The organism is Martinezella sp. CNPSo 3795 (assembly GCF_057784475.1).
Map to the genome: position 1 here is coordinate 687290 of NZ_JBXSOQ010000002.1, position 229770 is coordinate 917059.

The 229770-nt window shown below is 58.6% G+C and carries 220 protein-coding genes and 4 pseudogenes (2 of these 224 only partly in view); 83 read left to right on the forward strand and 141 right to left on the reverse strand.

What is annotated here, in order from left to right; translation table 11 throughout:
- Positions 1-1046, reverse strand: the 5' portion of a protein-coding gene (locus AC13QY_RS08040; RefSeq protein ID WP_488493187.1) for an ABC transporter substrate-binding protein. The gene continues 232 nt to the left of window position 1, outside the view; the window shows 1046 of its 1278 coding nt (coding positions 1-1046); its start codon is at positions 1044-1046; its stop codon lies beyond the left edge, outside the window.
- Between the two features lie 201 nt (positions 1047-1247).
- On the opposite strand from AC13QY_RS08040, the gene AC13QY_RS08045 reads away from it, so the two are divergent.
- On the forward strand, positions 1248-2393 hold the full coding sequence (locus AC13QY_RS08045) for an ROK family transcriptional regulator (protein WP_113331049.1): 1146 nt from the start codon (positions 1248-1250) through the stop codon (positions 2391-2393).
- A gap of 97 nt (positions 2394-2490) precedes the next feature.
- On the opposite strand, the gene AC13QY_RS08050 is transcribed toward AC13QY_RS08045, so the two are convergent.
- The 4 genes and pseudogenes from AC13QY_RS08050 to AC13QY_RS08065 form a co-directional block, all read right to left on the reverse strand.
- Positions 2491-3477, reverse strand: a complete 987-nt coding sequence (locus AC13QY_RS08050; protein ID WP_113420809.1) for a GlxA family transcriptional regulator — start codon at positions 3475-3477, stop codon at positions 2491-2493.
- Positions 3474-3662: pseudogene (locus AC13QY_RS08055) on the reverse strand (proline racemase family protein); the annotation flags it as partial. The gene AC13QY_RS08050 and the pseudogene AC13QY_RS08055, both read right to left, overlap by 4 nt.
- Before the next feature lie 9 nt (positions 3663-3671).
- Positions 3672-3983 carry a hypothetical protein gene (locus AC13QY_RS08060; RefSeq protein WP_113353552.1) on the reverse strand — a complete coding sequence of 104 codons (312 nt, stop codon included), beginning with the start codon at positions 3981-3983 and terminating at the stop codon, positions 3672-3674.
- A 191-nt stretch (positions 3984-4174) separates the two neighbouring features.
- Positions 4175-4858 (reverse strand): 5-formyltetrahydrofolate cyclo-ligase, encoded by a 684-nt coding sequence (locus tag AC13QY_RS08065; protein WP_488493188.1) that lies wholly within the window; start codon positions 4856-4858, stop codon positions 4175-4177.
- A 113-nt stretch (positions 4859-4971) separates the two neighbouring features.
- Here AC13QY_RS08065 and AC13QY_RS08070 point away from each other — a divergent pair, with 113 nt between their 5' ends.
- Together AC13QY_RS08070 and AC13QY_RS08075 are read left to right on the forward strand one after the other, a co-directional pair.
- On the forward strand, positions 4972-5877 hold the full coding sequence (locus tag AC13QY_RS08070) for a LysR substrate-binding domain-containing protein (RefSeq protein ID WP_113388724.1): 906 nt from the start codon (positions 4972-4974) through the stop codon (positions 5875-5877).
- Positions 5878-5930: 53 nt separating this feature from the next.
- Positions 5931-7052, forward strand: coding sequence for an HPP family protein (locus tag AC13QY_RS08075; RefSeq protein WP_488493189.1), 1122 nt, complete (start codon positions 5931-5933; stop codon positions 7050-7052).
- Positions 7053-7113: 61 nt separating this feature from the next.
- On the opposite strand, the gene AC13QY_RS08080 is transcribed toward AC13QY_RS08075, so the two are convergent.
- The gene (locus AC13QY_RS08080) at positions 7114-7461 is read right to left on the reverse strand and encodes a DUF488 domain-containing protein (protein WP_488493190.1); all 348 of its coding nucleotides are present in this window, start codon (positions 7459-7461) and stop codon (positions 7114-7116) included.
- Positions 7462-7557: 96 nt separating this feature from the next.
- Complete coding sequence (locus tag AC13QY_RS08085) at positions 7558-8883, reverse strand: NAD(P)/FAD-dependent oxidoreductase (RefSeq protein WP_488493191.1); 1326 nt, start codon at positions 8881-8883, stop codon at positions 7558-7560.
- 232 nt (positions 8884-9115) lie between these two features.
- Here AC13QY_RS08085 and AC13QY_RS08090 point away from each other — a divergent pair, with 232 nt between their 5' ends.
- Positions 9116-9592, forward strand: a complete 477-nt coding sequence (locus AC13QY_RS08090) for an Lrp/AsnC family transcriptional regulator (RefSeq protein WP_092713673.1) — start codon at positions 9116-9118, stop codon at positions 9590-9592.
- A 74-nt stretch (positions 9593-9666) separates the two neighbouring features.
- Here AC13QY_RS08090 and AC13QY_RS08095 read toward each other — a convergent pair whose 3' ends face one another.
- The 7 genes from AC13QY_RS08095 to AC13QY_RS08125 all read right to left on the reverse strand — a co-directional run bounded on the left by AC13QY_RS08095 (position 9667) and on the right by AC13QY_RS08125 (position 18185).
- Entirely contained in the window at positions 9667-11322 is a 1656-nt protein-coding gene (locus AC13QY_RS08095; RefSeq protein ID WP_488493392.1) for an ABC transporter ATP-binding protein, read from the reverse strand.
- A 2-nt stretch (positions 11323-11324) separates the two neighbouring features.
- Complete coding sequence (locus AC13QY_RS08100; protein WP_488493192.1) at positions 11325-12176, reverse strand: ABC transporter permease; 852 nt, start codon at positions 12174-12176, stop codon at positions 11325-11327.
- A complete protein-coding gene (locus tag AC13QY_RS08105) occupies positions 12173-13123 on the reverse strand; it encodes an ABC transporter permease (protein ID WP_113331042.1) in 951 nt (316 codons plus the stop codon). Before AC13QY_RS08105 ends, AC13QY_RS08100 begins: the two co-directional genes overlap by 4 nt.
- Positions 13124-13323: 200 nt before the next feature.
- Positions 13324-14934: an ABC transporter substrate-binding protein gene (locus tag AC13QY_RS08110; RefSeq protein WP_488493193.1), complete on the reverse strand. Its 1611-nt coding sequence runs from the start codon at positions 14932-14934 to the stop codon at positions 13324-13326.
- A 66-nt stretch (positions 14935-15000) separates the two neighbouring features.
- Positions 15001-15723, reverse strand: a complete 723-nt coding sequence (locus AC13QY_RS08115) for an HAD-IA family hydrolase (protein WP_113353171.1) — start codon at positions 15721-15723, stop codon at positions 15001-15003.
- Positions 15724-15958: 235 nt separating this feature from the next.
- Positions 15959-17332: an aminotransferase class III-fold pyridoxal phosphate-dependent enzyme gene (locus AC13QY_RS08120; RefSeq protein WP_488493194.1), complete on the reverse strand. Its 1374-nt coding sequence runs from the start codon at positions 17330-17332 to the stop codon at positions 15959-15961.
- Between the two features lie 13 nt (positions 17333-17345).
- On the reverse strand, positions 17346-18185 hold the full coding sequence (locus tag AC13QY_RS08125; RefSeq protein ID WP_488493195.1) for a GNAT family N-acetyltransferase: 840 nt from the start codon (positions 18183-18185) through the stop codon (positions 17346-17348).
- A gap of 319 nt (positions 18186-18504) precedes the next feature.
- Between AC13QY_RS08125 and AC13QY_RS08130 the strand changes: the two genes are divergently transcribed.
- Together AC13QY_RS08130 and AC13QY_RS08135 are read left to right on the forward strand one after the other, a co-directional pair.
- Positions 18505-19173: a haloacid dehalogenase type II gene (locus AC13QY_RS08130; protein ID WP_113353169.1), complete on the forward strand. Its 669-nt coding sequence runs from the start codon at positions 18505-18507 to the stop codon at positions 19171-19173.
- Positions 19174-19188: 15 nt separating this feature from the next.
- A complete protein-coding gene (locus AC13QY_RS08135; RefSeq protein WP_488493196.1) occupies positions 19189-20463 on the forward strand; it encodes an NAD(P)/FAD-dependent oxidoreductase in 1275 nt (424 codons plus the stop codon).
- 172 nt (positions 20464-20635) lie between these two features.
- Here AC13QY_RS08135 and AC13QY_RS08140 read toward each other — a convergent pair whose 3' ends face one another.
- The 6 genes from AC13QY_RS08140 to argE all read right to left on the reverse strand — a co-directional run bounded on the left by AC13QY_RS08140 (position 20636) and on the right by argE (position 27209).
- Positions 20636-22093 (reverse strand): NAD-dependent succinate-semialdehyde dehydrogenase, encoded by a 1458-nt coding sequence (locus AC13QY_RS08140; protein ID WP_488493197.1) that lies wholly within the window; start codon positions 22091-22093, stop codon positions 20636-20638.
- A 14-nt stretch (positions 22094-22107) separates the two neighbouring features.
- The gene (locus AC13QY_RS08145) at positions 22108-23151 is read right to left on the reverse strand and encodes a tartrate dehydrogenase (protein ID WP_488493198.1); all 1044 of its coding nucleotides are present in this window, start codon (positions 23149-23151) and stop codon (positions 22108-22110) included.
- A gap of 12 nt (positions 23152-23163) precedes the next feature.
- Complete coding sequence (locus AC13QY_RS08150; protein WP_488493199.1) at positions 23164-24627, reverse strand: aldehyde dehydrogenase family protein; 1464 nt, start codon at positions 24625-24627, stop codon at positions 23164-23166.
- 139 nt (positions 24628-24766) lie between these two features.
- A complete protein-coding gene (locus tag AC13QY_RS08155) occupies positions 24767-25120 on the reverse strand; it encodes a cupin domain-containing protein (RefSeq protein ID WP_488493200.1) in 354 nt (117 codons plus the stop codon).
- A 24-nt stretch (positions 25121-25144) separates the two neighbouring features.
- Positions 25145-26068, reverse strand: coding sequence for a 2-hydroxyacid dehydrogenase (locus tag AC13QY_RS08160; RefSeq protein WP_488493201.1), 924 nt, complete (start codon positions 26066-26068; stop codon positions 25145-25147).
- Positions 26069-26081: 13 nt separating this feature from the next.
- Positions 26082-27209, reverse strand: a complete 1128-nt coding sequence (argE, locus tag AC13QY_RS08165) for an acetylornithine deacetylase (RefSeq protein ID WP_488493202.1) — start codon at positions 27207-27209, stop codon at positions 26082-26084.
- 183 nt (positions 27210-27392) lie between these two features.
- On the opposite strand from argE, the gene AC13QY_RS08170 reads away from it, so the two are divergent.
- On the forward strand, positions 27393-28322 hold the full coding sequence (locus AC13QY_RS08170) for a GNAT family N-acetyltransferase (protein WP_488493203.1): 930 nt from the start codon (positions 27393-27395) through the stop codon (positions 28320-28322).
- Positions 28323-28373: 51 nt separating this feature from the next.
- Here AC13QY_RS08170 and AC13QY_RS08175 read toward each other — a convergent pair whose 3' ends face one another.
- From AC13QY_RS08175 to AC13QY_RS08205, 7 genes are all read right to left on the reverse strand, one after another.
- Positions 28374-29498: a M24 family metallopeptidase gene (locus AC13QY_RS08175; protein WP_488493204.1), complete on the reverse strand. Its 1125-nt coding sequence runs from the start codon at positions 29496-29498 to the stop codon at positions 28374-28376.
- A 6-nt stretch (positions 29499-29504) separates the two neighbouring features.
- On the reverse strand, positions 29505-30725 hold the full coding sequence (locus AC13QY_RS08180; RefSeq protein WP_488493205.1) for a M20 family metallopeptidase: 1221 nt from the start codon (positions 30723-30725) through the stop codon (positions 29505-29507).
- Positions 30726-30737: 12 nt separating this feature from the next.
- The gene (locus tag AC13QY_RS08185; RefSeq protein ID WP_488493206.1) at positions 30738-32390 is read right to left on the reverse strand and encodes a dipeptide ABC transporter ATP-binding protein; all 1653 of its coding nucleotides are present in this window, start codon (positions 32388-32390) and stop codon (positions 30738-30740) included.
- Position 32391: 1 nt separating this feature from the next.
- On the reverse strand, positions 32392-33222 hold the full coding sequence (locus AC13QY_RS08190) for an ABC transporter permease (protein WP_113366062.1): 831 nt from the start codon (positions 33220-33222) through the stop codon (positions 32392-32394).
- A complete protein-coding gene (locus AC13QY_RS08195; protein WP_488493207.1) occupies positions 33215-34162 on the reverse strand; it encodes an ABC transporter permease in 948 nt (315 codons plus the stop codon). Before AC13QY_RS08195 ends, AC13QY_RS08190 begins: the two co-directional genes overlap by 8 nt.
- Positions 34163-34279: 117 nt before the next feature.
- Positions 34280-35830 carry an ABC transporter substrate-binding protein gene (locus AC13QY_RS08200; protein ID WP_488493208.1) on the reverse strand — a complete coding sequence of 517 codons (1551 nt, stop codon included), beginning with the start codon at positions 35828-35830 and terminating at the stop codon, positions 34280-34282.
- Positions 35831-35842: 12 nt separating this feature from the next.
- Positions 35843-37165, reverse strand: a complete 1323-nt coding sequence (locus AC13QY_RS08205; protein WP_488493209.1) for a M20 family metallopeptidase — start codon at positions 37163-37165, stop codon at positions 35843-35845.
- Positions 37166-37295: 130 nt separating this feature from the next.
- Between AC13QY_RS08205 and AC13QY_RS08210 the strand changes: the two genes are divergently transcribed.
- The 8 genes from AC13QY_RS08210 to AC13QY_RS08245 all read left to right on the forward strand — a co-directional run bounded on the left by AC13QY_RS08210 (position 37296) and on the right by AC13QY_RS08245 (position 48664).
- On the forward strand, positions 37296-38051 hold the full coding sequence (locus tag AC13QY_RS08210; RefSeq protein WP_113331023.1) for a GntR family transcriptional regulator: 756 nt from the start codon (positions 37296-37298) through the stop codon (positions 38049-38051).
- 972 nt (positions 38052-39023) lie between these two features.
- Complete coding sequence (locus tag AC13QY_RS08215; RefSeq protein ID WP_113353155.1) at positions 39024-39908, forward strand: helix-turn-helix domain-containing protein; 885 nt, start codon at positions 39024-39026, stop codon at positions 39906-39908.
- Between the two features lie 310 nt (positions 39909-40218).
- A complete protein-coding gene (locus tag AC13QY_RS08220; RefSeq protein WP_269244250.1) occupies positions 40219-40668 on the forward strand; it encodes a hypothetical protein in 450 nt (149 codons plus the stop codon).
- Positions 40665-46202, forward strand: a complete 5538-nt coding sequence (locus tag AC13QY_RS08225) for a beta strand repeat-containing protein (protein ID WP_488493210.1) — start codon at positions 40665-40667, stop codon at positions 46200-46202. Before AC13QY_RS08220 ends, AC13QY_RS08225 begins: the two co-directional genes overlap by 4 nt.
- A gap of 7 nt (positions 46203-46209) precedes the next feature.
- A complete protein-coding gene (locus tag AC13QY_RS08230; RefSeq protein WP_488493211.1) occupies positions 46210-46785 on the forward strand; it encodes an invasion associated locus B family protein in 576 nt (191 codons plus the stop codon).
- Positions 46786-46798: 13 nt separating this feature from the next.
- A complete protein-coding gene (locus AC13QY_RS08235) occupies positions 46799-47494 on the forward strand; it encodes a hypothetical protein (protein ID WP_488493212.1) in 696 nt (231 codons plus the stop codon).
- On the forward strand, positions 47491-47964 hold the full coding sequence (locus AC13QY_RS08240) for a DUF4189 domain-containing protein (protein WP_269244247.1): 474 nt from the start codon (positions 47491-47493) through the stop codon (positions 47962-47964). The genes AC13QY_RS08235 and AC13QY_RS08240 overlap by 4 nt, the downstream gene beginning before the upstream one ends.
- 133 nt (positions 47965-48097) lie before the next feature.
- Positions 48098-48664, forward strand: coding sequence for an invasion associated locus B family protein (locus tag AC13QY_RS08245; RefSeq protein WP_113353150.1), 567 nt, complete (start codon positions 48098-48100; stop codon positions 48662-48664).
- 213 nt (positions 48665-48877) lie between these two features.
- On the opposite strand, the gene AC13QY_RS08250 is transcribed toward AC13QY_RS08245, so the two are convergent.
- Both AC13QY_RS08250 and AC13QY_RS08255 read right to left on the reverse strand, forming a co-directional pair.
- Positions 48878-49645: a methyltransferase gene (locus AC13QY_RS08250; RefSeq protein ID WP_488493213.1), complete on the reverse strand. Its 768-nt coding sequence runs from the start codon at positions 49643-49645 to the stop codon at positions 48878-48880.
- A gap of 224 nt (positions 49646-49869) precedes the next feature.
- Positions 49870-50493, reverse strand: a complete 624-nt coding sequence (locus AC13QY_RS08255) for a TetR/AcrR family transcriptional regulator (protein ID WP_488493214.1) — start codon at positions 50491-50493, stop codon at positions 49870-49872.
- Between the two features lie 106 nt (positions 50494-50599).
- Here AC13QY_RS08255 and AC13QY_RS08260 point away from each other — a divergent pair, with 106 nt between their 5' ends.
- From AC13QY_RS08260 to AC13QY_RS08275, 4 genes are read left to right on the forward strand one after another with little or no spacing between them, the layout of a single operon-like run.
- Positions 50600-51676 (forward strand): efflux RND transporter periplasmic adaptor subunit, encoded by a 1077-nt coding sequence (locus tag AC13QY_RS08260; RefSeq protein ID WP_488493215.1) that lies wholly within the window; start codon positions 50600-50602, stop codon positions 51674-51676.
- The gene (locus AC13QY_RS08265; protein ID WP_488493216.1) at positions 51673-52743 is read left to right on the forward strand and encodes an efflux RND transporter periplasmic adaptor subunit; all 1071 of its coding nucleotides are present in this window, start codon (positions 51673-51675) and stop codon (positions 52741-52743) included. Before AC13QY_RS08260 ends, AC13QY_RS08265 begins: the two co-directional genes overlap by 4 nt.
- Positions 52744-52755: 12 nt before the next feature.
- Positions 52756-55815, forward strand: a complete 3060-nt coding sequence (locus AC13QY_RS08270) for an efflux RND transporter permease subunit (RefSeq protein WP_488493217.1) — start codon at positions 52756-52758, stop codon at positions 55813-55815.
- Entirely contained in the window at positions 55815-57056 is a 1242-nt protein-coding gene (locus AC13QY_RS08275) for an alpha/beta hydrolase (protein ID WP_488493218.1), read from the forward strand. The genes AC13QY_RS08270 and AC13QY_RS08275 overlap by 1 nt, the downstream gene beginning before the upstream one ends.
- Before the next feature lie 164 nt (positions 57057-57220).
- On the opposite strand, the gene AC13QY_RS08280 is transcribed toward AC13QY_RS08275, so the two are convergent.
- The 3 genes from AC13QY_RS08280 to AC13QY_RS08290 form a co-directional block, all read right to left on the reverse strand.
- Complete coding sequence (locus AC13QY_RS08280; RefSeq protein ID WP_488493219.1) at positions 57221-57499, reverse strand: hypothetical protein; 279 nt, start codon at positions 57497-57499, stop codon at positions 57221-57223.
- Between the two features lie 993 nt (positions 57500-58492).
- A complete protein-coding gene (locus tag AC13QY_RS08285; protein WP_113420852.1) occupies positions 58493-59455 on the reverse strand; it encodes a class 1 fructose-bisphosphatase in 963 nt (320 codons plus the stop codon).
- 540 nt (positions 59456-59995) lie between these two features.
- On the reverse strand, positions 59996-61210 hold the full coding sequence (locus AC13QY_RS08290) for a pyridoxal phosphate-dependent aminotransferase (protein ID WP_488493220.1): 1215 nt from the start codon (positions 61208-61210) through the stop codon (positions 59996-59998).
- A 109-nt stretch (positions 61211-61319) separates the two neighbouring features.
- On the opposite strand from AC13QY_RS08290, the gene AC13QY_RS08295 reads away from it, so the two are divergent.
- The 9 genes from AC13QY_RS08295 to AC13QY_RS08335 all read left to right on the forward strand — a co-directional run bounded on the left by AC13QY_RS08295 (position 61320) and on the right by AC13QY_RS08335 (position 68597).
- On the forward strand, positions 61320-62189 hold the full coding sequence (locus AC13QY_RS08295; RefSeq protein WP_488493221.1) for a LysR family transcriptional regulator: 870 nt from the start codon (positions 61320-61322) through the stop codon (positions 62187-62189).
- Between the two features lie 19 nt (positions 62190-62208).
- Complete coding sequence (locus AC13QY_RS08300; RefSeq protein ID WP_488493222.1) at positions 62209-62976, forward strand: aspartate dehydrogenase domain-containing protein; 768 nt, start codon at positions 62209-62211, stop codon at positions 62974-62976.
- Positions 62977-63180: 204 nt separating this feature from the next.
- A complete protein-coding gene (locus AC13QY_RS08305; RefSeq protein ID WP_113331009.1) occupies positions 63181-63564 on the forward strand; it encodes a helix-turn-helix domain-containing protein in 384 nt (127 codons plus the stop codon).
- 9 nt (positions 63565-63573) lie between these two features.
- Positions 63574-65379 (forward strand): hypothetical protein, encoded by a 1806-nt coding sequence (locus tag AC13QY_RS08310; protein ID WP_488493223.1) that lies wholly within the window; start codon positions 63574-63576, stop codon positions 65377-65379.
- A gap of 12 nt (positions 65380-65391) precedes the next feature.
- Positions 65392-65610 carry a hypothetical protein gene (locus tag AC13QY_RS08315; protein ID WP_112723682.1) on the forward strand — a complete coding sequence of 73 codons (219 nt, stop codon included), beginning with the start codon at positions 65392-65394 and terminating at the stop codon, positions 65608-65610.
- A gap of 53 nt (positions 65611-65663) precedes the next feature.
- Positions 65664-66797, forward strand: coding sequence for a YcaO-like family protein (locus AC13QY_RS08320; RefSeq protein ID WP_269244244.1), 1134 nt, complete (start codon positions 65664-65666; stop codon positions 66795-66797).
- Positions 66794-67498, forward strand: coding sequence for a TfuA-like protein (locus AC13QY_RS08325; protein ID WP_488493224.1), 705 nt, complete (start codon positions 66794-66796; stop codon positions 67496-67498). The genes AC13QY_RS08320 and AC13QY_RS08325 overlap by 4 nt, the downstream gene beginning before the upstream one ends.
- 106 nt (positions 67499-67604) lie before the next feature.
- Positions 67605-67826 (forward strand): hypothetical protein, encoded by a 222-nt coding sequence (locus AC13QY_RS08330; RefSeq protein ID WP_113353136.1) that lies wholly within the window; start codon positions 67605-67607, stop codon positions 67824-67826.
- Positions 67827-68294: 468 nt separating this feature from the next.
- A complete protein-coding gene (locus tag AC13QY_RS08335) occupies positions 68295-68597 on the forward strand; it encodes a hypothetical protein (protein WP_113353135.1) in 303 nt (100 codons plus the stop codon).
- A gap of 10 nt (positions 68598-68607) precedes the next feature.
- Here the strand turns inward: AC13QY_RS08335 and AC13QY_RS08340 are convergent.
- Together AC13QY_RS08340 and AC13QY_RS08345 are read right to left on the reverse strand one after the other, a co-directional pair.
- A pseudogene (locus AC13QY_RS08340) lies at positions 68608-68856 on the reverse strand (helix-turn-helix domain-containing protein); the annotation flags it as partial.
- A 280-nt stretch (positions 68857-69136) separates the two neighbouring features.
- Entirely contained in the window at positions 69137-69502 is a 366-nt protein-coding gene (locus AC13QY_RS08345; RefSeq protein WP_113388687.1) for a winged helix-turn-helix transcriptional regulator, read from the reverse strand.
- A gap of 177 nt (positions 69503-69679) precedes the next feature.
- Between AC13QY_RS08345 and AC13QY_RS08350 the strand changes: the two genes are divergently transcribed.
- Positions 69680-70393, forward strand: a complete 714-nt coding sequence (locus AC13QY_RS08350) for an SDR family NAD(P)-dependent oxidoreductase (RefSeq protein WP_113353131.1) — start codon at positions 69680-69682, stop codon at positions 70391-70393.
- Between the two features lie 262 nt (positions 70394-70655).
- Here the strand turns inward: AC13QY_RS08350 and AC13QY_RS08355 are convergent, their stop codons facing one another.
- The 3 genes from AC13QY_RS08355 to AC13QY_RS08365 all read right to left on the reverse strand — a co-directional run bounded on the left by AC13QY_RS08355 (position 70656) and on the right by AC13QY_RS08365 (position 72991).
- Positions 70656-71636, reverse strand: coding sequence for an SDR family oxidoreductase (locus AC13QY_RS08355; RefSeq protein ID WP_488493225.1), 981 nt, complete (start codon positions 71634-71636; stop codon positions 70656-70658).
- 169 nt (positions 71637-71805) lie between these two features.
- Positions 71806-72471 (reverse strand): NrsF family protein, encoded by a 666-nt coding sequence (locus AC13QY_RS08360; protein WP_488493226.1) that lies wholly within the window; start codon positions 72469-72471, stop codon positions 71806-71808.
- Positions 72434-72991, reverse strand: coding sequence for a sigma-70 family RNA polymerase sigma factor (locus tag AC13QY_RS08365; protein ID WP_113396622.1), 558 nt, complete (start codon positions 72989-72991; stop codon positions 72434-72436). Before AC13QY_RS08365 ends, AC13QY_RS08360 begins: the two co-directional genes overlap by 38 nt.
- Before the next feature lie 259 nt (positions 72992-73250).
- Here AC13QY_RS08365 and AC13QY_RS08370 point away from each other — a divergent pair, with 259 nt between their 5' ends.
- From AC13QY_RS08370 to AC13QY_RS08380, 3 genes are all read left to right on the forward strand, one after another.
- Complete coding sequence (locus AC13QY_RS08370; RefSeq protein WP_113353127.1) at positions 73251-73862, forward strand: hypothetical protein; 612 nt, start codon at positions 73251-73253, stop codon at positions 73860-73862.
- Positions 73863-73990: 128 nt separating this feature from the next.
- Positions 73991-74857, forward strand: coding sequence for a cytochrome b/b6 domain-containing protein (locus AC13QY_RS08375; protein WP_145634590.1), 867 nt, complete (start codon positions 73991-73993; stop codon positions 74855-74857).
- Positions 74854-75630 (forward strand): molybdopterin-dependent oxidoreductase, encoded by a 777-nt coding sequence (locus AC13QY_RS08380; RefSeq protein ID WP_113421055.1) that lies wholly within the window; start codon positions 74854-74856, stop codon positions 75628-75630. The genes AC13QY_RS08375 and AC13QY_RS08380 overlap by 4 nt, the downstream gene beginning before the upstream one ends.
- A 375-nt stretch (positions 75631-76005) precedes the next feature.
- Here AC13QY_RS08380 and AC13QY_RS08385 read toward each other — a convergent pair whose 3' ends face one another.
- From AC13QY_RS08385 to AC13QY_RS08395, 3 genes are all read right to left on the reverse strand, one after another.
- Positions 76006-76338, reverse strand: a complete 333-nt coding sequence (locus tag AC13QY_RS08385) for a four-helix bundle copper-binding protein (RefSeq protein ID WP_113396557.1) — start codon at positions 76336-76338, stop codon at positions 76006-76008.
- 11 nt (positions 76339-76349) lie between these two features.
- Positions 76350-76766, reverse strand: coding sequence for a DUF305 domain-containing protein (locus AC13QY_RS08390; RefSeq protein ID WP_113353123.1), 417 nt, complete (start codon positions 76764-76766; stop codon positions 76350-76352).
- 609 nt (positions 76767-77375) lie between these two features.
- Complete coding sequence (locus AC13QY_RS08395) at positions 77376-77774, reverse strand: DUF1236 domain-containing protein (protein ID WP_488493227.1); 399 nt, start codon at positions 77772-77774, stop codon at positions 77376-77378.
- 554 nt (positions 77775-78328) lie between these two features.
- Between AC13QY_RS08395 and AC13QY_RS08400 the strand changes: the two genes are divergently transcribed.
- Positions 78329-79021 (forward strand): Crp/Fnr family transcriptional regulator, encoded by a 693-nt coding sequence (locus AC13QY_RS08400; RefSeq protein WP_488493228.1) that lies wholly within the window; start codon positions 78329-78331, stop codon positions 79019-79021.
- Between the two features lie 7 nt (positions 79022-79028).
- On the opposite strand, the gene AC13QY_RS08405 is transcribed toward AC13QY_RS08400, so the two are convergent.
- Positions 79029-79271: a DUF6894 family protein gene (locus AC13QY_RS08405; RefSeq protein ID WP_113353119.1), complete on the reverse strand. Its 243-nt coding sequence runs from the start codon at positions 79269-79271 to the stop codon at positions 79029-79031.
- 57 nt (positions 79272-79328) lie between these two features.
- Positions 79329-80045 (reverse strand): Crp/Fnr family transcriptional regulator, encoded by a 717-nt coding sequence (locus tag AC13QY_RS08410; RefSeq protein WP_488493229.1) that lies wholly within the window; start codon positions 80043-80045, stop codon positions 79329-79331.
- Between the two features lie 376 nt (positions 80046-80421).
- Here AC13QY_RS08410 and AC13QY_RS08415 point away from each other — a divergent pair, with 376 nt between their 5' ends.
- The gene (locus AC13QY_RS08415; protein WP_488493230.1) at positions 80422-81564 is read left to right on the forward strand and encodes a PAS domain S-box protein; all 1143 of its coding nucleotides are present in this window, start codon (positions 80422-80424) and stop codon (positions 81562-81564) included.
- A 127-nt stretch (positions 81565-81691) separates the two neighbouring features.
- Here the strand turns inward: AC13QY_RS08415 and AC13QY_RS08420 are convergent, their stop codons facing one another.
- The 6 genes from AC13QY_RS08420 to AC13QY_RS08445 all read right to left on the reverse strand — a co-directional run bounded on the left by AC13QY_RS08420 (position 81692) and on the right by AC13QY_RS08445 (position 85265).
- Positions 81692-82300 (reverse strand): general stress protein, encoded by a 609-nt coding sequence (locus AC13QY_RS08420; protein WP_488493231.1) that lies wholly within the window; start codon positions 82298-82300, stop codon positions 81692-81694.
- Positions 82301-82325: 25 nt separating this feature from the next.
- Positions 82326-82637 (reverse strand): PepSY domain-containing protein, encoded by a 312-nt coding sequence (locus AC13QY_RS08425; RefSeq protein WP_488493232.1) that lies wholly within the window; start codon positions 82635-82637, stop codon positions 82326-82328.
- Between the two features lie 176 nt (positions 82638-82813).
- A complete protein-coding gene (locus AC13QY_RS08430; protein ID WP_113353114.1) occupies positions 82814-83068 on the reverse strand; it encodes a DUF6894 family protein in 255 nt (84 codons plus the stop codon).
- A 63-nt stretch (positions 83069-83131) separates the two neighbouring features.
- Positions 83132-83632 carry a YciE/YciF ferroxidase family protein gene (locus AC13QY_RS08435; RefSeq protein ID WP_113388654.1) on the reverse strand — a complete coding sequence of 167 codons (501 nt, stop codon included), beginning with the start codon at positions 83630-83632 and terminating at the stop codon, positions 83132-83134.
- A 65-nt stretch (positions 83633-83697) separates the two neighbouring features.
- Entirely contained in the window at positions 83698-83880 is a 183-nt protein-coding gene (locus AC13QY_RS08440; RefSeq protein ID WP_488493233.1) for a hypothetical protein, read from the reverse strand.
- An 86-nt stretch (positions 83881-83966) separates the two neighbouring features.
- Complete coding sequence (locus AC13QY_RS08445; protein ID WP_488493234.1) at positions 83967-85265, reverse strand: NRAMP family divalent metal transporter; 1299 nt, start codon at positions 85263-85265, stop codon at positions 83967-83969.
- Positions 85266-85498: 233 nt separating this feature from the next.
- Between AC13QY_RS08445 and AC13QY_RS08450 the strand changes: the two genes are divergently transcribed.
- Complete coding sequence (locus AC13QY_RS08450) at positions 85499-85714, forward strand: hypothetical protein (RefSeq protein ID WP_069614249.1); 216 nt, start codon at positions 85499-85501, stop codon at positions 85712-85714.
- A 26-nt stretch (positions 85715-85740) separates the two neighbouring features.
- Here the strand turns inward: AC13QY_RS08450 and AC13QY_RS08455 are convergent, their stop codons facing one another.
- Together AC13QY_RS08455 and AC13QY_RS08460 are read right to left on the reverse strand one after the other, a co-directional pair.
- Positions 85741-86604: an alpha/beta fold hydrolase gene (locus tag AC13QY_RS08455; RefSeq protein WP_488493393.1), complete on the reverse strand. Its 864-nt coding sequence runs from the start codon at positions 86602-86604 to the stop codon at positions 85741-85743.
- 59 nt (positions 86605-86663) lie between these two features.
- Positions 86664-87746 carry a DNA topoisomerase IB gene (locus AC13QY_RS08460; RefSeq protein WP_488493235.1) on the reverse strand — a complete coding sequence of 361 codons (1083 nt, stop codon included), beginning with the start codon at positions 87744-87746 and terminating at the stop codon, positions 86664-86666.
- Positions 87747-88003: 257 nt separating this feature from the next.
- Between AC13QY_RS08460 and AC13QY_RS08465 the strand changes: the two genes are divergently transcribed.
- The 4 genes from AC13QY_RS08465 (at position 88004) to AC13QY_RS08480 (ending at position 91475) form a co-directional block, all read left to right on the forward strand.
- Positions 88004-88921, forward strand: coding sequence for a hypothetical protein (locus AC13QY_RS08465; protein WP_488493236.1), 918 nt, complete (start codon positions 88004-88006; stop codon positions 88919-88921).
- Between the two features lie 1011 nt (positions 88922-89932).
- A complete protein-coding gene (locus AC13QY_RS08470) occupies positions 89933-90196 on the forward strand; it encodes a hypothetical protein (protein ID WP_488493237.1) in 264 nt (87 codons plus the stop codon).
- Between the two features lie 311 nt (positions 90197-90507).
- A complete protein-coding gene (locus tag AC13QY_RS08475) occupies positions 90508-91026 on the forward strand; it encodes a sigma-70 family RNA polymerase sigma factor (RefSeq protein WP_488493238.1) in 519 nt (172 codons plus the stop codon).
- Positions 91027-91169: 143 nt separating this feature from the next.
- Positions 91170-91475 (forward strand): hypothetical protein, encoded by a 306-nt coding sequence (locus AC13QY_RS08480; protein WP_488493239.1) that lies wholly within the window; start codon positions 91170-91172, stop codon positions 91473-91475.
- Positions 91476-91511: 36 nt separating this feature from the next.
- Here the strand turns inward: AC13QY_RS08480 and AC13QY_RS08485 are convergent, their stop codons facing one another.
- The 4 genes from AC13QY_RS08485 to AC13QY_RS08500 are packed head-to-tail and all read right to left on the reverse strand — an operon-like array spanning position 91512 to position 94958.
- A complete protein-coding gene (locus AC13QY_RS08485) occupies positions 91512-92570 on the reverse strand; it encodes a 4-oxalomesaconate tautomerase (RefSeq protein ID WP_488493240.1) in 1059 nt (352 codons plus the stop codon).
- Entirely contained in the window at positions 92563-93234 is a 672-nt protein-coding gene (locus AC13QY_RS08490; RefSeq protein WP_488493241.1) for a 4-carboxy-4-hydroxy-2-oxoadipate aldolase/oxaloacetate decarboxylase, read from the reverse strand. The genes AC13QY_RS08485 and AC13QY_RS08490 overlap by 8 nt, the downstream gene beginning before the upstream one ends.
- Before the next feature lie 14 nt (positions 93235-93248).
- The gene (locus AC13QY_RS08495; RefSeq protein WP_488493242.1) at positions 93249-94199 is read right to left on the reverse strand and encodes a VOC family protein; all 951 of its coding nucleotides are present in this window, start codon (positions 94197-94199) and stop codon (positions 93249-93251) included.
- A 24-nt stretch (positions 94200-94223) separates the two neighbouring features.
- Positions 94224-94958 (reverse strand): PIG-L deacetylase family protein, encoded by a 735-nt coding sequence (locus tag AC13QY_RS08500; RefSeq protein ID WP_488493243.1) that lies wholly within the window; start codon positions 94956-94958, stop codon positions 94224-94226.
- A 161-nt stretch (positions 94959-95119) separates the two neighbouring features.
- Between AC13QY_RS08500 and AC13QY_RS08505 the strand changes: the two genes are divergently transcribed.
- From AC13QY_RS08505 to AC13QY_RS08520, 4 genes are all read left to right on the forward strand, one after another.
- Positions 95120-96031 (forward strand): NAD(P)-dependent oxidoreductase, encoded by a 912-nt coding sequence (locus AC13QY_RS08505; RefSeq protein ID WP_488493244.1) that lies wholly within the window; start codon positions 95120-95122, stop codon positions 96029-96031.
- The gene (locus AC13QY_RS08510) at positions 96028-97221 is read left to right on the forward strand and encodes a LysR family transcriptional regulator (RefSeq protein WP_488493245.1); all 1194 of its coding nucleotides are present in this window, start codon (positions 96028-96030) and stop codon (positions 97219-97221) included. Before AC13QY_RS08505 ends, AC13QY_RS08510 begins: the two co-directional genes overlap by 4 nt.
- Positions 97222-97607: 386 nt before the next feature.
- Positions 97608-98951 carry an MFS transporter gene (locus tag AC13QY_RS08515; protein WP_488493246.1) on the forward strand — a complete coding sequence of 448 codons (1344 nt, stop codon included), beginning with the start codon at positions 97608-97610 and terminating at the stop codon, positions 98949-98951.
- A gap of 772 nt (positions 98952-99723) precedes the next feature.
- Positions 99724-100017 (forward strand): hypothetical protein, encoded by a 294-nt coding sequence (locus tag AC13QY_RS08520; RefSeq protein WP_488493247.1) that lies wholly within the window; start codon positions 99724-99726, stop codon positions 100015-100017.
- A 168-nt stretch (positions 100018-100185) separates the two neighbouring features.
- Here the strand turns inward: AC13QY_RS08520 and AC13QY_RS08525 are convergent, their stop codons facing one another.
- Both AC13QY_RS08525 and AC13QY_RS08530 read right to left on the reverse strand, forming a co-directional pair.
- A complete protein-coding gene (locus tag AC13QY_RS08525) occupies positions 100186-100701 on the reverse strand; it encodes an NUDIX hydrolase (protein ID WP_069614164.1) in 516 nt (171 codons plus the stop codon).
- A gap of 30 nt (positions 100702-100731) precedes the next feature.
- Positions 100732-101133: pseudogene (locus AC13QY_RS08530) on the reverse strand (substrate-binding domain-containing protein); the annotation flags it as partial.
- A 136-nt stretch (positions 101134-101269) separates the two neighbouring features.
- On the opposite strand from AC13QY_RS08530, the gene AC13QY_RS08535 reads away from it, so the two are divergent.
- Both AC13QY_RS08535 and AC13QY_RS08540 read left to right on the forward strand, forming a co-directional pair.
- On the forward strand, positions 101270-101887 hold the full coding sequence (locus AC13QY_RS08535; protein WP_113353096.1) for a DUF47 family protein: 618 nt from the start codon (positions 101270-101272) through the stop codon (positions 101885-101887).
- Positions 101887-102891, forward strand: a complete 1005-nt coding sequence (locus AC13QY_RS08540; protein WP_488493248.1) for an inorganic phosphate transporter — start codon at positions 101887-101889, stop codon at positions 102889-102891. Before AC13QY_RS08535 ends, AC13QY_RS08540 begins: the two co-directional genes overlap by 1 nt.
- Positions 102892-102923: 32 nt before the next feature.
- Here AC13QY_RS08540 and AC13QY_RS08545 read toward each other — a convergent pair whose 3' ends face one another.
- From AC13QY_RS08545 to AC13QY_RS08600, 12 genes are all read right to left on the reverse strand, one after another.
- The gene (locus tag AC13QY_RS08545) at positions 102924-103109 is read right to left on the reverse strand and encodes a hypothetical protein (protein ID WP_488493249.1); all 186 of its coding nucleotides are present in this window, start codon (positions 103107-103109) and stop codon (positions 102924-102926) included.
- A 358-nt stretch (positions 103110-103467) separates the two neighbouring features.
- Positions 103468-103851 carry a response regulator gene (locus AC13QY_RS08550; RefSeq protein ID WP_488493250.1) on the reverse strand — a complete coding sequence of 128 codons (384 nt, stop codon included), beginning with the start codon at positions 103849-103851 and terminating at the stop codon, positions 103468-103470.
- Positions 103848-104834: a PAS domain-containing protein gene (locus tag AC13QY_RS08555; protein WP_488493251.1), complete on the reverse strand. Its 987-nt coding sequence runs from the start codon at positions 104832-104834 to the stop codon at positions 103848-103850. Before AC13QY_RS08555 ends, AC13QY_RS08550 begins: the two co-directional genes overlap by 4 nt.
- Positions 104835-105536: 702 nt before the next feature.
- Positions 105537-107816 carry a xanthine dehydrogenase family protein molybdopterin-binding subunit gene (locus AC13QY_RS08560; RefSeq protein ID WP_488493394.1) on the reverse strand — a complete coding sequence of 760 codons (2280 nt, stop codon included), beginning with the start codon at positions 107814-107816 and terminating at the stop codon, positions 105537-105539.
- Between the two features lie 2 nt (positions 107817-107818).
- On the reverse strand, positions 107819-108835 hold the full coding sequence (locus tag AC13QY_RS08565; RefSeq protein WP_488493252.1) for an FAD binding domain-containing protein: 1017 nt from the start codon (positions 108833-108835) through the stop codon (positions 107819-107821).
- Positions 108835-109452 (reverse strand): (2Fe-2S)-binding protein, encoded by a 618-nt coding sequence (locus AC13QY_RS08570; RefSeq protein ID WP_113388641.1) that lies wholly within the window; start codon positions 109450-109452, stop codon positions 108835-108837. Before AC13QY_RS08570 ends, AC13QY_RS08565 begins: the two co-directional genes overlap by 1 nt.
- Positions 109453-109579: 127 nt before the next feature.
- The gene (locus AC13QY_RS08575; protein ID WP_113388640.1) at positions 109580-110776 is read right to left on the reverse strand and encodes an epoxide hydrolase; all 1197 of its coding nucleotides are present in this window, start codon (positions 110774-110776) and stop codon (positions 109580-109582) included.
- A gap of 112 nt (positions 110777-110888) precedes the next feature.
- Positions 110889-111182, reverse strand: a complete 294-nt coding sequence (locus tag AC13QY_RS08580) for a DUF982 domain-containing protein (RefSeq protein WP_113388639.1) — start codon at positions 111180-111182, stop codon at positions 110889-110891.
- 121 nt (positions 111183-111303) lie between these two features.
- Positions 111304-113295 (reverse strand): protein-L-isoaspartate(D-aspartate) O-methyltransferase, encoded by a 1992-nt coding sequence (locus AC13QY_RS08585; protein WP_488493253.1) that lies wholly within the window; start codon positions 113293-113295, stop codon positions 111304-111306.
- A gap of 110 nt (positions 113296-113405) precedes the next feature.
- A complete protein-coding gene (locus AC13QY_RS08590) occupies positions 113406-113657 on the reverse strand; it encodes a YMGG-like glycine zipper-containing protein (protein ID WP_113388683.1) in 252 nt (83 codons plus the stop codon).
- Positions 113658-113710: 53 nt separating this feature from the next.
- A complete protein-coding gene (locus AC13QY_RS08595) occupies positions 113711-114166 on the reverse strand; it encodes a hypothetical protein (protein WP_113501229.1) in 456 nt (151 codons plus the stop codon).
- A gap of 55 nt (positions 114167-114221) precedes the next feature.
- Positions 114222-114719, reverse strand: a complete 498-nt coding sequence (locus tag AC13QY_RS08600; protein ID WP_113388636.1) for a DUF892 family protein — start codon at positions 114717-114719, stop codon at positions 114222-114224.
- Positions 114720-115034: 315 nt separating this feature from the next.
- Between AC13QY_RS08600 and AC13QY_RS08605 the strand changes: the two genes are divergently transcribed.
- Complete coding sequence (locus tag AC13QY_RS08605) at positions 115035-115916, forward strand: alpha/beta fold hydrolase (protein ID WP_488493254.1); 882 nt, start codon at positions 115035-115037, stop codon at positions 115914-115916.
- Between the two features lie 169 nt (positions 115917-116085).
- Here the strand turns inward: AC13QY_RS08605 and AC13QY_RS08610 are convergent, their stop codons facing one another.
- The 13 genes from AC13QY_RS08610 to AC13QY_RS08670 all read right to left on the reverse strand — a co-directional run bounded on the left by AC13QY_RS08610 (position 116086) and on the right by AC13QY_RS08670 (position 128249).
- Positions 116086-116241 (reverse strand): hypothetical protein, encoded by a 156-nt coding sequence (locus tag AC13QY_RS08610; RefSeq protein ID WP_162749382.1) that lies wholly within the window; start codon positions 116239-116241, stop codon positions 116086-116088.
- A gap of 194 nt (positions 116242-116435) precedes the next feature.
- Positions 116436-116711, reverse strand: a complete 276-nt coding sequence (locus tag AC13QY_RS08615) for a cytochrome C oxidase subunit IV family protein (RefSeq protein WP_488493255.1) — start codon at positions 116709-116711, stop codon at positions 116436-116438.
- 7 nt (positions 116712-116718) lie between these two features.
- Positions 116719-117357: a cytochrome c oxidase subunit 3 gene (locus AC13QY_RS08620; protein WP_113388634.1), complete on the reverse strand. Its 639-nt coding sequence runs from the start codon at positions 117355-117357 to the stop codon at positions 116719-116721.
- Positions 117350-118954, reverse strand: coding sequence for a cytochrome c oxidase subunit I (locus tag AC13QY_RS08625; protein WP_488493395.1), 1605 nt, complete (start codon positions 118952-118954; stop codon positions 117350-117352). The genes AC13QY_RS08620 and AC13QY_RS08625 overlap by 8 nt, the downstream gene beginning before the upstream one ends.
- 62 nt (positions 118955-119016) lie before the next feature.
- Positions 119017-119958, reverse strand: a complete 942-nt coding sequence (gene coxB, locus AC13QY_RS08630) for a cytochrome c oxidase subunit II (protein ID WP_488493256.1) — start codon at positions 119956-119958, stop codon at positions 119017-119019.
- On the reverse strand, positions 119955-120761 hold the full coding sequence (locus AC13QY_RS08635; protein WP_488493257.1) for an SCO family protein: 807 nt from the start codon (positions 120759-120761) through the stop codon (positions 119955-119957). Before AC13QY_RS08635 ends, coxB (AC13QY_RS08630) begins: the two co-directional genes overlap by 4 nt.
- Positions 120758-121162, reverse strand: a complete 405-nt coding sequence (locus AC13QY_RS08640) for a hypothetical protein (protein WP_488493258.1) — start codon at positions 121160-121162, stop codon at positions 120758-120760. The genes AC13QY_RS08635 and AC13QY_RS08640 overlap by 4 nt, the downstream gene beginning before the upstream one ends.
- Entirely contained in the window at positions 121159-122211 is a 1053-nt protein-coding gene (locus tag AC13QY_RS08645; RefSeq protein ID WP_488493259.1) for a hypothetical protein, read from the reverse strand. Before AC13QY_RS08645 ends, AC13QY_RS08640 begins: the two co-directional genes overlap by 4 nt.
- The gene (locus AC13QY_RS08650) at positions 122208-122741 is read right to left on the reverse strand and encodes a c-type cytochrome (RefSeq protein WP_488493260.1); all 534 of its coding nucleotides are present in this window, start codon (positions 122739-122741) and stop codon (positions 122208-122210) included. The genes AC13QY_RS08645 and AC13QY_RS08650 overlap by 4 nt, the downstream gene beginning before the upstream one ends.
- The gene (locus tag AC13QY_RS08655; RefSeq protein WP_488493261.1) at positions 122738-123298 is read right to left on the reverse strand and encodes a DUF3341 domain-containing protein; all 561 of its coding nucleotides are present in this window, start codon (positions 123296-123298) and stop codon (positions 122738-122740) included. Before AC13QY_RS08655 ends, AC13QY_RS08650 begins: the two co-directional genes overlap by 4 nt.
- Positions 123291-124628, reverse strand: coding sequence for an NrfD/PsrC family molybdoenzyme membrane anchor subunit (gene nrfD, locus AC13QY_RS08660; protein ID WP_488493262.1), 1338 nt, complete (start codon positions 124626-124628; stop codon positions 123291-123293). The genes AC13QY_RS08655 and nrfD overlap by 8 nt, the downstream gene beginning before the upstream one ends.
- Entirely contained in the window at positions 124625-127576 is a 2952-nt protein-coding gene (locus AC13QY_RS08665; RefSeq protein ID WP_488493263.1) for a TAT-variant-translocated molybdopterin oxidoreductase, read from the reverse strand. Before AC13QY_RS08665 ends, nrfD begins: the two co-directional genes overlap by 4 nt.
- A 4-nt stretch (positions 127577-127580) precedes the next feature.
- The gene (locus AC13QY_RS08670) at positions 127581-128249 is read right to left on the reverse strand and encodes a cytochrome c3 family protein (RefSeq protein WP_113353072.1); all 669 of its coding nucleotides are present in this window, start codon (positions 128247-128249) and stop codon (positions 127581-127583) included.
- Between the two features lie 199 nt (positions 128250-128448).
- Between AC13QY_RS08670 and AC13QY_RS08675 the strand changes: the two genes are divergently transcribed.
- Positions 128449-128652: a hypothetical protein gene (locus tag AC13QY_RS08675; protein WP_069614275.1), complete on the forward strand. Its 204-nt coding sequence runs from the start codon at positions 128449-128451 to the stop codon at positions 128650-128652.
- Between the two features lie 160 nt (positions 128653-128812).
- Here AC13QY_RS08675 and AC13QY_RS08680 read toward each other — a convergent pair whose 3' ends face one another.
- From AC13QY_RS08680 to AC13QY_RS08715, 8 genes are all read right to left on the reverse strand, one after another.
- On the reverse strand, positions 128813-129310 hold the full coding sequence (locus AC13QY_RS08680) for an NUDIX hydrolase (RefSeq protein ID WP_488493264.1): 498 nt from the start codon (positions 129308-129310) through the stop codon (positions 128813-128815).
- A 151-nt stretch (positions 129311-129461) separates the two neighbouring features.
- Positions 129462-129962: a YciE/YciF ferroxidase family protein gene (locus tag AC13QY_RS08685; protein WP_488493265.1), complete on the reverse strand. Its 501-nt coding sequence runs from the start codon at positions 129960-129962 to the stop codon at positions 129462-129464.
- Between the two features lie 206 nt (positions 129963-130168).
- On the reverse strand, positions 130169-132568 hold the full coding sequence (locus AC13QY_RS08690) for a membrane-bound PQQ-dependent dehydrogenase, glucose/quinate/shikimate family (RefSeq protein ID WP_488493266.1): 2400 nt from the start codon (positions 132566-132568) through the stop codon (positions 130169-130171).
- A 65-nt stretch (positions 132569-132633) separates the two neighbouring features.
- Positions 132634-132912 (reverse strand): DUF2934 domain-containing protein, encoded by a 279-nt coding sequence (locus AC13QY_RS08695; RefSeq protein ID WP_488493267.1) that lies wholly within the window; start codon positions 132910-132912, stop codon positions 132634-132636.
- A 161-nt stretch (positions 132913-133073) separates the two neighbouring features.
- Positions 133074-133646 (reverse strand): cysteine hydrolase family protein, encoded by a 573-nt coding sequence (locus AC13QY_RS08700; RefSeq protein ID WP_488493268.1) that lies wholly within the window; start codon positions 133644-133646, stop codon positions 133074-133076.
- Between the two features lie 27 nt (positions 133647-133673).
- Positions 133674-133919, reverse strand: a complete 246-nt coding sequence (locus AC13QY_RS08705) for a hypothetical protein (protein WP_488493269.1) — start codon at positions 133917-133919, stop codon at positions 133674-133676.
- Between the two features lie 40 nt (positions 133920-133959).
- Positions 133960-134760: an SDR family NAD(P)-dependent oxidoreductase gene (locus AC13QY_RS08710; protein ID WP_488493270.1), complete on the reverse strand. Its 801-nt coding sequence runs from the start codon at positions 134758-134760 to the stop codon at positions 133960-133962.
- A 14-nt stretch (positions 134761-134774) separates the two neighbouring features.
- On the reverse strand, positions 134775-135944 hold the full coding sequence (locus AC13QY_RS08715; RefSeq protein ID WP_488493271.1) for a zinc-dependent alcohol dehydrogenase: 1170 nt from the start codon (positions 135942-135944) through the stop codon (positions 134775-134777).
- A 1123-nt stretch (positions 135945-137067) separates the two neighbouring features.
- Between AC13QY_RS08715 and AC13QY_RS08720 the strand changes: the two genes are divergently transcribed.
- Both AC13QY_RS08720 and AC13QY_RS08725 read left to right on the forward strand, forming a co-directional pair.
- Positions 137068-137451: a response regulator gene (locus AC13QY_RS08720; protein ID WP_186449568.1), complete on the forward strand. Its 384-nt coding sequence runs from the start codon at positions 137068-137070 to the stop codon at positions 137449-137451.
- A 392-nt stretch (positions 137452-137843) separates the two neighbouring features.
- A complete protein-coding gene (locus AC13QY_RS08725; RefSeq protein WP_145323118.1) occupies positions 137844-138227 on the forward strand; it encodes a response regulator in 384 nt (127 codons plus the stop codon).
- 11 nt (positions 138228-138238) lie between these two features.
- Here the strand turns inward: AC13QY_RS08725 and AC13QY_RS08730 are convergent, their stop codons facing one another.
- From AC13QY_RS08730 to AC13QY_RS08770, 9 genes are all read right to left on the reverse strand, one after another.
- Complete coding sequence (locus tag AC13QY_RS08730) at positions 138239-138769, reverse strand: sigma-70 family RNA polymerase sigma factor (RefSeq protein WP_113421088.1); 531 nt, start codon at positions 138767-138769, stop codon at positions 138239-138241.
- Between the two features lie 342 nt (positions 138770-139111).
- A complete protein-coding gene (locus tag AC13QY_RS08735) occupies positions 139112-139870 on the reverse strand; it encodes a TIGR04290 family methyltransferase (RefSeq protein WP_488493272.1) in 759 nt (252 codons plus the stop codon).
- Positions 139871-139872: 2 nt separating this feature from the next.
- A complete protein-coding gene (locus tag AC13QY_RS08740; RefSeq protein WP_113421090.1) occupies positions 139873-140904 on the reverse strand; it encodes a UDP-glucuronic acid decarboxylase family protein in 1032 nt (343 codons plus the stop codon).
- Positions 140905-140924: 20 nt separating this feature from the next.
- Complete coding sequence (locus tag AC13QY_RS08745) at positions 140925-142028, reverse strand: CgeB family protein (RefSeq protein ID WP_113421091.1); 1104 nt, start codon at positions 142026-142028, stop codon at positions 140925-140927.
- Complete coding sequence (locus AC13QY_RS08750) at positions 142025-143113, reverse strand: CgeB family protein (RefSeq protein WP_113421092.1); 1089 nt, start codon at positions 143111-143113, stop codon at positions 142025-142027. Before AC13QY_RS08750 ends, AC13QY_RS08745 begins: the two co-directional genes overlap by 4 nt.
- Positions 143110-144231, reverse strand: coding sequence for a CgeB family protein (locus AC13QY_RS08755; protein ID WP_488493273.1), 1122 nt, complete (start codon positions 144229-144231; stop codon positions 143110-143112). The genes AC13QY_RS08750 and AC13QY_RS08755 overlap by 4 nt, the downstream gene beginning before the upstream one ends.
- The gene (locus AC13QY_RS08760; RefSeq protein WP_488493396.1) at positions 144228-145304 is read right to left on the reverse strand and encodes a glycosyltransferase family 4 protein; all 1077 of its coding nucleotides are present in this window, start codon (positions 145302-145304) and stop codon (positions 144228-144230) included. Before AC13QY_RS08760 ends, AC13QY_RS08755 begins: the two co-directional genes overlap by 4 nt.
- Before the next feature lie 83 nt (positions 145305-145387).
- On the reverse strand, positions 145388-146452 hold the full coding sequence (locus tag AC13QY_RS08765) for an NAD-dependent epimerase/dehydratase family protein (RefSeq protein ID WP_145323121.1): 1065 nt from the start codon (positions 146450-146452) through the stop codon (positions 145388-145390).
- Positions 146449-147558, reverse strand: a complete 1110-nt coding sequence (locus AC13QY_RS08770) for an NAD-dependent epimerase/dehydratase family protein (protein ID WP_488493274.1) — start codon at positions 147556-147558, stop codon at positions 146449-146451. The genes AC13QY_RS08765 and AC13QY_RS08770 overlap by 4 nt, the downstream gene beginning before the upstream one ends.
- A 261-nt stretch (positions 147559-147819) precedes the next feature.
- Here AC13QY_RS08770 and AC13QY_RS08775 point away from each other — a divergent pair, with 261 nt between their 5' ends.
- Both AC13QY_RS08775 and AC13QY_RS08780 read left to right on the forward strand, forming a co-directional pair.
- Positions 147820-148809, forward strand: coding sequence for an MDR/zinc-dependent alcohol dehydrogenase-like family protein (locus AC13QY_RS08775; RefSeq protein WP_488493275.1), 990 nt, complete (start codon positions 147820-147822; stop codon positions 148807-148809).
- Positions 148806-149852, forward strand: a complete 1047-nt coding sequence (locus AC13QY_RS08780) for a Gfo/Idh/MocA family protein (protein WP_488493276.1) — start codon at positions 148806-148808, stop codon at positions 149850-149852. The genes AC13QY_RS08775 and AC13QY_RS08780 overlap by 4 nt, the downstream gene beginning before the upstream one ends.
- Positions 149853-150192: 340 nt before the next feature.
- Here AC13QY_RS08780 and AC13QY_RS08785 read toward each other — a convergent pair whose 3' ends face one another.
- The gene (locus AC13QY_RS08785) at positions 150193-151836 is read right to left on the reverse strand and encodes a hypothetical protein (RefSeq protein WP_488493277.1); all 1644 of its coding nucleotides are present in this window, start codon (positions 151834-151836) and stop codon (positions 150193-150195) included.
- Positions 151837-152084: 248 nt separating this feature from the next.
- Here AC13QY_RS08785 and AC13QY_RS08790 point away from each other — a divergent pair, with 248 nt between their 5' ends.
- From AC13QY_RS08790 to AC13QY_RS08800, 3 genes are read left to right on the forward strand one after another with little or no spacing between them, the layout of a single operon-like run.
- Complete coding sequence (locus AC13QY_RS08790; protein ID WP_488493278.1) at positions 152085-153188, forward strand: inositol-3-phosphate synthase; 1104 nt, start codon at positions 152085-152087, stop codon at positions 153186-153188.
- Positions 153185-153784, forward strand: a complete 600-nt coding sequence (locus AC13QY_RS08795) for a histidine phosphatase family protein (protein ID WP_488493279.1) — start codon at positions 153185-153187, stop codon at positions 153782-153784. Before AC13QY_RS08790 ends, AC13QY_RS08795 begins: the two co-directional genes overlap by 4 nt.
- A gap of 20 nt (positions 153785-153804) precedes the next feature.
- Positions 153805-154743 (forward strand): glycoside hydrolase 5 family protein, encoded by a 939-nt coding sequence (locus tag AC13QY_RS08800; RefSeq protein WP_488493280.1) that lies wholly within the window; start codon positions 153805-153807, stop codon positions 154741-154743.
- Positions 154744-154753: 10 nt separating this feature from the next.
- Here AC13QY_RS08800 and AC13QY_RS08805 read toward each other — a convergent pair whose 3' ends face one another.
- The 3 genes from AC13QY_RS08805 to AC13QY_RS08815 form a co-directional block, all read right to left on the reverse strand.
- Positions 154754-156178 (reverse strand): Coenzyme F420 hydrogenase/dehydrogenase, beta subunit C-terminal domain, encoded by a 1425-nt coding sequence (locus tag AC13QY_RS08805; RefSeq protein ID WP_488493281.1) that lies wholly within the window; start codon positions 156176-156178, stop codon positions 154754-154756.
- Complete coding sequence (locus AC13QY_RS08810; protein ID WP_488493282.1) at positions 156156-157307, reverse strand: polysaccharide pyruvyl transferase family protein; 1152 nt, start codon at positions 157305-157307, stop codon at positions 156156-156158. The genes AC13QY_RS08805 and AC13QY_RS08810 overlap by 23 nt, the downstream gene beginning before the upstream one ends.
- Before the next feature lie 194 nt (positions 157308-157501).
- A complete protein-coding gene (locus AC13QY_RS08815) occupies positions 157502-158233 on the reverse strand; it encodes an endonuclease/exonuclease/phosphatase family protein (RefSeq protein WP_488493283.1) in 732 nt (243 codons plus the stop codon).
- Positions 158234-158300: 67 nt separating this feature from the next.
- Between AC13QY_RS08815 and AC13QY_RS08820 the strand changes: the two genes are divergently transcribed.
- Positions 158301-159263: a lysylphosphatidylglycerol synthase domain-containing protein gene (locus tag AC13QY_RS08820; RefSeq protein WP_488493284.1), complete on the forward strand. Its 963-nt coding sequence runs from the start codon at positions 158301-158303 to the stop codon at positions 159261-159263.
- Here AC13QY_RS08820 and AC13QY_RS08825 read toward each other — a convergent pair.
- Positions 159210-160694 carry a phospholipase D-like domain-containing protein gene (locus AC13QY_RS08825; RefSeq protein ID WP_488493285.1) on the reverse strand — a complete coding sequence of 495 codons (1485 nt, stop codon included), beginning with the start codon at positions 160692-160694 and terminating at the stop codon, positions 159210-159212. The genes AC13QY_RS08820 and AC13QY_RS08825 overlap by 54 nt on opposite strands.
- 597 nt (positions 160695-161291) lie before the next feature.
- On the opposite strand from AC13QY_RS08825, the gene AC13QY_RS08830 reads away from it, so the two are divergent.
- The 4 genes from AC13QY_RS08830 (at position 161292) to AC13QY_RS08845 (ending at position 163589) form a co-directional block, all read left to right on the forward strand.
- Positions 161292-161477, forward strand: coding sequence for a hypothetical protein (locus AC13QY_RS08830; protein WP_069614303.1), 186 nt, complete (start codon positions 161292-161294; stop codon positions 161475-161477).
- A gap of 86 nt (positions 161478-161563) precedes the next feature.
- Complete coding sequence (locus AC13QY_RS08835; RefSeq protein WP_488493286.1) at positions 161564-162091, forward strand: DUF4142 domain-containing protein; 528 nt, start codon at positions 161564-161566, stop codon at positions 162089-162091.
- Positions 162092-162226: 135 nt separating this feature from the next.
- A complete protein-coding gene (locus AC13QY_RS08840) occupies positions 162227-163108 on the forward strand; it encodes an MBL fold metallo-hydrolase (protein WP_488493287.1) in 882 nt (293 codons plus the stop codon).
- A gap of 247 nt (positions 163109-163355) precedes the next feature.
- Positions 163356-163589, forward strand: coding sequence for a hypothetical protein (locus AC13QY_RS08845; RefSeq protein ID WP_113421108.1), 234 nt, complete (start codon positions 163356-163358; stop codon positions 163587-163589).
- A gap of 49 nt (positions 163590-163638) precedes the next feature.
- Here the strand turns inward: AC13QY_RS08845 and AC13QY_RS08850 are convergent, their stop codons facing one another.
- Entirely contained in the window at positions 163639-164874 is a 1236-nt protein-coding gene (locus tag AC13QY_RS08850; RefSeq protein WP_488493288.1) for an NRAMP family divalent metal transporter, read from the reverse strand.
- 264 nt (positions 164875-165138) lie between these two features.
- On the opposite strand from AC13QY_RS08850, the gene AC13QY_RS08855 reads away from it, so the two are divergent.
- Positions 165139-165342, forward strand: coding sequence for a hypothetical protein (locus tag AC13QY_RS08855; RefSeq protein ID WP_113353038.1), 204 nt, complete (start codon positions 165139-165141; stop codon positions 165340-165342).
- A 215-nt stretch (positions 165343-165557) separates the two neighbouring features.
- On the opposite strand, the gene cyoD is transcribed toward AC13QY_RS08855, so the two are convergent.
- From cyoD to AC13QY_RS08880, 5 genes are all read right to left on the reverse strand, one after another.
- Positions 165558-165971, reverse strand: a complete 414-nt coding sequence (gene cyoD / locus AC13QY_RS08860) for a cytochrome o ubiquinol oxidase subunit IV (protein WP_488493289.1) — start codon at positions 165969-165971, stop codon at positions 165558-165560.
- A complete protein-coding gene (locus AC13QY_RS08865) occupies positions 165971-166663 on the reverse strand; it encodes a cytochrome c oxidase subunit 3 (protein WP_113396513.1) in 693 nt (230 codons plus the stop codon). The genes cyoD and AC13QY_RS08865 overlap by 1 nt, the downstream gene beginning before the upstream one ends.
- Positions 166660-168672, reverse strand: a complete 2013-nt coding sequence (locus tag AC13QY_RS08870) for a cbb3-type cytochrome c oxidase subunit I (protein ID WP_488493290.1) — start codon at positions 168670-168672, stop codon at positions 166660-166662. The genes AC13QY_RS08865 and AC13QY_RS08870 overlap by 4 nt, the downstream gene beginning before the upstream one ends.
- A gap of 2 nt (positions 168673-168674) precedes the next feature.
- Positions 168675-169604 (reverse strand): ubiquinol oxidase subunit II, encoded by a 930-nt coding sequence (gene cyoA, locus AC13QY_RS08875; RefSeq protein WP_488493291.1) that lies wholly within the window; start codon positions 169602-169604, stop codon positions 168675-168677.
- A gap of 132 nt (positions 169605-169736) precedes the next feature.
- Complete coding sequence (locus AC13QY_RS08880) at positions 169737-170192, reverse strand: hypothetical protein (protein WP_113396510.1); 456 nt, start codon at positions 170190-170192, stop codon at positions 169737-169739.
- A 123-nt stretch (positions 170193-170315) separates the two neighbouring features.
- Between AC13QY_RS08880 and AC13QY_RS08885 the strand changes: the two genes are divergently transcribed.
- The 3 genes from AC13QY_RS08885 (at position 170316) to AC13QY_RS08895 (ending at position 172165) form a co-directional block, all read left to right on the forward strand.
- Positions 170316-170468 carry a hypothetical protein gene (locus AC13QY_RS08885; protein ID WP_488493292.1) on the forward strand — a complete coding sequence of 51 codons (153 nt, stop codon included), beginning with the start codon at positions 170316-170318 and terminating at the stop codon, positions 170466-170468.
- A gap of 87 nt (positions 170469-170555) precedes the next feature.
- On the forward strand, positions 170556-171116 hold the full coding sequence (locus AC13QY_RS08890) for an NUDIX hydrolase (protein ID WP_488493293.1): 561 nt from the start codon (positions 170556-170558) through the stop codon (positions 171114-171116).
- Between the two features lie 143 nt (positions 171117-171259).
- Positions 171260-172165, forward strand: coding sequence for a c-type cytochrome (locus AC13QY_RS08895; protein WP_488493294.1), 906 nt, complete (start codon positions 171260-171262; stop codon positions 172163-172165).
- Positions 172166-172171: 6 nt separating this feature from the next.
- On the opposite strand, the gene AC13QY_RS08900 is transcribed toward AC13QY_RS08895, so the two are convergent.
- From AC13QY_RS08900 to AC13QY_RS08940, 9 genes are all read right to left on the reverse strand, one after another.
- Complete coding sequence (locus AC13QY_RS08900; protein WP_488493295.1) at positions 172172-172501, reverse strand: c-type cytochrome; 330 nt, start codon at positions 172499-172501, stop codon at positions 172172-172174.
- A 64-nt stretch (positions 172502-172565) separates the two neighbouring features.
- Positions 172566-173462 (reverse strand): cytochrome c oxidase assembly protein, encoded by an 897-nt coding sequence (locus tag AC13QY_RS08905; RefSeq protein ID WP_488493397.1) that lies wholly within the window; start codon positions 173460-173462, stop codon positions 172566-172568.
- A gap of 295 nt (positions 173463-173757) precedes the next feature.
- On the reverse strand, positions 173758-174360 hold the full coding sequence (locus AC13QY_RS08910) for a cytochrome c oxidase subunit 3 (protein ID WP_113353028.1): 603 nt from the start codon (positions 174358-174360) through the stop codon (positions 173758-173760).
- The gene (gene ctaD / locus AC13QY_RS08915) at positions 174357-176270 is read right to left on the reverse strand and encodes a cytochrome c oxidase subunit I (protein WP_488493296.1); all 1914 of its coding nucleotides are present in this window, start codon (positions 176268-176270) and stop codon (positions 174357-174359) included. The genes AC13QY_RS08910 and ctaD overlap by 4 nt, the downstream gene beginning before the upstream one ends.
- Positions 176267-177265 carry a cytochrome c oxidase subunit II gene (gene coxB, locus AC13QY_RS08920; RefSeq protein WP_488493297.1) on the reverse strand — a complete coding sequence of 333 codons (999 nt, stop codon included), beginning with the start codon at positions 177263-177265 and terminating at the stop codon, positions 176267-176269. The genes ctaD and coxB (AC13QY_RS08920) overlap by 4 nt, the downstream gene beginning before the upstream one ends.
- Complete coding sequence (locus AC13QY_RS08925) at positions 177262-177867, reverse strand: c-type cytochrome (protein ID WP_488493298.1); 606 nt, start codon at positions 177865-177867, stop codon at positions 177262-177264. The genes coxB (AC13QY_RS08920) and AC13QY_RS08925 overlap by 4 nt, the downstream gene beginning before the upstream one ends.
- A 26-nt stretch (positions 177868-177893) precedes the next feature.
- Positions 177894-180296, reverse strand: coding sequence for an FdhF/YdeP family oxidoreductase (locus AC13QY_RS08930; RefSeq protein WP_488493299.1), 2403 nt, complete (start codon positions 180294-180296; stop codon positions 177894-177896).
- A gap of 214 nt (positions 180297-180510) precedes the next feature.
- The gene (locus AC13QY_RS08935) at positions 180511-181236 is read right to left on the reverse strand and encodes a metallophosphoesterase family protein (protein ID WP_488493300.1); all 726 of its coding nucleotides are present in this window, start codon (positions 181234-181236) and stop codon (positions 180511-180513) included.
- A 2-nt stretch (positions 181237-181238) separates the two neighbouring features.
- Entirely contained in the window at positions 181239-181997 is a 759-nt protein-coding gene (locus tag AC13QY_RS08940; protein WP_488493301.1) for a hypothetical protein, read from the reverse strand.
- 345 nt (positions 181998-182342) lie between these two features.
- Here AC13QY_RS08940 and AC13QY_RS08945 point away from each other — a divergent pair, with 345 nt between their 5' ends.
- From AC13QY_RS08945 to AC13QY_RS08960, 4 genes are read left to right on the forward strand one after another with little or no spacing between them, the layout of a single operon-like run.
- On the forward strand, positions 182343-182726 hold the full coding sequence (locus tag AC13QY_RS08945) for a hypothetical protein (protein ID WP_488493302.1): 384 nt from the start codon (positions 182343-182345) through the stop codon (positions 182724-182726).
- A complete protein-coding gene (locus AC13QY_RS08950; RefSeq protein ID WP_113388593.1) occupies positions 182723-183940 on the forward strand; it encodes an Nramp family divalent metal transporter in 1218 nt (405 codons plus the stop codon). Before AC13QY_RS08945 ends, AC13QY_RS08950 begins: the two co-directional genes overlap by 4 nt.
- Position 183941: 1 nt before the next feature.
- A complete protein-coding gene (locus tag AC13QY_RS08955) occupies positions 183942-184307 on the forward strand; it encodes a hypothetical protein (RefSeq protein ID WP_488493303.1) in 366 nt (121 codons plus the stop codon).
- Positions 184304-184618 carry a PRC-barrel domain containing protein gene (locus tag AC13QY_RS08960; protein WP_488493304.1) on the forward strand — a complete coding sequence of 105 codons (315 nt, stop codon included), beginning with the start codon at positions 184304-184306 and terminating at the stop codon, positions 184616-184618. The genes AC13QY_RS08955 and AC13QY_RS08960 overlap by 4 nt, the downstream gene beginning before the upstream one ends.
- A gap of 308 nt (positions 184619-184926) precedes the next feature.
- Here AC13QY_RS08960 and AC13QY_RS08965 read toward each other — a convergent pair whose 3' ends face one another.
- From AC13QY_RS08965 to groES, 9 genes are all read right to left on the reverse strand, one after another.
- Entirely contained in the window at positions 184927-185436 is a 510-nt protein-coding gene (locus AC13QY_RS08965) for an Hsp20/alpha crystallin family protein (protein ID WP_488493305.1), read from the reverse strand.
- A 95-nt stretch (positions 185437-185531) separates the two neighbouring features.
- Positions 185532-186008: an Hsp20 family protein gene (locus AC13QY_RS08970; protein WP_113353018.1), complete on the reverse strand. Its 477-nt coding sequence runs from the start codon at positions 186006-186008 to the stop codon at positions 185532-185534.
- A gap of 284 nt (positions 186009-186292) precedes the next feature.
- Positions 186293-188503, reverse strand: a complete 2211-nt coding sequence (locus AC13QY_RS08975; protein ID WP_488493306.1) for an amylo-alpha-1,6-glucosidase — start codon at positions 188501-188503, stop codon at positions 186293-186295.
- Between the two features lie 13 nt (positions 188504-188516).
- The gene (locus AC13QY_RS08980; protein WP_488493307.1) at positions 188517-189611 is read right to left on the reverse strand and encodes a glycosyltransferase family 4 protein; all 1095 of its coding nucleotides are present in this window, start codon (positions 189609-189611) and stop codon (positions 188517-188519) included.
- Positions 189612-189696: 85 nt separating this feature from the next.
- A complete protein-coding gene (locus AC13QY_RS08985) occupies positions 189697-190110 on the reverse strand; it encodes a hypothetical protein (protein WP_488493308.1) in 414 nt (137 codons plus the stop codon).
- Between the two features lie 71 nt (positions 190111-190181).
- The gene (locus AC13QY_RS08990) at positions 190182-190406 is read right to left on the reverse strand and encodes a hypothetical protein (RefSeq protein ID WP_488493309.1); all 225 of its coding nucleotides are present in this window, start codon (positions 190404-190406) and stop codon (positions 190182-190184) included.
- Positions 190403-190642, reverse strand: coding sequence for a hypothetical protein (locus AC13QY_RS08995; RefSeq protein WP_488493310.1), 240 nt, complete (start codon positions 190640-190642; stop codon positions 190403-190405). The genes AC13QY_RS08990 and AC13QY_RS08995 overlap by 4 nt, the downstream gene beginning before the upstream one ends.
- A gap of 54 nt (positions 190643-190696) precedes the next feature.
- Entirely contained in the window at positions 190697-192325 is a 1629-nt protein-coding gene (gene groL / locus AC13QY_RS09000) for a chaperonin GroEL (RefSeq protein ID WP_488493311.1), read from the reverse strand.
- Between the two features lie 54 nt (positions 192326-192379).
- A complete protein-coding gene (gene groES / locus AC13QY_RS09005) occupies positions 192380-192694 on the reverse strand; it encodes a co-chaperone GroES (RefSeq protein WP_113353012.1) in 315 nt (104 codons plus the stop codon).
- 278 nt (positions 192695-192972) lie between these two features.
- Here groES and AC13QY_RS09010 point away from each other — a divergent pair, with 278 nt between their 5' ends.
- Positions 192973-193245 carry an usg protein gene (locus AC13QY_RS09010; RefSeq protein WP_069614226.1) on the forward strand — a complete coding sequence of 91 codons (273 nt, stop codon included), beginning with the start codon at positions 192973-192975 and terminating at the stop codon, positions 193243-193245.
- A 413-nt stretch (positions 193246-193658) separates the two neighbouring features.
- Here AC13QY_RS09010 and AC13QY_RS09015 read toward each other — a convergent pair whose 3' ends face one another.
- From AC13QY_RS09015 to treY, 3 genes are all read right to left on the reverse strand, one after another.
- Positions 193659-194033 (reverse strand): GFA family protein, encoded by a 375-nt coding sequence (locus AC13QY_RS09015; protein WP_488493398.1) that lies wholly within the window; start codon positions 194031-194033, stop codon positions 193659-193661.
- Positions 194034-194764: 731 nt separating this feature from the next.
- Entirely contained in the window at positions 194765-196834 is a 2070-nt protein-coding gene (glgX, locus tag AC13QY_RS09020) for a glycogen debranching protein GlgX (RefSeq protein ID WP_488493312.1), read from the reverse strand.
- A 97-nt stretch (positions 196835-196931) separates the two neighbouring features.
- On the reverse strand, positions 196932-199406 hold the full coding sequence (gene treY / locus AC13QY_RS09025) for a malto-oligosyltrehalose synthase (RefSeq protein ID WP_488493313.1): 2475 nt from the start codon (positions 199404-199406) through the stop codon (positions 196932-196934).
- Between the two features lie 128 nt (positions 199407-199534).
- Here treY and treZ point away from each other — a divergent pair, with 128 nt between their 5' ends.
- On the forward strand, positions 199535-201295 hold the full coding sequence (gene treZ / locus AC13QY_RS09030) for a malto-oligosyltrehalose trehalohydrolase (protein WP_488493314.1): 1761 nt from the start codon (positions 199535-199537) through the stop codon (positions 201293-201295).
- An 80-nt stretch (positions 201296-201375) separates the two neighbouring features.
- On the opposite strand, the gene AC13QY_RS09035 is transcribed toward treZ, so the two are convergent.
- From AC13QY_RS09035 to AC13QY_RS09075, 9 genes and pseudogenes are all read right to left on the reverse strand, one after another.
- Positions 201376-201720, reverse strand: a complete 345-nt coding sequence (locus AC13QY_RS09035) for a response regulator (RefSeq protein WP_113353009.1) — start codon at positions 201718-201720, stop codon at positions 201376-201378.
- Between the two features lie 121 nt (positions 201721-201841).
- Positions 201842-204079 (reverse strand): 1,4-alpha-glucan branching protein GlgB, encoded by a 2238-nt coding sequence (gene glgB, locus AC13QY_RS09040; RefSeq protein WP_488493315.1) that lies wholly within the window; start codon positions 204077-204079, stop codon positions 201842-201844.
- A complete protein-coding gene (gene treS, locus AC13QY_RS09045) occupies positions 204076-207369 on the reverse strand; it encodes a maltose alpha-D-glucosyltransferase (RefSeq protein WP_488493316.1) in 3294 nt (1097 codons plus the stop codon). Before treS ends, glgB begins: the two co-directional genes overlap by 4 nt.
- Position 207370: 1 nt before the next feature.
- The gene (locus tag AC13QY_RS09050; RefSeq protein ID WP_488493317.1) at positions 207371-210586 is read right to left on the reverse strand and encodes an alpha-1,4-glucan--maltose-1-phosphate maltosyltransferase; all 3216 of its coding nucleotides are present in this window, start codon (positions 210584-210586) and stop codon (positions 207371-207373) included.
- A gap of 356 nt (positions 210587-210942) precedes the next feature.
- Positions 210943-211066: pseudogene (locus AC13QY_RS09055) on the reverse strand (DUF982 domain-containing protein); the annotation flags it as partial.
- A gap of 321 nt (positions 211067-211387) precedes the next feature.
- Positions 211388-212179, reverse strand: coding sequence for an amino acid ABC transporter ATP-binding protein (locus tag AC13QY_RS09060; RefSeq protein WP_069614159.1), 792 nt, complete (start codon positions 212177-212179; stop codon positions 211388-211390).
- Complete coding sequence (locus AC13QY_RS09065) at positions 212176-212844, reverse strand: amino acid ABC transporter permease (RefSeq protein WP_488493318.1); 669 nt, start codon at positions 212842-212844, stop codon at positions 212176-212178. The genes AC13QY_RS09060 and AC13QY_RS09065 overlap by 4 nt, the downstream gene beginning before the upstream one ends.
- The gene (locus AC13QY_RS09070; protein ID WP_069614157.1) at positions 212841-213482 is read right to left on the reverse strand and encodes an amino acid ABC transporter permease; all 642 of its coding nucleotides are present in this window, start codon (positions 213480-213482) and stop codon (positions 212841-212843) included. The genes AC13QY_RS09065 and AC13QY_RS09070 overlap by 4 nt, the downstream gene beginning before the upstream one ends.
- Before the next feature lie 97 nt (positions 213483-213579).
- Entirely contained in the window at positions 213580-214407 is an 828-nt protein-coding gene (locus tag AC13QY_RS09075; RefSeq protein ID WP_113331814.1) for a transporter substrate-binding domain-containing protein, read from the reverse strand.
- A 228-nt stretch (positions 214408-214635) separates the two neighbouring features.
- Here AC13QY_RS09075 and hutC point away from each other — a divergent pair, with 228 nt between their 5' ends.
- The 4 genes from hutC to AC13QY_RS09095 all read left to right on the forward strand — a co-directional run bounded on the left by hutC (position 214636) and on the right by AC13QY_RS09095 (position 218317).
- Positions 214636-215379: a histidine utilization transcriptional repressor HutC gene (gene hutC / locus AC13QY_RS09080; protein WP_488493319.1), complete on the forward strand. Its 744-nt coding sequence runs from the start codon at positions 214636-214638 to the stop codon at positions 215377-215379.
- Positions 215376-216317, forward strand: coding sequence for a LysR family transcriptional regulator (locus AC13QY_RS09085; protein WP_488493320.1), 942 nt, complete (start codon positions 215376-215378; stop codon positions 216315-216317). The genes hutC and AC13QY_RS09085 overlap by 4 nt, the downstream gene beginning before the upstream one ends.
- Before the next feature lie 111 nt (positions 216318-216428).
- Complete coding sequence (locus AC13QY_RS09090; protein ID WP_488493321.1) at positions 216429-217769, forward strand: LLM class flavin-dependent oxidoreductase; 1341 nt, start codon at positions 216429-216431, stop codon at positions 217767-217769.
- Positions 217770-217780: 11 nt separating this feature from the next.
- A complete protein-coding gene (locus tag AC13QY_RS09095; RefSeq protein WP_488493322.1) occupies positions 217781-218317 on the forward strand; it encodes a flavin reductase family protein in 537 nt (178 codons plus the stop codon).
- On the opposite strand, the gene AC13QY_RS09100 is transcribed toward AC13QY_RS09095, so the two are convergent.
- A complete protein-coding gene (locus AC13QY_RS09100) occupies positions 218294-219457 on the reverse strand; it encodes an aminotransferase (RefSeq protein WP_488493323.1) in 1164 nt (387 codons plus the stop codon). The two genes, AC13QY_RS09095 and AC13QY_RS09100, sit on opposite strands and share 24 nt — an antisense overlap.
- Before the next feature lie 96 nt (positions 219458-219553).
- Between AC13QY_RS09100 and speB the strand changes: the two genes are divergently transcribed.
- The 10 genes from speB (at position 219554) to AC13QY_RS09150 (ending at position 229306) form a co-directional block, all read left to right on the forward strand.
- Complete coding sequence (gene speB / locus AC13QY_RS09105; RefSeq protein WP_488493324.1) at positions 219554-220609, forward strand: agmatinase; 1056 nt, start codon at positions 219554-219556, stop codon at positions 220607-220609.
- A 233-nt stretch (positions 220610-220842) separates the two neighbouring features.
- A complete protein-coding gene (locus AC13QY_RS09110) occupies positions 220843-221457 on the forward strand; it encodes a cupin domain-containing protein (protein ID WP_113388679.1) in 615 nt (204 codons plus the stop codon).
- A gap of 121 nt (positions 221458-221578) precedes the next feature.
- On the forward strand, positions 221579-222520 hold the full coding sequence (locus AC13QY_RS09115) for an ABC transporter substrate-binding protein (RefSeq protein WP_113396489.1): 942 nt from the start codon (positions 221579-221581) through the stop codon (positions 222518-222520).
- A gap of 90 nt (positions 222521-222610) precedes the next feature.
- Positions 222611-223408 (forward strand): sugar ABC transporter ATP-binding protein, encoded by a 798-nt coding sequence (locus AC13QY_RS09120; RefSeq protein ID WP_113331870.1) that lies wholly within the window; start codon positions 222611-222613, stop codon positions 223406-223408.
- A complete protein-coding gene (locus tag AC13QY_RS09125) occupies positions 223405-224418 on the forward strand; it encodes an ABC transporter permease (protein WP_488493325.1) in 1014 nt (337 codons plus the stop codon). Before AC13QY_RS09120 ends, AC13QY_RS09125 begins: the two co-directional genes overlap by 4 nt.
- A 5-nt stretch (positions 224419-224423) precedes the next feature.
- Entirely contained in the window at positions 224424-225512 is a 1089-nt protein-coding gene (locus AC13QY_RS09130; RefSeq protein ID WP_488493399.1) for a phosphotriesterase family protein, read from the forward strand.
- 26 nt (positions 225513-225538) lie between these two features.
- Positions 225539-226309, forward strand: coding sequence for a glutamine amidotransferase (locus AC13QY_RS09135; RefSeq protein WP_488493326.1), 771 nt, complete (start codon positions 225539-225541; stop codon positions 226307-226309).
- Between the two features lie 5 nt (positions 226310-226314).
- On the forward strand, positions 226315-227229 hold the full coding sequence (locus AC13QY_RS09140) for a ribokinase (RefSeq protein ID WP_488493327.1): 915 nt from the start codon (positions 226315-226317) through the stop codon (positions 227227-227229).
- Positions 227226-228068 carry a BtpA/SgcQ family protein gene (locus AC13QY_RS09145; RefSeq protein ID WP_113352995.1) on the forward strand — a complete coding sequence of 281 codons (843 nt, stop codon included), beginning with the start codon at positions 227226-227228 and terminating at the stop codon, positions 228066-228068. The genes AC13QY_RS09140 and AC13QY_RS09145 overlap by 4 nt, the downstream gene beginning before the upstream one ends.
- Positions 228065-229306 (forward strand): Zn-dependent hydrolase, encoded by a 1242-nt coding sequence (locus AC13QY_RS09150; protein WP_488493328.1) that lies wholly within the window; start codon positions 228065-228067, stop codon positions 229304-229306. The genes AC13QY_RS09145 and AC13QY_RS09150 overlap by 4 nt, the downstream gene beginning before the upstream one ends.
- Positions 229307-229521: 215 nt before the next feature.
- Here AC13QY_RS09150 and AC13QY_RS09155 read toward each other — a convergent pair whose 3' ends face one another.
- A protein-coding gene (locus AC13QY_RS09155) for a LysR family transcriptional regulator (protein WP_488493329.1) crosses the window boundary here: on the reverse strand, positions 229522-229770 show its end. The gene runs 663 nt beyond the window's last position; the window shows 249 of its 912 coding nt (coding positions 664-912); the start codon falls outside the window, past its right edge — the gene reads right to left on this strand; its stop codon occupies positions 229522-229524.

Genomic DNA, 229770 nt, shown 5'->3' on the forward strand with positions numbered 1-229770 from the left:
TCGGCTTCGAGGAATGCGCTGAGATTGTCAGGCTGATAAAAGTAAGCAAGGAAATCGCGCGCGCCCTGCCGGTTCTTCGCCTTGGCCGGGATATGCACGGAGTTGACCGAGAAATCCTCGTAGCGTTCGACACCGGAGACGATTTCCGGGAAGGGAGCGAAGGCGATCTGGCCCTCGTCGCCTGCCGGGAAGGCGGACTTGATGAAGCCTCCAAGGTCCATCATCGCGGCCTTCTTCTGCGCCAGGGCCGCGCCTGCCTGTTCCCAGCCGAAGGACGGCGCGTTGGCGGAGAAGAAATTGGCCTTGATAAGCTCTTCCCATTTGTCGAAGACCGGCTTCAGCATCGGGTCGGTATAGGCGATCTTGCCTTCCATCAGCGCAAGGTGCTTGTCGAGACCGTTGATGCGCAGGTTCATGTGATCGAACCAGCCTCCGGTCGGCCAGAGTTCCTTCGTACCCATGCTGATCGGGGTCATGCCGGCGGATTTCGCCGCCTCGCCGAATTTCAAGAATTCGTCCCAGTTCTTGGGCGCCGTCCAGCCCTTCTCGGCGAAAACATCCTTGCGATAGAAAAGTCCCCAGAGAATGCCGCCAAGCGGCAGACCGTACTGCTTGCCGTTGACGGTGACGGCCGTCATGGTAGCGCCGAGCTTATCGCTATAGCCTTCCTTGGCGAACAGGTCGGAAATGTCGTCGAACAGTCCGCGATCGACAAATGCCTTCATGCGATTGCCGGAGAACCAGAAGCAGATATCCGGGGCGCCGACGACGAGGTAACTGCGGATGGCCGTCTTGTGAGCCTCGTGATCCATATTGTTGATGGTGACTTTCGTCCCCGTCTTCTTGGTAAAATCGGCCGCGATGCGGTCAAGGACGGCGCGCTGATCGGCATTGCCGATATCCGAAATGATCGTCACCTCGCCGCCATTGGCAATTGCCGGCCGATAAAGAGCCGTGGCGGCCAGGGCAGCGCCCGTGCCGATCATGAACTGGCGCCGAGACGCCCTGATTGCATTGACGAGTGAAAGTTCGTTCTTCGATGCCATCTTTTTCCTCCCGAGGCACATCAAATTCCAGGCCCGCCCACCGACGTGAGCAGCCACTAACCTTCAGAAACTACGCAATAAACCGGCAATTCCGCTTGTGCTGATACAAGCAGACATTCCTCCATTGCCATGCGCTATTGCATACCGTATCTTCCAGGAAGCAACAATAGTTAATTTACAAAATAAATTTAAAGGATCACCGTGCGCGGCAACCCTAGTACCTCCCGAGCCCTCAACCGGCGGCTCATCCTGAACCTGCTGCGTAATCGCGGAGCGATGCCGCGCGCCGAAATCGCCACCGTGACGGGCCTCAGCCCGGCGGCCGTGACTTTCGTGGTCACGGAGCTGGTCGAGGAGGGGCTTGTCATCGAGGGAAAAGCGCAGACAGGTGCCACGGGTCGGCGGCCTGTGCCGGTCGATATTAATTATGATGGTCATCTGGCTGTCGGCTTCAAGCTTCGCCACGACAGCATCGATTGTGTCCTGACCGATCTCGCCACGACGCCGATCGCCTCCTTCGATATGCCTGTGCCGGATACGCGACCGGAAACAATGGTCGAGGCGATTGCGACGGCCATCCCGAAGCTTCTTGCCGATGCTGGCCGCACCGGTTTGCCGGTCATGGGGGTCGGCGTTTCCATCCCCGGCGAGGTGGACGCGGTCAACGGCATCTGCGTCCAGAGCCCGCGCTTCGGTTGGCGCAATCTTGCTTTTCCCGAACTGCTGCGTGAGCGGGTCCATGTTCCGGTCTGGATCGACGACGATATCAGCGCCTTCACCGTCGCGCAGCGGCTCTTCGGCGCGGGCCGCAATTACAGCAATTTCGCGACGATCGCCGTTGGCACCGGCGTCGGGTCATCGCTCGTTATGGGTGGGGAAATCTATCACGGAAGTCACGGCCTAGCCGGGAAACTCGGCCACATCATCACTGTTCCCGGCGGACGTCTTTGCGAATGCGGGAGAAGGGGCTGCCTTCAGGCGCACACAGCCGAGGCCGCGATGATCGAGGACTGGGGCCGACAAAGAGGCGCAAAGGCCAATCGCGATGAATTCGCAGCCGCGATTGATAGCCGCGATCCGGCGGCTCTCCAGGTCATGGCGGAGGCGGGGGAGCTGATCGGGCGCCATCTGGCCGATCTGGTGAACCTGTTCGATCCCGAGGTCCTCATCGCCGGCGGCGAAGCCATGCAGTTTGGCGAGGCGATTCTTGAGCCGATCCGCCGTTCGATGGCAAAATATGTCTTCTTGAATACGCCGGAATTACTTCCTGACTGGGTGCCAGGCTCCTGGGCACGGGGCGCCGCAGCTCTGGCGACCCAGCATTTCTTTGATCTGGACGTTGAATGATACCGCTGCGCGCCGTGTCGCCAAAGACCTGAGCTCCGGCTCGCTCTTGATCGGGAGTCCCTTTGGCGAACCTGGCAGTCATCGCGCCATCAGCTCTTCAGGCATGCGCGCGCCGTAACTCCGTGGGAGATTGTCCGTAGAGCCGGCGAAAGAGCCTCGCAAAATGGGAGGCGCTGTCGAAGCCGACCTCCAGTGCGATTTCAATGAGCGGAGCCTCTGTCTGGAGAACGAGCTGCTTGGCCCGTTCCATGCGAATGCGGGTGTAGACGGCGCCGGGAGAGGTTTTCATTTCCTCGGTGAACAGACGTTCAAGCTGCCGCCGGGACAGTCCGACCGATGCGGCAAGATCTTCGGTCGGTACCACGTCCTCGATATGGCTCTCCATGGTAATCAGCACGGCCTTCAGGCGTGGGTCCTGGCATTCGATCGCGAGCGGCTTGCGCGGCTGGATATCCAGCCCGGATCGAGCGCGCTCGATCTGCAGCACTTCAAGCGCGTTTCGCTCGGCGTCCCGGCTGATGTGTCGTCTGACAAGAAAGGCGGCCATATCGGCGGCGCTGCTTCCGCCGGCGCATGATCCGCGGCTCCGGTCGAGATTGAACAGGCGATCGGAGCGAACGGGGTTCTCGGGGAATTGCTCCCGATAGGCCTGATAATGCAGCCAGCTGACGCAGGTCTGGTGTGTTTTCATCAAGCCAAGGCGGGCCAAGATGAACGTGCCGGTGCAGACCCCGATCAGCGGGATCTTCTGAGCCGCGGTCTTCTTCAGATAATCGGAAGTCTGTTGATCGATCGTGATGTCGGCATTCAAGAGTCCGCCGACCACGACAATGTAATGGAATTCCTTCGGGTCGATAAAGTCCGACGTCGGTGCGACCTGAACACCGCAGCTGGAGGTGATGAGATGCCGGGTGCTACCCAATACCTGCCAGTCGGCCAGCACTCTGCCCGATTTATCGGCTTCGTCGCTCGCCAATCTCAACGTATCCACGAAGAGAGCGAAGGCGGAAAGCGTAAATGATCGCGCGAGGATGAAACCGACCTTCAAGGGATCGTGTTTAGCTTCTTGTTTGACGGATTTCATGCAATGCCTCGACGGACAGACCTCTTCCATTTGATCTGGAAACCATAGGCCAAAGGATCTCGATCGTCGACGAAGATCGTATTGTGGCCGATGATCCGCACCCAGCCCCCGACGCTTGGCCCGATGTCGCGGAAATCTCCGATTTCGACGTCGGACTCGATGTATGCTTCGAATACCGTGCCGATATCAGTGGCTCAGTGGTTCCCCGTAAACTGGAGATAGGCCGCAAGGCTGACGGCGGAAAGCGCCACAATCGCAGCGGGGTGGGAAAGGCTCTTGCTGATGGCCGCGAGCAGCAGTCCGAGCAAGACGATGGCACTTCCCAGTAACGGCCCCTTATCGGCAAAGGACAATGCAAGGGCCGTCAGGCTGACTGCCGCCGCGACCATAGTAACCGGCATCTGGTTTTGAAGACTGTCACCGCGGCTTGCGAAGGTCAGCAGAAACCTGTTCCAGCTCAAGCCGAGGGAAATGCTCAAAAGTAGCGGCAGGAGAATGGACAGCATGAATATCGTCTCTTCCGATGGATCAATCGTAAAGACGCAATTCATGTGCCAATAGGCGCAGGCGTTAATCCGGCCGGGTATATCGGAGCTCAGGTGTAGACTGCTGCCCGTTTGTGCGGCGATCTGCCGCTCCGTTCAGCATCCCGTCGGAATCGGCAGGCTTAATGCCGGGCAGGAAAGGGGCTTTGAGTTCATCGATAGCGCGGTCCCGCTTGCGTGACGATCACGTCCATCGGAATGTCATGAGCGAGCGGACGGATGGTATCGATCCTCTGCGATTCGAAGCCGACGCCGATGACCAAAGGCTTGCGCTCGAGGGCCATAAGGGTTCTGTCGAAAAATCCGCCTCCATAACCAAGACGGTAGCAGGCTGGATCGAAGCCGACCAGGGGCGCGATGACAATATCGGGAACCGCTTGCCTGTCCTCTGCCGGCACGGGAATGTTCCATACCCCGCGTTCGAGCCGCTCTCCCGTTTTCCATGATCGGAATATCAAGGGTTCTGCCTTGGCGACAACGACCGGCAACAGGCAATCCGCGCCGCGTGCCGTCAAGGCCGCCATCCATCCTCTCAGGTCCGGCTCTCCCGAGAAGGGCCAGAACAGGCTGATATGTTTGCCGTCGATATCGGTGACAATCTGATCGAGATAGGTGGCGATCGCGCCTGTATATTCATCACGCTTTGCGATTGGCAGCGCCTTTCGCTCGCCGATCAGCCTTTGCCGCTCAGCCCTTCGCCACGCGAAAATATCCGAGATCCGGTTCTCGTTGGGTGAAATGCCGCTATAGGCTGGGTTGACCTCGTGCAACATGCAGGCAGGCGACGCGTATTCGCGGATTGCCTCGTCGGTTTCACGTCGATCTGGTTTTGCCATCCGCCCGTCAGAACTCCATTCCCTGGCTCGATACCGAAACATGCTTGAGCTGCGACAATGATTTTTATATAGGGAATAATAAGGTAACTTAATTCCTGAATCGAGATCTTTAATTGGACCTCTCATCAATCGAGATCTTCCTTGCCGTGGCCAGTGACCGCAGCGTGACCAAGGCCGCGAAGGCCGTGGGGCGCGTGCCGTCGAACGTGACGACGCGCATTCAGCAGTTGGAAGACGATCTGGGCGTCCTGCTCTTCAGCCGCAACGGCAAGAAGATGACCCTGACGAAAGAAGGCGAGACATTTCACCGCTATGCCAATCGGCTCGCCGCGCTTGCGCTCGAGGCGCGTCAGGCGGTCCGGCCCCAGCGCCCAACGGGCACATTGCGTCTGGGGACAATGGAAAGCACGGCGGCAAGCCGGCTGCCCGCGGCGCTCAGCCGGTTCAACCAAATGTGGCCGGATGTATCGCTCAAGCTGACGCTTGGCGCCTCCCGCGACCTTGCTCAAGATGTTCTGCGCGATGTTCTGGACTGCGCGCTGATCGCCCGGCCGCCAAAGGCAATGCTGGATGAAGATCCAAGTTTCGCGGCTGAACTCAAGCAGCTCGAAGCCGAACCGGTATTTGTCGAGGATCTGCTGCTCCTGCTGCCATCCGGGCATCCGCCGATCCGGTCGGCTGCCGATTTGCGCGTCGGTTCGATTGCTGCCCTTGAGCCCGGATGCACTTATCGCGGGATTGCAGAAGGCTGGGCGCGCAGGTCGAGCTCTCTGCCAACGACCGAACTTGGCTCCTATCATGCGATTCTGGCCAGTGTGGCGACCGGCAACGCAGCCGGTGTCATGCCAAGATCGGTTCTCGATCTCATGCACTGGCCGGCGACATCGGTGACTCACCAGCTCGCCATGGTCGACACGATCCTTATCTCGCGCAAGAATGGTCGTCCGAGTTCGCTCGATGCGTTTCAAGAGGTCCTCGGCGCCACCAGGGGCAAGGGCCTGCCGCTACCGTCGAACTAGCCGGCGTCCCGCCGTTCATCCAAGGAAAGCCCTTCTCTAAAACTGGTTTCATCATGCAGCATCCAGAATCCCATAAGGCGGGATCCAGCCGGTTCCGCTTGTTTTCCCCGATCCTGGCCGGAGCCACCTTGCGCGAACGGCTGATCGCGTGCCTTGGTGCCTTGATCGGCATCGGCCTTACCGGCGTGATCAGCGGCTATCTCTTCGGTCAGGGGCCGCATCTTCCGCTCATCGTCGCGCCGATGGGAGCATCCGCGGTGCTGCTTTTCGCGGTTCCAGCAAGTCCGCTTGCCCAGCCTTGGTCGATCATTGGCGGCAACACCATTTCAGCCATGATGGGTATCATCGCCGCCTATCTCATCCATGATCCGATCATCGCGATCGGGGTCGGCGTCTCGCTTGCGATCGGAGCGATGTCATTTACGCGATGCCTGCATCCGCCAGGCGGTGCTGCCGCCTTGACCGCCGTTCTCGGCGGTCCGGTCGTCGCAGGCTGGGGCTTCCTGTTTCCGTTCGTGCCGGTTGCCTTGAACTCCTGCATACTCGTCGGCCTCGGACTTATGTTTCACAAGCTTTCCAGGCGCAATTATCCGCATGTCGTCGCAAAGCATGCCGAGAATATCCATCAGACACGTGATCTGCCGCCGCCCTTGCGGGTGGGCTTTCGAGAAGAAGATGTCGATGCGGCCCTGGGCGTGCTGGACGAGACCTTCGATATCGATCGCGCCGACCTCAGCCGCCTCTTGCGGCAGGTCGAATTGCAGGCAGCGGTGCGATCGCATGGAGATATAAGCTGCGCCGACATCATGTCGCGCGATGTCATCGCCATTGGCGAGGATGCCGAGCCGGATCACGCGAGACATCTTCTGCTGAAGCACAATATCCGAACATTGCCGGTCAAGGATCGGGAGGGCCGCCTGATCGGTACGGTCGGCTTGCGCGAGCTCTCCGGCGGCCTCGACGCCATCGCGCACGCCATATCGAAACCGGCTGTCGCCGATGCGACCGATCCTGCTCTTTCGCTCCTGCCTGTTCTGACGGACGGACGCACACACGCGGTCATCGTCATTGATGCCGATCGGCGCGTTCTTGGTCTGATATCGCAGACGGATTTGTTGAGCGCGATGGCGCGACTTCTGCCGCCCCGCGATGCCCCGGCTCAGGCCGTCGCCTGAAACCCGCGCGGAGGTTTCGTCATACTTCCATCTTCGGGCGATGACAATGCCGGTCAATGATCTACCGATTGGTGAGGAAGTCCATGAGCACGACAGCGTTATTGTGCTCGGTGTCTCTCGCACCATAAAGAAGCGTGGCGGTTGATTGTCCGATTTGCTCCCTAAGCTCTTCCACGGCCTTCGAGTTCTTCTTGAGCTCATCCTGGTAACGCCGGCGAAATTCATCCCATTTTTTGGGATCATGATCGAACCAGCGTCGCAGCTCGGCGCTTGGGGCGATGTCCTTCAGCCAGGTGTCAATATGAGCGTCGTTCTTGCTGATGCCGCGAGGCCATAGACGGTCGACCAGGATACGCTTGCCGTCGCCGTCATCAGCGGGTTCGTAAATTCGTTTGATGTGTAGAGGCATGTCCATCGCCTTTCCGGGGGGCTGCCCCTTGCCGATGATAACATCCGTCCGCGAAAGCCTGGCCGATAATCGGGAGATCGGCGCGGCTTTTGTATTTTAGAAATCAGCGACCTTGCCCCAAACGGATGAGGCGAAGCGGCTTGGATGATAGGGCGTCGGATCGACGATAGGCGCTGCACCGGTCACGATGTCGGCGATCAAATGGCCGGCGCCAGGTCCGATCCCGAAACCATGGCCGGAAAATCCGGCGGCGAGGATGAAGCCGGGAAGGCCCTGGATTTCCCCAATGCCGGGAACACCGTCCGGCGTGCTGTCGATATAGCCGGCCCAGGCGGCCGTGATCTTCGTCTTGTGAAGCTCCGGCAGGAGTTCCAGGGCTCTCGCATGCGTCAGTTCGATCGTGGCATGGTCCGGTCTTGGATCGAGAATGCGCATATGCTCCATCGGCGTCGTTCGGTCGAGCCGCCAGCGCTTCAGCGATTCATGACCGGAGCGAAAGCCTTCGAGGCCGCCGGGCGACAGGCTTTTTCGCCGCTTGAGGAACATGGGAATGAATTGCGACGAGAACCGCAATTGCTGAGGCGTCACGTCAACCCGGCCGCGACCACTGATGGCCAGCGTATAGCCCCCATCGCCACGTCGCGTGACCGATACGCCGCTGGTGTGCAAGGCATCAGGCAATCCTTCGGCACCGGCCGAAACGGCCAGAATGGATGAACGAACGGAGGCTTGAGGAAAGCGAATGCCCAGCTGTCGGCAGAAGGATGACGCCCAGGCGCCACCGGCGAGAATCGCGGTCTTGGTGCGGATCACCCCGTTTTCGGTGATCACGCCGCTGACGCGTCCCGTTTCCGTTTCCAAACCTCGCGCGGCGCAATTCTGATGGACCGTGCCGCCTAGCTTCATGATCGCGCGTGCCACGGCCGGCGCCGCATTGGCCGGATCGGCAACCCCGTCCGTCGGCGAGAAAACTCCGCCTTTCCAGATGCGCCCCGTGGCGCGGCCACGTTCGCTCGCTGCAGCGCTGTCGAGCATATGCGTCGTGACACCGACGGTTCTTGCAAAGTCGTGCCAGCGCGCCCAGCCGGCGATCTCCTGTTCGTCATTGCTGAGATAGAACAGGCCACAGCGGCGGAAGCCTGTGTCCTCGCCGCTATCGGCGGCAAATCGCTCCCAAAGATCGAGGCTTTTCGTCGCGATCGGCAGTTCCCGCCCATCGCGGTTCTGCTGCCGGCACCATCCCCAATTGCGGCTGGATTGCTCTGCCCCGACCCGGCCTTTTTCGACAAGGGCGACGCGCAGGCCCGACCGTGCGAGATAGTATGCGGCGAAAACGCCGACAATTCCTCCGCCGATCACGACGACATCGGCTGACTTCGGCAATATCGGCGAGCTTTCGACAAGGCAAAGCGGTGCAGGCATGCGCGATCTCCAGGTTCGAACCAAATCTACCCCATTGCTTCGCCAGACGTTGCCGGAGATGGTGGATCCACAAAATTTTATGCCGTGATTGATGCAGTCTATAAACTATTGTGCTTTAAAGGAGATTTGTCTTCCCGATAGACATAACCGGGCAATATGCTAGGCTCTGCTTTGCGTGATAACAGCATTTTGTGCCGCCTTCTCCCGGCGCTCTTTCAATGGCGGACCTCTGATGAAACTGGATCGGATCGATATCAAAATCCTCTATGAGCTTCAGAGAAACGGCCGCATCACCAATGTCGAGCTGGCGGAACTGGTGGCTCTTTCACCCAGCCCATGCCTAATGCGAGTCAAACGGCTGCAAGCGGAAGGATATATCGAAGGCTATTCGGCCCAGATCAACCTCGCCAAACTCGGGCAGACGCTGACCGTCTTTACCGAAATCACCTTGAAGAACCACCGGCAGATCGATTTTGCGCGCTTCCTCAACGTGGTCGAGAAAATCGACCAGGTGATCGAGTGCCATCTCGTATCGGGCGGCTACGACTATCTCATCAAGTTCGTAACCGCTGGGATCGGCGAGTACCAGACCATCATGGAACGGCTGACCGATATGGATATCGGGATCGACAAATATTTCAGCTTCGTCGTGCTGAAATCACCGATCGTCAAGTCGCATATGCCGCTGACCAGCCTGTTTCCCATGTAACGAGCTTTCAAGGCCAGATCGGCGGCTTGAGCCGGATGATTTTAGATCGAGTCGACCTAAAATCTGAATTCGCTCTAGCCGTGCCCATATTCGCGCTTGAGCTCCGGGTCCTGGACGAGATTGTCGAGCCAGGTCGGATCGAGCTTCGGAACCGACCCGAACAGCAGCTGCGAATAGGGGTGGCGGGGCGCATTCGCGGTCTCGCGCGTGATTTGCTCCACCTTCTTGCCGCCATACATCACGACGATCTCGTCGCAGATTGCCTCGACGACCGAAAGATCGTGACTGATGAAGATGTAGGACAGATGCAACTCACGCTGCAGTTCCTTGAGGAGATCGATGATCGCGGCGGCAACGACGGTGTCGAGAGCGGAGGTGATCTCATCGCAGATGATCAGGCGTGGCTCGGCGGCAAGGGCGCGGGCGAAATTCACGCGCTGCTTCTGTCCGCCTGACAATTCCGATGGATAGCGATAGCGAAGCGCGCGGGGCAATCGCACCATGTCAAGCAGTTGATCGACCCTCGCCGCCCGGGCCTTGCGATCCATCCCGTGATAAAATGCCAGGGGCCGCTCGAGAATGTCGGCGATCGACTTCGCCGGATTGAGTGCGGTGTCGGCATATTGAAAGACAATCTGCATCTCCCGCAATTGATCGCGCGTACGCGATTTGGCGGCGCGATTGATATCGCTGCCATTGAAGCCGATGGTGCCCGACACGGCCGGCAGTATTCCGGCGATCGCACGCGCCAGCGTCGACTTTCCACATCCGGATTCGCCGATGATGCCGAGATTCCTGCCTTTCTCCACCTCGAGACTCACGGACTGAACCGCGCAGACCGCCGGCAGGCCGTTGGGTTGGAGATCGCCGTAGCCGGCAACCAGGCTGTCGATCCTCAATACGGGCGCAATCGACCCGCCTGTCTTGCTATCCCGGATGGCCTGCTTCGGCTCGAAGGCGGCCAACAACTCGCGCGTATAGGGATGGCTTGGTCGCGTCAGGATCGCTTCGGTCTTCGCAAGTTCCTGGATTTCGCCGCCCTTGAGCACGGCGATGCGATCGGCGATCTGGGCGACGACCGCCAGATCATGTGACACATAGACTCCAGCAATATTATCGGCGCGAATGACGGATTTGAATGCTTTAAGCACGTCGATCTGCGTCGTCACATCGAGCGCGGTGGTCGGTTCGTCAAAGATAACGAGCTTGGGTTCGCCGATCAGGGCCATGGCCGCTGCCAGCCTCTGCAACTGGCCGCCGGAGACCTGATGCGGATATCGTTCGCCGATCGTCTCGGGATTTGGCAGCGACAGCGCCCGGAAGAGCTCGATCGCGCGACGACGGGCCTGTTCGGGAGGCATCAGCCGATGAATGCGGGTAACCTCGATCACCTGTTCCATGATCTTCGTGGCCGGGTTGAAGGCGGCGGCCGCGCTTTGCGGGATATAGGCAACCGTCGTGCCACGAACATTTGCGCGCTCGCTTTCGGAAAGCGCGGCCATGTCCTGACCATCCACGTAAATCTTGCCGCCGGAGATGCGGCAGCCCTCCCGCGCATGTCCCATGAGCGTCAGCGCGATCGTCGTCTTGCCCGAGCCGCTTTCGCCGATGAGGGCGATGATTTCGCCCTTCGCTATGTCGAAGCTGACATCCTTGATAATCTCGATGACGCGGCCGGAATCTGTCCTGGCCTCGACTTTCAAATTCCTGATTTCAACGAGGTTGGTCATCATCATGCGCTCCTGTCCCTGATCCTGCGTGGCAGGTTGTCGATCAGCAGGTTGACGCTGATGGTGAGGCTGGCAATGGCGAAGGAAGGCACGATCACGGCAGAGGCGGCGAAGGGCAGGCCGCCGATGTTCTCGCGGACCAGGGCTCCCCAATCGGCATGGGGCGGCTGCAGGCCGAGGCCGAGAAAGGAAAGGCCCGAGAGCAGGAGCACGACAAAGACGAAGCGCAGGCCGAAGTCCGCCAGGACCGGCCGGATAATGTTCGGCAGGATTTCGGAGGCGATGATATAGCCGACCTTTTCGCCGCGGGTACGCGCAACGGTGATGAAGTCCATCGTATTGATATTGACAGCGAGCGCGCGGGCAAAGCGATAGGCGCCGGGCGTGTAGATGACGGCGAGCGTGATGATCAGGACGGGAATGGAAGAGCCAACGGCGGCAACGACGACCAGGCCGAAAAGCTTGCTCGGGATCGAGTTCAGGGCATCGAGAAACCGGCTCAGGATCGTGTCGAACCACCCACCGATGACCGCGGCCGTCATGCCAAGCGCCACGCCGCAAAGACAGCAGAGCGCCACCGCAGCCAAGGAAATGCCGACCGTGTAGCGCGCGCCCATCAGGACGCGTGAAAGCATGTCTCGGCCGAGATAGTCCGAGCCGAGCCATAATTGATCGCTTATCGGACCGAAATAGTCCGTATCGACGATGTCACCGACGGAGTAGGGGATAATATAGGGCGCGAACAGGGCGACGATCGTCCAGCCGAGAATGATGGCGAAGGCGACGACGCCAACGGGGCTGACCCTGTAGCCAAATAGGGATGGAGTGCGGGGAGCCAAGCTTTTCGTGGTCATCGCAGCCTCGGATTCGACAGGATGGCAATGATGTCGGCGGCGGTGATCAACAGGAGATAACCAAGGCAAAAGATCATCGCGCAGCTCTGGATCAGCGGCAGATCGCGGGTCGCGACCGCGTCCACCATCAGCTTGGCGATGCCTGGATAGTTGAAGATCGTCTCGACGATGATGACGCCGCCGACGAGATAGGAAAGCGAAAGCGCGATGGCATTGACGATCGGCCCGAGAGCATTGGGCAATGCGTGCCTGAACACCATGCGGCTGCGTGAGGCGCCTTTGAGCAGCGCCATTTCGACATAGGGGGTCTTCAGCGTCTCAATAAGCGCTGCCCGGGTCATGCGGATCATTTGCGCGGAGATCACGAAGGTGAGCGTGATGACCGGCATGGCATAGATTTTCATGAGGTCGAAGAGCGTATGCGCCTCGCTCGTCGACGACAATGCCGGCAGCCAGCGCAGATAGACGGCAAACAGCAACACAGCGAGCGTCGCGACCATGAATTCGGGCACTGATATGACACCGATCGAGATGACGGTTACGAGCCGATCATAATAGGAGCCGCGAAGCATGGCGGATGTGATACCGAGCAGCAGCGCGAGCGGCACCGAGACGAGCGTCGTTATGGCGGCAAGCTCCAAGGTCGCCACCAGGCGGCCGCCGATCAGCTGCGCGACAGGCATGTTATTCGCGTAGGAAATGCCGAGGTCGCCTCTCATCAGACCCAAAAGCCATCCCATGAACCGCAGGATCGCTGGCTCGTCGAGGTGCATGGCCTTGCGCAAGCCCGCAACCGCCTCGGGCGTAGCCGCCTGGCCGAGCAGGATCGAGGCGGTGTCTCCCGGCAGCATGCTGGTTGCGAAAAAGACAGCGAACGACACGATCAACAAGGAGATGATCGCAATTAAAAGCCGGTTCAGGACAAGAATGGAAACCTCGGATCTCAAACAAATCGCTCCTGCGGCGTTCTAGAGCAGTTCCAGCAAAAGTGCGAAGCGGTTTTGCGTCCGGAACCGCGTAAAAACAAGAAGGTAGAGCGTTTTCGCGATTCGAAGAAAAGTGGAAATGCTCTACGAAACGAATGGCGTTCGCGGGACGGCTCCCGGTGGCGGCCGCGACCGTTCCCGGGAGAGATGTCCAGCAGGGGTCAGGCCTGGAGCCAGAGATATTCCGCCATCGCGTAGCCCATCATGCCACCGAGCGGATTGGCTTCCAATCCGTGTACCTTGCTCGAAATGGCATCCACATTCGAGATATAGGCAGGGATGATTGTGCCCGCCTCATCGGCGATCATCACCTGCATTTCGTCGTAGATCTGCTTGCGCTTGGTCTGATCGAGCAAGCCGCGGGCTTCGATCAGCATCTTGTCGAATTTCTCCGACTTGTACTGGCTCTCGTTCCATGGCGCGTTGGAAGCATAGAGGAGCGAGAACAGGATGTCGGGCGTCGGGCGCGGATTGATGTTGCCGAAATGGATCGGCGCCTTCAGCCAGTAATTATCCCAATAGCCGTCGGACGGAACGCGCTGGACATCGAGCTTCATGCCGATATTCGCGCCTGCGGCCTGGATGATCATTGCCATATCGATCGACGAGCCTGCCGCGTCGGAGGCGATCACCGGAATGGACTGTCCGAGCACGCCCGCCTTCTGGAAATGGAACTTGGCCTTGTCCGGATCGAAGGCTTTCGGCTTCAAATCATTGTTATGGTAGATGTTCGCCGGGGAAACGGGCTGATCGTTGGCCACTTCGCCAAAACCGCGCAGTGCCGATTTGACGATCTGCTCGCGATTGACCAGGGACTTCATCCCGTCGACGAAGTCCTTCTTGTTCCCCGGCGTCATGTCGAGGCGCATGTTGAGGTTGGTATAGTTGCCGCTTGTCGTTTTCGAAAGTGCGAAGCCGGACTGGCCATCGACCAGCTTCACGGCGCGGGGATTGATGGCGGCGGCAAGATGGATGTCGCCCGAGAGCAGAGCATTCACGCGGGCATTGTCATCGCTGATCGCGAAGAACTCGAAGGAATCGAGATAGGGCTGGCCGGACTTCCAGTAGTTCTTGTTCTTGACCACGACCGACCGATTACCCGGATCGAAGGTTTCGAGAACGAAGGCGCCGGTGCCGTTGCCTTTCGAAAAGTCCGTCGTGCCATTGGCGACGATCATGAAATGATGCAGGGCCAGAATGGTCGGCAGGTCGGCATTCGGGTCGGCAAGCGTGATTTCGACCGTCGACTTGTCGATGGCCTTGAAGCCGGTCATCTGGGCGGCGATCTTGGCGACCTTGGAGCCGACGCCCGGGTCGAGATGGCGTTTCAGCGAGAAGACGACATCGTCGGCCGTCAGTTCCTTGCCGTCATGGAAGGTTACGCCCTTGCGCAGCTTGATCGTCCAGGTCTTGGCGTCCTTGCTTTCGATGCTCTCGGCAAGCTCCATTTGTGTCACGCCGGCCTTGTCGATGAAGGTCAGGCGATTGTAGAGCGAGCAGCAGCGCACATAGTCCGTCGACAGGGACGCCTTTGCGGGATCCAGCGTGTCGGCGGTCGAGGACGACCAGCCGGCCCCCTTGAACGCGCCGCCGGAAACCGGCGTTGCTGCGACGGCCTGCGTGGCGCGGCCAAGAATGATGCCCGCCGATGATATCGCAACACCTCCCGCCAGCATCAGTTTCAGGAGGTCGCGCCGCGTTGCACCGCGCCGGATGGCGTTCTCCACCATCGCGTCGTCGGCGGTGGTCCAGTTCGTAATTCCGTCAGTCATCTCATTCCCCTTTTTTCTGTTGATTGATGGGATGCCTGTCTTGGTCGCAAGCTCTCCCGGGTTGGCTCACTGTCTTTCGGTCAGCCTTTCCTTGACCGCCGAGGCGAAGGCCGCCATCGACGTGAAGTGGTAGTCGGGTTGAGTGAAGCTCTCTGGCTCTATCGTGCCGCCATAGCCGTCCTGAGCATGACGGCGCTCGATCCAGCAATTGGTCAGCCCAAGCTTTCGCGAAATGCCGATATCGTGGTACTGGCTTTGAGCGACATGCAGAATATCGTTCTTGCTCGCTCCTTTGCCGCCGACGAATTCGAATACCTGTTCGAAGAAGGCGGGATCTGGCTTTTCCGTGCCGGTGTCGTCGGCCGTGAAGCTCGCGAAGAACGGCGAGCCGAGCTTTTTTTCGAAGTGATCGAGTGCCCAGCGGCGAGCGTTTGTCATGGCGACGAGGCGATGCGTTTTCTTGAGCTCGGCAAGCGCTGCCGCGCTATCGTCGAACGCGTTCCAGTTGGCGACGGAATCACGCAGTCGCTGCGCATATCGATCTTCCGCCGGCAGGCCAAGGGCGGGCGCAATGACCATGTAAACCCGTGAGAGATCATCCGGAAAGAGTTCCGCGTCCTCGCTGTAGCGCGCCTGGCGATAGAGCCTCAGCGCCTCTTCGCCATCGATGGAGGTGCCAGCTTCAGCCGCAATCTCGGCGAGGCAGGTCTTTATGCCACCTTCGAAGTCGATGAGGGTGCCGACGACATCGAAGGTAAGATATTTGAAGTCCTGAAAGTCTTTGGCCAAGTCATGCTCTCCTTCATGATCCGCTGCGGACAAGCCGCTTGCAGCATAAAATTCTGACCCAAAGGGCGGAAATCGTCCTGCCAAGGCCCGGAAAAGCCGGCTTTCAGCCGTTCTAGGAAGCAGTTTGGCAGTTCCTGAACGGCGAAGTCGCCGAATCGATGGTGTACAGCGGCACAAAATTCCGAATTTCCGGCCCTCTCCGACATTTCGCCAACCAAGAACGGCATACGCCGCTTCAACGCATGGCTTCCCGAACGTCCGGATCTTCCAAAGTCTGGTCGAGGGTCTTTCGTGTGCGCTCCAGGATCGCGTCGATATCATCATCCGTGCAGCAAAGCGGCGGTGCGTATCCAAGCACGCCATGGGCGAACGCGCGGATGACGAGGCCATTGTCCCAGGCGCGATCGAAAATCCTGCGCGCCGGCGCGGCAGCACTTGGCAATGGGGTCTTCCCGGCCTTGTCGACAACCAGTTCGACGGCCGCCAGCATGCCGCGACCGCGGACATCGCCGACCAGCGGATGGTCACGCAGATTTTCCAGTCCTTCCATCAGACGCGCACCAGCCTTGACACCATTTTCGAGGAGGCCGCCCTCATAGAGCTTCAGTACTTCGAGCCCGACTGCGGCGCTGACGGGATGGGCCGAATAGGTGTAGCCATGGCCGACCGCCGCACTACCGGCGCTGTCAGCGATGACATCATAGACGCGATCGGACATGAACACGGCGCCCATGGGCACGTAGCCGGAGGTCAGGCCCTTGGCCGTCGTCATGAAGTCAGGGACGATTTCGTCATACGAGCAGGCGAACAGCGGACCGGTCCTGCCGAAGCCGGTAATGACCTCGTCGGCGATGAAGAGAATGTCATATTGACTGCAGAGATCGCGGATCGCCTTGAGCCAGCCTTTCGGCGGCACGATGACGCCGCCCGATCCCTGGATAGGTTCGGCATAAAATGCCGCCACGCGCTCGGCGCCGATCGCTTCGATCTTTGATTTGAGGTCCGCGATCGAGGCGGCAATGATCGCATCCGCCCCTTCGCCGACCGGATTGCGATACGGATAGGGCGAGGGGATCTTGTGCTGCCAGTCGAAGGGGACGCCGAAGCCTGCATGGAAGCCGGGTAGCGCCGTGAGGCCGGCTCCAACGGTCGAGGAGCCGTGGTAGCCTTGCTCGATCGAGATGAACTGGTCGCGCTCCGGCTTGCCCTTGGCATGCCAGTAGTAGCGGACGAAGCGCACCGTGCTGTCGACGGCATCCGATCCGCCGAGCGTGAAGTAGATATGATTGAGATCGCCGGGCGCCCGGTCGGCGAGTTCGGCCGCAAGGCGAATGGCCGCTTCGCAACCGATATCGAAGTAACCCGTCGCATAGGGCAGTTCACGCATCTGGCGGGCTGCTGCTTCAACGATGCTCTCATGCCCGTAGCCCGCGTTCACGCACCAGAGACCGGCAAAGCCGTCGACAAGCTGATGGCCCGATGCGTCGGTGACGGTTGCGCCTTTTGCTGACCGCAACACCCGCACGCCCAGTTTTTCATGGCCGCGATAGGATGAGACCGGATGGATGAGGTGCGCGCGATCAAGTTCGATGAGCGAGTTGGCGAGCATGATGATCTCCAAATTATCCAAGAGCCTGATTGGCCAATGCAAATATTCTCGCGTTCCGGCCGAGGGCTCCAGCGCCGCCCGGGCGTCGCATCGCGATACCGCCACCCACATGGCTAAGGCCGATCTGCGCCAGCCAGCCGGTCAGCCCCGAGCTTTCGTTCGTATCGACGCGCAGGAATTCGCTCGGCTTGCGAAGGGCAAGCGCCGTTATCAGCGATTTCGCATCCTCGGTATTCGATGCGATGACAGGCCCGATCACATCGCCGCGTCCAAAGGCGCGCAGCGCGCCGAAAGCCTCCACACGACCATGTCGTCGAATGACGACCACCTGCGCGACATCTGTGAGCGCGTCGATCAACGTGCGGCGATCCGCACCGAAAGCTGCGCGGTCGAGCGCTTTGATCGCGGAAAAATCATCGGCGGTCGCGGCCTCGACATCCCCAGCCGGCGCGAGGTCGGCGAGATGTCCCTGATGTTGAAAGATCTCGCCCTCGGCGACAAAGCCGAGCTTGCGATACAGCGGCAGTCCTTCCGTGGTTGCAATGAGCCTCAGAGGGCGGTGGCCAGCCAGCGCCATTGCCGCATCCATGAGCTTGCGGCCAAGCCCGCGGCCGCGCAGGTTTTCGTCGACGATCACCATATTGATCGTCGCGCAATCCTCTCCATAGGGGGTCATCAGGATGGTGCCCACGACGCGACCCGTCTCGTCCACGGCTGCTGCGCCTTGGCTCAAACGCAAGGCAAGACGCCAGTCCTCGGCACGATGAGGCCATTTGGCTTGACGTGAGAGGGCGAGGGCGCCGTCTATATGCTCCGGTGTGAAGCTGACCAAATTTATGCTGTCGGTTCGCATGGGGCATCCTTTCCTTGCCCCAAGTCTCGGCGATCCCCGCATGGCAGATTATCTGAAGGCATGGTTCGTCGTGATATCTTTCGCCGTAGCGGGCGCGCTTGGCCGCATCTTATGCTGAAGATCCTTTTTCGGTCGCTCCGCAATGGTCCAAAAACAACGTCGCGACGCATATCCGCTGCAACACTCTGCCAAAGGACGCCGCGCATACGAAACAATATGCTTTGCGGACACGCCAATTCGATCACGTCCGTCGTGGGACTTCAGCCTATGATCGTCTCATAAAGAACGCAGATGCCCTTTAGATAGAGGACGAACGGACATGGCGCCTTTCCGGCCGAAATACATCACCTTCGATTGCTATGGCACGCTCATCAATTTCGAGATGGCCGAAGCGGCTCGCGACATCTATGGCGCCGAGCTCGATGAGGCGAGGATGCTGCAATTCATCAAGAATTTCGCCGCCTATCGGCTGGACGAGGTTCTCGGTGATTGGAAGCCATATGCCAACGTCGTTCACAATGCGGTCGAGCGGACCTGCCGCGCGAATGGCGTCAAGTTCCGCGCGGAAGACGCCAAGGCGATTTATGAACGCGTGCCCGGCTGGGGGCCGCATCCCGACGTGCCAGCCGGACTGGCGAAGGTTGCCAAGGAAATCCCTCTGGTCATCCTGTCCAACGCGATGAACAGCCAGATCATGTCGAATGTCGAGAAACTCGGCGCGCCTTTCCATGCCGTCTATACGGCAGAGCAGGCCAATGCCTACAAGCCGCGCTTCAAGGCGTTCGAATATATGTTCGACATGCTGGGCTGTGGGCCGGAGGACATCCTGCATTGCTCGTCCTCTTTCCGCTATGATCTGATGTCGGCGCATGATCTCGGCATCAAGAACAAGGTCTGGGTCAACCGTGGTCATGAGCCGGCAAATCCCTATTACGGCTATGTCGAGATCGCGGACATATCCGGCCTGCCCGGCGTCGTCGGACTTTAAGGGAAAGGCAGCTTCATGAAATTCGTCTCCTATTGGCACGACACGGCGCCGGCCTTTGCCGGAGGCCGGCAAGGCCCGGTCGAAGGACGATACGACGCCTGTGTCATAGGAGCCGGTTTCACCGGACTGTCCGCGGCCCGGCAACTGGCCAAGGCCGGTGCGAGGGTCGTCGTTCTCGAAGCCGAGCGTGTCGGCTGGGGCGCCTCGGGCCGTAACGGCGGTCATCTGAACAACGGTCTTGCCCACAGTTATCCAGCCGCCAAAGCCGAACTCGGCAGGGAGAGGGCGATCGCGCTCTATAAGGCGCTCGACGCCTCCATCGATACGATCGAGGCGCTTATCGCCGAAGAGGGCATCGACTGCAATTTTCGCCGGGCCGGAAAGCTGAAGCTGGCATCGAAGCCGCAGCATTTCGGATCGATCGCCCGCAATTTCGAAGAGGTTCATGCCGAAGTCGATCCGGATACGGCGCTGCTTACGCCGGACGATCTCAAACAGGAAATCGGCTCGCCTTTCCATGGAGCCATGCTCTTCAAGAAAAGCGCGATGATGCATATGGGCCGCTACGCTGTCGGCCTCGCGGATGCGGCGGTTCGCCATGGCGCGGCAATTTATGAGGCGGCGCCGGTGACGAACAGGCTGCAGGAAAAGGGCAGGCATCGGTTGGTGACACCGCGCGGCGAGATCACGGCCGACAATGTGCTGGTGGCGACCGGTGCCTACACGACCCCGAATTTTAGTTATTTCCGCCGGCGGATCATCTCGGTCGGCAGCTTCCTGATCGCAACCCGACCGCTGACGGCGGATGAGATCGCATCGGTCATGCCGGGAAACCGCACCTGCGTCACCTCGATGAACATCGGCAACTATTTCCGCCTCTCCCCCGACAACCGGTTGCTATTCGGCGGCCGGGCACGATTTTCCGCGACCTCCGACCATCGTTCCGACGCCAAGAGCGGCGCAATTCTGAGAGCGGGTTTGGCCGAGATATTCCCCCAGCTTGCCGGAGTCGATGTCGATTATTGCTGGGGCGGTCTCGTCGATATGACCAAGGATCGCTATCCGCGCGCCGGCTATCATGATGGAAGCTGGTATGCGATGGGCTATTCCGGCCATGGTGCTCAACTGTCGACGCATCTCGGCATCATCATGGCCGATGCCATGCTCGGCCGCGAAGATCACAATCCCATGAGGGATGTCGATTGGCCGGCCGTGCCGGGTCATTTCGGCAAACCATGGTTCCTGCCGTTGGTGGGCCTCTACTATAAGGCGCTGGACAAGTTCCAGTAACGACAGTTGCCGGGATCATGGCGGGCCGATCGCGAACAGATTGACCCGCTATGGTCCTGGATTCTGACCTGAAGCGTGTCACGCAAAAGTGTGTAGCGGTTTTGCGAGAACGACATGCGCAAAATCAAGGATCTAAAGCACAGGAAGCGAATCTGAAAGATCGCGACGTGCTTTAGCCCAGCCCGCCCATGTGAAAGCTTTTCATCTCGAGATATTCCTCGATACCGGCTTGCGCGCCCTCACGGCCGATCCCGGATTGCTTGACGCCGCCGAAGGGGGCAACTTCCATCGACACCGAGCCGGTATTGAGCCCGACCATGCCGAATTCCAAGGCCTCGCCGACGCGCCAGGCGCGCTTGAGATTGTCGGTATAGAAATAGGACGCCAGGCCAAAGGGCGTACCGTTGGCGATCGCGATCGCCTCGTCTTCGGTCTCGAAGCGGAAGAGCGGCGCCACCGGTCCGAAGGTCTCTTCGCCGGCAAGCTCCATCTCGGTCGTTGCCCCGGTCAGGACGATCGGAGCCGTATATTGTCCGCCGTCGGGTAGCTGCCGGGCGGCTGTGATGATCGTTGCGCCCTTTGCCAGCGCGTCGCGGACATGCCGGTCGATTTTCTCGATTGCCGCCTGGTTGATCATCGGGCCGATCGACACGCCGGCCTCCGTGCCCGGCCCGACCTTCATGGCATCGACCTTCGCTTTTAGTTTCGCTGCGAAGGTGTCATAGACGCTCGATTGCACAAGGAGCCGGTTGGCGCAGACGCAGGTCTGGCCGCCATTGCGGAACTTGGAGGCAAGCGCGCCTTCGACGGCCAGATCGAGATCGGCGTCGTCGAAGACGATGAAGGGCGCGTTACCGCCGAGTTCGAGGCTGAGCCGCTTGATGCTGCCGGCGGCACCGCGCATCAGCAGCGCGCCAACCCTCGTCGAGCCGGTGAAGGAGATCTTGCGCACGGTTTCGTTGCCCATGATCTCGTTGCCGATCTCGGCCGGCATGCCGGTGACGATATTGATGACGCCTGCTGGGATGCCGGCGCGCTCGGCAAGGACCCCGAGGGCGAGCGCGGAATAGGGGGTGAATTCCGAGGGCTTGATCACAACAGCGCAGCCTGCGGCAAGGGCGGGCGCGACCTTGCGCGTGATCATCGCATTGGGAAAATTCCAGGGCGTGATGATGCCGCAGACGCCGACCGGCTCCTTGAGCACGATGATGCGGCGATCGGGTGTGGGAGACGGTATCGTGTGGCCGTTGATGCGGCGGGCTTCCTCGGCGAACCATTTCACGAAGGAGGCGCCATAGCGGATTTCCCCACGGGCTTCATCGAGCGGTTTGCCTTGCTCCGTTGTCAGAATGAGGGCGAGATCGTCGACATTCTCAAGCATGAGATCGTGCCAGGCTTCGAGAAGGGCGGCACGTTCCGCATTCGTCTTGCGCTTCCAGCCGCGCTGCGCGCGCTCGGCAGCCGCGATCGCGTCGCGCGTCTCGCTAGAACCCATGTCGGGCACCGTGCCGATGGCAGCCTGTCTGGCGGGGTCTTGAACATCCACCGCCGCGCCTGAGGCGGCCGCGACCCAGCCTCCATCGATCAATCCCTTGTCACGAAAAAGCTGCTTGTCTTTCAAATCCAACATGAGGTCCTCTGCAATCAGGAGAGCGCGGCGATGATGCCGGCGGTGATGGTTTCCGTTCGATCCTTGCCCGGAAGTGTGCCGATGCCGCGCGCGGTTGCTGCCTCCATCGCCGCGATGATGCGGGTGGCAGCATCCCTTTCGCCCAGATGATCGAGCATCATCGCTCCCGACCAGATGGCGGCGATCGGGTTGGCGATGCCGCGCCCGACAATGTCCGGGGCTGAACCGTGAACCGGCTCGAACATCGATGGGGCGTTGCGCTGCGGGTTGATGTTGGGTGAAGCCGCAAATCCAAGGCCGCCCTGAATGGCCGCGCCAAGATCGGTCAGGATATCGCCGAACAGATTGGAGGCGACGACGACGTCGAGGCTTTCCGGCGCCATTACCATGCGGGCCGCCATCGCGTCGATGTGATAGCTCGTGACTTCGACATCGGGATATTCGGCCGAAAGCCTGGCGGTGATTTCGTCCCAGAACACCATGGAATATTTCTGGGCATTGGACTTGGTGACGGAGGCAAGCCTGCGGCGCCGGGCACGCGCCTGCTCGAAGCCGAAACGCAGAATGCGCTCGACGCCCGCGCGGGTAAAGATCGACGTCTCCACCGCGACTTCATCACTCGTGCCCTGATGGACGCGACCGCCGGCGCCCGAATATTCACCCTCGGTGTTTTCGCGGATGCAGAGAATGTCGAATGTTTCCGCCCGCAGCGGTCCCTGGACCCCCGGCAGCAGCCGGTGCGGTCGGATATTGGCATATTGCACGAAGGCCTTGCGGATCGGCAGCAACAGGCCGTGCAGCGAGACCGCATCGGGCACTTCGGCCGGCCAGCCGACGGCCCCGAGTAGGATCGCATCGAACGACCTTAGCGTCTCGATCCCGTCTTCCGGCATCATCCGCCCCGTCTGCTTGTAGAATTGGCAGGACCACGGAAATTCGGTGCTATTCAGTGCAAAGCCGCCAGCCTTGGCGGCAACTTGCAGCACCGACCATGCGGCGTCTGTCACGTCCTTGCCGATGCCGTCACCAGGGATCAGAGCGATCGAATAGGTCTTCATGGTATAGGTCCCTCAAAGGCTGATGAGCACGCTCTTCGTTTTGCGATTGGCAAGATAAGCCTCGCGTCCCAGGTCCTTGCCGATGCCGGAGCGCTTATAGCCGCCGGTCGGTAAGATATGATCCCGCGAGCGGCTGTAGCGATTGACCCAGACCGTACCTGCCTGAATCTGTCGGCTGAGGCGGATGGTACGCGACAGGTCGGATGTAAACAGGCCCGCGGCGAGCCCATAGGAGGGGTGATCGGCAAGCACCATCGCTTCGTCTTCGTCCTCGAAAGTCTGCAGCGTCAGGACCGGCCCGAAGATTTCCTCGAGAATGGCGGGAGAAGACGGATCGAGATCGGTCAAAAGCGTCGGTTCGTAGAAGTAACCCGGCCTATCCATCGGCTTGCCGCCGGCGATACAGCGGCCGCCTTCGCTGATCGCGGCAGCGACGATCGCGTCGATCCGGTCGCGCTGGCGTTCGGAGATGATCGGCGAATAGCGTGTCGCCTCATCCCAGGTGGGGCCAGGACCGATATCCGCCATCCGCGCGATGAGGGCTTCCGTGAATTGGCCGGCAACGCTTGCCTCCACGATCACGCGCGTCGCGGCGACGCAAGCCTGGCCGGCATTGAAGAGAATGCTGCCGACGATCGCATCGGCCGCTTTCGAAAGATCGGCGTCCTTGAAGACGATCTGCGGGCTCTTGCCGCCAAGCTCCAGGGTCACCGGCTTGATGCCAGAGCGGGCGATATTCTCCATGATCGCGGATCCCGCTCGGGTGGAGCCAGTGAAGCTGACCTTGGCGATATCGGGATGGCCGGTGAGCGCCGTACCGGTGGCGAGCCCGTCGCCGAGAACGACGTTGAAGAGGCCGGCGGGCAATCCGGCCCTCACGGCGAGCTCGGCCAGGTAAACAGTCGAAAATGGCGTCATTTCGGAAGGCTTGAGGACGACGGCATTGCCTGCGGCAAGCGCCGGACCGAGCTTCCAGCCGGCCATGGAGACCGGAAAGTTCCAGGGCGTGATCGCGCCGACGACCCCGTAGGGTTCGCTGAGGATCATGCCGAAGGTCTTGTCATCGGTGGGCACGACATCGCTGCCTTCCTTGTCGGCGAATTCGGCAAAGAAACGGATCTGCTCCGCGGTGACCGCTATGTCGCCGGCCGGCAATTGACTGATCAATCGGGTGGAGGACAGAGCCTCTATTCGAGCCAGCGTCTCCGTCTCCGCTTCAATCAGGTCCGCCCAGGCATGCATTACGCGGACACGTTCGCGCGGCCGCAGGCCGCTCCAGTTGCTCGCCTTCAATGCCGCCTTGGCCGATTCGACGGCGCGGTCCACCATCTCGTGGCTCGCAATCGGGCAACCTGCATAAGGCTTGCCGTCGGAGGGCCTTTTCATGTCGATCTCGCCGGGAGCTTCAATGAGCTCCCCGCCGATGAAATGGCCGATCGGCAATGGCAAGGTGTCAGGATCGAAGCTCAAGCTCATGGGAAGCTCTTTCTTAAGGCTTTACCAGAGCCTAGCGCCGGCTTACGAGCAGCTTGCTCCGTATGCCGGCGCGCGGGCCGACGAATCTTGCGTTTCAGCTGGCGCGAACAGTGATTTCTGTTGCGGCGGCCAGCAGCTTTCATCCCACCGTCACATAGATCTTGCGAACGGTCTCGATCGTCTTCCATCTGCCCACGAAGCCCGGCTTCATCACAAAGCTGTCGCCGGCCCGGTAGATGACCGGTTCGCCGTCATCGGGGGTGATTTCCACGACACCCGACAGGATGTGGCAGAATTCGAAGGTCTTGCCCTTGATCGACCGGGTCTCGCCTGGCGTCGCCTCCCAGACACCAGTGCGCACGGCGCCGTCCTTCGCCTCATCCTGCGCCCAGGTCTTGAACGAAGGATCGCCGGCAATCAGTCTTTCCGGCAAGGCTTTGGATTCACGCGGGGCCGTACCGGGATTGGTTACGACGGTCTTGAGGAAGGTCATGGCGAGCCTTTCATTGCTATGGGTTCAATATCCGCGCCGCCGGTCGACGAGCCCGATGGGATCCTGGCCTGCGCGATAACGACGGATGTTGTCGATCACCGCGCGTGCGGCGGTATCGGGCTGTGTAACGCTGGCGATATGCGGAGTGAGCATGATTTTCGGGTGTCGCCATAAAGGGTGACCCGAGGGCAGGGGTTCTGGGTCGGTCACGTCGATCACCGCCGCCGCCAGACGGCCGCTATCGAGCGCCTCGATCAGCGCGTGCGCATCGAGCTGTGGGCCGCGACCGGCATGCACGAGCATCGCCCCCGCCGGAAGGCCGCCAAGAAGCGTGCCGCCCAGGAACCCCGTGGTCTCCGGCGTCAGAGGCAGCAGGCAAATGAGAATGTCCGTCGCAGCCACCATGGTTCTGAGGCCGGTTTCGCCGTGATGACACTCGACGCCCTCGATCGTCCGGGGGGATCTGCTCCAGCCGGCGAGTGGGAAACCGAAGGGCTTCAGCCGCTCGAGCACGGCTGTCCCGAGAACGCCCAATCCCAGAACTCCGATTCGTCTTTCATGCGCCTGGCGCTGAGGCAGGCCGCGCCACTCCCCGGCGCGCTGCTGCGCAAGATAGGAAAGAAGGCCGCGATGCAGCGCGAGCACCGCAAGCGTCACATATTCCTGCATCATCCTGACGATGCCATCCTCGACCATGCGGACGATCTTCACATGCTCGGGCACGAGATCCGTCTTGAACTGGTCGACGCCCGCGCCGATCGAAAACAGGATTTCCAGATTGCGGTAACGGGCGAGGTCGTCGGGCACCGTCCAAGTGATGAGGAAGCGAACTTCATCAGGATCGACGCTCGCCGCGTTCATCGAAAATGCCAGATCCGGCAGTTCCTCGGCGAAGGCCCGCGCGAAGATCGCTCCGCGCTTGGCATCCGAATTGAAGAGAAATGTCATGGCGATCGCTCCCTCAAGCCCGTGCGCAGCGCGCGGCCAGGGCCAATATCATCTGGCGGCATTCCTCGAGTTCGTCCTCTAGAATGTATTCGTCGGGCTTGTGGGCGCGCTCTATGTCGCCAGGCCCGCAGATGATCGCATCGATCCCGGCTGCCTGATATAGGCCAGCCTCGGTCCCGTAGCTGACCGCCGCAAGCGACGGCCTGCCGGTCATTTCTTCCAACAGGGCTGCAAGTGGCGCGTCCTTCGCAAGCGACAGCGCGGGATAGGCACTGAGCGGCGTCCAATCGACGGAAAAGCCCTGTTCCTTGAGCATGTCAGCGCAATGGCGAATCGGGGCAAGCAGTTCCTCAGGGGCCACGTCGGCGATAGCACGTGCCTCGAGGTCGAGCCGGCAGTTGTCGGGGACGATGTTCAGCGCCAGTCCGCCGGACACAATGCCGGCCTGAAGCGTCGAGTACGGCGGCTCGAATACGGGGTCGAACGGGCCGAGCGTCAGCCGCCGAGCTTCATCGACCGCCGAATTGAGCACCCGCGACATGGCATGAATGGCGTTGAGCGCCAGGTCTGGACGAGACGAATGGCCCGCCCGTCCGCCGACGGTGACGCGAGCCGCCGCTTTCCCCTTATGGGCGCGCACGGCTTGCATGCGGCTGGGCTCGCCGATGATAGCGCCTTGCGGGGGCGCGCAGAGTTCCTTCATCCGCGCCAGTAGATGCGGCACGCCCCGGCATCCCGCTTCTTCGTCATAGGAGAATGCGAGATGAATGGGACGGGCAAGATTTGCCCTGGCAAGTTCCGGCGCCGCGGCAAGCGCTGCGGCAAGAAACCCTTTCATGTCGGTCGTACCACGCCCGTGGAGCCGATCGGCCTCCTTTCTGAGCGTGAAAGGTTCCGACGTCCAGCCGGGCTCTCCAGCGGGAACGACATCCATATGGCCAGATAAGATATAACCCGCGACATCCCTGGGGCCGATCGTGGCAAAGATGTTGGACCTGTCACCTTCAGGCCCTGGAAGCACGGTGACGTGGATTCCGAGACCTTGCAGATACGTCTGGATCCAGACGACGATCCCGTCATTCGGCGTGCCGACGACGCTCGGAAAGGCGACAAGACGGGCGAGGATTTCAACCGTGTCCATATGCTCCTCGGCGGCTGCGGCATTTGCTGACATTTCCCAATAGCATTGACCTGCGCTTTCATAATTGCATGCCGAATGTCGAAGTGTTTCAGTCGATTGTTGTGCAGGCACACGCAATTCGAGCTAATTGTATCGGCGGGCGTCGCCTATCCTTGCTGACGGGGAGCGCGTCTGTTTTGGTGCATGGGTATAGGTAGCAGGTTTCGAGGTGGTCCAGTGAAGGTATCTGACAGTTTGCGGGTCGATGCTTTCTCCATGCATATCGGCGACATCAAGGACGTGGAGCTCGATCAGTTGCACGCGCTGTCGATCTCGGTCCGTTGGCCGCATCGAGCCGAAGACTGGGAATTTCTAAGGCAGACGGGTAGCGGCATCGTCGCACTCGACGAGATCGGTCGCGTCATGGGATCTGCCATGTGGTTTCCGCACGGAGACGAGTTTGCCACCGTCGGCATGGTGATTACCTCTCCGCGTTTGCAGACCAATGGCACCGGCCAATGGCTGATGAGCCGGATCCTCGACAAGGTTGCGGGACGCCGCCTCAGCCTCAGCGCGACACGGGCGGCGCGGCGTCTGTATCTTTCGCTGGATTTCAAGCCGGAAAAGACGGTCTACCAATGTCAGGGGGAGGCGCGGATCGCGAAGGATTTCGCGCCGCTGCATTCGGACGGCACGGTAAGGCGGCTTGGCGCCGACGATCTTGCAGCGATCCTGCGGCTCGATGCCATGGCCTTCGGTGCCGATCGCTCGGAGCTGGTCAGGCGTCTCCACGAGCAATCGATCGGTTACGGCCTGTTCCGGGGAGCGGATTTGCAGGCTTTCGCCTTGTGCCGGCCCTTCGGACGCGGCCATGTCGTCGGGCCCGTGGTTGCGTCAAGTGACGGCGATGCGATTGTCGTGGTCGAGCCACACGTGGCGCATCATGCCGGCCAATTTCTCCGTCTCGACACGCACATGGAGAGCGGCGATTTCGCCTCTTACGTGTCGCAGTGCGGGATGCTTGTCTACGATACCGTCCTGACCATGTCGCTTGGAAACCATCCCTCCAATAGAAACAAGGCCAGCGCCGGTATGGCGGCCACATATGCTCTTGCTAGCCAGGCGCTCGGCTAAAATCTCGGCACGATCTCGCCGCGCGCAGGCCCTGCGCGCGTCGGCCAAATGTTATTTAGCCAAACCGAGGAGGTGGCGTGGCGTCATCGTCAGCAGCCTTCCACCCTCCGGCGTAACGACCACCGTCTCGCTGAATCCAAGCCTGGCGGCTGTCGTATAGACATGGAAAACCATGCCTTCCTCCAGCGGCCAATCTGCATCCGGCAGAAAGACCCGGGAGAAATCGCTGGTGCGCGGCGTGCGGGTATAGAGACCAAGCGTATAGGCCGTTACATTGTCGTAACGCTGTCTCAGGCCTGACGACAAGAGACCCTGACGGACAATGGCATCCGCCTCGCAGGCAGGAACGCCCGGCTTCATGGCTTCGATCTGCCGGTCCTGCAGCGCGATGATGCGCGAGGCGATATCCTGAAGCCTTGCCGATGCACTGCCGATGACGATCGGCCGCATGAGACGGGCACCATAGCCGCCCACGCGCGGAATAAGCTCCACGTGCAGAATATCGCCTGCGTCAAGCAATTCACTCTTGAAAGAGCCGTGCAGGAATTGGTGGTCGCCGCTGGCCTTGACGATAGGACCGGTCTCGCCGCTATCAGCACCTTCAAGCAGGAAGGTGGCAGCCGCCGTCGCTGCGGCCGTACGGGTCGAAGAGCCGGCTCGCGTATTCTGCGCTATCGCCAGCATGGCTCTGTCGGCGATGCCGGCCGCTTGCGTCAGAACGGCAATCTCGCGAGCCGATTTGACCCATCGCAGACTGTCGCTGATGCCAGGAAGAGCGACGAATTGCGCTTGGGGCAGGTGCGCCTTAAGCTTGGCCGCCGTATCGGCGCTGAAGCTATAGGAGGCGAAGTCGGCGCCGATGCGGGCGCTGGCGAAACCTCGAGCATGGATGCTGCTGGCGATCGCCTCGTGCGGATTGGTCGTATCGGCGAACCCGATGATATCGGAAATCCAGGTTTTTTCCCTGCACGGCGCTTCGTCGAGCTCGCGCAGGACGAACCAGGGCGCACCGTGTCGCGGGAAAAAGGCGGCGCGGTACATGGTTTCCGAAACGGTATAACCGGTAAGCCACGCAAGGAGCTCACCGCTGTCGATCAGGAGGAGATCGACACCGGCGGCGTCCATGGCGGCATGTGCCTTGGCGATACGCCAATCATATTCGTCACGAGGAAACATGCGGCCTCAGGCAGCCTCGCAAATGTCGAGAATGGTGAGCATGTAGACCCGGATCATGTCGAGATAGTCGACGATGTCGACGCGTTCGTCCGGCATGGTGTTGTACCGGCCGCCTGGTCCGCAGACGATGCCTTCCATGCCGAGCTCATGGTAGAGATGGCCGGCGTCCGTTCCGTAAAAGCGCGTGGGCGTAATGGCGCCCGTCGGCTGCGTCTCGCCGCGGACGGTCTCATAGGCGGCGTTGATCGAGGTCACGATGCGTGAGGTCGGCGAGACTTCGAAAGGCGGCATCAGGGGACGGCCTTCGATCATCTCAGGCACCAGCTTGGCTTTCAGTCCGGGAAAGCGCTTTTCGAGCGCGACCAATTCCGCGGCGAGATCGGCAAGCACACCTTCCTGCGTCTGGCCCGGCGCATAGCGGGCCGAACCTCGGATGCGGACGAAATCGGCGACCTGCGGCGGGCGCCATTCCTCCAGCTCACGCCCGAGCGCACCATGGATAACACCGACATGGCCGCGATTGATCGAGCGGTGCACTTCGCTTCTCGCGCCGGTGAAGGTCATGGCGTTGATACGCGGAATGAGATCGCAGGCGGCGGCGATGGCGTCGACCGATTGTTCGCGTTTGGACAGGTGCCGTGTGTCGCCGGTAAGCTCGATCACGAAGCTTAGCGCGGCGGCATGCATCGTCACGGCGGCAAGATCGCTCGGCTCGCTGTTGATGAAATAGTCGGCTTTAACGCCGTTGCGGATGGCTGCAAGCGTGCCCACGCCGCCCTGAAGCTCGCCGACGACATAGGTCAGGATCACATCGCCCTTCAGCTTGACGCCGGCGTCGAGCAAGGTCTTGACCGCGCAGAAGTAGGCGGCATCCCCCGCTTTCATGTTGGATACGCCGATGCCATAGATGAATTTGTCGTCGACGAGGCCGCCCCAGGGATCGACGGTCCAGCCCTCGGTAACCGGGTTTGTATCGAGATGGCCGTTGAAGAGCAGGCTCTTTCCACCGCCGGTTCCCTTTAGGCGTCCGATCGCATTGAAGCGCTCGCCATTATCGAAGGGCTCCAGTTCGGACTGAAGTCCGATCGCCTCCATCTTGCGCGCCATGATGCGCGCAAGCTCGCGTTCGCCTTCGGTCTGGGAATGGCTCTTCTGGCGAACCATCATCGACAGGAAGTCGAGGCAGCTCTTCTCATCGATTGTTCCGATGAGCGATTTCGGGTCCATTTGTAATACTCCTTAGAAGTCTTGTTCTGTAGGTGCGGCGCCGACAGGCGTCGGGACCGCGGCAAGCAGCCGGCGCGTATAGTCGGCCCGCTCGGGGCTGGTGATGTCTTCCGCCGGCACGACTTCGAGGAGATCGCCGCGATACATCACCGCGATGCGGTGCGCGATCTGACGAATGAGGTTGAGGTCGTGGGTGATGAAGAGGAAGGCGGTGGAATGCTCGCGATGCAGTTCCAGCAGCAGCTCGATGATGGAGGCCTGCACCGAGACGTCGAGCGCCGAGGTGATCTCATCGCAGATCACCAGCTTCGGTCTGGATGCGAAGGCGCGCGCGATGGCGACGCGCTGCTTTTCGCCGCCGGAGAGCTGATGCGGATAGCGATCGGCATGGGTACGCGGCAGGCGCACCTGTTCGAGCATGTCGCCGATCCATTGCGCGATGGCCCCATTCTCGCCTTCGCCATAGAGCTTCAGCGGCCGCGCCAGGATTTCGCGGATTTTCTGGCGCGGATTGAGCGAGGCGTCCGGATGCTGGAAGATCATCTGGACATTCTTGCGATAGGATTTGTCCATGTCGGCAAGGCCTGAAATCGTCCGCCCGGCGAAGGTCATCCGGCCCTCGAAGGGATTGAGCCCGGTCATTGCCTTGGCAAGCGTCGATTTGCCGGAGCCTGATTCCCCGACGATGCCGAGGATCTCTCCCGGCTGCACGCTGAGGCTGACGGCACGATTGCCCGCGAAGCGCTCGAAGGACCGGCCGGTCAGCGCCGACAGGAACGGCTTGCGGCCGTAGTGCACGCTGACATTCTCGACCTTCATCAACGGCTGGTCCTGATAGGACGGGCGCGTCTGCGTCCGGCGGTCGCTCGGCCGAGGCACCGCGGCGATCAGCTGACGCGTATAATCACGCTGTGGCGCATGGAAGATCGCGTCGACCGCTCCCTGCTCGACGATTTCGCCGCGGCGGATGACGGCAACCCGTTTCGCGGTGCGCGACAGCAAGGCGAGATCATGCGAGATATAGAGCGAGGCGACGCCCGTCTCGGCCTGCAGGTCGAGGAAGAGGTCGAGGATCTGACGGGAGGTGATGACGTCGAGCGCCGTCGTGGGCTCGTCGAAGATGATGCATTCCGGATTGCAGGCAAAGGCGGTGGCGATAACCACGCGCTGCTTCTCGCCGCCCGATGCCTCGTGCGGCATGCGCTTCATCATGTCAGCGGGGCTTTTAAGGCCGACACGATGCAGCATGGCTTCGCCCTCGCTCCAGGCCTGCCTTGCGGTCAGGCCGCGATGGCGCCTCAGCGTTTCCGTGAGCTGCGTGCCAAGCGAGAGCGTCGGGTTGAGCGAGGTGCCGGGGTCCTGGAACACCATGCTGATCCGTTTGCCCCGCATGCGATTGACCTCGGCCGGCGATTTCGCCGTTAGATCCTCGCCGCGAAGCCGGATGTCGCCACCGACCTCCCGAGCGTTCGCCGGCAGATAGCGCATGATCGACCAGGCCATCGAGGTTTTGCCCGAGCCGGACTCGCCGACGAGGCCGAGAATCTCGCCGGCTCTGACTTGAAGATCGATATTCTTGAGCGCATGAAACACGCCGCCCGCCGTCAGATAGTCGAGCGAATAATTGCGGACCTGTAGGACGATATTGCTTGCCGTTTCTGTCATCTCAGCCTCCGGTACGCGGGTTGAGCGCATCGCGCAGGCCGTCGCCGAGAAGATTGAAGCCGATGGCGACAATGGCGATGGCGAGGCTCGGCCAGATCAGGATGCCGGCGCTGAGGTGCATGTATTGTCTCGCCTCCGAGACCATCAGCCCCCATTCGGTGGCGGGCGGCTGGGCGCCCAGACCAAGGAAGCTCAGCGTCGCGAACAGCATGACGGCGAAGGAAACGCGGATCGTCGTTTCCACCACGATGGGTGCGACGACATTCGGCAGCATTTCGCGCAGGATGATGTAACGCGAGCTTTCGCCGCGGGCGATCGCCGCGCTCACATAGTCCTGCTTGCGCACGGCAAGGGCTACGCTGCGAGTGATGCGCGCCATGCCCGGCGCGAAGGCAACGGCGACGGCGACCAGCGCATTGATGCTGCTGGACCCGAGCAGATTGACGATCAGCAGCGCGAACAGAAGGTTCGGGATTGCCATGATCGCATCGATAGTGCGCATGATGAATTCGTCGGCGCGGCCGCCCAGGAAGGCCGATACCGTTCCGATGAGGGCTCCGGCAAGCGTGCCGGCAAGCGTGGCGAAGACCGCCATCGTCACGGTCGAGCGCGCACCGATCAGCAGGCGGCTCAAGATATCGCGGCCGTATTGGTCGGTGCCGAGAAGGAAATTCGCGCTCGGTCCCTTATAGCGGGCAAGGATCGACATGGCTTCCGGATCGCGTGGAGCAAGCCAGGGACCGAAGACGACGACGATGAAGACGAGGACGACCAGGAAAAGGCCGACCGCGCCCTGCGGCGTGCGCAGCAGCCGTTTGAGAAGCTCAATCATACTGGATCCTCTTGTCGAGCCATGCGTAGAGAATGTCGGCGGCGAAATTGACGATGGAATAGGTTGCCGCCATGAGCAGCACGCCGGCCTGGATTGCCGGCAGGTCGCGCGTCTGGATGGCGACGATCAACTGCCTGCCGATGCCGGGAAGGGCGAAGATTTCCTCGACGACGATGATGCCGCCGAGGAGATAGCCGACATCGAGCGCGACGACGGTAATGGTCGGCAGTAGGGCGTTGCGCAGCGCATGACCGAACAGCACTCTTGATGTGGAAAGACCCTTCAGCCGCGCCGCGCGGATGTAATCGGTATGCAGCACATCGACGAGTTCGGAACGCACCATGCGGGAGACATGCGCGATGAGGATGATCGACACCACGCAAACCGGCAGTACCAGATGGGCAAGGCCGTCGACAAAATTTTCGGTCAGCGGCACATAGCCGGTCGGCGGCAAAAGCTTCGCCCAATCGGCGACGAAGAGCACCGCGAGCGTCGCCGTCACGAATTCCGGCAGCGATACGCCGGCATAGGAGATGAGGCTGACGATCATGTCGGCGAGCTTGCCGCGGCGGATCGCTGCGAGGACACCGAGCGGTATGGCAAGCGCGAGCATCAAGGCGATGGAGAGCACGGCGAGTAGAAGCGAACGGCCGAGAGCCTGGAGCATGGCCGGCCCGACGGGCTGGCCGGTGCGCAGCGACTGGCCGAAATCGCCATGCAGGACGCCGCCCAGCCAATGCAGATATTGCAGCCAGACGGGATCGTTCAATCCCATATTCTGGCGCAGTGCCTCAAGCGCCTGGTCGGTGGCGTTCTCCCCAAGCATCATCACGGCGGCATCCGCCGGCAGGACCTGGGTGATCGCGAAGACGACGAGCGACACGATGAAGAGCGTGTAAACGATCATCAAAAGCCGCTTCAGGAGATAGTTCGGTGACAAGGGCCATTCCCTGGCGTTGGAGCGACCGGTCGCTTCAACATAAGCGCCGATCTCTTGCTATGGGATGCGTCGCGAAGGTCATTGGCCTCGCGACGCTCATTCAGCTCGCAGGTGCTATCAGCTCCGCTTCGGCGCCTTGTCCGTCAAGGAGACATAATCGAGACGGAAGACGGAAGCGCGCGGATGGACCTCGAAACCGGCGACCCAATCCCGCTTGGCGGCGAGAACATCGAAGAAGACCGGAATGATGGAAGGAACGTCCTCATTCATCAGCTTCTGCGCCTCGGCATAAAGCTCCTTGCGCTTGGCTTCGTCGGTGATGCCGCGCGCTTGGTTGACGACCTTGTCGAAGGCGGCATTGTTCCAGCGCGTTTCATTCCAAGCGGCATCGGAGGTGTAGAGCAGCTTGAAGATCGCATCCGCCGTCGGCTGCATGTTGTAGAAGCCGACATAGAAACTGCCCTTCTTCCACACCTGCTCGAGATAGGTCGCGTGCGGCATCGTCTGGACGTTGATGTTGATGCCGGCTTCCTTCGCCATCTCGCGCAATGCGACAGCGAGCTGGGTGCGCTGGCTCGGCTTGTCGGATGCAATCAGCGTCGCCTCGAAGCCGTTCGGATAACCGGCCTCGGCCAGCAGCTTCTTGGCTTCCTCGATATTGGCCTGGCGCAGCGGCAGGTCGGCATAGAAGCGATAGGAGGAATTGAGGGCGGTATCGTTACCCGGCGTGCCGAAGCCTTCGGTGACGAAGTCGACCATCGCCTGCCGGTCGACGGTAAGCGCCAGCGCGCGGCGAACGCGCGCATCATTGAAGGGCTTTGTGTCGCAGCCGAAATTGATGTTGCAGAACTGGCCCGACGGCACGCGCAGCGGATTGACGCCTTGGGCATCCTTCATCCGCAGATATTCGGTCGGCTGCACGGTCGAAATGATGTCGATATCGCCGGCAAGCAGGGCCGAGGTCTGCGCCGAGGTGTCCGGGAAAACCTGGATTTCGACGCGATCTAGATGGGGACGCTTCGGATCGTAATAATCGGGATTGCGCTCGACGACGATCAGACGGTCAGGTTCGTAGGAGACAAGCTTGAACGGGCCGGTGCCGACGGCCGTGGTCGACAGCTTCTTGAAGTCGCCTGTGGCGATGGAGGCTGGGATGATGCGAGCGACCGTGTAAGCTGTCGCCACTGGGAAGTCGGCGTAAGGGGTCGAAAGTTTGAAGACGGCGGTCAGCGGATCGGCCGCGATCACGTCGGCGATCGGGCCGACATTGTTGAGTGCCGGCGAAGCGTTCTTCGGATCGAGGATTGCCTTGAAGCTCTGGACGACATCGTTTGCGGTCAGCGGCGATCCGTCATGGAACTTGACGCCGCTACGCAGCTTGAAGGTCCATTCCGTCAGCGCATCGTTGGCGCTCCAGCTTTCGGCAAGATCCGGCTCGACCGACATATCGACCTTCAACCGGGTTAGATTGCTGTAGAGCAACTCGGTGACCATGTATTCCGGGTTGACGCGCGTCAGCAGCGGATGGATCACGCTTGCGGCCTGATCGACGGAAATGCGCAATGTGCCGCCCTTGGCTGGAACGGCGGCTTGAGCAAAGCCGATGGCAGGCGTTGCCAGAATGGCGGCGGTACTCGCCAGGAAATGACGTCGATTCAGCTTCAGCATTGCGATGTTCCCTTATTTTGATGGTGCGTGTTCTGGAATAAGGCCGGCCTCAAAGTCGCGGGCGAGATAGGCAAGGATGCTCTGCGCCAGCGCGACGATATCCGTGGTCGTCGTATGTTCGTCGGCGCTATGGATGCAGCTCTCCGGACGTCCAAGGCCGCCGAGCAGCACTTCCTGCATCGCACCCGTTTGCTGCACGTAGCCGAAATCGGAGCAGCTGGCGGCACCCCATTTGCTGAAATCGGAATCCTGATAGCCGAAGCCGAGGCTGAGCGCCTTCTGCCAGCGCGGCCAATGCGGACCGTCCGGGTCTGAGGTCGGAATAAGATGGCCGACAAGATCGATCTCGACGCGCAGCTCGGGCGATTTTGCCATGACGGTGCGTACGAGCTCTTCGATCTCAGCCCTTGCCGTTTCGTAACTTTCCTCGGGTGCGTAACGGCGGCTGACGAGGACCTTCAGCTCCGCGGGAACCTGTCCTCCCGACGTACCGCCATTGATGGCGGCGATGGAAAGCTGTGGCCGCAGCGGTCCGCTCGCATGCGGCGGCGCTGGCAAGGCGGATGCGAAGGCAGCCACTTGCGGCTTCAAGGCGTGCAAGGCATTCAGAAGCGGAAGGGCTCCGTCGATGGCATTGATGCCCGAGCCGGTGCGGTTGCCTTCGCCCGCGTGAACCGCATGGCCGCGAATAGTGATCTGAAGATTGAAGACGCCGAAGCAGCCTGCCCAGATGCGTGGTGCCGCCGAACCGTTGAAATTGACGATATGTCCCTTGAGCATGCCCTGCTCGGCGAGATATCGGATTCCCGGATAGAGGCCGCCTTCCTCATCGGTGCAGAGGAGCAGCATCGGATCGTAGGCGAGCTCGACCCCACACGCATCGGCGGCACGCAGCGCAAGGAGAGTCGCCGCGATGGTGCCTTTCATGTCCGCAGCTCCAAGCCCGAAGAGGCGTTCGCCTTCGCGGCGCAGACAGAGCGGATCCTGTTGCCAGGCAGGGGCGGCCGGAACCGTGTCGACGTGGTAGTACAGCCCGCAAACCGGCTTGCTGCCGGATCGCGCGGCAATGAGATTAACCCGCGCCCCTTGGGCAGGGCCATTGCTGACCCGCCACAGCTCTTCCGGAACGGTAACCTCCCGGCAAAGAAAGCCCATGGGTTCCAGCAGGCCCGACATCAGCGCCGCAAAGGCGGGATAGCCGTCTCCGGGCGGAAAAGAGGTGTCGATCGCGACCATCCGCGCGAGGTCGCTGACAGCGCTTTCGACGGTCTCTTCAATGATTTTCAAGGCGCTTGCAAATGGCTCCTCGAAAGATGACAAGATTTGATCGCGCATGCTCGAATTCCGAAAAGACGCGCAGAAACACATGGAGGTTCCGCACTCGTATTTATATAAACTATATAGTAATGATGCTGCCGCTCACGCTTCGAGTCAACTCCAAATAAGAGGCAAATAATTGCGCGAAATGCCCAAATTTTCAGCAGATGTGCCGCGTGCATCCGAGCTCTCCGTTCCGCTCTATGAAGTCGTGAAACGTCAGATCACGGAAGCGATCATGATGGGCAAATGGCCGGCCGGAACCGTGCTGCCGAGCGAGATCGCGCTGTCGCAAAAGTTTGGAGTTGCTGTCGGCACGATCAGGCGTGCCCTGCAGGACCTGACCAATGAGGGCTTGCTCAGCCGCCGGCGCAAGACGGGGACGGTGGTCACCGGTCGCACCCCGCAGCACAGCCTTCGCTTTTTCTTCCAGTATTTTCGCCTGCACGGGCTCGACGGTTCGCTGCAAAACTCGACATCCGACATTCTTTCGCTGAAACGCCGTGGGGCGAACGAAGAAGAGCGGGCTGGACTGCGGCTTGACGATGCGGCTGAAGTCATCTCGATTCACCGGCTGCGCAGCGTCGGAGGCAAGCCGGTCATGCATGAAGTCATGGCACTTTCGGCAAGCATGCTGCCGGAGTTTCCCGATAAGAAGGAGGAGATTCCCTCCCTTCTTTATCTCTTCCTTCTCGATCGCTACGGGATTCGCATTTCCGCCGTCAGAGAGCAGATTGCCGCCGACATGGCGACGGAGGAGGATTGCCGGCTGTTGCAGTTGAGCATGCCCAGCGCCGTGCTGACGATCGACGAAGTGGCCTATGATCAATCCGCGGTTCCGGTTCTCGTCGCAAAACATCGTGCGACGACCAGAAGCCATCGCTATGTGCATGAGGTCCAATAGCGGGCGATAGGCTAGCTCTCCGGCACCACAATCCCAAGACCCGGGCCGCATTAACCCGCTGCGGGTGCGCCTGCCATTTGCGCGAAATCCAGAAGGCCCGTCTGCGCTCGTTGACGGTTTGAGTGTCGTGATACGCAATGTTCGGGATTTCGAAGGCACAGACCTCTTCGCTGAGGATTCGGCCTGATGATCGGCTTTGGAGATTTGCCGCCGCGTCTTTCAGCTCATTTGTAGGGGCGCCAGAATAACTTCCGTTCTTCTTGTATCACTTGCTGCTCACTGTGCGAGTTGCCCAATGATATAGAGTTAATGGTTGTAATGAAGTTTGGCTTGATTACAGCATAGCGATAGTGTGACTAGGTACGGGGCTATGAAAATCTCGGGGCGTCCTTACGGATTTATTTTATGTTGGGAATGTGATAGCTGACATATATTAAGGCTGCGAGAGTGCGAATGGCAGAATTCAAATTTAGTGAACCACCTGTAGGAAACGGGGCCGATGACATTTCAAACGAGTGCCAGCGCCAATTGCAGCCTATAGTTAGTGAAATCGTTCGGGCCGCGGCTGCCGCTGGATGGAATCAGAAGGATGTTCTTCTAGCGATGGTGGATGTCGCTTGGGACTTATATGAAAAGCGCCGAGGCGATCTTTAGCGGTCACAGCCGCTCCACAATCGTTTTTTCTACTTCGACGTGAACAAAGGTTTAGCCCGACTGCAACCATCTATCGAAGTGCGTGGATATATTTGTCCGCGCTAAAGATTGACGTGTTTTTACCGCGTCATTCTTTCTTTACCATATGCGTATCCCCCCTTCCAAACTCAGTGAATTATACTATTTAATCTTGCGCTATAAGCTGGTTTACGGCGGTATCCGGCGGGCAGTGTTGGGAATAATGAGATCTCGGCTGATATTGGGATCTCGTCTGCTTGTTAGCAATTGCATGATTTCGTTCGGGCGGGGCGATGAAGAATGGACTATGCGGGTGAGGTGCGGGAACGTACCGATCGATATGTGTTCGACATAATTCCCGAAAGCGCGGGTCCGAGAAAGGCCACCATGCGGGGGAGCGTCATCAGCTCCGTTCGCGAGCCTGGATCGCAGACGTTCCTGGCCAAAGAACATGCGATGGGGATCGTGCTGGCTCCCATGCGTGGCTTGCGAGCGTCTCTCGGCAGCGACAAGATCACCCAGTATGACGCGCCTGTTGGTTGCCTCATCATCAATCCTGCTGGCGTGGACAGCACTCTTGCCTGGTCGGAAACCAGGGAAAATCTGGTGGTCGCGATTCCTCCCCAAATCTTGTCCGAGCTGGCGCTCCAGGAGTTTGATCTTGCCGACGTAGAACTCGAACCTCCAGCATTTGGAACCGTCGATCCTATCGCCCTCGGCATAGCGCAGAGGATTTCCGTCGAGCTAACCGGGAAAGCAACTCCGAATGAACTCTATCTGGATTCATTGGTTACGCTGTTTAGTACCCATCTTCTCCGTACCTATGCGAACAATATGAGACAGCTTCCGTCGCCCAGGGGAGGGCTCTCCGCGAAAAGCGCTCGACGCGTGGAAGAGTATCTTCGCGAACATTTCACCGAAAAGGTTCACGTCGCTGAACTTGCGGCGGTCGCTGGCATTTCGCCCAACCATTTCATCGTGAGATTCGCCAAGACCTTTGGCATGCCCCCACACCGGTATCTGATAAATCTGCGCTTGGATCTTGCGGAAAAGCTGCTAGCCGAAGGCGAGATCGCGATTGTGGAAATCGCCTACATGACAGGTTTTTCGGATCAAAGCCACCTGGCGACCACGATGAAGAGATACCGTGGACGGACGCCGACGGAGCTTCGATACATGCGATAACCGCGCGGGTTTAGTAGGCAACCCCCGGATTCGTCCCAAGCCAATTCGAATATTTCGTGACCCATGATTTTCCGCGGGCTGACCGAGAGGTGCATGTGGCATGGGGTTTTTCTGCTCACGCGGCAGAAGAGATTTTCGGAATGAAAAGAATCGTTTGGCGCCGAGCATCAGGCGATTCGCCTCTTCATGCGGAACAGCTTTAGGTTAAGTGTGGCAAAGCGGTTACACCTGCAACCGGCTAAGCAAAAAACCGTAATTTCCTAAAAAAAATCCGGAATTTTCTAAAATACCGTTGTGCTGAAATAAGGCCATGTTCGTGCTGGTAACCATCCGGTGCTTCATGGACATTCAATTCCCTGAATTTGAAATCTTTGCTCCGAAAATCGAGGTAGCCTGGACTGCCTTGCAAGAGCGATATGCCAGCCGCCTGACCGGCCCGGAAGTCGATTATCTATTTGCCTGCCTTGTCTTTGGTTTGACCTCTCCGGCCTATGGGGAAGGAGAACCATTATTCCATTTCGATGTCTGCCGCGCCCTGGTGACGATGAAGCTTCCGCCCGATCGGGCTGACGCTGCGTTGTATTCCGTTCCGGAACTGACGCAGCCATGGGCCGACACCGTGCGCGAACAGCTCGAAAGTCAGGCCGGCAAAATGGGTCGTGCGCTTCAGGAAGCGCACAATTTCAATGACGACACAGCCGCAGATGCGGGTTCACGCGCGCTCGGTCGTCCAGATAGCAGCGAGGAGAAAGCAGCATGAGCGAGTGCGTTGGGGAACATCTGCAGACTAAATCGCGTGTCGGATTTGCACGAAGCTGGATTTCGGGCGGTGATGGCAATCGCCTGGTTCGCCGTCGGCTGATGGCGGTGCTGCGGATGGCATCTCGCGTGCTCGGCTTCAAGCGGAGCCGTCTGGGGCACGGGATGCTGGGTGTTGGTGGAGTGGCGGCACTGGGAGCGATCGTATTCGGGGGCATCGCCACGCCGGCTCTGGCGCAGTATGCGGCCGGCGGCGGCACGGCGACCGGCGGCAACGCCGTCGCTATCGGTAACGGTACCGTAGCGAATAATCCGAACAGCATCGCGTTGGGTACCTCCAATAGTGCGACGGGGGATGCTTCGATCGCCATCGGCTATTCGATGGGTGTCAATGGCCTCAATGCCATAGGCATGGGTGTTTTCGCGAACGCCACCGGCGTCAATGCTCTTGCCGTGGGTGGAAATGCCCGCGCATTGAAGGACGGCGCTTCGGCCTTTGGTGTCAACACCACGGCAAATGGAGCGAACGCCGTCGCCCTCGGCTCGACTGCGAGCGCTTCCGGAGGCGCCTCGATAGCGGTTGGATTGTCCTCCAACGCCTCATCGTCAAACGGTGCCGCCATCGCCATGGGCGTCGGCTCCAAGGCTAACGCTGGAACAGGCGGCGGCTCTCCGATTGCCATCGGCACCAATGCCAATGCAAGCGGCACTGCTCCTTCCGGCTTCACGTTCGAGTCTGTTGCGTTAGGCTCCGCCGCGACGGCCACGGGAGCGTGGGCGAATGCGGTTGGTTCCAGCTCATCGGCTACGGGGACTGGAGCCAGTGCCTTCGGCACGTCAGCGACCGCGTCGGCCAACCAGTCCACCGCAGTCGGAAATGGGGCGACCGCTTCCGGCTTGAGAGGCTCGTCCATGGGTTATCTCGCCGCCGCCTCGAACACCGATACCATCGCCGTTGGCACGTCAGCCGCCGCCTCCGGAACCAATTCGCTCGCCATCGGTCCTACTACCGTCGCGTCGGGAGCCTTCGGGGTTGCCTTAGGTAACCAGGCACAAGCAATCGCTGCCGGCGGTGCCGTTGCGATAGGTTCGGGCGCAGTCGTCGCAAACGGTGCGACCTCCGGCATCGCTCTCGGCAACAACGCAAACTCCGCGTCCAATTTATCCGCTGCGGTTGGTGCCGGTGCGAATGCCTCAGGCACTGGGGCCGTATCCATAGGTTATGTAGCACAGGCTACCGCCATCAATGCAGTCGCATTAGGCCCGAACGCGAACGCGAGCCAGTCAAACACCCTTGCTTTAGGCGAGTCCTCCACCGCCAGTGGTGTGAGCAGCACGGCAATCGGCGGCGGGTCGGTCTCCAGCGGGCTTCAGTCGGTTGCTTTGGGCATTAACGCGAACGGGGGAGCCGACTATGCGACAGCGATCGGATCGGCGGCCAAGGCCACCGGTAACCGCGCGTTCGCCGCTGGCCGTATCGCCAATGCCGGAGGGGATGACTCGACCGCCATTGGCACGTCGGCCGTCGCGACAGGAGCGGCCTCGACTGCACTCGGTTCGGGCGCGGTGTCACAAGGCGTGAACGGGATCGCCATCGGCACCGCCGCCGGCTCGCTCAGCGATGATTCCGTGGCTATCGGCACGGGCGCGATCGCCGATGGCGGTCAGGCCGTCGCAATCGGCTACGGCAATTCCGCTTACGGTGACGGCGCGGTCGCGATCGGCGATCCGAGCTATGCGAGCGGCACCGGCGCCTTCACGGGCGGCGCCAACAACATCGCCAATAGCGATGGCACGGCGACCGCCACCAGCACCAACCAAGCCGCCGGTGCGGTCGCGATCGGCAACAACAACAAGGCGATCGGTCAGGGCTCGGTTGCGCTGGGCAACGGCTCCACGGCGGGCGCTTCTGGCTTCGTCGGCAACGTCGCCTTGGGTAACGGCGCAACGGCGGCGGCGAGTTCCGGCGACGTGGCCTTGGGCTCGGGCTCCTCGACCTCCACGGCGGTCGGCACGGCCAGTGGGGTGGTCAACGGCACGACCTACGCCTATCAGGGCACCAACCCGACTTCGACGGTCAGCGTCGGCGCAGTTGGCGCCGAGCGCACCATCACCAATGTGGCGGCGGGCCGGATCAGCGGTTCGTCCACCGACGCCGTCAACGGTTCGCAGCTTTTTGCCACCAACCAGGCGGTCGATGCCATCGGCACGACGGTCAACAACATCACCACGGGCGGCGGCATCAAGTATTTCCATGCTAATTCGGCAGCGGCAGACTCATCGGCGACGGGTGCGGAATCGGTTGCGATCGGACCTCTCTCGACTGCGGCAGGGGCAAACGCCATCGCGGCCGGCAACAGCGCGACGGCTTCCGGTCTCGACGCGACAGCGTTCGGATACATATCCCAGGCCACGGGTGACTACAGCACGGCCGTCGGCCCCAATGCCAATGCCACGGCCATCTCCAGCACCGCGGTCGGCCAAAATGCCTTTGCCACCGCCGCTCAAGCAACCGCTCTCGGCAAACAAGCGAATGCCAGTGCCGCAGATGCGCTCGCTCTGGGCGTCAACGCTACCGCCGGCAACGCAGGCGCAGTGGCGCTCGGTTCGGGCTCGGTGACCGACGTCGCCGTCGGCACGGCTAGCACGGTGATCGGCGGCAATACCTATAACTTTGCTGGCACGACGCCGGCTTCGACGGTCAGCGTCGGCGCAGTTGGCGCCGAGCGCACCATCACCAACGTGGCGGCGGGCCGGATCAGCGGCTCGTCCACCGACGCCGTCAACGGCTCGCAGCTGTTTGCCACCAACCAGCAGGTTGACCTGAACACAACCGCGATTAACAACATCACCACCGGTGGCGGCATCAAGTATTTCCATGCTAATTCGGCAGCGGCAGACTCATCGGCGACGGGTGCGGAGTCGGTTGCGATCGGACCTCTCTCGACTGCGGCAGGGGCAAACGCCATCGCGGCCGGCAACAGCGCGACGGCTTCCGGTCTCGACGCGACAGCGTTCGGATACATATCCCAGGCCACGGGTGACTACAGCACGGCCGTCGGCCCCAATGCCAATGCCACGGCCATCTCCAGCACCGCGGTCGGCCAAAATGCCTTTGCCACCGCCGCTCAAGCAACCGCTCTCGGCAAACAAGCGAATGCCAGTGCCGCAGATGCGCTCGCTCTGGGCGTCAACGCTACCGCCGGCAACGCAGGCGCAGTGGCACTCGGTTCGGGCTCAGTGACCGACGTCGCCGTCGGCACCGCCAGTACGGTGATCAACGGCACGACCTACGCCTTCCAGGGCACCAATCCGGCTTCGACGGTCAGCGTCGGCGCAGTTGGCGCCGAGCGCACCATCACCAACGTGGCGGCGGGCCGGATCAGCGGCTCGTCCACCGACGCCATCAACGGTTCGCAGCTCTTCGCCACCAACCAGGCGGTCGATGCTCTCGGCACGACGGTCACCACCATCAACGGCAACCTGACCAATCTCGGCAATACGATCAACAATCTCGCCGGTGACACATCGACGACCTATACCGATGCAAACGGTAAAGGTATCCGATATGTGCGCACCAATGACAGCACGCTTGCCGTCAGCGACTCCTCGGCTCAGGGCGTCGGCTCCACGGCGGTCGGCTATAACGCGACCGCTACGGCAGGCGATGCCCTGGCACTTGGAAGACAAAGCCAAGCCACCATCGTCGGCGGAGTTGCCCTCGGTTCCGACTCGGTTTCCGATCGCGCCCTCGCACCGGCAACGGGCCAGATCGCGGCCGGGCCGACGAACTTCATCCAATACAATACGACGGACAAGACCCTGCTGGGCGCCGTTTCGGTCGGTTCGAGCACGGCCTATCGACAGATCATCAATGTGGCTGATGGCACCAACGCGCAGGACGCCGTCACCGTTCGTCAGCTCCAGGGCGCCATCGCTTCGGTGGCGACGACACCAAGCAAATACTTCCATGCCAATTCGGCGGCGGGTGACTCGCTTGCTGTCGGCGCAGAGTCGGTAGCAGTCGGCCCGACGACCGTCGTCAACGGCGACAATGGCATCGGCATCGGCAATGGCGCTGTCGTCGACCAGGTTGCCCCTGGCGGCACGGCCATCGGCCAGAATGCCCATGTCATGCTGGCTGATGGCGTGGCCCTCGGCACGAACTCGCTGGCTGCGGGCGTGCAATCGGTGGCGCTCGGCGCCGGCGCGCAAGCCAACAACATCAATAGCGTCGCTCTCGGCGCACAATCCGTGACGACCGTGGGCGCTCAAGCCGGCTACACCGGCTTTGCCCTTGCTGGCCCGCAAACCTCCGTCGGCGAAGTATCGATCGGCTCGGCTGGATCGGAGCGCAAGCTGACCAATCTTGCTGCCGGTTCGGCCGACACCGACGCGGTGAATGTCAGCCAGCTCAAGGGGCTTGGCACCAACATTACCAACCTGATCGGCGGCGGCACGACGGTCAATCCGGATGGATCGATCACCGGTCCGACCTATAATGTCCAGGGCAACAACTACACTACGGTCTACGATGCCTTCGGCGCGGTCAACAATACGCTGACCAACATCACGAGTGGCGGCGGCATCAAGTATTTCCACGCCAACTCGACGCTAGCGGATTCCAGCGCCAGCGGCACCGACAGCGTTGCGATCGGTCCACAGAGTGTAGCCAGCGGCGTGAGCAGCTTAGCGGCCGGCAACGGATCTGCTGCGGCAGGGGACGGGGCGGTCGCCCTCGGCCAGGGCGCGAAGGCCAACAATGCCAATGATGTGGCCTTGGGCTCCGGTTCCACAACACAGGCTGCCGTCCCGACCACCGGTACCGACATCCAGGGTCAGCACTACAACTTTGCTGGCACCGCGCCGGTCGGCACAGTCAGTGTGGGGGCTGCAGGGGCGGAAAGAACCATCACGAACGTCGCCGCCGGCCGCATTTCCGCCAGCAGTACCGACGCCATCAACGGTTCGCAGCTCTATGCGACCAATCAGGCGATCGACAGCCTACAGACGGGTGTCGGAACGATCACCAAGAACGCCGTCACCTATGACCTCAATCCCGATGGCAGCAAGAAGAACAGCATCACGCTGCAGGGTGGTGACGTGAACGCGCCGGTCGTCATTTCCAACGTCGGCAAGGGTGTTGCCCCGACGGATGCCGTCAACGTCGCCCAATTGGGTGACAGCATCACTCAGGTCAAATCCTATACGGACACGGCCGCCGCCACTACGCTGGCTTCCGCCAACAACTATACCGACCAGAAATTCGGCCAGTTGAACCAGGAACTTGGGGATGTCCGTTCCGAGGCAAGGCAGGCAGCCGCAATCGGGCTTGCAGCGGCATCGCTTCGTTATGACGATCGTCCCGGCAAGGCGAGCGTGGCGGTCGGTGGCGGTGTCTGGAGAGGCGAGGGCGCCTTGGCCTTCGGTGCCGGTTACACCAGCGAGAACGGGCGGGTTCGCGCGAATTTGTCCGGTACGGCCGCCGGCGGACACGTGGGCGTCGGCGCTGGTCTCAGCTTCACCTTGAATTGAGCCTAACATGTTCAAAGGAGCGCTCTTCGGCGTCCCGGCTTTCATGGCTTGCATGCTCCTGTTCGGCTCGATCGCAGCTGGACAGGAGACTGCCGCCCCCATGTATCGCATAAAGCCTTCCGAAGTCGTGATTCCTCCGGAAGCGAAGCTTGGCGATTATCAGCGGACCATTCGTCCCTTCGAAAACTGGACGCTGATCTGCGACGAAAATCTCAAAATTCGCCAGCGGGTCTGCAACGTTACTCAAATCATCGAGAACGAGGCGGGGCAGGTCGCATTCAGCTGGTCGCTCGCCGCGACGAAAAAGGGCGATCCCTACATGATCTTGCGTGCGGCCCCGATTGCCAAAAGCGACGGCGGTATCCTGTTGCAATTCGAGGGCCGCAAGGAGCCGATACAGGTCCGGTTCAACGGCTGCAACAACACGGTATGCGTCGGCATGCTGCCGGTCGGACCCCTACTGCGCGAGCAGATTTCCAAGAATACCGCGCCGACGGTTTCCTATCCGACCGCGGACGGGAGAACGATCAGCGTGACCGCAAGTCTCAAAGGCCTTTCCACAGCCGTGAAGGCGATAAAGTGATGGATGGATTTCAATGACCCAGCAATCGATTCACGATCGCATCATGTCGCGAAACACCAAGGACGCCGCAATTCAGAACCTGGCCGTCGAGCAAGTCAGGCCGAAGCGAAGCTGGCGAAAGACCGCCGCCCTTTCGGTGCTGGCGATCGCAATCGTCGCCGCTGGCGGCTATGCCGCCTTCCGATATGATGTGTTGGGTAATCTTCTCTCCCAGCCGGCGGTCGCGGCCGCGAACGATGCCAATCAGGCGCTGCCCGATACGCCATTCCTGCAGCACGCCAAGCAGGCCGGACTGCATTCCTGCTCGACGATTTTCCCGGTTCTCGGGCAGCTGTTGACCAATGGCACGCAGTACAATGTCCAATCGGTGTGGAACAAAGAGGCAGCCGACAAGCATGCCGTACAAGCGCTTGTCGGCATGAACTATGCCACACAGGGCTATAACGGTCCGGCCGCCGGCATCGTATTCGCAGCGCCCGTCGCATCCGGCTGTGAAGGATCAATGGTTCGCGTTGCACCGTTCACGATGTCTTGCCCGGAAGTTTCGGCCAAGTTCCCGAATGGAAGCAAGCTCGTCAACAATCTCGACCAAGTCGGTGTCTACCAGCTCGGCAACGATGGCGGTGATGCGATGCTTTTGCCGACAGGAAGCGGCTGCGTCGTCATATCCGTGGCTTCGGCAGCAGGAAACCAAGGGAGCGCAAAATGAGATTGAAATCCGCGATTGCCGCGATAGGCATGCTGCTTGTCTCCGCCGTCCATCCGTGGGCCGCCGATCTCTTCACGACAGAGCAGCCGCCGGCTCCCCCGCCTGAAGAGCGCGGCATATGGGCAGCCATCGCCTATTCGGCACCGGATGAAAAATACGGCTTCTTCTGGGGCGCCGACAAGCGCCAGGAAGCCATGGATATCGCCCTCAAGCATTGCGAGCGGGATAAGGGCAAGAGCTGCATCGTCGTCAGCGTCTTCCGCAATCATCGTCACTGGGATGACGACGACAAAACCGGCTTTCCCTACAATCATTGCGGCGCACTCGCCATCGGCAAGGAAGGCGGCAAGCGCGTTACGCCATGGAGTGCGAATTCGGCACCGACGCGTCGCGAAGCCGAAGACCTCGCGCTTAAGGCCTGCGAGCGCTCCGGCTCCCGCTGCAGCGTGCGGGAGTGGGTATGTACCTGAACGCTTTCGAGCGTGAGCGCCTTTGGGCGCGCCAGTTCGCGTTGAAAGGCGGCCGCCGCCGCTAGCCCGTTATCTTGGCCTTTTGCGCAACCGATTGCACAAGGTCGTGTTTCAAGTTGAGAGATTTTATCCCTTGTCAAAATCCGCATTCATTTCATCTCGAACAATCGGCCGCATATCCTATGCGGTACTCGCCTTCATCTCCGCGGGCTTTGCTCTGACGCCTGCACCTTCGGCCTTTGCCCAATCGGCTCTGCCGAACGGCGCGTCCAGCCTGCAAGAGACCTATCAGGATTGGCATGTTGCGTGCAATCAGCGCGACAAGGCTGCGTCTTGTGCGCTCTCGCAGGATCAAACCCAGCAGAATGGTCAAAGACTGCTCGCCGTCGAAATGCAGATGCGTCCCGATGGTAGTGCGCTCGCAACGCTGCTGTTGCCGTTCGGAATTGTGCTCGACTCGGGCGTCACACCGAATATCGACGATCAGCCGCCCCTGAAGCCAGTGCGTTTTCGTACTTGCCTGCCGAACGGCTGCATAGCCCTGCTTCCGATCGACGCTCCGACACTTGCCAAATTGCGAACCGGTTCCCGCTTGAACCTCAAGGTTGTTGCCGATGGCGGCAATGCCCTTGGATTCCAGGTGTCTCTGCAAGGCTTTTCAGCGGCGGCCGATCGCGTTGTTGCATTGGCCAGCCGATAGAAAGTGCACGGTGCGGACGGCTCGAACGAGTGGCCGCACCAAAGACCCGATGAGCTATTTCTCGAACAACGAGCTATCTGCCAGCAGCTAGCCATCGAAGATGAGGCTGGCCGCACCGACCAAGCCGGCATGGCGACGCGCGATGACTTTCGGGGAAGGTAACGGCGCGACGATAACGCCAGCGTTTCGCTCTTGACCAGCTCAGTGGCAAACCTATTGATTTTTTCGACCCGTCGCGTGGAACAGCCGAGCCATTAGCCTATATGGATCGCGCAGCGAGGTTGCCTGCTCCAGCGCAATGAGTGCATCAGCCATACTGTCGTCAAAGCTGTCCGCATCGAGGTGATCTGAGAAAATGCGGATTCCCCTCCACTGACAGTCGTTGAAACCACATTGCTTCATGCAGTCAACAATTGCTGAAGGATCGTCGCCGCGCGTGCTGATGCCGAGATTGCCGATGCTGCTCGCCGCGCCGGTCTCGATCAACTGCCGAGCCAACTCATAGTCTCCTCGGAGTGCTTCGCGAAAGCCGTTGGAGAGTGCATTCTTGGTTAGAATACTAAGCAGCCCCCCGGGGCTGACATGGTTTGCTAATGTTTGAATGGCAGCGCCGCTGTCATCCAAGTACATCAACACTCCGTGGCAGCAGACCGCGTCGAATGTCTGCTTTGGCTTGAAATTTTCGATAGTGCCGACTGCAAAATCAAGTCGATTGCGGGCTCGCTCCGACAATTGATCCTTACGCAAATAGGCTCGACGCAGCATTTCGGGCGATGCATCGACACCAAGAACATTGAAACCCGCCTCGCATAGACGCACGGCTATTTCACCATCGCCACATCCCATATCCAGAACCGTTCCTCCCGCAGCTGTCAGTTCAGCAACCACCTGGAACACCAGTTCGTGTCGTATTCTGCCGCGTATCCCCTCCGAATATCTCTGATAGGCGCCTCCGACATTTCCGAAATCATTCAGCGACATATCGTCCTCCATGTGTCAGTCGATAAGGCTATAATCGTCCCAGCCTGCCGCCGTAAGTTTTGGCCATGCGCTGTTTCATCGGTTAGCTTTCTGCTCAATATCTCACGAGTGGTCTGCTTTTTGTTCGGACGAACGATTCCACCAAGCAGATCAGAGAGCCGAAAGGGGCGCATTGAGTTCCGAGACGCACCATGGCCGGCAAGGCCATAAAGAGCATTGCACGTTCAACGCCGGTCAAGCAGCCCATGCAGGACGAGATCCATATGTGCTTTCACATAGCTTGCCTTGTCCAGAGTTCGCCGCTCGTCGAAAAGAAGCTTGAAGAATAGAAAGGCAATGGCAGGAGCGACGACCGCGTCGCAGAACGCCGCTGGTGCTTGACGGAACTCCCCAAGCTTTACCCCTTCGTCGATAAGGGATTGCATCTGCCGTTCGAGAGGATGGATGAATATGTCGTGGTGCCTGTCGACGATATGTGGAAACCGCGAACCTTCGGCAATGACGAACCTCATCAATTCGCGCAATTTGCGATCATTGATTATGAGATCGTAGATCAGCTCGATATTTTTCCGAAGCCGCTCCGTAGCGGTCCCCTTCAGCTCATTTCCGCTTATCAATAGATCTTCGAGGGGCGTCGAAATGTGCCGGATCATTGCTTCGAAAAGCTGCTCCTTCGTCTCGAAGTAGACGTAGATGGTCCCCTTCGTAACTCCAATCCTGGTGGCTATATCTTCGACGCGCGTCGCGACGTAACCACGTTCGACGAATTCCTCAAACGCAGCATCCAGGATCTGAACGGGGCGGCGGGCTTTCTGCTCCGCGCGCGTCAGCTTTTTCGTATCGGGCATATCCCACCTTGGGCGTTATTCGTCGTTTGGCGTCAAGACAATTTCCATTGACTTCCTAGTCAGTCAATAATATTCGTCTGCCGAACGGATGCAAGAGGTCAAATTCATGAAAACTGTCCTTGTCGTCGCCTGGCTCGGTGTCAGCGCCGTCGCGCTTGCCTCATGCGAAGAGCAAAGTGCGAGCGAGGCCAAGCCGAAGAATGTGGAGACCGTCATGGCCAAGGTGACGCCGGTCGTCGAAAACAACAGCATCACCGGCGAAGTCAGTGCCCGGGTGGAGAGCGATCTTTCCTTCAGGGTCAGTGGGCGCATTGTCGAACGCCTCGTCGATGTCGGCTCGTCGGTGAAGGCGGGGCAGGTGCTTGCGCGCATGGATGCGGAAGAACAGAAGGCTGATCTGGGGGTCGCCACGGCGAACCTGCAATCGGCGCTTGCCCAGCAGACACAGGCTCAGCTCGCCTTCGACCGGCAGCAGAACCTCTTCAAGACGCAGGTTACGACCCGCGCCGCGCTTGATCAGGCCCAGGAAACCCTCCTGACGGCCCAGGGGAGCGTGAAATCCGCGCAAGCGCAGCTCGACACCGCACAGGACGCGCTTTCCTATACGGAGCTGCGCGCTGATGCCGACGGTGTGATCACCGCCAGAAACGCCGAGGTCGGCCAGGTCGCGCAAGCAGCGCAACTTGTCTTCACCCTTGCGCATGACGGTCCGCGCGACGCGGTCTTCAACGTCTTTGAATCCCTTTATCTGGGCCGCAATCTTGAAAACAAGGTCGCTGTCAGCCTCCTTTCGGCGCCGTCTCACAGGATAGAGGCCTCCGTCCGCGAAATCTCGCCCACGATTGACTCGTCGACCGGGACGATCAGGATCAAGGTGGCGCTCGAGGGGGCGCCAGACATGCCGCTCGGCGCTCCGGTGGTCGGGCTGTTTCGGTCCGCGGCGCGGGACGCAATCGAGCTGCCGTGGTCGGCGATGGCGTCGAAGAGCGGCAAGCCGGCCGTCTGGATTGTCGATCCTGCCTCGTCGAGCGTCTCTCTTCGCCAGGTCGAAGTCTCCAGCTATGAAACCGGCCGTTTTGCCGTGCGGGCGGGCGTGTCGCCGGGCGAGATCGTTGTCGCTGACGGCGCGAAATTCCTGCGATCGGGCCAGGCCGTCACATATGACAACGGAGCTGCAAAATGAATATCCGCATCACGACTGGCCTGGCGATCCTCGGGTCATTGCTGCTGACTTCTTGCGAAAAACAGGATGAAGCCCATTACGCGCCGCCGCGTCCCGTGCTTTCCGTTGTCGCCAAGTCCACAGCGGCTTCGGCGCTGACCCTGCCGGGAACGGTCGAGGCCAAGATCGAGACCCAGCTGGCATTTCGGGTCCTGGGACGGGTCATTGCGCGCAAGGTCAGCGTCGGCGACATCGTCAGGAAAGGCGATGTCGTTGCCGCCATCGATCCGCTTTCGCTCGAGCTTGCGGTCAAGAGTTCCCAGTCCGAGCTTTCGAATGCCCAGGCGCAGCTGGTAAATGCCGCATCCACGGAAGAACGTCAACGGTCCTTGCTCGAGAGCCGATCGGGAAGCGAGGCGGCCTACGAAGAAGCCGAACTTGGCCGCAAGAGCGCGAGTGCGGCGGTTGCCAAGGCGCAGGCCAATCTGGACAAGGCCGAGGAGCAGCTGGGCTATGCGCAGCTGCGCGCGGAATTCGATGGCGTCGTGACCGCAACTTCCGCCGAAGTGGGCCAGGTCGTCTCGGCCGGCCAGAGCATCGCCACCGTCGCGCGTCCCGACCAGCGCGATGCCATCATCGACATACCGGTGGCAAGCTTCGACGGTCTCAAGGTGGGCTCGCCCTTTGAAGTGGCGCTCCAGCTCGACCCGACCATCCGCGCGAGCGGTGTGGTCCGAGAGATTGCTCCGGAAGCCGAGGCCACCACCCGCACGCGGCGCACGAAAATCACGCTCATCAATCCGCCGGCAGCATTTCGCCTTGGCTCCGTCGTTACCGCGACCGCGACTGTTATCGCGGATCCGATGATCCTGCTGCCGTCCTCATCCGTGCTGGTGAAAGACGGAAAGCCAAACGTCTGGGTGGTCGATACCGCGGCTCGCAAGGTCTCCATTCGCGCGATCAAGATCGACGGGGACCTCGTCGAAGGCGGTTCGGTGAGGATCGCCGAAGGCATCAGCCCCGGCGAACGCATTGTTATCGCCGGCGTTCATAAGCTCACGGACGGCCAGGCCGTCAGGGTAGACTAAGGAAAGATCCCCGTGAAAAAATTCAATCTGTCCGACTGGGCGCTCGAACATCGTTCGCTCGTCTGGTACTTCATGATCGTCTTCATTCTGGCCGGCGCGTTTTCCTATATCGGTCTTGGTCGCGAAGAAGATCCCGCCTTCACCATCAAGACCATGATCATTCAGGCCCAATGGCCTGGCGCATCGGCCGAGGAGGTGACCAAACAGGTCACCGACCGCATAGAAAAGAAGCTGGAGGAGCTGGATTCGCTCGACTATACGAAGAGCGAGACGGTTGCCGGCCAGACGACCATTTTTGTCGAGCTTCTGCCGACGACCAAGGCCAAGGATGTCAATGCCATCTGGATGCGGGTCCGCAACATGGTCGGCGACATCAAGGGAGATTTTCCAAGCGGCGTCGTGGGACCGTTTTTCAACGATAACTTCGGCGACGTCTATGGCAATATCTATGCCTTCACCGGTGATGGGTTGACGCAGCGCCAGCTTCGGGATCTGGTCGAGGATGCGCGCGCGAAGGTGCTGACGGTTCCCAATGTCGGCAAGGTCGATATCATCGGCGCGCAGGACGAGGCCATCTATCTCGAATTTTCCACGCGAAAGATCGCCGCTCTCGGCCTTAACCAGCAATCCGTCATCGACACGCTTCAGGCGCAGAATGCCGTGACCCAGTCCGGTTTCGTCGACGCCGGTCCTGAGCGCATCGCCTTGCGGGTGAGCGGACAGTTCACATCCGAGGATAGCCTCAGATCGATCAATCTTCGCGTCAACGATCGCTTCTTTCCGCTGACCGACGTCGCGACGATCAAACGCGGCTATGTCGATCCTCCTTCATCCCTGTTCAGATTTAACGGGCAGCCGGCCATCGGGCTTGCCATAGGCATGAAGACCGGGGCAAATCTGCTTGAGTTCGGCAAGGCGCTCGACAAGGAAATCGAGCAGGTCACGGCCGATCTTCCCATCGGCGTCGACGTTCAACGCGTATCCGATCAGCCCGCCGTCGTCGATGAGGCCGTATCGGGCTTCACGCGCGCGTTGTTCGAGGCGATCGTCATCGTGCTTGCGATCAGCTTCATCAGCCTTGGCGTCCGGGCGGGCCTCGTGGTCGCCATTTCCATTCCGCTCGTGCTGGCGATTACCTTTCTCGTTATGGCCTATACCGGCATTTCCATGCAGCGTATTTCGCTTGGAGCGCTGATCATCGCCCTTGGCCTTCTTGTTGATGATGCCATGATCGCCGTCGAGATGATGGTAGCCCGACTGGAAGTGGGCGACGACCTCAGAAAGGCGGCGACCTACGTCTACACCTCGACCGCCTTCCCGATGCTGACGGGCACGCTTGTGACGGTGGCGGGCTTCATCCCCGTCGGTCTCAACACCAGTGCCGCCGGCGAATTCACCTTCACTCTCTTCGTGGTCATCGCCGTTTCGCTCCTGGTTTCATGGGTCGTCGCGGTGTTGTTCACGCCGCTTCTGGGCGTGACGATCCTTCCGAAGACCATGAAATCCCACCATGAGCAGAAAGGCCGCTTTGCGCGCGTCTTTGCCTGGCTCCTGAGCCTTGCCCTGCGTTGGCGCTGGATAACCATCGGTGCGACCGTGGCCGCGTTTGCCCTCTCCATCGGCGGGATGAGCCTGGTGCAGCAACAATTCTTCCCTTCCTCCGACAGACCTGAACTGATCGTCGACTGGAACCTGCCGCAGAACAGTTCGATTTCCGAGACGAACAAGCAGATGGCCAGGTTCGAACGCGAGATGCTGGCGAACAACAAGGATATCGATCATTGGACGAGCTATGTCGGGCAAGGCGCTCCTCGCTTCATCCTGTCCTTCGATGTGCAAACACCCGACGTCTCGTTCGGTCAGACAGTGATCGTCACCAAGGGTCTTGACGTTCGCGACAAGGTCAAAGCCGAATTGCAGGATTATCTGACGAAGACCTTCCCCGGAACCGACGCTTTCGTGAAGCTGCTCGACATCGGCCCTCCGGTCGGCAAGCCGGTGCAGTACCGGATCAGCGGACCCGATGTCCAGAAGGTCCGGGACATCGCCCAGCAATTTGCGGGCATCGTCGGTCAGCATCCGCTGCTGTCCAACATGACCTTCGACTGGAACGAACCTTCGCGCGTCGTCAAAGTCGACGTTCTGCAGGACAAGGCGCGGCAATTGGGCGTCTCGTCCCAAGATATCGCAACGGCTCTGAACGGCATCGTCGAGGGAACGGCCGCAACCAATATTCGCGACGACATCTATCTGATCGATGTGATCGGCAGAGCCCAGACGGCCGAGCGCGGCTCGATCGAGACGCTGCAGAACCTTCTACTGGCCGGCTCGAACGGCAAATCCGTGCCCCTCTCGGCGGTTGCGAATTTCCATTACGAGCTGGAGCAACCGACGATCTGGCGGCGGACGCGCATACCGACCATCACCATCAAGGCCGCAGTCGTCGGATCGACGCAACCGGCGACGATCGTCAGCGAACTGCAGCCGAAAGTCGACGAATTCCGCAAGACGCTTCCAAGCGGCTACCATATCGTGGATGGCGGCTCAGTCGAGGAAAGCGCCAAAGCGCAAGGGCCGATCGTGGCGGTGGCGCCGCTGATGCTCTTCATCATGGCGACGATCCTGATGATCCAGCTGCAAAGTTTCAGCAGGCTCTTTCTGGTGTTCGCTGTCGCTCCCACAGCACTTATCGGTGTCGTTATCGCACTTCTCTTCAGCAACGCGCCGATGGGGTTCGTCGCAATCCTTGGCGTGCTTGCTCTCATAGGGATCCTGATCCGCAATTCGGTGATCCTCGTCGTGCAGATCGAGCACCTTCGAAGCGAGGGCGTGCCGGCCTGGCAAGCCGTCATCGAGGCGACGGAGCATCGAATGCGGCCCATCATGCTGACGGCCGCTGCGGCAACGCTTGCGCTAATCCCGATCTCCAGGGAGATATTCTGGGGTCCGATGGCCTATGCGATGATGGGCGGCATCGTCGTCGGCACGGCTTTGACGTTGCTTTTCCTTCCCGCCTTGTACGTCGCCTGGTTTCGCATTCCCCGTGATGGCGCGCAGCACGAGGTGATTTGATGTCTGGCGTTCGAAAGGCGACCTGTGCTGCTAAGCGGCCATGTCTTTCTGTCCTGATGGCCCTATCGGTATTGGCCGGATGCGCGGGGCGGCTGGAGAATGTTCTCCAGCCGGTCGCCACGGCGGGACCGGGCACCAGCACCGTGGACATGATGGTGGCGACGACACGCCAGCCGACCGACAAGCCAGGCGAGCTTTACTCCGGCGAACGTGGAACGGCGATTTCTCTCAACGATATCGTCGTCTCCATTCCTCCCGATCGAAATCGCAAGATCGGCGAAGTGCAATGGCCATCGCATGCGCCGGCCAATCCCGAAAAAGAGTTCGCTGTCCTCAAGGTCGGAAGGGTGGCGTCCGAGCGCAATATTTTCGAGTGGTTCAGCAAGAACCGCAATGCCAAGCGCCAGGTCGTCATCTTCGTGCACGGCTTCAACAATACCTATTCCGACGCGGTCTTTCGCTTCGCGCAGATCATTCATGATTCGGGAACCGACGCCGCGCCGATCCTCTTCACCTGGCCCTCGCGCGGCAATGTCTTCGACTATCTCTACGACAAGGAGAGCACGAATTTCTCCCGCCGGGCATTGGAGGATCTGATCCTGCAATCTGCCAGAAGCCCTGACGTCGGGGAGGTGACCATTCTTGCCCATTCCATGGGATCCTGGCTGACCGCAGAGGCGCTGCGCGGCGTCGCGATGCGTAACAAGACAATTCCGTCGAAGGTAAAGAATGTCATCCTGGCATCGCCCGACATCGATATCGACGTCTTTCGTCGGCAGATGATCGAAATGGGGCCGCAGCACCCGCATTTCACGATCTTTTCATCGACAAGGGACAAGGCTCTCCAGGTCTCGCGATGGCTCTCCGGCGGCGTCAACCGTGTCGGCGGCTTCGATTCGACACCTTATGCAGCCGATTTGGCCAAGCTCGGTATCACGGTGGTCGATACGAGTTCCGTTAAACCCGACGATGCGCTGGGCCACAATACGTTTGCGGACAATCGCGATATGGTCCAATTGCTTGGACGGCGGTTGGCAGGACAGTCGTTGGACACCGGGCAAACCTCGCTTGCGGATCGGGTCGGCATGGCGGCGGTGCGAACCGCGGACCTGGCGGGCTCCGCAGCGAAAGTTGTGGTCGCCGCTCCCATGTCTATTGTCAGCGATGATGCGAGGCAGGTGTTGAAGCAGCAGCTTTCATCTGGCTCCTCGCCCATCGTCGATGGGCGTATTTCCTACTGAGCTACGGTCGTGAAGCCGTTGTTCACGAGTGGATCAAGTCGAACCCGTCGATATTGGAGAGCGCGGCCGCATGTCGCGGCCGGCCCAAGCAGCAATCAAACTCCAATAGCAGCCGAAGCGTGGTGAGATTAAACACACGCACGCTCGGCGGGAGCGCGAGAGACTTAATCGCTTACAGAGTTCACGACACGGCAGAGATTGTCGCTCATGTTGGGAGCGACTTGGCCCTGCGGCACCATGAAAAGCGCATCAACCCGGCTGCCCTTGCCACTCTTTCTGATGACGACGCGCAGGGTCTGAGGCCGACCCGAACCGGTCGTTTCCTGCTGCGCGGTTAGCGTGCCGAGCTGCTTCTCGACATTCACATCCACAAAACCTTCGGCCAGGACCGCCCGCGAAACCTTATCAAAGGCGACGGCTGGGCTGATTGATGGGAATTCCATCCAGGTCTTATAGGTCACGCCGGTTATAAGCGGAACGCCGGTGCTTTGATAGTGTTGCGAGCATGGGCTGGCAGCGGCGGAGCCGAGAGAAATAGTGGCGAACGCAAAAGCGTAAAAAGCTGTCTTATACAAAGCGAAAACTTCCTCTGTTGATGATACGACGATAGATCTAGGGGCAGGGCTAGGACAGTCGCGGTGGCCGACCTCGCGTGCCGTGCTGCGGCTCGATTCGTGGCGAAGCTGGCGATCAAGTTCTTCTTTTCACCGATTCTATTGCCGACAGCATATTGGTGCGGCCTGGATCATCGGCCGGCGTAAATGCGAGCGCCGTCTGAAAATCGGCCAATGCGGACCTGAAGTCCGATCTGCATCGATAAACCTCGGGCGATCGCTCCGTATATGTCGTTCGGTTCGATTAACCTCATAGGCAGAAGGTCGGACCTGATCGAGCCACCGCCTGGTGGACAGGATAAGAGGACCAAGCGCCGCGCTGCTTGCTTCTGCGTCGAACTCGATGGGAGCATCGTCACGCAATATGCAATCGCAGTTGTTGTCGCTGACCCAAGCATGAAACCGATCTTTTCGGGAAAGTCGAATATTGAGAAATTGAACATGAAGGTCGAAGGCGTCCGGTTCACGGGAACTGTCTACTTTCAGGCCTATGGCCTTTGAGTGATAAATAGAGCAACCGGAGAATGTGGCAATGGGCGCGCGATCAAACGTTTTGCGTGTTCGCGCAAAATCTCGTTCGGAGCCGATTATCCAAACATCTGTGCCCTCGCCATTCGATGCAAGAAGACCATGACGGCATTGATGGCCGACATGCTTAAGGCGCTTTTACCAGAAGCCGCCGCTGCGTGCGTTGCTTCGATCCTCATGATACTTCTCGACGGTGCAACGATCGACGCGCGCGCTTTTCATGATCCGATCATCGCGACAAAGGCTTGGAGCGGGAGCGGGTGTCGCCCGTTCAAGCGGAATTCCGTTCGGTTGCTACACCGTCTCAATGGTCCGCTCGACACAATACGCGCGGCTGATCTTTTCGACCTCCTGGCGCGAGCCAAAAATCACCGGAACCCGCTGGTGCAAGGAGGTTGGTTCGATGTCGAGGATCGCGGTCTTCCCGGCAATGGCGGAACCGCCCGCGGCTTCGACCAGAAAGCCGATCGGATTTGCCTCATAAAGCAGACGCAGGCGGCCGCCGGAGGCAGGCTTGCTTCGATCAGCGGGATAGAGAAAGATTCCGCCGCGGTTGAAGATGCGATGCGTGTCGGCGACCATCGAACCGACCCAGCGCATATTGTATCCAGGAGTTCCAATGGACCTGTCGACATATTCGGTAATGACGTCGTCCCAGGACGGGCGACGTGCCGCGTTGATCGCAAACTCCTTGGTTTCCGGAACGATCTTGGCATTCGCGGTCGTCATCACGTAGACGTCGTATTGGTCGAGCGTGAAAATCTGTACGCCATCTCCGATCGCAAGCACGAGATTGGTTTGCGGCCCGTAAGCCGCGTACCCCGCGGCCAACTGACTGCGGCCGCTTTTCAGGATCTCGGCCGCGGAGCTAGCCTCGACGATGGAAAAGATCGTTCCGACCGTTACGTTGACATCGAGATTGGAGGATCCATCGAGCGGATCGAAGATCATCGCATATCTGCCAGCGGGATGAATGAGCACTTCGGCATCGAGTTCTTCCGATACGGCAAATGCGACCGCCGGCGATTTTCGGCATGCCTCGAGCATGATCTCGTTGGAAAGTATATCGAGCGGTTTCTGCGTCTCGCCCTGAACGTTGACAGCATCGGTCGCGCCCGTCAGGCCTGACAATGACGAGCTTCTGAGCTTGCCCGAAATCTGCCGGGTAGCCTCGGCAATATTGCGAAGGATGGCGACCATGTCCTCATTCAACAATGTTCCCTTATGGGCATCGAGATAGGCTTCGAATGTCGTCATCAATGTCTTTCTCCTGCGGAAGTGTATCGTTACGGAATCAAGCAGTGCCCGGCGGATGCCAACAACGCGGCATGCGCCGAGGTCAAGCTTCGGATCTCCACACTCGAAACAGGCTTAATGGAGGAACGGTCTACCACGCGGTCCGGGCGGTGCTGAGCGCATATGAAAGGCACGACGAAACGTGCGCGGCGAGGGGTTTGACGGTGATGGCGCAGTTTCCTGGACAGAACAGCTTATGCGCGTTCAGGTGCTTCAGCAGCTCATCGACAGTACGTTTGTCTGTAAGCGGAAATGAAATCGTCATTGCGCGTTTCCTGAGAACGGACAGAACAGCCTGAGGCAATTAGGGATGATTTTCTTCGCGCCGCAACAAGAATTTTTTAATACGCAAATTAAAATCGATTAGCTCCGCATCTTGCTTTTTTAAAATCGATTTAAAACCGCGCGGTCGGATTTGACCTCCGCCCGGAGCTCATGATGCGTGTTGTCGGCCCGATATCCGCGAGCAGGAGCCTTCATGCTATATTGCGGAGCTCTGTTTCATGCGCGATATCGATCGACAAGCGAAACAAGCCGCTCCACTGCGGCTACCGCGGCGGCGTGGTCCTGCGAGAAGTTCAGGCGCACACTGCTGTCGCAGAAAGGGCTGAATTCGGTGCCGGGCGTTACGATGACGCTTGCCTGCAACCGGAGGATCCGCACGAAATCCTTGCCGCCGACGGCAAGGGGAGGCAATTGCGGGAATATATAGCTTCCTGCCTCGGTGGTGCGAACCTTGATATCCTTGCCCGCGCGAAATAGCGCGAGGAGATCGTCCCGAATGGCCTCATGTTCGCGCACGCGCCGATCCATCCAGCCTTGCGGTTCGTTGAACCAAGTACGGAAGACCGCCTGACTATAGCCGCCGGCGCGCAAGGATACGATCGCCTGCAGCTTTTCCATCCGGTTGATGATCGCCTTCGAGCCGAAGGCGACGCCCAAACGGTAACCGCTCAGCGACTCTGTCTTCGAGGGCCCCATGATGGTGATCACGTTTTCCGCGTCGATGGCTTCCGCGCGCGAATGCGCATAATCGACGCCGGAATAGAGCAGCCGCGAATAAAGCTGGTCTACGATGATGGTCGCGCCATAACGGCTGGCCAGCGATGCGATCGTCTTGATTTCTTCGCGCGAATAAACGACGCCGGCCGGGTTGTTCGGATTGGAAAACAGGAAAACTTTCGCCCCGGCCGCGAAGGCATCTTCCAGCTGGCCGAGGTCGAGGCCGGCGCGCCCCTCGACATTCAGGTAGTCCATCTGAATGGGCATCATATGACCCTCGCAGAATTCCACCAACTTGCGGTTGGCAAAATAATCCGGCTGCACCACCGCAACCTTGTCGCCATGGGCGACGGTGGAGGCGACGGCGAGGAACAGTGCGCCCTGCGTACCGGGCGTCAGAATCATGCCATCGGCGGGGTCGACCGGGGCGCCCGTGAAGCTCGCAAGACTAGGCGCAAGCTGCTCGCGGATCGAGAGATCACCGCGGTATTCGGTATAGGCCTGCTTGCCGCCGGCCTCCACCCCAGCGGTGAAGACTTCGAAAGAGCCTGGCGTCGGCGTAAACGCATCGACGTCACCATGGGAAAAATCGACCTGACGCCCCGCGATCCGTTCGCCGTGCAGCAGCGCTTCGATGCCTTCGACCTGCTGCCGCACTTCCTGGCCCGGCGCGGCGTCGGTGCCCATGCGCTCGAACTTGGCTTGAATGGTCATTGAAACTCCTTTTATCGGCGAGGGCGTAAGACTGGAAAGCTAGGATAGCCTGGATTTAAAGCAATAAAATATGCTTGCCAGTTTCTTCAGAAGATAGAAAATATATCTTATGGACACGAAATTCCTCGAAAGCTTCCTCATCGTCGCCGAATGCGGATCGGTCGCCGAAGCCGCGCGGCGCTTGAATATGACGCCGGCGGCGGTCGCTCAGCGCATAAGGGCGCTGGAGACGGAGCTCGGGCAGCCATTGGTTTCTCGCGTGGGCCGCACAGTCCGACCCACTGCGGCGGGACTTGCCGTGCAGAGCCACGGACCGGCGCTTGTGCGCATGGCAAGGGACCTGCGAGCAATAGCTGCGGGCGATCTCCCGAGCGGGCAGCTTCGCCTCGGTGCGACGGCGACGGCCATGACGGGCCTCATCCCCCAGATTACCGCGACCCTCAGCGAGCGTTTTCGGCAGATCGACTATTTCCTCCAGCCGGGTTCGTCTGTGAATCTCTATCATGCGGTTTTGTCAGGTGAGCTGGACGCCGCTCTCATCATCGAGCCGCAATTTCCCATTCCGAAAGCATTCGGCTGGTCGACCATCCGGCGCGAACCTTTGGTCTTGCTGGCGCCCGCGGACCTGGAAATTCACGATTTTCATCTGGCGCTTACGCAGCAGCCCTTCATTCGTTATGACCGCAATCAGTGGGGAGGCCAGATCGTCGACCGTTATCTGCGCCGTCATGCCATCAGCGTGCGCGAATGGGCGGAACTGGACGCGCTGGATGCCGTTGCGGCATTGGTCGATCGCGGACTGGGCGTCGCGCTCGTTCCCGACTGGGCTCCACCGTGGCCGGAGGGACTGCGCCTGCAAAAACATCGCATGGAAGATGGCGAGCTTCGCAATATGGGAGTGCTGTGGGCGAATTCCGGCCCACGGATTGCGGCCATTCGCGCGTTTGTCGAGGCCTGTGAAGGGATCTCCAAAACTTGAAATCCATGTGGAGGGAACAATGAAATATAGAACTATAGGAATTATCGGCGCAGGCGTGATCGGCAGGAGCCTGTTCGACTATGTCAGCAGTCTAGATGGGGTCGAGGTCGCTTATATTCTCGTATCCGACAAGGATAAATACGCGCGGAACGCCGCCATGGCTACGCTCGTCACGGATGATGCCGAATATGCGCTCGACCGGAAGGCGGACCTTGTGCTCGAATGCGCGACGCCGGCTCTTCTGGGTACGCTGGGGCCGGACATCCTTGCCCATTCGGACCTTTGCGGATTCAGTTGCTCCGCGTTGGCGGATCGCACCGTGGAGGCGGCTATGCATGCGGCAGCCAGCAGGAGCGGACGACACTTCTTCGTTCCCCACGGCGCCGTTCTCGGTCTCGATGGTCTGCGCGATGGTCGTGAGCAGATCGAAGAAGTAGTGATAACCACGACGAAAAGCGGCGCGAGCCTCGGTCAGCCGGCCGATGCCAGGGGAACGCTCTTCGATGGCTCGACCCGCGAAGCCTGCATGCGGTTTCCGCGCAACGTCAATGTCCATGCCGCCGTTGCCTTTGCGGGGATCGGTTTCGACCGTACCCGCAGCATCGTTGTCGCCGATCCCGATACGAAAACGATGCGGCACCATATAGCGGTTTCCGGCAGGGGTCTCGAATGGGATATTTCGGTGAGTTCACAGTCGCTTGGCGGTGTGACCGGCTCCTATACCCCAGCCTCGGCCATCGGATCGCTGAAGAGAATTCTCGGCGCCGATGTTTTCGCCAACGCCTGACATTGTACGGCAGCCGGGAACTGCTGCGATAAGATATCGCCGAGGCGGCTGCAACCGCCAAGAACGATTTCGCCATTGTCTTGATACGATGATCGGAAACGTCCTGCCGCTGTGTAAAATTGACTTTGAGTGTCTTGTTGAAAGATTGTGAATTCAAGGGAAACCTGCGAACATGAAAGCAGTTTCTCTTCTGGCGGTTCCCTCATGGACAAAAAAACCGATGCGATCGATGTCGAGGTTGGATTACGTATCCGATTGCGTCGGGAGGAATTGTCAATCGCGCAGGATGTATTGGCCGAGAAGCTTCGCATAAGCCCTCTACAGCTCGACAGATGCGAACGCGGCATCGAAAAAATCAGCGCTGGCCGCCTTCTGCGCATTTCAGAACTCCTCGCTGTACCGGTCATGTTTTTCTTCGAAAGTGCATTGGACGACGCCTTTCCCTCCAAGGAGGCGCTGGCCGATTTTCGACTTGCGAAGCATCATAAGGCCGTTCTGCGCACGGCCTTGTCCGGGATCGAGGACAAGCGTTTGCGGGCGAAGATCCTCGCCTTCGTGCAATCATCCGAACCCGACAACGAGCGCTGACCTGGCAAGATGACATTTCATTTAACGACACTCGGCAGCTGCGCCCTTTATGATGAGATGGGCGATCGCGTGAACGTGCCGAAGCAGGCTCTGCTCATGCTGGCCTATCTCTACGACCGTCGCCAGCCGATGCCGCGGAAAGATTTGGCGGCTTTTCTTTGGTCCAGCAATCTTCAGGCCGCCGGCGCCAATTTGAGGTCGACCCTGCTGCGTTTGGCGACTGCGACGTCCAAATCCCCCCAGCCGCTGATCGGCGGTGTCACGACGGACATTACCTTGAACTTCAACGCGCTGCGGTGCGATCTGGATAGCATCGAAAATGCGTCCGGCGTTGCCAAGCTCAGCGTGTTCGCCGATGCCGTCGCCAAGACGTTTCTACCGGCTTACGGCAATGGCTCCGGAGCTGTGGCTGTCTGGGTACGCGATGTTCGGGCACGGTTTGCGCGGGAGCTGCGAGCAGAATTCTTCAAGGCGATGAGCCAACCTTCCTTGTCTCAAAATCGCGGCGAATTGAAGCGTGCAGCCATGCTTCTGCTGGACTGGGACCAGACCGATGATGAAGTCAGGGTCGCGCTCGGTGAAAAAATCACCTCCTACAGTCAGTTGATTAGCGTAACGAGAGATCCGAATCCCGGCCCGTCGGCTCAGGATATGATTGCGATCACTGACAACGCAGTGCCACGTATCGCTCTGCTTCCTCCTGAGACCCTGGAGGATTCGGAGCGTGCCGGATCGGTCGCCAATGCTGTCATCGAAGACCTGACGATCAGTCTTTGTGTCGATCGAAGCGTATCCGTAGTCGCGCCCTATACCGCTGAGCAGATTCGCTCCTCAAACGACAAGGCCGCACTTCTCAAGCAACATAATGTTGTCTACGCGCTCGATACCAAGAGAACGGGAGACAGCCTTTTCGCGCAGCTGATTTTCATGCCGCGCGACGAAATTGTCTGGGCAACGCGCGTCCAGCTGGACAATGCGGCCATAACAGAACAGCGCAACGCGATCGCCACTGCGATCCAGCACTCGATCATCGAGCGTGTAGGAGCCTTCCACCACATCGTTTCTGACTTTAGCTGCAAGCCGGAAGCCTATTTTGCCTATCTCGAGGGCGTACAATGTCTGTCCCGCCTGAGCCTTCAGAATGTCCGTCGCGCGCGCAAGCATTTTAAGGAGGCGCTCGAGCACGAGCGGGGCTTTGCAGCGGCACTTGCGGGCATTGCCAGAACCTTGACGATGGAATGGGTTCTGACGGCGCGCGGCGATGGCGATCTATTGCATCAAGCGGAAAAAATGGCGGCCGATGCAATCCGGGATGACAACCAGTTTGCCGGAGGCTTCAAGGAAATCGGCGTCACCCGGCTCTACCGGGGAAATATCGACGGCAGCCTCGAGGCCTTGTCGAATGCCGAGAACCTAAGCCCGCATTATGCTGATGTCATTTGTAGCCACGCCGACAGCCTCACCCATGGCGCCAATCCAAGAGCAGCGTTGGAGAAGGTCGTAACCGCTCTCGATCTCAATCCGCTTGCCCCGGACTATTATTACTGGACCGCGGCTGGAGCCAGCTATTTCCTTGGAGAATATACCGAAGCATTGTCCTATCTGGACAGGATGAGAGAGCCTGCACCAGCAAGCAGACTTGCTGCCGCAAGCTGGGCAATGCTGGGGAACCTTGCCAAGGCGAAGATGTATCGACAGCGCGCCTTGCGCGACAACCCGAATTTCGATCTTGAGGCATGGCTTGCCATGATTCCAAACAAGGAAAAATGGCAGACGGAGCATTACAGGGAGGGCCTGCGGAAGGCCGGTTTTTGAAAGGACGAAATCATGGCAGGGGCAGTTCTGATCGGGATTAAGGGTGAAAAGGGACTTTGGCTGGCCGACCTCGAAAAAGGGACTATCGTTCGATATACGCGGCGGCTGACGGGTGATCTGGGGAGGGCAGAATCCTGGCGAGCCAAAGGGGTCAGGGTGGAGAAAGATGTCGATTTCGCTGTGGCGTTGAAGTCGGTAGGCGACATCGCATCTGGCCTTTATGAAGGCTAGGCACTCATCATTCAGTGTCAAACAACTTTAGAGCATTCCCGCCTGGCGAAACCTTGTCGAGGGTTTGGCCCTATCTGGGACGACTTGGCATAACTCGTGTTGGCCGCCAGACTGAGCTCGATCGCATAGGTATTCCCGTTTGGTGCGCCTACGCCCCGAATTCCAGGGCGATCGTCATCGCTCAGGGAAAAGGCCTTGACGACGTCTCCGCGAAGACATCCGCGGTGATGGAAGCGATCGAACGATCGGTCGCGACCCAACCCTATTGTTCAGCGCTCATGGCAAGCCAGAATGAGCTTGCCGCAAGTGGCCATGCCACGGATTGCCTGGAAGATCTGCTGGCGATCGGCGCGCAACCGATAGAGACCATGGAACAGATCAGATGGTCTCAAGCCCACGATCTGGCAAAGAACGCCTCGATATTCGTACCTTTCGAGGCCGTTCATCTTGACCGGACGCATGTCAGCCCGCGATTTTGGGTATCATCAGATGGACTGGCATCGGGGAATACTTGGCACGAGGCGGTCCTGCACGGGTTGCTGGAGCGGGTAGAGCGGGATGCTTGCGTCCTCTGGAATATTGGCGATCCGGCGTGCCGGCATGCGCGCCGGATCGATCCGCATAGCATTGAAGATGAGGGTATTCGCGAGATGCTGGAGAAGATTTTCTCGGCCGACTTCGATCTCGCCCTTTTCGATGTGACGAGCGATCTGGCCGTTGCCTCCATCGTCGCGCTGCTGCGGCCGAAAGGCGATGACGGCTCGCTCAGATATGTCGACTTGACCATGGGGGCAGGGGCATCCTTGTCCCCCGATGTGGCAGCAGCCCGCGCCATTTCCGAGGCTGTGCAGTCGCGGATGACCTTCATCGCCGGGGCCAGAGATGATCTTATCCCGGAGCTGTTCTCACGCCGCGCCGATCCCGACCATCTGCAGTCGTTTCAGGCGCGATGCTCGACGAGCCTGGCCGAACTGCCGACGATGTCGGCCACGTCGGCGCAAGATGCGCTCGACCAGCTTATCGAGACGCTTTTGGAATGCGGAGTTGACCAGCTTTATGCTATCGAGCTGGCACCTGAATGGCTACCGGCATCGGTCGCAAAGGTTTTCGCGCCGCAACTTGAGCATCCAGACGGGGATCGCCGCATTCGTCTCGGCAGCCGGGCATTGTCAAAGGGTTTCCTATGAAAGTGATCTTCGTGGGTCCGAGCCTCCCCGATGCAGAAACGTTCGCCGATGACACAATGGTCATACGGCCGCCGGCATCCCAGGGCGACGTTGTCAGAGCACTTGAGAATGGCGCGACCGCTATCGGTCTTGTCGACGGCCAGTTCGAGTTCGTCGCGCCGGTCTGGCACAAGGAGCTGCTCTTTGCCCTATCCCAGGGCCTTCCCGTGCTCGGAGCAGCCAGCATGGGAGCGCTCCGCGCGGTGGAGTGCCAGGCCTACGGCATGGTCGGCATCGGGAGGATATTCGGTGACTATGCCTCCGGACTCCGGGAGGAGGATGCGGATGTCGCTCTCCTTCATGGCCCAGCGGAATTGGGCTATCCCCCTTTGTCGGTGCCGTTGGTCAATGTCGATGCGACACTAGAGACTGCGATTGACCAGGCCATTATCGGCAAGGAAGAGGCTCTGCGGCTCTCCTGGGCGGCACGACGTCTATTCTTCAAGGATCGGACCTGGAGACGTCTTGCCGAAACTGCCGATATGGACATAGGGCAGGTGAGGGCTCTCGTCGCAACAGCATGGACTGATCAAAAGCGCGACGATGCCATAGAGCTTATACGCGCCATTGCCAGGGCACCGTTGCTGGCACCTATAACGGACTGGTCATTCAATGCAACTCCGCTGTGGCGCAAACTTTTCCCACAATTTTACCGTATATAATTTATTCCAAAATACAGGCACTGCGTGTGCAACGCTTTTGCAACGCACCGTGTCGATCGAAATATGCCAATCTACCCCAACGAAATCATTTGTTGGGGTTTTAAAAGTGACTGATTTTGAGGAACAGGAACGCCAGGGAGAGATTTTGGCGCTTGCAAAAATGATGCAGTATGCCGGAGGCGTCGCAAGTGAGCTGAACGCATCGCAGGCCGTATTCCTTATAAACGCCGCACAAGCTGCTCTTCTTTCGCTTTTGGAAACCGAGTTCCCGAGGCTGTCCGGCGAGCATCTGAACGGGCTTGTCGGCGACGCACGTGGTCACTGTTAGCAAGCTCTGGTCTTTCTCTTATCAACGATTGATGTCGCGCTGACACACGGAAACTTCGAGAGATCCAGTTTGCTGAGAAGAATACTAACCAGGGTGGGATGGTCCGTGAGAAAAGTAAGCTCCACCGATACGGCAGGCATCGTCGCGGATTTCAAAGAAGGGAATATGAGGGTTGCGTTCGTAATATTTGGAGCAATCATCGCTGCATGGCTTGCGATTGCCTACAATATCTGCCGTTCGCTGAACTGGCTCTGATCCAAGGCTAAGAATAGGAATCGTGAAGCGACCCCGATCACGCTGGCAAGACAATCGTTGATAGTGCCTATCGCTGTCGCAATTTCATGCTTGATACCGCCGAGTGTGCTGGTCCACCCCCAAACTCTATGGGCACGGTCAACGGCGGAAAGAACCTAGGAGAACTCGGCCGGCATACGTGGGGTTGCCGACAGTCTCGCGGTGGAGACGATGATGGAAAGGTTGCAACGCCTCGCAAAAGGCGCTTTATCGCAAAGCGAGCTCGAAGTCATAAAGCGGGTGTTCGACTTAGCTACGACACAGAGCTGGTTCGATGACGCTGAATACAGCCGGGAGGGCTTTGCCGTCGCGTTGATCGACCTGTTTCGATGTGGAATAGTCAATCCGACCCAGCTCGAAAAGATCGCGCTGTTCTGGGCATTGAGCGACTTTTCCCAGACAATGTCGAGCACTCAGCGAGCTAAGCTGAGATCGCTCTACGGCGGATGCGAGATAGAGAGAGAGGTTTCCTGTTGAAAGGAGCCTAGCACAGTTGGCGTCGTAGTTTCCTCAAGCGCCCGCGGCGTTCCTTGGCGATATCATCGGTAAGCATAGAGAAGTAGCCGCTATATCGCGGAAACTCGCAGTCATGGAACATGTTACGTAGCTCCCGGCTGATCGTCGAGCGGTCGCGGTCAAGGGTGCGGGCGATTTCCGCCTGGCTGATCTTCTTCTCATGCATCCGCGCGATGACGCGACGTTCGTCCATACTCAACTGCACAAAAGAGCGGGCCATTCCATCCTCCTCAAATAATGGCCATTATTGTCTTCGTTGCATTTGAAAATGGAATCTGCCCGGCTACATGCAAGTATCAGATAATCTATATTATGGAACATAAGCGCCGTGTATCTACTTCATCTTCAAGGGCAAGCGTCGCCCGAACAGCAGCACGATCGCGCACGCGCTCGCCACGATCATCTTCTGCATCTTTCCAGGATGGCTTGCCGGCAAGCTGAAGATGATGCGCGTCGAACATGCCAGACCGTATCGAGAGCGTCGGCCGCCCAGCTTTCCATCAGAACGTTTCCCCGGTTGAAGTCGAGGTCCTGCGGTCATACTCCTCTTGAGACTGTTCCATGGCCGCACCGTTCGCCATCGCCCATTGGTAGAGCGCCGCGAAGGGCTCGCGAAGAGACTCGGCCATTGGCGTGATGGAGTACTCGACGCCCACCGGGGCTGTCGGCAAAACATGCCTTCGAACGAGTCCGTTTCTCTCGAGACGCTTGAGCGCATCCGCGAGGGCCTTGTGCGTTATACCGTCGAGACGACGCATGATCTCGTTGAAACGGGACGGTTTCGTGCAGAGTACGCTTAGGATCAGGAGCGACCACTTATTCGCGACTTGCTCGAGCACCGGCCTCGCCCTTCTTGCATCGATCATTGCCTCGTCGATCAACTTCTTTGTCGACTTTTGGGTCCGCCCCGCGGTTGCGGTTCTCGTATCGATAGAACTTGGCACTGATATACTTTCCTATATCTGATTTACACACGGTGCGTATTTCGCACTAGATATAGGAACTATATCTGACTCCTCGTGTTCAATCGCAAGGAGTTCACGATGAGACTCGAAGACAAGATTTCAGTGGTTATTGGTGGTGGAAGCGGTATCGGAGCCGCGATCGCGGCTCGCTTTGCGGCCGAAGGGTCAATTGTCTACGCGACTAGCCGTAAGCCATTCGTGTCCCCTGACCAAGGCCGGATAATCCCGGTCGTTGCAGACGCCGGCCTCGCCTCCGATGTGAAGCAGCTATACGACCGGGTTCGCGAGGAACGCGGCGGAATTGACGTCTTGGTCTTGAACGCGGGCATGTCGGAATACGCAGAGCTCGGCGGCATCTCGGAAGATCTATACGATCGCATATTCGACCTAAACGTTCGCTCTCTCCTCTTTGCCGCACAGAACGCCTTGGAACTCATCCCTGATAACGGTTCGATCGTGTTGATCGGATCCATAGCCGATGCGATCGGTCCGAAAGGATACGGTGTCTACAGCGCGAGCAAGGCGGCGGTTCGATCGTTCACCCGCACCTGGGCAAACGAACTTGCCCCCAGAGGGATCCGCGTCAACGTCGTTAGCCCTGGACCTACGGACACGGCCATGATGGCGGCGACTACAGACGAAGTTCGTGCCGCACTTACCGGGATGATCCCGCTAGGCCGTCTCGGCAGACCTGATGAAGTGGCGGCGGCGGCGCTCTTCCTCGCAAGCAGCGAAAGCAGCTTCACGACCGGCGCGGAACTGTGCGTGGACGGCGGAGCTACCCAGGTTTGACTGTCCGGGGTCCAAGCCTGCCCTTCCCCCGAAGGCAGGATCTACAAAGCCGCCAGCCGCCGGTCAATCCGAGTTTCGGCTCAGTGTTGATATTGCCTCGAATCGACCCAGTCTGACACTTCACTCCGATCTTACAGAAGCAAAAGACCAATTCTTTCAAAAAGTTGGGAACGCAGCAGGTGATCGTAAAATGTGCAGCTGGGTCATTTTCAGCTGATAATCAACCGGCAATACGCTGAGCGTCGCTCGAGAGATGCCTGTCCTATCGCAGAGCGCTTTGTGCTGTGCAAATCCTGTCGATCAGAGCGTCGAGCTCACCCTTTGGGGGACGATTTTTGGAGAAGCGATGCTTCAAATGCATGATCGGTTCGGCGAGGATCTCTTCCAGGTTCTCGGCGCAGCTGAAGTCACCGGCAACGCGCTTGACCTTCGAATTGTCGAAGATCGCGGTCCAGGCCTTGTCGCCGACCAAAGGGCCTACCCAATCCGGATTATACTTGATCAGCGTATCCGTCGGTACGTGGACGATTTTCGCCTCGACACCCAGCAATCTGGCGATCGCCTTCTGAATATCATCCCATAAATGGGCGCGATCGGAGGTGATGTGGAAGATTTCGCTTAAAGCTGCCTGCTTGCCGAAAAGCCCAACGAAAGGCACTGCGAAATCGACCGAGCGCGTCAATGTCCACGGCGTGTGGCCATCACCCGCGACGATCGTGGGCTCGCCATCCAGCATGCGCCGCGCCATTATATCGCTGTCGCCCATCATGATCGGCAGGCCCGTGCGCACGGTGTGACTGGGGCGAACGATCGTCCAGGCCAGCCCCTTTGACGCCATCAGCAGCTCCTCGCAGGCGATCTTGGCCTGACTGTAGGGCCAGTAGGGATTGATGGCCGGCGTTTGTTCGGTGATGACATAGTGGCGTGCCGGTTTCTCATAAACCGAAGCCGAAGAGATGAAAATGTACTGGCCGCAATTGCCTGCAAACACCTCGATGTCTCGCGCGATCTGATCCGGCGTGAAAGCGATAAACTGGCATATGACGTCATAGTTGGCTCTGGCCAGATTAGCATAGGCAGCCGATCCGAGCTCGCCGGTGATCGAAGTCACGCCAGCAGGCAACGGGTCCCCTCTCAGGCCGCGGTTGTAGACACTGACGCGATGTCCCTCGCCAACAGCACGCTCGACGCAGGGATATGAGATTTGGCCGGTACCGCCAATGAAAAGCACGTTCAAAGCCATGTGAAGGACCTCAGCGTCTGATTGGTAGGATCAATGACTACCATTCATACCGCGAAAATGCCCGATCGTCTCCCGCCGATCACCCTCATGATGACCATCACCATCAAAAAATTGGGAAAGGCTTCAGATCGGCAGCATGCCTGCAGCACCTCGGCAGGTCAAAACGTACCTACCAACGTAGACTGAATTTGCCGACCAGGCTTCCGGCCAGCCCGCTCAGCAAGATGCCGAGCGTGTACCATATCGCGATGAATGGAATGCCGTTTTCGACGCAGGCCCAGGAGTAGACCCAGCCGCCGACGCCCCCGGCGCAAGCGCCTGCAACGAAACCGGCGAGTGCCGGGCGCGTGGGGGCTGCACGTCTGAGAAACCACATGTTGGCGCAGAAAGCGGGAATGCTGAAAGCTACGATCAGGAAAGGGCAAAAGGACGCCGAATATCCGATGATCAAACCCGGATAGGATGAAGCCGGCGACAGCCCGAGTTGAGCGATGGCCAGAAGCGCGACGATGCCGAATGCCACGACCGGAAGCCGAGCCATACTCCCAATCGAACCCTCTGGGCGCGCAACCCGTTCAAGGGCCACGATCGTCGCGCTCAGTAGTACGGCAGTATATAAGAACTTCACCCAAAACGCCGCCACCGTCACGTGGTGCAGATGCGGGCGAAAACTTAGCGATATCAGCAGTGCTATGGCCGCGCCGATCACGCCGACAATGATTGTAAGCGCAAGCCTCACTCGCAGCGCATGATGGCGAACCGGAGTGAGATCGCTTACCAGAGCGTCGATCAATTCATCATTTTTCGTCATTGGCAAAACCCAGCTTGCGTCCAATCGCGCGCATCCCTCGGTGAATGCTGACGCGAACCATTGCTTCCGACTGGCCGCTCTCGCTCGCGGCTTCAGCAGTGGTTTTGCCAGCAATCTTTACCTGGCGCAGAAGCTCCCTTTGTTTGGCAGGCAATTGGTCGAGAAGACGGTCGATGTCGAGGTGAGCAAAGAGTGTCTCCTCTCGAAATTCAGCGGCGATCTCGTCTTCCAAAGCAATTTCTACGCCTCTTCTGCTGCCATTTACCCTGAAGTGATCGATCAGCTTGTATTTCGCGATTTGGAAAAACCACGCGGTGAACGGCCGTTCCCGATCATAAGTAATGCGCCGGCTATGCACCGCCAAAAGCACCTCCTGGACCAGATCCTCGCCATCACGGTCCGCATTCGATCCAAGCCTCCTTCGATAAAATGCCAGAAGCAGATCTCGCAACATGACGAGCAAGCGCCTGTACGCAGCCTCATCGCCGTCAAGCGAGAGAAGCATCAAGCCTTTCAGGACCTGTTCCGATACCGATTTCGTCATTCGCGTGCAGTCATTCGTTGATCGGCGCTATTTGTTACATCCCGAACCGGATTTTTTGTCGCCCTTCTTGCGATCACAACGGCGTGATCGCTGTAACGCATTCGCACCAGCGCCGAATGAAGGGGCGGAATTGAGGGACGATCGGTTGTCGCCGGTAGGATGCCATAGCCGCTTTGCCTCATTTCCAAATCGATCGCCCTACCCGCTCCAGATAGCTGGATGGGCATCATGTCAAAAGATGTGAGATATGGAGAGCAGAATGTCGCTCACGAAGTTCAAAATCATGGGTATGGTGCTGGCGCTGGGTGCCGCGACCACACTATCCGCACAGGCTGCCGATAAGGCGCGCGTTCGCGGCGTCGTGGAAAGCCTTAGCGGCGATACGCTGATGGTCAAATCGCGCGAAGGCAAGGACGTGACGATCAAGCTGAAATCCGGCTGGGCCGTCAACGGCATCGTCAACGCCTCCGTGACAGACATCAAGCCTGGGGATTTCGTCGGCATCGCGTCCGTTCCGACCGACAGCGGCATCAACGGGGCGCTTGAGGTACTGATCTTCCCGGCCGCGATGAAAGGCACCGGCGAGGGCGATTACGGCTGGGATCTGAAGCCGAAGAGCTCGATGACCAATGCGACGGTTGCCAGCGCCGTCACCTCGGTCAACGGCCCCACCCTGTCGCTCACCTATAAGGGCGGCGAGAAAAAGATCTCGATCCCGCCGGGCACGCCGGTCGTCACTTTCGGCAAGGCGACGAAGGACGACATCAAGCCCGGCGCAGGAGTCATCATTAACGGCACGACCGATGGAGACAATACGGTTGAATCCGACCGTGTCGTGGTCGGCATAAACGGCGTCATCCCGCCAATGTGACGCATCGATGCTGCCACCACGGGGCTGCCCGGTTGCCGATCGTATCCGGGCAGCTCAATGAGCGGCGATAGCGTTGCAGCATATGATTTCGGACACCGCCTTTTGGCGGCACGTCAGGAGAATTACCCATGACAAGCATCGAGCAGATCGGCACAGCGCCGCCCCCGCCCCCGCCCCCGGCCAAGATCTTCATTCGCCGTCATTCGGCTCTTACGCGGATAACGCACTGGATCAATGTGCTGTGTTTGACCTTACTGATGATGAGTGGCATGCAGATCTTCAATGCCGATCCACAATTACATTGGGGAAACTACGGAGCGGTTGAAGATCCGTCATGGTTCGAAATCGCCAGCAATCGGGATGGCAACAACATCACCGGATTAGTGCGCATCGGCCGTCTCTCGATCACCACAACCGGCATACTCGGGGCCTCCACGGCCGACGGCGAAAGGATGCCGCGCGCATTTCCGGCCTGGGCAACCATACCGAGCTACCAGGATCTTGCGGCTGGCCGACGCTGGCATTTCTTCTTCGCCTGGCTGCTTGTCATCAATGGGTTCGTTTACATGACCTACAGCCTCATCGGCGGTCATTTCCGCCGCGATCTGGCGCCGACGATTCAAGACATCAAGCCCGGGAACATCTGGCATGAAATCAAGGATCATGCCCGATTGCGCTTCCCGCAGGGGGAAAAGGCGCAGCACTATAATGCGTTGCAAAAGCTGACCTATCTCATCGTAATCTTCATCCTGCTGCCGCTGATGATCGGTTCAGGATTGACCATGTCACCGGCGATAGACGCCGGTTACCCCTTCCTGCTCGATATTTTGGGTGGTCGCCAATCGGCCCGCTCCATTCATTTCATCACCGCCTGGAGCCTGGTGGCCTTCGTCGTCGTGCATATCGCGATGGTCATTCTCTCCGGGCTTTGGAACAACATGCGTTCGATGGTGACCGGCCGCTACGCTATCATCAACGAGGAGGCCGACCGATGAGCTCCATCTTCACCCGCCGCCGTTTTCTCATTGGCTCGGCCGCCAGTCTGGGCGCCGTGGGCCTGACGGGATGCGATGACATTTCCCAGAACCAGCACGTTCAGAAGGTGCTCGCTCTGGCTGAGCGGCTGACCATGGGCACACAGCGGCTCATAGTTTCGCCGCAGACGCTTGCTCGAGAATATACCGACGCAGATATTTCACCGAGCTTTCATCCGAATGGATCAATTCAGCCAAACAGCTTCGAATATATCCAGATGGTCGAAACTCAATTTGCCGAGTGGCGGCTCAAGATCGATGGCATGGTCAATAGGCCGATGGAATTTTCGTTGGCCGACCTAAAGAAGCTGCCTTCTCGCACCCAGATCACCCGCCACGACTGTGTCGAAGGCTGGAGCGCCATCGGGAAATGGCAGGGCGTTCCTCTCGGGCTTATCCTGCAGACTGCGGGTTTGAAGCCAGGCGCTCGTTACGCCGTCTTTTATTGTGCAGATGAACTGGAACAAACCCTCGATGGCAGCGGTCGCTACTACGAGAGTATTGACCTCATCGACGCCTTTCATCCGCAGTCGATCCTCGCCTATTCTCTTAACGGGAAGGATCTGGAAGTCGAACACGGCGCTCCTTTGCGGCTGCGCGTCGAGCGTCATCTTGGTTACAAACACGCCAAATACGTCATGCGCATCGAAATCCGTGACCGGTTCGATGATTTGTGGGGTGGTAACGGCGGGTTCTGGGAAGATCGTGGCTACGAATGGTATGCCGGTATCTGAGATGTCGTAGCAGACGTCAATAATCAGGCACGGCGATCGTAGACGATATCAGTGACATAGGCCGACGATACGTCCACGGATCGAGAACCTCGAAACCGTTGTGCTGCCCATTCCGCTATAATCTGCGCCGTCATGTCGTATCCTGCTGCGGAAATGGTAACGGCTACCGTTCGCATTTCAAATCACTCCGCTACTAAATGGAGAGCTTGATCGCATCGACGTTTTCTAGCGAAATTGACGAAGCCGCATCATGGGATGGAGGTGTTGCAAGCCCGACCCACATCTACCACAGCGACGCTTCAATCGGCGGGCCGGCGCAAAGATGCAACGTCGACCCGCTTGTCAGATGCGAAGATGGTACGAGGGCCTTCTTCTCTATGACGCCATGCGATGGCAACTGTCCGCACAGCGGCGGCAGGCTTTAACGCAATCCTGCATGTCACCGATCCGTTCGCAATCATCCGCGCATTGAGCGCAGATCTCCGCGCATTCACGACAGACGTGGCGATGATGTTGAGAGCCTATCAGCATGAAATGCGCGGCCGTCCGGCATATCTCGCTACAGGCCATCATGAGCTTGAAATGCGGCGGACTGGTGTGCTCTCCTCCAGCCTGGAGACAGTGTCCCATCGCAGTGGACAGGCATTCGCCGTAGCACGCGAGGCAGTCTTCGATGCAGCTCTTCATTTCGGCTGAAACGTGGTGCATTGGCATCCTCCTTACTTGGCTTCGCTGTGGAGCAAGCCGCTCATCTGTTTGATTTCCTTCGTCTGATCGTTAATGATCTTGCGAGCCTTTTGCCGCGCCAGTTTATTATGGCCGTACTTGAGTTCGACCTGCGACATGCTGATCGCACCCATGTGGTGAGCGATCATGCCGCAAAGGAAGGACACGTCCGCATCCTTCTTCATCATTCCCTGCATCATGTTGGAATTCATGCTCTTCATTCCGTCCATGGCCGCTTTCTGGTAGTCGGTCATGTCGCCAGGCATTTGCATGCCCGCCGACGACATCTGCATCTCCTCGGATTTACACGTCTCCGGATAGGCGATCTGCGCCGCTGCGCCGGCAGGTTTCAGCGCGAAGGCTGCCATGGTGATGACCGCTGCAAATGCGATCTTCCTGGTGATATTCATGTCGATCTCCTTCTGATTTGGTTCGATTCTCTTAACCAAACGAAGATCGAGGCGGCGGATCCAACGCCCTGATAAGGAGGAGAGGACTCGGCTGGATCGTTCGGGCCACGAGATTGTCGGCTTCCCTGATGAATAGCCCGCCTGCAAAGTAATCAGGAACTAGCGCACAACAATGCGCGACGGAACAACAACACGGCCGCGGTGTGCCTTCTGTCTGAACCTCACGCGGACCGCTCCGTTCGATCATGTAGCCAGCACTAGTCTCTTCAGGACATGCATGGCTCACCGCCGCCACCTTTAAGAAGATAGCGGCGGCCATGGCGACGATTCTGAGACAGTGCGAGATTCTTCGAAACGGCATCATGGCGGGTGTTCCCTTTTCCCCGCCGAACGATATCGCCACAAAAATGTTCCGACTGCGCCGCGGAATGCGCGAGGCCATGATCGCCAAACTGCGGAGGAGTTCACAAACGCTGAAGTTGGATGTGGTTTGCCGCTTATCACAAGGGCGCTATGCGCCATGTCACATTCAAGTCCGTGTCGGCCAAGACTTGACAATGTACTTGCCTGGTTTAGCCAAAAGGGCCTCTTTCGGAGGCCCTCTCGGCATTATTCAACGATGCGAACAATCTTACGCGTCTTCGGTTGGACGATGACGCGTTCATGGTTCACGACAGCGTAGCCATATGTCGGGTTGTCCGGAACCGGTGTGATGGCAACGGTCTCTGGGAGAGTTCGACCGACGACAATCTGGTCCTGCACGACAGTCTCGGATGGAGGCAGTGGTTGCTCCTGAACATAGGTGATCACTTTTTGTGGCGGCGGATCGATCGCAGTACCGGCAATCGCTCCGGCAACACCGCCAACTGCAGCACCGACAGGACCCCCGACAACCGCTCCGGTGGCCGCGCCGCCCGCGGCTCCAGTGACCGTGGAAGACTGCGCCAAGGCTGAACCAGCGAGAAGGCCAAAGGCGGCAACCGCTGAAACGATGAGTCTCGTTCTCATAGCATTCTCCTTTGCATTTTAGTTCTTATGAACTGAAAGGAAAATTGCACAGCCATCAGAATGTTCCTCCTTGGCTACCATCTGCAGCGATCACGAGTTCACCTCATGCGACAAACTTCGTGAGCGGCGAGGGTTGCGAAAAATGCGCCGGGCGGGCCGTGATACTTGCCGATGACTTCTGTCACCGAACGTTGGCCGCGGCGAACGCATGCGTCCCGGTGAGTGTGGGAGAAACGCAAGGCAAGCAACGCGTCGGGATCGTAACCGCACTTGTCATTCAGTCCAGTGACATCCTTCACCATTCTCCCTATGGTCACCCTTTCCAACCGGAGGGTCTGCCCTCCCCCGATCGCTTCATACGGCAAGATAACGCTCGCTCGGAAGCAGCCATGGAACTTGGTGCACGACGAACGTCCGCCAGCGTACGCAAAATCATCCCCAACATCAGGGTGCTATAGAATCATGATCCGCCCACAAAGCTAAGGGCAGGCCGGCGAGGACCCAATTCCCATGCTCGATCTTTCGCGAGAGCCATGCTCGACCTAGAACGTTTAATGACAACGAACCGGCTTCTCGCTCGCCTGCCCGCAGATGAATTTCGCAATATCGGCAAGCAGTTGGAGCAGATCGATCTCGAGCGCGGCTTCAACATTGCCGGAGCCGATTGCCTGATCGACGATGTCTATTTCCTTTCGAGTGGAATTAGCTCCGTCGTTGCCATTTCGCCTGACGGCCAGCGCGCCGAAGCCGGCATGGTGGGGCGCGAAGGTTTTTTGCCGATGCCGGCCGGCGTCGGTGGGACGATCAGCATCCACGAGGTCTTCATGCAAATGGACGGTCAGGGCGTACGGATGCCGCTGCATGCGCTCCTTGCAGCATTGCCGGAAAATCCGGTTTTCTCCAACCTTTTGGCGCGTTTCATTCAGACCTTTGCGACACAGATTTCCTATACGGCCCTTTGCAATGCAAACTATCAGGTAGACGAACGGCTCGCCCGCTGGCTGCTCATGTGCCATGACCGGGTGGATGGCGACGAAATTGCTTTAACACATGACTTCATCGCCGCGATGCTGAGTGTCAGAAGGCCGAGCATCACGACGGCCCTGCACGTTCTTGAGGGAAGGAAGCTCATCAGGGCCGAGCGTGGCCGCATTACGATCCGCGACAGAAGAGGACTAGAAGAATTTACTGGCGGCTCCTATGGCAAGCCGGAAGAGGAATATCGTCGCCTTATCGGTGATTTCTGAGGGCGCGCTATTTCAAATGGTCGCGAACGACCGCATGAAATGAAACAGAGAACTGCAACTTACCGGTCTCGTCGTGAACCTCGATATGCTCATCGGGGACCATCTGGCCATTCTTGATCCGCGCGGCGACGAGTTCCCGCACTGCCTTTATTGCACTCGAACGCGCATCATCGATGGTGGCAAATTCATCGCCTTCGCCATCGCGGACGGTTTCGCCATTTCGGCGAATATGAAAGAAGTAGCGTGTCATGCAGGCTCCTTCAGCACTTGTCCACCGCCAGCACCACTGGCGCCATTGCCGCCGCGATCAAAAGAGATCCTTCATCAAACGCCGATATTCCTCTTCCGGCTTGCCGTAGGCGTCATGGGCAAACTCCTCGAGAGCGGCTCGATTTCGAATGGTGATGCTGCCGCGCTCCGCTGTGATGAAGCGATTGCCTTCGAGAATATGCAGCGAGGTGGTGACGCTTGGTCGCCGCACCGCAAGCATTAGGGATATGAATTCATGCGTCAGCGCTATCTCGTTGCCCGATACTCGGTCGTGGCACATCAGCAGCCATCGCGCCAATCTCTCGTTCACGTCATGAAGAGCGTTGGAAATAGCGGTGTAGGCCAATTGGACGGCGAAGGCCTCGATGGAACGGATTATGAGTTTGTTGAAATTTCGATTCCGATCCATGAAATGACGAAACGATCCATAGTTCATCCGATAGGATTCCGCTTCGAGCTGCACAATAACATCATGAGCATTAAATTCGGTGCCAGCAACGGCCGATGTCGGTACATAGCCATCAAAGCCGAACACGCCCGCCTCGGCGCGGCGGCCTTCCGGTGTCACGGCGACGATTGATCCGATGCCGGATGTCAGAAAATAAACATAGTCGATCGACTGGCCGGCCTTTCCGATGAGCGTGCCGCGCGGAAGCGCCACATATTCAAGCTCGGGCGCGATCTGTTCATAATCCGCCGACGGAAGAACGGAGAGCAGTTTGTTTTGCATATTGGACTGGTGGGGAGCTGGCATGACAGCGCTTCCTCCTGGTTAGGCAAGAGCATGGCATGCACGCCTTGCCGTCTGAGCTCCAGCCGGGCAACATGAAAGAAGCTACTCTTCTTGGAGCTACGCCACAAGGAATGTACGCTAGCAGACAGAAGAGCGGATTTTGTGGCAAAGCTCGCAATTTGGCCTATTTTACATTACGCGGTCGCTCGTTGGATGACGCCTATAAGCCAGTAGCTATTACCGTCCCTGAAATACGGCAGCGCCCTTCGGCTGAAGAGCTGAAGGCTTTACTTAAATGATATCGGCTCAGGAATGCGGAGCACAAATATCATCTGCGAGATAAAATCTCGCTGGCATGACTTCTACATAGGCGTCACAGGAGCACCGGCAACGGCATGTGACCTTTTCTGCCGAAAAATGGGAGGTGGAGATGCCTGGGAAGACTGATCGGTCCACGCCGTCAACAGATACCTCTTCTGGAGCACCAAGAATATCCATATCGATACCCTCCGCTGTTACGACTCCACGGGGCGGCGGCGATACTCCCTCAGCTCAAGCTCTGCTTGCAGCCATCGTCGAAAGTTCGGATGACGCGATCGTCAGCAAATCCCTTGATGGCTTCATTACCAGTTGGAACAGCGGCGCCGAACGGCTTTTCGGCTTCAGCGCAGAAGAGGCGGTCGGACAGCATATCACCATCATCATCCCGGAAGATCGCCGGCATGAAGAAGACACGATTATCGCCAGCATCCGCGAGGGAAAGCGAATAGAGCACTATGAGACCGTCCGTCGCCACAAGGATGGAAGTCTGCTCGACATCTCCCTGACGGTTTCGCCCGTTCGCGACAGCAGCGGCGCCATTGTCGGTGCATCAAAAATCGCGCGCGACATTTCCGAACGCAAGCATGCGGCCCAACGCCAGATGCTGTTGCTGCGGGAAATGAGCCACCGCATCAAGAATATCTTCGCCATCATGAGTGCGGTCATCGGAGTAAGCGAGCGCACGGCAACAACCGTCAAGGAACTGACGAGCGACATCCGTGCAAGGGTAAATACCTTGGCGATCGCGTATGAACTGACGCTGCCAGACATCGGCCTCACCGCCGTTCAGTTTCGCGAGACGTCGCTATTTACGCTCGTTAAAGCCCTTTTCGCCGCCCACCAAGGCGCCGACATCGAACGGGCCTCCATTCGCGGCCAGGATGTGCCAGTCTGCGGAACGACGCTGACATCGCTCGCGCTTCTGCTCCATGAATTCTCAACGAATGCAGTGAAATACGGCGCGCTCTCCACGCCGGCAGGCCGTATTGAGATCGAAGTGCGGTACGATCCGGATTTTGTCTTGACCTGGACTGAAATAGGTGGTCCATCGGTCAATCAACCCGAGGGGCCGGGCGGCTTCGGCTCCCAGCTCGAGCGCGCGACGATTGCATCCCTCCAAGGTGCGATCAGTCGTGATTGGGATCCGGCGGGATTGAAGATTACACTGCGAATTCCAGCCGATATTCTTCCCCGAACGAGACCGCCGGAAGAGGCTTGAGCCGCCCATTCTGTTGGTCAGCTTCCTAGAGCGGTTCAGCTTTTCACGGAATCCCTGAACCGCTCTATCTCTTTATTTTCACGCAATTTCGGACGAAAAACCGCTACACACTTTTCCTGTAATTGCTCTAGATGCGGTGCGCGCGATTGCGCTCGCGCTCGGCCAGGATCTGTTCCGACGTGTAAGGAGGTGCGGATTCGTCAAAGCCGGTCCATCCTTGCTCCACATAGCTCGCACGCCGTTGTGCAATGTCGACCGGACGAGACGCGGCAAGGATCGATTGAGCCTGCGCTACGCGACTGTCTTCGACATGAGCAGCGACCAGCGATCCGCCGCGACGAATACCCTCTGCATAGAAATGCGCATCCTCTTCGGGAATGCCCTCCTTGATCATCGCGCCAATAATCCCCCCGACCGCTCCACCGGCCACAGCGCCCGCTACTGCACCGGCGGCCGTCGCAGCAAGCCAACCGGCTGCAACGACCGGTCCCACTCCGGGAATGGCGATCATGCCGAGACCGGCGAGCAGGCCCCCGGCGCCACCGGCAACGGCTCCGATGCCAGCACCGGTGCCGGCGCCTTCCGCGCCATAGCTGCCTTGCCCTTCGACATCGACGCCATCGGCCTTGTTCGTGATGATGCTGATCTCGTCAGACGCGACACCGGCATCCTCAAGGGCCTTTACGGCCGTGCGGGCATTATCATAGCTGTCATAAAGTCCAGTAACCGTTTGCATTGGATGCTTCTCGCTTTGTTGTGGGTTATTTCGCCATTGTCACGTTACCCTGGAAATCCAGGGAGATGCCGACTGGTCTGCCATCCTTGTCGGCGCTTGCACGCCAGACGCCCTTGCTATCGAGCTTCAGATCGCGAATATTCCTGTATCCGGCGTTTTCGAAGCGCGATTTCGCCTGCTTCTGACTGAAGCTGTTTTTGCCGGCGATCGGAGCCCCGGGATTGCGGTCAGTGTTGACGGCGGGCGTTGTCTGCGATGTGGTTGGTTTCTCACTTTGCGCGAACGATCCCGTCGCAAAAGCCATCGCGACAAATGTGATGCTGATAAGCTTGTTCATGTTCAAACCTTTCGTTACTGCCGATGCGAACCACGCGAAGGGCCCATTGTTCCCGCAATTCAGTGGGAGATGGATTTCAGGCAAAGAGCCGGCGCGATTGCTCCTCGCCATGCACGGCAGGGGACTGAAATAATCTGATTGCAAAAACTGGCGACCAGCGGCTCGCCCGGATATAGTCAGGTTCCCTCATCCTTGAGAGCCAGGTACGTGATCTCCATTGTCAGAGTGAGCCGCACCACCGGAATCTTGTCGCTCCTGGCGACTTCGACAGCAAGGCATTCGCCGTTCTTGTTCGGGATACCATCCAACGCCATCTCCGCCAGTATTCGCTTCGCCTCATCAACGGCTGATATGAGATCCGGGAGATCTTGGCCCTCGTCATCATCAAGCACTGTCTCGCGATCTTTCGTTGCGAAATAAAAGTTCGTCATGTTCGACCTCAGGCGGTGCGCTGCCAGGGGCAACGCACCGAAGAAGAAGTGCCGGCTGTAGTCCTATGCCGCCTTTTTGGCTTTTGCATTGGCCGCTGTTTCCGCCAGCTTCGTCAACTTCTGATCCGTCGCCTTTTCCTCCGCGAGTGTCTGCTGGAGAAGAGGTACCGCATCCTTCAGGCCGAGCTGCTTGGCCCATTCGATCAAAGTGCCATAGCGGGCGATCTCGTAATGCTCGACGGCCTGCGCCGAGGAGATCAGACCTGCATCGAGTGCTGGAGTTCCCTTGAACTCTTCGATGATTTCGTCAGCTTCCGCGATGATGCCCTGGATCGCTTCGCAGGTCTTGCCGCGCGCGGGCTTTCCAAGGAGCTCGAATACCTGTTCCAGGCGTTCGACGTGACCTTGCGTCTCATCGCGATGGTGGAGAAAGCCGTCCTTGCCTTCCTGCGCTTGCGCTGCGCGCGCCATCTTCGGCAGGGCCTTGAGGATTTGCTTTTCCGCGTAATAGATGTCTTTCAGCGTTTCCAGAAAGAGGTCGTTGAGTGTCTTTTCGGATGCCATGGATGTCCTCCATCGAATAAGGATTGAAAGGAAGTCCGCCATGCGGACCTCCCTAGCGAGCTCTATCAGGAATTCTTGTGGCTTTGCTGGCCGGCCTTCACATGCTGTTCGTGGCTACCGCCACGGGTGCCGCCCGACTGCTCGTTACGAGACGAAGCCTGCTTCGTGTTGGTATCCTTGTCGGCGTTCTTGTGGCTCTGCTGGCCGGCTTTGACGTGCTGTTCGTGGGACCCACCTTGGGAAGCCATGATGTTTCTCCTCTTGTTTGATTGCGAGACCTTCATTGGTCTCGCGGCTTCAAACAGGCTTGGGACATGTTGGTTCCCGGCAGCGATCAAAAAAACGCGGTTGCCGCCATTCCTATTACGGCAACGAACATCGCTAGACACGCCGCCCAGCCGACAGTACGCAGGCCCCTGCCGATGACGAACTGTTTCATGACATCGCGATTGGAAGCGATCAGCATGAGGATCACCATGACGGGAACAGCGACCACGCCGTTGATCACCGCACTCCAGAACAAGGCCTTCATCGGCGGGATGGGGGTGAAGTTCAAAAGCATGCCAACGATAGTCGCCAGACCGACGGTCGTATAGAAAGCCCTGGCCTCGCTGGGTTCGCGAGATAGGCCGACCTTCCAACGAGCCGCCTCGCCAATCGCATACGCAGCTGAACCTGCAAGAACGGGCACTGCCAAAAGACCGGTCCCCATAATGCCTATTGCAAAGATGATCTTGGCAAACGGTCCGGCCAGTGGTTCGATCGCTTTCGCCGCGTCGACGGAGCTTTCGATATTCGTTGAGCCTGCTGTGTTAAGGGTCGCGGCGGTCGTCGTGATGATCGCGAGTGCGACGATATTGGACGCGGCCATGCCAACGAGCGTATCCAGTGTGATCCGTGTATTTGCCTTCTCCGCCTCTGCTGGATGTTTGACGAGAGGTTCTTCACGAGGCTTCTCCTTGAGGTCCTCGGCTTCTTGAGATGCTTGCCAGAAGAAGAGATAGGGGCTGATGGTGGTTCCGAAGATCGCGACGATCATTGACCAGTAATTCGGATCCGCCTTGATGGTTGGGAGCAGGAGACCGCGGCTAAAGGCCAACCAGTCGACACGCACCACAAAGAGGGTCGCAATGTATGACAAGAGCGCCAGGCTCAACCATTTCAGGACGGCGACGTAACGCTTGTACTTCAGGAGGACCTGCAGAAGGATGCAGATCACGCCAAAAGCCGCGACGTAAATGAGCGAATTGCCATTCAACAGCAAATGTGCCGCATCCCCCATCGCGCCGAGATCGGCGCCGAGATTGATGACATTGGCAATCAGGAGCGGAACGGTGACACTGACGCCCACCCAGCGCGGATAACATTTCACCATGCTGCCCGCCAAACCTCGGCCCGTCGTTCGGCCGATGCGGGCACTGATCATCTGCACCGCCACCATCAGCGGATAGGTGAACACCAGCGTCCAACTCGCGAGGTAGCCGAACTGCGCTCCGGCCTGTGAGTAAGTCGCGATCCCGCTTGGGTCGTCGTCCGAGGCGCCGGTGACCAGGCCTGGTCCCAGGATTTCCAACAGACGGGGTTTTGAAGGTTCGACGACAGAGCTTTTGCCGTCCATCTGATAGCCGCTCATGACTGCCTCCTGCAGAACCGGACCGCGCATCTTGTCGGTCGCGGTGCGAACAAACCGTGCTTATTGATCATTTGTTCCCGGACACGCAGCCCGCGCTAAAGCAATCCAATTTCAAAAGCTTGGAAGGGGCGGCACGATCAATTCCTGCTTGCTCTTCGCAATATCTTCTCCGCGCGGGAACCTTCTGCATCCAGATCGATTTGATCTACAACGCAACTAAGGAGACCGCGCATATGGAAAAGCAACGGCGCTTCGAGCGACGTCGACCGTTAAGAGGCTCAGCATATACGCTCACCGATTTTCAGAAAAAGTATGATCTCGACGACCGCAGCGCCGAAGATCTCTTCATCCGCTTCGGTCCATCCTCGATCGAACTTGACCTGTTGATGGCCGCAAAAGGGCGCAAGCCGTCTTTTGACGAGCTAACGAAAGAAATGCCGCAACAATAGATAAGGACCGGACGGAAAACCCTACGTCAGGACACCTTGAGGAAGTGCAGCAGCGCGCGTGCAAGATCGATGGGGTTCTCCTCCGCTACATGGTGTCCGCTCTCGATGCCATGACCCGAGACATTGGTCGCCCACGATCGCCAAATTTTTCTCGGATCGCCGAAGAAATACTCAAGATCGTCACGTGTCGACCATAAGCAAAGCAACGGGCATGCAATTTTTTTTCCGGCTTTGCGATCCTGCCATTCGTCTTCGCGATCGACTGTCAAGCCAGCCCTATAATCTTCGATCATTCCATGGACGACGGCCGGATCATGGATCGCCGCCATGAGATCTTGATAGGCTTCCTCCCCCATGAACTCAGGTGTGATCGCCTTGTACCAGCCTCTTGGATCGGCATTGATCGCCTGTTCCGGTTTGTCTGGTTGAGCAAAGAAGAACCAGTGATACCAATCGCGCGCGAACCGCCAATCCATCCGTTCGAGATGTTCGATAATGGGGATACTGTCGATCACGACGAGTTTCGTGATGATCTCGGGATAATCCATGGCGAGCCTGAAAGCGACGTAGCTTCCACGATCATGGCCCGCGACGGCAAAGCTGCGATGGCCCAATAGCTGCATCAAGCTGACGCAATCGAGCGCCTTTGCCCGCTTTGCCGAGTGCCGGCTATCGTCTGTGTCAGGTGGTTGAAAGGATTTCCCGAACCCTCGGAGATCGGGACAGACGACGGTGAAATGCGGCGACAGCAAGTCCGCCACCTGGCCCCACGTCATGTGCGTTCGCGGATGCCCGTGGAGCAGAAGCAGGGGCGGCCCATTGCCTCCATACCGAACCCGTAAACTGCCAGGTCCGACATTCACGGTCTCGACTGCCATACCGTCAAACAATTCTCGCCTCCCATGCTCAGTCCGCCGATCACGTCGTCCAAGCGGATGCGCACTCCCTTTTAAAGGCTGACATCCCTCGCCGCCCGTCTTTGAAGCCACCGCAATACGCGGATCTCCTCCTTGTCCATCCAATTTAAAAGCCGCTCACTGCGTGTTTGAATCTTAAGCACGTCACCGAGGCGCTCATTCCTGAAATCCTCGAAGACCGCGGGATGAATATAGGATGTCTTGCAAACCGCGCGCGTATTGACGAGCATCGCTGCGACAGCATCGACCACCTGATTAAGCTGCCGCGTGATCGCGCTTTCCGACGATTCGACCTTGAGAGGAGCCAGCGCCGAGACTGCCAAACAGGTCGCTCCCCACGTCCTGAATTGGCGCGAGGTGAAATCACTTCCCATGGTTTCCCTGATATACGTATTGACATCTTGCGACGAAATCTGGCGACAACCACCGTCATCGCAGACATATTGAAAAAGTTGCTGACCTGGCAGTTCCTGCAAACGTCGCACGACATTGGCGATACGCCGGTCGCTATGAACCAGATTCCATTCTTTACCTGATTTTCCCTTGAAGCGGAATTTGACCGTCCCGCCCTCCACCCGGACATGACGGCTCTTCAACGTCGTCACTCCATAGGACTGGTTCTCTTCGGCATAGGCGGTGTTGCCGATGCGAATATAGAGGTTATCGAGTATCCAGATCACCGTGGCCAAAGCCTTTTCCATCGTCAAGCCGCGCGAGCGCAGATCGACGTCGACGCGCTGGCGAATTTCGGGAAGGGTATCGCCGAAATCGGCGAGACGATCGAACTTCGCGCGGGCACGCTCGGACTGCCATTCCGGATGATAGCGATATTGTTTGCGGCCCCGGGCATCGAAACCAACAGCCTGAAGATGAGACAACGGATTGGTTGAGATCACAACATCCGTATAGGCGGGCGGAATGGCCAAGGCATTCAGGCGAGCGATCTCATCTCGATCCCTAATCCTTATTCCGTTTGGAAGGTAATAGACGAATCCGTTCCTTCCGGGCTTTCGGGTGATGCCGTCTTCGAGATTGCCAATGTAGATCAGTCCGGAATGAAGCTTTGCTTCGGCAGCCGCGGCAGCGGCTTCGACTTTGGCGACTATCTGGTTCATGGGCCGTTAACTCCCATCCGGCGTCGCGGTTCCCGGAGCGCCTTATGTCGTGACGGGAAACTGCATCGATCCCGGAGAAAATCCATCAAACGGGTGAGCGATCATCTGGAACAAACAATGTCGACCGCCGTTGCAATAGGCGTGAGTTTCAGGTTTGGAGGATATTCAACATGGGTCGAGGTATTCTGCTCTGGCTTCTCGGCATCCCGCTGCCAATCGTCATTCTTCTCGTTCTCTTCACGCGATAGGAGGTGCGGATGTCCTCTGTCGAAGAAGTACCCGCGGGAACCGTCCCAGTCGAGTCGTCCAAGCCGGCCATCGTCTGGGGCCCGATCATCGGTGGCGCGCTCGCAGCGACCGGCATTGCTCTTATCCTTCTTCTCCTCGGATCCGGGGTCGGCTTGACGATGGTTTCACCGTGGTCCAGCCAAACCAGCTCGGCGGCGACGGTCGGTATAACCGCCGCGATCTGGCTGATAGTGGTTCAATGGCTATCGTCCGCGATCGGCGGTTACCTCACTGGCAGACTGCGTACGAAATGGGTGGAGATACACTCCGATGAGGTCTTTTTCCGTGACACGGCGCATGGATTTCTAAGTTGGGCGCTGGCAACAGTGTTCGTGGCTGGATTTCTCGCGTCTTCGCTAACATCGCTGGCGGGCGCGTCAGTCGATGCCGCGGGTAAGGTCGCGCAGACCGCAGCGGATGTTAGTGCCTCCGCTGCACCAGCGACGAAGACGGATGCAACAGCTTACTTTACCGACGCTCTGCTTCGGCCCGCAAAGGTTTCAGACCGCGCCCAATCCGATGATCGCGCAGCAGCGGCAGAAATCTCACGCATCCTCATGCGAGGGGCGGCCAGTGGAGAAATTCCCGATAGCGATAAGTCCTATATGGCAGCAATTATCTCCGCGCGTGCTGGCATTTCTGAGGCCGATGCGCGCAACCGCGTCGATACCGTGCTTAAACAGATCGATGACGCGAAGTCAGCTGCGAAAGAAGCGGCTGACAAGGCTAGGAAGGCGGGCGCGACGACCGCACTGGTCGGTTCTCTTTCGCTCCTGGTCGGCGCTTTCATCGCGTCCGCAGCTTCGGCCCTGGGCGGCCGGCAGCGTGACGAAGAAGAGGACCTGGTCGTTACGACCCGCGGCCGCGTCTCTGAAGTAAAACGGTAAGTTCACACGTACCTAATGAACAAGGTTCATTACGGTCAGACAAGTCGATCGCCACGAACGGAGCCAGAGATGCCCAAACGGAACGATTCTCCTGCAGTTCAATCCCTCTCGAACGAACGCGAGGAGCAGCAGAAGCAAGCAACGGAAAACGAACTCGAAAGGGGCCTTGAGGACACATTCCCGGCGTCCGATCCTATTTCTGCGACCCATACAGCAGTCTTACCGAAGCATGCCTCCTCAGAAGCCTCCGAAAGAGGCAGCGCGCGGCATCATGTTGATGCATTTGAAGACAGACTTCCTATCACTTCAGACAGGCAAGCAACGACAGGCGACGGAGCCGGCGACAAAGGTGCCGCAAAAACCGAGGTTCGTGCGCTTTACCGAGCAGCGCGCCAAGTCAGCCGAACTGATCCGGCGCCAACTGCGCGTGACGCTTCCGTCCCTTTGCCAGATGGCGCCGGTCTGCTAAGCGAATTCAAGCATAGGATTCGCGAGCGACCGATCGCGACAATAGTTGCGGCCGCGGTGATAGGGTTTGCGTGTGGCATGACACGCTAACCAATTCGATCATCAATAACGCCACCGAGATACCGGTGGATTGAGGATGACGCGCAATAACTGAGGTGCCTCAGGTGAATGGGTCTGGCTGGAAGAAGTAAGTGCCATCAATGTCGCCAAGCTGAATAGGGATTTGCTCGATCCTATCACCGGCACTCCGGTGTTCGTCGACGTTGGGCAAGGACTGTTGCGGTAGCTGGGTCTGATTTGCCACAAGGGAGAGTACCAGATGAATCAGAATGACAGCCTCGAGGATACAGCTAAACTCGAAACCCATCACCAGGCAGAGATCGGCCCTCGCGAGAAGCTCCAGCTGCGATTGCTGGAGCTACGAACCGAAATTGCAATCGTGCGAATTCGACTGCTGACGATTAGATATCGGGCAAGGAATGTCGCCTGGAGTGGAATCCGATTGGTTGATGCCTCTGCGCATGACCAACTTGGAGCTTATCCATGGCTGAAGTTATCCGCGGCATCACTGGCGGCCTTCATAACAGGGCGCGTCCTTCGACGGCTACCTCTCAGCCTGATGATGATCGCGGCAAGACCGCTCCTTGCGACAGCCGTTGGGTCTGCTTCGAGGCATATCCGCTAAGCGGATTAGCGCCTACATTACCGATCGTCTCATTTAGGATAATTCGTCGACGAATCGACAATTATGAAGCCGGCCATTGCGATCGAAACAAGACCAAAGCCACAATCGAATATATCTTGTGAAGACAATTCGCGAAACAGCTTCGCCATATTTTCAAGTCAGCGAAATAATGCGGATTGACCACCAAGAACAAGGCGATGCTGCGCCGATTCCTATCGTCTTTCTAGCTGCACTATAGAAAATGATGCGATGTCTTTTGTGAACACTGCACTGACATCAAACCTAGATGGGAAAACATGCTGGGTAGTGATCGGAAAGGACAAGCTCTCTGTAATTATCCGAACATAGTTTTGTCTGCTTGCGTACGGAAAATATGAAAGGGGAACAAGCTGGGCGAGTAAGCATTGCAGATTTATCCAGGAGGATAAATCAAATGCTCATAACCGCATGTTCTACATTGCAGGACGAAGTTGTCGCCCTGCTGCCAGCCTTGCGCAACTTTGCCCGACGGTTCGTTTTTAGCGAGACCGATGTCGACGACCTCACGCAGGAGACTGTCGGCAAAATGCTTGCCCATCTCGATAGCTTCACTCCGGGAACCAAGCTCAGGAGCTGGGCATTCACCATTATGCGAAACACCTACATGACCGAATACAAGCGCCAAAAACGGGTCCAGCTTCGTAATAGTGATGATGGACTTTTCGAAATTCCAATAGCAGGCCGCCAGCAGCTCTGCATTTATACGGCCGACGTCCGTTCTGCCTTAGCTCGCCTTCCCCCATATCAACGAGACGCACTTCTTATGATTGTCGATGGTTTGTCATATGACGATGCGGCGAGACTTTCCGGGTGTGAGATCGGGACGATTAAAAGCCGCGTGTCACGCGCACGCGCGACCTTGGTTAAAATCCTCGGCGAGAATTCGATACGTAGCGCCGCCTCGATCCAGTAATATCCTTTGTGACCTGCGCGCGAATGGAGCTTGGGTTCACCTCCGGAGACTGAGAGAACCGAGCGCGATGTCTGGACGCCCCGTCGTGTCGACGACAGCACATTTGCTGGATGGTTCCGCCTGTCTTTAGAAAGGAGGGGGGCATGGGCTACGACCAGGCGCCTGAGGCAAGGGATATGCTTCCAAGGGAGCACTGGCGCTTGTTACTGGGTTTTGAAGTGGCTGGCTTGGAAAAGATGAGCGTGCACGATGGCTTTGAACATCGGCTTCGCGCCGTGCGATCGAAAAAATCGGATGGAGTGCATCCGCACGGCGCAGTTCGAGGCAGCGGTGTCTGCCTCCTTGCGCCCGACCTCACGGCCTCCAGTGACGGCTCAGGTCCGTTGATGCACCATCACACTCAGGGCCTACATACGTTGGCCGCACTTGCGGGTGGCACCACGATCTGACGGCATTGCGTTGGGAGTGCCCGAAAGATGTCTCTCCTAATCACGCGGAAAGATACGACCTTCGAACAGTTTTCTTGCCGTACGGATCGTACCCGCAGCCTTGATTTGTCCTTCGGCGTCGATGTCGAGGAACACTTCCATGCTGCCCGTCGGATGCTCGATCTGATAGCGACCGTCCATAGGCGCCCGAACGAGCTTCCCGGCTGGGCTGTGTGGGAGCCGGGTCGCCGTCGCAACCGTTACGGCAGCGAGCACGCCCACCGACGCATGCACCCGATGCGGAATGAAGCTGCGGGTCGAAATGGCGCCACCCGCCACGGGGGCCGAGATCAGCGTCATTTTCGGAACCGATGCTGATGTTACGTCACCGAGACTCATCAGCGGCCCCGCCTTGAGCCGGATCGCTTCGATGCGCGCCTTGATCTCGGTATTGGCTTCAAGTTCCTGGCGTGTTTCCAAGCCGATGAGACCGAAGTCCGAGGCGCGCATGATCACGCAAGGCATGCCATTGTCGATGAGCGTGGCCTCAACCCCATCGATCACGTCGACCTCATGGCCGGTCGGAAGAAGCGCGCCGCACATCGACCCGGCGATGTTGGAAAAAAACAACGGGACTGCGGCGTGACTGCCCGGCACGCCAGCGATCACGGTGTCGCCGCTATATGTGACGCGGCCATCAGGTGTTTCGATTCTTGCGATCGCCACCTCGCCGGAATTGAGCATGTGAATTCGGACGTCGGTGACGTCGCCCATCGGTTCAACAAGCCCGCGCTCGATGGCCGCCGGCCCCACGCCTGCTAGGATATTGCCACACCCTTGCGCATCGCTGACAAGTGCCTGGTCCACGAAGACCTGCAGGAAGAGATAGTCGACATCAGCGTCGGTCCGTGTCGACCGTGAGAGGACCGCCACCTTGGAGGTTAGCGGATCCGCACCACCTATGCCATCAATCTGACGAGGATCGGGGGAACCCATAATCCTTAGGAGAAGATCGTCGCGCGCTGTCCTGTCGGACGGAAGGTGTTCGGCGAGAAAATAAGCACCCTTCGAGGTGCCCCCCCGCATCCATAGGCAGGGAATGCCGTCCTCAGACATATCTGAGCCCCTTTGCTGCCAGCGTCTCGCGCATGCCATAGATATCGAGGCCGAGCTCACCGGCGGCGAGCCGCTTGCGCTTGGCGTCCTCGTTCGCCAGCCGCTTGTCTGCGGCGGCTACGACGTCGCCAATCTCGGTGCGTCTGACCACGCAGACGCCATCGTCGTCGGCCACGATGAGGTCGCCCGGCTCGATATGGGCGCCGGCGCAGACAACGGGGATATTCACCGACCCGAGGGTCTCCTTGACGGTCCCCTGTGCCGAAACCGCCCTTGACCAGACAGGAAAGCCCATCTGGGTCAGGTCCCGCACATCGCGAACACCCGCATCGATCACGAGACCGCGGCAGCCACGCGCCTTGGCCGATGTCGCGAGTAGATCGCCAAAATAACCGTTGTCGCAAGGCGATGTTGGCGCAAGGACGAGAATATCTCCTTCCCTGAGCTGCTCGATCGCGACGTGGACCATCCAGTTGTCGCCGGGAGGGGCTGAAATCGTCACTGCGGAACCTGCGATCTGCGCGCCGGTGTAGATCGGCCGTATGTAGCTCGCAAGCATCCCCTTGCGCCCTTGCGCCTCGTGAACAGTTGCGACGCCGGCCTTGGCAAGCCTTTCGATCAAATCAGGTTCAGCGCGCGAAATGTTGTGAACAACGACTCCCATCCATGGTCTCCTTGCTATTTTGCGGGCGGCGTCCCGTGCGTGTGGAACGTTTCGATTGTCTTCAGACCCCAGGCCTGCCCCTTCTTTCGTTCAGTCTCGGTCCACACGACAGGCTGCCAATCGGGTGCGAGGATCAGCCGTGCGCCGGAATTGGCGAGCTCGACCCGATTGCCGGCGGGCTCCCACACATAGAGGAAGAAAGTTCCCTGAATCGCGTGCTTGTGAGGGCCGGTTTCAATGTGGATGCCGTTTTCGAGGAAGATGTCGGCGGCGCGCAGAATTTCTTCGCGCGTGTCGGTCGCGTAGGTCACATGGTGCAGGCGCCCTTCTCCTCGGCCGTGTTCTTCGGTGCAGGCAAGGTCATAGGTCTTGTTGTTGACCGTGAACCAGCAGCCGCCGAGGCGGCCGTTGTCGAGTTGGATCATCTCGGTGACGCGGGATCCGAGGCACGTCTCCATGAAACTGCGAAACTCGGACACATCCGCGGCGAGCAGGTTCAGATGATCGAGGCGTCGCGGATGACAGCCCCGCGCATGATAGCGCTGGGCGAGATTCTTGAGCTTCGGTCGCTCCTTCGGCGGTGGATCGTAGCGGACTGTATCCCAATAGATTTCGAAGACATGGCCGAAAGGATCCCTGAACCGGAACGCCCTGCCATGACCGATATCGCCATCCACCCAGCCCAGCACGTCGTAGCCGCTGGCCTCGATCGCCTTGACGCGCCGTTCAAGCGCTTCCGGCGATGAAACCCTATAGGCGACATGCCCGATCCCGGTCGTCTCGTTGCGCGTCAATTTCAGGGTGTGGAATTCGTAATCATCCCAGCCTCGCAAATAGGCGGAACTCTCATCCTGCCCCGCCAGGGTCAATCCGTAGACGTTGACGAAGAAATCGAGGCTCTCGTCATATCTGTCAGTGAACATCTCCACATGGCCGAGGTGAGCAATGTCGAAACAGGGTTCCATGTCAGGCTCCTCCCGCGAGCGTCGTCAAAGCTCGTCGACCGTGCGCGGGAAAACCGACTGAAAGCCTTCCGCATATTTGGATGCACGCCCGCCGGATTGGCCGCCGGAATTGCGCTGGAAATGGTTGGCACGGTTCTGAGCGACGCGAGTATAAAATTCCCACAGATGCTCCTGGCCTTCCATGCATTCGATGGCGGATCGCTTCTTATCCCATACGGAGGTGATGTCGAGGAAGACGTCAGGCTTCCAGCCCATCTGCTCCGTCTGATGTGGTTCGAAGAGATAGAGCTGAGGAGCGCCGAGCACCTTTTCACCGGGATTGTGGCCCCAGGCCTGTGCGATCATACGGGTTTCGAGCGCGACCTGCGTGGCATACATATGGTCGGTATTGTAGGGGTCGTATTGCGAGTGGCTCAGCATGAAGGAGGGTTGCACATTGCGGATCACGTCCACGAGACGATACTTGTCTTCGTCCGTCATGCGTAGGGGGTAGTCTCCGAGGTCAAAGCAGATGAGGTCATGGACGCCAAGCGCCTGAGCTGCCTTTTCCGACTCGGCGCGCCGCGCAGCCTTTACGCGGTCGAGCGTCATGTCCTTCTGCTTCCAGAGCTTGGCGGACTCGCCCCGCTCGCCGAAGGACAAGCAGACGACAGTTACATCATAACCTTTGTCGGCGTGTAGAGCGATCGCACCTCCGCAGCGCCAGACGAAATCCGCTGCATGGGCACTGATTACCAATGCGGTCTTCTTGTCGGACATGGAAATCTCCTGTTTTTCGAAATCGTATGTCGCTCCGAACGGTTGGTTTGCCAATTTTCTTTCGACGCCTTGCTCATAAGTTTTGGCTATAATGAATAGCGGTTCGCCCTTTCCTCGTCTAAAGCGAACATGGCTTGGTGGAGCGGTGCGGGAATAAGCGGATGATGAACCAGTTCAAGATCGGCATGATCGGATTCGGAGAGGCAGCACGTGCATTTGCATCGGGCTGGACGCGACCGGACGGAGCGCTGGTTGCCGCCTACGACGTCAAGACCGCCGATCCATATAACGCCGGCCAGATCGCAGCCGCCTGCGCCGAATTCAACGTCCACCATGCCGATGCGGCCCGGCAGGCCCTCTCCGACGCGGCAATCATCTTCAGCCTCGTCACAGCGGATCAGGCTCTATCGGTCGCCAGGGATGCCGCTTGCTGGCTTAAGGCTGGTGCACTCTATTTCGACTGCAACTCCTGCTCCCCGACCGCCAAAATAAGCGCGGCTGAGGCAATCGAAGCAGCGGGCGGCCGTTATGTCGATGTCGCCGTCATGTCGCCCGTGCATCCGGCGCGCCATCTCACGCCGCTTCTGGTTTCCGGTCCCCATGCAGTAGCAGCGAGCGCGGCGCTTGAAAGTCTCGGGATGAAGCCGAAGTCCGCGGGTGAGAAAGTGGGACAGGCGTCGTCGATCAAGATGCTGCGTTCTGTCATCATCAAAGGTATGGAGGCCCTGACGGCGGAAGCAATGCTTGCGGCCCGCCGCGCCGGCGTGGAGAACGCCGTCATTGCGTCGCTTCAGGCCTCCGATCCAGGAATAGACTGGGCCAGGCGCAGCTCCTACAACCTCGAAAGGATGATGGTGCATGGGGCGCGTCGGGCGGCCGAGATGCGCGAGGTTGCCGCGACGGTCCGTGATCTCGGACTTCCCGACAGGATGTCGGCGGCCATTGCCGATTGGCAGGACGAGATAGCCGCGCTCTGTATCCCCGCGAATATCGATGACCTCGGAAGCCGAGCCGACAGCATCCTCGAAAGGCTGAACGAGGAGACAAACAAGGGAGCTTCCGCGACGCAATGAGGCACAATCTGCGGCATCTGCGCGTTTTTCTGGCCGTTGTCGAAACGGGCTCTGTCACGCGCGCGGCCGAGATCTGCTACGTATCGCAGCCGGCCGTCACGCAGGCCATATCGAAGATCGAAAAGACACTGGGATATGCATTGTTCACGCGTTCGCCACATGGCCTCTTCGTCAACGACGAGGGCAAGCTTCTATTTCTACGCGTGAGACGTGCCTTCTCCTATCTAGATCCGGCACTGGTCGAGCTTGCGCCAAGGCTCAAGGTGACAGCGACGTCGGCGCAACTCGAAGCACTCGTCGGGGTCAGAGAGTTGGAGAATTTCACCCTTGCGGCGCGGCGGCTCGGGGTGGCGCAGCCGACTGTCCACCGCGCCGTGAGCCAGCTGGAAAAAGAGGCGGCCCGTCCCTTATTCGAGAGAACGTCCTATGGGATGGTTGCCACCCGCCTGGCGCAGAATCTCGCCCAGGCGACCCGCCTCGCCTTCGCCGAACTCCATCAGGCAGAGGCGGATCTCGCCGAAGCCCGCGCGCAGGAGGCCGGACTGATCGTCGTGGGTGGCATGCCTCTGTCGCGCTCATTCATCCTGCCGTCGGCGATCGCCCGGTTTCGTAGGAAGCGGCCGAAACTGCCGATCAAGGTTGTCGAGGGTGTCTATGCCGAACTGCTCGGCGGCTTGAGACGCGGCGAGATCGATTTCCTGATCGGCGCGATGCGCAATCCCCTTCCCATTGACGATGTCGAGCAGGAAACGCTGTTCAATGACATTGTGGTGATCGTTGCGGGCAAGCGCCATCCGCTCATCGGGAAACCCCAAATATGCATAGGTGATCTGGCCTCCTATCCCTGGGTGGTTGCAACGAGCGGCACCCCAATCAGAAGCCATTTCGATGCCCTTTTCCAAGGACAACCGCTGGGGCCGAAAAGCGTGGTCGAGTCCAGCTCGCTGATCCTGATGCGCGAGCTGCTCGACCAGAGCGACCATCTCGGTTTCGTGTCGGGCGGCCAAGCCGCAGCGGAGATCAAGCGTGGCCTCATGGCGTCCCTGCCGTTCGATCTCACCCATACCGAACGGCCGATCGGCATTACGATCCGCAAGGGTTGGTTACCCACCGCCGCCCAGGCAGCTTTTCTCGACGAGATTCGCGAGGAAGCGAGCAACGCAAACTCGTCGCCTATAGCCTTCCCTTAAGACGCTTTCCTCGAACGCGTGTTGCGCTATCGGTGCGCCGCTTCCAACACCGCCCGACAAGTCGAACACTTGCACTAACCGCTCCACGTTGCGGTCCGACACCATGAAGGTTTTGGACGTTTCCGATTTCTCGGGACGAAGTCGTGCGGGATACAAGCATTCTATAGCCGCTGCTTATGCCGCGGACCTCTGATTGGATTGGAGGTAGTGGCGCGAGACGCGTACTGCTTGGCCGTCAACGAAGCGCAGGGGCGGAGGAGGTTGGCGACGGGCGTCGGTCGAGCGATTCCATGAAGCCATTTCCGCGAGTGGACCGATGCATGGACGATCCAGAACGCCCATGCATGAAGCCTCGCGCACGCGCAACCATCATGTCGGAGGAGCACATGACACAGTCGACCGTCCTGGAGATCAGGTCTTACATCAACAGCCGCCCGATGTCGCGAATGCAATGGACACTGACTGTTCTCTGCTTCCTGATTGTCTTCTGCGACGGCATGGACGTCGCCATCATGGGCTTTCTCGCTCCTGCCATCACCGGCGATTGGGGCATTTCCAAGCCCGCCTTTGGTCTCGTGATGGCGGCGGCGCCGGTTGGCCTGGCTATCGGCGCGATCTTTGCCGGCTCATCCTCCGATTGGTTCGGACGCCGCCGAGTACTGCTCGGTTCGGTCTTTGCTTTCGGCGTCCTAAGCCTGCTCACCGCGCTCACGCAAAGTCCCACGGAGATGGCCGTGCTCCGTTTTCTGACCGGTCTCGGCCTCGGCGCCGCCATGCCGAACACGACGACGCTACTGTCGGAATATGTGCCCGAGCAGAAGCGCTCCGTTCTTCTGGCGATCATGTTCACCGGCTTCAACTTCGGCTCGGCGATCATCGGTTTCGTCGCCGCATATCTGCTTGCGAAGTTCGGCTGGCATTCAGTGCTCGTGTTCGGAGGCATCGTGCCACTCGCGCTTTTCGTGATCTTGCTTTTCCTCCTTCCGGAATCTGCACGCTTCATGGTCGTCCGCGCAGCTCCGGCCGATCGCATCCGCAAGCAGTTATCGCGGGTGACGGGCGAGGATCTCAGGTCGGTCAGCGAATTCACACTCGAAGACGAGCCCGTGACCGCGAGCCAGCCGGTCGCACTTCTGTTCACCCCGGCATTCATCATCCGCACCTTGTCGCTTTGGCTGTGCTATTTCATGGGCCTGCTGGTCATTTATCTCACCACGAGCTGGCTTCCGACCATGATCAAGGATGCCGGCATGCCGATCGAGACGGCAGCAAATGTCACCGCCATGTTCCAGCTGGGCGGCACGATCGGCGCCGTAGTGGTCGGCTTCGCGATGCAGCGGATCGGTTCGAAGAGCGCGATCTCGGTATCCTACCTGCTTGGCGCAGTCGCGCTGATAATGCTTGCCTTCAGCGGGCTGACGTCAGCAGCCCTTGCCGCGATTGTCGCGGCTGTCGGGTTCTTCATGAGTGGCGGGCAGACCGGCCTCAATGCGTATGCACCGGGCCGCTATCCCACTTTCGCCCGTGCGACGGGCGTAAGCTGGATGCTTGGCGTCGGCCGGCTCGGCAGTATCCTAGGCTCATCGATCGGCGGTCTACTGCTCGGCTTCGGCTGGGACTTCCGCGGCATCTTCTGCGCGCTCGCCGTACCTGCAGCGATCGGCGCGGCGGCGATCCTGATCAACGACCTCCAATCGACGCCACAACTTCAGCAACGAACTATGAGATAACGATTCATGCGGCTCCGCATTCGGAGCCGCATATTCTCTCTGGAACTACACCGGGTCGCGGAGCTCGGCATGCTGACCGTGACTGGGGCTGCGCGGCACTCGCATGTCCATATGTTCGCGTCGCTGTTCGGCTGCGCCTCGCATTTGGTTCGCCAGTTCGCCGCGATCACATACGCGGGCAAATGAAATCACATCCCCTTGGCATCGAAAAACGACGGGCTGCTGGAGTGCTCATTGAGAATCTCTGGGGCGATCGCGGTCCAGTCGCCCTTCTTATCATCGGCCCGACATGCGGCACGAACCCCGTTGCTCGCGTAATCGTCAAGCGCCTACACCTCACCAAGGCCAATCCCCTTGTCCAAGGTGACTCCCGCAAAGGCATCTCTTATCGCGGCTTTCGCCTTCTTTGTGAGATCGGGCACCGGTTTGATCAAAGGAGGCGCCTGTTCAATGGTGCGCTCCGTCACCGTGCAATGTTGGCCAAGCTCCGCCTTCGGTGCGCTCAAACTGGAGCCCGGTCAACGAACCTTCCGGCCGGATCGAGGGGCCGCCTCTTCTCCTCGCGGAGAATGCAAAGATAGATGACGCCTACGATCAGCACCAGGCCGCAAACAACCCCAGTCGCGATCAAAATGATCATCGAAATGATTGCCATATCGGTCGATCCCTGTGATCAATACATCTCGATTATTTGAATCCAGCTGCCTTGCGCATCTGGCTCCAAAGTATCGATAGGATATCCTACCACTACAGTCACTGGATGGAGGGATATATGTTCAAAGCGGTCTCTGACAGCGCTGCTGCCGCCGATGGAGGATCACTTGCATTGTTTGTGGAACGAGTTGATGGAGAATTGGAACAATTCGTCATCAATCGTTCCTTCGCCTCGCGTGGGACACCCGCCTATAACAAAGTTTCATCGAACCTTCGGTCTCTTTCCTCAGACAATTGCCGGGCAGTAGCTGCCGCTCTTGAACCTCTCTTGGCAATGACGCCCTCGATTCATCCGCTGGCGGATTTCATCGAAACGCTTAAGAGACAATCCAAAGAAACAATCCAAGACTGAGAACGAAGTGATTGAGTTGATTGCAGGCCGGCGGCGGAGGCTGAGGTGGTATCCGCGAACCTGAACTATAGAAATCGTTCAGGTTGGTTGCGGGCGAGAACAGTCCGAAGTCTATGTGATCAGGTGTTGGCCAGGACCTGTGGTTCTGAAGTTTCTGATTTCCAACCTTTATTTTCGCTGAGGCCTAAAGTTGATGAGCAGAGATTTGAGCTCAATTTCACGTACCCGTCTAGCCGCCTCGTCGAGGCTGACCCAATCGATCCGCCGCTGGCCTCGCTCCTTGAACTCATTCCGGATCTCTTTCACTTCCACTTGAAACAGGTCAACGACGCATGGCACGACTTTTCCGTCGTCAAGTTCTTTCAGATAGGTATATCGTCCGATCGGCGCTCTTCTCACCTTGCCGCGGACACCAGCTTCCTCCCATGCTTCGATGGCGGCTGCCTCGTGAGGCTCCTTGCCTTTCATGGGCCAGCCTTTCGGCACGATCCAGCGCCCGCTTTCACGCGAGGTAATCACCAGAACTTCGATCTCGTCACCGCCCTCCTTGTAGCGAAAACAAAGCGCGCCATATTGGTTTCGAAACGCACTGGAAAACAGCTGTTCCGGCGTGCGTGCCAGCTGTTGCAGCAGGTGCTTTGATTTGGGGAATGTTGGCTTGCCGCTGTCTTTTTTTGATGTCATGTCATTCAACTTATCAGCCTATCCAGCGCCCTATCCTCCTCTAACCGAGTCTTGCCACGCCAATTCGGCGTGCAATGTTACGGAATGGCCCTCGAGCCTGTCCGATGACGGGCTCTCGCCCAGCCATGTCACAGCCTGTCGTGCGATTGCCACCACGGGCTGAGCAAAGGTCGTCAAATCATAGGACGACCATGAGGCCTGCTCAATATCGTCGAAGCCGACGACGCAGAGCTGATCCGGGATCGAAAGCGAAAACTGGTGCCGTGCCGCGTCCATGAGGCCGCAGGCCAGCAGATCGGTTGCACAAAACACCGCGTCCGGTCGTTCGCTTCGGGTCAGCAGCCGCTGCGCGACGACCTTGCCAGCCTCGTATCCGGTCCAGCCATATCGTTCGACGATCACATCAAGTCCATAGGCCTTCGCCGCCGCGATTCAAATCTTGTGATGAGGCTGTCAGAGGGCGCCGTTTTGCGGATGTCTCGGCTTTCCATGACGGGCCTCGTCGTTTATGACGGATTTATGACAACGCCTGTTTGGAGTGCGGAAAGTGAACTGGTTTCGTAGACTGATGCCGAGAGAAGACCGTTTTTTCGATCTTTTCTCTCGACATTCGCGCACGATCGTCAGCGCGGCGGAAGCTCTGAACGAATTGCTGGCCGGCAAAGACACGGAGCAGCACTGCCAGCGCATCGTTGAGCTCGAGAACGAGGCCGATGACATCACGCGCGAAGTTCTGCTTGCCACTCGGCGCAGTTTCATCACGCCCTTTGACCGTGGCGACATCAAGGATCTCATCATGTCAATGGACGATGCGATCGACATGATGCACAAGACGGTCAAGACGATCCGGCTATTCGAACAGGACAGCTTTGATCCCGGTATGCAGGAAATGGGCAAGGCGATCGTCGAGGCCGCAAAACTGGTAGCCGAGGCAATCCCTCTCCTTGATCGCATGAGTGCCAACTCTTCTCGCCTCAGCGCGCTCACCGAAGAGGTCGTAAAGGTCGAGGGTCGCTCCGATGAGCTACATGATCAAGGTCTAAAAGATCTCTTTCGCCGGTATGGCGCCACCAACCCAATGGCCTACATCATCGGCAGCGAGATCTTTGGTGAATTGGAGAAGGTCGTCGACCGTTTCGAGGATGTCGCCAATGAAATCAATGGCATCGTAATCGAGAACGTCTGATGGAGGCCACTCTCGCTTTCCCATTGCTGGTGGGCCTCATCGCGGTGGCATTGTTCTTCGATTTTTTGAATGGGCTGCACGATGCAGCCAACTCAATTGCCACCATCGTCTCGACCCGGGTCCTGCGACCGCAATACGCCGTGTTGTGGGCCGCATTCTTCAATTTCATCGCTTTCCTGTTCTTCGGGCTCCACGTCGCCGAAACCCTCGGCACCGGTATTATCGATCCCAACATCGTCACGCCACAGGTCATCTTCGCCGCCCTGATGGGGGCGATCATATGGAATATCGTGACCTGGGTACTGGGCATCCCGTCAAGCTCGTCGCATGCTCTGGTCGGTGGCCTCGTCGGTGCCGGCGTGGCGAAGATTGGCATGGATGCCATTGTTTGGTCCGGCCTGCTGAAGACGGCCGGTGCCATCGTCATGTCGCCACTGCTTGGCTTCGTGCTCGCGCTCTTCCTTGTCCTATGCGTGACATGGATATTCGTTCGCCAGACGCCTTTCGCCGTCGACAGCACCTTCCGCATCCTGCAATTCGTGTCCGCTTCTCTCTACTCCCTCGGCCATGGCGGAAACGACGCCCAGAAGACCATGGGCATCATCGCCGTACTGCTCTACTCCCAAGGTCATACCGGAGCGGAGTTCCACGTGCCCCTGTGGGTGGTGTTATCCTGTCAGTCCGCGATGGCGCTCGGGACCCTGTTTGGCGGTTGGCGGATCGTGCACACGATGGGCTCGAAGATCACGAGGCTCAATCCAATGCAGGGCTTTTGCGCTGAGACCGGTGGCGCCTTGACCTTGTTCGCCGCGACATGGCTTGGCATCCCTGTCTCGACGACCCATACGATTACGGGCGCAATCGTCGGTGTCGGCGCCGCGCGGCGGATCTCGGCGGTTCGATGGGGATTGGCGAGCAATATCGTCGTCGCATGGATAATAACCCTGCCCGCGGCGGCGGCTATCTCGGCAATAGCCTACTGGATCACGAACTGGGTGGGATAGACCCGCCAAGCCCTATTGCGCAACCGTGAGGTTCAGTCCCCTTCCCCGCCGGCATCGTCCTTGTGCTTGTTTTTCTTGGAAGACGGCTTCTCTCCCTTTTTCATGACCGGCGGGATGGCCGGCCTTTCGACCGCACCGGTCGCGCCCTCGGTCTCCTCATATTTCGCTGGTCGCGAGTGAGAGGGATCCGTCATCTCTTCATGTTTCCGCTTCTTCATGACAGCTCTTTCCAGGTGGTCATCCGCCGGACGGAACTATTCCGCGTTGAGATGGTTCCCAAGCATCGTCTGGATGATCGAAAGGCTTGCATTTTGGATCTCGAATAATGTCGTTTTTCCGACGATATTGCTGCCCCACCTCGACGAATAATTGTGCTTAAGAAGATCTGAACCATCTACCTTCGGTCGTTCGATTGTTAACCAGCCCGCGGCGGAAGCGCTGACACTGAGCCAGGGATGGCGTGTCGCTGGTGTCATCCCATTCGCTGGTATTCCAGATCGCCTCAAAGGAGTAGCATGCCAATCGACGCGGTCACGTTCGCGGCATTCACTTGACGGATCGCCGCTTTATCCATCGTCAGCGGCTAAAGAAGGATCGAACGACGTCCACAAGACGTTTCATGTCGGTGGGCTTCCCGAGATTGAGTGCCTTGGCCAAAACATCATGCCGGGCAAGTTCCGCCGCATCGCTTGCACTGGCGAGGACGAACGGGACATCCCATGATTTTAAAAGGAAAGCGACCGGAGTAACCTTCTCGTTGCCGAGAGTGACGTCCAGAACAGCGGCATCCGGACGTTGGCTCCTCAGCAGGTCGAGGGCTTGCCCGACCGAGCTCGCCGGGCCCAGGACCTCGAATCCGCTACTGGTCAACACGCTTTCCAGCTCCAGGGCGATAAGGAACTCGTCTTCAACCACAAGAACGATCCTGCCAAGAGCCTTGTCATTTTCAGGTTCGCTCATGAACGTTTCCAAGGGAGCTTGATGATGGCAGTCAAACCTTTTGGATCGAAGTTAAGTTCCACCGTTCCGCCAAGATGTCGGCAAGTGCCTTCGATCAGCTCGGTACCGTAGCCTCTTCTCGTCGGCGGCATGATCGCGGGGCCGCCCGTTTCGCGCCACCGGCATACGAAATAAGAGCGGCTCTCCGGCACTTCCTCCAGTGACCATTCGACCTGTAAGGCACCGCCTGGGGCGGATAGCGCGCCATACTTCAACGCATTCGTTGCCAGCTCATGGAACATCATGCTAACTGGCACGATCTCCGAGCCCCGAACCTGCACTCTTGGCCCCTGGCAATGGAGACGATCCATTCCAGGCTCGCTGACCGATTGCCTCAGCAGGGTTTCAAAATCGGTCGTTTCATTGATGGCCGCGATCTCCTGGGCATGAAGAGTGACCTCGAGGCGTCCCAGGAAACGATCACGGTAATCAACGGCCGTCAGATCTTCCGCATTCATCTGCATCGCTAGCGATCGCACGACCGCGAAAAGGTTCTTCATCCGATGGCGTGTTTCCGAAATGATGAAATCCCTTTCGGCGTCGTGCCGCAGCCTTTCCGTCACATCGTCGAAGAGGACAAGGATGTTGGTGCTATTGTCATCCGGGTGCACAAGGCGGCGCGCATCGACGAGGAACGTACGCCGGCCGATAGTTGGAAAATCATGCGCGACTTCGTACCCAATGACAGCGGCTGCTTTTGGGATGACCGCGGCGATCAGCTGTCGGAGCTCGGTAACATCCCACTGACCGTTGCCGAGATCAAAGAAACTCTCCCCCAGAATATCGTCCCGCTCGACCTCGAACGTTTTCAAGAATGCATTGTTTGCGGTCGCGACGCACAAGTTCTGATCAAGAACTACAATCGGCTGCGTCATCGTATCGACCACTCCCTGCGCCTGGACATGTCCGGTTCGCAAAAGGCGGTATAGATCTTCCAGCATCATTCCCCTTGCTCCAGCAGATGCACCCGACATATGTCACAGGTTTCCTAGTAAAAGTAATGGCCGCCCGAGCCTTGGCAAGACCGGCAACGAAGGCGATGCCGTCGAGGTAATTCGATCGCCTCCCCGCCTTCCTCGCTGCGCGATCCTCAATGAAGAGACATTTCGTTAGAATGCGGTGAAGCCGAAGAGGTGCACACCTTTCTAACCAGGGCCTGAAAAGCTATCAGCACATGCCAAATCCGAACAGACGACGTTCATTGCGAAGAATATTCATCCGGTTCTCGAGTGTCCCAGCGATCCTGTTTCTTTGCCAACGCTATGTCCGCAATTCAGTTCCCCGATGCTTGTCCACTACCGGTTTCGGAACCCCTAGGCGCTCCGCACTTAGCGGCCGGCCTCGAATGATGGAAACATGACAAGCGCTGCGGCGCGCCGAGGGGGCTGGGAGGGAGAACATTAAATCTTCGAATGGCTGGTATCGACCATCGTGCCGACGTGGGGCGTCACTGGCGGCGGCGCGACGACGCACCGAAAAGCGACCGCTGTAATCCGCACCTTCATGAGCATTGGCATGCCCGCTGGTGGCCGAGGCGGAACAGGCCGGCAAGAACGGCTTGCCGACATAAGAGAGCTGTGGCCCGATCCGGGTGCCTGCCAATGGGAACAAGCACGTCTTGGCGCGAGAAAGCGCCTGCGTTGACATTAGCCAATCAGGTTATCGATGCGGATCGGAAGTTTGCGGATACGCTTGCCGGTAGCGTGGTAGACCGCACTGGTGATCGCGGCCGCCGTTCCGACGTTGCCGAGTTCGCCAAGCCCCTTGACGCCCGCCGGGTTGACGTCCGGATCGGTCTCCGACACAAGGATGACTTTTACGTCCTGGATGTCTGCATTCACCGGCACGAGATAGTCCTGCAGATCCCGATTGACGACGCGGGCATCGCGCCGGTCGAATTCGGTCGCTTCGTGAAGGGCCGACGAAATTCCCCAGATCATCCCGCCCATGAGCTGGCTGCGAGCCGTCCGGGTATTCATGATCCGGCCAGCGCCAAAGGCGCCGACGATCCGAGGGACGCGAATTTCCCGCGTTCTCCGATGAACGCGGACCTCGACGAATTCAGCACCGAAGGCATATTTCACCTTCTTGCCTTGATCACCGCTCACCATTTCCAGCTTGCCCTTGTAAAGGTTGGAAACGGCTTCCGCGGAAGCAGCGTCAGGACGAAATTCGCTATATTGCTCGATGACGCCGGCGCCCAACTGCTTGAAAGCGTCCTTGAGGCCCTGCGAGCTCTCGCCGATGACGAGCTTACCCTCTCTGAGCATGATCGAGTGCGGATCTCGGCCGGCGAGTGGCCCGTCATTTGATGTCACCGCCGCGTAGGCGAGCTTTTCGCGGATTTCCCCGCAGGCTTTGATGATCGCTGAAGAGACGCTGGCCGTCGTATTCGAGCCGCCGGCAACGGGCGCCGGCGGAAGCCGCGTATCGCCCATCTCGACCTCGACGGCGCTTACGTCGAGCCCCAATTGTTCCGCCGCGAGCTGGGCGGCAATCGTGCGCACTCCGGTGCCGATTTCATGGGAGGCGGTCTGGACCCGTGCCCGCCCATCGTCGGTCAGGGTGACGCGAACTGCGCAAGGCGCGATATTGGTTGGATAGATCGCCGTCGCGCAGCCCATGCCGACCAGCCAGTCGCCATCCCGCATGCTGCCTACATCCGGATTTCGCTTCGACCAGCCAAATTCGCGGGCCGCCTCATCGTAGCATTCCATCAGCGAGCGGCTGGAGAAGGGGCGGCCTTCGATCGGCTCCTTCACGGCATCATTGACGCGCCTGAACTCTACCGGATCCATGTTAAGAGCAACCGCCATCTCGTCCATCGCGCTTTCCAGTGCATAGACATAGGGGGTTTCCGGTGGGGAACGCATGTAGCTCGGCGTCGGCCTGTCCGCCTTGACTAGGAAAACCTTGGTCAGTACCGATCCATAATCATACATGAGGCCGGTCGTCTTCGTTCCGCCGACCACATAAGGATCCGGGCGGGACGTCACCTCCCAGCCCTCGTGCTTTAGAGCAGTTATCTTGCCGTCCCGCGTCGCGCCAATCTGGATATGGTGGCGCGTTTCGGCACGGTAGGTCTGCGTGGTGAACGCCTGTGGTCGGGTAACGACACACCGCACCGGCCTGCCAAGCCTGCGCGCAGCAAACGCGACGATGGCTGTTCGCGGCGTTATCGGCCCCTTCGATCCGAAGGCACCCCCGATGTAGGGACTGACCACCCTTACTTGATCAGGTTTGATCTTCAGCTGCCGCGCGATCTCGACTTTCCAGCCGTAGACATTCTGGCTCGGTTCATGAACAACGAGTTCATCCCCTCGCCAATAAGCAGTCGTGGAGAACAGTTCGATCGGATTGTGATGTTGCGTCGGCATCTCGTATTCGGCGTCGATCTTGACGTCCGCGGCAGCAAAGGCGGCGTTGAAATCGCCCGCCTTGACGTCTTCCTTGAACTGCTTGCTCGCTTCTGCCGCAGCCACGGTTTCCGTGCCCTCCGACCCGAAGCTCGTGCTCGGCTTCTCCGCCTCGTAATCGGGGGTGATGCGCATGGCGCCTTCGCGGGCGGCCTCGATGGTCTCGGCCAAAACCAGCGCGATGATCTGGCCGTCATGCCAAATCTTCGTATCATGGAGAGGCCCGATGGAAGTCGATCCCGATGTCCCGAATTCGGGGGGTTCCAGCTCATCTCGGATGCTCTCATGGGTAATGATGTCAATTACACCTGGCACGGCCCGCGCCTGGTCCAGATGCAGCGATGTCAAGCGACCCCGCGCTACAGCACTGGTCACCAGCATCGCATGCGCGAGATTGTTGACCGGAATGTCGGCGGGATAGGATGCCTTTCCCGTAACCTTGAGGCGGGCATCGATCCGCGGCAGTGGCTCACCCATGTTTTCCTTTGCAGGTGGTGCGGCCTCGTTCATGGTCATATCCTCATATCCCGAACCTCGAGCAAGGCCCGTATCAATGTCTGTTTTCCAAGCTCGATCTTGAAGGCGTTATGCTCGCGCGGCCGGGCGTCCGCAAACGCGGCCTGTGCCGCGATTGAGGCGCTTTCCTCCGTGAGGGGCTTGTTCCGGAGCGCCTCCTCGGCCGCCGTGGCGCGCCAAGGAACGGTAGCCAGCCCGCCAAGACCGATACGCGCATCGCGCACGATATCTCCATCGAGGTTGATTGCGACGGCTATGGAAGCGAGGGCGAAGGCATAGGAGTGACGGTCGCGTATCTTGAGGTAACGAGATCGTGCAGCCCAGGCCGGGACATTCACCGCGATGGCCGTAATGATCTCGCCTGGCCGCAGCGTCGTTTCGACATCCGGCCGATCGCCCGGCTGGCGATGCAGTTCTGCAAAGCGGATACGCCGTCTGCCGGATTGGCCTGATATGTCGACGGAGGCATCGAGAGCAATCAGCGCCTGGGCAAAGTCTCCATGATAGGTCGCTATACAGGAGTCGCTAGTCCCGAGCACCGCATGCTGCCGGTTGAAGCCTTCGATGGCAGCGCAGCCGGAGCCGGGATCGCGCTTGTTGCAAGGCCATGAAATCTCGCGGAAATATTCGCAGCGCGTCCGCTGCAGCACATTGCCGCCAAGGCTTGCCATATTGCGGATCTGTCGGCTGGCCGCGAGCTTCAGGCTTTCGGCCAGCATCGGGCACCTTCGGTTGATTTCCGGATGGTCCTCGACTTCGCTCATGCGGACCAGAGCGCCGAGGCGAATGTCGGGATCACCGATCTCGATCGTCTTCAATGATCGATCCTCGATGCAGTTGATATCCACCAGACGCGAAGGCCGATTGACGCCGAGCCGCATGTAGTCGGACATGTTCGTGCCACCGGCGATGAACTGTGACGGCGCGGCGGTTGGAGGAATTTCCTTTGCTTCGCTCGCCTCCGCGATGGCCCTGCCGACATCACGAGCAGTTTGATAACTGAAAGGTAGCATCAGAGCTTCTCCATCTCGTCGCGGGCCTGTTTCACGGCAGCGAGGATGTTGGGGTAAGCCGCGCATCGACAGATATTGCCGCTCATGTATTCGCGAATGTCGGCATCGTTACCGGCATGTCCCTCGTGCACGCAGGCAACCGCGGACAGGATCTGACCGGGCGTGCAGTAACCGCATTGGAAGGCGTCGTGGTCGATAAACGCCTGCTGCATCGGATGCAGACGCCCATTAACCGACGAAAGACCTTCGATAGTGGTGATCTTGTGCCCGTCATTCATCGCCGCGAAACTCATGCAGGACAAGGTCCGCTTTCCATCGGTGAGCACCGTGCACGCTCCACATTGCCCGTGGTCGCAGCCCTTTTTTGTACCCGTCAGGCCCGCATGGTCACGAAGGAGATCCAGGAGCGATGTGCGCGGGTCAACGCTGAACTGATAGGATTGGCCATTGATCTTCATCTTTATCGGGACCGTGGACTGCGTCGACACCGCAGCGAGCCGCGCTTCTTGCTCTTTCGAGGCAGCACCGACTGAAATGGCCGTTGCAGACGTGATTGTCCCGGCCAGGAGTGTGCGCCTCGTGACCCCCGAGGCCGGGGCTTCTTCTGGATTAGACATCCGATACCCTTTCCGATGTCGATTTCAGCAGGAAGACCACACGGTCCGAAAGACCGCCGTGAGCACGCCTAACCATGAATTCGCCACAGGGTTCCCGGCGACTTCGCCACGAAATTGTCTCGCTCAGTCAGTCGCCCTTTTTCTCAGCCTCGACGATACCATCGACCTTCCGGTGGATATTGGCCAAAGACGCCGCCCAATCCCGGAGATCGGCGACGACGAGATCCGGCACTTCCATGCTGGCGAAATGTCCGCCGCGATCGTGTTCTCGCCAATGAACGACGTCGTAACCCTTTTCGACCCAGCTCCGTGGCGGCCGCGGATGACGCGGATCGGGGAAGCTCGCGAACCCCACCGGGACGGGGACCCGACATCCTTCCGGCAGGCGTCGTGCACCCTCTGATTCTGCACCGGCATACATCCAGGTCGCCGATCCGAAGCTATCGGTCATGACGGTCAGCATGAGGTTAGTGATGAGGGTATCGAGACCGAAGACCTCATCGATCGCACGCCCACGCAGATCCGCCCAGTCATGGAAGCGCTCGAGAATCCAGGCCGCCTGTGCGACGGGATTACCCGCCGCGAGGAAGGCGAGCGACTGCGGCCGCGTCGCGTGGAGCCGGCTGTATGCACCGAGCCGGTTTTCGGCCACTTCGAATGCCTCGAGATAGGCGCGTTCCGCGTCGGTCGTCGGCGCCGCCGCGGGTTGCGCGCCGGGATAGTCGATGTGGATGCCGCGTACGTCTTCGCGGTGATCCAGAGCGAGCCAGGCGGCGATGACGACACCCCAGTCGGTCCCCGCCACCAGATAATCTTGATAGCCAAGCGCGTCACGCATTAGGCGCGCAAGCCACCCGGCGGTGACGCGCGGGCCGACTGGCGCGGCCGGCTTATCCGAATAACCGTAGCCGGGCAGCGAAGGGATGACGAGGTCGAATGCATCCATCGGCGTGCCGCCGAAGCGTGACGGAAAAGCCAGTGCATCGATGACCGGCCAGAACTGGTAGACCGAACCCGGCCAACCGTGGATCAGCAGGAGCGGACGCCGCCCCTGCGCCTCGCCGCGTACATGAACGACGTGCAGCCGCATCCCCGGCGCGACTTCGGCGAGCAGCTGCGGATAACGGTTGAGTATGCCCTCGCCGGCTTCGATATCATAGCTGTCTGCCCAATGACTGCAAAAACGGCGCAGGAAATCGGGATCACAGCCATAACGCCATCCGCTGTCCGCAGCGTTGTACGGCCATTCAAAGCCACGAATGCGCGACCGCAACAACGCGAGCGCGGATGCATCCCAGCGTATATGAAAGTCATTGTCCGGCATCTACAGGAAACACTCAGCGGCCGTTAAAGTTCCGCATGAGAGACCCTCACGACAAGCCGGGATGCAGGCGGGTAAGCACGGCGATCTCGTCCGTCGACGATGCACGAAAACGTCAAACGCCACCGATGTGGCGATCGCCGGCGCTCTGCTGACGAAATGGAAACTCCTCGATCGATGCCAACATATCGTTCTTCCTCAGGAACCGCTCGAAGTTCTTCCTCACTGCACTTAATGGAAACTGACCGACCGCATCTCTGCAGGCCCGCAGCATGACGACATGCGCGACGTCGCGTTTCTCCTCCGGCCATTCCTCAAGGAAATCAACGATGTCGTCGAGGCAGCATATTTCCTGAATGAAGTGCTTCCCCCTCACGAAAAGAGGGCGGCCAAACACGTGACTTGTCATTGTTTCCTTCCTTTACCTGGTGTGCCGATGTCCGAAAAATTTAGAAAGCGCATTTTTCTCCGCAAGAGATGAAGCTCGCAACCAGCTTAGCCAGGACACGATCAATGTCGCGAAGCATCGTCTATTCGCCAAAGGGATAGGTTTCCGGCATGCCGCGATGGTGCTCAATCCCAAGCGGCTGCACTGCCTGAGTCTCATCGAACCAGACATAGGCATCGAACTGCTCAGGAAGGATCGCCTGGCTGTAATGGCTCCACAGTTCAGTGTCGGGCCGATAGATGACGCCGATGAAGCGCTCCAGTCGTGGCTCGGAGAGGCGGCGCCGGAGTGGCTCGTGCTTGCCAGGCGACAGGTCGAGCAGGAAGCTGTCCCCTCCCGCATCATGACACATCCGCTCGTAACTGTCGGGACGGGAGGGATTCACATGCATGACTTCCATATCTCCATCCCAGTCATGCGCGGCGGCCACCGTGCCAGTATGGGTGCCGAAACCGATGAGAGCCGCCTCGCTTCCGAAAGCCTCTCGACAAAGCTGGCCGATATTAAGCTCATCACGCGTTACACCCATATCGGTAAAGCGTGCGTCACCGATATGACTGTTGTGCGCCCAGACGATCGCCTTGGCATCCGGTCCCTTCGCGTCAAGCAGGCGTTGCAGCGTTTCAAACATATGGGTGTCACGCAGGTTCCAGCTTTCCGTTCCACCATAATACATGATGCGGTAGTAGCGCTCCGCGGAGGCGATGAGCCGGGCATTCTGGGCGGCATCGAGGAAAGCGTCGCCGTCGTGCCTGGCATAATCCAGCCGCCTGCGTAAAAGATCCCGGCATTGGTCGATCACCGCCTGCTCACATTCCGCGTAACCGCGACTGAGCGCCGCCCGGCCATAGGTCGCGGGGTTCTTCTGCCAAGGCGTCAGGCAGCCGTAGCGCTCCCGGGCGATCGCTGCCGCCTGCGGGTCGACCATATCAAGATAGTCAAGCACTGCACCGATCGAGCCGGACATATTGTAGATGTCGAGCCCGTAGAAGCCGGCGCGGTCCTCTGCGTCGATAGCTGCGTTATGCTTGCGCATCCATTCGATCAGCGCTTGGATCTCTGTGTTGCGCCACATCCAGGTTGGAAACCGTTGGAATGGTGTCTCCTCACGCCCTGAGGCCGACCGATGTCTGACATATCGATCTACTTTCGCTGCGTCCGGCCAATCCGCTTCGACCGCAACAATTGTGTATCCTCGACGGGTGATCAGGTAGCGCGTGATCGCAGCCCGGGCACGATAGAATTCGGCAGTTCCGTGGCTCGCCTCCCCGAGCAAAACCACGCGCCGGTCGCCGAAGCGGTCGAAAAGATGCCCGAAGGCAGGATCATCGAAGTTCGGCAGGTCTTCCGCTGCTTCGGTAATCAACTCCGGCAGGCTCTGCTTTCGAGACGCGCCCGGCTTATGATTGCTTGCCGCGCGCCGGCCATCCTCGGACCAGCCTTGCTCGCCGATCAGGGGCACAAACATCACAGCACCGAGATCCGTCTCCTCATAGCGTACCGCCGTGCGCCGAACGATCTTGCACAACCTCTGACCGAACTCCTCGCCCACGGGGATTACAAGCCGCCCGCCAATCGCGAGCTGTTCCTTCAGCGCCTCCGGCACGGCAGGGCCGCCCGCAGCCACCAGAATGGCGTCGAATGGCGCCTGGTCGGGAAATCCACGCGTACCGTCGCCGGCAAATATCTCCACATTGTCATAGCCGAGGTCGGACACGCGCCGTCTCGCCGGCACCGCCAAGGCTTCATGGCGCTCGATCGCATAGACATTCGCCGCGATCTGGCCGATCACCGCGGCCGCGTAGCCCGAGCCGGCTCCCACCTCGAGCACCCGATCGCCCGGGCGCACCTCCGCCGCCTCGATCATCAAAGCCACGATATAGGGCTGGGAAATGGTCTGCCCCTCCCCGAGGGCGAGAGGCGCATCCTCATAGGCGAACTCGGCCATGCCCTCGGCGACGAAGCGTTCTCTTGGTACGGCACGCATCGCATTGAGAACATACTCGTCGCGTATCCCGCGCCGCTTAATGTGCGCCTCAATCATGTGATCGCGCATGCGCTGGTAGTCGGCCATCTTGGCCTCCTTGCCCTTTCCTCACCGTTCCAGCGACGTTCGGGCGTGGTGTAAGGGCGAATCCGCTCCTATGGATTGTTCAAGAACGACACCGACCACGTCTGCTAAGCTCAACAGCGATCGACATAGCGGTTCCCGTTGCGGTCGCGGTAGTAGCAGCGGCCGGGCTGTCCTGCGACGTTCCCGATCAAGGCGCCGGACACTCCGCCCACGGCTGCACCGACCGCGGCACCGCGAACATTACCTGTTGCTACGCCGCCAACGACGGCGCCCGTGGCGGCGCCGATCCCGGCGCCTTGCTCTGTCGAAGAGCAAGCCGTGAAACACAACGCTACGCTGGTAACAATGATAAACGTTTTCATTTGAACCTCCATTTCAGTTCGTTCCAGCCGGCGTATCGACAACGACGATCAAGTTAGCGGATCTTCTCGCCGAACATATTACGCAGCCTGGTCAAAATGCCCGGCCGATCGCCTGCAGCAATGATCGCACGAACGTTATGCGCGGCCGTCGATGCACGCACCGTTGGCCCGAAGTGGCAATGACAGAGAAGCCTATGCAATTGATTGTCACTCAGTTCGAAGAATCGCTTGGCTTCGCCGTAGCTGTCGTCTCTCAGGCCCGCTTCATGCATGAGCTGGTCGGCAAACGCCACTGACAGAGGCGAGTTGTCCGCGCGCATGACCGCGCGTTCCCTCGCAGGTTGAAATTCTGTCTCCTCCAGGGTTGAAAGTGCTTGATGCCCACAGCGCTCGAGAAGATTCGCCCAGCGTTCGAGGCGTTCGTGCCTGGTCATCGTAGGCAGCCGGTGCGGATATCCGAGAGTGACATTGGCAACGGTCTGAATGTCTTGAAGGGCATGGTGTTTCATTGAATGCTCCTTTCAGATAGAGCTCGCAGCCGGCTATAGTCACGATAGTGGTCCGTCAGTCAGACGGCAGCGCATCTCGATTTACTTCGCCTTTGGCCAATCGGGTCAGCAGGATGTCCGTCTGCTTCTCCTCTTCGAGGCTCCGGTGCAGCACCTCCTGATCGTCGCGCAAGCCCAGCTGACCGGCCAGAGCGGCGGCCGTGCCGTATGCCGCGATCTCGTAATGTTCGAGCCTCTGAGCGGAAGTGATGAGACCCGCATCACGCAGGTCATTTCCCTTCAGCATGGAAGCCATTTTTTCGGTCTCATGGATCAGGGCCTGCATCGCCTGGTCGGTATGGGCTGCCGGGTCTGCTCCATGCTTCTGCAGGAGCGACACGAGGCGGTCCTTTTGCACCTCGGTTTGCGCGCGGTGGTGGACCAGTGCATCCTTTAATGACGGATGTGCTGCGACCTCAGCCATTCGCAGCAACGAATCGGCGAGTTGACTTTCGACACTGACAAGCTCCTGAAGCTCGGCGAGATACATGTCCTTGAAACTGCTGATCTGCATCACAGCAATCCTTTCACCGCTTCGATCGGGTAATGCGCTTCCTAACCGGAGCAATGACCAAATGTTCCGATCAAATTCCAAAGCGGGTTTGAGCGATCCTGAAAGCCTCCCATTGAGCTGCTGCTCGGCTCAATACCGCGTTCCACGCCAACAAGGCTCTCGCCTCCCTCGCCCTTTCATAATCCCGCATTCCAGCTGTCTGACCCGACCATCCGCCTTGGAACAATAGGCATGCGCTATGGTTAGTCGGTGTGACCATTTCATCCGTTCCGAGTCTGAGGCCAACGAAGCGATTTATCGATCATGGACATGCCGTTGACGAAACATATTAAAACACGCGATCTCGATATCGCCTATGAGGAAGCCGGTGACCCGCGCGGGAAGCCCATCGTGCTTGTCCATGGTTGGCCCGACGATGTCCGTTGTTGGGATAAGATCGTTCCTGCTTTAGCGGATGGCGGTCATCGCGTCATTGCTCCATATCTACGCGGCACCGGTCTTACGACCTTTCTCTCGGCAGACACGATGAGGAGTGGCGCGATCGCGGCGCTAACCGAGGACCTAGCCGAATTCCTCGAAGCGCTCGACCTGAGTGACGTGGTGATCTGCGGTTATGATTGGGGTGCGCGTGCCGGTTATGGCGTGGCGGCACTCTTTCCCGCGCGTCTGCGCGGCCTGGTGGCAATGGCTGCGGGTTACGCTACCTCCCAGCCCATCAAGGAGATAAGCTACGACCTGGCGAAGGCATATTGGTACGAGTGGGTAGTTGCACTCAAGCAGGGACAGGAGGCAATGGACAAAGACCGGCTCCGCCTTGCCAGATTTCTCTGGGCGACCTGGTCTCCCGATTGGCCGACGAAATGGCAGGATTTCGACGAGATGGCACCCTCGCTTCAGAACGACGATTGGGCGCCGATCAGCATTCATGCCTATCTGCAGCGTTGGAAAGAGACACCCGGCGCCCCCGAGCACGAGGATGTCGAGCGCAGGCTTGCCGAAAACCCGGCGATCCAAGTTGCGACCCTGGTACTGCACGGCGCTTCCGACGGGTGTAATCTCGTTGATACCTCGGCTGGCAAGGACCAGTATTTCGCGGCACAATATGAACGCGTCGTTCTCGACGCGATCGGCCATTTCATTCCCCAGGAAGCACCGAAGCAGACCCTTGATGCGATCTTGCGCCTCACCTCCCGTTGACGAGCACCTTCGGCGTTCGCCTCGGGGGCCAACGGCATCGCCGGCGCGGTCTAAAATCGTTCGGCACACATCCTCGATAGGATGACCAGGAAATCAGGCGCGCCGTCTCCATCAGGCGATGCTGATTTACTTGCCGCTTTTCGCATGCGCACACATCATAACGCCGCCGTCATTTGACCTGGGACGACACCGCCCCCGCGGTCGGCGGAACCGGCTCGCCGGGATGAAGTGCAAAGGCAAAATAGACAGCGATGAGGCAGGCAAGAACGAAAATCGTCACGACGAAAATCATCATGCGACGGCGTGCATTTGAGTGGTGGTCCATGTGGTCTCCTCGCGAGCTACTAACGCATGCTTGTCCGTTCGGCATCTCTCGTCGACCAGGGTAGAACCATACCCGACCGACAATGTTCCGAAGAGCTTTTTCACGGGCGCGCATAGCCATCGCTTGCCATGATCGCGCGTCATGATCCGCCGGCGAACGTTGCGCGTCTTTTGCCCGAGAGGGCTCGCATGTGGCTAGATGAGCGCGCGGGTCCAGTAATCGACGCCGAGAAAGCCGAGCAGGATCAGCAGCCAGAGACCGGCGGCAAGCGCGGCAATGCGGTTAAGTGGCGTCTCCTCGTTCAGATGCATATAGCGCCAATAGATCATCGCGGATTTGATCGCCGCGATCGAAAGGCTGACGACGAGGCCCACCGGCCCGCTCAGCACGAAGCTTGCCGCGATAGTGGCACTTAGCAAAACCAGCAGGATTGCCCACATAACGACGAGAGGATTTCCGAGGCGCGGCATCTAAGGTTCACCTCGCAAGATAGAACACAGGATAGAGGAAGACCCAGATCACATCGACCAGGTGCCAGTAGAGGCCAACGGTGACGAGAACGATCGCCCGCTCCGGTAGCTTGATCGAGCCGAGCGTCAAGCGAAACGATAGCACGATCAAAAGCACGATGCCGATGGACAGATGCACCGCATGCAGGCTGGTGGCGATGAGATAGAGGTTCATGAAGAGATGCTGAACGTCGTCCACATAGCGGGAATGCACGCCCTCTATCGGCAGCAGCCCTTCCGTAAACTCCATCCAATACTCGTAGGCTTTCATCACAAGGAACGCCAAGCCGAGGCCAGCTGCGCCAACGAGCCAGCCGGACGCGATTTTGGCGCGGCCCTCCTTGGCGCTCTCCACGCCCAGGGCGACGAAAAGGCTTGAGGTCAGCAAGATCGCCGTGTTTATTCCGCCGATACCGGAATGTAACGCATGGGAGGCGCGGACGATCTCGGGCGCATGCGCCAGACGCACGGCGGCGGCAACGCAGAACAAGCCGCCGAAGAGCATGATTTCGCTACCGAGAAAGACGTACATCCCCATCATCGCGGCACGATGCTGCTGGAGGGGATCCGTGAATGGCTCGGCGACGGAGGGCCTTGCGTCAGACATGCTCGTCCCTCATCTCGATCTCATAGTCGTAAGGCGGGCGATCGACGACTGGCAGCGTTTCGAAATTATGCTTCGGCGGCGGCGATGGCGTCGTCCATTCCAGTCCGGTCGCATCCCATGGGTCGTTGGGTGCCGGCTTGCCATAGCGCATCGAATAGATAAGATAAATCAATGGCATGAGGTAGGCGATCCCAAGAACGGCGGCGCCGCCGGTTGAAACGACGTTCAGCACCTGAAATTCCGGCGGATAGACATGATAGCGCCTCGGCATGCCAAGATAGCCGAGCAGAAATTGCGGAAAGAATGTCAGGTTGAATCCAATGAAGAAGAAGATCGCAGTGACCCGCCCCCAGGCCAGGGAATACATGCGCCCGACGATCTTCGGCCACCAATAATGCAGCGCGCCGAAGAAGGCCGATATCGTTCCTCCCACCATGATGTAGTGGAAATGCGCGATCACGAAATAGGTGTCGTGCACGTGGACGTCGATTGCAATCATCGCCAGCATCAACCCGGTCAATCCGCCGAAGACGAAAAGGCCGATGAAGGTCATGGCGAAGAGAAACGGCGGATCGAGCGAGATGTGACCTTTGAACAGCGTTGCCGTCCAGTTATAAACTTTCACGCCGGAGGGGATCGCCACCGCGATGCTGAGAAAGGAAAATGCGGCGCTTGCATAAAGCGATTGCCCCGAAACGAACATGTGGTGGCCCCAAACGAAGAAACCGAGGGCCGCGATCGCGATCGAAGAGCCGGCCACGAACTGATAGCCGAAGATGGGTTTATGGGCACCAGCCGCGACAAGTTCGCTGACGACCCCAAGCGCGGGCAAGACCATGATGTAGACGGCCGGATGGCTGTAAAACCAGAAGAGATGCTGGAATAGCAGCGGATCGCCGCCAATGGCGGGGTTGAATATACCGAGACCGAACAGCCGTTCCAGCGAGATGAGCACGAGCGTGATCGCCAGCACCGGTGTCGCCAGTACCAGGATCAGCGATGTCGCATAGATCGACCAGACGAAAAGCGGCAGTTTGCCCCAGGTCATGCCGGGACAACGCAGGGTATGAACCGTGACGATGAAGTTCAACCCCGTGAGGATCGAGGAAAAGCCGACGATGAACACCGCGCTTGCGGCCAGGATCACGTTGCCGTTGGCATACATTGTCGAAAGCGGCGTATAGAACGTCCATCCCGTATCGACGCCGCCCGCGATCAGGATGAATAGCGTAAACAGCCCGGCGAGCATGTAGATATACCAGCTCAGCAGGTTCAGCTTGGGAAAGGCGAGATCCTTGGCGCCGATCATCAACGGGATCAGGAAATTGCCGAAGGTGTTGGGGATGGATGGAATGAGAAAGAACCAGACCATGACGACGCCATGGATCGTGAAGGCGCGATTGTAGCCTTCATTGGTCAGAAGATCTCCCGCCGGCGTCAGCAGATCGAGCCGGATCAGCGCGGCCGCGGCCGCACCGATGAAGAAGAAAAACGTGATGGAGAGTGTATAGAGAACGCCGATGCGCTTGTGATCCGTCGTCAGCAGCCAAGACTTGAGACTATGCCCGGCGCGCAGGTAGCTGACACGCTGCGCCATGGTTTCCGTTGAGCCGCCTCCGCCGACATTGGCCTCTTCAAGCTTGGGATCGGCGACATCGGTCATTGTGTGACCCCCGCCTGCCCTAGTGATTTGACATAGGCGACGAGCTTCATGACATCCTCCTCGCTCAGAAGGTTCTGAAAGGTCGGCATTATCGGCTGATAGCCGGCAACGACCTGCGATTGCGGCAGTAGGATGCTGTCGCGAATATATTGATCGTCCGCAGCGACGATCTCTCCAGATTGAAGCGGCACTGGATTGCCATAGATGCCAACCAGTGAAGGCGCTCGCACCGACGCCCCCGGATCGTGACAGCCGCTACAGCCACGGCTGCGAAAGAGCGTCGCCCCTTCCGCGGCGAGGCTCACGTCATTCGAGGACAGGGACAGCCATTTGGCATAGTCGGTGGGGTTCATGACGATAAAACTGCCGGTCATCTCCGAATGATTGCTGCCGCAATATTGCGAGCAGGCAATGCGATAGGTGCCTGGCTTGTCGGCCACGAACCAACTCGACGTATATCGCCCAGGCACGACATCCTGCTTGATGCGCAGGGCCGGGATGAAGAGGCTATGAATGACATCCTGCGACGCCATTGTGAGCTTGACCGGCTGACCGGACGGTACATGCAGTTCGTTGACTTCGGCCTGTCCTTCGGGATGCTGGAATTTCCACATCCATTGCTTGGCAACGACGTCGATCTGCATGGCGTCGGCAGGCGGATGATAAAGCCTGGCGAAGAGATCCGTCGACCAGACATAAAAGCCGAGCAGGGCAAGAAACGGGACGATGGTCCAGGAAAGCTCCAGGGGAATGTTGCGGTTCGGCGCATGCCTGCGATCGGCCTCCTTGCCCCGCCGATATTTGACGATGAAGACGAGGAGCAGGACGAACACCGGCGCCGACAGCGCCACGATCAGCACGGTGAAGGCAATGACGAGCAAATCGATCTGATGACTATAAGCGGACGCGCCGGAGGGCCAGAGCGGAATGAAATTCACGGCAGCCTCCTTCCGGCATCTTTCGAACGGCACTCGCGAAGGAGCAAGATGACAAGCACACCGATGCCGAGGATCGCGACGAGGCCGCATGCGACACGAAGCGCAATCAGAATAAGGGACGAATATCGCCCGGTAAGCGGATCATAATGATAGCACAGCAACAAAAGCTGGTCCTGCCAGCTACCGATGCGCCCCTCACCGGCCTCGGAGAGCGCAAGTTTCAGGTCTCCGCTCGTTGGCGCAAGTCCGTAGAGCCACCGGCTTAACCGCCCATCCGGTGTTAAGACGGCGACAGCGGCATCGTGGGCATATTGGGCAATGTCGGGATCCCAGGCATAACGATAGCCGAGAGCATCGGTGACGCTGTGAATGGCGGCCACCTCGCCCGTCAGCGCATGCAGGCCGTCGTTTGTGAGTGAGGGAAAACGGCGCTTCAGCTGTTTGAGCGAAGCCGAAGCCTCTTTGGGACCCTCGCGTGCATCTATGCCAAAGGTGACAATTGTAAAATCGGTAGCCGGCCGAAATGACTGTCCCTCTACCGCCTCCATCAGGCCCGACAAGGTGACACCACAGATATTGGGACAATTATGCAGGACGGGCGCCAGCACGATCGGCTTGCCGTCCCCAAGCTGGCGAAGGGAGACGACGCGACCGGCCTCATCATGGAAAGGCAGATCGAGGGGGATGAAGGCATCCGGCTTCTGATCGATTCCGGTCACCGAGAATGGATCGAAGGCGGCTGCGCGCGCCTCGCCGGCGCAGACAAGCAAGGCAAGAGCCAGCGTGAATGCGGCCGTCCTCATCGCGCTTCCTCCCGTTCATCGTGATCCGGCCAGCCGCGCGCCGCCAGGATGACCATGGTCCTGTCGATCGGAATATGCGCCGCCCCGACTTGGCGATCGATCCAGCCGTAACCCTGAAGACGCTGTTCCGCCTGCCGCTGAAGCAGCTCGCGATTGGCGGATGGTGACACTTCGAGGCGTGGGCCTAGCTCCGCCTGCCTAGACCCGAACTTCGTCCGCGGCGGCGCGGCGTTCGGCGCAATCCACGACAAAATGCCAAAGACAAGGAGAACCGAAAGACCCATGCCGAGGAAGAGGCCAAGCGTCACCCAGAGCACCAGCCGGGGAGAGACATCCTTCGGTTCGAATAGTCGCGACGCTTTCTGCCGCCGCGGCTTCCTGGAAAACGAGGCAGCCATCATGAAGCCTCCGCCGTCGCGGTCGCCGCCAGCCGGCGCGCGACCTTGCTCGCGCGGGAAAGAATGGCAAGCGTGATCTGCGCGAGACCGGCAAGCGACAAGCCATAGGCTACGATGGCGTAGCCCAGATGCGCTGTCAGCCTCGGCAGGACGAGCCAGGCGTATTCCAGCAACCGCCCGGCGAGGATGATCGATACCAGACCCACCAACCACCGTCTGGATCGGCGGATCGGTGGAAAGAACAGAAGGAAAAGTGGCGTCAGATGCAGGAAGGTAATCGAGACCTCGACCAACGACCAAATGCCCATACCGCGGCGCTGAAACCAGAGGGCGCCCTGAACCAGATTGCCCGACCAGATGATGAAATATTGCATGAACGCCAAATAGGCCCAACAGAGGATGGCGGTGATCAACAGCGAACCGACCACGCTCGGCTTGGCGACACCACCCTCCCCCAGGCTCATGAGCACCAGCAAGGCAAGCGCGGTCAGCATCTGGCCGGCGAGTACATAGAGCGCGAAACCGGAGGAATGAAAGTGGGGATCGAGCGACATCAGCCAATCGGTCGCAAGGATTTCCTGCAGGAGGATGAAACCGATGAGTCCGCTGATCGCAATCGATCGAGATTGGCTGCGCAACAGTGCCTGCGCAAGCAGGTAAGCGGCGGCGAGAATAAAGAGGGTTCTGAGGTCAAAGAATAACGGCGTCAGGTAGATCGCCTTGAACGGTGCCATGGGAGGCTGCCGAACCCATTCATAGACGGATGACAGGCCGAACAGGATCGGCAGCCAGGCGATCAGCACGAGCGGCAGCAGCGACAGCGACGATCTCGCTGCATGATCGAGATCGTGCCGCCAGATTCCGGGAATTATGCGCATCATCATGACCAGACAAAGCGCACCCAGCGGGAGCCCGCTTACGAAGACCAGCGCTGAAAGCCAACCGAGCAAGGCAGACGCGGGCGCGACGAGCGCCAGGGAAAGAGCCGCGAGGCAGAAGATCACGCCGCTCAGCGCCAGCAAGCGGGTCGGCAGGGCTTCGACCCGGCTCATGATCCCGTCCTCTTCAGCTGCGCCTGATCCTCCGGCGGCAGGCTCGCGACACTGGCGCCCTGACTTAGCTGCAACGCCCGGATATAGGCTGCGATCGCCCAGCGATCCCGTGGAGAAACGCGGTCCGCATAGGAATACATCACGCCGTGGCCCTTGGAGATCACCTCGACGAAATAACGGGATGGCGCCTGTCGCAGTCGGTCGATGTGAAAACTCGGCGGATGGGGAAAGCCTCGCGCCGGCACCGTGCCATTGCCGTAGCCGGCGTTGTCATGACAAGGCGTGCAATAGATGCCGAATTCCTGCTGCCCGCGCTGGAGAAGCTCGATATTCATCGCAGGACGATCGGCAAGCGCCCGCGCATTCTGAAGATCGTCCCGCGCGACCGTTCCATCCGGCGGCGCCTGCAGGGTTTTGCCATCGGCAAAGAGCCGGCTCTTTTCATAGGAATCATAGCGCGGCTGATGGTTCATGTCATCGCAGCCGGCAAGCAGAAGCATCGGCGCAAGAATGAGAAGACCGCACCTCATTCCGGTTGCTCCGTATGCTCGACGGCTTCCACGCTGATTGGCTCGAGCATGCCGAGAAAGGCGCGTGTGCGCTTCGCATGGAAGCGCTGGTCGTTACTCAGAATGATGAGAAAGAACTTGTCGGACTGCCCGAGCTGGAACGCCTCGATGTCGAATAGCGGGTGATGCAGTCGCGGCAAGCGGTTCAGAAGCAGCATGCCGAAAATTGCTGAAAGTACGGCAAAAAGAACCGTGAGTTCGAAGGTGATGAGCATGAAGGACTGCCAGGCAAAGAGGGGCCGACCGCCGATTTCGATCGGATAGGCGTAGTTGGTGTAGAGTTGCAGCCCGTAGCCGAGCGCCGCACCGAAGAGACCGCCGGCCAAAGTCAGCCACGGAATGATGTTCTCCTCGAAGCCGAGCGCCTCCGTCAGCTCTTCGATCGGATACGGAGAATATGCCTCCATGGCGGTAAAGCCCGCCTTGCGCGCGCGTTTCACCGCCTCGATCAGTCGCTCTGGCCTGTCGAATTCGGCCAGCAGCCCAAACGGATCTCCTCCGGGACGCGGCTCACGCATGCCTCAAATCTCCCGTCTCGCGTAGAGCCTCCTCCACTTCAAACGTGGAGATCACGGGCAGGAAGCGCACGAAGAGAAGGAACGGTGTCAGGAAGACGCCGAGCATTCCGGCATAAAGGCCCCATTCCCAAACGCTCGGATGATATTGGCCCCAGGAGGAAACCAGATAGTCGCGATATAGCGATGTCGTCAGCAACATGTAACGCTCGAACCACATGCCGATCGTGACGGACAGGCCGATCAAGAAGAGCATGGGCGGCTGGCGTCTGACGCTTTCGAACCATAACAGCTGCAGCGGTAGGAAATTCAGAATGACGGCGCCCCAATAGCTGAAGGCATAGGCACCGGCCAGCCGGTCCATCAGCGTTCCCACATCCTGCAATTCACCGCCGTAAAGGCTGTCGAACACTTCCGCGACATAACCGTAGGCCGTCATCAGGCCGGTTGCGAGCAGGAAGCGTCCGAGCAGGTCGAGATGGCGGTCGGTGACCAGCATGCCAAGACCGAGGGCGTGGCGCAGCACGACGGCGATCATGGCGACGACGGCGAAACCGGAAAAGGCCGCCCCAAGCACGAAATAGGGCGGGAAGACCGTGGAGGTCCAGCCCGGTATCGGACCGGCGGCGAAGAGCAGCGAAATTTCCGAATGAACCGAGACCACCAGCGGAACGGCGATCGCTGCCGTCAGCCTGTAGGCCTGGTTCCATCGTGCCCAGTGCCGGGCGGACCCCCGCCAGCCGAGCGCCGCGAGCCCGTAAATCACCTGCTGCCAGCGTCGCCTGGCGCGGTCGCGTACCGCCGCTAGATCCGGGATAATGCCGATATACCAAAACAATATGGAAACAGTGAGATAGGTCAGGACGGCGAAGAAATCCCAGCTCAGCGGGCTCTTGAACTGTGGCGAAATCGTCATCGTATTGGGATAGGGCGCGATCCAGTAGAAGAACCATGGCCGGCCAAGATGCAGGATGGGATATAGCCCGGCGCAAATGACGGCAAACAGCGTCATCGCTTCGGCGAAGCGGTTGAGCGAATTGCGCCAGTGGGCACCCAATAGAAGCAACATTGCCGAGATCAACGTCCCGGCGTGCCCGATGCCCAGGAACCAGATGTAGTTGGCGATCGCCAGACCCCAATTGACGGGAATATTGTTGCCCCAGACGCCGACTCCCGAAATGAGAAGCACCGTCGCCGAAACCACAAAGGATAAAAGCAGCAGCAGGGAAAATGCGAAGCATAGCCACCACGCGACGGGTGCCGGATATTTCAACGGGATCCGCGTGATCCGCTCCGCGGCCGCAGCGTCCTGATCGCGAATTTTCCCGCTCATCCCGCTGCCTCCGTCTTTGCAAGGGACGGATCTTCGATCCGGGCGAGATAGGTTGTTCGGGGCCGGGTGTTTGCTTCCTCGAGCAGGCTATAGTCACGCAAACCCGCCTTGAGTCGACTGACGCCGGAATTGGGGTCCGCGACATTGCCGAAAGTAATTGCCTGCGTCGGGCAAACTTGCTGGCAGGCTGTAACGATCTCGCCATCGTGCATCGGCCGACCCTCCTTGTCGGCTACGATCCGTGCCTCGGCGATGCGCTGGACGCAGTAGGTGCATTTTTCCATGACACCGCGGCTGCGCACCGTTACATCCGGATTGCGCATGGCCTTGATCTGCTCGGCATCGTCGCCCGTGAAGTCGAACCAGTTGAAACGGCGCACCTTATAGGGACAGTAGGACGAGCAAGTGCGTGTGCCGATGCAGCGATTATAGATCTGCAGGTTCAAGCCATCGATGCTATGGACCGCGGCATTGACGGGACAGCCCATCTCGCAAGGCGCCTGCTCGCAATGCATGCAGGGGACCGGCTGAAAATAGGACTTTGGCGCCGTCACATCCCCTTCATGGTAATGATCGATCCGCAGCCAATGCATTTGCCGCCCTTCGGCGACAAGTTCCTTGCCGACCACCGGAATGTTGTTTTCAGCCTGGCAGGCGGTCACGCAGGCATTACAGCCGATGCAAAGATCGAGATCGATCGACATGCCCCAGGACGGATCAGATATCGGCCTGTCCGGATAAAGCGATGGCGGCTTTTGCTTCTGATCCGGCCCGGACTGCCGATCGAGCTGTTCAACCTCGACCGTCCGGATAAAATCGAAACCGTCGATGGCCTGGTGTAATTGCGTCGTTGCCACCGGCAGCATCTTGCCTGTCGGCTCGATGGTGACGCCGGCGATATGCCAAGGTGTTGCCGAGCGCCGCAGGCCGTAGGCGTCATAGCCAAGACCATCCGCGATCGAATCCTTCAGCTTGCGTCCATAACCGAGCGTGATGGCGATTGTATTAGCTTCCTGACCTGGCATGATCCAGACAGGCCCGTGAATGGAAGTTTCCCCCGCCGTCAATTTGACCTCGGCGCCATTTTCCAGCTTTCGTTCAGATGCAAGTTGCGGGCTGATGAGGATCACGTTGCCCCATGTGATCTTGGTCAGAGGCCGTGGCGTCTCCTGCGCCCAGGCATTCTCCGAGAGGGTACCGTCCCAGACGCCGGCATCCGGACGAATGACTAGGGACAGGCCGGAAGGGGCGTCCGGCGCAGCCGGCGGGACGGCGCGGTCCAGAATGGTCGGGATGAGCGACGGTGCGGCACTATCCGAAACGAAGCCGCGATAAAGCGCGTCGCGCCAGCGCTCGTCGAACTCTCCATCCCAGGCCGCGCGCCAGGTCTGCTGCACCAGATCCCTATCGCTCAATGCGCGGCCCATCATTGCTTCAAGCACGACATGCGCTGCGCGCACCGCATAGAACGGCCGGACCAATGGCTGGATCAATGTCACGCTGCCGTCCACAGCACGCGCGTCACTCCAGCTTTCAAGATCATGTTGAAGCGGCACATGCCAATGCGAAAGAGAAGCCGTTTCATCGACATAGAGCCCGGCGTGAACGCGGAGCTTCACCTTCTGCAAAGCATCGCGAAACGCGAGATCGCCCGGCGCAAAATAGGCGGGATCGCTACCGATAACCGTCAGTGTCGACACCTTGCCGTCGTTCATGTCGGTTACAAGCACGTCGAGCGATCGCGGGCCGTCCGGCGCTTGGGCATTGACCGGCTCGGAGAAGTGAAGCGTGTTTCCGAGACTTCCCAATCTCTCATTGATCAGCAAGGCAAGCGCCTGAAGATCGTCTCCATGATGGACGCCGACCAGCACCAAGGCATTGGCCTTAGATGCCTGGAGAGCGGTTGAGGCGCCGATCACCCATTGTCGCTCGTGATCAGCGAGGCTGACATCCCCCAGGCCCTTGAGACCAATCCGGGCGCCTATGGCGCGCAGCAGGCGATCCATCCCCGAATGCGATGCAACGAGGTGCATATCCGCAACCGCCCCAGTGGCCGAAGGTGTCGGTTCGGTCACGAAGAGCCTGCTCGCCCCTTGCATGTGTTGGCGCAACCGCCGGCGATCGGCGAAGGCACGGGCATATGACGTCTGCCGAGGACCAGGGCCGAGGAAATCGTCGTCGAGACTGACGATGGTTTCGGCGGCGGCGAATGCTGGCTGAAACTCCAGCGGGCGACCGAAAATGTGCTGCGTGGCGTTCCATCGGCCGGTCTCAGGCAATGGATCGCAGATATGCCACCGTGCCCTTGGCCACCGCTGCATCATCGCCTCGATCTGGCGGCGCAAGGTCGGCGAACTAAAAGGTGCGGTCAGCAGCCGAAACCCTTCCCCTCCAGTCTTGTCCAGTTCATCAGCTTTCGCCGCCATCTCGGCATCGAATGCGTTCCAATCGGCGGGCTTGCCCAGGTGCAGCGGCGTTTGCGAGCGACCGGGATCGTAAAGGCCGAGGAGTGAGGCCTGCGTGAAAGCATCGGTGGCCCCGCCGGATACGGGATGATCGGGATTGCCTTCCAGCTTGACCGGTCTGCCGGTGAAGGTCTTGCCGAGGGTAGGCTGCGCGTAGCCGCCAAAGGTCGCGGCTGTGGCAAACCACTTGGCGACGCCGACGCTCACGCCCGCGGGCGCCTGGACGTATGGGAGCGCCTCCTCGTCCCCCTCGCCCTTGCAGGCCGAAAGGCCTGATAGCGCAAGCGATGCCGCCATGATCTTGAGGAGGGTACGGCGGTCGAAGGTAATACCGCCTCTGTGCATCATCGGAAATTCACGCCTGGAGAACCGGTGAAACTCCTCCGTATCGGCGAGCTCCTCCAGTGCCCGCCAGAAATGCCTCCCCGTCTTGCCGATCAGCCGCTCGTGGACCGTATCTTTTTGAACCGGACGATCTATCATCGGATCACCTGTGACAGATGTTGCATTGGATGAGTTTCCTAGGTTCGATGCCATAGGCTTTCACCACCTGCGCGCCGAAATCCTTGTGCTGCTCGGGATTGGCGTCCCAGTCGGACCAGTCCATGCGCGTCACCTGATCGGGCGGGCGCAGATTGGGCGCCGGATTTCGGTGGCAATCCAGGCACCACTGCATCTGGAAGGGCTGCGCGCGCGACATCAACGGCATCCGATCAACCCGCCCGTGGCACGTCACGCAGGCAACGCCGCGAGCGACATGAATCGAATGGTTGAAGTAGACATAGTCGGGTAACCGGCTGACGCGGTTCCATGTGAGCGGCACGTTGGCCGCGAGGCTGTGTCGGACCGGCGCCAGCATGCTGGCACCGGTCCAGATTTGCGAGTGGCAGCTCATGCAGATATGTGTCGCCGGCAGTCCCGCGCGGGCGCTTGTCTCGACGGAGGTGTGACAATACCGACAGTCGATACCGAGACCTCCGACGTGATGCTCATGGCTGAAGGGAACCGGCTGATCCTGCACCCAGCCGACCAGGGTACCATAGCTGGAACTCGCGTATCCGCCGACAAACAGGACGATCAGGAATATCAGGATGGCGGCAACGAGCAGAGATGCGCGCAGCCTCGTATCAGCCGATGCCGTAAAGATCTGCGCCACGGAATTCCCCTGAATTCGCCCTCGCAATGGGGTCAAACGAAAACCGGGGTTGAAAGTTCCACCATCTGTAGTGTCGGCCGTAGATGGTGCATTCCATCCCGTTTGCCTGGAACAATGCGGGATACCGGCAGTTTTTAAGACCAAGGCGGATCGTCTTTGGCGCTATCGCCGCAAAATACATCCCAGAGGAGGCCCCGCTATGAAACATCAGCAACCTCGTGAAGGCGCGCCAGGAACGACGGATCAATCGCCGCGATGGGAAGGACCGGCTGGATCAAAGCCAGCTGGATACCTACCGGCCAAGGATGGCGGTGAAAAAGCGCGCGATGCCCACGGCGAAAATATCGATCATCCACGCAAGCGTCGCGTATCCGACGCACTGAAACAAAAAGGCGATGATTGACGATGCCGCCAGGCCATGGCGCCGCCACGAAAACTGCCAAGAAGTGGCGCAAGCTTGCGATTGGTCGCGATGAGGAGGAGAAGGATTCGACCTCGGCCTGAACCAAGGCGTATTAGATTGGCCCACGGTGAAATTGCAAGACGATGCCCACGGCTATTGCTTAATCCGTTCCCGTAGGCCTTGTTTCCTCCAGCACAAAGCGCATCAATAGTCCCTTCAGTTCAGGTTCGCGCACACGGCGGGCTGCCTCTTCCGGCATCATCCATTCGATTGTCCGCTGCCCACTTTCAGGAAACTTTCCACATTGTTTTCGGACTTCAAGCAGGTGAACTTCGACCACTGACGGTATCGTCCGCCTGTCAGCCAGCATCTTCAAATATGTGAAATATCCGAATATCCCCTTTTTGACCTTGCCCTTGACGCCTGCCTCTTCCCAGGCTTCGCGTCGCGCCACCTGACCACCATCAAGCCCTTTAATCGGCCATCCCTTCGGGATCATCCATCGTTTGGTCTCCCGTGTGGTGATAAGCAGCACTTCACGCGAATTATCGTCGCGATGCCGAAAGCATAACGCGCCATATTGCTCGGCCATCTCTCCGGCGGCGATGGTCTCTATATGCGCGGCAAGTCGCGCAAGATGGGGTCGGCGGTTTGACATGACACCTCTAACTTACCGGCCCATGGGTCGGCATGATATCGAAACCGACAAGCTCCCTTCAACGCTGTCGCACGAAGCATATTCGTGACCGGGGCGTCCCCTGACGGTGCGCTGCTTCCGCAACGCACCAAAGATCAAAGGCAACCATGTTTCATGCGGCCTTTCTGGCCTTCGCATTGGCCGCCGTCTCGGCGAGTTTCGTTAGTTTCTGATCCGTCGCCTTTTCTTCCTCCAGCGTCTGCCGCAGGAGAGTGACGGCATCCTTCAGACCGAGTTGCTTGGCCCATTCAATAAGCGTGCCGTAGCGGGCAATTTCGTAGTGCTCGACGGCCTGCGCCGAAGAGATAAGACCGGCATCGAGCGCCGGCGTGCCCTTGAATTCCTCGATGATCTCGTCGGCCTCGGCGATAATGCCCTGGATTGCTTCGCAGGTCTTTCCGCGCGTTGGCTTTCCAAGCAGCTCGAATACCTGCTCCAAGCGTTCCACGTGGCCCTGGGTTTCGTCGCGGTGATGAAGGAAACCTTGTTTGCCCTCCTCGGCCTGTGCCGCGCGTGCCATCTTTGGCAATGCCCTTAGAATCCGCTTCTCGGCATAGTAGATGTCTTTCAATGTTTCCAGAAAGAGATCATTCAAAGTCTTCTCGGATGCCATTTAGAGTCCCCAACATATTGAGAAAAGATCATTTTGCAGCAGCGCGCCGATGTGCCGGTCTTTTGCGCGTGATGTTTTCTCCTCTGGGTTGTTCTTGAGATCTTCAGTGGTCTCACACTCCGAACCGACGGCCTGAAGATTGGTTCCCGTCTTATTCCTGGAAAAATGCTGTCAGCACCGCCCTGAATTGAAAATTGCTTCCTGACCTAGCGATGCGGCAACGCAAACGCCACGATGTCGTCACCGTTGCGCGACTGCAAGCCGCCGTGCCCACCAGCTGCAACGACGACATATTGTCTTCCGTCCGAGCCGAGATAGGTCAAGGGGGTGGCGTTTCCACCTGCCGGCAGGTGAAACTGCCAGACGACCTTTCCCGTCTTGCCATCGAGCGCGCGGATATATTGATCCGTCGTTGCGGCGATGAAGATCAAGCCGCTACGTGTCGCAACACTCCCGCCCATGCTGAATATTCCCGTGGGCAGACCAAAGGGCAGGCGCAGTCCAAACGGCCCCATATCCTCTGTCGTTCCAAGGGGACGCTGCCATGCGACCTTTCTTGTCAACAAATCGATCGCCTGCATCTGACCCCAAGGCGGGCGGGTACAAGGAATGTCAAGCACACCGAGCCAAGCTTTGACGACAATGGAAAAAGGCGTGCCATGCTCGGGATTATTTTGGAAGTCAGGCTGCGGATATGGCTGCTTCCATCCGCCCCATGGCGCGAAGAGCCCTTTGGCGAGAGCAGACGCATAGGGCAGCATCTGCAGTTGAAACGGCATGAATGTCGTATTGATAAACAAGAGTTTGCGTTCCGGATCGACCGTCGCGCCATACCAATCGGAGGTCCCGTCGAAGGCTGGCCAGCCGATGGTCGGTTTCAATCCTGGCGGCGTAAACAAACCGTCGTCCCGCATCCGCCGAAAGGAGATCCGGCAGAGAAGCTGATCGATGGGAGTTGCACCCCACATATCCGCTTCTCGAAGCTTGGGCGCGAGCAATTGCGGCATGCCGGTCGAGAAGGGTTGTGTGGGCGAATAGCGTTCGCCCGGTATATCGCCCGGCGGTACCGGCCGCTCGTCGACCTGGGCCAAAGGATGGCCATCGCGGCGGTCAAGAAGAAAAAGCTGGCCTTGTTTGCTGGTTTGAACAAGCGCTGGGATACTGCCGCCCCTATCGTCGGGGAGATCGACAAGCGATGGCCCCACGGGAAGATCGAAGTCCCAGAGATCATGATGCACGGTTTGAAAATGCCACCTCTCCTGCCCGGTGGTAAGGTCCAGCGCCACCAGCGAGCTTGAGTAGTGGTCGTCGAAAGATCTGCGCTGCCCTCCGAAATAGTCCGGAGTTGCGTTACCCAGGGGCACGAAGACGAGATTGAGCTTTGGATCGGCCGTATAGACGCCCCAGCCGTTCGGCGTTCCACGTGTATAGGTTTCATCTGCACCCAACGGCCTGTTAGCGGGATTCTTCCCCATGTCCCAAGACCATGCAAGTCGCCCCGTGTTTGCGTCAAAGGCGCGTATCACGCCCGAAGGCTCGCCGACGGTCTGATTGTCGTAGACCCATCCTCCCAGAACTATACGCCCGTTCAGGACAAGCGGTGGCGAGGAAATGAAATGAAACCCTGGCGGAACCGGCCCCATGTGATCGCGCAAATCGACCGTCCCCCGCTCACCGAACTGTTCGCAGGGCTTGCCCGTATCGGCATCGAGTTCGAATAGCCTTGGAAGATCCGATGCCGTCGAGATTATGCGGCGCGCGCATGGTCCCGCGGATGCCACGGACGAGGCGTCGTAATATGAAACCCCGCGGCACGCTTGATAGACATTGTGCGACATGTCGCCGCCCGGATCATAACGCCATTTCAGCTGTCCCGTCGTTGCATCGAGCGCGATAACCTCGCGATGCGGCGTGCAGAAATAAAGGCTGTTTTCAACCTTTATCGGGGTCGCTTCAAAGCTGAACTCCCTGCCTTTGGAATTCTCACCCGGCCTCGGCTTGTCGCCCGTCGAAAACGACCAAGCCTGTTGCAAGAGATTGACATTGTCAGGCGTGATTTTGTCGAGAGACGAATACCGGTCTCCCACTAGCGTGCCTCCGTAGTAAGCCCAATCGCCTGCTGAACCAGCATCGCTGTGATCTCCATCCATGACCTTCCAGCGGGCGGGATCGCCGAAACTGATGGTCCTGGCTTCGCTGATCCGATAACCAGAGCCAAAGACGAAGATCAGGATCGCCAATGAAAAAACGAGATTGGTGACGAGGATCATTCTTGCCCTTGCCAAGCGCTCGATGCGACCGGCAATCCAAGGGGACCAGATCCATAAGCCAAGAACCGCCGGAGCGACCAGTCTCGGGATAAGCGCCCAGCCATCAAAAACGGATTCGGTCAGAGCCCATGCCAGCGTCCCGATCAGCAATAACGTGTAAAGCCATGGACCGAAGACGCTTCCCCTGGACAACAGCACCGCAATACACAAAAGGATGATACCAGCTATCAGATAATAGGAAGTGCCGCCGAGTACGAATAGCCATGCGCCAAGGCACGCAAGGGTGATGCCGATTAGCCCGACGAGACAGGCCGTAAACATGAAAAGAACGCGCATCAAGGCTCCTCTCGTTGGCGCGAAGCACGGTCAAGCGTTCGACCGATTAGAAGAAGTAAGCCATCTCACTTGTTCTCGGAGGCAAGCTCTCCTGGCTTGAATCTCCCTGGCTTGGCTTCTTGTGAGGGAATGGCATCCGACGACGTGGGAGCTGGGCGGGTTTCATCCTCCGACTCCGGCGCCACGCCGGCATGATGGTCATCAGACGATGTTTTCGGGAGATCTTCGTCGCGGGCCCTTAGCTCACGTTCCGCATCCAACCAATGGCGCAATTCCTGCCCATTCGGCTTTCCTTCCATTTCCCACCTGGCATAGGCAGCCTTTCTGATGTCCTCTTTTGTCATCGGAGAGCCTTTTCGCAGATACCGACATCCAACTGCGCCGGAGCCGCGGAGTTCCCGAATCGACCATGTCCTCAATGAATCCGGTCGGCTATCGATCATGGGAAATCCTTCTGTATTTATGCTGGCTCATGCGCAGGGGGTCGAGCTAGCCATCGCCGTTATCATTCCGCAGACAGAAACTCTTCGACCGTCACAATTTTGGCCTGTACCGAAAATCGCCTTTCAAACAGCGTAAGCGCTGCGTCGTGCGCATCGTCATCACCACTGCAGACGGCATCCCTCAGGATGATAACGCCATAACCGAGATCGATGGCGCCAAGTACCGCGGCCAGGACGCAGACGTCCGTCTCTCCCCCGCTTATCACCAGAGTGTCGACGCCTTGACGGGACAATATCTGATGGAGACGACCATCCACCCACGGCGAATAGGTGAATTTGTCAAATATGCGCGCTGGCGGCGTCAAGGCTCGAAAGACTGGAAGCACGTCCATCAACTCTTGAGGCAGCTTGCTGGCGGTCATCATGTTCCATTTCTCGTAATAGGCCCGCCATTTGCCTGGCATGATGTCCGGCTGTGCTGGTGGCATGAAGCGCGTGAAAATCGTCCGCTCGGGAAATCGCCCCACCACCTCCACAACCTGATCCAGCGTCCGGGCCATCCAGGGCACCTGCCAGGGTGTCGGTTCAAAGAACATGCATTGCATGTCGATGCACAAATGCAGCCACGTTTTCATCCCGCCATCATCCAGCCAAACAGGAATTCAGCCGCGATATTTTCCCTCGTTCATGTCACGCGGATCATAGTTGAGATCCCAGTCTTTTTCAGGTTCTGCCGATCCTGGTGGGGTCTTGTTCACGGTTGCATCGCTGGAACCGGTAATGACCCTTGGCTTGGCGCTCGCGACACCGTCACTCTGACTGCCATGCAACAGCTTTCGATACTGACCTTTGGCGTCCTGAGTGGGATCTCCCCTCTTCTTTCCGTCTGGATTGTTCGACTTGACCATTACGATACCTCGCTTGCTTGTCGGACCTCATGGACGCTGATTAATTTTCGGCCGAGCCCGGGCGGGCTGTTTTTGCATGCTGGTGCGCCAAGATGCTGGCCGGTGTTATGTTCGCCACCGCGGCTTGGAGCTTGTTGTTCCAGCCGCTCACGACATCCGCTTCACCATCCATCATCGCATCGAAGCCGATCCGGGCGACTTCCGCGGGATTATCCTTCTTGGCGTGGCCAATTTCCGTGTCCATCAAGCCGGCCCGCTTAAAGAAATTCGTGTCCGTTGCCCCAGGCATCAGGCAACTGACCGACACGCCGGTACCCTTCAATTCTTCGCGCAGAGCGAAGGAGAAGCTATTGATAAAGGCCTTGGTTCCATTGTAGATCGCCTGGTAAGCGCCCGGCAGGAACCCGGCAATCGAGCCGGTCAGCAGAATGCGGCCATTGCCGCGGCTTCTCATCTGATTTCCGATGTGCTGGATCAGATACACGGTTCCGACGATATTGGTATCAATGACCTTTCTGGCGCGGGTAAAGTCTTGATCGAGAAATTGCCGGCCCAACCCCTGTCCGGCATTTGCCATGAGCAAATCGACGGGCCGACCGGTCGCGGCGATGTTCGCCAAAAGCGTGTCGACCCCGGATGGTGTCGAAAGATCGGTCTGCACCGCTTGCACCTCGCCGCCAAACTTTCTGAGCTGCGCGGCCGCGGTTTCGATCTCGCTCTCGTCGGCCGCCACGATGAGATTGTAACCTTCAGCGGCCGCGCAGGCAGCCAGTTCATAACCGATGCCGCTAGAGGCGCCGGTGATGACAGCCAGTCCTTTTGCCAAAGCCCGTTTGGCCATAAGCCTGCTCCTTCTCAAGGTTTGAGCACGACTTTCACGCAACCGTCCTGTTTGTCGCGAAAAAGCTTGTAAAGGTCGGGCCCATCTTCGAGGGTCCCGCGGTGGGTAACGACGAAGGAAGGATCGATTTCGCCCTTTTCGATACGTTCCATCAACATGGGCAGGTAATGTTGCACCGGCGTCTGCGCCATCTTGAAGGTCAGGCCTCTATTGATCGCCGATCCCATTGGAATCTTGTCGAGATATCCGCCATAAACGCCGACGATCGATACGGTGCCGAAGTTGCGGCAACAATGGATGGCCTGGCGCAAGACGTGGGGCCGGTCCGTACCCATGAAGGTCGCGACCTTGATGCGATCCCATCTCGAATCCCAACTGGCGGAAGCCTCGGCCTCGGTTCCCACCGCGTCAATACATGCATCGGCACCACGTCCTCGGGTCATTTCCATGATGCGGTCATAGACATCTTCTTCTAGGAAATTGACCGTCTCCGCGCCGCCAGCTTCAGCCAGCAAAAGGCGCGCTGGAACGGTATCGATGGCGATAACGCGTTCAGCACCTAGCAGGAAAGCCGATCGAATGGCCATTTGACCTACCGGGCCACATCCCCAGATCGCGATCGTATCGCCTTGCTGAATACTGCAGAATTCCGCCGCCATATAACCGGTCGGGAAGATATCGGAGAGAAACAGGACCTGTTCGTCATCCAGCCCATTTGGAACCTTGGCTGGCCCGACGTCGCCATGGGGAACGCGCAGATATTCGGCCTGACCGCCGCTGTAGCCGCCAAGGAGGTGAGAATAGCCGAACAGGCCGGCTGGCGAATTTCCCCAAAGCCTCGTTACCTTCGAACGATCGGGATTTGTCCGCTCGCAACCTGAGAATAAACCGCGCTTGCAAAAGAAGCATTCGCCGCAGGCGATCGTGAAGGGAACGACCACGCGGTCTCCAACGGCCAACCGTGAGACCTCTTTGCCGACCTCGACGACCTCCCCCATGGTTTCATGGCCCATGATATCACCGCTTTCCATGGCGGGCATCACTCCATCATAGAGATGTAGGTCGGAACCGCAGATCGCGCACGCGGTTACCTTTATGATGATGTCGCGTTCATCGTCTAACCGAGGATCGGGAACACTCTCGCACCGTATGTCATGCTTGCCGTGCCAGGTCAGTGCTTTCATCGGTTCCTCCAACATCTCGATCCTGCGCCAAACAGTCGGCCTGCGGCGATGTTCCCAGGCAACTGAAATTTGGCGACCGGAGTTCACGACCCAGCAACCGATGGGATACTGGCGCACCCTCGCCGGTATCGATCCGGGAGATGTTCGATTGTTGCAAATCCCTTACATCCGCAAAGCCTGATTTGAAAAGGGAACTTTCGAGTCGGAAGGAGGTTTGGATGTGAAACGCTGGTTTCTAGCACAGGGAAAGTGCAGTCATGGCCGTCTTCGAAAAGGGAAAATTCGGTGCTCTGATTGCCTATATCATATTGGCGGTGCTTATCGGCTGTGTACTTGTCGCGGGAGCCCTTTTCTTTCATCGACATGAGCCACAACGGCCCGGTCAGCCCTCGCCCCACGCCCTGGATCAATCCCAATAGTATGAAGAAAAAGCCGAGGCCGCCCGATCACGATCGGCGTCTCCCACCAGACGCGCCATGAATCCAATCCAGCCCAGCGGCCTTTGAATTCATGACGCGCCTCAGGAGGCGGCTCGCCAGCGGATTTGCGAGCCAGGAGGGACCGGCGTTGACTTCCCTCCGGCGGTCGAACCCTCATGAGCGGGATTTGTTCCTGAATGGAGATAAATATCGCACCGATACCGTGCGGATAAAATGCCGCGCAGATCACGCTCGGCTTTAGGCGCGAAAACCCAAGGCCTTTGGTCCGCCAGCAGCGCAAGATCTTCCAGACAGACTGTCTCGCCGCGGTTCCTGAATCAAGGGCGATCCTTCTTGAATTGCCCGCCGTCTCAAAACGGAGATCTCGTTCAACGGATGAATGACCGTGCTGGGATCGGCGGCCGCGCACTATTGCAATTGACTTCAGTTACACGTCCGAGGATGTTCAAAGCGCCTCGGCCAGCATTCGCCGCATGCTCTGGACCAGTTTCGCCGATGTCCTCACCATTGGTGCGAAGCAGCGCAGGCGGTACCGCCGGCTACTTACTGATAAATGCAGGTTTTGAGGCAACCTTCCGTATCCCTGCAAGTTGGGAGGAAATGGAGGCCGAGGCGGTTCAAAACACTGTACAGTCAGGCAAGGAATTTGTAGATCGTCTTGGTCCTGACGTGGAAGCGATATCATGGTTCGCAGCTACAGCAAGATGTTTGCGGGCAAGCGGGTACTCATCGTTGAAGATGAGTATTTGCTGGCCGACGAAACGCGCCGCCAGCTCAAGAAGTTGGGAGCGACCGTCATTGGCCCCACCGGTCGTGTTGACGTTGCTCTGGAACTGATTGATGACGAGAAGATAGATGTTGCTATTCTCGATATATATCTCGACGGAGAACTGGTATTCCCAGTTGCGGAGAGACTACAGGAGCTCAATATCGCATTCATCTTTGCTACCGGATATGATCCTTCCATCGTGCCCGCGTCGTTCAAGGGATTTTTATTGAACGAAAAGCCGTTCGAATTGGAGAAGATCGCACAAGCGCTATTTGGTCCGCGCCCTAACGGCATGTAAAATAAAGTCGCATCAGATCTTGCACCCCATTTGACGGCGGTGTGAACCGCCGCCCAAGGGCTGGAAGTCATTTCCCCTCCGTCAGGTCGAGGCAACATGTTCGACAGTGTGCCTCGAAGCGGACGAGTATCGCGTCCAGCGCCATTGTGGCTCCATGGTTGTCCACGGCGTGCCACCGCGCCCAATTTGATCTCTACGTCAAAAAAAGCGGACGTACAGTTCCAAAGGCTTTGCCTTCCACTTCGTTCGACACATGAACCTTTGCTGGCTTGAAGGTAATCTTCTGACCGCACAGCTCGCTCGACCGCGTTGATGCGCGACGACCGGCTTCGCATTCACTTTGAATTCACGCAGAGCGAACTATGATCGCATAACCTGAGCTAGGCTGGCCAATGAGCGATTCGACACCTGCGTATAGTAAAATGTTTTCCGGCAAACGGCTCTTGATCGTCGAGGACGACTATTTCCTTACAGAACGGACAAGCCGCAAGTTGTGTTCATTGGGAGCTATTCTGATCGGCCCGATGACCGATGTCCCCCACGCTCTCGATTTGATCGAAAACAATCTGGTGGATGCGGCGATTATCGACATTCGGCTTGATCCAGATCTTGCGTATGCGATGGCTGAAGCGCTTGAGGAAGTTGGGCTTCCCTACGTATTTGCCATAGCGGATAACCCGCCTCCGCAGTTTCCCGGCTTCGTCCTACGAGAAAAAGTTGATGATATCGAGCATATCGCCATGGCGTTGTTCGGTGCGCGACGGCTGGATGTCTGAGAACCGGAGTGTCAGTAAAGGTCCTCATCAAGCTGTTCCGCGAGCTGCTGACGAGCTCGGTTGATGCGGCTTTTTACGGTACCTATCGCACAACCGAACTTCGTGGCGGCATCTTCGTAGGAGCGGCCTTCGATCACCACATACTCCAGCACTATCCGATAGTGTTCCGGGAGGCGGTTGCACGCCCGCTGCAGTTCCTTTGCACGGACTGTCCATTCCTGCGACGCTGGTGCGACGCCAACGTCCGATATGCATTTCTTGTTACCCGGAGCCTCGCGTTTGGCGATGCGGAACTTTGTGCAGAATGTGTTGCGCATGATGGTGAATAGCCACGATTTCAACCGAGTATCAGGATCGAACTGGTCGATATTGGCCAGAGCTTTCGTCAGCGTCTCTTGAACCAAGTCATCGGCATCCGTCGAATTTCGGTGGAATGTTCTGGCGAAAGCGCGCAGGGCTGGAATGAGCTCCACGATTTCAGCCTGCAAACGATTGGAACGGGACAAGTGGATCACGGTATTCTCCTTTGCCGTATCGCTCATTCAACAGCTCTGGTCTGGATGCAGACCTGACATCTCGAGCGACGCCAGTTGCACCCTCTAGTTGATTTCAAATGAAGTTTACTTCACGTGGTGACATTCGCCGCATTAGGGAAATGACCCAGGAGTGTTCTGAGCTCCACTCAACGCTTTCACACTTCGAAGGAACGGCTCCATACCCAGCATGTTCCATGAAATAAGGAGAATCTTTCGGATGGCTGCGCATCCCATGCGGCCCGTCTAAAGACGGTACATGAGACCTCGACGATGTTCGGTATCCAAATCCGTCGGGATCCGCGAGGCGAAAGCAAACGCAGAGCATTCATGCCACCAGACGCCTCCCCCTCACCTCCCGTCCCGCAGGCAAAATCGAGGCGGCTTTTCAACCATGAAGCGATCGGTGCTGCACCGCAGGAGGTATACCTCCGGTTCCGGATTTTGCAGCATTGTAAAACCCGCGCTGCGCAGCATCGCCTCCGTCGCCGCCTTGTTCGGTATGAACCAGTTTGTCGGATCCCCAGCATAGCGATTTTCGACGAAGAACAGCTTCGGGTAATCAGGACGACTGAAAATCTCTTTGTCCTCGAAGTCGTAATCGTCCTTCAGTTCCGGTGTATCGTCCACTCCGCGCTGCATGCATTGAAACAGCATCAGATCCTTGACGACATGCTCGCGAAGAAGGTCAAGCGCCAGGAGAGGATGACGCAGATGGTAGAGGACGCCCATGAAAATAACGAGATCAAACTTCTCGCCTAGCTGCGCGACCTCATAAACGGACATTTGCCGGAAGTCGATATCAACCTCCGCCTGCTTTGCCACGAACGCGGCCTGCCGCAGATAATGCGGATCCGTATCGATCGCCACCACGCGGTCTGCATTGCGTCGTTTCATCTCGAGCGAATAAAATCCCGCGTTGCAGCCGATATCGAGAACGGTCTTGCCCGTCAAATCCGCGGGAATGACGTCCTTGAAGCGCCGCCATTTAAAGCTCGGATAATCCCCGAGAAAATGATCGGGCGCCGTTTCGATGCCCCTTATCCGCAGGTTGTGAAACCATGGCGCCAGTTCGGTAATCTGGCGCCGCAACTCCTCTTGGCTCTGCATGATCACGCTCCGATTGAAAGACCGGTCGGACGCCGGATAGGCAAAGTCTTGCGACGTGCTCGTTGAATAAATTGCGGTTCGTGAAGCGCCTGCCGAAACCATGTAATGGTATAGTCCAGGCCTTCGGCGAGAGGAACCTTCGGCTCCCAGGACAAGAGCTGCTTTGCCCGAGCTATGTCAGGCCGCCGACGCTGTGGATCGTCGGTTGGCAGCGGCCGGTAGGCGATGCTCGAGTTTGTCGGCACCATCTCCAGGATCATATGCGCAAGTTCCTTGACGGTGAACTCGCCGGGATTGCCGAGATTGATGGGCAAGCCGGCGTTTGGCTGCACATTCATTGAGCGGATCAGGCCCTCGACCAGATCGGACACGTAGCAGAAGGATCTCGTCTGGCTGCCATCCCCGTAAATCGTCAGCGGCTCATGCTGTAGCGCCTGGACGATGAAGTTGGAGACGATACGCCCATCATTGGGCTGCATGCGAGGGCCATATGTATTGAAGATGCGCACGACGCGCGCGTCGACGGAGCCCGCACGCAGGCTATCGAAGCAAAGAGCCTCCGCGGCACGTTTTCCCTCGTCGTAGCATGCGCGCGGTCCGATGCAATTGACGTGACCCCAATAATCTTCCTGCTGCGGATGCTCCTCCGGATCGCCATAGACCTCGCTCGTGGAGGCCTGCAGGAAGGATGCGCCGTGACGCTCTGCCAGTTTGAGGAGATTCCCCGTTCCGGCCACGCTGGTCATCATCGTGTGGATAGGGTCGGCTTGATAGAATGGCGGAGAGGCCGGGCACGCCAGATTGTAGATTTGATGAAGCGGCTCGGCGATCTCGAGCTCTTCGCATATGTCATGCTCGATGAGGGTGAAATTAGGATGGTTTTGCAACGACTTGATATTATCGGGCGAACTTGTCAAAAAGCTGTCGACACAAACGACCCGATGACCGCCGGCCATGAGCGCATCGCAAAGGTGAGAGCCGACAAAGCCTGCGCCTCCAGCGACGAGAATGTTCTTTTTGATTACCTGCCGCATGCAATTTCTCCTTTGGATTGCTACGCTAACGCACGTTGGCCTACTTGATTTTGCTGCGGGCCTTCCGCCAGAATGCTCGCCAACTGCCTGGCGCGAGCACGGCCGGTGTGATCACCATGGACGATGCGCTGCGCGAGATCCGCCATTCCGCGCCGCTCCTCCTCCGAAAGATCGGCCAGCGCACCGACCACATCTGCCGTGTCATGCGCGATCAAGATGGAACGATCTTGTGGGAAAAGCTCATCGAGGCCGCGCCAGAAATCGCTGATGATCGGCGTGCCGCAAGCGGCCGCCTCAAACAAGCGCACGCTCGGCGACCAGCCCGCTTCGATCATGTCGGATCGGGTAATATTGAGGGTAAATCTTTGCCGGCTGTAGAAGGACGCATGATCGGCGGGCGCGAGATGTTCGATGCGAGTTACATTCTCGGGCCAGTCGATATCAGCGGGAAATTGCGGCCCGGCCACGATAAACCGCATATGCGGCAGCTGCCGTGCCGGCTCTATCAGAAGCTTCTGTAATTTTTCCTGTCTGTCGGGGCTGTAGGTGCCAAGATAGCCAAGATCCCAAAAGGTTTCCTCGCCCGTATTCCTGTAAAGCCGCTCATCGACGGAGCAATAGAGAGCCTCCGCACGCGAGACGCCGAACTCCGCCACCAGCCGGTCGAGGACGCCTCCGCCCGAAAAAGATAGATAGAGATCGAACAGCGGCATTTGACGTCCGGCGATATATTCCTGATCGCCCTGTCCGAGTTTCGCAAGCGTGACCGGTGTGTCGATATCATAGAAGCATAAGAGCCGAGGCTTCAGCGCGGCAACCATATCGATCACCGCTACGCCATCCGGCACATAGGAACCGATGATGACGGCATCGGCAGCGGTCAATCGCCGCTCAAATCGGCTCCTGAGTTCATCCATACTGTCGTAATAGGAAAGCTCACAGAAATCCGCATCGGGAAGGTCTCTATGCGTGGCATACCAGGGAACATCCCGCTCGAGGAAAAGCACATGATGCCCTTCGGCATGGAGACCTCTGATCAAGGAACGGAACGTGGTCGCATGACCGTTTCCCCAGGAGGAAGACAAGGAGAGGCCCAATATCACGATATCGAGTGCGCGGCTCATTCGGCGGCCTCCTTGCTGGCGAAACGAGACCGTAAGAGTTGATCGACTTCGACGGCACGATGCCGGTACGTGTGCTCGCCGAGTACCCTCGCGAGCGCTCTTTTACCCGTCTCGGCCGCACGTTCGGGGGTCAGGCCGGCCAGGATTTCACGCACATCCCGGCCATCGCGCGCGACGAACACCTCCTCGTTCGGCGTCAGAAAATGGTCAATTCCTTCCCAATAGTCTGTGATCAGGCAGGCGCCGGCCCCGGCCGCTTCGAACACGCGCGTGGCGGGTGAAAAGCCGTTCTCGGCCATGCTCTCGCGCGAGATGTTGAGCACAGCCTTCGGCGTCGCGTTAAAGGCATTATGATCGCGGGTCGGCACGTGCCCGATATAACGGACGTTGCTCGACATCGGTTTGTCGTCCCACCCCGCACCGCCCAAAAGAAAGCGCTGCGAAGGCATGGCTGCGGCCGGCTCTAGAAAAAAGGCCTCGACGCGCGCCTCTCTATCGGGCAGGCGATTGCCAAGAAAGCCAAGGGTCGCCTCGAAGCGAGGATCGTTGGTGACGGGATGATGTGTCTGCGGATCAAGCGCGTTGTAGATCGGAATGCATGCGAGCGCGCCAAGCTGCCGGTATTTTTTTATGACAGGCTCCCCGCCGCCATAGGTCAGAATCAGATCCAGGTCGGCAAGTGCCTTGCGAAGCGGATGATCCGCGGTTGTCTGCATTTCGGCAAGCGTCGCCGGCGCATCCACATCCCAGAAAATTTTGAGAGCCCCCGGCCGGGCAGCCGTCATGACCTCCTGCAAAAGCAGGTCGTCCTCGAAGCCGACGCCGCTCGTCTTGATGACAACATCGGCAAGGGCCGCGTCGACCGCAACCTCCTTCAAGGCGGCAATCGTTCCATCGTAAACGACCACCTCGCACCAATCGGGCGGATCGATATCGCGATGTTCCTGGCGCTGATAGACGTCCGGCTCGTAGAAGGTGATACGGTAACCCCTGGCCGCCAAGGCCTTCAGCAGACCGCGATAATAGGTGGCCGCACCGTTCCAATAGGCCGACAGAAGGCTCGAGCCATAGAAAGCGATCTTCATTCCGCAACCTCCCGCTTATCCACTGCATTGTGCCGCTCCAAAATGTTCAGGAGTTCTTCCACGCGATGGCCGCAAGTGTGCCGAGTGCGTATCCGCTCCAGGCCGGAAGCAATCAGCGCATTGGCGAGCGCCGGGTCCGAAAGGACATCACGAATGAGGCGGGTCATTTCACCGCCCGTTCTGGCGACGAGAAAATCCCTGCCGGGCCGGAAAAGCTCTTCGCAATCATCCCATGGAGCGGATATCAGCGGAATTCCGCAGGCGAGCGCCTCGAAGACACGTATCGTCGGAATGCCCGGCAGGGATTCAACATAGGGGCGCCTCGGGATATGCACGGTCACGCGGTTTTCGGCGAAGGCCCGCGGCACGTCGGCATTTGCGATCCAGCCGCCGTAATCGATACCGGCTTTGCGCAGAGCGTCGAGCGCTGTCGGAGGATAGCGCACACCTCGCACCGTGGTCCTCAGTGCGTCTTTCCCGACACGGCTGGCAGGCTCGATGAGAAAACGGCCGATCTCGGCGCTGCGTTCATCATCGCCCCAATTACCGATCCATATGAGGTCACCTTTCTTTTCCACATCGGGCATCGGCCTGAACAACGCCTCGTCGGCGGCTTCGTGCCACGTGAAGACATAGTTCCCCCACCCTGCCTTGAGGTAGCGCTGGCGCAACGTCTCACCAAAGGCGAGAATGAGATCATAATTCTCAAGATCAAGACCTGCGATTTCACTCCGTGCGGAGACGGCGCGATGGTGCGTGTCATGGAAGATAAGTGTGAAGCGCCCGCCGATGCGCCTGGCCCTACCGAGGCGCTTGATGAGCGCGGGATCCGTCCACTCGTGGACGACGACGACGTCAGCGTCGCCGATCGCCTCCTCATGGTCGAAGGCGCTGTCGTAGGCGAGTGACGTCAGCTGCGGGAAAGTACGACGGAAAGCTTCCAGTGCCCGCGGCCCTTGATCCATGAGGAGATTGCGGCGGCTCCAGGAATCGGAAGGTTCCAGGGCGATCGCATCATGCCCGCGCCTCAGGAGCTCGCGCATGATTCCGCGCAGGAAATGCGCATTGCCATGGTTCCAATCCGAAACGAGAGAGTGCGTGTAGAATACGAATTTCATGGATGCACCGCCTCTCTCTCCTCGGCATGCTGCATGGCGCTTGCGTAAACATTCAGAAGCGACCGGCACTGATGGTCGAGCGAATAGGCCCGCGATCGTTTCTGTGCTGACATAGCCTGCTCTTTCCGCAGCCTTTCGTTCTGCGCCAGCAAATCGATCGCATCGGCAAAGCCGGCGGCGTCGTGCGGATTTGCAAAAAGTGCTGCCCCATCCCAAAGCTCGCGATAGGTCGGAATATCTGCCAAAACGAGGGCAGCTCCGGCACGGGCTCCCTCAAGCACGGCTAGCCCGAAGGGCTCGTACAAAGAGGGCGACACGACGATACCGGCCTGAGCCATGACGGCGGCAAGCTGATGATGATGCAACTCCCCTAGCTGAACGGCATGCTTGATGGAAAAATGCTGGCCGGACGGCCCATCCACAGCTCCCGCCATGAATATCTTCGCGCGCGAGAGGCGTGCGGCCTCATCCAATACCGCACCATTCTTGCCATCATCCCACCATCGGCCAACCGCCAGGGCAAAATTCTCCTTGAGGGTTGACCGAGCAGGGAGCTCGCTCGAATTATGGACGACCTCCAAATGGGAAATCGGCCCGTAACACGTTCGAAGCGCATGCGCATGGCTATGGCTCGGCGCAACAACGATATCGGCCCGGTCGAAACCTTGCCGGTTGCGCGAGAATTGCCATCTCCATGGCTCGGGGACATCCGCGCCGCGCACGGATTGAAACCATGTCACGACGCATGAATGCGAAACAGCGACCACAGGCAGATCGATGTCGAGACCGACAGCCTGTGAGGGGAGATTCAGATGAAGCAAGTCTATGGAATACCGATCAATAAGCTGCCTCAGAAGATGGGGAATAATGTCGAGCTCATCTTCATTTCCCGCCGTCCAATCCAGGGGAGCATCCAGCCAAACCAATGGTCCGACTGCGATTGCTTCCTGCTCCTGCTCGGAGGAAGGCGATGGTCCAAATCCGGCCAATACGGTGTTAATCCCGAACCAATGTAATCCCCTGGCGAGATCCATGGCGTATCGCCATACGCCGCCGACGGCATCCAGCGTCATGAGAACAGTCTGCGGCTTGCGAGCATCAAGCGCATAGACCGGCGAAGGCATCAAATTGGATTGGCGGACATCAACCTCTCCATTCATGCCGAGGCCCTCCGAGCACGATATGAATCGCCTAGGCGGTTGCTCACGAGCCAATCGCAAAGGTCACGCACGCCGTCACGCCATGATATTTCAGGCGCCCAGCCGATGGCTTCGCGCAATGCGCTGGTGTTCGTGACGAAGTAGAGCTGATCTCCAACGCGCCAGTCGGAATGCATTGTCGCGATCGGCCTGCCGATGATCCTTTCGATTTCCCTGAGCACGATGCGAATGCTCACGGCGTTATCAGGCCCTCCTCCCAGATTGAAGGCCTTGCCCTTTGCTTCATCGATCGAGCTCAGCAGGCCCCGATAGGCGCGCACGGCATCATCGACATGTAAGATATCGCGCACTTGCCGGCCGTCGCCATAAATCGAAATGGCTTCATCGTTCAGCGCGCGGATCAAGAAATGAGCGACCCAACCTTGATCTTCGGTGCCAAACTGCCGCGGACCATAGATGCAGCTCATGCGTAAAACGGCGGTGAGCGAACCAAAGGACTTGGCATAGTCGAGAACATATTGATCAGCGACTCCCTTGGAGCAGCCATATGGCGTGCAGAAATTCAGCCTGCGATCCTCGTCGAAGCCGTGCTCGCGCAGCAATTCGTCGGCGGGTATATAGCGGTCTTCCAATCCGGCCATCGCGATGTCGTGGATGTCGCCGTATACCTTGTTCGTGCTGGAAAAAATGATCGGCGCCGTGTTGCCCGCCTTGCGCACCGCTTCCAGCACATTGAGCGTTCCGCGGGCATTCGTCTCGAAATCATGCAGGGGATGGTCGAGGCTGGTCGTCACCGCCGTTTGAGCCGCAAGATGAAAGACTGCCCGTGCCCCTATGAAATATGGAGCGATGGCATCGAAGTCGCGGATATCAGCGATTGCCGATTGAACGCGATCTCCATGATTGCTTTTCAGCCAGCGAAGATTCTGCTCGACGCCGGGCCGGCTAAGATTGTCGAGGACGATCACATCCTCACCGTCTCTAAGATAGCTGTCGGCGAGATTGCTTCCGATGAAGCCACTGCCGCCAACGATGATGATGGGGCCTTCGGGTAATCTCATGACATGAGCCCTCGTTCCTTGAGATGCCGGGTCATCTCGGCATTCCTGTCGATAGCTTCGGTTGTCAGAACCCAGTCCGCAAAGGACTCGAGGGATCCATCGAGATGGTAACGCGGCTCGAAGCCGAGCAATTCCCTCGCTTTTGAAATATCGGCGAAGCAATGACGGATATCGCCGCTGCGGGATTTGCCAGTAATTTCGGGCGCCAATTCCGGGGTTCCCATGGCGGCGGCAAGCAGCATCGCGACCTGCGCTATGGTATAGGCTTGGCCGCTGCCGATATTGATGACGTGACCCGCCGCCGGCTTGCGCTCCAGTGCCAGCCGAAAGGCGCGCGCGACATCGCGCACATGAACAAAGTCGCGGCGCTGATTGCCGTCTTCGAAAATCATCGGCGGCTGGCCATTGGCAAGGCGCGAAGCGAAATTTGCGAGCACGCCTGTATAGGGATTGGAAAGCGCTTGACCGGCACCAAAGACGTTGAACAAGCGCAATGCCACTGCCTCGATGCCATAGGCGCGGCCGAAGATGAGCGTCTGGCGCTCTTGTGCATATTTTGTCAGCGCATAGATGGAGACGAGATCGACGGGTTTCTCCTCATCCGTCGGCGCGGGAAGAAGCGGCTCACCGTTGGGGCTCAGCGGATCCCACAGTCCCTCGGCGAGACGACCGACATCGCGCCTTATATAGCCGAGGCGATGCCCTACCGGCGAGACATACATGCCCTCGCCATAGACGCTCATCGAGGATGCGACGACAATTCGTCTGATCGGAAGGCCGATCATGGCTTCCAGAAGAACGGCGGTACCGAGATCGTTGGTACCGACATAACGGGCAATCTCATACATGGACTGGCCGACACCGACCTCCGCCGCTAGGTGGATGACGGCATCAATGCCTTGCAAAGCCTCCCGGACCGCTCCCTTGTCGCGCACGTCAGCACGGACAACATCCGCCGCATCCACCACTTGCTGGAAGCCGGAAGGACCATGCACCTGATCGATCAGGGCATCGAGAACGCGTACCTGATATCCATTTTCAAGCAGTTCCTCCGTGACATGCCGACCAATAAAACCGCATCCACCAGTGACGAGAACATGTGACATTGAACACCCTGGGCTGTTGAGTTGAGAGGCTTTTGATCGCCCCTAACAGTGATCCCCAAGGAATGTTCCTGACGCTATGACATCATTATCTTTGTAGACTTCTTCCATGATGCGCTTCGATTTCGCTCGTCTGGCTACATCCTTGTACCTGCCACGAAGCATCTTCATCATCTTCTGGAACAAGCCATGCGCATGCCAGTTAGGCACGCCTCTTCGATCCAATTCGACGATCGGAAGGCTAGAACTCCAAGGAGAGTATGAATGAACGCGATCACATCAGTGCAGGCAGTCGATATGAAAGCGGCCGTCGTGACGGGACCCGGGCAGCTGCACGTAGAACGCTTGGCTATGCCCGAACCTGCCGCCGGTCAACTGCGTGTGAAATTGGAAGGTTGCGGAGTATGCGCCTCGAACCTGACGCCATGGTCAGGCCCGGAATGGATGCGGTTTCCGACGGAGCCCGGAGGACTGGGACATGAAGGCTGGGGGACTATCGATGCGATCGGAGATGATGTCGCCGGTTTTGCTGTTGGTGATCGCGTCGCGACTTTAAGTCAGCATGCTTATGCCACCTACGATCTCGCCGATCAGAGCGACATTGTCCGGCTACCCGCCTGGCTCGATAATCGGCCGTTTCCGGGAGAGCCGTTAGGTTGCGCCATGAATATTTTCAAGCGATGCGACGTTCAACCGGGGCAGTTCGTCGCCATCGTTGGAATTGGCTTCCTCGGTGCCTTGCTGACCCAGCTGTGCGTGGCCGCCGGCGCGCATGTCATCGCGATTTCCCGAAGGCCATTTTCTCTGGAGGTCGCCAGACGCGCGGGGGCGCTCGAAACAATAGAGATGGCGGACCACTGGCAGATTATCGAGAAAGTGAAGCAAGCGACGCGAGGGCAATTCTGCGATCGTGTGATCGAGGCCGTAGGCAAGCAATGGCCGCTTGATCTCGCAGCCGAACTGACGCGCGAGCGCGGACGCCTGGTCATTGCGGGCTATCATCAAGATGGCCCAAGGCAGGTCAATATGCAGTTGTGGAACTGGCGAGGGCTCGATGTCGTCAATGCTCACGAGCGGGACTCGGCCGTTTATGTGCAAGGCATTCGCGATGCGATCGCGGCAATCGAAGCCGGTCGGCTCGATCCATGGTCTTTCCTGACCCACCGTTTTCCGCTTGAGCGGCTCGATGATGCCTTGAACATGACACGGGACCGCCCCGACGGCTTCCTCAAAGCCCTGGTTATATACCGATGAGCGTTCGCGACGAACACGCTAGCCGTGGCCGTGTCAACGGCAGCCTTCGGCTTGGCTTTCTGGGTGTCGGCTGGATTGGCAGGCACCGCATGAAGGCTATCCTGGACACCGGGTTGGTCGGAAAGACGTTCATCTGCGACCCATCGGCGGAGATGGCGCGAACAGCTGCAGAACTTGCCGGGCAGGGCAAGATCGTATCTCGCTTCGATGATCTGCTCGCCGAACCGCTCGATGGGATCGTCATTGCCACCCCCAGCGCCTTGCACGCAGAGCAGACCGTTGCTGCTCTTGAACAAGGCATTGCCGTCTTTTGCCAGAAGCCGCTGGGCCGCACCCGAACCGAAGTCGAACAGGCGATTGCGGCGGCCCGGAAGGCGGACCGCTTGATGCAGGTGGACCTTTCCTACAGGCACACGAAGGCCATGAGCCTCATCCGTGACCTAGTTCGCAAAGGAGAACTCGGCCGGATCTTCGCTGTCGATATGGTCTTTCACAACGCCTATGGGCCTGACAAGCCCTGGTTCTACGACAGGCAACGCTCGGGCGGGGGCTGCGTCATGGATCTGGGGATCCATCTGGTTGACCTGGCATTATGGACACTCGACTTCCCGGCCATCGCCGGGGTTCAAAGCTGCCTTCTTCGAAAGGGCGCTCCAATCCCTCCCAACAGCAACGATGTGGAAGATTTCGCCTTCGCCACTATAACCTTGTCGAATGGCGTAACTTTCCGATTGGCCTGCTCCTGGGGCCTCAATGCTGGTTGCGATGCCGTTATCGGCGCAAGCTTCCACGGAACGCAGGGAGGGGCCGTCATGCGGAACCTCAACGGTTCTTTCTATGATTTCGCCGCGGAACGACACAGCGGAACACGCACCGATCTCCTTGTCGAGCCGCCGGATGATTGGGGCGGGCGGGCAGCGGCGGCCTGGGCAACGCACTTGGCCGGAGACAACAGCTATGACCCAGCCTGCGAGGGCCTCACTAGTTCTGCCGCGGTTATTGACGCGATATATGCCGCCGGGAGCAACGGTATCGGCGAATAGCGATTTTGTGCAAGCAGCTGGAACCCATGCCCTTCAGGCGAGTTCGATGCGATCTCAATGCATCAACTTATGGATCGCTACGATGCAATCGGGTGAAAGCCGCGGCTCAGGCGCATCGACACAAGGCTCGGACGTTCTTTCCGAAACGACACTTCCGCGCTGGGTGGTTCGTTCCTTGGCCGACAACGGCATTACCCGCTGTCACGAGGCTGCGGGCATGACGGACGACCAATTGTTGATGCTGAGAGGTGTCGGCATCCAATCCATCAAACTCATCAGAACGGCCTTGGGATATCGACCTGACATGACTTCGGACAAACCCGACTCCGCCGAGGAGGCATCAGCCATTGAAGATGGCGGGACGGTCCGCCAGTAATGCGCGGATGCACCCTTCATAGCGCGCCACGGCATTCGTCAGACGTCCTCGCTCAGCAGTATCTTGGCTTTGTGCCGCCAAAGACCAAAGGCCTATCTGAAAGCCTAGATAGCATGCCTCGAACACGTCAAGCACATCCTCGCGCACATCGCGACCGGCTTCTGCCGCAACAATCTGAGCCAAATGTAGCCGCTGCGCCTTCGATAGATCGAATTCCACACACGCACCCGCGACATCCCAGGCGACATCCTGACATCCGATGAGATCATGAGAGGCATTGTGATCCAGCGCATCGGTCTTCATCAAACGGCCGTCTTGCCGCCTTACCCATTCCCATCGGTGAAGCCGACTATCCGTATCCGTCCGCCGCAAATATTTCGTCAAACGATGCGGCTGGCCAATCAGTCGTTCAACGTGATTAGCGATCTCGCTTCCGAGGGCCTCCCCGATATTGACGACGGCCATATGGCATAGATCGGAGAGCGATGCTCCTCCATGCGCAGCAGGAAGATGGCCTGCCCGGAAACCAAGATACTGGCCGATCTGCTCAACCATTTCCTTTGATGCCGGCCCCACCGTCATTGGAGAGCCCTCTACCCATGGTTCGACAATGAAGCCGTGACAGGTCCCCAATACCGGTGGTGTGAAGCCGGCCTCGCTCAACACCCTGCCTCTTGCCTGCTTGGTTGCCGTATCGCAAAGCCCTGCAAATTTCACCAGATGGCGCGCCTCGCCGTTCGACAGCAGAAATTTCAGCTTCTCCTGCTGCCGATAGCTCGGCGGCCAATTGTGCGGATCCCCATAGCGAAGCCTTCGCCACTCGCCCCCCGACAGGTCCTGCCAGGAATCTCCGCTCACGCCCAGGAGCTCGCAAGCCCACGACTTGAGGTTATGTTTCTTTTCCGGCGCGTCCAGGATCAGCTCGTGAACATCGACGACATGCGGTCTCCGCTGCCTCCACCGGCGAAGATGCGTCTTGCTGACCTGCCCACCTGGGTCGCCCTTGTGACTTGGAAAAAAATGAAGGCGCTCGGCAGGGACCCCATTCGTCTCCAGCCAATCCGCTATGCAGCCAAATGAACTGCCCGACAATCCGGGGCCTTCATCGACAATGGCGAAATCCGTATCGGATCGGCTCAGAATTTGATTTTGCAAAGCTTCCCCTGGCAGCACGTGCCGGCGGAAAGGATCGCCCGTCGGCCGCAGGGAATAGGCAGGCCCGGAGCCGAGCGCGGCCGCGACAAGCGCGCCAAGGCCGACGCCGATACTGCGCACGCCGATCACCACGGTCTCGGAGGTGAGGCCTGAACGCAAGGCCGCCTCCAGAAAGCTCTCGGGATAGAGCGCATAATGAGCATAACCTTCGGGCCGCCTGATCCAGATGAATTCCTCAACCCCGAGGCGCTCCAGCAACGCTTTCCAATCGGCTGAAAGCGTCAGAGGCGCGGAGAAACCTCTTTGCCACGACTGCAGAATCATCCGGGCTTGCATGAGCAGCAGCTCCGCACCGGCAGTCTGCGTGTCGGAAATCTCATCGCAGCCTCTTTGCTGAAATTCACGATCGGCAAGCCCCTGGACGAGTTCGCCGGCCATAATGAAGGTCTGCACCAGGAGCTCGTGCCGATGGCGATCTGGCTTCATACTTAAGCAAGTCATCATGCCATCTGCGATCCGGCGGCATATCGATGCGGCGTCCTCGACACGCTCCATATCTCCGTAGACCAGCATCGCCGCACCTCTTCAATCCGAAACATTCGAACGCGCGAAACCGGCTTGCGATCCATTGAAAGATTTTTTCGGGAACAGATGCCTCCCCTCCTTGTTCGGGGATGGCTTTGTAGATGCTGGAGAAAGACATGCGTTCCCATTCCATTCGAGTAGCTATCGTCGGTGTCGGCAATTGCGCGTCCTCGCTTGTGCAGGGGCTGACCTACTATCGCGATGCCGAAAGCAACGAGCCCGTCCCTGGCCTCATGCATGTGGACCTCGGAGGATATCATGTTCGCGACGTCGAGATTTCGGCGGCTTTCGATATCGCCGCTTCCAAGGTCGGGAAGGATGTCGCCGAGGCCATTTACGCCGAACCCAACAATACCCAGCGTTTTGCCGAGGTCGCGCCGACTGGCATCAAGGTCAATCGCGGCAAGACCCTCGATGGCCTGGGCCGATACTTGAAGGACGAGATCCTACAATCGGAAGAGCCGGTCGCCGATGTCGTCGAAATTTTGCGCCAGACGCAGACAGAAGTGCTTGTCTCCTATCTTCCGGTCGGGTCCGAGGAAGCCACGCAGTGGTATGCCGAACAGGCGCTCGCTGCAGGGTGCGCCTTCGTCAACTGCATCCCCGTTTTCATCGCCTCGAAGCCTGAATGGCAGCGCCGTTTTGCCGAGAGCCGCCTGCCCCTCATCGGGGACGATATAAAAAGCCAGGTGGGCGCGACGATCGTCCACCGTATGCTCGTCAACCTTTTCCGCGAGCGCGGCGTAAGGGTCGATCGCACCTATCAGCTGAATTTCGGCGGCAATACGGACTTCCTCAACATGTTGGAACGCGAGCGGCTTGAATCGAAGAAGATCTCAAAGACGCAGTCGGTGACGAGCCAGCTCGATGTTCCGCTTGCGCCGACGGACATCCATGTCGGACCGAGCGATCATGTTCCATGGCTCGCGGACCGTAAATGGGCTTATATCAGGCTGGAGGGAACGACGTTCGGCGGCGTGCCGCTCAATGCGGAACTGAAGCTGGAAGTGTGGGATTCGCCCAATTCGGCCGGTGTGGTCATCGACGCGATACGCTGCGCCAAACTGGCGCTCGATCGCGGCATCGGCGGCCCTCTGGTAGGTCCATCGAGCTACTTCATGAAATCACCGCCGCGCCAATTCACCGATCAGGAAGCCCGCAGGCGTACGCAAGCTTTCATCGAGGACCAGGAGGATGCCTTGCCCGGAGCGGCGGAATGACGACGACCTTCTTCCTTGTTCGTCACGCAGCCCACGACAATCTCGGCGCTTTTCTTGCAGGTCGCACACATGGGATCGTTCTCGGCGATGCGGGCTTGTCGCAGGCAAATCGCCTTGGACCGCGCATGGCGCGCTACCATCTGGATGCGGTTTACAGCAGCCCGCGCGAACGCACCCGGCAGACGGCCGAAGCAATCGTCTCCGCATGCGGGCTGGGTTCCCCGCGGATCGAAGAGGCACTGGATGAAGTCGATTTCGGCGATTGGAGCGGCAAGACCTTTTCGACGCTCGAACAAGACGCCCAATGGCGACGTTGGAACACCATGCGCAGCCTTGTACGGGCGCCGAACGGCGAAACCATGCTCGACGTTCAGAGCCGCGTTTGGAAATTGATTGCAGATCTCGCGAGCAAGGCCGATGGCAAGAGGCTGGCGCTCGTATCCCACGGCGATGTCATCAAAGCGGCGGTCAGCCATGTTCTCGGCCTGCCGATCGACGCCTGGCTGAGGTTCGACGTGGAACCAGCATCCGTGACCCACATGGTCGTCGGAGATTGGGGAGCGAAAATCATCACCCTCAATGAAATGAATCCATGAGCTTGTCGCGGGAGATCAGCATGATCGAAGCAGCTATGATTTGGAACGAGCCAAACAACAAGTCGCACTGGGATCCGGAGATAGATCCCGACTGGAGCCGGTTTGCCGAAATGGCGATACTGGCCGCCGACGCGATCGCGCTTGCGAATCCCGACTTGGTCAAGGTGCTGGGCGGCATCTCTCCGATTGATCCCGCCTTCATGGATCGAATGAAAAACTATGGGGTCCTGGATCATCTCGACGCCGTCGCGGTTCACGGCTTTCCGCTGGACTGGAATCTATGGCAAATTGACGAATGGCCGCGGAGAATCGCCGAAATCGCTGATGTCACCGATCTTCCCGTCTGGGTCAGCGAGGTCGGCGTATCGAGTTTTGGCGCTGAATACGTGCAGCTTTGGGGCTTGAACCGCACGATCGAGCTGCTCAAGGGGAAGGTGCCGCAATTCCAGTGGTACAGTCTCTTCGACCTTCCGAGGTCATGGGAAGCGACCACGCGCCACAAGGAAGCCGAGGGTTCCTCTTATTATCGGCACTACTACATGGGTCTTCTGCGGGAGGACGGTACGCCGAAGCCGGCCCTTGACGCCTTCGCCCGGCATGCCCCGGAACTCGGCCTGGTTCAATGGTTTCATTTCGAAGATCCGCGACTTGACGAGGCGGTCGCCTGGATGAAGCGGCTCAGGGTGAAATCGATCAGGACAGGCCTTTCCTGGGCGGATCGTTTCCGTCCCAATGCGCTGGACTGGTTCGATCGGCAAATGCGCAGCCTTGAGGACTTCGATGTCACGGTCACCTTCTGCTTCACGCCGGAACATCGCGGTATCGCCCCTCATCATACGAGTGCACCGCTGGTGCCGGAAGAATTTGCCGAATTCTGCCGCGAAATGGTCGAACGCTATGCCCCGCATCGGACCGCTGATCGCTTCGATCGGCCGTCTTCCGCCATGACGGCTTTCTAATCATCCGTCCTCACGGTTTCCTGTCCGGACAGAAGCGATCGAGCAGCCGACCCATGGGTCCACGCGAATAGGCCAGCGCATGATAGCAGCTCAGCATCAGGCGAGCCCAACCCAGATAGAGACCTGGCCAATGCATTTCACGGGCGAGCCAAAAGACCCGATGGCTCCAAAAACTGATGGCCAGGCGCATGCCGTATATCATCTTGCGCCGGGCACCCAACCCGTGTCTCACCGCAGCGACGCGCTTGCCGGGGCGAATGCCAAATCGCGGTAAGCTCATGCGGAAGCCCAAGCCTTCCCGTCTTTGCCGAAAACCGGCTGCCTGGGTACTGACAACGAAGGCTTCATCGACGGGCGAGAGGCAAATGCGTCCGGATTCCATCCCCGCATGAATGAGCTCGAGAAGCGCCTTCGAGCGCACGATGACGACATTGGTTCCTCGCCCATCTGACGAATAGGGCTCCTGCCAGGCGTCGCCAAAAGCAATATCCGCTGTCTCCGCAACCACGTCGTCACAATAGTTGCAGGCGGAATTCTGGAAAAAGCCAGCGCCCCAGTCGCCGTCCACCAGATTCCACCAGTCTCGGGCCTGGTGCTCGCCATCCCGCAGACTCAGGCTCGCGCGATACCAGTTGGCCGGGCGATCCGAAGATTTTGACCTGTAGTCGATCCGCTCGACATCCTGAATTCGCCGCCCCATCTGCCAGCTGAAACTCTCGGTCATGCGCGCGCTTTTCATATGGCCGCAAACGAGCCCGAGCGTGAAGGCAATGCGCTCTTTCAGGATCGGATCGACGCTGCTCAACAATCTCAACGCCTTTATGAAGCAGGGAACGCCGACCACCGCATATCGACCCGGTGTCCGCCTGATCTGTTCGAGCACCCCCGACATCTCGACCGGGTAATAGCGCGACTTTGCGCCTGCCAGCAGCGCCTGCGGATCGCGCGAAAGCGTGTAGGAAAACATGCGCTCGTCGCCCCTTGCCGGTCTGCTTCGTTCAACAACATGCGCCACCGCATCGACAAGTCCGTTGCGAAGGAGTTCGGTAGCGACCCATGTGACCATACCTCCCGAGCTGCCGCTGACGCGAAAGGCGCCTTCCGCGACATGCCCGACGAATGTCGCTTCCAATCGGCCGAGCTGGGGGTCGGTTTTTTCAGCGTTAGGGAAAAGCTCTTCGGCGAGCGCATCCTCGTTCTTGCTGGCAGGAGAGAACGGGCATATTCGCGAAAAATCCGCAGTTCGGTCTCGCATCCAGCCGCTGCTCGCACGCGGCTTCCATTGTCCGAAACGGTCGAACTCCATATGGATGCCGTTCTCATGCGTACGCGACGCACAGGCACCGCACCCGATGCAGAGTCCGGAGCGAATGACGTCAGCCGGGCTCAGCCGGCCGGTATTTCCCAATGGATCAGAATGCCTGCTCGACGACATGATTGAGAAAGGTGGTTGAGTTGTGACGAAGACTTTCGATGTGCCGGACAACATCCGGCCCAGGCGCTTCCGTCAAGGCCAGATGCAATTGAGACGCGGGGCTGAATTCAGATATGACACTTTCCTCGATCCCGACCATCGCCGTCAGATCGCGAAGCTTGTTCGATCGATAATCGGAGAGAACGCATGCCAGGGGCTTTTCGTTGACGAGAGCAAAAACGCAGCCATGGAAGAAATTCGTCACCACCGCGCTGGCGCCGCCGATCAGACGGGCGAATTCTTCCGGTCCCGCGTCGATGCGATGTTCATGAGCCCAATTGTTCCTGTATCCGATGCTAATCAGCCGGGTATTATTCACATCCGCCCAATCACGAACCATCCGCTGAAACCAGGCCGGAAAGCTGTGCCCGTAAACAGCCGCGTAAGGGTGTAACGGCTGTTCTTTACCAGCATCGAAGATCGTTTGCGGAAATTGAAGGCATGGATCGAGTACCAATTCGGCCTCCAGCTCTAAAGCCTCACCGAGAAGGCGCTTAGAATTCAAGTCGCGCACTGAAATCCAGGAAAAGTTACGCAGTTTCTCGGCCCAGTGGCCGTTCAGCCGCCGCGCCGAATTGAAATTTCCGAAGCTGGCGGCGTAGGAGGAAAGGAGAGGCTTCCGCAAGCCTTCGCCAAAGAAGAGGCCGCTGCCGCCATACCAGGGATGATGCAAATTCCAGACCTCGTCACTACCGACGATGACGAGCGGCAGATCTTCGATAGCCGATGGATCCTCTAACGCGAACGGTGCGGATAGTGGCAGCCGGGAAATCGCATCGAGGAATTTGCGGATCTTCTTCCGGTAAAGCGGATAATCTTCCCTGGCAGTCGCGACCGGAAGCCGCGGCCGAAATGCGCAACGCCACTCCGCTAAATCCACGCGTCTTGATCTATGGTTCAGCAGCAGCGCATCGACGTTCATTGATCGCAATCCTTCGACCAGGCAGCGTGCCTGCCAATAGGACCCGTAATTGATACAGCCATGAAACGTCAGCACACCCGCGCGGCGCTTGTCGCTGCCGCCGACTAAGCTATTTGCGTCGACACTGCGTGCACGTCCATAACCGGCAAGGCCGATGGCATCCGACATCTGATCTCCCGTTGTCCTGCAAACGGCCATGATAGCGGCGGCGCCCTCGAGCGCACATTGCCTGCAGCGACAGGCTTACACGTCTGCCTCGCCTTCGAACCCCGCGGATGATTGAATGTTCCCCGTCGGCGCCGAGTCTGTCAGGGTTTGCCGAGCTTATTCCGGCGGGATCATTCAGTCATCAGGGGTAATCGCTAACCCGCGAGGATCAGATCGGCGATGAGCGGAAGATGATCGGAAGCAACCTTCGTCAGCTTGTTTTGCAGAACGGCAGAATCCATGACCTGAATATCCTCGCTGACAAATATATGATCGAGGCGCATCAGAGGGTATCTGGAGGGAAAGGTCGGACGCGCCCGGCCTTTTCCCTGAAGCTGGACATCTTTCAGGAGTCGACCGACCAGCCGATAGGTGGCGGATGCGGGAACGGCGTTCAAATCGCCGCACAGGATCGTCGCTCCTGGCTTCACGGAACCATGCAGCCATGCGGGACCCAGCAATGTCGTCATTTGCTGGATACGGTCCCGCCCACGAAGGCCAAGGTGTGTATTCACGACGTTCAATATGACGTCGCCGATGACAATCTCGACTGCAAGAGCGCCGCGAGGCTCGCCTCTTGAGGGCAACGGACCGGCCTTGACCGCCCTTGTCGGCCAGTTGGTTATGATCGCGTCTCCATATTGCTCCTCGGCGAATGTCAGGGTCGGATTGAAATGAGCTTCCATCTTCAAAAGCGACGCGATCATGCTTGCTTGGTCGATACTCCCTGTCCGCAAACGACGGACGTCGATTTCCTGCAGCGCCACGATATCAGCCTGTGTTTGAGCGATGACGGATGCGATCCGAGCCGGATCGACCTTGCGATCGGTGCCAATGCAGCTGTGGACATTGTAGGTGAGTATTCTGATTCGCTTCTCGTTGATCATATGTGGGGAACACCAAAGCCGCCCAGTCGTTCCGCTCGCATCGCCGGCGTGAACAAAGGCAGACCCGATGACCCGAAAAGGCTTGATATGGAATGCGGCAATGCTTGGCGCGCTTTGCCTGGCGATCTTTCTTCTTTATCGGATACTTTCGCACTACAGTCTGAAAGAGATTGAAGCATCGCTGCGCAGACTCCCCTTCTCGTACCTTGCGGCAGCAATCCTCTTCGCGGCGGCTTCCTATATCAGCCTGACCGGCTTTGATTATCTGGCCATTCTGTCGCTTCGAAAGTCCTTGCCATATTCAAAAATTGCGCTGGCATCCCTCATCAGCCTGTCAATGGGTCACAATATCGGATTTGCAGGGCTCAGCAGCGGTGCATTTCGCTATCGCTACTATGCTCGCTGGGGCCTTAGCATCGAAGACGTCGCGAAGATCATTCTATTTTCCGGCGTGACGGTCGCCCTTGGCTTGGTTACCATCGGCGGTATCGCCTTGCTTGTCGCTTCGGAAGATATCGTTACGCTGCTACATGTCGATCCTTCAACTTTGCGGATATTGGGTGGCGCTCTTCTTTGCGTTCCTGTGATCTATGGTATTCTGGCTAAATACCTGCGAGGGCGGCTGACTTTATGGCATTGGTCATTTGAATTGCCTCAAGTCAGGATAGCTCTGGCGCAAATTGCGATTGGCACGGTGAATTTTGCCTTCGTCTCGGCATGCCTTTACGCATTGTTTTCAGCTTATGCCGAGGTATCCTATTTTCGCACCATCACCGCATTCGTGCTTGCCAACACTCTCGTCCTGACCACGCATATCCCCGGAGGTCTCGGTATCCTGGAGACAACCCTGGCATATGCTGTTCCGAATGCTGCCTCGATCGGAGCCTTGATCGCGTTTCGCCTGATCTACTATCTCATTCCGCTTCTGTTCGGTGGCATCACGATGATGATCACCGAACTGATCTTCAGCCAGCAATCAGCCAAACCGGAGCATGCGACGCAATCGACCCGCGACACGACCGAGGCGTGATGGCGGCCAGGGCCGTGCGGGATCGAACAGTGCCGTCCCCAAAACAGGTGTGGTCTTTCGGCTTTTCGAGTAAAGTGGTCTCAAGCCCCTTGCGCCAAGATCGAGCGCGGCGATCGCACGGATAAGAGAGCCGTTTTGCTCAAAGACCTGATCGAGCGTTTTGGAAGAACAGCCGAGAAATTCCGAAAGAAGGCTGTGACGCAGACCGCGGATGACCATCCTATGTTCGGCGCTTTGCGCTTCAAACAGAATGTCGCACTCCGTATCCAAATTCTCCGAACGATGATTGAGGTTCGACGAGCCAATTCGCACCAGGGTGTCGTCTGCGATCAACAACTTTGAATGAATAAAAAGAGGCATCTGCCGGGTCCCATCCGGAATGACCGGATAGAAAACGCGCAAGCGATCGAACTCGTCCGCGTGTTCGAGTTTCGCAATGATCCTGTCCCTATTCCTATCCATGATCATCTTTTCGATCAGACCATGCGAACAGGACGCGCAGACGATCACGATCTCAGGCCCCGCCTTCTCCTTCAAACGCGCGGCCAATGCTTCGGCAATGTTGAAAGAGGCCAGATATTGCGTTTCGATGTAGAGATGGCTCCTCGCTGCATCGATCATCCGCTTAGCCAGGATGCTTCCGAGATTATCGCGCACCCGCGGTTCTCTCGTGGGATTTGAGACGGCAAGCCTGATTGGTATATTGGAAAGAGAAAGCGATCCTTCGCATTGCGATTCATGCTCACAAGTACGTGCCAAGGGTTCATGCCGCTCGCCAGTTGCCGCCGCCCACCGCTGTCTGGCAATATCAGAGACGAGCCTTGCTGCCTGCCCACTTACCATGACCTGCAGGTCATGCACCGCTTCGTAGGGCAGGCCCTCCGAATCTCGCCTGTGCTGATCTCCGGCCCGATGGCCGCGCGTATCCCACCTGCGCGATGCCAGATCGATGCCGCCCAGGAACGCGACATGGTCGTCGATGCAAACAAGCTTTTGATGATGGCAGCCGAGCAACACGGGCTGAAACGCAAAGCGTAGCTGGATACGATCACTCTTCGGAAAAGTTTTTCGAAAAAATATTCTCAGGGACTTATCCGAATAGATTGGCCCAAGTGCCCAAACCAGAATGCGGATCTGCAAATCCGGGTTGGAATGGACTGCCCGTTCGAGGGCGTCTCCCAAGGTTACGTCCGATTTTTCCGGTTCCAGCAATATTTCCGGATTAAAGTTCCAGCCAATAATCCAGATCTGCCGTTTAGCCTCGTTTAGCTCCTTGGCAAGGCACGAAAAATAATGCTTGCCATTGATGAGAAAGCTCGCTTTCTCCGCGGTCCCTGACAATAATGGCTTGGCACTTTGCTGCATTGTGGCTGAAATCTGCAATTGTCGCGATTGTTTCAGGTAATAATCGGCTTTTGCAGCGACACTCACTGTCGCTTGGCGACCGGTACCGGGCGATCGTTATCTTGCCATATCCTCATCAATCACCCCTTGGCATCCCTTTTGATCTCGTCTCTACAGAGATGCCAATCGGTGGAATTTTCGAAATCTCAATACTGCCGACATGACAGTCCTTTCCATTCGTTCGCCGTCGGTCACCGGCGATTGCTGACGTGATCGCGATATTGTTCCGTCTGAACGTCGCGACTGTCGAGGCCTCGTTCCCTCGAATGTTGCGCCTTGTCACGGTTGGACAGAACGGCATTTTCTCGACCTTGCCCTCCTCAAGTGTCGTAGTGGCGCCTGATGCGTCGCCTTTGCCTTTCGATCCGCGGGAGAACTGCTTTTTTCCTGCGTGAGCCATCATGCATCTCCATCAATTTGCTAGGACGACAGTGCTTCTCCTCGGCCACGCCATTCGGATGAACCGCAGCGAAAGCACCTTTGGAACATCCAACTTCTATTTCTGTCGATTGTTCCCTTTGGGCTCCGAAACCGGCATCGATACGCGACACGGATTTATTGTTCCGAGCCGGGAACATTCCTCGCCTGCGATAGTTGCGTTGCGGCTATCTCGAAGGAGAAGAAATGCGGGATGATGATAAAAATTCCGTCGAAACGGATCCGATTGTGTCCGCAAACGACAGTCCTCAACAAAAGAGCAGAAAACGACGAGCGGGATACCTGATCGTGCTTGCGCTTGTGGTGATCGCGTTGCTGACACTCGCCGAATGGATACTGAACGGTACTATCATCTTTTCCAACGCGCGGTAGCTGCCGCGTAACTTCAAACAGCAGGAAACCAAGCCAAACGGAAGATACTTGGATTCTATAAAGGCAGATCTGAAAAGGAGACCGGCATGAAGCTCGCGATCGTCACTATTGCGGTAGCGCTGGCAGCGGCGCCAGCATACTCTCAATCAACAGCGGAAAAGACAGGCGTTAACTCTCTCGTGGGGGCGGCGCCAAATACCCAAGACTTTGTCAATGAAGCCGCCAGCAGCGATATGTTTGAAATTGAATCGAGCAAGCTCGCGCTGCAGCGGGGCAATGATCAAACAAAAAAATTCGCTCAGCAAATGATTGATGATCACCAAAAGACAACGAATGAGCTGAAAGATCTCGTCAACAGTGGAAAGGTCGAGGCGACACTGCCAACGGAGATGAGTTCAAGCCAGAAGAAGATGCTGGCGCGGCTGCAGAAAATGCAGGGAAATGACTTTGTCAAACGCTACGACGCGGACCAGCGTTCAGCTCATGCGAATGCGGTTGATCTTTTCAAACGCTATGGAAACGGCGGCGAGGATGCAAGTCTGAAGACCTGGGCCGCCAATACGAGGCCGAAACTCGAGCAGCATCTGCAAATGGCCAAGGAGCTTCCAAAGTAAAAAGGCTACCGGGATGAGTGGATGGCTACGGCATGGCTGTATTTTCATCCGCTCATCCGAAGGTGAAACACAATCGATCTCGAAGTGATTGATGGGTGGTTCGGAGACGATTTGGCTCGCAACGGAGTGCGGGATATGGATGACCAACTGCATCTCAGCGATAGCGATGTCATCGAAGTCGAAAACGAGGATGGAACGCGGAAAATCTGCGATGATGTGGCCTACCTGAAGCTCTCCATCGTCAATGTGGTTTTTCTCGGCAGACCTGTGCCGGATAGCAACTGGCTCCTCATCGATACCGGTTTGCCATCGTCACAGGATCGGATCTTGGCAGCCGCAGCGCGCCGCTTCGGTGCGACCTCCCGGCCCGCTGCCATTATCATGACTCACGGACATATCGACCACGCCGGATCTGTCGAACGCTTGGCCGCCTTTTGGGATGTGCCGGTCTACGCCCATCCGCTCGAGCATCCTTACCTGGATGGACGTGCGTCCTATCCGCCCGCAGACCCATGGGTCGGCGGCGGAAGCTTTGCGCTCATGTCGCCCCTGCTGCCGCGCGGCCCCTCCAACCTCGGCGGCATGCTTCAAAGCCTGCCTGGCGACGGCACCGTACCTTTCGCTTCCGAATGGTCATGGCTGCATACACCCGGCCATACACCGGGACATATCTCCCTTTGGCGCGAAAGCGATCGCACCCTCGTCGCCGGTGACGCCGTCATCACGACAGGCCAGGAATCCGTCTACGACGTAGTGACGCAGGCTCCCCGGCTGCATGGTCCGCCTCGCTATCTGACGATCGACTGGCAGGCATCGGAACAATCAGCAAAGCAGATCGCTAGTCTCAAGCCGGAACGATTGATCAGCGGTCATGGCCCGGCGCTGGGCGGGGCCGGCTTGCGCGCAGCCCTCGATACGCTGGCGACCAATTTCTGGGATATTGCCGCGCCAGCGGACGGCCGATATGTCGATCATCCGGCAAGAGCTACCGACGGCACGGCCTATTGCCGGCCCTGATGATTTGCCACGCTGCAAGACCGGCCGCGCTTTCGCTTTCTCCACCTTTGCAAGAGCCTGCAAGAACCAAGGATCGCTTGAAAGGAGCAGATCGTACCTCCGACCATTCTACCGATGCCCTCTACAAACTGCCGCTCGCCGCGGGAACAACGATTGTCTCCGGAAGTTTGAAAATGGACCGACGAGGGCCGCTGGATATCACCACGGGATCGCCGGAGAAAGCGCATGAGCCACAGGAGTTTCGATAATGAACGTGATCCAGCTTCCGCAGGTCCGTCGATTGGATCGCGACCCTGAACCCGAATTCCGTACAAGTGATCGTAACGGGCGTACCATGTTCCGTTTCCTGGCCGATTACCATATCGATGGACGGACGTTCGGCATCAGTTTCTGGGCCTATGATCTGGCCGACGCGGAGCGTCGCGTTGCATCCATGCGCGCCAATCTGAGCCTTCAAGGTCAGATCTTCTGCCGGATGTGAGGAGCTTATTCTTTCCATTGGCAGGCGGGTGCCTGCTCCATCGCCCATCCTATATGATCCATGTCACCACGAGCCCGGCACTGGCCGAGAAAATGGCCAGGACTGTCAGCCAGCCGGCGACATTCATAAGACGTGAATTCACATGCTCGCCCATGATCACCTTGTTGTTCGTCATGAACAGCAGCAATAGCAAGAGAGGCGGAGTAGAAAATCCCTGAACCACGCCGGACCATACCAAGGCTTTCATCGGATTTATGCCAATGAAGTTCATCGCGACCGCGATCAACGTTACCGCTGTGATGATGACGTAAAATCCCGGCGCCTCGCGGGCACTGGCGTTCAGGCTGCCCTTGATGCCCATTGACTGGGCGAGGTCATAGGCCGCTCCCGTCGTCATGACGGGAACCGCCAGAAATCCGACCGATATGATTCCAGCCGCAAACAAATATCCGGCGGCCTGTCCGGCGATTGGCTTTAGCGCTTCGGCCGCCTGCGCGGCCGTTTGGATATCCGTGTGCCCCTGAACATGCAGCGTCGCGCCGGTCGCCATAATGATGAAGTACATGACCAGGTTGGAGAACGTCATTCCGACGAGGATTTCCTTGCGCGAACGAGCCAGTTTCGAGCTGCTGACGCCTCGTCTGGCTTTCACCGAAGTCTTTCCCTCGGCGATTTTTTCCTCGACCTCTTCATTGGATTGCCAGGTGTAGAGATACGCCGACAGCGTAGTGCCGATGATCGCCACGATGATCGAAAGAAATTCCTCGTTAAATTCGATGGATGGAATGAGCGAGCCCTTAAGAACGGCCATCCAGTCCGGTTTCGCTAATATAGCCGCGCCTGTATAGGCCAGCAAACTGAGGGCCACCCAGCGGAAAATTCGGCGAATGAGAATGTAGGAGCCCATCACTTGTAGACAGAGCAGAATGACTGCCATCACGGCAACGATAAGGGGAACGGAAAGCGGCACGAAAAGGTTGACCGCCGCCGCCATTCCGCCCAGGTCGGCGGCAGCCTCGATCGTATTGCCGATAACGACTCCGGCCAACGCCAGATAAAGAAACCATCGGGGATAATTGTCATGGATGACTTGAAATAGTCCACGTCCGGTTACCTGCCCGAGCTTCGATGAAAGGTACACGACCGTGAACATCATCGGCAGCGTAACGGGCGCGGTCCAGAGCATCCCGAGACCGAAGCGTGCGCCGGCGCTGGCATAGGTGCCGATTGCCGAGGGATCGTCGTCGGCCGCTCCAGAAATGAGACCGCGGCCGAGCAGGCTCATTCCTTCATGACGTTGCCTAGTTGGGGATCCATCGCTCTCCTGGTGCTTCATTGCGAAACCGCCCGGACCCGCGCGGTCATGACCGGGGAGCGTCTAAGGGTTGTCAGTTCGTTACGAAACAATCGCATGAAAGATATCATTTCCGTCTAAGCGGCGAAATCGGCGGAAGTTCCGTGCGACCGGCAAATACCTCTCGTCCTTCCGATCTCGTGGAACTTTGCAGCTCTTTCGCAGTAAGGTTCATTTCCAAGGAAAGGCTGCATCATGACAGGCAAAGAAACAAAGTTCGGCGGTCCGAACATTCCTTCCAGGAAAGCGACATCGGACAATCCCGCTCCGATCCAGCAATCGAGCGAGCAAGAGGGTATGGCCCCAACCGTCCTTGAAAAAGATCTGGTGACGCCGATTGGTAAATCGGGCGTGCGCATTTCCAAGAACGATCGGAGTAAGCCAGGCACAAAGGAATAAGACAGGATTCCGCATGAACCGATGAAAATCTAGTAGGCTGTCGCAGCGGAAAGCCATATGAAGCTGAGCATATATCCGGCCGTCAGCGAAATGCAGATCGCAAATAGAAGAGCGAAGCACTTCGGTGACATATTGAAGCTCCTTCACTGCATGTCCCTACTTGGCAAGCATTGTGATGTGGCATCACGCAGCTTTCGGGTGCATGATCCAAATACTCATGGCTGCATATTCATCATTTGATCCATGGGCATCATGTTTTGCTTCAGATGGCCCATGATCCAGATTGAACCGAGAACGATCAGCACGACGACCAATATGCCGAATGCCAGTGCGAGGACGTTGTTTGTGTTGTCGGGGCCCGTGGTGATATGCAGAAAGAACACCAGATGCACGCCCATTTGCGCTATTGCGAGTACGATAAGCGCTACCGGAATTGCCGGCCCGTAAACAATGTTGGAAGTGGCCAGCAAGAAGGAAGCAGCCGTCAGAATGATAGAAAATCCCAGGCCCAAGTTTGCATTCAACACCCAGTGGCCGCTTTCTTCCGGTGGCTCGTCACCGGGCGCATGGTCGTCCCGCAAGTTCCGCCTGTTATCATTTACGTCCGTGTCGGTGTCGGAGGTACTCATCAGTGAACTCCCATCAGATAGACGATCGTGAAAATGCCGATCCAGACGATATCGAGTGCGTGCCAGAAGAGATTGAAGCAGATCAATCGATGAATGATCTCGCGGCGAAATCCTTTTATGAAAACCTGAGCCATCATCGTGGCCAGCCAGACGCCGCCGAGCGTGACGTGCAGTCCATGCAGTCCGACCAGCCCATAGAAGGAAGTGAGCATTGCGCTGCGTTGCGGCGTGAAGCCGCGATCGGATAGCTCGATGAATTCCAACAGCTCAAGAAGAACGAATATCAATCCCAGCAGGCCAGTCAGAAGCAGAAATATAAGCGTCCACAGCTTATTGCGCGCATTTGTCGCCGCAAACGATAGCATGCAGGTGTAACTCGACAATAGCAGCGCCGCGGTTTCGAATCCCACGCGTTGCACATCGACGATATCGGTAATCACCGGCCCGCCGGCCGTCGCCCCCCTTTGCACGGCGAATGCGGCGAAGAAACACGCGAAAATGATGATGTCGCTCAGCAGATAGATCCAGAAGCCGTAGCCGACAAGAATTCGCTTGTCCGCGGGGCCGGTAGCGCCCTGGCCAGTTCCCAACGCGGGCTCCCCCCGGCCATGAGCACGGTGGCCCAGACGATGCGGATCTTCGCGAAGGCGCCGTATGGCTTCGACGCTCGCCGGCAGCCCGGTATCCGTCATGGCAATACTCCCTGTTCTGAGATTCGCGCAAGCATCGCCTCGCGAGCGGAGCGCCGGACACGGTCGACGCGCGCGACCTCGTCGGCCGAAACCTCGAATTCATGAACGTCGCGCCATGCGAAGACCACGAAGCCAATGAAGGCCGCCACGAGCGCCACGATGGCGAGCCACCACATGTACCAGATCATCGCGAAACCGAAGATCGTGGCGAAAAAGGCTGTATAGATCCCGACGGGACTGTTTACCGGCATCTCGATCGGCTCATAATTCGGTTCGGGCGATAGTTGCTGTGATTCCACGGCGCGAAGTTTGATACCCCAATAGGCCTCCTCCCCCTCGACATTCGGCATGACGGCGAAGTTGAAGAACGGCGGCGGCGACGGGGTTGCCCATTCAAGAGAACGACCATCCCACGGATCTCCGGTGATATCCCGCAGCTTTTCCCGCTGGCGAATGCTGACCGCCAATTGAATTACCTGCGCGATGACCCCCAGGACAAGAATGCCGACACCGACGACGGAGACGTAAAGCCAGGGCGCCCATTCGGGAACGTCGATGTGCTGCAACCGCCGTGTCATCCCATCAAGTCCGAGAACGTAAAGGGGCGTAAAGGTCACCCAAAACCCCGCGAAAGCCAGCCAGAAGGCCGCGTTGCCCCAACCTGCATCGAGCCGGAAACCGAATGCTTTCGGAAACCAGAATTCCATCCCCGCGAAAACGCCGAACACGACACCGCCAATGATGACGTTGTGAAAATGCGCCACCAGAAACATGGAATTATGCGTCAGGAAGTCCGCTGGCGGTATGGCGAGCAGGACACCCGTCAACCCGCCTATGGTGAAAGTGAAGATGAAACCCATCGACCAAAGCATCGGCACTTCGAAACGAACCCTTCCGCCATACATCGTAAAGATCCAGTTGTAGATTTTGACGCCGGTACCGACGGCGATGATGCTGGAGGAGATGCCGAAGAAGGTGTTGACCGCGGCGCCGGCCCCCATCGTGAAGAAGTGGTGCAGCCATACCAGCATCGAAACGATGCAAATGAACATCGTCGCCGCCACCATGGAGCGGTAGCCAAATAGCGGCTTGCCGGAAAAGGTCGAAAAGACTTCGGAAAAGATTCCAAAGGCGGGCAGGACGAGGATGTAGACTTCCGGATGACCCCACGCCCATATCAGGTTCACAAACATCATCGGATTTCCGCCCGCCGTATTTGTGAAATAATGCCATCCCACATAGCGATCGAGCGTCAACATGGCGAGCGTCGCCGTTAGGATCGGAAAGGCTGCCACGATCAGCAGACAGGAAGCCAGCGCGGTCCAGCAGAAGACCGGCATTCTGAGATAGCTCATGCCCTGGCACCGCATCTTCAATATCGTCGTGACGATATTGATGCCGGTTATCAGGGTCCCTATGCCGGAAATCTGCACGGCCCAAAGATAGTAATCGACGCCTACGCCTGGCGTATAGCTCGTCTCGCTGAGAGGCGGGTATGGCAGCCATCCGGTGCGGGCGAACTCGCCGATGAAGAGCGACACATTGACCAGCAGCGCACCGCTGGCCGTCAGCCAGAACCCAACCGAGTTGAATGTCGGGAAGGCAACGTCACGGACGCCGAGCTGCAGCGGCACGAGGAAATTCATAAATCCCAAGACGAGGGGCATGGCACCGAACAGGATCATGATCGTTCCATGCGCGGTGAATATCTGATTATAATGTTCGGGCGGCAGGTAACCGGGGGCATCGATCGCGACCGCCTGCTGGGTGCGCATCATGATCGCATCGGCGAAGCCACGGATGAGCATGACGACACCGAGCAGACAATACATAATGCCGATGCGCTTGTGATCGACGCTTGTGATCCACTCTCGCCATAAATAGGGCCACCATCCTCTTACGGTGACCAGAATCAAGACCACAATGGCGATGAGGATGACGGCGATGGAGGTGATCAGCGGGATCGGCTGAGACAGGGGAATCGCCGAGAGCCCGAGTTTTCCCAACATGTTCAATCCTTTCCGCCAGTAGAAGTCTCGCGACCCGCATGTTGTGGGGACTCGGCCTCGGGACCGGGACCTGGCGGAATCGTCTGTTGAACAATGGCATCGAAAAGCCCGGGATCCGCCAGCCGATAGGCCACAGGCTGAACGCGCTCGCTCTGCTGTAAGAGCTTGCCATACTCATCCCCATCGAGAGGAAGATCGGTCGCCTGAGTGCTCTTCATCCAGGTTTCAAACTCTGCATCCGGAACGCTTCTGACCTCGAACTCCATGTCCGAGAAACCGTCGCCGGAAAACTGAGCGGATATGCCCCGCAGGCGAGCGGATTCATCCGACTGAAGGTGCAGTTGCGAAATCATGCCAGGCATGGCGTAGATCATCGATCCAAGCCGAGGCACGAAAAACGCGTTGAAGACGCTCGCCGACGTGATCGAAAAGTGTACCGGCGTGCCAGTCGGGATCACGACTTGATTGACGGTGGCAATCCCGTTTTTTGGATAGATGAAAAGCCATTTCCAATCGAGCGATACGACCTGCACCTCGAGAGGTGGCTTGCTCGATGATAGCGGCCTGAACGGGTCGAGCCTGTGCGACCCGATCCAGATCAGACCGCCAATGAACATGATCGTCAGGATTGGAATCGACCAGACGACCGCCTCGATGCGTCCGGAATAGGACCAATAAGGGAGATATTCCGCTCGGGGATTAGAGGCGCGATAACGCCATGCCATCCAGAACGCCAGCAGGATGGTCGGAACCACTATGGCGAGCATGATCACTGTGGCGTTGATCAGAATCGAGGCATCACCGGCGCCTACGGGGCCGACCGGGTTCAGTACCGCCACGGAACATGAAGAGAGGCCAAAACTCAATAGGCAAAAAGTCGCGCCGTGCCATCCGCGAGCGGACGCCGATTTTGGATTTTCCAAGCCGCGCATTCTGGATCGTCCTCTCCGTTGCGGCTCACCGAACTTGCAACGTCAGGCATTGTTCCATCCAAAATGTCGTCTTGCGGAGTTCAGCGCGCCGCCGTTTTCGTAGCGCTGCGATTCCTAGTTCAGGTCAAATGATCAGCGATCGATTTGCGTGGGAAGAATCGTATCGACAGACACCTCGCCTTCCAGCACGCCGCGTTTGAGGTCGGTTCGGCCGCGAGCAATCTCGATCACGGTATAAAGCTTGTCATCGCGAAATGCGCTCGCATTGCTGGTCGTCACATCTTCGGCAGGGGCCGCATCGACTTCCATAAAGTCAAGCTCATTGCCCGCCGCCACGATGCGCGCGTCGCCTGCAGTCCTAGCCGCCACGACAACCGTGCCATGATCACGGGCGTTGTCCCAATGCGGATCTTCCGGAGCGGCGATGGGTTCCAACCGGTAGATATTCAGAACCTCGCCGACATCGGTTGCTGAAGCAATGGTTGCCGCATCCCGAAGCTGACTCTGGCTCTCGACCGATCGCCCGAAGGTTGTTCTACTGGTTGCATTATTGACGTCGTCGGTGCCTGTTCTCGAAACATTCGACATGACATTCCTCGTTAGTTCCTGCATCCGTGTTCCCTAACCGCCTTGCAATCGAATTGGTTCCCGCCTTTCCAGTGCCGCGCCTCGACCATCACGCTCAGAAATGAACCCGAAAGGAAACGATGCATGATTCATTCCGTGGTTGCTTTTTCGACCAAAGCTCCACTTCATCTGATTTCACGTTCCGGTCACTCCAACCCCAAGGAATCTCGACGTGACCATCTCAGCGCAAGACGTTTTCCCACCATCCGCGGCACCTTTATCGCCGACGCGCGTTGAGTGAATGCAAAATTGACGTCAGGTAGTGGGATCGGCACATTCTCTTGCCAATTCCTGGCCAAATGGCGTCAACGGAGGGAAATGACAATGGAACTGAAGCCATGGACGATCCAATCATCGCGGCAGATCCTAAAGGATCGGTGGATCGACGTGAGAGCCGACGACTGCGTAACCAGTGAAGGTCACCTGATCTCTCCCTACTACGTGCTTTCATACCCTGATTGGGTGCACGTCGTCGCAATTGGTGACGACAGTTCAGTCTTGTTGCTGGAGCAATACCGCCACGGACTGAATATCATATCGCTCGAAGTTCCCGGTGGAGGAATAGACGCGGGCGAAACGCCTTTGGAAGCGGCTAAGCGTGAACTTCTTGAAGAGACGGGCTTCGAGGCTCGCAATTGGCAATATTGTGGGCGCCTTGCACCCAATCCGGCGATGCAAACCAACTACAGCCACATCGTTTTAGCGACCGGGCTGACGGAGAGCCAAGCGCAGATGAACGATCCTTCAGAACGTGTCGTACTGTGTCAGCTGCCTTTGATGGAAGCGGTAAACAAAGCCCTGACGGGTGGGATCTGCCAAGCCATTCACACCTCCGCCCTGCTGCTTGCCCTTGCGCGAGGAAACCTTCTGAAGATCACCACTTAGGCACGGAACCAATGGAAGGGACATGCGCGATTGACTATCGATAATCTTTAGAGCCGGCCGCCCATAAACGGAACGGATAGCCCAATGGGCAGTTCTATGAGAGCGCGATCTTTCGCGCTCCACCGAATCGGTCGATAAAACGCATGCGCATTCTGACTTGGCTGTGCCTGGCCGCCCTGCTGGCCGCCCCCGTGATCTGGTTCGTGACGGAACCTGCCATGCCTTTTGCGACGGGTGATCCTCGCCTTCAAGACAACGGCGATCCGGCGCGGGGCCAGCTTATATTCGCCGCCGGCGACTGCGCGTCCTGCCACGCCACCCCAGGCCAGAAGGATCGTCTGAAATTAAGCGGCGGTCTCGCACTTGCGTCGCCTTTCGGCACATTTCGTGCGCCCAATATTTCATCCGATGCCGTTGATGGCATCGGAAAATGGAGCACCGTCGATCTCGCCAACGCGTTGATTGGCGGTGTTTCGCCGCGACATCAGCACTACTATCCGGTATTTCCCTATCCCAGCTATACGGGCATGCGGCTCGAGGACATCAAGGATCTAAGGGCCTATCTGAGGACGTTGGCTCCGGTTTCCGGCCGCCCGCCCGCGCATGATCTGTTCTTCCCATTCCGCATGCGCCGCCTATTGGGCTTTTGGAAATTGCTGTTCTTCCGTGAAGGGCAGACGCAGGGGCCTGTCAGCACCGATCCTGTCCTGGCTCGTGGCCGCTATCTGGTCGAGACCCTGGGCCACTGCGCGGAATGCCACTCGTCGCGCAATATGTTCGGTGCGATAAAGCCAGAAACACGGTTTGCCGGCGGTACCGACCCTGAAGACACCGGCTTCGTTCCCAATATCACGCCGAGCCGGATCGGAAATTGGTCCGAAGCCGACATCGCGGAAATGCTGAAGAGCGGCAACACGCCGAACCATGGCCGCGTCGGCTCGTCCATGGCCGAGGTCGTCACCAACATGGCGATGTTGCCACCAAGCGATCGCCAAGCCATCGCGCGTTACATCAAGACCCTGCCTCCTCGGCCGACACCGCATCCTTAAATGGGATCAATGAGTGTAGAGATAGGCGGCGACATCCCGGGCCTCGGCTTCCGAGATCCCTGTTTTCGGCATCGCCGAATTGGGCGAAAAATCCTGCGGCGACACGATCCAATGAACGAGGTTATCGCCCGTATTGTTGGCGACGCCGCCAATATAGACCCGTTTTTGAAGACCCTCCAAAGTCCCGCCCACCTGACCATCGGCACCGGCTATGCCGGGGATTTGATGGCATCCGGTGCACCCATATCGACGAAAGATCGGCGGTGCGCGGGAGGGATCCCCGCCTTCAGTCAGCACGCGCGCAACCTGCAATTGCCGCTGAGAAGTCTTTGCCATGTTCGTGCCAACCAAAACGCAAAGCACTGCAATGGCTGCCGCGCCTAGCCAGATGCTGCGATATCTATAAAGGACGGATGCGTGGAACACGGCCCGCTCCCCTGCTGGCATTTGCTATCCATAGGGCTGCCATCGCGAGTGCGGCGCCGGCATAAATCGTTCCGGCTGGAATCCACATGACCATTCCCGCGAGCTGCTGATCCTCGAGCGGCGTAAGCCCCCATGTTTCCGCAGCATGCGTCTGAGCGACATAGAGGACGCGCGGCGCAAGTGCCATCAGCGCACCGAGTGCTCCAGTGTGCAGCATGGTCAGGAACAGATGCCACGCCGCGACGCCGTGATTGCTGCGCCAGAAGATCGACCACCAGAATAGGATAGCGGTGGCGAAGAAGCTCAGATGCTGGAGGCGATGCAGCGTGACATCGCCAACGGCGGCATCGAACAGGATCGGCGCATGCCAGGCCCATATGGCGACAGCATGCGATAGGGTGGCATTGGTTCCTCCGCTGAGCCAGCGCCAGACGATCCGCACGGAGCTCCGCCTCATCGCCCTCCCCGTCCAGCGCCTCAGCCGATCCGGCAGTCCCCAGAGAAGCATGCCTGCCGGTCGCGCGATGACGATCACCGGAGCGGAGATCGCCATGATGATTTCGTGCTCGATCATGTGAAAGGTAAAAAGCTGCTCTCCGAGCCAGTGCAACGGAGACAGCAGCGCAACGGCAAGCGTCACCCAGCCGACCCAATAACAAAGGGCACGCTTCGCCACGAGGGGTCTGCTCGTTCGAGCGCGTCGCCTTAGCCTCCACCAACCTCGGCCGTAAAGAAAAGCCGCGACCGCTAACGGTGTCACGATCCACGGGTCGATCGTCCAGACCGAATGAAAGAGATGCGCTTCCGCGCCATGGGCGGCAGCCTCCCGCCCCGTCATCAGCAGGATCATGAGGGCGGCTAATGCTCGCATACGTTCAAGAGCCACGCGGCTCCTCCCTGCAGGAAAAGCGCGAAGGCGATGGCGAGCCCGACGAGGACACTGAGATGGCGGAGGAACAGCCCCGTTCGCGCCTCCTCGGGCGTAGAACCGGCCCGCGCTATCGCCGCGCTCGCCAACGCAAGTAGAATTGAGACGGAAGATGTCAGGACGGACCAATGCGTATGCCGGCTGCAATCGACATAGGGGAGCATCTGGCCAAGCTGGGTATTGCCGGCCCATACAAGCGGGGCAAGGATCAAACCCCCATATTTTGCCGCCGTGGCCATCATAGACGTGGCACCCAGTAAATGCATGCGTACAAGGGAATCCACGCCACCACGACAAAGTTCCAGTACATTGCATTATCTTCGACATCGCCGAAGCGGCGCGGATTATCGGCATGCCTTGAAAACATAAGGCCGGTCAGTACCAGCGTATCGATGAGATCCGTGACGATGTGGGTCGTATGCAGCCCCAGCATGGTCCAAATGATCGAGCCATACGCATTATCGTCCCAGCGTATGTTGAGGACGGCGAATTCGAAACCGCGCAGGATCAGCGGCACCGCCCCGAGCACCGACATGACGATAAGCCCGATCCGCACCTTGTGTAGATCTCGTTGCCGTGCCCAGCGGGACACGAGAATGTTCGGCACGACGCTTGCCAGCAATATCGCGGTCAGGGTCGTTCCGGGAACGAGGCCCGGCGCCGGTGCGTCGATTGGCCAGTGCGGGGCGAGGCTCATCAGGTAGAAATAGACCGCGATCGCCAATGCGAAGCCGGACCCTTCGATGAGCATGAAGGCACAGGTTCCCCACCAGGTCGGGCTTGCCCTCCCCATGCCATGAGGCGGCAGCCTTGAAACATCGAGGACGACGCGCTCCTTCATGATTCATCCTCCGGCGTCTGCTTCGGCCAGAACCAGCCCGTCAAGGTGATCCCGATCGGAATTGATCCCCAAATGACCGCCCAAGGCGAGAAGATCGACCAGATCAGCATCACCGTGGTGGCGAGAGCCGCCAGGAGCGGCCAGATCGAATTTCGTGGCGAGGACTCGCTTGCTTCCGGCCGCGCTTCGACGACGCTGCTGACGATCAATTCGCGCCGGTCGGTGCGCAGCCCGGCGGCGACCGCGAGTTCATCCGGCTGCGTCCATAGCGGATCGCGTGCGCCGACCACCGGGATACGACGAAAATTGAAGCATGGCGGCGGTGACGATGTCGCCCATTCAAGCGTCGAGGCATTCCATGGATTCTCACCGGCGATCTGCCCGGATCGAGCGCTACGGATGACATCGATGAAGAAGACGAGGAATCCCAGTGAAAGGATAAGGGAGCTGAAGCTCACGAACATGTTCATGCCGGCCCAGGGCATTTCCGGCTGATAGGTGTAGATGCGCCGCGGCATGCCCTCGAGCCCGAGAATATGCATTGGAAAGAAGGTCAGATTGAAGCCGGCAAAGATCAGCCCGAACGCCCAGCGGCCGAGCGTCTCGCTCATCATCCGTCCAGTCATCTTGGGAAACCAGTAATAGATCGCGCCTAGCAAGGGAAAAACGGCGCCGCCGACCAGGACGTAATGGAAGTGTGCGACGACGAAATAGGTGTCGTGCACCTGGGTATCGAACGGAACCGAGGCGACCATCACCCCGGTCAGCCCACCGACGACGAAGGTCACGATAAAACCGATGACGAACAACAGCGGTGTCTTGAAGACAGGCCGTCCGCTCCATAGCGTCGCCAGCCAGCAAAATATCTGGATGCCGGCGGGAATGGCGATCGCCATGCTGGAGGCGGTGAAGAAGCTCTCGCCGAGCTTCGGCAGGCCGACAACGAACATATGATGCACCCAAAGGCCGAAAGCCAGGATTCCGGTTGCGATCAGGGCCATGACAAGCGGAAGATAACCGAATATGGGGCGGCGCGAGAAGGTTGCCGTTATCGTCGACACCATGCCGACGGCTGGCAGGAAGATAATATAGACCTCGGGATGGCCGAAGAACCAGAACAGATGCTGCCATAGCAGCGCATCGCCGCCCTCCGCGGGATTGTAGAAATGCGTCCCCACCAGACGATCGAGGATCAGCGTCGAGCTGGCGAGCATGATTGCCGGCATGGCCATGATAACGAGGAAGGCCGTGACGAGCATCGACCAGACGAACAGCGGAATGCGGTCGAGCGACATGCCCGGCGCACGCTGCTTGAAGACGGTGACGACGATTTCCACCGCGACGGCCAAGGCCGCGACTTCCGTGAAAGTGATCATCTGCGCCCAGAGGTCGGCGCGCTTGCCCGCGCCATATTGCGGACCGGACAAGGGCACATAGGCAAACCATCCGACATCGGGCGCGGTATCGAGCGCAAACGAGATCCACAACAACAGACCGCCGGCGAGATAGATCCAATAGGAAAAGGCATTCAGGCGCGGAAAAGCGATATTGCGGGTGCCGACCATGAGCGGCACGAGATAGACCGCCATGGCTTCCATGACCGGCACGGCAAACAGGAACATCATGTTTGAGCCATGCATGGTGAAAATCTGATTGTAGCGGTCCGGGCCGATGAAACGCGCCTCCGGCTGCGCCAACTGCAGCCGCATCGCGAGCGCGAGCAGCCCGCCCAAGGCGAGAAAAACGAATGCGGTAACGATGTAACGGCGGCCGACGAGCTTGTGATCGACTGTCGTGAGGGCACCCCAGACACCAGTCGGCGTCATCCAGGTCCGCGCAAGCCGCCGTTCGAGCTCGCCGTCCTCGAACATCAAATCCGTCGGTTGTGTCGGTTTGTCGTCCGCCGTCATCGCAGACTTTCCATATAGGCGGAAAGCTGCCGCAGCTCGTCACTGGAAAGTGGAACCATCGGCATGTTGTTTCCCGGTTTCAAGGTCTGCGGATCGGCGATCCAGGCGGCAAGTGAACCGCGGGTATTATCGAGCAACCCTGCCGCGATCGTCTGGCGACTGCCGACATGGGTCAGGTCCGGCCCCGTCGATCCCGATGCCTCGGTTCCGCGTATGGTATGGCAAGCCGCGCAAGGCTTGCGCATGAAGAGAGCCTTGCCGGCCGCAGCCTCTGGATCGGCCGGCGATACGCTATTGGCCTTCTGGGCGGCGGCCCAGCGCTGATAGGCGGCCATGTCCTCCGCGATGACGAACAGCGCCATATGGCTGTGCTGAAGCCCGCAGAATTCCGCGCATTGACCGCGATAGACACCTGGCCGTTCCGCTCGTATGGATATGACATTCTGCCGGCCGGGAATGAGGTCGCGCTTACCGGCGAGGCTCGGTACCCAGAAGGAATGAATGACATCCAGGCTTTCGAGCTCGATGCGAATATCGACACCAACCGGGATATGCATCTCATTGGCCGTCTGAAAGGACTTGGTCGGATCGACATCATCATAGATGAATTGCCACCACCATTGCTGGCCGCGAACCTTGATCGTAAGACCGGCATCCTCGGACATGCCGAGGCCGCGCGTTGCATGGAAGCTCGCAATCGTCAAACCCGCGATGATGACAACAGTCGCCGCGACGGCCGCCGTCACCAGCTTACCCATCCGCAGCTCACTTTCGGAGCTTGGACTTTCCCGCGGTCTCCTGGCGCGCAGCAATGCGAGGACCAGCACGATCATGACCAGTGCCCACACAGCGCAGCAGACGACCACGATCCCGATGATGAGATGCTTGAGCTGAACGGCCGCGGCCCCCTCGGCATTCAGGGCGGACTGAGCGCCGTTGCATCCTGCAATTAGGATGGCCGACAGGAGCAGGAAAACGGCAGCGCCCGCTTTCAATGGGATGGCTCCTGTACAGCGTTCGGTCCGGCAGGGCCCTCGTCGAACAGAATTGCCGCCGGCGCGCGGTTTTCCGCCGGACGGGTCTGCTTATCGTCATTGCGGCTCGGCGCGGTGGTCTTGGCCTTATATGCGCCGATCGTCTGGACGTAGCCTGCGAGTTGCCAGATCTCGTCAATCGTCATCTTGTCGCGAAAAGCCGGCATTCCATGCGGCCGGCCATCGCGGATGGAGGCGGCTATCGACACCATCCCCGGACCATAGAGCCACCAGCCATCCAGGAAAGAAGGACCGATCCCGCCACGCCCGTCGCCATGGCATGCCCCGCAACCGAACCAGGAATAGAGCCGTTTGCCCTGGCTAAGATCGTAAGCGGTGGTCTCATAGGGTTTGCCGAGGGCAAAATAGATTTCCGGCGGAGTGCCGCTGATACCGTTTGGCATCAGGCGCAGCTCGGCCAAGGCTGCTCCGACGGCGGGATCGGTTCGATATTGTCGCCCTTCTCGTGCATCGCCGATGAGCGCGGCCGCGCCGAGGGTCACCAGAAAAGCAACGGCTACGAATGTGCGATCAAGAAATTCTCTACTTACCTCCCACGGCATGGCTGATGTTCCAACCTGTTCGGGATTCAATGAACCGGAGCCGCGCCAGAGCGGACAAGGCGCACGGGCAGCAGCTTGTAAGACGGTGTCTTCGCCTTGGCGTCATGATGGCTCAACGGGAACAGCGGGTTGGCTTCCGGGTAGTAGGCGCAGCAACATCCTTCCGGCATGTCATAGGCAACAATGGTGAATCCTGTGACCCGCCGCTCCGTTTCCCGATCGATCGCGGTCACCAGATCGACGGCCTCGCCGTTGCTGAAGCCCAGGCGCCCTACATCCTTTGTGTTGACGAAGACGACCCGCCTGGTTCCTTCTATACCGCGATAGCGGTCGCTAAAGCCATAAATCGTCGTGTTGAACTGATCGTTGGAGCGCAACGTCGCGAGATGAAGGATATCGTCGCTTTGCGCATCGAGCGAAAACTCCGGAAACAGGCGGTCAGGCGTAATGAAATTGGCCTTGCCGTTGGGGGTCACCCATTTACGTTCCCGCGCGGGCAACGGTCTTGGAATGCCGCCAGGATGGAACATGCGCTCGTTGAAGTCCTTGAACGTCTCCGGATAGGTTTGCTCGATGGCGTCGCGGATGGTCGAATAGTCAGCAACCCAGCGGTCCCATGGCACGACACCCTTGGTCAGCGTCGCCTTTGCCATTCCGGCGATGATTGCGGGCTCGGAAAGCAATTCCGGACTGGCGGGCTTGGCCCTTCCACGCGAGCCGTGAAAATGCGCGACCGAGCTTTCCATCGAAACCGCCTGCGGGCCGCTCGCCTGTTCATCGATTTCGATGCGGCCGAGACACGGTAGGAGATAGGCGATTTCGCCATGAATGACGTGGCTGCGATTGAGCTTGGTGGCGATCTGGACGGTCAGGCGCAGCTTCCGCCATGCATTCTCCATCGCGACGGTTTCAGGAATGGCTCGCAGAAAATTTCCGCCGAGGCTGACGAACGCCCGCGTCTCGCCTTCAAGAATCGCTTTGCATGTTTCGACCGTGGTGTGGCCGATCCATTCCGGCGGCTGGAACTGATAGAGTGCGGCCAGCTTGTCCAGCGGCACGAGGCCCGGCTTTTCCGTGATCCCCACCGTGCGCTGACCCTGAACATTCGAATGGCCACGGACTGCGCAGATATTGGCCCCCGGCTTACCGATATTGCCGCGCAGAAGCGCGAGATTAACGACCATATGTACGTTTTGGACACCCATGACATGCTGCGTAAGGCCCATGCCATAGACCATGAGAACCGCATTCGAGTTGGCATAGGTCGAAGCAGCCTGCTGCATCTGGGCCCGCGTCAGGCCCGAGACACGCTCCAGCTCGGCCCAATCGTAAATTCGCGTCGCGGCCGCGAATTCCTCGAAGCCCGCGGTATGTTGGCGGATGAAATCGTGGTCAAGGACATGCTTCTTGTCGGCGGCTGCCATCGCTGCGGCAAAGGCGACCGTTCCGGCATCGGAGGGATCGTCCGGTATCGCATCGCTTCCCGTGACCTTGCTGGTACCGGATGCTTTCAGAGCATCGTCGGCCTCGATCAGCGCCTTGCACACTCCGAAAAGCGCGGCGATATCGCCGCCGTTCTTGACCTGGTAGTATTCCGAGGAAATCGGCGTTTCCTTGCCGGTGAGCATCTGACCGGGCATCTGAGGATTGATGAAACGCTGCAGCCCCGGCTCGGGAAGTGGGTTGAAGGTGACGATCTTGACGCCTCGGTTGACCGCATCCTGCAGGTCGTGAAGCATTCTCGGCGAGGACGTACCAACGTTCTGCGCAAGATAGAAGATGCAGTCGCAATTTTGGAAATCGGACAGAATGGCCGTACCGATCGAAGCGCCGATGCTGTCCGGCAGGGCGACGGATGTGCTTTCGTGGCACATGTTTGACGAATCCGGCAAATGATTGCTGCCGTATATGCGCGCGAACAACTGATACATGTAAGCCGTTTCGAGCGACGCCCGCCCAGACGTATAGAAATCAACCTGCTCTGGGGACAGCGCCCTCAACTCGCGGCCGATCTCCTCAAAAGCCACATGCCAGGCTATGGGTACGTATTTGTCCTTTTCCGCATCCCAGCGCATGGGATGCGTCAGACGCCCTTGTTCCTCGAGATCATGGTCGGGCCAGGTTTCAAGTTCGGTGAGCGTATGTGCCGCGAAGAAGGCACGATCGGCGCGCCGGTTGGTAACTTCCCAACTGGTAGCCTTGGCACCATTTTCGCAGAACTCCAACGGATGAGGCTTGGCAGGCTTGCCCCAAGCGCAACTGACGCACATGTAGCCGTCGGACTTGTTCTGATGCGCCAGAAGGGATGGGCCCGCGATCGGAATATGCTCCCGGAGGAGAATGCCACCCACCGACTTCGCAGAACCCCATCCACCTGCTGCGGGTTTGCCGGCTGTTTTCGATGGTTCGTTTCTCGGGTGGGTAGCCATGATGAAGATCCTCGATTTCCCACAAAGAACCAACGACAAGCTTTTCTGTTCCCTAGCGCCCGTGCCGGCGACGACGGCCATGGCGTCAGCCGGCATTGCCGCTAGAGCCGGATGATTTTAGGTCGAGTCAACCTAAAATCTGAATCCGCTCTAGAATCAAAAAAGCAGAGCGTGATGTCGTCCGAAAACCGCCTACACTTTTCGGCATCACGCTCTAGAGATCGATGAGTGCGTAAGGCTTGCCCGTGGGTTTCTCGATGTGGGCGGCGACATTGAAAACTGGTGCTCCTGCGGGGGTCCGGCTCTCATAGCTGCCCCGGTGCGCGTGTCCATGGACGACTGCATCGACCTTGAAGCGATCGATCGTTTCGGCAAGACGCGATGAGCCGAGAAAGGGAAAGATTTCCGGCGGTTCGCCGACGACTGTATCCGTGATCGGCGCATAGTGCAGAACCACCATGGAGCGGCTGGCCCGAACCTGACGCATGGCGTTTTCCAGCCGCATGGTTTCATCGACGCTTTCAGCAACCATCGCCTTGATGGCGGGCTCTCCGAAGGAACTCAGCATGTAGCGTCCAAACCCTCCGGCAAAACCTTTCACGCCGACGAAGCCAACTCCGTCGATCTCCACTGCTCGGCCGTTCAAAAGCTTCACGCCAACGCCCGTGAGAATGGACGTTACCTCCTCGACGGCACCGCTTTCATAATCATGATTGCCGAGCACCGCCACCACCGGAACCGTGCAGTTGCGCAGGTCGGCGGCAAGCAATTCGGCCTCTTTCGGCTTGCCGAGGTCGGTCAGATCACCGGCGATGACCAAGACATCGGCGACCGAACAAATGTCGGCAAAAAGCGCCTTATAGGATTGCTCCCGATCTTCCTTGACATGAAGGTCTGCGACGGCGGCGACTCTCAATTTCCGTCGTTGATCATTGGCCATCGTCAACTCTCCTCTTCGCCGTCGCCGCTTACGTCGGCGAAGCCCCATTCCTTCACGTCAATTTCAAAATCGACACGAGAATACATCCGGCCGCGGCATATCTTCGTCTGTGGCAAAGGCAGGTCACGCTGAGCGCTTAAACGGTCGAGTAGCTCGTCCATCAGCCAGTCCGGAATTTTGTCGCGCTCGGAAGGATAGATCCAGCGGAAATTGAGAAGATGGATCAGCAACACTTCCCAATTTACCTCGAGATATTCCAGCAGCTTACGCCAATCGATCTTGTCGTGTGCCTTCAGGATCACATGGGCGACGTCGGCACCGTCATAGCGATGCCGGAGCTGAACGAAGCATTTCGACCAGATTAGCTCGGTTGCCCCAGCGATGCGAACGGAGCAATCGCACATCTGGAACCGGCGGGCGTCCTCGAACCAGTTATCGTTTACAGGCGTCGCTCCATCAGGGGATGCAAAGATCACATCGAAGAAGTGCCGTCCCTTGGAGATCTTCCCTAGCCAGCGCTCATCTATCACCTCTATCGAATAGCCATGACTCTGAAAATTCGAGAGAATCCGTAGAAAATCGCCTGCCTTGCAAAAAATATCGCAATCCTTCGTTTCGCGCGAAATTCCCGTGTAGGCGCTGACCGCGTAAGTGCCCGCGACGAGGAACGGGATCCTGGACTCAACGAGATCCTTGATAACACTCGCAACGAAGGCCTCAGCATCCGGATCGGTTAACTTAGGCACCGCCTTCGCTTCCATCGGCGAATTATCCCTGGTGCTCAAATCCATATTCGCGGGAGCATTCATTTGATCGCCGCCTAGCTGAAGACATATTAACTTGAACACCGTCGACGGGCGGTTGTTCCATTGCCCATTTAAGACAGATGTTGATGCGCCACTGAGCGCACGGACAACGGATCATCAGTAAGGGGTATTCGCGAACTGCTTGTCCTTGCAAACGCATCGCGGTGGTCGAGGTGCTAAGCCGTCCGCCCCGATTAAGGCTTCCATGACGGTACCAACCGTCACTGCGTTGGAACTCGCCCGGCTCTATTCGATTATATGAGGAAAAGGAGCTGCGCGGGACGCCACGAGGACTCGGTCGTGAAACTGCTTATTGTCGCCCTTTTCCTAGTCTGCTTATCGTCCTGCTCGGATGAACAGCAACAGCGCGACCGAAAAATTCGTGATGTGCTCTCATGGAGCGCGACGGCGGAGATGGTCTTGGACGCGCGAACGGAAATGCGCGTATCGAATAGTTTTGCCATCCTAACGATAGAGCGGTGCGCAAAGGAAATCGGCTCCCTATCGAAGGAGCTTCCGACATTCCCGGAGAATTTGGCTGCCCTCGCCGGCCGGTTGAATATGGTCACCGATTCAGCGCATCGCGAGCTCATCAATGGCCGGACGGATGGGCTTTCCCAATATGTTCGCGATTTGCGAAGCCTCGAAAGCGACTTGAGAGCTAAATCAGGAGCAGCAGATTGAAGAAATTGCTGCAGGTATCGCTTGGCGTCATCACCAGCATCGGCGGTTTTCTTGAAACGGGAAATATCGCGACCTCCGCCCAAGCAGGAGCAGCCTATGGTTATACTCCCCTTTGGGCTATTGTTCTCGGCACGATCTGTGTGATTTTCCTCGTTGAAATGTCGGGGCGCTTCGCAATCGCGAGCCATTATACGATCGTCGACGGAATTCGGGATCGCTTCGGCTCCAATATTTTTCTTCTCACTGCATCCGTGGTCTTTATCGTCAATCTTCTCGTTCTTGCCGCCGAAATCGGCGGCATCTCGCTTGCGCTGCAATTCCTGACTGGCGTGAAATTTCCGTGGTGGTCATTGCCGGTGACATTTACCGCTTGGCTGCTGCTCTGGCGGGGCACATTCGGCCTTATCGAGAATGGCATATCGTCTTTGGGGCTTCTGGCGCTCGCTTTCGTCGTCGCCGTGTTTGTCATGGATCCGCACTGGGGCGAAATCGCGAAAGGACTTGTGCCGACGCTGCCGAGTAAAGATCCGCTACATTATAGCTTCATCGTCGTCGGAATATTGGGCGCTGTCATTTCGCCCTATCTCTTTTACTTCTATTCCTCGGGTGCCATCGAAGACGAATGGGACAAGACCTACTTTGGCGCCAATCGCGCGATCGCGATCCTTGGCATGAGTTTCGGCGCGATCATTACCGCCGCAGTCATGGTTCTGGCTGCAATGATTTATCCCTCAAACGGGATTGAGGATATTGAAGGATATGAGCAGATTGCCATGATCCTCACGCCCGCCTTTGGAAAATGGGGACTTTGCCTCTTTGCGATCTCGCTCGGGATTACATGTTTGGGCGCGACCCTCGAGGTGAGCCTGGCACAGGCCTATCTAATTGCACAAGGCTTCGGATGGAATTGGTCGGAAAACATGAAGCCGAAAGAAAATCCCGCCTTCTGCCTTGTCTACACAGCCTGCCTTATGATTGCCATGATCCCAATCGTCATCGGCTTGGATCCGCTTCGGATCACCATCTTTTCGATGGCCCTCTCAGCTCTCAGCCTGCCGTTCGGCGTGGTTCCCTTCCTTATCCTGATGAACGATCCGACCTATGTAGGGAAGCACAGAAACGGGTGGATCGGCAATGCCGCGGTCATCTTTATCGTCGCGATGGCTTTCGTGCTTTCGATTGTAACTACACCTCTGGAGATCCTGGGAGGCTGACATGTATCTTGTGCGCGACGTTCTGGATAAGCAGGTGGTCGATCGCAGACAGGCTCGTATCGGAAAGGTCGACGGTATCGTGCTTACGACCGAAAACGACGACCGGCTCAAGATCAGCTTTGTCGAAATGGGCCATTTGACATTGCTGCGAAGGCTGAGCCAGCGCCTATATCGCTGGCTGCTTGCCTTTTCCCAACGGGCGCGGGCAGAGCGCGATCAATGCCCCTATCGGATTCCTTGGTCGAAGGTCACTGATGTGGGCATCGACATTGAAGTTGATATCGACAACAGCGAAACACCACTAGAACAGACGCAGGAATGGTTGAGGCAACATATTCTCAGGCGCATTCCGGGAGGGTTGTCATGACGGAGATACATCTGGAGCTCCTGCTTGGAATGAAGGTTCACGACTTAAATGGTCAGCCGATCGCACGCTTGGAAGAGATCAAAGCGGAAGCTGCGGACGAAGATTTCTTCGTTGTCGAATATCACCTCGGAGCTCTTGGCTTGCTGGAAAGACTATCGGCAACGACGATCGGCAACGTCATGCTACGGCTCTTCGGATTCGAACAGCGGCCGACTGGCTATATCGTTCCATGGGATAAGCTCGATGTAGGGAATTCTGGTCAACTTAAACTCCGATGTACCGTCGACGAACTCAGGACGAGCGCACCGTAACGCATTTCGGCTAAAGCGTGGTGCATTGGGAATCCTCCTTACTTGACCTCGCTTTCGAGCCGGTCGGTCACCTGTTTGATTTCCTTCTACGGACGGATCACTCACACTTCTTATGATTGTCGGCGGTTTGTCATATGACGGTGCGACGAGATTTTCCGGGTGCGAGATCGGAAGATCAAAAGCCACGTCTCACGAGCACGCGCGACATCGGTTAAAATGCTCGGCGAGAATTCGGTAGGTGGTGGTGCTTCGATCCATTAGGACCTGATTGGCGGCCGCCGGGGCAGCCGCCGGCTGGATTGAATCGATCAGCTCTTGATGGCGATGCGTTTGACTTGCGACTGCGCCTTCTCACTCTTCGGCAAGGTTACGGTCAGCACGCCATTCTTGAAGCGGGCATCGACCTGCTCTTCGTTGACCTCGACGCCAAGCGGGATGCGGCGCTCGAAGCGGCCGTAATAGCGCTCGGAGAACTGGCGATCCTTGTCCTCGTTCTCGGAACGCTTTTCGCCCTTCAGCGTCAGCACACCATCGTTGAGCAGGACCTCGATGTCGTTCTCCTCAAGCCCGGGCACTTCGGCGGTCACCTTGATCTCCTTGGCAGTGTCGGAGATCTCGACGTTCGGCCAGCCGGCACTGAAGACGGAGCCTTTTCCGAAGGATGACAGGCCGGTGCCGAAGCCGCGGAAGACATTATCAAATAGACGGTTTACCTCGCGATGAAGCGACAGGAAGGGATCACGGTCGTCGTCGCGCAGGACAGTCGGAATCTGATTGCCATTGTTGCGATTCCAGGGAATCAAATCGCGAACACTCATGTTTTTCTCCTTTCCGTTTGCTCACTTGGCAAAGTTCGCCTGGAGGCGCCGAGCCATGCTCGGCGCCTTTGTGCGAATTGCGCTTGTGTGGAAGCTTAAGCCGCCTGCTTTTCGGCCTCTATTTGCTTCGTCTCAGGCTTTGATAGAGCCATATCGGTCGTAATGGCGATCTGGCGCGGCTTCATTTCTTCGGGGATTTCGCGCTTTAGATCGATCGTCAGCAGACCATTGACGAGACCGGCACCTACCACCTTGACGTGATCGGCAAGCTCGAACCGGCGCTGGAACGAGCGGCCGGCGATGCCGCGATGCAGATACTGCACATCTTCAGCATTTGCCTTCTGGCCCGAGACGACGAGCATGTTCTGCTCCTGGGTGATCGTCAATTCGTCCTGCGAGAAGCCCGCCACTGCCATGGCGATGCGATAGCTATCCTCGCCGGACTTGACGATGTCGTACGGGGGCCAGTTGTCGATCGTGTCGACGCGACTTGCCGCTTCGAGCGCATTCAACATTCGATCGAAACCGATGCTCGACCGGAACAGGGGTGAGAAATCGAGGTTTGTCCTCATAGCCATATCCTCCTTATAAGCAACATGGATACAAGGAGACGCCAAGAGCATGACGTCTCCTGGACTTCGTTCGATTCCCATTGGGCAATCGAACAATATTAATATAATTCCGTGGCTTACAGTTTCAAGAGTAGCGCAACTCCCCGACAAAAAAATTGATTTTCGCGTGACCAGATTCGGGTAATACGGCAGATGCCGAGCGGCAGAGTTACCGCCATGGTTGACGTACTGGCTCCGATAGAGAGAATAGGCAAGGCGACGACACTGCCTTCTTCGCCGCCGGCCTATGCCGTTGTCAGCACCCTGATATCGCCTCGACGATCAATGACGTCGACCACGACCTGGCGACCGGATCGGCGGATGGTGACGTCGGCCGACCCATTGCCGATCTGCAGGCGTCGCAGCGACACCTCATCAAGGAAAGGAGGCAGCTGCGGCTCGTTGAAGCTGACGTGCTGCGCGTTCGGATCAAAATCAAGGCCTAGGCACGATTGCAGCAGGAAGAGCGGCGCGGCAGCCGCCCATGCCTGCGGAGAACAGGCGACTGGATAGAAGGTCGGTCCCTGCGCCTGCTGGCGCGGCAGCCCGCAGAAGAGTTCAGGAAGCCGGCGCAGGTCGATATAGGTCGAGGCCGTAAACAGGCCTTCGAAAATGCGCGCTGCTTCAGCGCGATAGCCGTAGCGGGCAAGGCCGGCGGCAATCAGGGCATTGTCATGCGGCCAGATCGAGCCGTTATGATAGCTCATGGGATTGTAACGCGCCTCGGTCGAGGCGATGGTGCGGATACCCCAGCCGCAGAAGGACGAAGCACCCATCAGCGTTCGGGCAACGACGCGTGCCCTTTCGGGATAGGCTATGCCGGTGAAGAGGGCATATCCGGCATTGGACGATCGAACCCTGCAAGGGCGCTTATTTCCGTCCAAAGCAAGTACATAAGTGCCGAGTTCCTCGTCGAAAAAGCTCGTGTCGAAAGCCCGGCGCAAGGCCTCCGCCCTCGCCAGGAATTTCGCGGCTCGTTCCGCCTTGCCGAGCCTGCGAAAGATCTCGGCGGCCCCCTGCCAGGCGCCGTAGAGATAGGCCTGCACCTCGGCAATCGCGATCGGTCCCTTCGCAAGCGTGCCGTCGATGTGAAAGATGGAATCGTGGCTGTCTTTCCAAGCCTGATTGATTAGGCCCTCTTCCGTCCGTCGTCCATATTCGACGAAACCGTCGCCGTCTCGATCGCCATGTTCGTCGATCCAGGCAAGAGCCGCCTCGATGGCAGGGAGCAGCGACTGGATCGTGGCAAAATCTGCCGTACGTTTGAGGTATTCGCCAGCCAGCAGCACGAAGAGGAGCGTGGAGTCGATACTGCCATAATAGCGGCGGAAAGGCACTTCACCGAGTTCGGCCATCTCTCCATAGCGGACCTCGTGCAAAATCTTGCCTGGTTCCGCGTCCGCGATAGGGTCGATCTCCGCCGCCTGGTTGGCCGCCAGGTGGCCGAGCACCCCGCGGGCGATCTGCGGATCGAGCCAGAGCGTTTCCAGCGCGGTGATCAGGGCGTCGCGGCCGAAGACGGTGCTGAACCAGGGAATGCCGGCATAGGGATAAGGTCCTTCCGGCTTGTCGGTCATCAGCAAGTAGAGGTCGGAGACGCTGCGGCGAACCACCTCGTTGAAGATCTCGTTGGACGTAACGATCGATGCCGCGCGTGAGGAAGACGAACGCAAGGCTCGGCGCGCATCCCTTAGAGCAAGGAAAAAGGAACGGTGGCTCGGTCGCCGGCCAGCGACCCGATCGCAACCTATCTCGATGAAAAACGATCGCGCCTCATGCGGCTCAAGATGGAGATCATAAATAACCTGATCGCTGCAAATTTGATCCGGCCTTGGATCAAAGCAAATGCGGGTCGACCGCTTTCGCTCATCAAGCCCGATATAGGAGAGCAAGATCGAATCCTGCTCCACCACGGGGGTAAGATGGCGGCCTTTGCGTACTCTCACAGTGCCGCGAACCTCGAACAGGTCGGCGAAATCGGCCGCAAATACGATTTCGAGACGAACATGCTGCCGCCGATCGTCATAATTCCGGATGGCCAGCCGCTCGTGGCAACCGCCATTCCACAAGAAGCGGGATCTGCGAAGATGAATGAGATCATGGCCGAGCGTGAGCTTACCTTTTTCGTCGAAAAGATCGGGGTTGGTGAGATCGCAGGTGAGCGTCGCGTTATCCTCACGCAGCGTCGACGACAACAGCATTGGCCGCTTGCCGTTGAACGTCAGATAGAAATGCGAAAGATAACGCGTATCACGATGGAAAAGGCCCTCCGGGCTACCAGGCCCGGAAAGCGCATCGCCATTGTGGTCGAAGACGGCGAAGGTATCGCCGTGCTTCAAGGTGCGCGGTCGCCGCTCCTGCAGGGATGCGGTTGCCGGGATGAAGAATTGCGCCACCGGGGCGGCCGGCTCTGCCGACGCGACGGATGGCTTGCTGTCCACAGAAGCGGTCGACATGCTGCCATGTCTCCTACGCCACGACCTGGAGATCCAGATCCTGGCCATTGGCTCGGCGCAGTGACGCCGCCTTCGTGCGAACGCCGGGCAGGTTACGATAGATAGCGAGATAGTCTCGCGCCATCCGTTCCGCGCTGAAACGCCGTTCGAAAGTCGCTCGTACCTTGTGGCGATCCATGCGCAGCGCCCATTCGACATTCTCGGCCGCCTCCGTAACACTATCGACGACGATGCCTGAAACACCGTTATCAATCACTTCCGGAACCGAACCGCATCCGAACGCGACTACCGGGGTGCCGCATGCCATTGCCTCGATCATCACCAGCCCGAACGGTTCGGGCCAGTCGATCGGGAAAAGCAACGCGCCGGCATTACCAAGGAAATCGGCCTTCTGGTGCTCGTTGATTTCGCCGATGAACTCGACGTTCGGATGGCTCTTGACCATCGGCGCGATCACCGTGTCCCAATAGGCCTTGTCCGTATTGTCGATCTTGGCGGCGATCTTCAGCGGCATACCAACCTTGGTTGCGATGCGGATCGCGCGATCCGGACGTTTCTCGGGGGAGATTCGTCCCAGGAAGGCAAGATAGTTGCCTTTGGGCTTTGCCGTGAAGGAAAGAAGATTGGTCGGAAGACCGTGATACACAGTTCCGGACCAGTTGACCGGTGGCATCGGGCGACGCTGATCATTGGAGATCGATACAAGCGGGATATCAGGAAAAGCCTTGTAGAAAGGCTTGAGATCCGGCAGGTCGAGACGTCCATGTAGCGTCGTGACTGTACGATCCGCAAAATCCCGGATCAGCGGGAAATGCAGGAGATCAATATGGAAATGTAGGACATCGAATTCATGCGCCCGCCGGCGGATCTCCTCCAGCAGGACGACTTGATGCGGAAGGTGGTCCTTGACGGCCGAATTGAGCCTGAGCGCGACGTCCGAGCACGCCACCAAGGTTGCATCGGTAACGGAGTCACCGCTAGCAAACAGCGTGACGTCGTGACCCTGAGCGACAAGTTCTTCGGTAAGATAGGAAACGATGCGCTCGGTTCCCCCATAGAGCTTCGGTGGAACGCTTTCGGCAAGCGGCGCAATCTGGGCGATCTTCATCGGCAAAACCTCCTCATAAGAGCAAAGAATGGACGGCAAAAATCGGGGTAGCGTCCTAAAAAGGCACGCGTTTACAAGGCGACGTCTAGGCTTCTGATATCTGGCGGCGGCGACCTCCCTTTCTAAGGCTGCTAGAAACAAAACGGCCGGTGAAACGGCGCAGCCGCAATCTCTGACGACGAAGTTTATCGGCCTCCGCAGGCTGCAACGAGATCATGTCTTGGCCGTTATCCAAGGACTTTAAAGCGGCGATGATGTCATCATAGGAGACGACATGGTCCGCGCCTGGAAAGCGCCGAAAGCCGGGCATCGATTCGATTGCAAATATATCCGAGGCCCAGGACGCAAGAATGGCGCGCTTGTGATCCTTGGCGATATGCTCTGCCGACAGAACATCGCGCGGATGGGCAAAATGTCGGCCAGGATACAACAAATGCGCCGAGGTGACCGCAGCGGTGGATGGGTCGCTTATTGTGATATTGTCGGTTTCCTTTCTCATATCTGGCTCCATCGATGTCTGATCGCTGAGTTCTGGCCACGTTAAGAAGCTTCAGCTTGGTCGGTTACCCTTCATGGCGCCCCTTCAGCAAATGAATTGCCTTCGAGCTCGGAGAGTGCCGCCGCACGCAAGGCTGACGGTTCGTGCAGGGCTCTGCTATAATATCTTGCGACCGTCGCCATGATCTGCGCAACGGCAGTAGGATCACGTGAGAGCCCTTTACCACGCGCTATCGATTTGACGACGTCCATGCAGATCCGCAGATCTTCCCGCGAAAGAGAAAGATGGCTGTTCATCCTTCTGCCACCTCCGGGAAGGTGCCGCGTGCACCCTGCACCAGTATTTTCAGCTGCTGCGGATTCCTTACTCCCTGGCGGTATAGTTCTATTACTATAGCAGCGATCCGCTCGCCCTCTTCCGATTTGCGCGGAATATTCGCCGCTGTCCGGATCTCATCAAAAACGCGCTGGCAAAGGTCCAGGTCGCGCGAATCGAGCGGCGCATCTGATCTCTTGATGATCGTCTGAACCATTCGTGATCTCCATTGCGGAGCCCGCTCCACTAAAGGGTGGAGCGGGCTTGCCCGTTAGAAGTCCATTCCTGTTCCAGCGGGCAATGCGGGAGGTGCCTCCTTCTTCGGCTTTTCGGCAATCATGGCTTCCGTCGTCACCAGCAAGCCCGCGACCGAAGCTGCATCCTGAAGTGCAGTGCGCACGACCTTGGCCGGATCGATGACGCCTTGAGCATAGAGATCGCCATATTCATTCGTCTGGGCATTCCAGCCATAGGAGAAGTCGGTCTTCTCGCGCAGCTTGCCGACGATGATCGAACCTTCCGCGCCGGCATTCTCTGCTATTTGGCGAACCGGAGCCTCGATTGCCCGGCGAACAATATCGACGCCGACGCGCTGGTCGTCGTTTTCCGTCTTGAGACTGTCAAGCGCCTTGACGGCTCTCAGCAGAGCAACGCCGCCGCCCGGCAGGATGCCTTCCTCGACCGCGGCTCGGGTCGCATGCAGCGCATCATCGACACGGTCCTTCTTTTCTTTCACTTCGACTTCCGTCGAGCCGCCAACGCGGATAACGGCAACGCCGCCAGCGAGCTTGGCAAGGCGTTCCTGCAGCTTTTCGCGGTCGTAGTCGGAGGTGGTTTCTTCGATCTGGGCCTTGATCTGGGCAACGCGGCCTTCGATGTCCGATTTCGAGCCGACGCCATCGATAATGGTCGTATTCTCCTTCTCGATCGCCACCTTCTTCGCCCGGCCGAGCATGTCGAGGGTGACGTTCTCGAGCTTGATGCCGAGATCTTCGGAGATGACAGTGCCGCCCGTCAGGATGGCGATGTCTTCCAGCATGGCCTTGCGGCGATCGCCGAAGCCCGGAGCCTTGACGGCAGCGATCTTCAGGCCACCGCGCAGCTTGTTGACGACGAGGGTCGCAAGAGCTTCGCCTTCGACGTCTTCAGCGATGATGAGGAGCGGCTTGCCGGTCTGAACGACGGCTTCCAGGATTGGAAGTAGCGACTGCAGGTTCGAAAGTTTCTTTTCGTGGATGAGGATATAGGGATCCTCGAACTCCACCCGCATCTTGTCGGCATTGGTGACGAAATACGGGCTGAGATAGCCGCGGTCGAACTGCATGCCTTCGACGACTTCGAGTTCGGTCTCGGCGGTCTTGGCTTCTTCAACCGTGATGACGCCTTCGTTGCCGACCTTCTGCATGGCTTCGGCAAGATAACGGCCGATCTCGGCATCGCCGTTAGCCGAAATGGTGCCGACCTGGGCGATCTCGGCATTATTCGAGATCTTGCGGGCGTTGGTCTTCAGTTCCGCCACGACAGCGTCGACGCCGAGGTCTATGCCGCGCTTCAGATCCATCGGGTTCATGCCGGACGCGACCGCCTTGGCGCCTTCCTTGACAATCGCTTGAGCGAGAACCGTCGCTGTCGTGGTGCCATCGCCGGCAAGATCGTTGGTCTTGGAGGCGACTTCGCGCAGCATCTGGGCGCCCATGTTCTCGAACTTGTCCTCCAGTTCGATTTCCTTGGCGACGGTAACACCGTCCTTGGTGATGCGCGGAGCGCCGAAGGACTTGTCGATGACGACATTGCGCCCCTTCGGGCCGAGCGTGACCTTCACGGCATTGGCGAGCACATCGACCCCTCGCAGCATGCGTTCACGGGCATCGGTGTGAAACTTGACTTCTTTCGCAGCCATTTCTTTAACTCCTCAATAGGCAGCTATCAGACTGATGGTTCGTGGCGTGGAGGCTCAGGCAGCCTGTTTCCGCTCGGCCTGGGCTTCAATAATGCCCATGACATCGCTTTCCTTCATGATGAGCAGGTCTTCGCCGTTGATCTTGATCTCAGTGCCGGACCATTTTCCGAACAAGATGCGATCACCAGCCTTGACGTCGAGGGCCTGAATCTGGCCTGCGTCGTTGCGCGCGCCCGGCCCGACGGCGATAACCTCGCCTTCCTGCGGCTTTTCCTTGGCGGTGTCGGGAATGATGATGCCGCCCTTGGTCTTTTCCTCGGAATCGACGCGGCGGACAAGAATGCGATCATGAAGCGGTCGGAACGACATGTTTTCCTCCGTTGAGCAAAAAAGATGACGTTGATCCCCTCACCGGACCGGATGACCAGTCCGGGCGGGTGCAAAACCTCGTTCGAGCCTTTTGCGCGAAATGATCTGGTTTTGGGATTTTTCGATTTCAAGAGGGATGGACAAAAAAATTAGCACTCACCTCAGGCGGCTGCTAACATGCTGGAATGGAACAAGAAAATAGCACTCTGCGTTGAAAACCCATTGATGGCCGCAAAAATTTGCGCCACCATCCGACTGTCACGAAACGGAGATGAAGCATGCGATTTTCGTCGGAACTGGAAGGTCAACTAAACGGCTATGGGCTGACCACCGCGCATATCCTCTATCACATTCCCGATTTCGAATCCGTCCTGCAGACCTACGTCTGGCAGGATTACGACCTGGCGCCCGATTTTCCCGAAATGCATAGGTTCCTCGATTTCTGGCAAACCAATCTCGACGGGCCGCTGCATTCCGTCCGCTACAGCCATCGGCGCCTGATCGGTCCAAACGAATGGCGTCGCGTCGAAGGCGAGTTCAAGCTCCATTAAGACCCGAACCGAAACTTTCCTTCCCCAGTCTTCGATAATCAAGGCTTGATGAGCTCGGTCGTTCTCCCTTGCCAACCCTCGACAGGCCGGGGAGGCTCAGGCTCAGCTCCTGCCGGGCGGAGAAGATTATCGGCTGGAAGGATTTGAATCCTTGCTGGCCTTGTAGGTTCATCAGGAACGGGGCGCGTCATCCTCGTAACGCCCTATCGTGATTATTTATTGCATGCGAAGAATGTCAGCATCGACGGGCCGATATCTCCATCAGTCCTGCTCACGGCTTTCACCAATAACTTTGTCGATCAGACCTTAATTGCGTGGGAAGGCCGAGTAAGCGGAGAAGCATTCCAGTCACGCGTGCCATTTGGTCCGCTTTTCCTGTTTTTGACGGCGGCTAGCCCGCCATCATGCGCGCCTCATCGTCTATCCTCCTCGTACTGCTCCGCGCCTTCGATCGATAAAAGCCAGGGTTCCCGCCGTTTGGTCCAAACCTCATAGGTGGGCCTGAGATGCGTGGGTGCCGCGCTCAGGACCCCAAGCTTGATCTCGACCTCGTTATCGCCAACGGCAAACACGCGCGAACCGCAACGCGGGCAAAACTCGCGTCCAGCGAACTCGCTCGTCGCGCCTTCATAGTGAAATTCACTTGCGGGCCATAGGCCGAAATAAGTGAAGGCGGATCCGCTTTCCTGCCGGCAATCCGTGCAATGACAAATGCCGATACGTAGCGGTTTTCCGCGCACCGTTAGACGCACTTGCCCGCAACGGCATGATCCGGTTAATTCCTTCACGGGATTGTCCTCGTCATCGCTTACATTCGTGATTGGGCCTTCCCCGCGGCTGACCTGTTCGGTCCGCCAGCGTCCATCGGACAGCTGGTAGCTGATTTCGGTATCTTCGCCGCCCTGCTGTTGGCGGGCCGCCGCAGATTTGGCGGCGGCAAGCGCACTCCCGTGATCGGGAAACGTCTCCGACCAAACATCACCGACGCGATAGGCAAAACCCTCGTCATGGATACCAACGTGATATGTTAACGGCATTAGCTCCTCCGGCTCGGCCGAGCACTCGTGGAATTTGGAAACGGTACGACAAGGGTCGATCCCTTCCAGGAGGAACACCCATGCATTATCTCACGGCCTCCCATCAAAGTTCGGAGACCAGGAAAAGTTTCCAAACAGCAACAGATATTTACGTTTGCAAGAAACAAAACGGAGCCGACCGGCCTGGATTCCAGACCAAAATTCCGGTGAATGGCAGTTTTACATGGCGCGAGGGCTAATGGGATGGGCAACCCGTTCGCGGCGTAGCACAAGAAATCATGTGAGCTACAAAACGACAACCAAGTGCCAATATTCGTTTCATCGGCGGCCGGGGCAGTGAGATAACTAAAGCCGCATACCGCCGGAATAACCTAATATCGACGGTACCTTCGACTGGACGGGATCGAGATTTCCGTCGCTTGTCCGAGCTTCCACGCTCTTAAAGACCCGCGACGTGCATTTTCATTTCACTCACGCTTGTTTCAGGCGGGCCTCAAAAGCGAGAGACTGCGGGCTTCAAGTTTCAAGAATTTCTTGTCGACCCCGCCCCGATCCTGCCCATCAGGATCGGATGTCGATAGTTCCAGCGCCCAGCGTTTGTCATCCGGCAAGGTAAAGTCGACATCTCCATCACGAGGGTTGAAAAGGACTAGAATATCATCCCAGCCCTCTTCGAAGGGTTGCTCACGCGACAGGCGCAGGCCGATCGCCGTGTTCGCTTCATCGTCCCATTGCTCGTCCGTCTGCTCTCCGCCGGTCGGATTGAGCCAGGTGACAATCAGACCGTCGCGCCAATTTTCTCGTCTGAGGATGGAATGTGCCTGACGCAAGGCGATCAGCCGTTTGACGAAGGTATAAAGCGCCTCGGCGCTGCCATATCGATCGTCCCAATGCAGCCAGCTGAGTTCGTTGTCCTGACAGTAGCCATTGTTGTTGCCCATCTGGCTGCGGCCGGCCTCATCACCCGCCAGCAGCATCGGCGTACCATGCGACAGAAAGAGGGTCGCGAGAAAATTGCGTTTCTGGCGCTCTCGAACGGTATTGATGGCTTCATCATCCGTCGGACCTTCAGCGCCGTGATTGTAGCTGCGGTTGTCGTTGTGGCCGTCATTGTTGTCTTCGCCATTGGCCTCATTATGCTTCTCGTTATAGGAGACGAGATCATTAAGCGTGAAGCCATCGTGGGCGGCGATGAAATTGACACTGGCCCATGGGCGGCGGCCGCGAAGGTCATAAACATCGCCCGACCCTAGGATGCGGGCGGCAAAATCCCTTGTCATGCCAGGTGTGCCCTTCCAGTAATCCCGGACCGTGTCGCGATATTTGTCATTCCACTCCGCCCAGCCCGGCGGGAATCCCCCCACCTGATAACCGCCGGGGCCAATGTCCCACGGCTCGCCGACAAGTTTGACTTTGGCGAGCACCGGATCCTGGCCGACCGCGTCGAAGAAGCCGCTGCGCTGATCGAAACCCTGAGGTTCGCGGCCAAGAATGGTGCCGAGATCGAAACGAAAGCCATCGACATGCATTTCTTCGACCCAATAGTGCAGCGAATCCGTCACCATTTGCAGCACGCGCGGATGCGACGTGTTGATCGTGTTACCGGTGCCGGTGTCGTTGATGTAGTAGCGGGGCTGGTCCGGCAGGGTGCGGTAATAGGAGAAATTGTCGATACCCTTGAAGGAAAGGGTCGGACCGAGTTCATTGCCCTCCGCGGTATGATTATAGACAACGTCGAGGATGACCTCGATACCGGCATCGTGGAAGGCACGCACCATGTCGCGAAAGCCTGAAAGGCCCTTCGGCCCGTAATAACGAGTTGCCGGCGCGAAGAAGGCAAGGCTGTTGTAGCCCCAATAGTTGCGCAAGCCCTTGTCGAGCAAGTGACTGTCGTCGGGAAAGAAATGGATGGGAAGGAGTTCGATGGAGGTGACGCCGAGGCTCTTGATGTAATCGATGACCGCCCCGTGCCCCAGACCGTCAAAGGTGCCACGCAACGGCTCCGGAATTGCCGGATTCAGCATCGTCATTCCCTTGACGTGCGCCTCATAGAAAATGGTCTCAGGCCACGCGACCGACGGCCTTTTGTCCGGTGCTTCATTCTTGAGGTCGACCACACGGCATTTGGGCATCTGTCCGGCGCTATCGCTCTCGTCGAAGGAAAGATCCTTTTGCTCGTCATCCAGAACATAGGCGAACTGGGCTTGCGACCATTCGATGTTGCCCACAAGCTCGCGGGCATAGGGATCGACGAGCAATTTGTTCGGATTGAAACGATGCCCCTTTTCGGGATCGAACGGGCCGTGCACGCGGTAGCCATACAAGGCACCCGGCTTCAGTCCAGGCACATAGCCATGCCAGATTTCATGGGTATATTCCGGCAGAGCGATCCGCTCGACCTCCTGCTTTCCGCTTTCGTCGAAAAGGCAGAGCTCCACCTTTTCCGCATAGGCGCTGAAAAGTGCGAAATTGACACCCTCTCCGTCATAATTCGCTCCCAGGCGCGTATAATCTCCAGGCTCGATCGCATGCCTCTTGCCGCCTTCCGTCATGAAATCCTCGTGATCGTTGCTGCGCAGCAGAAACACCCTGTGAAGCGCTTTGTTCCGGCCTTGAGGTCGGGCTACGCATGCATCGGCGCCAGGATCGTCACCGGTTCCCCACGAGAAAGGATAGGGAATGATCGGTAAACAGCTGCGCCGCCAGAAGATCGCCAGCTGATGAAGGCTTATCCGTCAAGAGATCGTATAGCGGCGCCTTGAGCTCTCGCGGCATCATCACAGCGGTGTCTTTCCAGAAATCCGATGAAGGCATATCGACCAGACGCGGCACGATCGTAACCGCTGTTTCCCGCTCGTGAACGCGAGCGAAAGCCACGAGATTGGACGCTCGTGCGCCACTGGTTTCCAAAGGCACATATTCGCCCTCGAGGAAAAGAAAGGGGTGCTGATTGCGATAGCGCAGCACCGTGCGGATGACATGCCGTTTCAAGAAAGCGGGATCCATCGCGAGGGGACCGGCCGCTTCCGTGTCAGTCCACGGATGGTCGACCGGTCGTCGGTTGTCCGGATCGACAAGGCTGAAATCGGGACGCTCGCCACCCTGATAGATGTCGGGAACACCGGGAGCCGTGAGCTTGATCAGCAACTGCGACAGGCTGTTGCGGAAACCAAGCTCCATGAAAGGACGCAGCGTCCGGTCGAAATCACGGATGAACTCCCGATTATCCTCCGAAAACAAGGCGGCGGCATAGGCCTCGACCGCATGCTCATAGGAAGGGTTTTCATCCATCCAATCCGTCCGGAGCTTGGCTTCTCGGATCGCCTTCAACACATAGGCGCAAAACCGTTCCTTCAGTGCGTTCCGATCGGCTCCTTCGATGTCCTGCGGCCAGATGCCGGCAAGCGCCTGGTAAAGCATCCATTCGATATTGGGCTCGGGCGCGGGTCCATCGGCAAGGCTGGAGCGAAAAGGAGAATTCATGTTGCGCCATCGCTCGACGCCTGCAATCCAGGCATCAGGATCCTGCGTAAGGCCGTATAGGCGGGCGCGAGTGTCTTCTCCCCGCTTGGTATCATGCGTCGAGGTCGTGGAAAGGCCGCAGCGTTGCCGCTGAAACCGGTCGTTCATGAATTGATGAAAGGCCGCCACCGAGCCCGGTGGCGCGTGTGGCTCGCCTCCGACCTCGTTCAATGCGATGAGGCGGTTATACCGATAAAACAGGGTGTCCTCGACTGCCTTTGCCATGATCGGACCGCTGAGCTGCTGGAATCTGGCTCGAAACTCCAGAGCTTCAGCTGCAGCAATCTCTCCTTTCAGAAGACGGCCGAGCGCATCGAGGACATCAACGGTCGGCAGTCGGGTTCGTGCCTTCTCGCAGGCACTGTCGATGACCGTCACATCATCGGACGATGCAACTCCCTGATAGCCATAGGTACGGTAAACCGGGAAGGCGACCAGCAGCTCGCGAAGCGCCGACGCTATTTCCTCCTCGTCGAAATCCGCAAAAATCGAGCATGCCAGCCTCGTCAGACGCCTCGTCTCACCGGCGAAATTGCGCTCGACCATGAGCAGCTTCGCCTTGCGCAAACCTGCGGCAAAGTCGGCATCCTCCTCGCTGACGGACCTGTAGGCTTCGTCCAGCTTGCGCAACCCCTCCTCGTTCACGAAGAGATCGGCCATGGCGGCGATGAATTCGTAGCCGGTGGTTCCCGACACCGGCCAATCCGCCGGAAGCGTCTCGCCACGGGCAAGGATTTTCTCGACTACGATGAACGTGTCCGGGCCGACGGCTTGCCGCAAATGCTCGAGATAGCTCTTCGGATCGGCCAGTCCGTCGATATGGTCGACGCGTAATCCTTGGACCTGTCCGGAACGAACCAATTCGATGATCAGCCGATGCGTGTCGTCGAAGACCCGTGGGTCCTCCACCCGCATCCCGACCAGGCCTGCCACCTCGAAGAAGCGCCTGTAGCTGAGGTTTTCGGCGGCATCTTTCCAATAAAGCAATTGCCAATGCTGTTCCGCGAGAAGTTTTCTCATGGCGGCCGCATCCCTCGAAACTGCGAGCAACCGCTCCGCATCCGTTCCTATGTCCGCTGCCACCCACTCGGCACTTGCGATCGAGAGCGGCAGCAGATTGTCGAAATAGGCCAGATAGATGCAACCATCCGCGGGCTCGTAGCGAAGACGAAAGTCCGCCGCGGCCAGGCTTTCCTCGAATGGGCGTCCCAGAAGCGGCAAGGTGAGCTTGCGTCGCCAGTCGATATCGAAATGGCCGGCATAGGCACTGCCCGATCCACGCTGCAACACGTCCCGCCACCACGCGTTTTCCGCGGAAGCGGCCATATGGTTGGGCACGATGTCGAGGATCAAGCCAATGCCAGCCTGCTGCAAGACCGCACAGAAAGCATCGAACCCGGCGCGACCGCCAAGCACCGGGTCGACCTCGTTTGCATCCGTGACATCATAGCCATGCGTCGATCCCTTCTTGGCCGCAAAGATCGGCGAGGCATAGACGTGGCTAATGCCGAGATCCTTCAGATAGGGAACCAGCTCCGTTGCCCTGTCAAAGGTGACATCTCCGCGAAACTGCAGGCGATAGGTAGAGGTTAAGACGGTCATGGCTTCCTCGCTGCGTCGGGGGCTCTTAAGAACGGAACTGAAAGAGATCTGTTCCCACCCCAGGAACCGTTCCCGTCAAGATGCGTTGGATGCAGGAAAATTTCAGCGTCATTGACGGATAGGGTGTCATGCAGCACGGCTTCGCATTTGGACCACAAATCAATGAGAATGCGGTCTTGTTCCGCTTGTGGGCGCCCTTGGCGGAGAGCGCGCTCGTCCGCATCGAGCAGCGCGGAGAATGGGCCATGCGGCGGAGCCAGGACGGCTGGCATGTCGTCGAAGTCAACGACGCGCGGATCGGCGATCGCTATAAGTTCGTGCTGGCCGATGGGTTTGCCGTGCCGGATCCTGCCTCGCGCTTTCAGCCCGAAGACGTTCACGGCCCGAGCGAGCTGATCGATCCAACGTTCACATGGAAAACGCAGGGATGGAAGGGACGCCGCTGGGAGGAGATCGTCATCTACGAACTGCATGTCGGCGCCTTCACGGAAGCTGGCACATTTCTGGCGGCCATCGAAAAGCTCGACCATTTGCAGCGCCTCGGCATAACGGCCATTCAAATCATGCCGCTTTCGGATTTTCGTGGTCGGTATGGGTGGGGTTACGACGGTGTTTTGCCCTATGCACCGGATGGCAGCTACGGCCGCCCCGAGCATCTCAAAATGCTCGTCGATGCAGCCCACGAGCGCGGCATCTGCGTCTTTCTCGATGTGGTCTATAATCATTTCGGGCCGGACGGAAACTATCTGCCCCGCTACGCGCCGATCTTCGGCGACCGGCACGAAAGCGTCTGGGGCAAGGGCCTGAACTACGATGGCGACGGCAGCCGTTTCGTCCGCGATTTCGTCATAGAAAACGCAATCTATTGGCTGAGCGAGTTTCGGATGGATGGTTTGCGGCTCGATGCCGTTCACGCGATGAAGGACGATAGCGACCCGCATATCCTTCTCGAACTTGCCGGTCGTGTCAGAAGCGCCTTCCCTGAACGCCATGTCCACCTGATCGTCGAAAACGAGGATAATGAAGCGGCTCTCCTCGCGCGCGATGACGACGGCAAGCCGCGCCACTTTACGGCACAGTGGAATGATGACATCCACCACGCTCTCCACGTGGCGGCCACAGGCGAGACCTTCGGCTACTACGAAGATTATGCCGATTGGACACCGCGCCTGAGCCGCGCGCTTGCCGAGGGCTTCGCGTTTCAGGGGGAGCACATGGAATATCGAGGGCGGCCAAGGGGATCGCCAAGCGTTGGCTTGCCGCCATCGGCCTTTATCTCCTTCATCCAAAACCATGACCAGATCGGCAATCGGGCGCGCGGCGATCGTATGATTTCCTCCCACCCCATCGAGGCGATAAAGGCTATCGCAGCCATCTATCTTCTCTCGCCCCAGATCCCCATGCTGTTCATGGGTGAGGAATGGGGCGCTACCGATCCCTTTCCCTTCTTTTGCGATTTCGATGAGGAGCTCAACGCCAAGATAAGGCTTGGCCGCAAGGAGGAACTGAAGCGCCTGCCCGGCTTCGAAGCGGAGGATGCATGCGACCCGACGGCCGAAGCCACCTTCCTCCGCGCAAAATTGCGCTGGGATAAAATGGATCAGAACCCGGCAACGGGACGCTATTACCGGCAGTTGCTAGAGCTCAGACATCAAGTGGTCGTGCCGCTCCTCGTCGAAGCGCATAGTTGCTTGGCGACCTACGATCCAGACGCCTCGCCAATCCGAGTGCGCTGGAAACTCGGGTCTACAAATCTTCATTTGGCAGCCAATTTGTCGAACACGCCTGTTATTTTGAAAAGTCCGATCGAGGGACCAGCATTTTTTTCGTCGAACGGCATGACAGACAACTCGATCGGACCATGGGGAATTGTCTGGAGCCTGTCGTGAGCTATTTCGCAAATCTGAGGGACGAGCTTCTACTGCCCTTCAGGCAACCCGATCCCCTCAGAGGCCCAGCCTATTTAACCTTATAGGCGCCGCGCCTTTTCCAAGGCATCGATGATTGCTTTGTCGGTGAATGGCTTGTCGATTATTCCAACCGCGCCTTCAAGGCCATAACCAACCCGCTCCGGGCTGCCGGTCACAAAGATCACTTTTATCCTGAACCGATCCGTCAATCGGCGAGCAAGCCCCGCTCCGCTATGGCCATCGGCCAAGCCGAGATCCACGAAAGCCACCTCTGCCTTTGACGCGTAGGCCAGGGCCTGTTCCGCGGTCATGAAGGAGCCCACGACTTCGTGGCCAGCTTCGATAGCGATGCGCTCCAATTCCAGTGCCACCAAGGGCTCGTCTTCGACGATCATGATTTTCATTAGCAACCTCCTCATGCAATAAAAGATGGATCAAATTGGAAGAAAGACGATGTTCGCTACCGGACCGTTCCGTTGAACGCGCAACCACGACGGCATCGACTACTTCCCACGACGCGGAACTTCAGGATTGCTCACCTCCCGTCATCGCTTCTCCATCCTCAAAGAGAAACATCGCTGTCGAAAGAGGGGCAAGATCGACGAGAAGAGACTGGCGGCGCCCATGCGCGGGAAAATCGTCGCTAAGACGATCACCAGAGCCCATACCTGCTCCGCCATAAACTAAATCATCGGTATCGAGTATCCGCCGCCAGAGGCCGGCAAAAGGAACACCTACCCTATATCCGCTCCGGGAAAGCGGAGTGAAATTCGAAATGACCAGAATGGCCGGCCGCCGTCCAGCATCAAAGCGCAGCATCCCGAAAACCGACTGTTCGGCATCATCCGCAACCGCCCACTCAAAAGCGTCCGGCATGGTATCGCCATGCTGCAGGCATGGAAAATGCCCGTAGATTCGGTTGAGATCGCGCACCAGCCGCTGCAGGCCAGCATGAGAGGGTTCATCCAGGAGATCCCATTCGACGGAACCGTCATGGCTCCATTCCGACCATTGACCGATCTCACCGCCCATAAAGAGAAGCTTCTTACCCGGGTGCCCCCACATGAAGCCGAAAAGAGCGCGAAGATTGGCCATCTTCTGCGAGGGATCGCCAGGCATCTTGGCGAGCAGGGAACCCTTTCCATGCACGACTTCGTCATGTGAAAACGGCAGGATGAAGCGTTCGCTGTAGGCGTAGATCATACCGAAGGTCATCGAGCCATGATGATACTTTCGATAAACCGGATCATCGGACATGTAATGGAGCGTGTCATGCATCCATCCCATATTCCACTTCATGTCGAAGCCGAGCCCGCCTTCCGCGGCGGGTTTTGTGATGTTCGGAAAAGCGGTCGACTCCTCCGCGATCATCAGCGCGTGCGGGTGGCGTTCGTGAACGATGCTATTCAAATGCTTGAAGAATTCGATGGCTTCCAGGTTTTCGCGCCCGCCGTAACGGTTCGGGATCCATTCGCCTTCCGGGCGGCTATAGTCGCGATAGAGCATGGAGGCGACGGCATCGACGCGCAATCCGTCCACATGATAGCGCTCAAGCCATTCGAGCGCGCTCGCGATCAGGAAGCCTTTGACCTCGTTACGGCCAAGATTATAGATCAGCGTGTTCCAGTCGCGATGGAAGCCCTCTCGCGGATCTTCGTGCTCATAAAGGGCGGTGCCGTCAAAACGCGCCAATCCCCAGACATCCGTCGGAAAATGCGCCGGCACCCAGTCCAGAATGACACCGAGCCCTTCCTGGTGGCAGCGATCGACGAAATATGCGAAATCTTCCGGCGTGCCATGGCGCCCGGTCGGCGCAAACAGACCGAGTGGCTGATAGCCCCATGATCCTCCGAAAGGATGCTCCATGATCGGCATCAGCTCGATATGGGTGAAACCCATTTCGCGGGCGTAGGGAACGAGCCGCTGCGAGAGTTCGATCCAATCCAGCGCGCGGCCGCCATCTTCCATGTTGCGCAGCCAAGAGCCGGCATGGACCTCATAAATCGAAAGCGCCTTGGCGAAATGATCGGTGCTTCGGCACTTGTTCATCCAGTCATGATCGTTCCAGCGGAAAGGCTCGGACGAAGCCACCACGGACGCCGTCGATGGCGCCGGCTCCGCGGCTCGTGCGACCGGATCGGCCTTCTGCGGAAGCGGATTGCCGAAGCGATCGAGAATCTCGAACTTGTAGCGCTCGCCGTCCGTGATATGCGGAATGAAGATCTCCCAGACACCTGCCTGCGGCCGGAGCCTCATCGGATGGCGGCGTCCGTCCCAGGCGTTGAAGTCGCCGACCACGGACACGCGGCTTGCATTCGGCGCCCAGACCGCAAAACGCACGCCCGCGACATCGTCGATCGTCATCGGATTGGCGCCGAGAGCCTTGCTCAGGTTGTAATGCGTCCCTTGCGAGATCAGATGGAGATCAAGATCGCCGAGCAGCGGCGCGAAGCTATAGGGGTCGGCCGTCACCTGGACCGCGTCGGGCCATTGAATTCTCAGATAATAACGGTTGCGTTCGGCAAGCATCGCGCCGAACAGGCCGGCCGGATGGATGAGATCGGCCAATGCCAGAACGCGATCACTGTCTCGATCGAGGATTTCAACACGCAAGGCTCCCGGAAGATAGGCCCTGACGCTGTAGCGGCCGTCCACACCTTTGTGCATGCCGAGGATCGAAAAAGGATCTCCATGCCGTCCCTCCACCACGGCATGTATCGAACCCGCATCCACCCCGCTGAGAATGTCGGCGATGTCGCTCATGAGCGGCTCTCCGAAAGTCGGGCTATGATCGCGGCAAGTCCGTTCAGCGGGATCGGAAGCCACTTAGGACGGTTCCGGGCCTCATAAGCGATCTCATAGGCAGCCTTCTCCAGAAGAAAGATATCGATGATCCGCCGCACCTCGGCGGGCGTTTTCGGCAAATCGGGCGAAGCCGCCAATGCCTCGATATAGGATGTCAGAAAAATGCGTTCCGCATTTTCCGCGAAGCGCCGGATCACCTCTCGGCGGCGGGCATCATGATGATCCGAAATAGCGTCGTTTTCGAGCATGGCGGTTGCCGAGAGATAGTCGAGCGACCGCAGCAGGCCGGCAGCGTCGCGCAACGGGCTCGTCTTGGCGCGACGCTCGGCGAGATTGCGCGCCGGCTCGCCTTCGAAATCGATGATGACGGCATCGCCCTCCGTCACCAGGATCTGGCCAAGATGGAAATCGCCATGCGCGCGCGTCAACAACGTGCCTTTCGCCTCGTCCGCCAGCGCACTGGCAAGCTCGAGGATCCTGTCGCGTTCGGCAAGCAGCAGGGATATCTGTTCCGCGATCTCGGGCTCGACACTGTCTTCGAGGCCGGTCAGCTTGGAAAAGGCATAGGTGATCTCGCCCGTTACGGTTTTACGAATGCCGGCGATATCGCGAGCATCCGCCCTACGTGGCGCGAAGGCTTCGTTGTCGGTCGGTTGCGCCAATAAGACATGCAATTCTCCGAGGCGTTCGCCGACCATGGAAATAAAATGCAGAAGCGGCTGCAGCTGCTCATCGGCCGCCTCGACGGCGGACTCCGTGATAACAATCTCGTCGGCGGTGCGTCGGAGGTTGGACAGCATCCAATTCCAGGCATCGCCCTGATTGCGGATCGCTCCTTGCACGATGATAAGCGTCGATCGGCGACCTTCGCCGTCGGTCCGAGCCACCTCGCCCAGAAGAGGGGCGGTATGCTCGTAACTATGTTCCGTCAGATAGCGCGTCATCTCGACTTCCGGATGGACGCCGACGAAGACATGGCGGATCAGCTTGATCATCGCCAAGTCGCCCACGAGCAACGAGCTATTGGATTGTTCGGCCGAAAGCCAACGGATCGGCATGTCCTCCGTCAGGGCCAGGCAATCGAGCCGGTCGGTGCCGATGAATTCGATCATGCCGGTGCGTCCGCTGACCGTCGAGCGGTCGCACAGGCCCTGAAGGATGCCACGCGCCATCAGTTCGATAGCAAATCCATCAGTCAGGAATCCCACCCGCCTGCCCTGCCGGATACGGGCAAGGGAAAGCTGCTGGGCGAGCACGTTGGTCGACGTATCGTCCCATTCGGCTGCGAGCGGCAACTGGTAGCTTTCCACATGATCCGGCAGCACGACCTCGATCTCTCCGAGCACGACACCGTCGGCAAAGGGTATCGGCGTCGCGGAAACGAGCCTTGCCTCCTGCAGAGCCTGGTCCTTGGCGCCGAACCAACGGCGCTTCGCAAGATAGGCCGGCAGGATATCCCTGCTCAACACCGCCGCGTGATGCGGCAGCTCGGCAAGTTCCGTGAGGCTGCGCCGGATAACGATCGTCACCAGATCGACAAGTTGCTCGGGCGGTGCCGTGCGCCAGGCTGGTCCGTCGGCCTCGGCAGCGAGCTGGAACCAGAAAAAACCATAGGGGGGCAGTGTGAGCAGGTAGGTGAGCTGTCCGATCGGCGGGAATGGCGACATGCCCGTCAACTCCACGGGAACCCGCCCTTCGAACTGCTGCAGATCGAGCTCCACGGCTTGAGGAACGCGTGACAGGTTTGCGACGCAAAGAATGACCTCGTCACCATGTTCGCGCAAATAGGCGAGAATTCGCCGGTTAGCCGGCGCCAGAAAGCGCATCGAACCCCGCCCGAAGGCGCCGTGGCGACCGCGCAGCGCCAGCATTCGCCGTGTCCAGTTCAACAGGGAATGCGCGTCCGACACCTGTGCCTCGACGTTCAATGCCTCGAAGCCATACAGCGGATCGGCAACCGGCGGCAATACGAGGCGCGCTGGATCTGCGCGCGAAAAGCCGCCGTTGCGATCGGGGGACCATTGCATAGGGGTGCGTACCCCGTCCCGGTCGCCGAGATAAATATTGTCTCCCATGCCTATCTCGTCGCCATAATAGACGATGGGCGTTCCCGGCATGGACAGCAGCAACGCATTCATGAGCTCGATACGGCGGCGATCGCGTTCCATCAATGGCGCCAGCCGCCGTCGGATGCCAAGGTTGATGCGGGCGCGCTTATCGGAGGCATAGGTCTCCCACAGATAATCGCGTTCAGCATCGGTGACCATTTCGAGCGTCAACTCGTCGTGATTTCTGAGGAAAATCGCCCATTGGCAGATTTCGGGGATTTCCGGCGTTTGACGTATGATATCGGTGATCGGGAAGCGATCCTCCTTGGCAATCGCCATGTACATGCGCGGCATCAAGGGGAAATGGAACGCCATGTGGCATTCGTCGCCGTCGCCAAAATATTCTCGCGTGTCTTCCGGCCACTGGTTTGCCTCGGCAAGGAGCAGCACGCCGGAATGTGTCGCATCAAGCGCCGCGCGGATCTGCTTGAGGATCAGATGTGTTTCCGGCAGGTTTTCGTTGTTGGTGCCCTCGCGCTCGACAAGATAGGGGATCGCATCGAGCCGGAAGCCGTCGATGCCGGTCTCAAGCCAGAAGCGCATGACATCGATAATTTCCTTCATGACCAGCGGATTATCGAAATTGAGATCGGGCTGGTGCGAATAGAAGCGATGCCAATAATAGGCGCCCGCCACGGGATCGAATGTCCAGTTCGACTTTTCCGTATCGAGAAAAATGATGCGGGTCTCGGGAAATTTCAGGTCGGTGTCCGACCAGACGTAGAAGTCACGCTCGTGGCTTCCGGCAGGCGATTGCCGCGCGCGCTGGAACCAGGGATGCTGGTCCGACGTGTGGTTGATGACAAGCTCGATGATGACGCGGATATTATGTTCATGCGCCGCCGCCACGAACTTCCGGAAATCCTCGAGCGTCCCGTAGTCCGGGCTGACGTTGCGATAATCTGCGATATCATAGCCGTCATCGCGCCGGGGGGAGGGAAAGAACGGCAGGAGCCAAATGGCATTGACGCCGAGTGCGGCTATATAGTCGAGCTTCTGGTACAGGCCCTCGAAGTCGCCGATGCCATCGCCATTGGCATCGTAAAACGACTTGATGTGCAGCTGGTAGATGATCGCATCCTTATACCATAGCGGGTCGTCGGCAAGTTTGTCGCCCTCGGCCATGTGAACAGTGTCCATCTCAGACCTCCCCTGCCCTGACGCGCCAGATGGCAAACGGCAAATCGGCGGGATCGAGCCTAATCATCTGCCACTTGCCCGTACGGCTGAATCTTTGCCCGCTGACGAGATCCTCGAAAGCGAGTGTGCCATCGTCTGCCAGGCCGAACCGCCAGAGCGGAAATTCGACATTGCTTTCCTCTATCGCGTGCGGATTGAGCGTCACGGCCACAAGCAGAACGTTGTGGCGCCCGACGCTTGCCTTCTCGAAAAACATGACGTTGGGGTTCGAGGAGGGCAGGAAAGTCAGGCCGAGATGCGAATGCAACGCTGAATTATCCTTGCGAATGCGATTGAGCATCGAGATCTCCGCCTTGATGTTACCCGGGCGGTCGTAATCCCAGGCGCGGATCTCGTATTTTTCACTATCGGCATATTCCTTGCGCTTGGCATCCGGACGTCCTTCGCAAAGCTCGAAGCCGTTATAGACGCCCCAAAGGCCGGACAGTGTGGCGGCCAGCGCGGCCCGGATGAGGTAGGCAGAGCGCGGTGCGTTCTGCAGGAAGTCCGGGTTGATGTCGTGCGTGTTGACAAAGAAATGCGGGCGAAAGAATTCCCTCACCTCACCTCGAGTAAGCTCGGTCAGATATTCCTGCAGCTCCGCTCTTGTGTTGCGCCAGGTGAAGTAGGTGTAGGACTGGGAGAAGCCGACCTTCGCCAGCCGGTACATCACCTTCGGCCTTGTGAAGGCTTCCGAAAGGAACACAACCTGCGGATGACGCGCGCGGATATCGCCGATCATCCACTCCCAGAAGGGAAAAGGCTTGGTATGAGGATTGTCGACGCGGAAAATTTCCACGCCTTCCTCGATCCACATTTCGACGATGTCGCGCAGTTCGGCCCAAAGTGCTGGCACCGCCTCCGGCGCGTAGAAATCGACATTGACGATATCTTCGTATTTCTTCGGCGGATTTTCCGCATAACGGATCGTGCCGTCGGGCCGCCAGTCGAACCAGCCCGGATGTTCCTTTAGCCACGGGTGGTCGGGGGAGGCTTGAATCGCTAGATCGAGTGCGATCTCCAATCCGAGCCGCCTGGCTTCCGTAATCAGATGCTCGAAGTCATCGAATCCGCCAAGGAGGGGATGGATCGCCTCATGCCCGCCGTCCTCCGAACCAATCGCGTAAGGACTGCCGGGGTCGGCTGGAGCGGCGATGAGAGAATTGTTGCGGCCCTTGCGGTTGGTGTGGCCGATCGGGTGGATCGGCGGGAAATAGAGCACGTCAAAGCCCATATCGCGGATGGCCGGCAAGCGTGCGATGACGTCCTCAAAAGTGCCGTGGCGATTGGGGTCACCGCTCTGCGAACGGGGAAAGATCTGATACCAGCTCGCAAAGGCCGCTTCGCGGCGCTCCGCTTCCACACCATAAGTTCGCGAGTGCGAGGTAAAGGGGCGGCGGTCGGCGAGCGCCATGAGTTCGTTTGTTCGTGTGGCAAGCAGCAATTCAAGCTTGCCTGGCCCGTCACGCCTTTCGAGCTCGGCAAGCAGCGTCGCGAGTTCCGCCCGGTCCCCTCGCCTCATCGATATTCCGTCATCGGCAGCAGCATCGCGGATCAACTCCTCACCTTCGATCAGTTCCAGCCGCAGATCGAGCCTCGCTTCGCTCTTCTTGAGAAGCTCGTTGCGGAAGATGGCGAAGGGATTTTTCCAGGCCTCGACCATGAATTCGAAGCGCCCGATGCGATCGAGCAGGAAGGAGCCCCGCCATCGATCGTTTTCGGAAAGGACCATTCTCGTTCGACGCCACTCAAGCTCGTCCCGGGCGCGATAAAGGAGGGCGGCCGACAGCAGATCGTGGCCATCGGCAAAGATGTCCGCCTCGGCGATCAGCGTGTCGCCGACGATGCGCTTGACCGCGAAACGTCCATCATCGACCTGCGGGGTAACAAGTTCGATGGCGATGCGCGGAGAGGCCGTCGCTTCAGCGAGGGACAGTTCCCCTTCGTCAGCCGAAACCAGAGGGCGGATCTCCGTTGTGACGGCGCGCACCTCGCCTGGAGCGATTCTCCGGCTACCAGCCACCGCCTCGACGGGCAGGAAAGGCAAGGCCAAGCGATGCATGATGTCGTCAGGCAGTTCCGCGGTACGACGCAGATCTCTGTTGACCGCGAGTAGCCGCGTACGCGTTGCATCCCGCAATGTGGATCGATCAGCCTGCGCGATCACCGTGACTTGGCTCGCTGTTTCACATTGAAGAAACATCCATCGAGTGGACGCGCGTGGAACGGAATTCAGGTCGCGTATATCGGCCGAGATATCGTAAGCTCCCTCGGCCTTGAGGACACGCAAACCCTCTCCATGCCCATATGTGGGATCGAGCGGCAAGGTGGCGCCGAATTCGAATCCCATGGGCACAAGCAATCCATCGCCGAGCTCGGCCGCGAGATGGAGAGCGCGGCGTGATTTTCGCTCGCGGATTTCCCTGCTTTCGCTGCCATGGGCGATGCGCCTTCCAAACGGCGCTTCCGGAAAGGTGATCTGTGGCCCGAAAGGCAGCTGCAGGCGATACTCTTCAAGGAACCAGCCTTCGCGCAGATCCCACCAAGCAAGCGACGAAAAGGCTCCGTCGAACCCACAGTCTTGCAATTCTAATCGAAAAGCGAAGTCAGTTCCCGGGGTATAGGCAAAGAATCTCGTTTCCGGATCCGCGATCCTCGCGCTTGCCATCAATCGTCGCAAACCATCAGCGGGCAGGCTGTCAAGACCAATGACCCGATACCCCATGATCCCGCAGGACGCGAAGTCTGCGAGGCGGGTTTCCCATTCGCCGGTCACCTCGCTCGAATATGGCGCGCGGGGCTGAGATGGAGAGCTCGGCGACCGCCGTGGGTCGAGAGGGGTCGAGACGCCTGTTTCTGCGTTGCACGGCTTTATCGCGAGATCGAGCATAAATGCCACACCCCGCTCGCGCGCATCTTTTGCCAGGGCGAAGAGACCCTCCTTCACTTCATCTTCAAGTTTGGCCTCTGCGTCCGATCGCGTGTAATTCTCCATGGAACGAAGACCGGCACGTCTCCTGTCGAGGAAGGGCGGAGCGGAAAGTACAATATCGAAACCGAGAGCGCTTGCATGATCAAAGGCTTCATTCCATTGGTCTCGTCCAGTTAGGAGCAACGGATTTATATAGTAAATCCGGGGATGGCTAAACGCGCCGGCCGGCTCGGCTGCAAACGTCATCAATTTGTTCTCCACGCATCAGGCGGAAATAAATTGTCCCTCCCGGCGATACCAAGACCAACCATCGAACGACTTGCTTGTTCCCTCCAATCGAGCAACTTTCATTTAAACAACCCACTCATGAAGGAGCATCGCTCGCCCTTCAGACGAAGATGCTTTCACTTCCGTTCGCAATAGATTGGCAAAAAGCGCTCGCTCGTTTCTTCCTCGGGCAGTTCGTCGCCCCACATTCCCCAGCGCTGTCTACTGTCGACACAGCACCCCTCACTGGCCATTGTCGTTCGAAACGACGTTGCGCCTCCATAACCGCATCTCCTCAACTGCGCGGTGACACCAACCGATCAGGATACAGAAGGTTCCCGGTTCCCCAGCGGCCATTCATTTTTGAGAAGTCAGGGCGTCACAGACGCCTTCGAAGGTGCGCTCGAGACCGCACCGCAGCCGGATTCTTACTGGTCGGGTCCCTGGAACATCGTTCAGCGGAGTTTCTTCCTCCTTTCATGCCAACAATGGTCCGGGGGAAGATAATGTCAGCAGGCGGAAGGTACTCGCGCCCATATCGGGGCTTGTTGAGGAAATGGCGCACGACACTTCGAGGATGGCAGCGCAGCGGCAGGGTCCGAATCCACGCAACATATCCGCAGCTTATAGGATGGGAGAAGATATGATCACATGCACCATTCACCAAGCCGAATTGATTTCGGCTTCGCCAATACCTCATGATCTGCTGCGAGCCGCCGGCCCCAAACACGTCCGCCGGAGCAATAATCCGGCCCGACTCAAGCCGTGCTCGAGGCAACATCAGAGCAACATCGACGCGCCCCGGTCGAGATAGGTATCGAGGAATTGCTCAAGGCGAGGATTTCTCGGCTTCTTGAAGACCTCCTGAGGTGGCCCGCTAAACAGCACCTTGCCGTGATCGAGAAAGATGATCTGCTGACCGACGGTCGCGGCGAAGCCGATTTCGTGCGAAACGACGACCATCGTCATGCCCTCGGCCGCCAGGTCGCGCATGACGTTCAGGACTTCACCGGTCAGTTCCGGATCGAGGGATGAGGTCGGTTCATCGAACAGCATGATCTTCGGCTTCAAAGCGAGGGCGCGGGCGATCGCCACGCGTTGCTGTTGTCCGCCGGAAAGCTGCGAGGGATAATGCCCTGCTCTCGCCTCGAGCCCGACCTTGACGAGTTGCGCCATGGCCGCATCCTCGGCCTGCTTACGGCTCATCTTGTGAACCGTCTTCAAGGCCTCGCTGACATTGCCGAGCGCCGTCATATGCGGCCAGAGATTGAATTGCTGGAACACCATGCCGATCTGGGCGCGGATCGAACGATTGGTAGTCGCCGAGACACGTTCACGCCGTCCTTGGGCATCCTCGGTGAAGCCGAGGACCTCGCCGTTGATGGAGATCGTCCCGCGCGTCGCCTCTTCAAGGAAAGCCATGCATCGTAAAAGCGTGCTTTTGCCCGAGCCGGATGGACCGATGAGGCAGGAGACCTGCCCCGGCTCGATGGCAAGATCGATACCGTGAAGGACCGTGGTCTCTCCGAATGTCTTGATGAGATTCCTGACTTCTATAGCGGGGACGCTCATGCGTTGAAAAACCTGAATCTGGAAAGTTTCGTTTCGGCAAGGTTGCCAAGCCAGCCGGTGACTTCGACGAGCACCCAGTAGAAGAGCGCCAGGGCGGACAGCGCCTCGACGAAGGCATATTGCTGCGATCCGATCGCACTGAGCGTCGCCGTCAATTCCGGCACGGTGATGATGGAGAGGACCGCCGTCTCCTTCATCAGGATGACGGTCATGTTCACGCAGGGCGGCAGCACCAGCATCGTCATCTCCGGCAGGAGAATGCGCCTTATGATCTGCCCGCGCGCCAAGCCGACGCATTCGCCAGCCTCGATATGGCCTTTCGGCACGGCGCGAAATCCGGAACGGAAGATTTCGCTGAAATAGGCCGCGCCATAGATCGAAATGCCGATCAGTCCCGCCGGCACGGGATCGAGCTCGAGGCCAACGAACGGCCCGCCATAATAGACGAGGAAAATCTGGATAAGAAATGGCGTGCCGCGCAGCACCGCCACGACGGCACCAAGCACCTTGTCGACAACCACGCCGCCATATTGCCGGGCGACCGCCATCAGGAAGCCGATAATGGCAGCAGCGATGGTGCCCACGATCCAGATCATGATCGTGACGCCGGCACCGCTGAGGATGGCAGGCCATTGGCCGATGAGGACGTTGATATCAAAGGTCATCGCGCTACCCCCGGCAATCTGCTTTCGATCAAGCCGCCGGCAAGTGCGACCACCCAGTTGATCACGAGATAGATGAGGCCAGCGGCCGCGAAGATCTGCAGCGGCAGGAAGGTGCTGCCGGCAAGATCCTGGGCCATGCGGGTGAGTTCGACGATGCCGACAACGGAGACCAGCGACGACGCCTTCAGGATAAGGATCGCCTCATTGACGAGAGCTGGGAATGTGAGACGCAGCGCGATCGGAACCTTGATGCGGCGGAATATCTGGCGTGGTGTCAGCCCGACCATTTCCGCCGACTCCACTAGGCCCAGCGGCACGCTGGCAAAGCCGCCCCGCAGGTTCTCTGCCTGGTATGCGGCCGTGCAGAGCGACAGGCCGATGATGGCGGCAACGATGCTCGGCACGTTGAGGCCGATAGCCGGAAGCAGATTATAGATCAGCAGCAATTGCACCAGCAGCGGCACGCCGCGGAAAAAGCTGATGAAAAACTGGGCAGGTCGCACGAAGAGGCTACGCCCCGTCAGCAACATTCCCGAAATCAGGATCGCAATTGCAAAACCGATAAGGATCGACACAAAGCTGATCGTCACCGTGTAGATGGATGCCTGCAGAAGCAATCCAAAGAGCTCGATGGACATTGTTAAGTGTTCGCCCGCGTGGTGACCAGGAAGCTGGGATCTCGCTCATCAGCCGTGCCCGGCAGCAAAGCGGGCACGGCCGATTTCCGAGGGCTGATCAGAATGCCGGGTCCTTGACGGCGTCAGGCGTGTCGAAGCTTGCGCCGAACCACTTCTTCTGCAGCGTCGCCATGCGGCCGTCAGCCTTGATCTTCAACATGGCTGCATCGATGGCGTCCATCAACGGTGCGTGATCGGCATCCTTCAAGCCGATGAAGCCGAAATAGGACTTCTTGCCGAAGGGCGGCAGCACGACTTCGAACGTGCCTTCACGCTGTTTGGCGACGAATGCAATATTCGGCAGCGAGTTGGCAACGCCGGCGATACGGCCGGCTGCGAGGTCGGCATAGGATTCGGTAAAGGCCGGGTATTCGCGGATATCGGCTTTCGTCGGCAGGGTGTCAGAAAACTCCTTCAGCTGATCGAGCTGCGCGGTTGCCTTGCCAACGCCGATCTTCTTGCCGGCGATATCTTCCGGCTTGCTGATCGTCTTGTCACCGGCCTTTTTCAGGATCGCGATGGTTGCTTCGGCCAGAGGCGGTGTGAAACGATAACGCTCCATGCGCTTCTTGGTGATCGTCGCCGGGCCGGCAACGACGTCGAACTTTCCGGCTTCAAGCGCCGGGAAAACGCCGTCCCATGGCAGCGTGACCCATTCGATCTTCACGCCCAGTTCCTTGCCGATCTCGTCGAAGAGGTCGACGTTCAAGCCGACATGCTTGCCTGCATCGATGAAATCGAAGGGGGCAAAGGCCGTCTCGGTGCCGACTTTCAGGGTGCCGGCGGCCTTGACGGCGGCAAGCGTGTCAGCCGCATGGGCCGAAATCGTTGCGCCAAACAAAAGCGCGGCGCCCACCAACCCCTTCAGAAGCGAATTCTTCCTCATGTCTTTCTCTCCAGTTTTGTGCCCTTCCTTTGGAAGGTTCAGGTTCCCCAAGCGTTGTCCCGTCCGGCCGATTTTTATGACCTTTTGTCTATACAAATAGATACAGCCTCGCCTACACTGTCAAATACAAAACATAACGAACGCAAGAATTATGCCGCATGATGCCCGATGGATTTGGCAGACGCGGTTTCCACGGACACTGAATTCATTGCCGGAGCAAGGCGAGCGTTGGTCCCAATTCATCAGAGAATTCTGAAGGATATAGAAAGCAAGATCATGAGCGGCATTTGGCCGCCGGGGCACCGAATACCCGTCGAGCATGAGCTGCTGAAAGCGTATCGATGCTCCCGGATGACCGTGAACAAGGCGCTTTCGACCCTGGCCGAGCGTGGCATGATCATACGCCGCCGCAAGCTCGGTTCCTTCGTCGCCTCGCGGCAAATCGACCGCACGGTGATGGACATTCAAGATATTTCCACGGAAGCGGAGTTGGCGGGACACGAGCATAGCCACACGATGCTGATGCGGAAGATCGAGAGGCTCGATGCAGCCACCGCGATGCGGCTCGGCGAAACCATGGGGGCGGAAATCCTGCGGCTCCACTGCTTGCACGCGGTCGACGGCAAGGCCAATACGTTGGAGCGGCGCATCGTCATGCTGGACGTAGTGCCATCTGCAAGAACAGAGAGTTTCGCTTCGGTCCCACCCGGTAAATGGTTGCTGGAAAAGGTGCCCTGGTCAAAGGCTCGGCATGTCATTCGTGCCGTCTCGGCCGATGCCGCGACGGCGCGCCTGCTTGAAACCGAACGCGGCGAAGCCTGTCTGACGCTCATCCGTCAGACATGGCAGAGCAGTCGCACGGTCACCTATGTCGAGTTCATCCATCCCGGCGATCGCTTCCAGTTTGCCGGCGACTTTTATCCAAACGAGAGAGCTGTCACCGATCAACCGTCGCGGGGAGATGCCTCTTGAAGGAGAAACACATCGGCAGGACTGCTCCGCTCAAAGGCTTGCAGGCTTTCGAAGCTGTCGGCCGTTGCGGCAGCGTGAACGCGGCAGCTTTGGAGCTGAAGGTTTCGCCCGGAGCGATCAGTCAGCAAATCCGCAAGATCGAGAGCTTTCTCGGCGTCACCTTGCTCGAGCGCAATGGTCGTACGGTGGAACTCACCCAATGGGGAAGGCTCTATCATCAGGAAATATCGAAGGGATTCGAGCAATTCGCGGTTGCTGAACAGGTCCTGGAACGGGCACGCAACGAAAATGCGCTTGTGCTGAGCGCGCTATCTTCGGTCGTCAACAAATGGATTGGGCGGAGAATCTTCGACTGGCAGGCCCTGCATCCAAACGCGCATGTCAGGATCGTCGGCCGCGACAAGGAACCGCGCATGGGATTCGACGACATCGATTTCCGCATCAGTTACGGATCGGACGTATTGCAGCATGAACATTATACGGAGCTGTTCCGCGATTGGGTGGTTCCCGCCTGCTCACCGGCATTGATCAAGGGCAAGGCGCCTTCTGCGGCGCAACTTCTTCAATATCCGCTCCTGCATGTCGAATGGGAGAGGCATTTCACGCCCTATCCGAGCTGGCTTGAATTCGCCGCGAAGACCGGGGCGGCGCTCGAGGAAACCACCGCGGGCCTTTCCTTCACCCTGTCGAGCAGCGCAATTGATGCCGCCGTCAACAAGCGCGGCGTGGTTCTCGCGCAGATGTCGATGATTGCTGATGAACTCGAGGCGCAGACGCTGGTCATTCCCATCGACATACGCATTCCCTTGCGCGAAAGCTATTTTCTCGCCTGGGATAGGGCGGCCTTGGAAAAACCCCACGGACGCCAGTTCCGCGATTGGCTTCTCACCATTTCTCGCCAGCAAGCCCTCATGTCGGCACCGACCTCGACATTTTAGAAAAACTAAAACGGAACTCAGCTCCGCGATATTGATGAAATTTTGCGCCTGGCGATAATTTGTACATTCGCCGTCAACGGGACGGCGTGGCCGATATAAAGGGAAAATTCGATGGCGCGGACCGATAAGATGAAACTCGGAACTTTCGTCTATACGTTCGGCTTTCATCCGGCCTCCTGGCTACATCCGGCAAGCGATGTCAACGGCGCCAACGACTTCGCGCATCTGCTCGATGTCGCCAAGCGATCCGAAGCGGCCAAATTCGACTTCATGTTCATGGCCGATTCTCCGGCGGCCGCCGTCGGCGATCCCAATGCCCTCGCCCGCATCCCGACCAAGATGAACCGCTTCGAGCCGCTCTCGCTGCTTTCGGCACTGGCGGTGACGACCAACGATCTCGGGCTCGTGGCAACGGTCTCGACGAGCTACTATGAGCCCTACAATGTCGCGCGTCTGTTTTCCTCGATCGACCATCTGAGCAAGGGCCGCGCCTGCTGGAATGTCGTCACCTCTGACCACGACGAAACCGGCTACAACTTCAATCGCGAAGGGCTCGATCCGCACGCGCTGCGCTACGAGCGCGGCAACGAGTTCGTCGACGTCGTCTTCGGCCTTTGGGACAGCTTCGAGGAGGGCGCGCTCCTTCTCGATCGCGAATCCGGCGTCTACTACGACAAGGACAAGCACCACACGCTCAACCACAAGGGCAAGCATTTTCAGGTTCGCGGACCCCTTAATATCGCGCGAACGCCGCAGGGCCGTCCTGTCATCGCCCAGGCGGGCGGTTCCGAACCCGGTATGGACATGGCGGCACGCACGGCCGAGATCGTCTTCAGCCTGGCCTCTAACATCGAGCGGAACCAGGCCTTTTACGAGAATGTCAAAGGCCGGATGGCTGCCTATGGGCGTGATCGCGACGACCTGAAAATCATGCCGGGCATCGTCATCAACGTCGGCGAAACCGAGGCCGAGGCAAAGGCGAAGGTGGATTATCTGATCGACAAGATGCATCCCGATGTCGGGCGGCTGATGCTCTCCGAGTTCCTGGAGGCGGACCTGCGCGGCGTGGCCCTCGATGAGCCCTTCCCGATGGACCGTCTGCCGGCGGCGCCAAAGGGATCGCGTGCCCTGTTCGACGAACTGGTGGATTTCGTCAAGAGCGGCCATACGGTTGGCGAGCTGATCCGACATTATGCGGAGAAGCACACCGGGAATGGCATAACGGGCACGCCTGCCCAGATCGCCGACTACATGGAGGAATGGTTCGAAACGCGTGCGGCCGACGGCTTTATCCTGATGTTTCCGACCCTGCCGTCCAGCCTCGACGATTTCGTGCGGGTCGTGCTGCCGGAGCTTCGCCGCCGCGGGCTGTTCCGCGAGGAATATGAGGGCAAGACCCTGCGCGAAAACCTCGGCATTTCGATGCCGGCAAACCGCTTTGCCAAGACGTGAGGGCCAGGCCGATGGGTAACGACGCTCTGATCAGCGACACGGAATTCAGGCTATCGATGCGTCATTTGGCCGGCGCGGTCAGCGTGATCACGGTCGGTGACGGCCAGGACCGTACCGGCTTCACCGCGACGTCGGTTTCCTCATTTTCGGCGGATCAGCCTTCCGTCATCGTCAGCGTCAACAGGACTTCTTCCTCCTGGCCAGCGCTGCAGCGATACGGCTGTTTCTGCGTCAACGTGCTTGCGGCCGACCAGCAGCACGTCGCGCAATCCTTTTCCGGCATTGGCGGACGCAAGGGCGCCGACCGCTACGAGGGTGCCGAGTGGTATCGCCTAAGGACAGGCGCAGCCGCACTTGAAAATGCCCTGACGGTCCTCGACTGCAAGCTCGAAACCACATTCCATCATCACTCCCATGCCATTCTGATCGGGCACATCCGTGCGATGGAAATCCGGCGGGACGCAAGACCGCTGCTCTACTGGCAGGGCGGCTATCATAACCTGCCGGCTGCTGCTGATCGCCGGCTAGCGGAGCCGATCCGGCAGTAGTCCGATGGAAGTGACATCGGCATTGGCAAAGGCAAGCCTAAGGTAGCGCTCCTGGCCCTCGCCGAAATATGCGCCTGGTATGCAGACGACACCGCGTTCCCTCGCGAGTTCTTCGGCAACCTCGGACGACGATCGGCCCTCGAAGGGATGGCGAACAAAGGCGAAATAGGCGCCGATCGCCGCAATCTCCCAACCCACCAGCCCGGAAAACGCCGATCTCAAGGCATCGGCCCGGCGAGCGATTTCCAGCCTGTTGCCGGCCCGCCAATCGGCAAGGACAGGCAAAGCCGATGCAACCGCGATCTGAGCCGAACGCGGGGCGCAGATTTGCATATTGTCCATGACTTTCGCGATCTCAGCAACGAGCCCGGGGCCTGCCGTGACGGCGCCTAGCCGATGGCCGGGAATGCAGAAGGATTTCGAGAAGCTGTAGAGAAGGACAAGCGTATCCTCCCAGCCCGGCTCCGACAGCAGGGCGTGCGGCCTTCCGTAATCTTCGGCCAGGAAGTCGCGATAGGTTTCGTCGACGACCAGCCAGGCGCCGTATTTTCGGCACAGCGAGAAAAGCTCGTGAAGCAGCTGAGGCGGATAGACTGCTCCGGTCGGATTGTTGGGCGTGACGACGGCAAGCATCTTCGCGCCGGCCGCAAGCGCGGCTTCGGCAGAGCCGAGATCGGGAAGAAAGCCGGTTGCAGGATCGCACTCGACCAGTCGGCGCCCGATCCCCAGCATCGACAACGTCGTGTCGTGATTGAAATAGAAAGGATTGGTGAGCGCTACCGTATCGCCCGCGCCCGCTAGCGCAATCGCCGTGCACATGAACGCCTGATTGCAGCCGGCCGTGATATGGATATTGCCGGCAGATATGTCAGCGCCATAGAGCTCCGCGACATGGGCGGCATAGGCCTGGCGCAGCAAAGGCTCGCCCTCGATCGGCCCGTATCCTGTCATCGCCTGTTGTGCCGCCGTCTCGCCGAGAAGCCGCAGCATCTCCGGGTGTGCGGGATAGCCGGGCACAGCCTGCGACAGATCGATGAGTGGCCCCTTCGATCCCTTGTATTCGCGTCCCCAGGCGACGACGGAAGGAATGGGCGGAGGCGAGAGGCGGGCAACGAGCGAATTGGATTTTGCAGCGGTCATATCGATTTCTCTTTGATACCGATTGCTACAACGATACCAATTGTTTTCTCAACCTCTTTGTTGAGCGGGACGAACCTCAAGCGGAGACGCATGCGCATGGTGTGGGACAAGATGCGGCTCGAACAGCTGCGCGCGGAATTTTCAGACGCCAATGGCGGCGAGATATTCGACGAGAAGTTTCGCAAAGTGGCGGAGAAAATCATCTCCAAGAGCGGTACGAGACTGGCGCCATATGCCGGTGTGCCGACTTTCCTCAGCGCGCCCTACATGCAGGTCGCGGCCGACGAGCCTGACTTCGGCAATCTTCAGGTCGCGATAACGGGAATCCCGATGGATCTTGGCGTCACCAATCGCCCCGGCTCCCGCTTCGGACCGCGTGCCCTTCGCGCCATCGAAAGGATCGGTCCTTACAACCACGTTCTGGGAACGGCGCCGGTCTTCGATCTTCGCGTCGCCGACATTGGCGACGTGCCGTTCCAGAGCCGCTACCGGCTGGAACCCAGCCACGACGATATCGAGAAGCGTATCGGCCAGATCGTCGATGCGGGCGTCGTGCCGTTATCGGTCGGAGGTGACCACTCCATTACCCACCCGATCTTGAAGGCTGTCGGCCGGAATCAGCCAGTCGGTCTCATTCATATCGATGCGCATTGCGACACCAGCGGTGCCTTCGATCAGACGAAATTTCATCACGGGGGACCGTTCCGCAATGCCGTGCTGGACGGCGTGCTCGATCCGACAAGGACAATCCAGATCGGCATACGCGGTTCAGCGGAATACCTATGGGAATTCTCCTATAAATCGGGAATGACCGTGATCCACGCCGAGGACCTCAGCGGAATGGGGATGGAAGCCGTCATCGCCAAGGCCAAATCCATCGTCGGCGACGGCCCGACCTATCTCTCCTTCGACATCGACAGCCTCGATCCGAGCTTCGCGCCGGGCACGGGCACGCCCGAGATCGGCGGATTGACGACGCGCGAAGTTCTAGAGCTGATCCGCGGGCTGAAGGGCGTGAACCTCGTGGGCGGCGACGTCGTCGAGGTCGCACCGCAATATGACGCAACGACCAACACAGCACATGCCGGAGCCCAGGTGCTCTTCGAGATTCTGAGCCTCATGGTGTTCAGCCCGTCGATCGGCGGACACTGAATGTTGCGGACCCATCCACGCGATGTCCGCGAATAATCTCCGGCAACGTCGCCGCAGGTCGACGAGAGGACCGCATAACGGAATTCAGGACGACAATCAGCTTTCCCTGTGAAACAGGCGCTGGTGGAGAAGTCGCCCTGGCGCCCATGTCACTGGCGCTCGTGATAGCTAGACAGATGCGGAGGGGTGGCGTTAAGCTTTGGCTTTGTAACGGCGACACCAGAAACATGAACATGATTGGATCCCCCGGGAAATCGGGAGAAGACAACGAGGAAAAGATACTGACCAATCCGGCGCGGCTTGGAGGCCGTCTAAGGCTCGCCAGGCAAACCCGGGGCTTGACCCTTAAGGCTCTCGCCCTGGCCGCGGATTGCTCTGAAAGCCTTTTGTCGAAAATTGAAAACGGCAAGGCTTCGCCCTCGTTACCGATGTTGCATAGGCTTGTCGGTGTTCTGGGTACGAATATTGGCTGGATGTTCGAGGAGGCCGACGGTGAAGAGGGCATCGTCTTCCGTTCCGGGACAAGGCCTTTGATTGGACTCGACCCATTGCGCAGAGGGGAAGGCATCTCTCTCGAACGGATAATCCCCTATTCGCAAGGCCATCTGCTTCAATGCAACATCCACCACATTGAGGCTGGCGGCCAAAGTGCCGGGCCGATCCAGCATGTCGGCGAAGAGGTTGGATACGTTCTTGCCGGCGAGATCGAACTGATGGTCGGGGAACGGACATTCCGGCTTTCCATCGGCGACAGCTTCGTCTTCAATTCCGAGCTGCCCCATTGGTATCGCAATGTGGGAGCGGATCGCGCAAGCATCTTCTGGGTCAATACACCGGCGACCTTCTAGCGCCGCCACCGTCCTGAAAGCGAACCTGCGATCATCTTCAAAGCCACAAATTCAAGTAACTTGACAATCATTCAAGTTACTTGAATACTCCCCTTGCAATCCAAAAACATGGGGAACGATCATGCATCTCAAGAAATACCTGTTCGGTTGCGCGATTGGCGCGACCGTGGCACTTGCCTGCGGTGCCGGCGCCGCGATGGCGAATACGCTGGCTCTCGTGACGATCAACCAGCAGGCTCTCTTCTTCAACCAGATCAATGACGGCGCCAAGGAGGCGGCAAAGAAAGCCGGCGCCGATCTCGTCATATTCAACGCCAACAACGTGCCCAGCGCGCAAAATGACGCCATCGAGAACTACATCACCCAGAAGGTCGACGGCATCATATTGGTCGCCATCGACGTCAACGGAGTGAAGCCTGCAATCACCGCCGCCAAGAAGGCCGGCATTCCGGTCATCGCTATCGATGCCCAGATTCCGAACGGCGACAACATCGCCTTCGTGGGTGTCGACAATACCAAGGCGGGTGAGCAGATCGGCAAGTTCTATTCCGATTACGTCAAGGACAAGATGGGCGGCAGCGCCAAGGTCGGCGTGGTCGGCGCGCTCAATTCCTTCATCCAGAACCAGCGTCTTGATGGATTCAAGGCGGCGGTAAAGGCTGGCGGCCAGAAGGTCGATTTCCTCGATACCGTGGACGGTCAGAACGTCCAGGATGTCGCCCTCAGCGCGGCGGAAAATCTCATCACCGCCAATCCCGACATGACGACGCTGTATGCGACCGGCGAGCCGGCACTCCTCGGCGCCGTTGCGGCTGTCACCAGCCAGGGCAAAACAGGTAACGTGAAGGTCTTCGGCTGGGATCTGACCAAGCAAGCGATCGAGGGCATCGATCAGGGTTGGGTGACGGCCGTTATCCAGCAGGATCCAGCCGGCGAAGGCAAGGCGGCCGTCGAAGCGCTCGTCAAGGTGAAAAAGGGCGAGAAGATCGATCCGATCATCAATGTGCCTGTCACCATCGTCACCAAGGAAAATGTCGACAAGTTCCGGGGCATGTTCAAATAACTCCCCGCATCTCGTCACGTCATGGCCGATCGCATCGGCCGTGACGTTGTGGCATCATGGCTAAGGCCATTTCCGCAAGGCAGCATTGATATGACAAACGCTGATACCTACCGCGTCAGGATGACCGGCATTTCCAAACGCTATGGCACGATGCAATCATTGGACAATGTATCGCTGACCTTGAAGCCGGGCGAGGTCCTCGGCCTTGTCGGCGACAACGGCGCCGGCAAATCGACCCTGAGCAAAGTGCTTTCGGGCGCGGTCATCCCGGATTCGGGGACGATCGAGATCGACGGAAAACCAGTTTCCTTTGCCTCGCCCGCTGATGCGCGTGCCGCGCATGTCGAGATGGTCTACCAAGACCTCTCCCTTTGCGACACCGTCGACGTGGCGGGAAATCTCTTTCTGGGGCGTGAACCGAAATGGAAGCTTGCGGGCATTCCAATCCTCGACAAGAAGACCATGCATGAACGGGCGCGCCATATGCTGGAAGGGCTCGGCATCGTCATTCCGGACACGCATCTAAAGGTCGAGAATCTCTCAGGCGGGCAACGCCAGTCCATCGCGATCGGACGTGCGGCGTCATTCAATCCTTCGGTCCTGATCATGGACGAGCCGACGGCGGCCCTGGCAGTTGCCGAGGTCGAGGCGGTGCTGGAGCTCATCCGCACGGTCAGCGCCCGGGGCGTCAGCGTCATTCTGATCACGCATCGGCTGCAGGATCTCTTCCTCGTCTGCGATCGCATCCAGGTGATGTATGAGGGGCAAAACGTCGCCGAGCGCCTTATCGCCGAAACGAATATCGAAGAAGTCGTCAACCTGATCGTCGGTCGCAAGTTCTCCGCGCGCTCGGCCGGCCAACATACCGAGCGAGGCGCTTCCATATGACCATGACATCCTCTCACGCCCAAACCAGCACGTCGTCTCGGCTGCGGAAGGCTCGCCTCTACGATAAGGCGATAGTCAATGGCGGTATCGTTTCGATCGCCCTGTTTTTCATCGCGGTCTGCATTTTCTTCTCCCTCTTTACAAACGTCTTTCTGACCGCTCCCAATCTCTTGAACGTGGTCAGACAATCCGCCCCCTTGTTGATCGTGGCGGCGGCCATGACCTTCGTCATCACGACAGGCGGTATCGATCTTTCGGTTGGATCCGTATTGGCCCTTGCAGCAACGCTTTCGGCCGCCTGCCTGCAGGCAGGAATCGCGTGGCCGATTGTCGTTGTTTTGATGATGCTTCTTGGCGCGGCGACCGGATTAATCCAAGGATATTTCATCGCCTATGAGCGGATCCCCGCCTTCATCGTCACGCTGGCCGGACTATCGGTCATCAGGGGGCTGGCGCTGCTTATCACCGGTGGCTACTCGATTCCTGTCGATCCGCAGAGCCCGTTCACCGCGATTGGCCAGGCCTGGTTCTTTGGCATCCCTGCCCCCGCGATGATCGCGATCGTCGCCCTTATCGCGGCCTATATCGCCTTCAACGAAACGCCGTTCGGGCGATACGTCACCGGCATCGGCGCCAATGCCGAGGCGGTGCGCCGCTCAGGCGTCAACACGCGGCGAGTCACCCTATTCGTCTATGTGATATCGGGCGTGGCAGCCTCCGTCGCCGGCATCATTCTTGCCGCGCGCCTGGGGTCCGGCTCCTCAAATGCCGGGCAAGGCTTCGAGCTCGATGTCATCGCCGCGGTTGTACTGGGCGGTACGAGCCTGTTCGGCGGGCGCGGTTCAGTGGTCGGAACGGTGCTCGGCGCACTGACGGTTGCCGTCATCGCCAACGGCCTGATCCTCTCGCACATGTCGCCCTTCTTCACGCCGATCGTCACCGGGGTCATCATCCTCGTGGCAATCTGGTTGAACTTCCGCCTTTTCAAAGGCGCGATAAGAGGCCGCTGAGCATGATGGATCATCTCTTTGCCGAGGGGGCCAGAACGCGGCACGCCATTGGCGTTCATACCGGATGCGCAATGACCGTGCTCGGCCCAATTCCGGTCGCGGACATGGGTGTAACACTCATGCATGAGCACATCTTCCTTGACGGAGCGACCTCATGGAAGTGCCCTTGCCATCCAGACGAAAAGGCGATCGCCGAACAGCCGGTTGGAATAGAGATCATCGGCGAGTTGCGGATGAACCCCTATATGAACCGCGACAACGTCTCGCTGGATGATCGGGATCTGGCGCTAGCCGAACTTTCCCGCTTCCAGAAGCTTGGCGGCCATACCGTGGTTGAAACCACCAACTTTGGCATAGGGCGCGATGCCGAACAATTGGCCCGCATCGCCCGCATGTCCGGTCTGAAGATCATCATGGGGACCGGCTTCTACCTGGAGCATACGCATCCGGAGTGGTTGAAGGACATGGATCTGGACGAGGTCACCGCCTTCATCGTCAACGACGTCGGCGGTGGCGAAACCCAGCCAGATATCATGGCAGGCATCATCGGTGAGGTCGGCGTCAGCAAGGACTTTACAGCCGAGGAGCAAAAATCCTTGAGGGCATCGGCGCGAGCCTCGCGGTTGACTGGCCTGCCTCTATCCATCCATTTGCCGGGATGGGAACGCCTTGCCCATCGCGTCCTTGATGTGGTCGAGGACGAAGGCGCGGACCTGCGTCACACTGTGCTCTGCCACATGAATCCCAGCCATAATGATCTTCATTATCAAAAGAGCCTCGCTGAACGCGGTGCCTTCCTGGAATACGACATGATCGGCATGGATTATTATTACGCCGATCAGGATGCGCAATCGCCATCGGACGAGGAGAACGCCAGGGCGATCAGGGCGATCATAGACCTGGGCTTCGCCGATCGGCTGCTTCTGTCCCAGGACGTCTTTCTCAAGATCATGCTGACCCGCTATGGCGGCTTCGGCTATGGCTACATTCTCAAGCATTTCCTGCCGCGACTGAAGCGTCACGGTGTCGATCAGCAGGCGATCGACCAAATGCTGATCACCAATCCCCAATCGGTATTTTCCGCCTCGGCCTGAAGGTCGGGTGCATCCAAGGAGCAGACATGAGCAAGAAAAAGGTTCTTCTGGCGGGTGAATCATGGGTTTCGACCGCCACCCATATCAAGGGTTTCGATCAGTTTCCGACGGTGACCTATCACACCGGTGCCGACGAATTGCTGAAGGCATTGAAGGACAGCGCCTTTGATGTCACCTTCATGCCGGCCCATGAGGCGCAGCGTGATTTCCCGCTGACAGCCGAAGCACTCGCGGAATATGACGCGGTCGTTCTGTCCGATATCGGCGCAAACACGCTGCTATTGCACCCTGATACCTGGATTCATTCCAAGAGAACGCCAAACCGGCTGAAGCTGCTGCGCGATTACGTTACACATGGCGGCGCGTTGCTGATGTTCGGCGGCTATTACAGCTTCCAAGGCATCAATGGCGGCGCGCGCTATCATAAAACGCCAGTGGAGGAGGTGCTGCCGGTAACCTGCCTTGCCATCGATGACCGCGTTGAAGTTCCCGAGGGGTTTTCGCCCGTCGTGACAGGCAATGACACCCACCCGGTTCTCAAAGGCCTCGGCAAAGATTGGCCCTACCTTCTCGGTTTCAATGAGGTGAAGGCGAAGCCAGGAGCTGACGTGCTTGCGACGGTTTCAGGCGAATATGGTTCGCAGCCACTTTTGGTAACCGGCACCTATGGCGCCGGCAGGACACTCGTCTGGACTTCGGATGTCGGTCCACACTGGCTGCCGCCGGAGTTCATTGCCTGGAACGGCTACAAGACGCTCTTCGAGCAGATGCTGGCCTGGGCAACGCTCAAGGACTGACGCCCATGCGCCTCCATGTCGTCGGCAATGTCTGCGTCGACACGAGCTTCCGCCTGCCGCGCCTGCCGCGTCCGGGGGAAACGCTCAACGCGAGTTCGATCGTTGAAGGCATAGGAGGCAAGGGTGCCAATCAAGCCGTGGCGGCGGCGCGAAGCGGGGCAGCGGTGTGCTTCTGGAGCGCGCTTGGCGACGACGACATGGCGGATGGCGTGAGCGAGACGTTGAAGAGTGACCTCGAGGTCGATCGACTGATCCGCCTGCCTCTTTCCACCGACCGTTCGACGATCCTGCTGGAAGAAGCCGGCGAAAACGCCATCGTCAGCGCCGTCGCCTGCGCGCGAGCCTTCAATCCGATCCGGCAATCGGCCCTGACGCGGACCTGGAGCAAGGGCGACATCCTTCTGATGCAGGGCAACCTGTCCAGGGAGGTCACCGCCAGCTGTCTGAAGCTTGCCGGAAGGTCAGGCCTGAAGACGGTGCTCAATGCCAGTCCTCTGTCGGACATGACGCTCGAGGATCTTGCCGACGTGGATCTTGTCATCGTCAATCAAGGCGAAGCCGCGGCGCTGACGGGCATGGAAAGCCCAAGGGCAGCGGCAAACCTGCTTTTGGAGAACGGAGCGAGAAGCGTCGTCGTGACGCTTGGAAGCCAAGGCAGCCTCATATGGGATCAGGCGGATCAAACACCAGTTTTCCTCGCGGCGCCCAAGAGCGCGGTCGTTGATACCAGCGGCGCCGGTGACTGCTTTGCGGGCGTCCTCGTCGGCCTGCTCGCACAAGGAAAATCCCTGACCGCAGCCGCGAACCTGGCAACCAAGGCCGCCGGCATCTCCGTCGGTCGTCTTGGAACGCTCGCCTCCTATCCCTCGCGGGTGGAAATTTCGGACATCATCAAGAGATCAGAACTGGAAAACACATGAGTGGGACAATGAAACCCATCGGGCAGGTAGCTGGCAACGCGCTCATCGATCTTTTCGGGCGCGAAAAGGCGATCATAGGCGTCGTTCACCTGGCGCCGCTTCCCGGTGCGCCGCGCTACTCCGGCGAGGAGATCGAGACCGTCTACCAGCGCGGACTTGACGATGCCCGCGCCTACCTTGCCGGCGGCTGCGACGCCGTGATCATCGAAAACCATGGCGATATTCCTTTTTCCAAGCCCGATGACATCGGCCCCGAAACCTCGGCCTACATGGCCGTCATCTCCGACCGCATCCGCCGCGAACTCGCCGGTCCGATCGGCATCAATGTTCTTGCGAATGCCGCCATTCCGGCGCTTGCAATCGCCAGTGCGGCAGGCGCGGGCTTCGTGCGCGTCAATCAATGGGCGAACGCCTATGTCGCCAATGAAGGCTTCATCGAGGGAGAAGCTGCCCGCGCAATGCGCTATCGCGCACGGCTCAATGCCCATGGCATCCGCATCTTCGCCGATGCCCATGTCAAACATGGAGCGCATGCCATCGTTGCGGACCGACCAGTCGAGGAACAGGTCAAGGATCTCGTCTTCTTTGACGCGGATGCCATTATCGCCACAGGGCAAAGGACAGGGCATGCAGCCGATCTCGATTACATCAAATTGATCAAGCGGGCGGCGGGCCTGCCGACCCTCGTCGGCAGCGGTGTGACGCCGGAAAATGGTAACGACATTCTGTCGGTAGCCGATGGTGTGATCATTGCAAGCTCACTGAAGTATGATGGCGTCTGGTGGAACGCGGTCGATCCGCAAAGGGTAAAAGACTTCGTGACAGGCATCCATCGATGACGTCATACCCACAAATCAATGCGCAGCGTCTGCTGCGGCGCATTGCCGATTTTGCAACGATAGGAGCCACGCCAGCGGGAGGGGTGAACCGTCAAGCGTTGAGCATCGGAGATAGGACGGCTCGGCGCCGGCTTGCGGAACTGGCCGTTGCCCGCGGTTTCAAAGCCTACCAGGATGCGATCGCCAATCTGTTCATCCGGCGTGAGGGACATGATCCTTCATTGCCACCCGTTTTGATTGGCAGCCATCTTGACAGCCAGCCCACGGGAGGCAGGTTTGATGGTGCGCTTGGCACGCTATCCGCCTTCGAGGTACTGGAAGCCCTTGAGGATGCCGGAGCCGTTACGGAACGATCCGTCGAAGTTGTGTCTTGGACCAACGAGGAAGGTAGCCGCTTCTCTCCCGGCTGCATGGGATCCATGGCCTTTATTGGCGCGGGCGACATGGCTGGGTGGCAGGATACGCGCGGCACCGACGGGGCCAGGCTTGGCGATGAATTGGCGGCGACATTGAAGGCACTGCCGGAAGCCAAGATGCAGCCGGTCGGCCATGCGGTGTCCGCTTTCGTTGAGATGCATATCGAGCAGGGACCCGTTCTCGAGCGCGCGGGCATCCCGATCGGCCTCGTCACCGGCGTACAAGGAACCAGGTGGCTCGAAGTTACCTTCAGCGGCGAGGCGGCCCATGCTGGCACGACTCCGCTGGAATTCCGCAAGGATCCCATGGCGGCGGCCGTCGCGGCGATCGCGCAACTGCAGCTCCTCGTCATGCCGGCCGATCCGATGGCGCGGCTGACCGTTGGTCGAATGAGCGTCGAACCCAGCTCCGTCAACGTCATTCCGAGCAGGGTCACATTCACCATCGACATCCGCCATCCGCGGGAAGACGTGCTTTCTTCCATAGAAGCTCAAATCGACGCGGAATGCCGTGCGTCGGCTATGCGCCATATGGTCGATGTGCTCATCAAAAAACGTTTCGACTTGGCACCCGGACAATTCGACACGACAGTCGTCGATGTGATCGACAAGGCTTGCGAAAGGCTTGGCGTTTCCAACATGAAATTGGTTTCCGGCGCCTTCCACGATGCACTTTTCATCAGTCGTGTTGCACCGACAGCGATGATCTTTGTTCCGTGCCGAGACGGCATCAGCCATAACGAGGCTGAATTTGTCACCTCGGAGAACATCGAGACAGGCGCGAAGGTACTGCTTGAGACCGTCCTTTCTTTGGCTCGATGAGCAATGATCATCCCCCTTAAGGCGGCCGATGATAGCGCGATAGAATCAGCGACGGCATGCGGACGCAGTAGCGGACGATGCCGATCGCGTGCAGCGAGCGCCAATGGATTTGCCTTTAATGGCTGGAAAGTGGTGCCGCCCTCCGCCGACTATCGCAGGCGCTCAAAAAGGAGCGCCCACACTATCAATCGGCGGTATACGGCATCCCTCAACCCCTAACGTTCGAGTTCCTCAGTAATGTCGGCGCAGAAATCGACGAATGCGCGCACCTTCGCTGGCGGCTGCTTGCGTGATGGTTGGAAAGCAAAGAGCGGGAAACGCTCGCCATGCCAGTCGGGGAAGAGGTCGATCAGCGATCCTGTCGCCAATGCCTGCCCAACTCCCCAGCCGATTACCTGAGCAATGCCGGTTCCAGCAAGGCATTCGTCGAGCATGGTCTTGGGGTCGGTGAACGTCAACGGTCC

Bases quoted from the DNA above. Each gene is read 5' to 3' on its own strand.
- AC13QY_RS08050 (WP_113420809.1), bottom strand. From the start codon at position 3,477: ATGAAATCCGTCAAACAAGAAGCTAAACACGATCCCTTGAAGGTCGGT.
- AC13QY_RS08060 (WP_113353552.1), bottom strand. From the start codon at position 3,983: ATGCTGTCCATTCTCCTGCCGCTACTTTTGAGCATTTCCCTCGGCTTG.
- AC13QY_RS08065 (WP_488493188.1), bottom strand. From the start codon at position 4,858: ATGGCAAAACCAGATCGACGTGAAACCGACGAGGCAATCCGCGAATAC.
- AC13QY_RS08075 (WP_488493189.1), top strand. From the start codon at position 5,931: ATGCAGCATCCAGAATCCCATAAGGCGGGATCCAGCCGGTTCCGCTTG.
- AC13QY_RS08080 (WP_488493190.1), bottom strand. From the start codon at position 7,461: ATGCCTCTACACATCAAACGAATTTACGAACCCGCTGATGACGGCGAC.
- AC13QY_RS08085 (WP_488493191.1), bottom strand. From the start codon at position 8,883: ATGCCTGCACCGCTTTGCCTTGTCGAAAGCTCGCCGATATTGCCGAAG.
- AC13QY_RS08090 (WP_092713673.1), top strand. From the start codon at position 9,116: ATGAAACTGGATCGGATCGATATCAAAATCCTCTATGAGCTTCAGAGA.
- AC13QY_RS08095 (WP_488493392.1), bottom strand. From the start codon at position 11,322: ATGACCAACCTCGTTGAAATCAGGAATTTGAAAGTCGAGGCCAGGACA.
- AC13QY_RS08100 (WP_488493192.1), bottom strand. From the start codon at position 12,176: ATGACCACGAAAAGCTTGGCTCCCCGCACTCCATCCCTATTTGGCTAC.
- AC13QY_RS08110 (WP_488493193.1), bottom strand. From the start codon at position 14,934: ATGACTGACGGAATTACGAACTGGACCACCGCCGACGACGCGATGGTG.
- AC13QY_RS08120 (WP_488493194.1), bottom strand. From the start codon at position 17,332: ATGCTCGCCAACTCGCTCATCGAACTTGATCGCGCGCACCTCATCCAT.
- AC13QY_RS08125 (WP_488493195.1), bottom strand. From the start codon at position 18,185: ATGCGAACCGACAGCATAAATTTGGTCAGCTTCACACCGGAGCATATA.
- AC13QY_RS08130 (WP_113353169.1), top strand. From the start codon at position 18,505: ATGGCGCCTTTCCGGCCGAAATACATCACCTTCGATTGCTATGGCACG.
- AC13QY_RS08135 (WP_488493196.1), top strand. From the start codon at position 19,189: ATGAAATTCGTCTCCTATTGGCACGACACGGCGCCGGCCTTTGCCGGA.
- AC13QY_RS08140 (WP_488493197.1), bottom strand. From the start codon at position 22,093: ATGTTGGATTTGAAAGACAAGCAGCTTTTTCGTGACAAGGGATTGATC.
- AC13QY_RS08145 (WP_488493198.1), bottom strand. From the start codon at position 23,151: ATGAAGACCTATTCGATCGCTCTGATCCCTGGTGACGGCATCGGCAAG.
- AC13QY_RS08150 (WP_488493199.1), bottom strand. From the start codon at position 24,627: ATGAGCTTGAGCTTCGATCCTGACACCTTGCCATTGCCGATCGGCCAT.
- AC13QY_RS08155 (WP_488493200.1), bottom strand. From the start codon at position 25,120: ATGACCTTCCTCAAGACCGTCGTAACCAATCCCGGTACGGCCCCGCGT.
- AC13QY_RS08160 (WP_488493201.1), bottom strand. From the start codon at position 26,068: ATGACATTTCTCTTCAATTCGGATGCCAAGCGCGGAGCGATCTTCGCG.
- argE (WP_488493202.1), bottom strand. From the start codon at position 27,209: ATGGACACGGTTGAAATCCTCGCCCGTCTTGTCGCCTTTCCGAGCGTC.
- AC13QY_RS08170 (WP_488493203.1), top strand. From the start codon at position 27,393: ATGGGTATAGGTAGCAGGTTTCGAGGTGGTCCAGTGAAGGTATCTGAC.
- AC13QY_RS08175 (WP_488493204.1), bottom strand. From the start codon at position 29,498: ATGTTTCCTCGTGACGAATATGATTGGCGTATCGCCAAGGCACATGCC.
- AC13QY_RS08180 (WP_488493205.1), bottom strand. From the start codon at position 30,725: ATGGACCCGAAATCGCTCATCGGAACAATCGATGAGAAGAGCTGCCTC.
- AC13QY_RS08185 (WP_488493206.1), bottom strand. From the start codon at position 32,390: ATGACAGAAACGGCAAGCAATATCGTCCTACAGGTCCGCAATTATTCG.
- AC13QY_RS08190 (WP_113366062.1), bottom strand. From the start codon at position 33,222: ATGATTGAGCTTCTCAAACGGCTGCTGCGCACGCCGCAGGGCGCGGTC.
- AC13QY_RS08200 (WP_488493208.1), bottom strand. From the start codon at position 35,830: ATGCTGAAGCTGAATCGACGTCATTTCCTGGCGAGTACCGCCGCCATT.
- AC13QY_RS08205 (WP_488493209.1), bottom strand. From the start codon at position 37,165: ATGCGCGATCAAATCTTGTCATCTTTCGAGGAGCCATTTGCAAGCGCC.
- AC13QY_RS08210 (WP_113331023.1), top strand. From the start codon at position 37,296: ATGCCCAAATTTTCAGCAGATGTGCCGCGTGCATCCGAGCTCTCCGTT.
- AC13QY_RS08215 (WP_113353155.1), top strand. From the start codon at position 39,024: ATGGACTATGCGGGTGAGGTGCGGGAACGTACCGATCGATATGTGTTC.
- AC13QY_RS08220 (WP_269244250.1), top strand. From the start codon at position 40,219: ATGTTCGTGCTGGTAACCATCCGGTGCTTCATGGACATTCAATTCCCT.
- AC13QY_RS08225 (WP_488493210.1), top strand. From the start codon at position 40,665: ATGAGCGAGTGCGTTGGGGAACATCTGCAGACTAAATCGCGTGTCGGA.
- AC13QY_RS08230 (WP_488493211.1), top strand. From the start codon at position 46,210: ATGTTCAAAGGAGCGCTCTTCGGCGTCCCGGCTTTCATGGCTTGCATG.
- AC13QY_RS08235 (WP_488493212.1), top strand. From the start codon at position 46,799: ATGACCCAGCAATCGATTCACGATCGCATCATGTCGCGAAACACCAAG.
- AC13QY_RS08240 (WP_269244247.1), top strand. From the start codon at position 47,491: ATGAGATTGAAATCCGCGATTGCCGCGATAGGCATGCTGCTTGTCTCC.
- AC13QY_RS08250 (WP_488493213.1), bottom strand. From the start codon at position 49,645: ATGTCGCTGAATGATTTCGGAAATGTCGGAGGCGCCTATCAGAGATAT.
- AC13QY_RS08255 (WP_488493214.1), bottom strand. From the start codon at position 50,493: ATGCCCGATACGAAAAAGCTGACGCGCGCGGAGCAGAAAGCCCGCCGC.
- AC13QY_RS08260 (WP_488493215.1), top strand. From the start codon at position 50,600: ATGAAAACTGTCCTTGTCGTCGCCTGGCTCGGTGTCAGCGCCGTCGCG.
- AC13QY_RS08265 (WP_488493216.1), top strand. From the start codon at position 51,673: ATGAATATCCGCATCACGACTGGCCTGGCGATCCTCGGGTCATTGCTG.
- AC13QY_RS08275 (WP_488493218.1), top strand. From the start codon at position 55,815: ATGTCTGGCGTTCGAAAGGCGACCTGTGCTGCTAAGCGGCCATGTCTT.
- AC13QY_RS08280 (WP_488493219.1), bottom strand. From the start codon at position 57,499: ATGGAATTCCCATCAATCAGCCCAGCCGTCGCCTTTGATAAGGTTTCG.
- AC13QY_RS08285 (WP_113420852.1), bottom strand. From the start codon at position 59,455: ATGACGACATTCGAAGCCTATCTCGATGCCCATAAGGGAACATTGTTG.
- AC13QY_RS08290 (WP_488493220.1), bottom strand. From the start codon at position 61,210: ATGACCATTCAAGCCAAGTTCGAGCGCATGGGCACCGACGCCGCGCCG.
- AC13QY_RS08295 (WP_488493221.1), top strand. From the start codon at position 61,320: ATGGACACGAAATTCCTCGAAAGCTTCCTCATCGTCGCCGAATGCGGA.
- AC13QY_RS08300 (WP_488493222.1), top strand. From the start codon at position 62,209: ATGAAATATAGAACTATAGGAATTATCGGCGCAGGCGTGATCGGCAGG.
- AC13QY_RS08305 (WP_113331009.1), top strand. From the start codon at position 63,181: ATGGACAAAAAAACCGATGCGATCGATGTCGAGGTTGGATTACGTATC.
- AC13QY_RS08310 (WP_488493223.1), top strand. From the start codon at position 63,574: ATGACATTTCATTTAACGACACTCGGCAGCTGCGCCCTTTATGATGAG.
- AC13QY_RS08315 (WP_112723682.1), top strand. From the start codon at position 65,392: ATGGCAGGGGCAGTTCTGATCGGGATTAAGGGTGAAAAGGGACTTTGG.
- AC13QY_RS08325 (WP_488493224.1), top strand. From the start codon at position 66,794: ATGAAAGTGATCTTCGTGGGTCCGAGCCTCCCCGATGCAGAAACGTTC.
- AC13QY_RS08335 (WP_113353135.1), top strand. From the start codon at position 68,295: ATGGAAAGGTTGCAACGCCTCGCAAAAGGCGCTTTATCGCAAAGCGAG.
- AC13QY_RS08345 (WP_113388687.1), bottom strand. From the start codon at position 69,502: ATGATCGATGCAAGAAGGGCGAGGCCGGTGCTCGAGCAAGTCGCGAAT.
- AC13QY_RS08350 (WP_113353131.1), top strand. From the start codon at position 69,680: ATGAGACTCGAAGACAAGATTTCAGTGGTTATTGGTGGTGGAAGCGGT.
- AC13QY_RS08355 (WP_488493225.1), bottom strand. From the start codon at position 71,636: ATGGCTTTGAACGTGCTTTTCATTGGCGGTACCGGCCAAATCTCATAT.
- AC13QY_RS08365 (WP_113396622.1), bottom strand. From the start codon at position 72,991: ATGACGAAATCGGTATCGGAACAGGTCCTGAAAGGCTTGATGCTTCTC.
- AC13QY_RS08370 (WP_113353127.1), top strand. From the start codon at position 73,251: ATGTCGCTCACGAAGTTCAAAATCATGGGTATGGTGCTGGCGCTGGGT.
- AC13QY_RS08375 (WP_145634590.1), top strand. From the start codon at position 73,991: ATGACAAGCATCGAGCAGATCGGCACAGCGCCGCCCCCGCCCCCGCCC.
- AC13QY_RS08380 (WP_113421055.1), top strand. From the start codon at position 74,854: ATGAGCTCCATCTTCACCCGCCGCCGTTTTCTCATTGGCTCGGCCGCC.
- AC13QY_RS08385 (WP_113396557.1), bottom strand. From the start codon at position 76,338: ATGCACCACGTTTCAGCCGAAATGAAGAGCTGCATCGAAGACTGCCTC.
- AC13QY_RS08390 (WP_113353123.1), bottom strand. From the start codon at position 76,766: ATGAATATCACCAGGAAGATCGCATTTGCAGCGGTCATCACCATGGCA.
- AC13QY_RS08395 (WP_488493227.1), bottom strand. From the start codon at position 77,774: ATGAGAACGAGACTCATCGTTTCAGCGGTTGCCGCCTTTGGCCTTCTC.
- AC13QY_RS08400 (WP_488493228.1), top strand. From the start codon at position 78,329: ATGACAACGAACCGGCTTCTCGCTCGCCTGCCCGCAGATGAATTTCGC.
- AC13QY_RS08405 (WP_113353119.1), bottom strand. From the start codon at position 79,271: ATGACACGCTACTTCTTTCATATTCGCCGAAATGGCGAAACCGTCCGC.
- AC13QY_RS08410 (WP_488493229.1), bottom strand. From the start codon at position 80,045: ATGCCAGCTCCCCACCAGTCCAATATGCAAAACAAACTGCTCTCCGTT.
- AC13QY_RS08420 (WP_488493231.1), bottom strand. From the start codon at position 82,300: ATGCAAACGGTTACTGGACTTTATGACAGCTATGATAATGCCCGCACG.
- AC13QY_RS08425 (WP_488493232.1), bottom strand. From the start codon at position 82,637: ATGAACAAGCTTATCAGCATCACATTTGTCGCGATGGCTTTTGCGACG.
- AC13QY_RS08430 (WP_113353114.1), bottom strand. From the start codon at position 83,068: ATGACGAACTTTTATTTCGCAACGAAAGATCGCGAGACAGTGCTTGAT.
- AC13QY_RS08435 (WP_113388654.1), bottom strand. From the start codon at position 83,632: ATGGCATCCGAAAAGACACTCAACGACCTCTTTCTGGAAACGCTGAAA.
- AC13QY_RS08440 (WP_488493233.1), bottom strand. From the start codon at position 83,880: ATGGCTTCCCAAGGTGGGTCCCACGAACAGCACGTCAAAGCCGGCCAG.
- AC13QY_RS08445 (WP_488493234.1), bottom strand. From the start codon at position 85,265: ATGAGCGGCTATCAGATGGACGGCAAAAGCTCTGTCGTCGAACCTTCA.
- AC13QY_RS08450 (WP_069614249.1), top strand. From the start codon at position 85,499: ATGGAAAAGCAACGGCGCTTCGAGCGACGTCGACCGTTAAGAGGCTCA.
- AC13QY_RS08460 (WP_488493235.1), bottom strand. From the start codon at position 87,746: ATGAACCAGATAGTCGCCAAAGTCGAAGCCGCTGCCGCGGCTGCCGAA.
- AC13QY_RS08465 (WP_488493236.1), top strand. From the start codon at position 88,004: ATGTCCTCTGTCGAAGAAGTACCCGCGGGAACCGTCCCAGTCGAGTCG.
- AC13QY_RS08470 (WP_488493237.1), top strand. From the start codon at position 89,933: ATGGCTGAAGTTATCCGCGGCATCACTGGCGGCCTTCATAACAGGGCG.
- AC13QY_RS08475 (WP_488493238.1), top strand. From the start codon at position 90,508: ATGCTCATAACCGCATGTTCTACATTGCAGGACGAAGTTGTCGCCCTG.
- AC13QY_RS08480 (WP_488493239.1), top strand. From the start codon at position 91,170: ATGGGCTACGACCAGGCGCCTGAGGCAAGGGATATGCTTCCAAGGGAG.
- AC13QY_RS08485 (WP_488493240.1), bottom strand. From the start codon at position 92,570: ATGTCTGAGGACGGCATTCCCTGCCTATGGATGCGGGGGGGCACCTCG.
- AC13QY_RS08490 (WP_488493241.1), bottom strand. From the start codon at position 93,234: ATGGGAGTCGTTGTTCACAACATTTCGCGCGCTGAACCTGATTTGATC.
- AC13QY_RS08495 (WP_488493242.1), bottom strand. From the start codon at position 94,199: ATGGAACCCTGTTTCGACATTGCTCACCTCGGCCATGTGGAGATGTTC.
- AC13QY_RS08500 (WP_488493243.1), bottom strand. From the start codon at position 94,958: ATGTCCGACAAGAAGACCGCATTGGTAATCAGTGCCCATGCAGCGGAT.
- AC13QY_RS08505 (WP_488493244.1), top strand. From the start codon at position 95,120: ATGATGAACCAGTTCAAGATCGGCATGATCGGATTCGGAGAGGCAGCA.
- AC13QY_RS08510 (WP_488493245.1), top strand. From the start codon at position 96,028: ATGAGGCACAATCTGCGGCATCTGCGCGTTTTTCTGGCCGTTGTCGAA.
- AC13QY_RS08515 (WP_488493246.1), top strand. From the start codon at position 97,608: ATGACACAGTCGACCGTCCTGGAGATCAGGTCTTACATCAACAGCCGC.
- AC13QY_RS08520 (WP_488493247.1), top strand. From the start codon at position 99,724: ATGTTCAAAGCGGTCTCTGACAGCGCTGCTGCCGCCGATGGAGGATCA.
- AC13QY_RS08525 (WP_069614164.1), bottom strand. From the start codon at position 100,701: ATGACATCAAAAAAAGACAGCGGCAAGCCAACATTCCCCAAATCAAAG.
- AC13QY_RS08535 (WP_113353096.1), top strand. From the start codon at position 101,270: ATGCCGAGAGAAGACCGTTTTTTCGATCTTTTCTCTCGACATTCGCGC.
- AC13QY_RS08540 (WP_488493248.1), top strand. From the start codon at position 101,887: ATGGAGGCCACTCTCGCTTTCCCATTGCTGGTGGGCCTCATCGCGGTG.
- AC13QY_RS08545 (WP_488493249.1), bottom strand. From the start codon at position 103,109: ATGAAGAAGCGGAAACATGAAGAGATGACGGATCCCTCTCACTCGCGA.
- AC13QY_RS08550 (WP_488493250.1), bottom strand. From the start codon at position 103,851: ATGAGCGAACCTGAAAATGACAAGGCTCTTGGCAGGATCGTTCTTGTG.
- AC13QY_RS08555 (WP_488493251.1), bottom strand. From the start codon at position 104,834: ATGATGCTGGAAGATCTATACCGCCTTTTGCGAACCGGACATGTCCAG.
- AC13QY_RS08560 (WP_488493394.1), bottom strand. From the start codon at position 107,816: ATGAACGAGGCCGCACCACCTGCAAAGGAAAACATGGGTGAGCCACTG.
- AC13QY_RS08565 (WP_488493252.1), bottom strand. From the start codon at position 108,835: ATGCTACCTTTCAGTTATCAAACTGCTCGTGATGTCGGCAGGGCCATC.
- AC13QY_RS08570 (WP_113388641.1), bottom strand. From the start codon at position 109,452: ATGTCTAATCCAGAAGAAGCCCCGGCCTCGGGGGTCACGAGGCGCACA.
- AC13QY_RS08575 (WP_113388640.1), bottom strand. From the start codon at position 110,776: ATGCCGGACAATGACTTTCATATACGCTGGGATGCATCCGCGCTCGCG.
- AC13QY_RS08580 (WP_113388639.1), bottom strand. From the start codon at position 111,182: ATGACAAGTCACGTGTTTGGCCGCCCTCTTTTCGTGAGGGGGAAGCAC.
- AC13QY_RS08585 (WP_488493253.1), bottom strand. From the start codon at position 113,295: ATGGCCGACTACCAGCGCATGCGCGATCACATGATTGAGGCGCACATT.
- AC13QY_RS08590 (WP_113388683.1), bottom strand. From the start codon at position 113,657: ATGAAAACGTTTATCATTGTTACCAGCGTAGCGTTGTGTTTCACGGCT.
- AC13QY_RS08595 (WP_113501229.1), bottom strand. From the start codon at position 114,166: ATGAAACACCATGCCCTTCAAGACATTCAGACCGTTGCCAATGTCACT.
- AC13QY_RS08600 (WP_113388636.1), bottom strand. From the start codon at position 114,719: ATGCAGATCAGCAGTTTCAAGGACATGTATCTCGCCGAGCTTCAGGAG.
- AC13QY_RS08610 (WP_162749382.1), bottom strand. From the start codon at position 116,241: ATGGACCACCACTCAAATGCACGCCGTCGCATGATGATTTTCGTCGTG.
- AC13QY_RS08615 (WP_488493255.1), bottom strand. From the start codon at position 116,711: ATGCCGCGCCTCGGAAATCCTCTCGTCGTTATGTGGGCAATCCTGCTG.
- AC13QY_RS08620 (WP_113388634.1), bottom strand. From the start codon at position 117,357: ATGTCTGACGCAAGGCCCTCCGTCGCCGAGCCATTCACGGATCCCCTC.
- AC13QY_RS08625 (WP_488493395.1), bottom strand. From the start codon at position 118,954: ATGGCGCAGCGTGTCAGCTACCTGCGCGCCGGGCATAGTCTCAAGTCT.
- AC13QY_RS08635 (WP_488493257.1), bottom strand. From the start codon at position 120,761: ATGAGGACGGCCGCATTCACGCTGGCTCTTGCCTTGCTTGTCTGCGCC.
- AC13QY_RS08640 (WP_488493258.1), bottom strand. From the start codon at position 121,162: ATGATGGCTGCCTCGTTTTCCAGGAAGCCGCGGCGGCAGAAAGCGTCG.
- AC13QY_RS08645 (WP_488493259.1), bottom strand. From the start codon at position 122,211: ATGAGCCGGGTCGAAGCCCTGCCGACCCGCTTGCTGGCGCTGAGCGGC.
- AC13QY_RS08650 (WP_488493260.1), bottom strand. From the start codon at position 122,741: ATGAGGTGCGGTCTTCTCATTCTTGCGCCGATGCTTCTGCTTGCCGGC.
- AC13QY_RS08655 (WP_488493261.1), bottom strand. From the start codon at position 123,298: ATGCGTGAGCCGCGTCCCGGAGGAGATCCGTTTGGGCTGCTGGCCGAA.
- nrfD (WP_488493262.1), bottom strand. From the start codon at position 124,628: ATGAGCGGGAAAATTCGCGATCAGGACGCTGCGGCCGCGGAGCGGATC.
- AC13QY_RS08665 (WP_488493263.1), bottom strand. From the start codon at position 127,576: ATGATAGATCGTCCGGTTCAAAAAGATACGGTCCACGAGCGGCTGATC.
- AC13QY_RS08675 (WP_069614275.1), top strand. From the start codon at position 128,449: ATGAAACATCAGCAACCTCGTGAAGGCGCGCCAGGAACGACGGATCAA.
- AC13QY_RS08680 (WP_488493264.1), bottom strand. From the start codon at position 129,310: ATGTCAAACCGCCGACCCCATCTTGCGCGACTTGCCGCGCATATAGAG.
- AC13QY_RS08685 (WP_488493265.1), bottom strand. From the start codon at position 129,962: ATGGCATCCGAGAAGACTTTGAATGATCTCTTTCTGGAAACATTGAAA.
- AC13QY_RS08690 (WP_488493266.1), bottom strand. From the start codon at position 132,568: ATGCGCGTTCTTTTCATGTTTACGGCCTGTCTCGTCGGGCTAATCGGC.
- AC13QY_RS08695 (WP_488493267.1), bottom strand. From the start codon at position 132,912: ATGACAAAAGAGGACATCAGAAAGGCTGCCTATGCCAGGTGGGAAATG.
- AC13QY_RS08700 (WP_488493268.1), bottom strand. From the start codon at position 133,646: ATGAAAACGTGGCTGCATTTGTGCATCGACATGCAATGCATGTTCTTT.
- AC13QY_RS08705 (WP_488493269.1), bottom strand. From the start codon at position 133,919: ATGGTCAAGTCGAACAATCCAGACGGAAAGAAGAGGGGAGATCCCACT.
- AC13QY_RS08710 (WP_488493270.1), bottom strand. From the start codon at position 134,760: ATGGCCAAACGGGCTTTGGCAAAAGGACTGGCTGTCATCACCGGCGCC.
- AC13QY_RS08715 (WP_488493271.1), bottom strand. From the start codon at position 135,944: ATGAAAGCACTGACCTGGCACGGCAAGCATGACATACGGTGCGAGAGT.
- AC13QY_RS08720 (WP_186449568.1), top strand. From the start codon at position 137,068: ATGGTTCGCAGCTACAGCAAGATGTTTGCGGGCAAGCGGGTACTCATC.
- AC13QY_RS08725 (WP_145323118.1), top strand. From the start codon at position 137,844: ATGAGCGATTCGACACCTGCGTATAGTAAAATGTTTTCCGGCAAACGG.
- AC13QY_RS08730 (WP_113421088.1), bottom strand. From the start codon at position 138,769: ATGAGCGATACGGCAAAGGAGAATACCGTGATCCACTTGTCCCGTTCC.
- AC13QY_RS08735 (WP_488493272.1), bottom strand. From the start codon at position 139,870: ATGCAGAGCCAAGAGGAGTTGCGGCGCCAGATTACCGAACTGGCGCCA.
- AC13QY_RS08740 (WP_113421090.1), bottom strand. From the start codon at position 140,904: ATGCGGCAGGTAATCAAAAAGAACATTCTCGTCGCTGGAGGCGCAGGC.
- AC13QY_RS08745 (WP_113421091.1), bottom strand. From the start codon at position 142,028: ATGAGCCGCGCACTCGATATCGTGATATTGGGCCTCTCCTTGTCTTCC.
- AC13QY_RS08750 (WP_113421092.1), bottom strand. From the start codon at position 143,113: ATGAAGATCGCTTTCTATGGCTCGAGCCTTCTGTCGGCCTATTGGAAC.
- AC13QY_RS08755 (WP_488493273.1), bottom strand. From the start codon at position 144,231: ATGAAATTCGTATTCTACACGCACTCTCTCGTTTCGGATTGGAACCAT.
- AC13QY_RS08760 (WP_488493396.1), bottom strand. From the start codon at position 145,304: ATGACGCTGGATGCCGTCGGCGGCGTATGGCGATACGCCATGGATCTC.
- AC13QY_RS08765 (WP_145323121.1), bottom strand. From the start codon at position 146,452: ATGAGATTACCCGAAGGCCCCATCATCATCGTTGGCGGCAGTGGCTTC.
- AC13QY_RS08770 (WP_488493274.1), bottom strand. From the start codon at position 147,558: ATGTCACATGTTCTCGTCACTGGTGGATGCGGTTTTATTGGTCGGCAT.
- AC13QY_RS08775 (WP_488493275.1), top strand. From the start codon at position 147,820: ATGAACGCGATCACATCAGTGCAGGCAGTCGATATGAAAGCGGCCGTC.
- AC13QY_RS08780 (WP_488493276.1), top strand. From the start codon at position 148,806: ATGAGCGTTCGCGACGAACACGCTAGCCGTGGCCGTGTCAACGGCAGC.
- AC13QY_RS08790 (WP_488493278.1), top strand. From the start codon at position 152,085: ATGCGTTCCCATTCCATTCGAGTAGCTATCGTCGGTGTCGGCAATTGC.
- AC13QY_RS08795 (WP_488493279.1), top strand. From the start codon at position 153,185: ATGACGACGACCTTCTTCCTTGTTCGTCACGCAGCCCACGACAATCTC.
- AC13QY_RS08800 (WP_488493280.1), top strand. From the start codon at position 153,805: ATGATCGAAGCAGCTATGATTTGGAACGAGCCAAACAACAAGTCGCAC.
- AC13QY_RS08805 (WP_488493281.1), bottom strand. From the start codon at position 156,178: ATGTCGTCGAGCAGGCATTCTGATCCATTGGGAAATACCGGCCGGCTG.
- AC13QY_RS08810 (WP_488493282.1), bottom strand. From the start codon at position 157,307: ATGTCGGATGCCATCGGCCTTGCCGGTTATGGACGTGCACGCAGTGTC.
- AC13QY_RS08815 (WP_488493283.1), bottom strand. From the start codon at position 158,233: ATGATCAACGAGAAGCGAATCAGAATACTCACCTACAATGTCCACAGC.
- AC13QY_RS08820 (WP_488493284.1), top strand. From the start codon at position 158,301: ATGACCCGAAAAGGCTTGATATGGAATGCGGCAATGCTTGGCGCGCTT.
- AC13QY_RS08830 (WP_069614303.1), top strand. From the start codon at position 161,292: ATGCGGGATGATGATAAAAATTCCGTCGAAACGGATCCGATTGTGTCC.
- AC13QY_RS08835 (WP_488493286.1), top strand. From the start codon at position 161,564: ATGAAGCTCGCGATCGTCACTATTGCGGTAGCGCTGGCAGCGGCGCCA.
- AC13QY_RS08840 (WP_488493287.1), top strand. From the start codon at position 162,227: ATGGATGACCAACTGCATCTCAGCGATAGCGATGTCATCGAAGTCGAA.
- AC13QY_RS08845 (WP_113421108.1), top strand. From the start codon at position 163,356: ATGAACGTGATCCAGCTTCCGCAGGTCCGTCGATTGGATCGCGACCCT.
- AC13QY_RS08850 (WP_488493288.1), bottom strand. From the start codon at position 164,874: ATGAGCCTGCTCGGCCGCGGTCTCATTTCTGGAGCGGCCGACGACGAT.
- AC13QY_RS08855 (WP_113353038.1), top strand. From the start codon at position 165,139: ATGACAGGCAAAGAAACAAAGTTCGGCGGTCCGAACATTCCTTCCAGG.
- cyoD (WP_488493289.1), bottom strand. From the start codon at position 165,971: ATGAGTACCTCCGACACCGACACGGACGTAAATGATAACAGGCGGAAC.
- AC13QY_RS08865 (WP_113396513.1), bottom strand. From the start codon at position 166,663: ATGACGGATACCGGGCTGCCGGCGAGCGTCGAAGCCATACGGCGCCTT.
- AC13QY_RS08870 (WP_488493290.1), bottom strand. From the start codon at position 168,672: ATGTTGGGAAAACTCGGGCTCTCGGCGATTCCCCTGTCTCAGCCGATC.
- cyoA (WP_488493291.1), bottom strand. From the start codon at position 169,604: ATGCGCGGCTTGGAAAATCCAAAATCGGCGTCCGCTCGCGGATGGCAC.
- AC13QY_RS08880 (WP_113396510.1), bottom strand. From the start codon at position 170,192: ATGTCGAATGTTTCGAGAACAGGCACCGACGACGTCAATAATGCAACC.
- AC13QY_RS08885 (WP_488493292.1), top strand. From the start codon at position 170,316: ATGATTCATTCCGTGGTTGCTTTTTCGACCAAAGCTCCACTTCATCTG.
- AC13QY_RS08890 (WP_488493293.1), top strand. From the start codon at position 170,556: ATGGAACTGAAGCCATGGACGATCCAATCATCGCGGCAGATCCTAAAG.
- AC13QY_RS08895 (WP_488493294.1), top strand. From the start codon at position 171,260: ATGCGCATTCTGACTTGGCTGTGCCTGGCCGCCCTGCTGGCCGCCCCC.
- AC13QY_RS08900 (WP_488493295.1), bottom strand. From the start codon at position 172,501: ATGGCAAAGACTTCTCAGCGGCAATTGCAGGTTGCGCGCGTGCTGACT.
- AC13QY_RS08905 (WP_488493397.1), bottom strand. From the start codon at position 173,462: ATGCGAGCATTAGCCGCCCTCATGATCCTGCTGATGACGGGGCGGGAG.
- AC13QY_RS08910 (WP_113353028.1), bottom strand. From the start codon at position 174,360: ATGAAGGAGCGCGTCGTCCTCGATGTTTCAAGGCTGCCGCCTCATGGC.
- ctaD (WP_488493296.1), bottom strand. From the start codon at position 176,270: ATGACGGCGGACGACAAACCGACACAACCGACGGATTTGATGTTCGAG.
- AC13QY_RS08925 (WP_488493298.1), bottom strand. From the start codon at position 177,867: ATGCCGTGGGAGGTAAGTAGAGAATTTCTTGATCGCACATTCGTAGCC.
- AC13QY_RS08930 (WP_488493299.1), bottom strand. From the start codon at position 180,296: ATGGCTACCCACCCGAGAAACGAACCATCGAAAACAGCCGGCAAACCC.
- AC13QY_RS08935 (WP_488493300.1), bottom strand. From the start codon at position 181,236: ATGGCCAATGATCAACGACGGAAATTGAGAGTCGCCGCCGTCGCAGAC.
- AC13QY_RS08940 (WP_488493301.1), bottom strand. From the start codon at position 181,997: ATGGAAGCGAAGGCGGTGCCTAAGTTAACCGATCCGGATGCTGAGGCC.
- AC13QY_RS08955 (WP_488493303.1), top strand. From the start codon at position 183,942: ATGTATCTTGTGCGCGACGTTCTGGATAAGCAGGTGGTCGATCGCAGA.
- AC13QY_RS08960 (WP_488493304.1), top strand. From the start codon at position 184,304: ATGACGGAGATACATCTGGAGCTCCTGCTTGGAATGAAGGTTCACGAC.
- AC13QY_RS08965 (WP_488493305.1), bottom strand. From the start codon at position 185,436: ATGAGTGTTCGCGATTTGATTCCCTGGAATCGCAACAATGGCAATCAG.
- AC13QY_RS08970 (WP_113353018.1), bottom strand. From the start codon at position 186,008: ATGAGGACAAACCTCGATTTCTCACCCCTGTTCCGGTCGAGCATCGGT.
- AC13QY_RS08975 (WP_488493306.1), bottom strand. From the start codon at position 188,503: ATGTCGACCGCTTCTGTGGACAGCAAGCCATCCGTCGCGTCGGCAGAG.
- AC13QY_RS08980 (WP_488493307.1), bottom strand. From the start codon at position 189,611: ATGAAGATCGCCCAGATTGCGCCGCTTGCCGAAAGCGTTCCACCGAAG.
- AC13QY_RS08985 (WP_488493308.1), bottom strand. From the start codon at position 190,110: ATGAGAAAGGAAACCGACAATATCACAATAAGCGACCCATCCACCGCT.
- AC13QY_RS08990 (WP_488493309.1), bottom strand. From the start codon at position 190,406: ATGAACAGCCATCTTTCTCTTTCGCGGGAAGATCTGCGGATCTGCATG.
- AC13QY_RS08995 (WP_488493310.1), bottom strand. From the start codon at position 190,642: ATGGTTCAGACGATCATCAAGAGATCAGATGCGCCGCTCGATTCGCGC.
- groL (WP_488493311.1), bottom strand. From the start codon at position 192,325: ATGGCTGCGAAAGAAGTCAAGTTTCACACCGATGCCCGTGAACGCATG.
- groES (WP_113353012.1), bottom strand. From the start codon at position 192,694: ATGTCGTTCCGACCGCTTCATGATCGCATTCTTGTCCGCCGCGTCGAT.
- AC13QY_RS09010 (WP_069614226.1), top strand. From the start codon at position 192,973: ATGCGATTTTCGTCGGAACTGGAAGGTCAACTAAACGGCTATGGGCTG.
- glgX (WP_488493312.1), bottom strand. From the start codon at position 196,834: ATGACGGAAGGCGGCAAGAGGCATGCGATCGAGCCTGGAGATTATACG.
- treY (WP_488493313.1), bottom strand. From the start codon at position 199,406: ATGACCGTCTTAACCTCTACCTATCGCCTGCAGTTTCGCGGAGATGTC.
- treZ (WP_488493314.1), top strand. From the start codon at position 199,535: ATGCAGCACGGCTTCGCATTTGGACCACAAATCAATGAGAATGCGGTC.
- AC13QY_RS09035 (WP_113353009.1), bottom strand. From the start codon at position 201,720: ATGAAAATCATGATCGTCGAAGACGAGCCCTTGGTGGCACTGGAATTG.
- glgB (WP_488493315.1), bottom strand. From the start codon at position 204,079: ATGAGCGACATCGCCGACATTCTCAGCGGGGTGGATGCGGGTTCGATA.
- treS (WP_488493316.1), bottom strand. From the start codon at position 207,369: ATGGACACTGTTCACATGGCCGAGGGCGACAAACTTGCCGACGACCCG.
- AC13QY_RS09050 (WP_488493317.1), bottom strand. From the start codon at position 210,586: ATGACGTTTGCAGCCGAGCCGGCCGGCGCGTTTAGCCATCCCCGGATT.
- AC13QY_RS09060 (WP_069614159.1), bottom strand. From the start codon at position 212,179: ATGAGCGTCCCCGCTATAGAAGTCAGGAATCTCATCAAGACATTCGGA.
- AC13QY_RS09065 (WP_488493318.1), bottom strand. From the start codon at position 212,844: ATGACCTTTGATATCAACGTCCTCATCGGCCAATGGCCTGCCATCCTC.
- AC13QY_RS09070 (WP_069614157.1), bottom strand. From the start codon at position 213,482: ATGTCCATCGAGCTCTTTGGATTGCTTCTGCAGGCATCCATCTACACG.
- AC13QY_RS09075 (WP_113331814.1), bottom strand. From the start codon at position 214,407: ATGAGGAAGAATTCGCTTCTGAAGGGGTTGGTGGGCGCCGCGCTTTTG.
- AC13QY_RS09090 (WP_488493321.1), top strand. From the start codon at position 216,429: ATGGCGCGGACCGATAAGATGAAACTCGGAACTTTCGTCTATACGTTC.
- AC13QY_RS09095 (WP_488493322.1), top strand. From the start codon at position 217,781: ATGGGTAACGACGCTCTGATCAGCGACACGGAATTCAGGCTATCGATG.
- AC13QY_RS09100 (WP_488493323.1), bottom strand. From the start codon at position 219,457: ATGACCGCTGCAAAATCCAATTCGCTCGTTGCCCGCCTCTCGCCTCCG.
- speB (WP_488493324.1), top strand. From the start codon at position 219,554: ATGGTGTGGGACAAGATGCGGCTCGAACAGCTGCGCGCGGAATTTTCA.
- AC13QY_RS09110 (WP_113388679.1), top strand. From the start codon at position 220,843: ATGATTGGATCCCCCGGGAAATCGGGAGAAGACAACGAGGAAAAGATA.
- AC13QY_RS09115 (WP_113396489.1), top strand. From the start codon at position 221,579: ATGCATCTCAAGAAATACCTGTTCGGTTGCGCGATTGGCGCGACCGTG.
- AC13QY_RS09120 (WP_113331870.1), top strand. From the start codon at position 222,611: ATGACAAACGCTGATACCTACCGCGTCAGGATGACCGGCATTTCCAAA.
- AC13QY_RS09125 (WP_488493325.1), top strand. From the start codon at position 223,405: ATGACCATGACATCCTCTCACGCCCAAACCAGCACGTCGTCTCGGCTG.
- AC13QY_RS09130 (WP_488493399.1), top strand. From the start codon at position 224,424: ATGGATCATCTCTTTGCCGAGGGGGCCAGAACGCGGCACGCCATTGGC.
- AC13QY_RS09135 (WP_488493326.1), top strand. From the start codon at position 225,539: ATGAGCAAGAAAAAGGTTCTTCTGGCGGGTGAATCATGGGTTTCGACC.
- AC13QY_RS09140 (WP_488493327.1), top strand. From the start codon at position 226,315: ATGCGCCTCCATGTCGTCGGCAATGTCTGCGTCGACACGAGCTTCCGC.
- AC13QY_RS09145 (WP_113352995.1), top strand. From the start codon at position 227,226: ATGAGTGGGACAATGAAACCCATCGGGCAGGTAGCTGGCAACGCGCTC.
- AC13QY_RS09150 (WP_488493328.1), top strand. From the start codon at position 228,065: ATGACGTCATACCCACAAATCAATGCGCAGCGTCTGCTGCGGCGCATT.